This is a genomic window from Paludisphaera rhizosphaerae, assembly GCF_011065895.1.
Classification (GTDB): Bacteria; Planctomycetota; Planctomycetia; order Isosphaerales; family Isosphaeraceae; genus Paludisphaera; species Paludisphaera rhizosphaerae.
In genome coordinates, this window is the sequence record NZ_JAALCR010000017.1 from 1 (window position 1) to 166,864 (window position 166,864).

General features: G+C 67.2%; 130 protein-coding genes and 1 pseudogene. 61 read left to right on the top strand and 70 right to left on the bottom strand.

Translation table 11 applies throughout. The features are described from left to right. Together G5C50_RS20920 and G5C50_RS20925 are read right to left on the bottom strand one after the other, a co-directional pair. Positions 1–264 (bottom strand): hypothetical protein (locus tag G5C50_RS20920; RefSeq protein WP_165072600.1); only part of this gene is annotated, 264 nt, incomplete at its 3' end. 65 nt (positions 265–329) lie between these two features. Next, positions 330–1,226: an aldo/keto reductase gene (locus G5C50_RS20925; protein ID WP_165072602.1), complete on the bottom strand. Its 897-nt coding sequence runs from the start codon at positions 1,224–1,226 to the stop codon at positions 330–332. Between the two features lie 255 nt (positions 1,227–1,481). Here G5C50_RS20925 and G5C50_RS20930 point away from each other — a divergent pair, with 255 nt between their 5' ends. From G5C50_RS20930 to G5C50_RS20945, 4 genes are all read left to right on the top strand, one after another. Then, positions 1,482–2,120, top strand: a complete 639-nt coding sequence (locus G5C50_RS20930) for a Uma2 family endonuclease (protein ID WP_165072604.1) — start codon at positions 1,482–1,484, stop codon at positions 2,118–2,120. Positions 2,121–2,138: 18 nt separating this feature from the next. Continuing rightward, positions 2,139–2,771 (top strand): Uma2 family endonuclease, encoded by a 633-nt coding sequence (locus G5C50_RS20935; protein ID WP_165072605.1) that lies wholly within the window; start codon positions 2,139–2,141, stop codon positions 2,769–2,771. A 103-nt stretch (positions 2,772–2,874) separates the two neighbouring features. After that, complete coding sequence (locus G5C50_RS20940; RefSeq protein ID WP_165072607.1) at positions 2,875–5,064, top strand: PQQ-dependent sugar dehydrogenase; 2,190 nt, start codon at positions 2,875–2,877, stop codon at positions 5,062–5,064. A gap of 152 nt (positions 5,065–5,216) precedes the next feature. Continuing rightward, entirely contained in the window at positions 5,217–8,750 is a 3,534-nt protein-coding gene (locus G5C50_RS20945) for a HEAT repeat domain-containing protein (RefSeq protein ID WP_165072609.1), read from the top strand. Between the two features lie 87 nt (positions 8,751–8,837). Here G5C50_RS20945 and G5C50_RS20950 read toward each other — a convergent pair whose 3' ends face one another. The 5 genes from G5C50_RS20950 to G5C50_RS20970 form a co-directional block, all read right to left on the bottom strand. Next, positions 8,838–10,127, bottom strand: coding sequence for a 3-keto-disaccharide hydrolase (locus G5C50_RS20950; protein WP_165072818.1), 1,290 nt, complete (start codon positions 10,125–10,127; stop codon positions 8,838–8,840). Positions 10,128–10,469: 342 nt separating this feature from the next. Beyond that, entirely contained in the window at positions 10,470–13,718 is a 3,249-nt protein-coding gene (locus G5C50_RS20955) for an alpha-L-rhamnosidase (protein WP_165072611.1), read from the bottom strand. 41 nt (positions 13,719–13,759) lie between these two features. After that, positions 13,760–14,980 (bottom strand): L-rhamnose/proton symporter RhaT, encoded by a 1,221-nt coding sequence (gene rhaT, locus G5C50_RS20960; RefSeq protein ID WP_165072613.1) that lies wholly within the window; start codon positions 14,978–14,980, stop codon positions 13,760–13,762. Between the two features lie 289 nt (positions 14,981–15,269). Further along, positions 15,270–16,541: an L-rhamnose isomerase gene (locus tag G5C50_RS20965; RefSeq protein ID WP_165072615.1), complete on the bottom strand. Its 1,272-nt coding sequence runs from the start codon at positions 16,539–16,541 to the stop codon at positions 15,270–15,272. A 99-nt stretch (positions 16,542–16,640) separates the two neighbouring features. Beyond that, positions 16,641–18,890, bottom strand: a complete 2,250-nt coding sequence (locus G5C50_RS20970; protein WP_165072616.1) for a glycoside hydrolase family 32 protein — start codon at positions 18,888–18,890, stop codon at positions 16,641–16,643. 119 nt (positions 18,891–19,009) lie between these two features. Between G5C50_RS20970 and G5C50_RS20975 the strand changes: the two genes are divergently transcribed. Together G5C50_RS20975 and G5C50_RS20980 are read left to right on the top strand one after the other, a co-directional pair. Next, positions 19,010–20,260 carry an SGNH/GDSL hydrolase family protein gene (locus G5C50_RS20975; RefSeq protein WP_165072618.1) on the top strand — a complete coding sequence of 417 codons (1,251 nt, stop codon included), beginning with the start codon at positions 19,010–19,012 and terminating at the stop codon, positions 20,258–20,260. After that, on the top strand, positions 20,257–21,099 hold the full coding sequence (locus G5C50_RS20980; protein WP_165072620.1) for an SIR2 family NAD-dependent protein deacylase: 843 nt from the start codon (positions 20,257–20,259) through the stop codon (positions 21,097–21,099). The genes G5C50_RS20975 and G5C50_RS20980 overlap by 4 nt, the downstream gene beginning before the upstream one ends. Positions 21,100–21,112: 13 nt before the next feature. Here G5C50_RS20980 and G5C50_RS20985 read toward each other — a convergent pair whose 3' ends face one another. After that, the gene (locus tag G5C50_RS20985) at positions 21,113–21,943 is read right to left on the bottom strand and encodes an inositol monophosphatase family protein (protein WP_165072622.1); all 831 of its coding nucleotides are present in this window, start codon (positions 21,941–21,943) and stop codon (positions 21,113–21,115) included. Between the two features lie 770 nt (positions 21,944–22,713). On the opposite strand from G5C50_RS20985, the gene G5C50_RS20990 reads away from it, so the two are divergent. From G5C50_RS20990 to G5C50_RS21025, 8 genes are all read left to right on the top strand, one after another. Then, entirely contained in the window at positions 22,714–23,700 is a 987-nt protein-coding gene (locus tag G5C50_RS20990; protein ID WP_165072623.1) for a DUF1559 family PulG-like putative transporter, read from the top strand. Beyond that, positions 23,697–24,134, top strand: a complete 438-nt coding sequence (locus G5C50_RS20995) for a hypothetical protein (RefSeq protein WP_165072625.1) — start codon at positions 23,697–23,699, stop codon at positions 24,132–24,134. Before G5C50_RS20990 ends, G5C50_RS20995 begins: the two co-directional genes overlap by 4 nt. Before the next feature lie 168 nt (positions 24,135–24,302). Then, positions 24,303–26,408, top strand: a complete 2,106-nt coding sequence (locus tag G5C50_RS21000) for a G8 domain-containing protein (RefSeq protein WP_165072627.1) — start codon at positions 24,303–24,305, stop codon at positions 26,406–26,408. A 96-nt stretch (positions 26,409–26,504) separates the two neighbouring features. Then, positions 26,505–27,626 carry an endo-1,4-beta-xylanase gene (locus G5C50_RS21005; protein ID WP_165072628.1) on the top strand — a complete coding sequence of 374 codons (1,122 nt, stop codon included), beginning with the start codon at positions 26,505–26,507 and terminating at the stop codon, positions 27,624–27,626. A gap of 75 nt (positions 27,627–27,701) precedes the next feature. Then, complete coding sequence (locus tag G5C50_RS21010) at positions 27,702–27,953, top strand: DUF6582 domain-containing protein (protein WP_165072630.1); 252 nt, start codon at positions 27,702–27,704, stop codon at positions 27,951–27,953. A gap of 36 nt (positions 27,954–27,989) precedes the next feature. Then, positions 27,990–28,202 carry a hypothetical protein gene (locus G5C50_RS21015; protein ID WP_165072632.1) on the top strand — a complete coding sequence of 71 codons (213 nt, stop codon included), beginning with the start codon at positions 27,990–27,992 and terminating at the stop codon, positions 28,200–28,202. A gap of 144 nt (positions 28,203–28,346) precedes the next feature. After that, the gene (locus G5C50_RS21020; RefSeq protein WP_165072634.1) at positions 28,347–29,255 is read left to right on the top strand and encodes a PEP-CTERM sorting domain-containing protein; all 909 of its coding nucleotides are present in this window, start codon (positions 28,347–28,349) and stop codon (positions 29,253–29,255) included. An 84-nt stretch (positions 29,256–29,339) separates the two neighbouring features. Next, a complete protein-coding gene (locus tag G5C50_RS21025) occupies positions 29,340–30,218 on the top strand; it encodes a PEP-CTERM sorting domain-containing protein (RefSeq protein ID WP_165072635.1) in 879 nt (292 codons plus the stop codon). Between the two features lie 10 nt (positions 30,219–30,228). Here the strand turns inward: G5C50_RS21025 and G5C50_RS21030 are convergent, their stop codons facing one another. Genes G5C50_RS21030 through G5C50_RS21040 form a run of 3 tightly spaced genes read right to left on the bottom strand, consistent with a single transcriptional unit; the run spans position 30,229 to position 33,016 of the window. After that, positions 30,229–30,684: a YybH family protein gene (locus tag G5C50_RS21030; protein WP_165072637.1), complete on the bottom strand. Its 456-nt coding sequence runs from the start codon at positions 30,682–30,684 to the stop codon at positions 30,229–30,231. Next, positions 30,681–32,039, bottom strand: a complete 1,359-nt coding sequence (locus G5C50_RS21035) for an SGNH/GDSL hydrolase family protein (protein WP_165072639.1) — start codon at positions 32,037–32,039, stop codon at positions 30,681–30,683. Before G5C50_RS21035 ends, G5C50_RS21030 begins: the two co-directional genes overlap by 4 nt. Continuing rightward, entirely contained in the window at positions 32,036–33,016 is a 981-nt protein-coding gene (locus tag G5C50_RS21040; RefSeq protein WP_206107788.1) for an LssY C-terminal domain-containing protein, read from the bottom strand. The genes G5C50_RS21035 and G5C50_RS21040 overlap by 4 nt, the downstream gene beginning before the upstream one ends. Positions 33,017–33,181: 165 nt before the next feature. Here G5C50_RS21040 and G5C50_RS21045 point away from each other — a divergent pair, with 165 nt between their 5' ends. From G5C50_RS21045 to G5C50_RS21055, 3 genes are all read left to right on the top strand, one after another. Next, on the top strand, positions 33,182–33,901 hold the full coding sequence (locus G5C50_RS21045; RefSeq protein WP_165072641.1) for an MOSC domain-containing protein: 720 nt from the start codon (positions 33,182–33,184) through the stop codon (positions 33,899–33,901). Positions 33,902–33,945: 44 nt separating this feature from the next. Beyond that, positions 33,946–35,583: a TolB-like translocation protein gene (locus tag G5C50_RS21050; RefSeq protein ID WP_165072642.1), complete on the top strand. Its 1,638-nt coding sequence runs from the start codon at positions 33,946–33,948 to the stop codon at positions 35,581–35,583. 96 nt (positions 35,584–35,679) lie between these two features. Further along, a complete protein-coding gene (locus G5C50_RS21055) occupies positions 35,680–36,258 on the top strand; it encodes a hypothetical protein (RefSeq protein WP_206107789.1) in 579 nt (192 codons plus the stop codon). 332 nt (positions 36,259–36,590) lie between these two features. Here the strand turns inward: G5C50_RS21055 and rsmA are convergent, their stop codons facing one another. The 5 genes from rsmA to G5C50_RS21085 all read right to left on the bottom strand — a co-directional run bounded on the left by rsmA (position 36,591) and on the right by G5C50_RS21085 (position 43,746). Beyond that, positions 36,591–37,544: a 16S rRNA (adenine(1518)-N(6)/adenine(1519)-N(6))-dimethyltransferase RsmA gene (gene rsmA / locus G5C50_RS21060; RefSeq protein WP_165072646.1), complete on the bottom strand. Its 954-nt coding sequence runs from the start codon at positions 37,542–37,544 to the stop codon at positions 36,591–36,593. Continuing rightward, positions 37,541–38,134, bottom strand: a complete 594-nt coding sequence (locus tag G5C50_RS21065; protein WP_165072648.1) for a riboflavin synthase — start codon at positions 38,132–38,134, stop codon at positions 37,541–37,543. The genes rsmA and G5C50_RS21065 overlap by 4 nt, the downstream gene beginning before the upstream one ends. A gap of 263 nt (positions 38,135–38,397) precedes the next feature. Continuing rightward, on the bottom strand, positions 38,398–39,882 hold the full coding sequence (locus G5C50_RS21070; RefSeq protein WP_165072650.1) for a DUF1501 domain-containing protein: 1,485 nt from the start codon (positions 39,880–39,882) through the stop codon (positions 38,398–38,400). A gap of 34 nt (positions 39,883–39,916) precedes the next feature. After that, complete coding sequence (locus G5C50_RS32400) at positions 39,917–43,069, bottom strand: PSD1 and planctomycete cytochrome C domain-containing protein (RefSeq protein WP_206107790.1); 3,153 nt, start codon at positions 43,067–43,069, stop codon at positions 39,917–39,919. A 116-nt stretch (positions 43,070–43,185) separates the two neighbouring features. Beyond that, on the bottom strand, positions 43,186–43,746 hold the full coding sequence (locus G5C50_RS21085; RefSeq protein ID WP_165072652.1) for a PEP-CTERM sorting domain-containing protein: 561 nt from the start codon (positions 43,744–43,746) through the stop codon (positions 43,186–43,188). Between the two features lie 420 nt (positions 43,747–44,166). Here G5C50_RS21085 and G5C50_RS21090 point away from each other — a divergent pair, with 420 nt between their 5' ends. Both G5C50_RS21090 and G5C50_RS21095 read left to right on the top strand, forming a co-directional pair. Continuing rightward, positions 44,167–46,506, top strand: coding sequence for a PSD1 and planctomycete cytochrome C domain-containing protein (locus tag G5C50_RS21090; protein ID WP_165072654.1), 2,340 nt, complete (start codon positions 44,167–44,169; stop codon positions 46,504–46,506). Between the two features lie 46 nt (positions 46,507–46,552). Then, on the top strand, positions 46,553–47,983 hold the full coding sequence (locus G5C50_RS21095) for a DUF1501 domain-containing protein (protein ID WP_165072824.1): 1,431 nt from the start codon (positions 46,553–46,555) through the stop codon (positions 47,981–47,983). A 483-nt stretch (positions 47,984–48,466) separates the two neighbouring features. On the opposite strand, the gene G5C50_RS21100 is transcribed toward G5C50_RS21095, so the two are convergent. After that, complete coding sequence (locus G5C50_RS21100) at positions 48,467–49,645, bottom strand: sialidase family protein (protein WP_165072656.1); 1,179 nt, start codon at positions 49,643–49,645, stop codon at positions 48,467–48,469. Between the two features lie 712 nt (positions 49,646–50,357). On the opposite strand from G5C50_RS21100, the gene G5C50_RS21105 reads away from it, so the two are divergent. Further along, a complete protein-coding gene (locus G5C50_RS21105) occupies positions 50,358–52,784 on the top strand; it encodes a glycoside hydrolase family 95 protein (RefSeq protein WP_206107791.1) in 2,427 nt (808 codons plus the stop codon). A 38-nt stretch (positions 52,785–52,822) separates the two neighbouring features. Next, the gene (locus tag G5C50_RS21110; protein WP_165072658.1) at positions 52,823–53,440 is read left to right on the top strand and encodes a Uma2 family endonuclease; all 618 of its coding nucleotides are present in this window, start codon (positions 52,823–52,825) and stop codon (positions 53,438–53,440) included. A gap of 6 nt (positions 53,441–53,446) precedes the next feature. Here G5C50_RS21110 and G5C50_RS21115 read toward each other — a convergent pair whose 3' ends face one another. The 7 genes from G5C50_RS21115 to G5C50_RS21145 form a co-directional block, all read right to left on the bottom strand. After that, entirely contained in the window at positions 53,447–53,896 is a 450-nt protein-coding gene (locus tag G5C50_RS21115; RefSeq protein ID WP_165072660.1) for a TIGR03067 domain-containing protein, read from the bottom strand. A 16-nt stretch (positions 53,897–53,912) separates the two neighbouring features. Then, complete coding sequence (locus tag G5C50_RS21120; RefSeq protein WP_165072662.1) at positions 53,913–55,394, bottom strand: DUF1501 domain-containing protein; 1,482 nt, start codon at positions 55,392–55,394, stop codon at positions 53,913–53,915. 52 nt (positions 55,395–55,446) lie between these two features. Next, the gene (locus G5C50_RS21125) at positions 55,447–55,788 is read right to left on the bottom strand and encodes a hypothetical protein (RefSeq protein ID WP_165072664.1); all 342 of its coding nucleotides are present in this window, start codon (positions 55,786–55,788) and stop codon (positions 55,447–55,449) included. Position 55,789: 1 nt separating this feature from the next. After that, positions 55,790–56,206 carry a HEPN domain-containing protein gene (locus G5C50_RS21130; RefSeq protein WP_165072665.1) on the bottom strand — a complete coding sequence of 139 codons (417 nt, stop codon included), beginning with the start codon at positions 56,204–56,206 and terminating at the stop codon, positions 55,790–55,792. A 27-nt stretch (positions 56,207–56,233) separates the two neighbouring features. Next, on the bottom strand, positions 56,234–61,345 hold the full coding sequence (locus tag G5C50_RS21135; RefSeq protein WP_165072666.1) for a DUF1549 domain-containing protein: 5,112 nt from the start codon (positions 61,343–61,345) through the stop codon (positions 56,234–56,236). 163 nt (positions 61,346–61,508) lie between these two features. Next, positions 61,509–62,519 (bottom strand): DUF1559 domain-containing protein, encoded by a 1,011-nt coding sequence (locus tag G5C50_RS21140; RefSeq protein ID WP_165072667.1) that lies wholly within the window; start codon positions 62,517–62,519, stop codon positions 61,509–61,511. Positions 62,520–62,572: 53 nt separating this feature from the next. Then, the gene (locus G5C50_RS21145; RefSeq protein ID WP_165072668.1) at positions 62,573–63,034 is read right to left on the bottom strand and encodes a hypothetical protein; all 462 of its coding nucleotides are present in this window, start codon (positions 63,032–63,034) and stop codon (positions 62,573–62,575) included. Between the two features lie 223 nt (positions 63,035–63,257). Here G5C50_RS21145 and G5C50_RS21150 point away from each other — a divergent pair, with 223 nt between their 5' ends. Next, positions 63,258–64,841 (top strand): sulfatase family protein, encoded by a 1,584-nt coding sequence (locus G5C50_RS21150; protein WP_165072669.1) that lies wholly within the window; start codon positions 63,258–63,260, stop codon positions 64,839–64,841. A gap of 12 nt (positions 64,842–64,853) precedes the next feature. Here the strand turns inward: G5C50_RS21150 and G5C50_RS21155 are convergent, their stop codons facing one another. Further along, positions 64,854–66,875, bottom strand: a complete 2,022-nt coding sequence (locus G5C50_RS21155; protein WP_165072670.1) for an NAD(+) synthase — start codon at positions 66,873–66,875, stop codon at positions 64,854–64,856. Between the two features lie 235 nt (positions 66,876–67,110). On the opposite strand from G5C50_RS21155, the gene G5C50_RS21160 reads away from it, so the two are divergent. Beyond that, complete coding sequence (locus G5C50_RS21160; protein ID WP_165072672.1) at positions 67,111–67,656, top strand: hypothetical protein; 546 nt, start codon at positions 67,111–67,113, stop codon at positions 67,654–67,656. Between the two features lie 88 nt (positions 67,657–67,744). Here the strand turns inward: G5C50_RS21160 and G5C50_RS21165 are convergent, their stop codons facing one another. Continuing rightward, positions 67,745–68,005: a hypothetical protein gene (locus G5C50_RS21165; RefSeq protein WP_165072674.1), complete on the bottom strand. Its 261-nt coding sequence runs from the start codon at positions 68,003–68,005 to the stop codon at positions 67,745–67,747. Positions 68,006–68,353: 348 nt separating this feature from the next. Between G5C50_RS21165 and G5C50_RS21170 the strand changes: the two genes are divergently transcribed. Continuing rightward, entirely contained in the window at positions 68,354–69,049 is a 696-nt protein-coding gene (locus G5C50_RS21170) for a hypothetical protein (RefSeq protein ID WP_165072676.1), read from the top strand. 39 nt (positions 69,050–69,088) lie between these two features. Continuing rightward, on the top strand, positions 69,089–71,725 hold the full coding sequence (locus G5C50_RS21175; RefSeq protein WP_165072678.1) for a M1 family aminopeptidase: 2,637 nt from the start codon (positions 69,089–69,091) through the stop codon (positions 71,723–71,725). A 16-nt stretch (positions 71,726–71,741) separates the two neighbouring features. Here the strand turns inward: G5C50_RS21175 and G5C50_RS21180 are convergent, their stop codons facing one another. Then, a complete protein-coding gene (locus G5C50_RS21180) occupies positions 71,742–71,981 on the bottom strand; it encodes a hypothetical protein (RefSeq protein WP_206107792.1) in 240 nt (79 codons plus the stop codon). 127 nt (positions 71,982–72,108) lie between these two features. On the opposite strand from G5C50_RS21180, the gene G5C50_RS21185 reads away from it, so the two are divergent. Further along, on the top strand, positions 72,109–72,417 hold the full coding sequence (locus tag G5C50_RS21185; RefSeq protein WP_165072682.1) for a hypothetical protein: 309 nt from the start codon (positions 72,109–72,111) through the stop codon (positions 72,415–72,417). 6 nt (positions 72,418–72,423) lie between these two features. Here the strand turns inward: G5C50_RS21185 and G5C50_RS21190 are convergent, their stop codons facing one another. The 15 genes from G5C50_RS21190 to uvrB form a co-directional block, all read right to left on the bottom strand. Continuing rightward, positions 72,424–72,978, bottom strand: a complete 555-nt coding sequence (locus G5C50_RS21190) for a PH domain-containing protein (protein ID WP_165072684.1) — start codon at positions 72,976–72,978, stop codon at positions 72,424–72,426. After that, the gene (locus G5C50_RS21195) at positions 72,975–73,400 is read right to left on the bottom strand and encodes a GNAT family N-acetyltransferase (RefSeq protein ID WP_165072686.1); all 426 of its coding nucleotides are present in this window, start codon (positions 73,398–73,400) and stop codon (positions 72,975–72,977) included. Before G5C50_RS21195 ends, G5C50_RS21190 begins: the two co-directional genes overlap by 4 nt. Next, positions 73,400–75,607: a GH32 C-terminal domain-containing protein gene (locus G5C50_RS21200; RefSeq protein WP_165072688.1), complete on the bottom strand. Its 2,208-nt coding sequence runs from the start codon at positions 75,605–75,607 to the stop codon at positions 73,400–73,402. Before G5C50_RS21200 ends, G5C50_RS21195 begins: the two co-directional genes overlap by 1 nt. A 22-nt stretch (positions 75,608–75,629) precedes the next feature. Continuing rightward, on the bottom strand, positions 75,630–79,220 hold the full coding sequence (locus G5C50_RS21205) for an AAA family ATPase (protein ID WP_165072689.1): 3,591 nt from the start codon (positions 79,218–79,220) through the stop codon (positions 75,630–75,632). Next, positions 79,217–80,476 carry a metallophosphoesterase family protein gene (locus G5C50_RS21210; RefSeq protein ID WP_165072691.1) on the bottom strand — a complete coding sequence of 420 codons (1,260 nt, stop codon included), beginning with the start codon at positions 80,474–80,476 and terminating at the stop codon, positions 79,217–79,219. The genes G5C50_RS21205 and G5C50_RS21210 overlap by 4 nt, the downstream gene beginning before the upstream one ends. Positions 80,477–80,640: 164 nt before the next feature. After that, the gene (locus G5C50_RS21215) at positions 80,641–81,957 is read right to left on the bottom strand and encodes a tetratricopeptide repeat protein (protein ID WP_165072693.1); all 1,317 of its coding nucleotides are present in this window, start codon (positions 81,955–81,957) and stop codon (positions 80,641–80,643) included. 32 nt (positions 81,958–81,989) lie between these two features. Next, on the bottom strand, positions 81,990–82,973 hold the full coding sequence (gene galE / locus G5C50_RS21220; RefSeq protein WP_165072695.1) for a UDP-glucose 4-epimerase GalE: 984 nt from the start codon (positions 82,971–82,973) through the stop codon (positions 81,990–81,992). A 200-nt stretch (positions 82,974–83,173) separates the two neighbouring features. Then, positions 83,174–84,214, bottom strand: coding sequence for a hypothetical protein (locus G5C50_RS21225; protein WP_165072697.1), 1,041 nt, complete (start codon positions 84,212–84,214; stop codon positions 83,174–83,176). 52 nt (positions 84,215–84,266) lie between these two features. Next, on the bottom strand, positions 84,267–87,995 hold the full coding sequence (locus G5C50_RS21230) for a cytochrome c peroxidase (RefSeq protein ID WP_165072699.1): 3,729 nt from the start codon (positions 87,993–87,995) through the stop codon (positions 84,267–84,269). Between the two features lie 55 nt (positions 87,996–88,050). Next, entirely contained in the window at positions 88,051–88,671 is a 621-nt protein-coding gene (locus G5C50_RS21235) for an SCO family protein (RefSeq protein ID WP_165072701.1), read from the bottom strand. Positions 88,672–88,708: 37 nt separating this feature from the next. Beyond that, positions 88,709–91,300, bottom strand: a complete 2,592-nt coding sequence (locus G5C50_RS21240) for a multicopper oxidase family protein (RefSeq protein ID WP_165072702.1) — start codon at positions 91,298–91,300, stop codon at positions 88,709–88,711. 340 nt (positions 91,301–91,640) lie between these two features. Next, positions 91,641–92,807, bottom strand: coding sequence for a biopolymer transporter ExbD (locus G5C50_RS21245; RefSeq protein WP_240907303.1), 1,167 nt, complete (start codon positions 92,805–92,807; stop codon positions 91,641–91,643). A gap of 40 nt (positions 92,808–92,847) precedes the next feature. Next, positions 92,848–93,285 (bottom strand): ExbD/TolR family protein, encoded by a 438-nt coding sequence (locus tag G5C50_RS21250; protein WP_165072704.1) that lies wholly within the window; start codon positions 93,283–93,285, stop codon positions 92,848–92,850. A 41-nt stretch (positions 93,286–93,326) separates the two neighbouring features. Beyond that, positions 93,327–94,013, bottom strand: coding sequence for a MotA/TolQ/ExbB proton channel family protein (locus G5C50_RS21255; RefSeq protein ID WP_165072706.1), 687 nt, complete (start codon positions 94,011–94,013; stop codon positions 93,327–93,329). Positions 94,014–94,830: 817 nt separating this feature from the next. Further along, on the bottom strand, positions 94,831–96,891 hold the full coding sequence (uvrB, locus tag G5C50_RS21260) for an excinuclease ABC subunit UvrB (protein WP_165072708.1): 2,061 nt from the start codon (positions 96,889–96,891) through the stop codon (positions 94,831–94,833). Positions 96,892–97,307: 416 nt separating this feature from the next. Between uvrB and G5C50_RS21265 the strand changes: the two genes are divergently transcribed. Together G5C50_RS21265 and G5C50_RS21270 are read left to right on the top strand one after the other, a co-directional pair. Then, complete coding sequence (locus tag G5C50_RS21265; RefSeq protein WP_165072709.1) at positions 97,308–98,543, top strand: MFS transporter; 1,236 nt, start codon at positions 97,308–97,310, stop codon at positions 98,541–98,543. Positions 98,544–99,044: 501 nt separating this feature from the next. After that, on the top strand, positions 99,045–102,458 hold the full coding sequence (locus tag G5C50_RS21270; RefSeq protein ID WP_165072711.1) for a hypothetical protein: 3,414 nt from the start codon (positions 99,045–99,047) through the stop codon (positions 102,456–102,458). A gap of 464 nt (positions 102,459–102,922) precedes the next feature. Here the strand turns inward: G5C50_RS21270 and G5C50_RS21275 are convergent, their stop codons facing one another. Then, positions 102,923–103,918, bottom strand: coding sequence for a hypothetical protein (locus tag G5C50_RS21275; protein ID WP_165072713.1), 996 nt, complete (start codon positions 103,916–103,918; stop codon positions 102,923–102,925). Positions 103,919–104,170: 252 nt separating this feature from the next. Beyond that, the gene (locus tag G5C50_RS21280; RefSeq protein ID WP_407673576.1) at positions 104,171–105,109 is read right to left on the bottom strand and encodes a DUF1559 family PulG-like putative transporter; all 939 of its coding nucleotides are present in this window, start codon (positions 105,107–105,109) and stop codon (positions 104,171–104,173) included. A gap of 673 nt (positions 105,110–105,782) precedes the next feature. Here G5C50_RS21280 and dinB point away from each other — a divergent pair. Next, complete coding sequence (gene dinB / locus G5C50_RS21285) at positions 105,783–106,910, top strand: DNA polymerase IV (protein ID WP_240907305.1); 1,128 nt, start codon at positions 105,783–105,785, stop codon at positions 106,908–106,910. Between the two features lie 36 nt (positions 106,911–106,946). On the opposite strand, the gene G5C50_RS21290 is transcribed toward dinB, so the two are convergent. Further along, positions 106,947–107,768 carry a fatty acid desaturase family protein gene (locus G5C50_RS21290; protein ID WP_165072716.1) on the bottom strand — a complete coding sequence of 274 codons (822 nt, stop codon included), beginning with the start codon at positions 107,766–107,768 and terminating at the stop codon, positions 106,947–106,949. 512 nt (positions 107,769–108,280) lie between these two features. Between G5C50_RS21290 and G5C50_RS21295 the strand changes: the two genes are divergently transcribed. Further along, the gene (locus G5C50_RS21295; RefSeq protein ID WP_165072718.1) at positions 108,281–108,640 is read left to right on the top strand and encodes a hypothetical protein; all 360 of its coding nucleotides are present in this window, start codon (positions 108,281–108,283) and stop codon (positions 108,638–108,640) included. 145 nt (positions 108,641–108,785) lie between these two features. Here G5C50_RS21295 and G5C50_RS21300 read toward each other — a convergent pair whose 3' ends face one another. Then, positions 108,786–109,394, bottom strand: a complete 609-nt coding sequence (locus G5C50_RS21300; protein WP_165072720.1) for a peroxiredoxin family protein — start codon at positions 109,392–109,394, stop codon at positions 108,786–108,788. 28 nt (positions 109,395–109,422) lie between these two features. Beyond that, a complete protein-coding gene (locus tag G5C50_RS21305) occupies positions 109,423–110,733 on the bottom strand; it encodes an MFS transporter (RefSeq protein WP_165072723.1) in 1,311 nt (436 codons plus the stop codon). A 105-nt stretch (positions 110,734–110,838) separates the two neighbouring features. Between G5C50_RS21305 and G5C50_RS21310 the strand changes: the two genes are divergently transcribed. Continuing rightward, positions 110,839–111,411 (top strand): TetR/AcrR family transcriptional regulator, encoded by a 573-nt coding sequence (locus G5C50_RS21310; protein ID WP_206107793.1) that lies wholly within the window; start codon positions 110,839–110,841, stop codon positions 111,409–111,411. Positions 111,412–111,494: 83 nt separating this feature from the next. Further along, the gene (locus G5C50_RS21315; protein ID WP_165072727.1) at positions 111,495–112,793 is read left to right on the top strand and encodes a hypothetical protein; all 1,299 of its coding nucleotides are present in this window, start codon (positions 111,495–111,497) and stop codon (positions 112,791–112,793) included. 70 nt (positions 112,794–112,863) lie between these two features. On the opposite strand, the gene G5C50_RS21320 is transcribed toward G5C50_RS21315, so the two are convergent. Both G5C50_RS21320 and G5C50_RS21325 read right to left on the bottom strand, forming a co-directional pair. After that, the gene (locus G5C50_RS21320; RefSeq protein WP_165072729.1) at positions 112,864–113,745 is read right to left on the bottom strand and encodes a dioxygenase family protein; all 882 of its coding nucleotides are present in this window, start codon (positions 113,743–113,745) and stop codon (positions 112,864–112,866) included. A 42-nt stretch (positions 113,746–113,787) separates the two neighbouring features. After that, positions 113,788–114,423 (bottom strand): choice-of-anchor R domain-containing protein, encoded by a 636-nt coding sequence (locus G5C50_RS21325; RefSeq protein WP_165072731.1) that lies wholly within the window; start codon positions 114,421–114,423, stop codon positions 113,788–113,790. Between the two features lie 249 nt (positions 114,424–114,672). Here G5C50_RS21325 and G5C50_RS21330 point away from each other — a divergent pair, with 249 nt between their 5' ends. The 3 genes from G5C50_RS21330 (at position 114,673) to G5C50_RS21340 (ending at position 117,971) form a co-directional block, all read left to right on the top strand. After that, complete coding sequence (locus G5C50_RS21330; RefSeq protein WP_165072733.1) at positions 114,673–115,212, top strand: hypothetical protein; 540 nt, start codon at positions 114,673–114,675, stop codon at positions 115,210–115,212. Positions 115,213–115,408: 196 nt separating this feature from the next. Continuing rightward, entirely contained in the window at positions 115,409–117,139 is a 1,731-nt protein-coding gene (locus G5C50_RS21335) for a CRTAC1 family protein (RefSeq protein WP_165072735.1), read from the top strand. Between the two features lie 157 nt (positions 117,140–117,296). Continuing rightward, positions 117,297–117,971, top strand: a complete 675-nt coding sequence (locus tag G5C50_RS21340; RefSeq protein WP_165072737.1) for a hypothetical protein — start codon at positions 117,297–117,299, stop codon at positions 117,969–117,971. A 140-nt stretch (positions 117,972–118,111) separates the two neighbouring features. On the opposite strand, the gene G5C50_RS21345 is transcribed toward G5C50_RS21340, so the two are convergent. From G5C50_RS21345 to dacB, 4 genes are all read right to left on the bottom strand, one after another. After that, positions 118,112–119,548 carry a glycoside hydrolase family 10 protein gene (locus G5C50_RS21345; RefSeq protein ID WP_165072739.1) on the bottom strand — a complete coding sequence of 479 codons (1,437 nt, stop codon included), beginning with the start codon at positions 119,546–119,548 and terminating at the stop codon, positions 118,112–118,114. 81 nt (positions 119,549–119,629) lie between these two features. After that, positions 119,630–120,109 (bottom strand): ferritin-like domain-containing protein, encoded by a 480-nt coding sequence (locus G5C50_RS21350; RefSeq protein ID WP_165072741.1) that lies wholly within the window; start codon positions 120,107–120,109, stop codon positions 119,630–119,632. Between the two features lie 138 nt (positions 120,110–120,247). After that, on the bottom strand, positions 120,248–121,102 hold the full coding sequence (locus G5C50_RS21355; protein ID WP_165072743.1) for a PP2C family protein-serine/threonine phosphatase: 855 nt from the start codon (positions 121,100–121,102) through the stop codon (positions 120,248–120,250). Between the two features lie 10 nt (positions 121,103–121,112). Next, positions 121,113–122,834, bottom strand: coding sequence for a D-alanyl-D-alanine carboxypeptidase/D-alanyl-D-alanine endopeptidase (gene dacB, locus G5C50_RS21360; RefSeq protein ID WP_165072745.1), 1,722 nt, complete (start codon positions 122,832–122,834; stop codon positions 121,113–121,115). Positions 122,835–123,030: 196 nt separating this feature from the next. Here dacB and G5C50_RS21365 point away from each other — a divergent pair, with 196 nt between their 5' ends. After that, positions 123,031–124,380, top strand: coding sequence for a TlpA family protein disulfide reductase (locus G5C50_RS21365; RefSeq protein WP_165072747.1), 1,350 nt, complete (start codon positions 123,031–123,033; stop codon positions 124,378–124,380). Between the two features lie 153 nt (positions 124,381–124,533). Here G5C50_RS21365 and G5C50_RS21370 read toward each other — a convergent pair whose 3' ends face one another. Beyond that, positions 124,534–124,806: a hypothetical protein gene (locus G5C50_RS21370; protein ID WP_165072749.1), complete on the bottom strand. Its 273-nt coding sequence runs from the start codon at positions 124,804–124,806 to the stop codon at positions 124,534–124,536. A gap of 776 nt (positions 124,807–125,582) precedes the next feature. On the opposite strand from G5C50_RS21370, the gene G5C50_RS21375 reads away from it, so the two are divergent. The 4 genes from G5C50_RS21375 to G5C50_RS21390 all read left to right on the top strand — a co-directional run bounded on the left by G5C50_RS21375 (position 125,583) and on the right by G5C50_RS21390 (position 129,313). Continuing rightward, positions 125,583–126,575 carry an aldose 1-epimerase gene (locus tag G5C50_RS21375; protein WP_165072751.1) on the top strand — a complete coding sequence of 331 codons (993 nt, stop codon included), beginning with the start codon at positions 125,583–125,585 and terminating at the stop codon, positions 126,573–126,575. 359 nt (positions 126,576–126,934) lie between these two features. Continuing rightward, positions 126,935–127,441 (top strand): hypothetical protein, encoded by a 507-nt coding sequence (locus G5C50_RS21380; RefSeq protein ID WP_165072752.1) that lies wholly within the window; start codon positions 126,935–126,937, stop codon positions 127,439–127,441. A gap of 49 nt (positions 127,442–127,490) precedes the next feature. After that, the gene (locus tag G5C50_RS21385; RefSeq protein WP_165072754.1) at positions 127,491–128,903 is read left to right on the top strand and encodes a sulfatase-like hydrolase/transferase; all 1,413 of its coding nucleotides are present in this window, start codon (positions 127,491–127,493) and stop codon (positions 128,901–128,903) included. Between the two features lie 23 nt (positions 128,904–128,926). Beyond that, positions 128,927–129,313 (top strand): hypothetical protein, encoded by a 387-nt coding sequence (locus tag G5C50_RS21390; RefSeq protein ID WP_165072756.1) that lies wholly within the window; start codon positions 128,927–128,929, stop codon positions 129,311–129,313. Positions 129,314–129,349: 36 nt separating this feature from the next. On the opposite strand, the gene G5C50_RS21395 is transcribed toward G5C50_RS21390, so the two are convergent. The 3 genes from G5C50_RS21395 to G5C50_RS21405 form a co-directional block, all read right to left on the bottom strand. Further along, complete coding sequence (locus G5C50_RS21395; protein ID WP_165072758.1) at positions 129,350–130,444, bottom strand: hypothetical protein; 1,095 nt, start codon at positions 130,442–130,444, stop codon at positions 129,350–129,352. A gap of 186 nt (positions 130,445–130,630) precedes the next feature. Then, positions 130,631–132,097, bottom strand: a complete 1,467-nt coding sequence (locus G5C50_RS21400; RefSeq protein WP_165072760.1) for a serine/threonine-protein kinase — start codon at positions 132,095–132,097, stop codon at positions 130,631–130,633. Continuing rightward, positions 132,072–132,680 (bottom strand): RNA polymerase sigma factor, encoded by a 609-nt coding sequence (locus G5C50_RS21405; protein ID WP_165072762.1) that lies wholly within the window; start codon positions 132,678–132,680, stop codon positions 132,072–132,074. Before G5C50_RS21405 ends, G5C50_RS21400 begins: the two co-directional genes overlap by 26 nt. 135 nt (positions 132,681–132,815) lie before the next feature. Between G5C50_RS21405 and G5C50_RS21410 the strand changes: the two genes are divergently transcribed. Together G5C50_RS21410 and G5C50_RS21415 are read left to right on the top strand one after the other, a co-directional pair. Continuing rightward, positions 132,816–133,664: a HipA family kinase gene (locus tag G5C50_RS21410; protein WP_165072764.1), complete on the top strand. Its 849-nt coding sequence runs from the start codon at positions 132,816–132,818 to the stop codon at positions 133,662–133,664. Then, complete coding sequence (locus G5C50_RS21415; protein ID WP_165072766.1) at positions 133,661–134,479, top strand: DUF3037 domain-containing protein; 819 nt, start codon at positions 133,661–133,663, stop codon at positions 134,477–134,479. Before G5C50_RS21410 ends, G5C50_RS21415 begins: the two co-directional genes overlap by 4 nt. A 27-nt stretch (positions 134,480–134,506) precedes the next feature. Here G5C50_RS21415 and G5C50_RS21420 read toward each other — a convergent pair whose 3' ends face one another. The 4 genes from G5C50_RS21420 to G5C50_RS21435 all read right to left on the bottom strand — a co-directional run bounded on the left by G5C50_RS21420 (position 134,507) and on the right by G5C50_RS21435 (position 137,890). Then, a complete protein-coding gene (locus G5C50_RS21420) occupies positions 134,507–135,607 on the bottom strand; it encodes a family 10 glycosylhydrolase (RefSeq protein WP_165072768.1) in 1,101 nt (366 codons plus the stop codon). Positions 135,608–135,636: 29 nt separating this feature from the next. Beyond that, positions 135,637–136,371 (bottom strand): 3-keto-disaccharide hydrolase, encoded by a 735-nt coding sequence (locus tag G5C50_RS21425; RefSeq protein WP_165072770.1) that lies wholly within the window; start codon positions 136,369–136,371, stop codon positions 135,637–135,639. A 46-nt stretch (positions 136,372–136,417) separates the two neighbouring features. Next, positions 136,418–137,308, bottom strand: coding sequence for a serine hydrolase (locus G5C50_RS21430; protein ID WP_165072771.1), 891 nt, complete (start codon positions 137,306–137,308; stop codon positions 136,418–136,420). 108 nt (positions 137,309–137,416) lie between these two features. Further along, positions 137,417–137,890 carry a pyridoxamine 5'-phosphate oxidase family protein gene (locus G5C50_RS21435; RefSeq protein ID WP_165072773.1) on the bottom strand — a complete coding sequence of 158 codons (474 nt, stop codon included), beginning with the start codon at positions 137,888–137,890 and terminating at the stop codon, positions 137,417–137,419. Between the two features lie 197 nt (positions 137,891–138,087). On the opposite strand from G5C50_RS21435, the gene G5C50_RS21440 reads away from it, so the two are divergent. The 6 genes from G5C50_RS21440 to G5C50_RS21465 all read left to right on the top strand — a co-directional run bounded on the left by G5C50_RS21440 (position 138,088) and on the right by G5C50_RS21465 (position 143,360). Then, a complete protein-coding gene (locus G5C50_RS21440; RefSeq protein WP_165072775.1) occupies positions 138,088–138,471 on the top strand; it encodes a YgaP family membrane protein in 384 nt (127 codons plus the stop codon). A gap of 209 nt (positions 138,472–138,680) precedes the next feature. Continuing rightward, positions 138,681–139,052, top strand: a complete 372-nt coding sequence (locus tag G5C50_RS21445; RefSeq protein WP_165072777.1) for a hypothetical protein — start codon at positions 138,681–138,683, stop codon at positions 139,050–139,052. A gap of 447 nt (positions 139,053–139,499) precedes the next feature. Further along, the gene (locus tag G5C50_RS21450; protein ID WP_240907306.1) at positions 139,500–140,438 is read left to right on the top strand and encodes a response regulator; all 939 of its coding nucleotides are present in this window, start codon (positions 139,500–139,502) and stop codon (positions 140,436–140,438) included. A 63-nt stretch (positions 140,439–140,501) separates the two neighbouring features. Further along, positions 140,502–141,785, top strand: a complete 1,284-nt coding sequence (locus tag G5C50_RS21455; RefSeq protein ID WP_165072778.1) for a hybrid sensor histidine kinase/response regulator — start codon at positions 140,502–140,504, stop codon at positions 141,783–141,785. Beyond that, positions 141,782–142,789 (top strand): nitrilase family protein, encoded by a 1,008-nt coding sequence (locus tag G5C50_RS21460; RefSeq protein ID WP_165072780.1) that lies wholly within the window; start codon positions 141,782–141,784, stop codon positions 142,787–142,789. The genes G5C50_RS21455 and G5C50_RS21460 overlap by 4 nt, the downstream gene beginning before the upstream one ends. A 1-nt stretch (position 142,790) precedes the next feature. After that, positions 142,791–143,360, top strand: coding sequence for a DUF1572 family protein (locus G5C50_RS21465; RefSeq protein ID WP_165072782.1), 570 nt, complete (start codon positions 142,791–142,793; stop codon positions 143,358–143,360). 4 nt (positions 143,361–143,364) lie between these two features. Here G5C50_RS21465 and G5C50_RS21470 read toward each other — a convergent pair whose 3' ends face one another. Together G5C50_RS21470 and G5C50_RS21475 are read right to left on the bottom strand one after the other, a co-directional pair. Beyond that, entirely contained in the window at positions 143,365–145,242 is a 1,878-nt protein-coding gene (locus tag G5C50_RS21470) for a mechanosensitive ion channel family protein (protein ID WP_165072784.1), read from the bottom strand. Positions 145,243–145,273: 31 nt separating this feature from the next. Further along, the gene (locus tag G5C50_RS21475; protein WP_165072786.1) at positions 145,274–147,343 is read right to left on the bottom strand and encodes a coiled-coil domain-containing protein; all 2,070 of its coding nucleotides are present in this window, start codon (positions 147,341–147,343) and stop codon (positions 145,274–145,276) included. Between the two features lie 393 nt (positions 147,344–147,736). Here G5C50_RS21475 and G5C50_RS21480 point away from each other — a divergent pair, with 393 nt between their 5' ends. Continuing rightward, the gene (locus G5C50_RS21480) at positions 147,737–149,134 is read left to right on the top strand and encodes a cobyrinic acid a,c-diamide synthase (RefSeq protein ID WP_165072788.1); all 1,398 of its coding nucleotides are present in this window, start codon (positions 147,737–147,739) and stop codon (positions 149,132–149,134) included. 12 nt (positions 149,135–149,146) lie between these two features. Here G5C50_RS21480 and G5C50_RS21485 read toward each other — a convergent pair whose 3' ends face one another. Together G5C50_RS21485 and G5C50_RS21490 are read right to left on the bottom strand one after the other, a co-directional pair. After that, complete coding sequence (locus G5C50_RS21485; protein ID WP_165072790.1) at positions 149,147–149,500, bottom strand: hypothetical protein; 354 nt, start codon at positions 149,498–149,500, stop codon at positions 149,147–149,149. Continuing rightward, a complete protein-coding gene (locus tag G5C50_RS21490) occupies positions 149,497–150,324 on the bottom strand; it encodes a CDC27 family protein (protein ID WP_240907307.1) in 828 nt (275 codons plus the stop codon). The genes G5C50_RS21485 and G5C50_RS21490 overlap by 4 nt, the downstream gene beginning before the upstream one ends. Positions 150,325–150,940: 616 nt before the next feature. On the opposite strand from G5C50_RS21490, the gene G5C50_RS21495 reads away from it, so the two are divergent. The 5 genes from G5C50_RS21495 to G5C50_RS21515 all read left to right on the top strand — a co-directional run bounded on the left by G5C50_RS21495 (position 150,941) and on the right by G5C50_RS21515 (position 153,567). After that, positions 150,941–151,384, top strand: a complete 444-nt coding sequence (locus G5C50_RS21495) for a hypothetical protein (RefSeq protein WP_165072791.1) — start codon at positions 150,941–150,943, stop codon at positions 151,382–151,384. Positions 151,385–151,707: 323 nt separating this feature from the next. Further along, positions 151,708–152,109 carry a ComEA family DNA-binding protein gene (locus G5C50_RS21500; protein ID WP_165072793.1) on the top strand — a complete coding sequence of 134 codons (402 nt, stop codon included), beginning with the start codon at positions 151,708–151,710 and terminating at the stop codon, positions 152,107–152,109. 246 nt (positions 152,110–152,355) lie between these two features. After that, positions 152,356–152,685, top strand: coding sequence for a type II toxin-antitoxin system HigB family toxin (locus G5C50_RS33295; protein ID WP_407673577.1), 330 nt, complete (start codon positions 152,356–152,358; stop codon positions 152,683–152,685). Beyond that, positions 152,646–153,080 (top strand): helix-turn-helix domain-containing protein, encoded by a 435-nt coding sequence (locus G5C50_RS21510; RefSeq protein WP_165072797.1) that lies wholly within the window; start codon positions 152,646–152,648, stop codon positions 153,078–153,080. Before G5C50_RS33295 ends, G5C50_RS21510 begins: the two co-directional genes overlap by 40 nt. Positions 153,081–153,102: 22 nt before the next feature. After that, the gene (locus G5C50_RS21515; protein WP_165072799.1) at positions 153,103–153,567 is read left to right on the top strand and encodes a DUF4262 domain-containing protein; all 465 of its coding nucleotides are present in this window, start codon (positions 153,103–153,105) and stop codon (positions 153,565–153,567) included. Between the two features lie 21 nt (positions 153,568–153,588). Here the strand turns inward: G5C50_RS21515 and G5C50_RS21520 are convergent, their stop codons facing one another. The 3 genes from G5C50_RS21520 to G5C50_RS21530 form a co-directional block, all read right to left on the bottom strand. Then, positions 153,589–154,842, bottom strand: coding sequence for a peptidoglycan-binding protein (locus G5C50_RS21520; protein WP_165072801.1), 1,254 nt, complete (start codon positions 154,840–154,842; stop codon positions 153,589–153,591). Between the two features lie 354 nt (positions 154,843–155,196). Beyond that, complete coding sequence (locus tag G5C50_RS21525) at positions 155,197–156,726, bottom strand: arylsulfatase (protein WP_165072837.1); 1,530 nt, start codon at positions 156,724–156,726, stop codon at positions 155,197–155,199. Positions 156,727–157,349: 623 nt separating this feature from the next. Beyond that, positions 157,350–158,513 carry a DUF1559 family PulG-like putative transporter gene (locus G5C50_RS21530; protein ID WP_165072803.1) on the bottom strand — a complete coding sequence of 388 codons (1,164 nt, stop codon included), beginning with the start codon at positions 158,511–158,513 and terminating at the stop codon, positions 157,350–157,352. A gap of 379 nt (positions 158,514–158,892) precedes the next feature. On the opposite strand from G5C50_RS21530, the gene G5C50_RS21535 reads away from it, so the two are divergent. The 6 genes from G5C50_RS21535 (at position 158,893) to G5C50_RS21560 (ending at position 164,415) form a co-directional block, all read left to right on the top strand. After that, the gene (locus tag G5C50_RS21535; RefSeq protein WP_165072804.1) at positions 158,893–159,957 is read left to right on the top strand and encodes a sugar ABC transporter substrate-binding protein; all 1,065 of its coding nucleotides are present in this window, start codon (positions 158,893–158,895) and stop codon (positions 159,955–159,957) included. A gap of 26 nt (positions 159,958–159,983) precedes the next feature. Continuing rightward, on the top strand, positions 159,984–160,883 hold the full coding sequence (nadC, locus tag G5C50_RS21540; RefSeq protein ID WP_165072806.1) for a carboxylating nicotinate-nucleotide diphosphorylase: 900 nt from the start codon (positions 159,984–159,986) through the stop codon (positions 160,881–160,883). Beyond that, positions 160,880–161,908 (top strand): biotin--[acetyl-CoA-carboxylase] ligase, encoded by a 1,029-nt coding sequence (locus G5C50_RS21545; protein WP_240907308.1) that lies wholly within the window; start codon positions 160,880–160,882, stop codon positions 161,906–161,908. Before nadC ends, G5C50_RS21545 begins: the two co-directional genes overlap by 4 nt. Before the next feature lie 89 nt (positions 161,909–161,997). Beyond that, complete coding sequence (locus G5C50_RS21550; RefSeq protein WP_165072808.1) at positions 161,998–162,657, top strand: hypothetical protein; 660 nt, start codon at positions 161,998–162,000, stop codon at positions 162,655–162,657. A 129-nt stretch (positions 162,658–162,786) separates the two neighbouring features. After that, positions 162,787–163,440, top strand: a complete 654-nt coding sequence (locus tag G5C50_RS21555; RefSeq protein WP_165072810.1) for a hypothetical protein — start codon at positions 162,787–162,789, stop codon at positions 163,438–163,440. Positions 163,441–163,533: 93 nt separating this feature from the next. Then, complete coding sequence (locus G5C50_RS21560; RefSeq protein ID WP_165072812.1) at positions 163,534–164,415, top strand: ATP-grasp domain-containing protein; 882 nt, start codon at positions 163,534–163,536, stop codon at positions 164,413–164,415. A 155-nt stretch (positions 164,416–164,570) separates the two neighbouring features. Here G5C50_RS21560 and G5C50_RS21565 read toward each other — a convergent pair whose 3' ends face one another. Then, a complete protein-coding gene (locus G5C50_RS21565; RefSeq protein WP_165072814.1) occupies positions 164,571–165,632 on the bottom strand; it encodes a DUF1559 domain-containing protein in 1,062 nt (353 codons plus the stop codon). 296 nt (positions 165,633–165,928) lie between these two features. Then, complete coding sequence (locus G5C50_RS21570; protein ID WP_165072816.1) at positions 165,929–166,150, bottom strand: hypothetical protein; 222 nt, start codon at positions 166,148–166,150, stop codon at positions 165,929–165,931. A gap of 480 nt (positions 166,151–166,630) precedes the next feature. On the opposite strand from G5C50_RS21570, the pseudogene G5C50_RS21575 reads away from it, so the two are divergent. Continuing rightward, positions 166,631–166,864: pseudogene (locus G5C50_RS21575) on the top strand (hypothetical protein); the annotation flags it as partial.

Below are 166,864 nucleotides of genomic sequence, written 5' to 3' on the forward strand. Positions count from 1 at the left end.
GTCGACTCCGTTTTCGTCGCCTTCCTTAGGCTTTCCCGACGGCCGAGGTTCGTCCAGCTCAAGGCCGATGATCAGGCCGACGTCGAAGTAGCGGAGGCCGCCGGAGCCTTCATCCCTGGGAAAGATGGCGATCGCCCGCCGGCCAGGCGGCAAAAGGGCGAACTCGGGGTAGTCGATCCGAACCGTCGATCCATCCACCAGGCGAAGCTGGAAAGGCGTGAAGGGTTCGGACTTCAGAACCTCTCGGACTTCTTCCGTTCTCATGAACGTCGTTTCTCCATACCGCGCGGCGGTCGAGGAGGCTCGACCGCCGCGGTCGTCGGCTGGGCTCAGGCCTTCAGTGCGCCGATGGCCTTCTCGGTCCGCTTGAGGATGTCGTCGACCTGGTCGGTCGACTGGAAGCCGATGATGAAGGCGTCGACGGTGCCCAGGCCGAGGACGAACTTGAGGGAGGCGTCGATCTTCTCGGGTTGGGTGATTCGGCCTTCGCCGAGGATCTTCATGCCGACGATCCCCTTGCCGGCGTTGTGCATCTCTTCCAGGACCGAGGCGACCTCGTCAGGCTTCTTGTCGTCCATGATCAGCCCTTCGGGGTTGATCCGGGCGAGGTCGACCTCGACGAACGGCTCTTTGGCGGAGGTGCGGAGCGGGTCCATGCCGTGGCAGCTCGTGCCGTGGGCGCGGATCCGGCCGTCTTCCTTGGCCCGCATCAACTCTTCCATCGCGCCGGTGTGGTCGTGCTGCCAGCCGGTCTTGGTCATGCAGTGGAGCAGCAGGACGTCGATATAGTCCACGCCCAACTCAAGCTTGTAGCGCTCGATGTGGTCGCGGGCGGTGACGGCGTTGGTGGCGTGGGTCTTGGTCTGGATCTGGTACTTGTCGCGGGGAACGCCCTTGAGGGCCTCGCGCAGGTAGACGTGCGAGCCGTACTGGTCGGCGACGTCGAACAGGGTGATCCCCTGGTCCAGGCAGTGGCGGACGACCTTGGTGAAGCCCTTGACCCCCAGCTTGGTCTGGTTGCTCGACTGGCCGCCGCCGACCGTGCCGCTCCCCATGCCGATCAGCGAGGTCTCGATCCCCGTCTTGCCCAGCACGACGCGGGCCTGCGGGCTCGCGGGCAAAGCGTTCTTCGCGAAGGCGGCCCGGGATGTCCCAGCGCCGGCCGTGGCGAGGGCCGCGGCGGTCGCGGACGTGGCGAGGAAGTCGCGGCGGTTCAGCGGCGTCATGGTTCGAGTCTCCCCTGCGGTTGAGGGTCGGTTCGGATCGATCGGGGCCGAGTAGCGGCGGAGTCCTCCCGCCGGCGCGTCCTCCGATTTTATCCCGGTCCCGCCGATGCTACTATGTGGAAGTTCAACAATGGCGAAACGATCCGCCGCCAACGCCCAAGATCCTGTCCCGAAACCACCTGTCTCCGCGAACGTTCTCCGTTCGACGTTCGCGGCGGACAGGATCGGCTCGAACCCGCCGAGAAGGGCGAAACGATGAACACCACGGTCCTGGAACGCGAGAAGTCCGGCGTCGAGACGCAGGTCGCGACAACGATCGCCGTTCCGGCCGACGTCCTCCTGAAGGTCGACGCCGACGCCTTCGCCGCCCTCTGCGCCTCCAACGGCGATCTTCGGCTGGAACTCGACCCGGATGGAGGACTCGTCGTCATGACACCGGCGGGATTGGATTCCAGCGATCGCAACATGGAACTTGGACGTCAGATCGCGAACTGGAACCATGCCGGCCGGTTCGGCAAGGTCTTCGACTCGTCCGGCGGTTTCACACTCCCCAACGGCGCCGTCCGCGCCCCCGACGTCTCCTGGACCGCCCGCCAGCGCTGGCAAGGAGTTCCGCGGGCGGAACGTCGCCGGTTCACTCCGATCGTTCCCGACTTCGTCGCCGAGGTCCTCTCCCCGATCGACTCCCGGGCCGAGATCCAGGCCAAGATGGCCGAATACATCGCCCAGGGGGTTCGTCTCGGTTGGCTTATCGACCCCGATGCACAGACCGTCGAAATCTACAGGCCGGGCCGCGATGTGGAGAGGCTGGCGAAGCCGAAGAGCCTCAGCGGCGAGGACGTCATGGCCGGACTCGTCATCGACCTCGCCGAAATCCTCTACGACGTCGATTGAATGACAGAGGAGCGAGCAATGGGCGCGACCCTGCTGGAACAAGCGAAGGCCGACGTCGCCAAGGACGTCGGGACGACGATCCTTTTGCCGTCCGAAGTCCGCTTGAAGGTCGACGCCGACGCCTTCGCCGCTCTCTGCGCGGCGAACCGAGACATGCGGCTGGAACGCGAGGCCGATGGGGGTTTAGCCGTCATGTCGCCTGCATCGGGTCGGAGCGGTCGGCGAAACATGGAACTCGGCCGTCAGATCGCCAATTGGAACCACACCGCCGATCTTGGAGCGGCCTTCGATTCGTCGACCGGCTTCACCTTCCCCGACGGCTCGATCCTCGCCCCGGACGCGGCCTGGACCCAGCGCGAGCGCTGGGATCGCGTGCCTGTCGAGGACCAGGACCGCTTTCCGCACATCGTCCCGGACTTCGTCGCCGAGCTGCGTTCCCCCAGCGACTCGATCAAGCAACTCCAGGCCAAGACGGCCCATTACATCGCCCAGGGCGTCCGACTCGGCTGGCTGATCGACCCCACCACTCAAACTGTCGAGATCTACCGCCCCGGCCGCGACGTCGAGATCTTGACCAGGCCCGAATCGCTCTCCGGCGAGGAGGTTCTGCCCGGGCTCGTCATGGATCTCAAGGGCGTCCTGTTCGATTGACGCTGTTTGCCGCCTCGGCCGTTCTTGTGGATTCGCGCACCTGAAATTATCGTATTTTCATCCTGGTGTCGGAATTCCCAAGCGACTCGCGAGGCCCTGCAGCATGTTCTCCGATCGATCGGCGTCCCGAGTGGCGTGGAGCGGCCTCGCGGCGCTGGCGGCGGCGGTCGGAGCAGTGCGAGCCCAGGGCCCGCAACCGACGACGGCCGAATACCGCCGCGAAGTTCTGGCGGCGCAGGGGGATGCGGGGCGAGGCAGGGGGCTCTTCGAGAACGTGGCGAAGACGCGGTGCGCCGGCTGTCACTCCGTCGCCGGCAAGGGGCCAGCCATTGGGCCCGACCTCGCGGGGCTCACGACGGCGAACGACCGCGGCGAACTGCTCGACGCCATCCTCGACCCCTCGGCCAAGATCAGCCCGGACTACGTCGCGACGGTCGTCGGGCTGAAGTCGGGCCGGGTGCTTCAGGGGCTCGTCCGACCGCTGGGGGACGCCGATCTGGAGGTCGTCGTCTCAGCCGAAGAGACCGTCCGAGTGGCGCGGACGGACATCGAGGAGCAGGCCGCCAGCCGGGTTTCGATGATGCCGACCGGCCTGCTCCAGGCGCTCTCGCCGGGCGAATCGGCCGACCTGCTGGCCTACCTCGCGACTCTCGGCCCCTCGGGCACGGGCTCGCTCCGAGAGGCCGTCGACGTTCGCGACGTCCCTCGCGCGACCGTCCCCGTCGCCTTCCGGCCCATCATCGCCCCGGCCGAACGCTTCCAACGCCCCGTCTGGTTCGGCCCCGTCCCGGGCCTTCCCGGCGCGGCGATCGTCATCGAGATGCAGCGCGGGCGGCTCTGGCTGCTGGAGGACGACTTCCGCCGCCGCTCCCTGTTTGTCGACGTCGGCGACGACACCACGCCCGGCGAGTTGACGGGCCTTTCGAGCGTCGCCTTCCATCCGGACTTCGCTCGCAACCGCCGGTACTTCCTCAAGCTCCACACCCCGCGATCCGCCGGCCGCCTGGCCGTGCGCGTGGTCGAGCGCAAGGCCGCCCCCGACGGCCGCCGCGATTCGGGCGAGCCCTCGAAACAGATTCTGCACATCCCCGTCTTCAGCGACATCCACAATGGCGGCCACCTCGCCTTCGGGCCTGACGGTTTCCTCTACCTCGGCATGGGCGACACCGGGCCCCAGAACGACGCCCAGGGCCGTGGCCAGAACCTCTCGACCCTGCTGGGCAAAATGCTCCGCATCGATGTGGACCGCGCCGAAGGCGACCGACCCTACGCGATCCCCGCCGACAACCCCTTCGTCGGCCGCCCCGACGTTCGGCCCGAGATCTGGGCCTACGGCTTCCGCGAGCCCTGGCGGTTCAGCTTCGACGCCAGGACCGGCGATTTGTGGGTCGGCGACGTGGGGCAGGGGCTGTTCGAGGAGGTCACCATGCCCCGCGCCGGGGAGAACCACGGCTGGAACGTCTTCGAAGGCGTCCGCCCATTCTCTGACCGCTTCGCCAGACCCAACGCCCGATACGTCCCGCCCGTCTTCGCCTACCATCATCGACTGGGCCCCTCCGTCACCGGAGGTTTCGTCTACCGGGGGGCGAAGAATCCCACCATCGCCGGTAAGTACGTGTTCGGCGACTTCGAAACGCGCCGCGTCTGGGCGCTCGACCAGCGCGATCGGACGCCCACGGCGATCCTCGAGATCGGCCGCGCGCCCGACCGTATCGCCTCGTTCGGGACCGACTCCGAAGGCGAATTGTACGTCGTCGGCCTGGACCAAGGGCTGATCTACCGGATCGACGCGGCCTCCGCCGACCTGACCCCCGCGCTGCCGGCGCGCGAGGTCGTCGCCACCTCACGCCGCGACCCTGCGACCTGGCGCCGGACCGAGCAAAGGCCGGCCGAAGGATGGATCGCCGAGGACTTCGACGACGCCTCGTGGACCGAGCGTCCCGGCGGCTTCGGCACTCGCGGCACGCCCGGGGCGAACGTCCGGACCGAATGGCGGTCGTCCGACGTCTGGCTCCGCCGGGCCTTCGATCTCCCCCCGGGGGACGTCGCCCGTCTCGCCCTGCTCGTCCATCACGATGAGGATGCGGAGATCTACCTCAACGGCGTCCTCGCCGTCCGCCTCCCAGGCTTCATCCGGGAGTACGAGGAAGTCCCCATCGCCGCCGAAGCCCGCGCCGCCCTCCGAACGGGTCGGAACACCCTGGCCGTCCACTGCCGTCAGAACGGCGGCGGCCAGTACATTGACGTCGGGATCATCGATCGCCCGGTCGTCCCCGCGGCCGCGCCGCACTGACCACTTCGGTTCGAGATGATGAAATCGCTCATCGCCCCGCACTCGCATCATTGCGATTCGAATGCCGCATGATTATTGTATTTTAATCATTTCGACCTGAGACGTGGGGCCCGGCTTCGAGGCTGGGTCCGGAACGATGGAGGCCCCTGCCGATGGGATGTTCGTCATCCGTTCGAATCGCGTCAGCGCGCCCGGGTCGAGCCGGGCGACTCGCGCTGCCCCTGCTGCTGGCGGCGATGCTCGCCGGGTGTGGGGAATCGGGCGAGCCGCCCATCGAACCGCCCTCGGGATTCCCATCGGCCAAACTGGCGGAGTCGCTCCGGGCCGTGGCCGCTTCGGCCGCTGCTGCGAAGGCGACGCCCGTTTCCGCTCCGACCGCTGACGCGCCGTCGACCTCGCCGACACCCGCGCCCGCGTCGACTTCGACGCCGGCTGCACCGCTGACTTCGGCGGAGATCGTCGCTCGGGTGGAGCCCTCGGTGGCGGTGGTCAGGGGCAAGGGGAAGACGGGGACGGGGTTCATGGTCGCGCCGGGGCTGCTTGCGACCAACGCCCACGTGATCGAGGGGGCGAATTCCAAGGACCTGGAGGTCCGGTTTCCTTCCGCGCCCGACGGCAAGAAGGGACCTTTCCCGGCCGAGGTGGTCTTCCGCCGGCGGGGTCGGGACCTGGCCATCCTGAAGGTGGCGGCCGACCTCCCGCCGCTGGAGATCGCCGACGCCTACAAGTTCCAGAAGGGGGCCGACGTCCTGGTGATCGGCAACCCGGGCTTCGGCAAGGACATGGTGCTGGAGAACGCCGTCAGTCGGGGGGTCATGAGCACGAAGGCCGCCATCGAAGGCCGCGACTATTACCAGATGTCGATCGCGATCAACCCCGGCAACTCGGGAGGTCCGGTCGTCGACGGCGCGGGCAAGGTGGTCGGCGTGGCGACCCTGAAGTCGAACCTGCTGGAGGGGACCGCGTTCTGCGTCCCGGCCGACGACCTGCGCACGGTGATCACCCAGGCAACCACTCCCGGCGGCCCCGCCCCCGACTCTGCCGAGTCCGTCGGCTCCGCGGGGCTCCGTTACGCCTGGAAGCCCGGCCAGACCTACGTCTACTCCGTGACCGCCACCTACGAGGCCGGCAAGGAAGTCGTCGTCCTCCAGGGGAGCAGCATCTACCGCGCCCGAGACGCGGAGGCCGACGGAGTGAAACTGGCCCACAGCGGCTGGCTCGTGACGCGCCGGCGTCCCAAGAATCCCGGGCTTGGCGCGAAGTCCCAGGTCCAGTCTCCCGCGGCGCCTTCCAGGGTCGAGATGATCCTCGACGAACAGGGGAACGTGACGACCGAATTCCAGGGCGCGATCCCCCTCCCGCTCCTCGGCGACCTCGCGCTGCTGGCGATCGAACCACTCCCCGAAGGCTCCGAGGATCGTTGGGACGACGAGCACCCAATCAGCCTCAACATCTCGCGGACCACTCCCGGTTCGTCGGCCTCGCCGTTCCGCTTCGAGCGCCCCAGCCTGCTCGAAAGCCGGATGCGATCGCGTCTGCGGCCGGGGATTCGCCCGGGGATCCGCACGCGGCCGGGGATTAGCGTCCGCCCCGCACCGGCGCAGGTGCAGGTTGAAGCCCACCCCGGCCGGGAGACCTCCGAGTTCACTCGCAAGTCCCTGGCCGACGGTCGAGCGACCATCGCCAAGACTTACAATCTGCGGACCGACGACATCGTCGGCGCCGGCCCGATGCTGGAGGTTTCTGGCGAGGGGACGTTCACCTTTGACGTCAATGAAGGGGTTCCCGCGGGTTTGGAGTTCCACGGCCAGATCGTCCAGAACACCGAGAACGAGACGCTGCGGATCCCGGTCCGCGTGGAGTGCCGCCGCCTCGAAGGGGCGGAGCGCGACCTGGCGATGCGGTTCCCGGCCGTGCCGCCCACCGCGATGACGCCGATCGACGCCGACGACGTGAAGCAGGCGCTCGCCGGGCTGAAGTCGTCGGACGCCGGGAAGCGTCGCGAGGCGGCCAACTTCCTCCGCGACGGAACCCCGGTCGAGACTCGCCGCGACGCCGTCGCCCAGGCGCTGAAGGGCTTGCTGAACGACGGCGACGGCTCGATCCGAGCCGCGGCCGTCCAGGCTCTGGGCGTCTGGGGAGGGCCCGCCGCCCCTTCCTGGCTGCTCGCCCGCCTGGACGACGACCGCTTCGGCGCCCGCGACGAGGTGTTTGAGGCCCTCGCCCGGCTCACGCCCGACGACAAGAGCGCGGCCGCGGTGGCGTCGAAGCTCAAGGGGGACGACCGCGGCCGGGCCGCGCGGACGCTTCGCGCCTGGGGCTCGGCCGCCGAGCCGGCCCTGCTCGGATTGGTCGACGGCTCGGAACCGATGGAGACCCGATCCGAGGCTTGCCGGATCCTCAAGGACGTCGGCACCTCTCGCTCGGAGTCGGTCCTCCGCCGGCTGGCCCAGGCCGCTTCCGGCGAGGAAATGGGCCGAGCGGCCGAGTCAGCCGCCCGCGCGATCGAGCGTCGTCGGATGACCGAGGCCGACGTCGCGGCGACCCTCGCCGACCTGAACTCGGGCGAGGTCCGCCGCCGCCGAGAAGCCGCCGACCGACTCGCCGCCGTCGCCCCGATCGCGGACCGACGCGCGACAGTCGCGCAGACCCTCGCGGAGAACGTGGACGACCCCGACGTCTTCGCCCGAGGCGCGATCGTCAAGGCGCTGCGGAATTGGTCCGACCCCGCCGCCGCGAAGCCCCTCTTTGAGAAGCTCAAGAACCCGAAGTTTCAGGGGTGGCGTGAGGCGATCGAGATCCTGGGGTCGCTCGGCCCGAAGGCCCAGACCGAGGCGGTCGAGGCGGTCGCCTCGCGAGTGAAGGACGACCGCGGCCTGGTTTTCCGCGTCCTCCAGGAGATCGGGCCGCCGGCCTTGCCCGTCCTGATCCGACTGGCCGACCCGAAAGGCGACACGGACGTCCGCCGCGAGGCTCTGCAAGCGCTCGGCCGCGTCGCCGATCCCTCCGTCCTCCCGCTGCTTCGCGCGGCGGCCGCGGAGAAGGACAAGGCCTTCCTCGTCATGGCCGCCAACGGTGCGATCCGCGACGTCGAACGCCGCAACCTCTCGCCGAAGGAGTTGAACGATCTGATCGGCCGTCTGAAGGCCTCCGACCCGAACCAACGCCGGGACCCTCTGCGCCGACTGACCGAAGTCCACCTCGACGACGCCCGGCGCGCCCAGGTCGTCGCGGCGCTCAAGCCGCTGTTGCTCGATTCCGAAGAATGGACCCAGGGAGACGCGCTCCGCGCTCTCCGATCCCAGGGCGGGGCTGAGGCGCTCGACGCCCTGCGGGAGGCCGCCGCCAACCCGGCCTTCCGACCGTGGCGCGACGCCGTCCAGGCCCTCGCCGAGGAGACTCCAACGCCCGCCGTCGCCGAGCTGGTCGTCGGCCGGATGGGCGACGATCGCGGGCACTGCATCCGGACGCTGGAGAAGATCGGCCCCGTCGCCGGCCCGGTCGTGCTGAAGGCCTTCCAGGAGTCGAGCGACTCCAAGGAGCGCCTGGAGCTTTGTCGCCTGCTGGAACGGGTCGGCGGTCCGGAAGCCCTCGGAGCGCTCCACGAGATGACGTCCCAGAAGGAGTCCGGCGCTCTCGCCCACCTTGCCGAGGACGCGCTCCGCGGCATCGACGAGCGGAAGTAACTCAGTCGCAGGCCGGCGCATGGAAAAGGCCGCGCGAGTTTCGCGCGGCCTTTTTGCGTTCCAGACTCGGCGGATCGCCAGGGGCGGTCAGTCGATCGGCTTGATGTAGACGTCGCGGAACTCGACGGGGTCGTTGTGGCCGGCGAAGCCGAAGAAGCCCTTCGTGCGGTCCTTGCCGGGGTGGGGGGAGTTGGCCATGAACTCCTTGACGGTGCTCAGGTCGGCGTCGAGGATCGGCGTGCCGTTCAGCTCCACCTGGATCTTGGGGCCCTTTACGACGACCTTCTCATAGTTCCACTCGCCGACCGGGCGGAGGTACCCACGGTGGGCGGGGACCATGCCGTAGGCCGAGCCGTGGGCCTGACGCGGGTCGAGCTTGGCGTACTTCTCGTGGCCGTCGTCGAGGACCTGGAGTTCGGTCATCCCCTTGTAGGCGGCGTCGCCGTCGCCGGCGTAGCGGATGGCCAGGCCGTTGTTGCCTGCGGGGGGGAGGCGGAATTCGAGGAGGGCGGTGAAGTCGCCGTACTCCTTGTCGTAGTAGAGGTTCCCGCCGTGCTTGGGCTTGCAGCGGATGGCCCCGTCGGCCACCTCGTAGTTGTCAACGGCGCCCTTCCAGCCGTCCAGGTTCTTGCCGTTGAAGATCTGGGCGAAGCCGCCGGGGGTCAGGTCGCGCTTGGCGAGGTAGGCGTTGGCCTCTTCGACGGGGATCTCGCGGAGCTTGATGTTGCGGAAGCGGGTCTCGCTGCCGTGGGTCTGAAGCTGGATGGGGCCGACCTTGGCGAGCGGGATCTTACGATCCTTGTCCCAGTAGTTCTCCATGATCGCGTCTTCGACGACGAGCTTGCCGTTGAGCCAGACGTTCGTGCGAGCGCCGATCTGGAGGACCCGAAGCGTGTTCCACTCACCAATCGGGTTGTCGGCGAAGACCAGCGGATCCTTGCCCGGCTTGCCGGCCGTGTTGTTCCAGAGGCCGCCCGACCCCTTGTCGGAGCCCAGGCTGTGCTTGCCGGCTTCCGGGCGGAAGTCCCAGATCTGGATCTGGGGCGTGCCGCGAAGGTAGATGCCGCTGTCGCCCATCGGCCCGATCTTGAAGTCGACGAACAGCTCGACGTCGCCGTAGTCCTTGTCGGTCGACATGAAGACGCCGTGGCCGTCGTTGATGATTTCGCCGTCGGCCGCCTTCCAGTGCTGGGCGGCGTCGGCGGCGTCCTTGTCGAGCTTCGCCTTCTGCGCCTCGGGAGACATCGCCTTGAACTTGCGCGGGTCGATCGTGGACTCGCCGTGCCAGCCGGAGAGGTCCTTGCCGTTGAAGATCGCCTGAAGGCCGGGTTCCTCGGCGGCGGCGGGACGGCCGGTGAAGGCCGCCGCGAACGTCATCAGGGCGAGCGTCAGGTGGGGCTTCTTGGGGATCACGTGGGATTCCTTATTGGTGGCGGCGTCGGGAAGGGTGGAGGGACTTTGCGGGGAGGATTCAAGGGACGGAGGCGATGCTGCTTCGCCCCCTAGCAGGCCGCCGCCATCGTCCCTTCTCCCCTGGTGGGAGAAGGTGCCGCGCAGCGGCGGATGAGGGGGGACGCGACCGTCGGGGGACGTCGGGGTCCCCCTCATCCGGCTCATCAGGCCGCCTTCCCCCGCGAGGGGGGAAGGCTGTCATGGTCCAGGTCTCGGGCGACACTTATTCTGCCCGAGACGTCCGCCGCAGGCCAGCCCCTTCGCCGATCAAGGCGCGGCGAAGGTGAAGACGTAGCGGCCGGAGCCGATTTCGGCGACGGCCTGGCCGTTTTCGACGGCCGTCGACTTGACGCCCTGCGCCTGGGCCAGCGCCACGCCGCTCTCGGTGACGGCGGCGGGATCGGCGACGGGGAGGACGACCTTCGCCGTGGTGTTGGCCGGGACGGTGACATCGACGGTGACGGCCCCGGCGTTCCGCGCCCAGGCGACCGTGACGTCGCCCCGGATGCTCCGGTACTGGGTCGTCGCGAAGGTCAGCCGGTCGGTCAGCTTGGGGGCGATCAGGATCTTCTTGTAGGCGACCTCGGTCGGCTTGATGCCGCCGATGTTCTCAACCATCCAGCCGTAGACCGCGCCGAAGGAGTAGTGGGCGAACGAGTTCATCCCCGGGTCCTGGAAGCCCTTGTCCGGGGTCCAACCGTCCCAGCGCTCCCAGATGCTGGTGGCGCCGTGCTTGATGGAGAAGCCCCACGAGGGGAACGTGTCGTTGAACAGCAGTCGGTAGGCCACGTCGGTCCGGCCGATCTTGGAGAGGACCAGCATCAGGTCCTTGGTGCCGATGAAGCCGGTGGAGAGGTGCCAGTTCTTGTCCTCGATCCGCTTCACCAGCAGCTCGGCCGCCTGCTTGGCCTTCTCGCCGTCGACGAGGTCGTTGGCGAGGGCCAGCACGTAGCAGGCCTGGGTGTCCCCCTTGATCTTGCCGTCGTCGGCCACGTACGCCTTGTTGAAGGAAACCTTGATCTGTTCATAAACGCCGGCGTACTTCCGAGCTTCCTCGGGCTTGCCGAGGACCTCGGCCGCCTGGGCCGTGAGTCGGGCGGCCAGGGCGAAATAGGCCGTGTAGATCACGTCCTTGGGTGTGTCGGCGCCGATGCTCAGCCAGTCGCCGAAGCAGTGGTACTTGGCCGGCGGCAGCAGGTCGGGCGTGCTGCGATGGATCAGGAAGTCGACGTACTTGACCATCGACGGGTACTGGCGTTCCAGCGTCCGCTTGTCGTTGTAGACCTGATAGACGGTCCACGGGCAGACCACGCCGGCTTCCGCCCAGGCGGGGCCGCCGTCGTCGCCGGCGACCTTCACCGGAGCGACCATCGGGAACTGGCCGTCGGCGCGCTGGCCGTCGACCAGGTCGACGAGCCACTTGTCGAAGAACGACTCGACGTCGGTGTTCAGCGTGGCCGTCTTGATGTAGACCTGCGCGTCTCCCGTCCAGCCCAGGCGCTCGTCGCGCTGGGGGCAGTCGGTGGGGATGTCGATGAAGTTGGCGCGCTGGGTCCAGTAGATGTTGTTATGAAGCTGGTTCAGCATCGGGTCGGAGCACTGGAACCGGCCCACGACGGGCGTGGCGCTGGAGATCGCCAGGCCGACAACCGACTCGGAGGTCGGCGGCGACTTCAGGCCGGAGACCTCCACGTACTGGTAGCCGTGGAAGGTGAACCGGGGGCTCCAGATTTCCTCCTCGCCGGTCCCCTTGCAGACGTAGGTGTCGACGCAGCGGGCCTCGCGGAGGTTGGTGACGTAGACGGTGCCGTCCGGGTTGAGCCGCTCGGCGAACCGCAGCGTGATCGTCTGGCCGGGTTCGCCGCGGAGGCGGATGCGGGGGATCCCGGCGAAGTTCTGGCCGTAGTCGATGACGTAGACGCCCGGCTTGACCTCGTTGTAGGTCTTCGCCCGCAGCTCGCGGAAGGCCGTCACGGCCGGGCCGGAGTGGGCCTCGACCTTCGGGTCCATCTCGGCGCCGACGTCGACGGCCGCCCAGGTGGAGGCGTCGAAGCCGGCCTGGCTCCAGCCCGGCTTCTCCAGGCGGGCGTCATAGGTCTCGCCCATCAGGAAGTCGGCCTCGAGGGTGGGGCCGACGGAGGCCTTCCAGTCCGGGCCGGTGGCGACGACGGCCTGCGAGCCGTCGGCGTAGTCGACGACGAGTTGGGTCTTGATCCGTGTCTTCTTGCCGTAGTGGTCGCGGTTCTTGCCGAAGCCGACGTAGCCGCTGTACCAGCCGTCGGCGACGACCGCCCCCAGGGCGTTGGAGCCGGGGCGGACCAGCGGGGTCACATCGTACGTCCGGTAGAGGACGCGCTTGGTGTAGTCGGTCCAGCCGGGATTGAAGAGGTCTTCAAAGGCGCGGGCGCCGTTGACGTAGACGTCGTGGATGCCCAGGGCCGTGGTGTAAAGAGTGGCCCGAGCGATGGGCTTCTCAACGGCGAAGTCGGTGCGGAGGTGGACCGGCTTGGGGAGGACCAGACGGGTGACGCTGAGCTTGCCCCAGGGGCCGTCGCCGTAGTTGGCGACCACCTCGGCGGCGGGGAGACCGGCAAGGTCGATCTCACGGTTGTGCCAGTTCGCGCCGGGGTCGGCGATGGTCTTCCACGAGCCGTCGGTGACCTTCTCGACGACCCGGCCGTCCTTCAGCTTCACGACCAGTCGGGCGAGCAGGCCGGCGGGGCTGGGAGCGCCGTTCTCAACCTCGACGCGGATCGAGTTCTGGCCCGGCTTCACCGCGCGGAGGGCGTCGACCTGAAGCGGGACCTTGTGGCTCGTGCCGGCCGCGATGAGCTGGCCGTTGACCGTGTAGCGGTGCGAGTCGTCGGCGACGGTCAGGAGCGTCGCCTCCTCAATGGGGGAGTCGGCGGGGATCTCCAGCTCGGTCACGAACAGGCGGTGGGCCTTGGGCTTGTCGTTCCCCTTGTCGTCGGCGTGCCAGATCCACTTGCCGGCGCCGAAGTCGGCCGGAACGGACGCGGCCGAGTCGTCGCGGGCCTTGTCGTAGCCGATCCACTGGGCCTTCCAGTCGCCGGGCTCGATCAGGCCGACCGTCCAGAATGCTGGGGCGCTCCACGGCGAGGCGACGCCCGCACCGTCCCACAGGCGGACCTTCCACAGGCATCGCTGGCCGCTCTTGAGCGGGGCGCCGGCGTAGGCGACGCCCGTCGTCTCGTCGGAGGCGATCTTGCCCGAATCCCAGAGGTCTCCCTCGTCGGCGGCGAGCTTGGCCTCGGTCGTGGAGACGATGATCTGGTAGGCCGACTGGACCTCGCCCCGGCGCGAGGAGGCGACCATCCAGCTCAGCCGGGGGTTTCTGGAGTCGACGCCCAGCGGGTCGACCTTGGCCTCGACGCGGAGATAGGCCGGCGAGGCGCCCAGGACGTCGACCTGCGCGGGGACGTTCTGCGCCCTCGTCGACGACGCGCCGGCCGCCGCGGCCAGCAAGAATGCGTGAACGAGCCTTCGCTTCAACATGATTCGATTCCCTTTCCAAACGTCTGCGTGGACGAGTCGGCTCAGTGCTGGGCTTCGACCGGCGCGGTGGACTCGGCGGGGGCCGCGGCCGGGGCGAGCGAGTTGCCGTAGCCGATGATGACCGTGGAGGCGATCAGGACGGCCAGGGTCAGCCCGACGAGCCGCTTGGTCCGCGCGCTGGTCCCCGTCCATTCCTTGAGGAAGATGCCCCAGAGGGTGCTGAAGATCATGATGCTGGCCATGTGGAGGGTCCAGCTTGAGAAGCCGAACCGGCCCATCTGGCTCTCGCCCATCTGGTAGAAGAAGAACTGGAAGTACCAGGTCACCCCCGCCAGGGCGCTGAAGAAGTAGTTGGCCAGGAGCGGCACGCGGTCGCCGGAGCCGTTCGACCCTCCCAGTCCTTCGGCCTGACGAGCCGCCTCCTCGCCGGGGGCGTCGGTGGTGGTCTCCAGAACGTCCTCGCGGTCGGTGGGGAGCACGCCCGGCCGGGTGGTCGGGCTGAGGTACTGGTAGGCCGAGCCGTTCTTCCAGTGCAGGAAGGCGCACCAGAGGAAGTTGGTGGTGAACCCGCCGGCCAGGATGACCACCAATGACGGCAATCCGCGCCAGAGTTCGGTGGTGCCGTGCTGCGCGGCCAGCTCCTTGATCGGCCCGCTGGCGTCCAGCCCGAAGGCGAAGCAGGCGCTCATCACGCCCGAGAAGGTGGCGACCAGGATCCCCTTCTTGAAGTCGAACTCCTGGATGGAGGCTCGCTTGGCCTCCTCGGACATCTCGCGCTCCTTCGACATCCCCGCGAGCCCGGCGACGGCGATCCCCGCCAGGCAGACGAGCACGCCGAAGAGGACCACCTGGCCTGACAATGTTGGCACGATCTTCGTCATCAGCTCGCCCTTGACGATGGGCGGGACCATCGTGCCGAAGGCGGCCGTATAGCCGAGCGCCACGGCCATCCCCAGCGACATCCCCAGGTAGCGCATGGTCAGGCCGAACGTAAGCCCCCCCAGCCCCCAGAGGACGCCGAACAGGTAGACGATGCCAAGCGTGCCGACCGGCGTCTCGCTGAGGATCGCCGGCAGGTCCTTGCTCAGCGCCAGGCCGAGCGCCCACGGGGCGATGATCCACGAGAAGACGCCGCCGACCAGCCAGTAGGTCTCCCACGACCATTTCCGGACGAACCGGTATGGCACGTAGAAGCTGCCCGAGGCCAGCCCGCCCAGCCAGTGGAAGACGACGCCGAGGAACGGATTCGGTGTGGAGTTCATGGGAGGTCGAGGCTGTCTCTGCGGGGTGTCGGATGGGAGAGGCGTTTGACGAAAAGAAAACCCGGATGAGGGGCGTCGCGATTCGGATCAAGCGAGGGGTCGAAAACGGTCTTCCCCCCTCGCGGGGGAAGACAGACGCCGAAAGCGTCAGACGAGGGGGACGACCGGCGTCGCATACGCATCCGATCGGCCGACCTGAACGCGGAGCCAATCCCCCCTCATCCGGCCCTTCGGGCCACCTTCCCCCGCGAGGGGGGAAGGCCGTTACGGTCCGAATCGGAGGTCATGCTCAACCGCGCTTGCTCAAAACCTCGGCCTCATACTTCTTGACCTGATCGAGCCAACCCCGGCCGATGGGGATGTTCTTGGACTGGAGGTAGTGGTCCCAGACGGCGCCGAAGGGGAGCGTCTTCGATTCTTCGAGCAGGGCCATGCGCGAGGTGTAGTCCCCCTCGGCCTCCAGCTTGCGAAGCTCGTCGATCGGCTCTAGCAGGGCGAGCAGGAGCGCCTTGATCATGGAACGCGTGCCGACGACCCAGGCGGCCACGCGGTTGATGCTGGCGTCGAAGAAGTCCAGCCCGATGTGGACGCGGTCCAGGTAGCCGCCGCGAACGAGTTCCTGGGCGATCAGCTCGATGTCGTCGGTCAGCAAAACGACGTGGTCGCTGTCCCAGCGGACGCCTCGGCTGACGTGCATCAGGACGCGGTCGACGTACGCCAGGGCCTGCGAGAGCTTGTCGGCGACGACCTCGGTGGGGTGGAAGTGGCCGGAGTCGATCGTGTAGACCTTCTTCCGCGTGATCGCATAACCGAGATAGAACTCGTGCATGCCGACCACGTACGTCTCCGAGCCGATGCCGAACAGCTTGCCCTCGACGGCGTCCAGGTTCAGCCGGGGGTCGATGGGCTTCTCGAACATCGCGTCGAGCGACTGCATGAGCCTCTCGCGCGGGCCTTTGCGGTCGACCGTCTGGTCCTTCATGCCGTCCGGGATCCAGACGTTGGTGACGCAGGTCGTCCCCAGCGCCTCGCCTATCGCCGCGCCGATCTTCCGGCAGGCGATGCCGTGGTCGATCCAGAACTGGCGGATCCCCTTGTCCGGGTGGGCGAGCGTCCAGCCGTCGGCCGCCTTGGGATGCGAGAAATAAGTGGGGTTGAAGTCCATCCCCATCTTCTTGGCCTTGGCCCAGTCGATCCAGTTCTTGAAGTGGGCCGGCTCCAGGGCGTCGCGGTCGACCTTCTTGCCGCCGGTCTCCGCGTAGCTGGCGTGCAGGTTCAGCCGGTGCGTGCCGGGGATCAGCGAGAGGGCCTCGTCCAGGTCCTTCCGCAACTCGTCGGCGGTGCGGGCCTTGCCCGGGTAGTTCCCCGTGACGGCCAGGCCGGCGCCCAGACCTTCGCCAGCGTTCTCGAACCCGCCGACGTCGTCTCCCTGCCAGCAGTGCAGCGAGATCGGGATGGCGGAGAGTTTCTCCAGCGCCTTGTCCACGTCCACGCCGATCGCGGCGTAGCGCTCCTTCGCCAGGGCGAAAGCCTGGTCCACGTTCTTGTTGGGAGAGGGCATGCTCGTCTTCCTTCCAGCAATATCGAGGGCGACGGATTCGCCCCGGGCCCCGATTTTCGCACGACCGCGGGGCCGCTTCCAGGGCCTGGCGAAGCCGCCTCAGCGACCTCCATCAGGCCACGACGACTGCAACGAGTAAAGCTTCAGTTGTTCCAAATCGACCGCCCCACCCACAGTCGCAACCTCGAAAGAATGGTTCCCAGCGTCCGGGAGCGAGGCGATGGAGAGGGCGGCCTGGCCGCGGTTCGCGAAAACCTCGATCGACCCCGCGTCTACGTAAACCTTCAACCGCACGAGCCCATCGACCTGCGGGACGAATGCTCGCACCTGCTTGCAGGAGAGATCCTGGCGGGCGACGTCGTACACCAGGGTGGTCCCACGCAGCTTCAGATTGAGTGACATCGCCCCGATGGGCCGGAAGGCCAGATCGATGACGCATGCGTCATAGGACTTCAGTTTCCGTTCACGGTCGCGCATCTGTCGCTGCATGTCCTGCATCGATTTGGCATAGATCGGCACCTGCAGATTCAGGGGGAGAGAGAACTCCGGCTGCAGATTCTTGGGGGGGAGCTTGTCGGGAGTCACATTCTTCCAATGGCTGAAATCCTTGACATCCTGCTGCAGGGCGTCCAACTCGGCGACGGGTTCGGCGAACATCCGCGGACCGTCCGTCGTCGTCCGCAGGGTCAGCTCGACCGGCAGGTTCATCTGCTGATTGAAGGCCGAGCCGGGGAATTTCACGTCGCGAGCCCACCCGATCTGAATCCGACGGCCCTTCGGTTCGTCGCTGAACGTCTGGGCGGCGTAGAAGTTTCCGTGCCAGAGCGTGTGCTTGTCCGGTCCCGATGTGGGCGTGAACGTCTTGCCGTCGAATGCGCCGAGCTTGTACTGACCGTCGGCGGCGTAGACCACCCAGAGCTTCTTGTTCGGGTCGCCGTCGACGGGGAGTTCGAAGAGGTCGGGGCACTCGTAGAAGCCGTCGAGCCGGCTGGCGAAGGTCCACGCCTTGAGGTCGGTCGAGGTGTAGAAGTCGATGCTTCGGCGCACCGGCTTGACCTTCTCGTCCTCGTCGTAGACGGCCATGACCCAGTGCTTGCCCGGGGCGTACCACAAGAGCCGGGGGTCGCGGCCGTCGTGCTTGACGACGGGGTTCCCCTCGAACTCGGTCCAGGTCCGGCCGCGGTCGTTGCTGAAGACGATGCACTCGCCTCGGCCGGTGCTGGTGTAGGCGGCCACGAGCGGGTTCTTGCCGTCCTTGCCGAAGCCGCTGGTGTTGCCATGGTCGGTCACCGCGCTGCCGGAGAAGGCCCAGTCGCCATACTTGTGGGGATAGAGGGCGATGGGAAGCTCCGTCCAGTGGACGAGGTCCGGGCTGACCGCGTGCCCCCAGTGCATGTTGCCCCAACCCCAGCCATAGGGGTTGTGTTGGTAGAACAGGTGATATTCGCCATCGTGCCAGACGAGCCCGTTCGGGTCGTTCAGCCACCCCCGCCGCGAGGTGAAATGGAACTGCGGCCGGTGCGGCTCCTTGTAGAGGCCGGCGGCGTTCGGGACGTGGTCCGCCTGGACGATCTGCTCCAGGGCCTTCGGATCGTCGACCTCGTCAACGCGGAACGTGACGCTCTTCCCCTTGAAGGATTCGAGATCGGCGAAGGCGAGGAAGTCGGGCTCGCCGGGCGCCAGCTCGACATCGAATTCGTGGAGGATCTTGCCGCCCTCGCCCTCAATTTTGGCCCGAACTTTCTGAGCGCCGGTCTTTACAGGGATGTGCAGGTACCGATTCTGCAGAACGATCGTCCGCGAGGCGGCCTGCGGGATCTTGGGCCTGTCGGTCTGGACGATCTGGTCGACGTTGATGTGACCCCACCCTCCCTTACGCTGGTCGACGACTCGCAACACGGCCTCCTTGCCTTGGAGGTCGCGGACGTCCCAGGCGGCCCATCGCAGGCGTTCCGACCCTCCGGGTTCGCGATTCGGTCCCGTCGCCGAGTGGACGACCTTGCCGTCGACGAGGAGGTCGAGGCACGTCTCCTTCTCCCAGCCGCCGCCGCCGATCAGGAAGTTGAGGTGCTCGCGATCGATGCGGAACGGCGGGCTGGTCAGCTCGCCGGTGGAGCCGTCGCCGTCGTGGTAGCTGTTCACCAGGCCACGGCCGAGGTATCCTGCAACGGGCATCTGGCCTGGGAGCGTTCCGCGTGCGGGAGCCTCGCCAAAGGCCGTCCCGGTCGTCTTCCAGCCGCCGTAGTCGTCGCCCTCGAAATCGGCGATCACCACGTCCGGTCGCGTGGAATCCAGGGTGGGAGGGGCTGTCAGCGCCGCGAGGGCGGCCAGGGTCAGCGCGGCGATCATGGGGCGGGCTCCGGGGAGGCTTCGAGTCGTCTCGCAGACCCCGAGGATAGACCGACGAGCCGACTCGGGGAAGCCGTCGGCCGCCCCGACCGATGGAATCTCGAACGGAGGCCGTGACGATGCGACCGAGAATCTGGGCCCTCACGGCCTCCCTGTTGATGCTCGCCCCGACGGTCGCCGAGGCCGGGGATTACGCCCTCCGCGACGGCGACTCGGTCGTCCTTCTGGGCGACAGCATCACGGCCGCCCGGACGTGGGGGCGGATCGTGGAGAACTACACGCTGCTCCGCTTTCCCGAGCGCCGGGTCCACTTCCACAACGCGGCCTGGGGCGGCGACACGGCAGCCGGCGGGCTCGCGCGTATGGATCGCGACGTTCTGGCGTACAAGCCGACGGTCCTGATCGTCGCCTACGGGGTCAACGACATCGGCTGGGGGACGAAGGCCGACGACGCCCACAAGCAAGCGTATCTTGACGGAATCCGCGGGATCGTTGAGAAGGCCAGGGCCCAGGGCTGCCGCGTCTACATCGGCTCCGCCGCCGCTACCGCCGAGGATCCGGACAAGGCTGAGCACGGTTACCTCCAGACCATGTGCGACGAAGGGATGGCCCTGGCCCGTTCGCTGGGCGAGCACTCCATCGACATCCAGCGCGGCATGCGCGCCGTCCAGCGCCGGATGGTCGAGGCCAACGCGAAGGAGAAGCCCAGGGAGCCGCACTCGCTCCACGTTTCCGACGGCGTCCACCTCAACGACCTCGGCCAGTTGGCGATGGCCTTCGCGGTCCTGGACGGCCTCGACGCCCCCGCCGAGGTGTCTTCAGTCGCCGTCGACGCGAACAGCCCGGCCCTCGCGACGGCCGACGGCTGCAAGGTCTCCAATCTGAAGGGGAACGCGACACGCCTGGAGTTCGACCGTCTCGACGCCGGCCTGCCGCTCAACCTGGGCCTCTTCGGCGCGTTGCAGTACCGCTTCATCCCGGTGGGCGACCGCTTGAATCGATATATGCTGACGGTTCGAAACCTCCCCGAAGGCGAATACACCGTCACCGCCGACGGTCGAGGCCTGGGGAAGTGGCCCGCGAAACGGCTGGCCGAGGGCGTGAACATCGCCTCCGCCACGGCCAACGGCTGGGAGCCCGGCGGCCCCTGGGAGGCCGCCGCCTGGTCGCTCGCCGAACTCACCCAGGCCCGCGTGAAGCTCACCCAGTACCTCCTCGAACTGGCCCGCAACCTGCCGGATTCCCCCGTCCTCGCCGACCTCCAGGCCCAAACCCGCGACGCCGACCGCCGCATCGAAGACATCCAGCACACCCTCGTTTCACCCAGGCCGTTCCACTTCGTCGTCGAACGCGCGGAGCCGGCGAAATGAGCGAGGGTTTATGTGATCGCGAAATCGCCCTCGCTGCCGAGGTCCTCGCCGCGGCCGACGCCCTTCTGATCACAGCGGGGGCGGGGATGGGGGTGGACAGCGGGTTGCCGGACTTTCGCGGTCGCGAGGGGTTCTGGCGGGCCTATCCTCCTTACGCGAAGCTCGGGCTGGACTTCGCCCAGTTGGCCTCGCCGCGGTGGTTTCGCGAGGATCCGACGCTGGCCTGGGGTTTCTACGGGCATCGGCTGGGGCTCTATCGCGAGACCTTGCCGCACGGAGGGTTCGCGATCCTGAAGCGGTGGGGCGAACGGATGCCGAAGGGCTGGTTCGTTTATACGTCCAACGTGGACGGCCAGTTCCAGCGCGCGGGGTTCGACGCCGACCGCATCCTCGAGGTCCACGGTTCGATCCACCATCTGCAATGCACCGTCGAATGCGGCGCCGGCATCTTCCCGGCCGAGGGGCAGGGGGTGGAGATCGACCCGGCGACGATGCGAGCCGTCGGCCGGCTGCCGCAGTGTACCCAGTGTGGGGCCATGGCCCGGCCCAACATCCTGATGTTCGGCGACGGCGGCTGGGACGACGCCGCGAGCGAGGCGCAGGCCCGCCGGTATCGCGACTGGATCCGGTCGCTGGGCGAATGCCGGCTGGTCGTCGTCGAATGCGGCGCGGGGACCGCCGTTCCCACCATCCGCATGCTCGGCGACCGCCTGGCGAACGCCGGAGTGCCGCTCGTTCGGATCAACGTCCGCGAGCCCGCGGGGCCGCGCGGGACGATCTCCATCGCCGCCGGGGCGCTTGATTCCCTGGCGGCGATCGACGCAATCATCAACGAGTGATCGCCCAGGCAAGTCATGGTTTCTTGAAAGACTCGTTCATGATCTCCACGAGTTCGTCGTGGAGCAGGCCATTGGAGGCGAGGACGCTGGTTTTGGCCAGGGGGAGAGGGTCGCCGTGGCAGGTGGTGACGCGGCCGCCCGCCTCCTCGACGAACAGTCGGCCGGCGGCGAAGTCCCAGGGCGCCAGCTCGTACTCGAAGAACGCGCCGAAGGCCCCCGTGCCGACGAGCCCCAGGTCGAGCGTCGCCGCGCCGAGGCGACGGAGACCGTGGCTCTTGCGGTGGAGGATCTCGCGGCAGGCGTCCAGAGTGGCCTCCATCATGGCGCCGCGATCGTAGAAGTAGCCGAAGGCGACGAGCGACTCGTCCAGCCGGGCGGTGGGGGAGACCTTCGCCCGCTTCCCCTTGCGCCAGGCGCCGCCGCCCCGGACGGCCGAATACCAGTCGTCGTGCAGCGGAGAGCCGACCACGCCGACGGTCGCCTCCCCCTTGTGGTAGTAGGCGACCGAGATCCCGAAGTGCGGGACGCCGTGGAAGAAGTTGCTGGTGCCGTCGACCGGGTCGATAATCCAGACGTCCTCGCTGGAGAGAACCGCGGCGGCACCCTCGACGTCTCCCTGCCCCTCCTCGCCGTAGATCGCGTGTCCGGGGAACGCGCGCTTGATGACGTCGACGATCGCGCGTTCGGCCTCGACGTCGGCCTTCGTCACGATGTTGAACGAGCCCTCGCCTTCGGCGTTCTTCACGTCGGCCGCCAGACCGGCTTCGAAGTATCCCGCCGCGATCCCGCCGCCGACCTTCGCCGCCGCCAGCGCCGTCTCAAGCTCCGCCTTCCACCTGTCCACGATTCTCAACCCTCCTCGGAATCCGTCGCCTGCCCGACACCGCCCTCGATTATAGACCGAACCACCCTCGGGCCGCCTGCGGTCGCCGTGGGTTCGATTGGGTTCGGTCGCGGCTGAATGGGTTGCGTGGTCACGGCGTATCTTGTGATTGGGGCGTGGTTTGTGTTTGGCTGGTCTGTCCGCGGGCTGGGTTCGTTCGACTCGTTTCGCGCTGCGTTTCGTCGTTGTCTCTGGGAGATCGGCTGTGATGTTGCGAAGCCTGCTCCCGCCGGCCGTCTGTCTATAGAGTGGCGCACGAAACGGATTGGCGACTGTCTTCCGTCGGATTTCCGCCCGACGAACGGACAGCGGTTCGCGGGAGTTTCGGCGTCTCGAACCGAGGGGGGGGCGATCCGCTTCGCCCGTCGCGTCGAGCCTCGGGGGAGATTCAGCGGGTCGACGGCCTTCGGCGTGGGGACGCCGTTGATGGATCGTTTCCTGGTTCCAATGGCTGATCGCCGGCGGTCGCTCGCGAACGATCCTCTCCGTCCGTCCCCACCAGGCGTTGCGTTCGGGCGTGGGGTGATGGGAAAACCGCCTGCGATGGACAAAAATCGGCCGCCGGGTCTTCCGCTGGGCATCGGCTGGTTCGCATAACGCGTTGAGTGGCAGGGTGTTCCGGATCACGGCGGCCGTCGGCGCACATTCTGCGTTAGGCCGCCGTCGATGTGTGTGAAGTATCGGCCCCTCCGTCCTGGATCCACACCCCCACGAAGGATCGCCTGTCGACCATGAGTCTCCCCCACAACAACGACCCTCGTTGGATTCGCGGTTTCACCCTGATCGAGCTGCTGGTCGTCATCGCGATCATCGCCGTGCTGATCGCTCTGCTCCTCCCCGCGGTTCAATCGGCCCGCGAGGCCGCGCGAAGGATTCAGTGCGTCAACAATCTGAAGCAGATCGCTCTCGCGGCTCACAACTACCACGACGTCAACAACTGCTTCCCCACGGCGAGGCCTTCCTCTTCCCCGCAGTACGGCCACATGGTGACGCTCCTGCCGTTCCTGGAGCAGGGCGTTCTGACCAACGCGTTCAACGTCTCGCTTTCGGGAGGGTTCGCCGACCCGGGGAATCAGACGGTGGCGAACACGAATCTGTCGGTCCTGCTCTGCCCGTCGAACCCCAACCAGCAGACCATCCGCCTGCGCAAGTCCAGCTCGACGGGGAAGTCGTACGGGGCGTACATCACCGACGCCAACGGCAACTTCATGACCGGCTGGGTTTGCGACTACTGGGTCAACCACGCCATCAGCGCGGCGACCATGACCCTGCTCGACCCCAGCGCGACGACCGCGCCCGACCCGATCTTCAAGGGGACCGCGCCGAACATGGCGATGGTCACCGACGGGCTCTCGAACACCACGATGTTCCTGGAGCATGCGGGCTACGACAAGCACTACGTCAAGGGCGTGGGCTGGCCGATGCCGGATTCGGACCTCACGCTCGACCAGCCCGGCGCCTGGGGCGCCTGGCTCGGCTGGTGCGCGTTCATGGTTCAGGGGTATTCCAACTCGCCGCCGCCGACCAATACCAGTACCCCGGCCGGAACGGCCTGCGCGATCAACTGCAACAACTCGCAGGGGGTCTTCGGCTTCCACCCGGCCGGGGCGAACGTCGCCATGGGGGACGGCAGCGTCCGGATGTTCTCCACGAGCATGACGGTCGCCAACCTGATGGCTCTGGTCAGCCGGAGCGGCGGGGAGATCGTCTCGCAATGACGCCTGCGCCCCGGCTCGCCCGCGTTCTCGCCCTTCTGATCCCGGCCGCGGCCATGGGCTGCGGCGGACCGACGCCCTGCATCGTGTCGGGGTCGATCCTCGTCGACGATCAGCCGGCGGAAGGGGTGTACGTCGTCTTCCACCCGGCCGGAAAGCCGGCGTCGTCTCCGGACGTCGGCTCCTCCCGGACCGTCCAGGACGGCTCGTTCAAGGCGATCGTGGAAGCGCCGGGGGAATCGGCCGTGACCGTCTTCTGGCCCCGGGCGAAGCTCCAGGACGGCGATCTTCTTGAAGGACCGGACCTGTTTGGGGGCAAGCATCGCGACCCTCAAAACCCGGTGGCGACGCTGACCGTCGAGGAAGGCGACAACGCCCTGGCCCCCATCAAGTTGACGAGCCCCCCGCACGGGAAGCGATCGTCCGTCAGACGATGAGATCGCCCCTGTCCGTTTGTCTGATCAATCCGATTGTTTTGCCAGTTTGCTGCTCCGTCGAAGGCCTCTAGCGAGGCCCGGCCAAGCCGCCCTTCTCCCCTCATGGGAGAAGGGAGGATATAGGCCTTACCTCGTCAATTCGACAAGACACCACCCGAGAGGAACTTCATGCTGAACTCTTCGCCCTTCCGTTGTTTATTGGCCCTGGCCATGACGGCCGTCGCCGCTTCGTCGGCCGTCGCCGACGAGCCTCCGGTCGTCCGTTCCGCGAGGTCGGGGGCCTGGTCGGCGAAGGAGACCTGGGATCTGGGCCGCGTCCCGAAGGCCGGCGACCGCGTCGTCGTCCGGGGCGGTCATCACGTCACCTATGACGTGGCCTCGGAAGACGTCATCCGCCTGGTGCAGATCGCCGGGACGCTGGAGTTCGCCCGCGACCGCAGCACCCGGCTCGACGCGGGGCTCATCACCATCATCAGCAATGAGGAGCCCTCGGAGGAGGGCTTCGACTGCCACGCGCCGATGACCTCCATGAAAGACATGAAGGACATGCCCGAATCCGCGCGGCCCTCGTTGCTGGTCGGGCGTCCGGGGCAGCCGGTCCCCGCGCCCTTCTCGGCGGTGATTCGCCTGCATTACGTCGAGGGGATGGACCGGGCCTCCTGCCCGGCGATCGTCTGCTGCGGCGGTCGGATGGAGTTTCACGGCGAGCCCGTCAAGCAGACCTGGCTGAAGCTCCGGCAGACGGCCGACGCCGGCTCCAACAACGTCTACGTCGACGAGTTCGCCAACGGCTGGAAGCAGGGGGACCACGTCATCGTCACCAGCACCCACCGTCAGCGCGACGGTCGGGGCGTCGGGGGCGACTTCCTCGCCGGGTCTCAGACCGAGGAGCGCCGGATCGTCGGCCTCTCGCCGAGGGATTTCACCGGCGGTTACTCGATCCGGTTCGACCGTCCGCTCGCCTTCGGCCACTTCGCCGAGGGGAACTTCCGCGGCGAGATCGCCAACCTCACGCGCAACGTGGTCGTCGAGTCGGCCAACCCGGACGGCGTCCGCGGCCACACGATGTACCATCGCGGCTCGGCCGGATCGATCAGCTACGCCGAGTTCCGCCACCTCGGCAAGGAAGGCGAGAAGGGGCGCTACAGCATCCACTTCCACCTCGTCGGCGAAACGATGCGCGGCAGCTCCGTCATCGGGGCCTCGGTCTGGGACAGCAAGAACCGCTGGATCACGATCCACGGCACCGACGACCTGGTGGTTCGCGACGTGGTCGGCTACAAGAGCGTCGGCCACGGCTTCTTTTTGGAGAGCGGGTCCGAGGTCAACAACATCCTCGACCACAACCTCGCGGCGCTCGTGCTGCCGGGCAAGCCGCAGAAGGAGCAGGAGGTTCCCTTCGACCTCAACCGAGGCGCCGGCTTCTGGTGGGCCAACAGCCAGAACAGCTTCACCCGCAACGTGGCCGCCGACTGCGCGGAGTACGGCTACCGGTTCGACGTCAAGAAGACGGCCGACTACGACCCGGTCCGGTCGATCCGGCAGCCCGACGGCTCGACGGCGCCCAAGGACGTGCGCACCTTGCCGTTCGTCCGGTTCGAGGACAATGAGGCCCACACGATGAAGTTCTTCTGCCTGAACCTCCGCGGCGTGACGCGGCCGGAGCAGGGGCTGGACTTCTACAGCCAGAACGAGAGCCTGGCCAGCGAGGCCGCCGCCGCCCGGCCCGAGGCCGGCCACCCCTTCTGGATCCGGAACTTCCGGTGCTGGGAGGCCAACTGGGCGACCCACCTGGGAACGACCGGCGTGTTCATCGACGGCCTGGACGTCTTCCGCGCCGACGTGGCCATCTGGCGGTCGATCATGGACGGCTCCGGATTCCGTCGCATGACCACCAAGGACATGCGCGTCAACGACATCCACAACCCGCTCAGCTCGGGCTACGTCCCCTCCCGCGACGACGCCGACCGCGGCGCCTTCCGCGGGCTCTCCAGCTTCAAGGACGACATGCCGCCGACGACCGTCATCACCTCGGCCGTTCGCGAGGGGAACCTCGTGCGGCTTCGGGGCTCGGTAGCCGATACCAGCGACGTCAAGCGCGTGCTGGTCAACGGTCGCGAAGCGACCTCCACCCGCGGCGCCTTCGCCGAGTGGGAAGCCGTCCTGGAGGCCCCCTCCGGCGCGGCTCTTGAAGTCGCCGCCGGCGCCGAGGACGTGCTCGGCCACGTCGAGCCCCGGCCCCACGTCGTCCGGGTCGAAGCGTCGGGCATGTGAGTCGAGTCGACCGGTCGGGGCGTGCGGGTGATTCGGCGGTCTCTTAAGATGAAGGGACCACCGACGATCCCCACGCCTTTCGACCGGAACCTTCCCATGCGGTTCAGAGTCTCCCTCGGTCTGTTCGTCGCGATTTCCCTGCTAATCCCCCGACCGGGGAGCGCCGGCGAGGAGGCCGCACCCTCGTTGCAGGCGAAGTTCGGTTCGAAGTTCGTCGTCGGGGTCGCGCTCGGCGGGCGGGTGCCGGACGAATACTCGGACGTCGAGCGAAAGCTGATCCTCGGCCAGTTCGGCAGCGTCACGCCTGAGAACTGCATGAAGATGACCGCCGTCCAGCCGAGGGAGGGGGAGTTCCACTTCGAGGAAGCCGACGCCCTCGTCGACTTCGCCGAGAAGAATCGGCTCCAGGTCGTCGGCCATACGCTCGTCTGGGCCAAGGACGAGCGGACGCCCGCCTGGTTCTTCCGCGACGGCGACAAGCCGGCCTCGCGCGAGAAGGTTCTGGAGCGGATGCGGACCCACATCCGCACGCTCGTCTCGCGCTATCGCGGCCGGATTGCGTCGTGGGACGTGGTCAACGAGGTCCTCGACGACAACGAGCCCGATCTGCGGCCCTCAAGCTGGCTGAGCATCGTCGGCCCCGAGTTCATCGCCGAGGCCTTCGCCTGCGCCCACGAGGCCGACCCGGGCGCCCTGCTGCTCTACAATGATTACAACGTCGATCAGCCCAGGAAGCGGGAGAAGCTGATCCGGCTGATCGGCGACCTTCGGAGCAAGAACGTCCCGCTGGGGGCGATCGGCATCCAGGGGCACTGGGAGGTCGATCAGGTCCCGTTCAAGGACATCGAGGCCCTGCTCGTCGCGATGAAGGATCTCAGGCTGAAGGTGATGGTCTCCGAGCTGGACCTGGGCGTCGTTCCGAGGGGCGTCTGGTGGGCCGACGGCGGCAAGCGCCGGGATGAGATCGCCAGGACCGACCCGCTCGCCGCCGGCTGCCCCCCCGACCTCATCGACCGTCAGGCCGCCCAGTACGCCCAACTCTTCCGGCTCTTCAGCGACCACGCCGACGTCATCGCCCGCGTCACCTTCTGGGACCTCCACGACGGCCGAAGCTGGCTGAACTCATTCCCCTGGAAGCACGCCGAATACCCGCTCCTCTTCGATCGTCGCGCGTCCCCCAAGCCCGCCTTCCAGGCCGTGATGGACGTGAAACCGTGATCCGATCGGCGCATGTTTTGCAGCTTCATTCTCATGTTGATTCTCCCTCGTTGGGTGAACTGAGAGGAGCCTGCCATGGCGGACCGGATCAAGCGTCGCGAGGACGTGAACCCCGAACGGGGCGAGCACGAATACGGCGACGTCGCGTTCGCCGATCCAACCAACAAGAAGTACCCCATCGACAGCGCCGAGCACGTCCGAGCCGCGTGGAGCTACATCAACCACAAGGACAACGCCGCCAAGTACGCCGGCGACGAGGTCAAGACGATCAAGGAACGCATCAAGCGAGCCGCCAAAAAGCATGGCGTCGAAATCGGCCATGACTGACGGGTCGCAGGAACTCGGATCGAAAGGACCACGGCCATGAGAGAAACCACAATCCCCCTACCGGAACTCGCCCTGATCGCCGGGACTCGCGCCTTGCTGGGCGCCGGCATTGCCCTGCTTGCGGCGGGCCGTCTGTCGGCAGACCAGCGCAAGGCCGTCGGGTGGGCGCTTCTGGCGGTCGGCGCCGTGACGACGTTGCCTCTGGCCTACGACGTTCTCGGCAGAAGTCGGGTGGCGAGGATCGGTTGACGACCCTCGCACGAGACCGAGGATGGCTAGCCTGATCGGAGCTGATCGAGGCTTACAGCGTTGACGCGGTGCACGCTTTGTTAGATACTCGCCTCGCGGCGAGCTGCAACAGCCCGTCGCGAGGCCCTACCAAGGAGCGGCACCATGCGCAGGATGCGACTGGCGGCGACCCTGTTCGCCCTCACCCTCTCGTCGACGGCCCTCGGCGTGCCGATCATCACGGTTGAGGATGGCTCAACGCTCGTCGTCGACTCCGCGACGAAGGCCAATTACGATGTGCGAGGCTCGCTCGACATCCGCGCCGGCGCGGACGTCAACAGCGTCTACAGCTACAGCGAGGGGTCGGGGAAAGTGACCATGTCGGGCGGCCGGGTCGACTATGGGATCAGCCTCAGCCGAGGCCTCTTCGAGTCCACCGGCGGCGAATCCTACGGGGCCGGCAACTATTCCAACGGCCTGGACATCGGATGGGGCCAGGCGGTGATCTCCGGCGGGACGTTCGTTGGCGGCAACGGCACGCTCGCCGCCGGAAGCGGCGTCGCGGGCTCGGCGGGGACCTGGAACGGCGTCCCGTTCGTCTCGGAACTGGCCATCAGCGGCGGCACGTTCATCGGCGGCACCGGCGCGGGCGGCTATTACGGCGGCGATACAGGTTATTCGCTCATCTCGCTCGGCAACACGACGGTGACCGGCGGCGAGTTCCTCAGCCCGATCGCCATCAACGCCGCGTACGGCGGCGTGACCAGCTTCTTCGGGACTGGCCTCTCCTACGATGCCGCCACCCAGACGCTCTCCGGCGTGCTCTCGAACGGCGACGCCCTCCACGCCCTGGTCTACCTCTCGGGCGGGACGGTCGCCGAGACCAACGACGACGGCACGGAGATCACCTTCTCCTATGACTCCGGCGTCTCCACCGACCCGCCGACGAACCCGGAGCCGCCGCCGGTCCCCGAGCCGACCTCGCTGATCGTCTTCGGCCTTGCTGGGGCGTTCGCCATGGCGCGTCATCGTCGGATCAGCCGCGGAAGGACCGCGAGCCGCTCCAATTGCTGACGTTGAAGCTGTGCACGCCTCGTTAGATACTCGCCTCACGGCGGGCTGCACCGGCTCCGTCGCAGGCTACCAAGGAGTGGCACCATGCGCAGGATGCGACTAACGGCGACCCTGTTCGCCCTCACCCTTTCGTCATCGGTCTTCGCGACGCCGATCACCGTTCCCAACGGCTCGACGCTCGTCGTCGACTCGGCGACGAAGGAGATGTACAACGTTCGAGGTTCGCTTGAGATCCGCGCCGGGGCGGACATCCACTACGTCTACACTGACCCCGAAAGCCCGGGAAAAGTGACGATGTCGGGCGGCTTGGTCGACAATGGGATCAGTATCGGCCAGGGCTTCTTCGAGGCGACCGGCGGCGAGTCTCGGGGCGTCGGCACCTACGCTAGCGGGCTGACGGTCGGTTGGGCCCAGGCGCGGATCTCCGGCGGCACGTTCATCGGCGGCGATTCACCCTTCCAGCCGGGGAATGGCATCACTGGCTCAGCGCTAAACTGGGGCGCCGGCCCCTTCCTCTCGGAGTTAACCATCAGCGGCGGCACGTTCATCGGCGGGACGGGTTCAGGGGGCTACTACGGCGGGACTTCGGGCTACTCACTCCTGTCGCTCGGCAACACGACGGTGACCGGCGGCGAGTTCCTCAGCCCGATCGCCATCGACGCCGCGTACGGCGGCGCGACCAGCTTCTTCGGGACCGGCCTCTCCTACGACGCCGCCACTCAGACGCTCTCCGGCGTGCTCTCGAACGGCGACGCCCTCCACGCCCTGGTCTACCTCTCGGGCGGGACGGTCGCCAGGACCAACGACGACGGTACGGAGATCACATTCTCCAACGACTCCGGAGTCTCCACCGATCCGCCGACGAATCCTGAGCCGCCGCAGATCCCGGAACCGACCTCGCTGGTGGTCTTCGGTCTCGCCGGCGCCTTCGCCATGGTCTACCGCCGTCGGGCCCGCCGCTGAACCGCGGCGGTTACTTCGCCGGCGGCGCGGGGAGCATGTTGCGGATGGCCGCGATCTTCCAGCCCTCGGTGGTCCGCTTCATCGTGAAGGCCGTCCACATGGCGCGAACGTCGGCGGCGCCGACCTGGGTGTAGCGGCCGTCGACGAGAGCGACGTCCGGGGTGACCAGGCGGATGGTCTCGACGTCGATCGTCCGCTTCGCCGGGTTCTTGCGTGAGGATTCCAGCATCCCCTGGACGAGCGAATCGCGGCCGTGGCGCCAGGTGCCGTCGGAGACGAGTTGATCGGCGTCGGCGGTCAGCAGGGCTTCGACGGCCTTCGCGTCGCGGGCCTCGCGGGCGTCGACGTACTTGCGGACGACCTCGCGCAGGGCGGCGTCGTCGTCCTTCGAAACGGTCTGCGCCTGGGCCAGAACCGGGGAGACGAGGGTCAGCAGGAAGACGAGGGCTGCGGAGGGCTTGGTCACGGCTGGGCTCCGGATTGGGATGAGGGCTTCCTCGCGTCGCGGAGCGATGTGCTCCAGGTCTCGTGGATGCGGCGGGCGATGACGGCGTAGCCCTGGGCGTTGGGGTGCGTGTCGTAGGCCCAGTAATGGGGCGTCCCGGCGGCCTCGGCGGCCTCCAGGTCGGGCGTGGCGTCGGCCAGGGGGAGATTCAACTGGCCGCAGACCTCGGCGAGGATGCGATTCTGGGCGCGGTACTTCGGATCGCCGGGGAGGGCTGCGGCGAGGTCCGGTTTCATCCCCATCTCGACGAGGGCCTTCGCGTAGCGCGTGTGGACGACGCCGCAGAAGGGGATGTAGGCGACCATCATTCGCGCCTCGAAGATCTTGGAGAGATCGGCCATCCGCTGGAGGATCGTCTGCGGGGAGCCGTCCTTCGAGAAGTCGTGCGAGAGCAGGCCGGGCATGTCCTCCGACTGATGGTGAAGCCACGGATTGATCCGGCCGGCCCTCATGTCGTCGTACAGCGCCTTTTCGAGCCCCGACGGGCAGGGGCGGCCGTCGGCCCAGGGGTTGGTCTCGTCGGGGATCGGAGCGAAGAAGCGGATCGCCGGGTGGAACCAGCGGCGGTAGATCGGCTTCTCGTAGATCGCGCGGTCGATCAGGTCGACCAGCCGAGGCTCCCAGGGGTCGACCTCGATGGGCTCGAACCGCTTCGGCGGCTGGTTGAGTGAATCGTAAATGAACGGGGCGGGGAGATCGTTGCAGTAGAGCGCGAGGACGACGTCGTCGGGACGCAGCAGCGCGACGGCGTCGCGGAGGAGGATCCACAGGTGGGGCATGCTCGCGGCGATCACGCCCAGGTTGATCACCTCGGCAGGGGATCCTTCACGAGACAGGATCCGCGACCACTCGGCGGTGATCGTCTGAGAGTCGGGAACGCCTTCGCCTTCCACGACGCTGTCGCCGACGACGAGGATCCGTCGCTGGCCGGGCGTCCGTGCGATGCGGAAATCGGGGCCTCGAAAGCCGTAGAGGTTGAGGTTGTGGACCTCGGAGAAGCCGTCCGGGCGGCTCTCGATCCAGAGCCGGTCGTAGACCAGGCCGCGCTCCATCGTCTTCTTGAACTGCGGGTGCGACTGGGCCATCTGCTGGTAGTGGATCCGGTTGAACTGCTGGACCTCCGGCCGCGGGAACATCGCCCGGAAGACGACCTCCTGGCCGAGCGCGACCGCCAGCAGCAGCACGCCTCGGAACAGCCAAAGGCGCTGCCGCGAGAGCCGCAGGGGCCGCTTCGCGGCGGGGGGGGCTTCAGGGGGCGAGGGGTCGGGCGGAGAGGTCATGGCGTCCAGGATACTCGATCCCCGACCGCGATTCACGGCTGGTCGTCGTCGTCCTCGGGCGCATCAGGCTGGTTGGCGGGGAGCGAATCGAGGATCGGTTTGACGGCCGACCAGAGCTGCTCCTTGAAGCGGATGACGGGCGGGTTGGCGAGCGTCTCGGGCGTGGAGTCGGGGCGGTCGGCAGCAGTCAAGACGCCGATCGTCATTTCGCCGTCGGTGTAATAGGGGTCGCCGCCGCCGTTGCGGCCGATCAGCGTGGCGCCGACGCCCGTGACCTGGAAGATCTCGGAGAGCCGATCCCGGCCGCGGAGATCGGCGAACAGGCCGTTGCGCTCGTCGTCGACGTCGGGGGCGATGTGGTGGGTGATCTGCCCGGTCCGATGGCTCAGGCCAACGCTCCGGTCGAACGTCACGGCTCCGATCCAGAGCGGCATGCCGTCCCGGCCCAGGTCCTTCGACTCCCAGAACCGGACGTGGTGCCGCTGCTTCGCGCTGTCGCCGACGGGCTTCTCGAAGGCCAGATCCTGCTTGCGGCCGAAGACGAAGAGCGGGCTGACGGGGGCGTCGTTGTAGGGACGGCCTCGGATCACGCTGCCGGCGATCTCCAGGCTGGTGCGGAGCGTCACGGGATCGGCCGGATCCCAACCGGCGGCGTGCATGGCCTTGACCAGTTCCTCGCGCGTGCCGATCAACCCGACGTTCAGCGGGTCGCCGGGAATCCCCTGCGCCGTGAGGGTCGTCCGAGGGGCGTCCATCATGGCCGGGTGGTGTTCGTAGTGCGTCCAGAAGAACGGCGCGACCACATACGCCACGATCAGCCAGAAGACCACGGAGTACGCCAGGAACTTCCCCGTCCGCGCCGACCACCGCCGCTTCCAGGACCGCACCAACGCGGGAACGGCCGCCGCCTCGGCCTCGGGAGCGGGCGCGGTTTCAGAGAGGTCCTGAGCGATCTCGGCCGCGACCGCCGGGGCCGCGTCGTTCTGGAGCGGATCGTGTTGATCGTCGGCCATGTCGCCCTCGTTCGTCCAGGATCCGCAGCAACCTCCGCCGCACAGCCAATTCTGCTTCCGGCTCGACGAGCCGTCAAACGGATCGGCCAACCTTGCCGGCCGGGGGCTCGGTCTGGTAATCCTCAGTCTGGCCGAAGGGGACGAGTCGCGGAGGGAGGTGGCCGGATGGATGGGGCGGCGGTGCTGGCTTCGATCCAGGTGGGGAAGCCTCGCGAGGCGGGGACCGAGGGGGCGGCGGACCCGTTCGATCGGCCGTGGGTCAGCGGGTTCTGGAAGGAGACCGCGGCCGGGCCGGTGGACCTGCGCTGGACGAACCTCGACGGCGACGGCCAGGCCGATCTGGTGAACCACGGCGGGGTCGACAAGGCCGTCTGCTGCTACTCGGCGGCCCATTATCCGGGATGGCGGAGCGAGTTAGGCCGTCCTGACATGGCTTTTGGCGCGTTCGGCGAGAACTTCACCATCGACGGCCTCGTCGAACCCGACGTCTGCATCGGCGACACCTTCCGCGTGGGGACGGCCGTGGTGCAGGTCTCGCAGCCGAGGCAGCCCTGCTGGAAGCTCGCCCGCCGCTGGCGGATCAAGGAGTTGACGTTTCTCGTCCAGGATTCCGGACGCACCGGCTGGTACTTCCGCGTCTTGACCGAGGGAGTCGTTCAGACCGGCGAGCCGTTGACGCTCGTGGATCGTCCGCACCCGGACTGGACCATCGCTCGGGCCAACCAGGTCATGCACCACGATAAGGCCGACCTCGCCTCCGCCGCCGCGCTCGCCGCTCTGCCGACGCTCTCCGCAAGCTGGAAGACAACGCTGCACAACCGGATTGCGAAGGGGATCGAGGCCGACGCGACTCGTCGTCTGGAAGGACGGGGAGCGTCGGGATAGGATCGAGCGACGTCCGGGACTCCGAATCGAACCGAAAGGCCCCCATGATCCATCGCTGCTTGCGTCTCGTTTTCGGGGGGGCCTGCCTCCTCGCCTCGCTCTTCCCAACAGCCGTTCAGGCCCAACAGGCCGTCGCCAAGGCTCCCGACATGGCCGCTCTGGCGAAGGCCGGGCGCGAGACGATCGCCAGGCTGGAGAAGGAGTCGGCGTCGTGGACGTCGACGATGCACCTGCCCGGCTCGGCCGACGTGATCGTCGAGATGCTCTCCACGCCCAACGGGCGGCGGATGACCCTCTCCATGTCGCTTCGGGGCCAGCGAGCCGAAGCGATCCGGATCGTGGAACGCGACGGCGTCTGGTACGTGAAGGAACACAACAAGCGGGGCAAGTACCGCCCTTACGAGGCGCCCTTTCTGCTCCCGACCGCCTACATCTTCCTGCTCCGCGCCGAGGCCCTGGCCGTGAACGAGGCTGGACCGTCGCCCGAATCCTACGAGGGGACGACGAACGGCGTGGCGTCGTATCGCACGCCGCTTCCCGACTCGGCGCGGCGACAGCTCCAGTCGACGCTCGAGCACCTGGAGAAGCTCAAGGCCCTGGCCCCGGAAAAGGCGGCCGCGCCCGAGTTGGTGCGGATCGGAGAGCAAGGCCGCGAACTCCTCGACCGAGGCATGCCGACGAAGGTCGATTCGACCACCGGCCTGATCGTCCTCGACGGCGCCCCCGACCGTCAGACGGAGATGCGGGATTTCCGCTGGCTCGACGCCGTCGACCCAAACGAGCTGCGAGTCGACGACCAGCAGTGGGAGGACTTCGCCGACGACCCCACCGCGGGCGACACGTCCGACCTGGTGTTGATCAACCACTCCGGCATCTGGAGGCCCGGCCAGCCGGCCGGCGACAGCGACGGCCGACTGCTCGACGTCCGCACCGGCCGCCTGCGGCGGATCCCCTTGCGGGAGCCGATCGTCATGTCCGGATGCTTCCTCAAGGACCGGGCGAAGGTGATCGTCTCGGGGCTCGATCAGGCGCGCGGGGGGCTGGACCTGTACGAGGTCGACCTCAAGACCGGCGCGAACCGTCGGCTCGGGGGCGAACGGCTCGCCGAGGGAAATACGCTGATGCCGGCGTGCTCGCCTGACGGCAAGACGATCGCCGCGCTGCACAAGCCGCCGGCCGGCGATCCTCTGGATGCGACGCTGGTCCTCGTGGACGTCGAGAGCGGTGCGGCCCGACCCCTCGGAGTGCCTCGCGACCAGGCGTTCCTCTCCTGGACTCCCGACGGCAAGGGGTTGATCCTCCTCGTGCGGGAACCGCTCGACCCCAAGGACCTGAATTCGCCGCGGACCTCGTCGATCTCTCGGCTCGACCTGGACGGCCGGCTGACGAAGCTGCGCGAGGGGACGATGCCGGTCGTCCTGTCCGACGGCCGGATCCTCTTCCAGGACGAGAAGGCCCACGGCTGGAAGACGTGCAACCTTGAAGGCGGCGACGAGAAGGAGTACGCCGGCGGCCTCGCCGGCTACGGCTTCCCGGCTCCCGCGGCCGACGGCAAGCGGATCTTCATGATGCACTTCGTCCCGGGCCAGGGCCCGACGCCGACCGTGCTGCCGATCGACGAGGCCGAGGGGAAGCCGGCGACCACCGCGCCGGGGCTCTGGAGCATGCCGGCCTGGCGCTGAATGGTCATCGGCGGTAGAATGGAGCGACGGAGGCCGGGCGACCGCGGCGACACGGGCCGCGGCCGGATCCTCCGCCTCGCCGAAGCCGATACGCCCATGACGACCACGCCCCAAGACGGCGGCCCGACCCGATCCTGGAAGACCGAAGAGCCCGACCATGTCCGCACTCCGCCTCCACGCGGACTGGAGCCGGACGCCCCGCGCGGACGGCGTGGAATCTCCGGGCGGTTGTTCGTCCTGGGATCGCTGGCGGCGATCGCCGGGGTCTGGCTGATCCTGGTCGGCGTCCTCCGACCGTCGCTGGTGGAGTCGAAGCGCCGGGCCGAGTTCGCCCGCCGCGAGGTCGCCCCGCCGATTCTGGAGCTGCTCAAGATCCATCCCGCCGGCGTCGACGAACGCGCCTGGGACGAAACCGTCCGCGACGCCTACACGCTCGTCGCCACAACGGCCGAGTCCGGTTCGCTCACGATCGAAGATGAGACGGCCCTGCGCGACCAGATCCGCGGGGAAGTCGCGAAAGCCCGAGAACAACCCGACACGGTCGTCGCCGTGCTGTCGGCCCTGTGGGACCACGTCGCCGATATCGCCCGCGCTCACCCCCGCCCCGGTGTGCCGGACGTCGACCGCCGGCTGCCGAAGCCGGCGGTTTTGGCGAAAACGGGACCAGCATCGTAGCGAGCCCTGGTTCACTCTCCCACCGCTGACCACCCGATACCTTTCCGGCGGCGGCGATCAAGACGTGGTGGGGGAGGACAGACCGCGCCGCGGTCCGATGAGGGGGACGACCACATGTAGAGTTCTCAGTTGGCAGTTCTCGGCCGAGGGAACGTACTTGCTTTCCTCGCTAACAACTGAGAACTGAGAACCATTCGTGCCTTTCGGGCCACCTTCCCCCGCGAGTGGGGAAGGCCGTTGAGGTAGGCCGCAAGGCGACCGGTACACACTCCGAAATCCGACGACCCTCATCCGCCGCTGCGCGGCACCTTCTCCCGGGGGGAGAAGGGACGTTAATCGTCGCTCGGCCCCCCGCCCTCGCCCTCGGCCTCGGTCGGAGTCACGGCGCCCCAGCTCGTCTTGAGGGCCTTGGCCAGGGCGATCCACTGGGGGACTTCCAGAGCCTCGGCGCGGAGGCCGCCGTTGATGGCGAGGGATTGCAGCAGGGCGTCGACGTCGGCCTTGGAGACGCCCTCGGGGGCCATCTTGGCGAGCACGACGCGGATGACCTTGCGGCGGTAGAGGAAGACCTCGCGGACGATCCGGTGGAACCACGCCAGGTCGCCGACGTTCTCGCGCTCGGCCGGGTCGGGACGGATCACCACGACGGCCGAATCGACCTTCGGTCGGGGCCAGAAGACCGAGGGGGGCAAAACGCGGGCGATCTCGATCGTCGCCAGCGCCTGGAGGAGCACGGAGAGGGCGCTGTTCTCGGAGTCGCCGGGGCCGGCGATCATCCGTTCGCCCAGCTCCTTCTGGATGGTGACGACGATCAGCGAAGGCCGGCGTTCGTCGTCGACCATCAGGTTCATGATGAGCGGCGTGGCGATGTTGTACGGGAGGTTCGCCACCAGCTTGAAGGGGCCGCCGTCGCGGCCGCGGTCGAGCGTCTCCAGCACCTCGGGGGCGACGGCGTGTTTGCCGGCCAGGGCGTCAAGGTTCAGCACCTTGGCGTTCGGGAACTCGGCGACCGATTTGGTCGCGAGCGCGGCCATGCCCGGGTCAAGCTCGACGGCGAGCACCTTCGCCCCGCGCGACGCCATCAAGGAGGTCAACGCCCCCGCGCCGGGGCCGACTTCCAGGACCATGTCGCCGGGCTCGATCGCCGCTTGCTCGACGATCAGGTCGTGGATGTTCAGGTCGATGAGGAAGTTCTGCCCGAGCCGATGCCGAGGCGCGAGGCCGTGGCGGTCGAACAGTTTGCGGAGGTAGGACTGGGTCTGCCGCGTCGGTTCTTGGTCGCTCACCGGTTTTGTCCCAGCAGCTTCTGGACGTGCTTGGCCAGGACGTCGGCCTCGATGTTCACGCGGTCGCCGGGCTTGAGCGTCCCCAGTGTGGTGACGCTCAGCGTGTGGGGGATCAGCATGATGGAGAACCCCGCCGGCTCCACGTTCACCAACGTCAGGCTGACGCCGTCGACGGCGATCGAGCCCTTGTCAACCATCAGGACCGTCCAGGCCGGGTCGACGTCGAAGGCGAAGAACTCCCACTCCCCCTCGCGACGGCGCTCGCGGAGGACGGCCGTGGCGTCGACGTGCCCCTGGACGAAGTGGCCGCCGAGACGGTCGCCGACGCGGACCGAGCGCTCCAGGTTGACCGGGTCGCCGACCTTGCGGGCTCCGAGATTCGTTCGGACGAGCGTCTCCGGCCCGGCCTGGACCTCGAACCGCTCCGGGGCCGTGGCGACGACCGACAGGCAGCAGCCGTTGACGGCCACGCTCTCACCGATGGCGAGGGGCGCATCCAGCCCATCCCAGCGGACGGCCAGCCGTTTGCCGCCCTCCTCGTCCGTCATCGCCTCAATCCGCCCCATCGCCTCGACCAGCCCGGTGAACACGCTCGCCTCCCGTGAATTCCCCTTCGACCGCCCTGCAACGTCCTTCCCCGCTTGAGGGGACGGTGGCCGCTCAGGAGTTGTCAGTGATCAGTCGCCAGAGAGGATCATGAGTCCCCACCTCTGAGAACCGAGAACCGGCAACTAATCGCTCCTCGCCGGTCGTCCCCCTCATTTGACCGCTGCGCGGTCTGTCTTCCCCCTCCAGGAGGGAAGACGTCGGAACGTCCGGACTCACTCATTCTACCAGGACGGCGGGGGAACGCTCAGGCCAGGATCGCCTTCACGGGATTCTGGTCGAGGACGCCGGTGAGACGCATGTCGAGGCCCTGGGACTTGAACGTCAGGCGCTTGTGGTCGATCCCCATGCAGTGGAGGATCGTGGCGTTCATGTCGTGGATGTGGACGGGGTCCTTCACGACGTTGTAGCTGAAATCGTCGGTCTCGCCGTGGACCACGCCCTTCTTGATGCCGCCGCCGGCGAACCAGATGGGGAAGCACTTGGGGTGGTGGTCGCGGCCGTAGTTCTCGCGGCTGAGCGGGCCCTGGCAATAAATGGTGCGGCCGAACTCGCCGCCCCAGATCACCAGGGTGTCGTCCAGCAAGCCGCGCTGCTTGAGGTCGGTGATCAGGGCGTAGGTCGCCTGGTCGACGTCCTGGCACTGGGCGGGGAGGTCGCCGGCCAGGTTGCCGTGCTGGTCCCAACCGCGGTGGAAGATCTGGACGAAGCGGACGTCGCGCTCGGCGAGGCGACGGGCGAGCAAGGCGCAGCGGGCGAACGAGCCCGGGCGGTGGACGTCGGGCCCGTACATGTCGAGGACGTGTTGGGGCTCGCTGGCGACGTCCGTCAGCTCGGGGACGCTCGTCTGCATCCGGAAGGCCATCTCGTACTGGGCGATGCGAGCCTGCGTCTCCGGATCGGTGAAGGCGTCGTACTCCTTCTGATTGAGGCGGTTGATCGCATCGAGCGTGCGCCGGCGGACCGACGAATCGACGCCCGAGGGGTTCGACAGGAAGAGCACCGGGTCGCCGGTCGCTCGCAGCGAGACCCCCTGGTGCTTGCTGGGGAGGAACCCCGCGCTCCAGAGGCGGTTGTAGAGGGCCTGCGCGGGGGTCTTGCTCGACCACGTCGGCGTCATGACGACGAACGCGGGGAGGTCGCGGTTCATCGTCCCCAGGCCGTAGCTCAGCCAGGAGCCCAGGCTGGCGCGGCCGGGGACCTGATTGCCCGTGCAGATGTAGGTGACGGCCGGGTCGTGGTTGATCGCCTCGGTCCAGACCGTCTGCACGAGGGAGATCTCGTCGACGATCTTGGACGTCCAGGGGAGCAACTCGCTCACCCACATGCCGGACTGGCCCTGCTTGGCGAACTTGAACTTCGAGGGCGCGACGGGGAAGCGGGCCTGGCCGCTGGTCATCGTGGTCAGGCGCTGGCCGTTGCGGATGGACTCCGGCAGGTCCTTGTCGTACATCGCCTCCATCTTCGGCTTGTAGTCGAAGAGGTCGAGCTGCGACGGCCCGCCGTTCATGTGGAGGTAGATCGCCCGCTTGGCCTTGGGGGCGAAGTGGGGGAGGCCGGGGAGACCGCCGGTGTCGACCGGGAGCTTGGGCGCGGCCGGGTCGCCGCCGAAGGCGATCCCCTCGCGCGCCATGAGGTCGGCCAGGGCGGCGGCGCCGAGGCTCATCACGCCGGCTCGGCCGAAGAAGCTGCGACGGGTTTCCAGGTTGACTCGCTCGCGGATCGGGTCCATCGGACGTCTCCCGGTGGGGGGCTGGGCTGGGGGCTCAGCCCCGGGTCACGACCTCGTCGAGGTTCAGGATGATGTTGCCGATCATCGTCCAGGGCGCCAGCTCGCGGGGATCGGCGGCCGGGTCGGGCTTGGTCGCGCCCGACTCGATCAGGGCCTTGGCTTCCTCGGGCTTGGCGGCGTAGTGGGCGGTGAGATCCTTGAGCGCGGACGACAGCTCGGACAACTCGCCGGCCTCCGGGGCGCGGCCGACGGCCAGGCGGAACATCCGGGCGAGGCGGTCGTCGGTGCTCCCGCCGGCCTCGCGACGGGCCCGTTCGGCCAGGGCCCGCGAGGCCTCGACGAACTGGGTCTCGTTGAGCAGCAGGAGCGCCTGGAGGGGCGTGTTGGTGCGCTCGCGGCGGACGCGGCACGACTCGCGCGAGGGGGCGTCGAGCGTGGTCATCTGCGGCGGGGGCGCGGTCCGCTTCCAGAAGGTGTAGAGACTGCGGCGGTGGACCTTCTCGACTCCTTCGTCGGCCTTGAAGTCCTTGGTGTTGCTGCCGGAGTACGCCACGGCCTCCCAGAGCCCGGACGGCTGGGGCGGCTTCACGCTCGGCCCGCCCATGGTCTCGACTAGCAGGCCCGACGAGTAGAGCGCCTGGTCGCGGATCGTCTCGGCGTCCAGGCGGAACCGGGGCCCGCGGGCGAGGAGGCGGTTTTCCGGGTCCTTCGTCAGCCCCTCGGGCGTGGCGCGGGAAGACTGGCGGTAGGCGGCCGTGGAGACCAGCCGGCGGACCATCCGCTTCACGTCCCAACCCTCCTCGCGGAACGTCGAGGTGAGCCAGTCGAGCAGCTCAGGATGGCTGGGGGGCTCGCCCTGGGCGCCGAAGTCTTCCGAGGTCTTCACCAGGCCCGTGCCGAAGACCTGCTGCCAGATCCGGTTGACCGCCACGCGGGCCGTCAGCGGGTGCTCGGGGGCGACCAGCCACTTCGCCAGCGCCAGACGGTCGGCCGGGGCGTCGGAGGGGAGGGGGGGGAGGAACGAGGGGACCGCGCGGCCGACCTTGTCCTTGGGCTGGTCGTACTCGCCGCGGTTCAGGATGAACGCCGGCTTGGGCTCGCCGGCCTTCTCACGGAAGATCAGGGTCGTCGCGACCTGCCCGTCCAGCTTCGCCTTCTCGGCCTCGGCCTGGACGATCTCCTCGCGGATCGGGGCGACGGCATCCTCAGCGCCCGACCAGCCGGCGGCCAGGAACTGGTCGATCAGTTGCTTGCGCTCGGCGTCGGTCCGCTTGTCGCGGGCCTTCTTGAGGATCGCCTTGACCGGGTCGGGGAGCCCCGCCCCGTTGTCGACGAGGCGGTCGCGGATCCAGGCGGTCAGGTTCGGGTACGTCCGCCCTTCCTGAGGCGTGGTGGTGCGGATGCCGGATTCATCGAAGTAGACGGCGCCGTCGAACAGCGTGAACGCCCAGCCTTCGATCTGCGTCCCTTTGGCGATGCCGAGTTTCGCGACGGGGACCTCCAGCCGGACCCACTCGCCGTCGATGGGGAGGTCGCCGATCCGCAGGCGTTCGGTGGTGCCGGCCTTGCCCCAGTCGATCTTGTCGTCGCCCCAGAACGCCCGGTGCGACCAGTTGCCGGCCGTCTTCCACTGGAGCATGATCTCCTTGGGGGGCCGCCTGGGGTCGATGTAGACGTGGGCGAAGAGGACGTCCCCCTTGCCGACCTTGAGCTTCGGGCCGCCGGCCTCGATGATCTTCTGCATCAGCCCCTTGGCCTGGACGCGGAGCGCCTTGCGGCCGGTCTTGACCGGGACGTCGCCGGCGGGGGCGAAATCGCCGTCGCCCGACTCGGTCGCGCCGGCGGGGGGGCCGTCGTCGATCCAGGCGAAGTCCTCGCGAGAGACGACCTCCGCCAGCTTCTCATCGACCTTCGGGTCGTAGGCCGCGGCGATCCGCGCCTTTTCGGTCTCGGCCTTCGTCTTCAGCCCGGCGATCTTGGCGTCGGCCGCCGCCAGCGCGACGGCCTGCTCCGGGGTAGGCGTCTTCTGGAACGGCGCCCAGCGCGAGATGTTGCCGTCCATCGCGGGGCCGTCGATGTTGTTGAAGAACGCGAAGAGTTGATAATACTCTTTCTGGCTGATGGGATCGTACTTGTGATCGTGGCAGCGGGCGCAGGCGACCGTCAGACCGAGGAAGACCGAGCCGTTGGTGTCGACCTGATCGGCGACGTTCCGGGTGTAGACTTCCTGTTCGATCGAGCCTCCCTCGGAGGTCGAGACGTGGCAGCGGTTGAACCCGGTCGCGATCAGCATGTCGGCCGTGGGGTTCGGCAGCAGGTCCCCGGCGAGCTGCTCGACGATGAAGCGGTCGAAGGGCTTGTCTTCGTTGAAGGCGCGGACGACCCAGTCGCGATAGGCCCACATCTCGCGGAAGTTGTCCAGGTGCAGGCCGTGGGTGTCGCCGTATCGGGCGGCGTCGAGCCAGTAACGGGCCATGTGCTCGCCGTACCGGGGCGAGTCCAGCAGGCGGTCGACGGCCTTCTCATAGGCGGCGTCGATCCCGACGGCGGCGACCGCCGACAGGAAGGCGTCGGCCTCGGCGGGGGTCGGCGGCAGGCCGGTCAGGTCCAGTGTGACCCGGCGCAGGAGGGTTGCCGGATCGGCCTGCGGGCCGGGCTTCAGCCCCTCGGCCTCAAGGCGGCCCAGGAGGAAGGCGTCGACTGGTCCCCGTGGCCAGGCGGCGTTCGCGGGCTTGGGGGCCTCGGGTTTGCGGACGGGCTGGAAGGCCCAGTGCCCGCTCCACGGGGCGCCCTGGGCGATCCACCGCTTGAGGACGTCGATCTGGGCGGGCGTCAGCTCCTTGCCCGACTTCTTGGGGGGCATGACCATCTCGGCGTCGTCGGTCTCGACGCGGAAGATCAGGCCGCTGTTCTCCAGGTCCCCCGGAACGACCGCCGCGTCGCCGGACTTCAGCTTGGCGATCGCCCCCTCGTGGGTGTCCAGCCTCAGGCCGGCCTTGCGCTCCTTCTCGTCGAAGCCGTGGCAGGCGAAGCAGGCGTCGGACAGGATCGGCCGGACGTCGCGGTTGAAGTCGACCTTGGCGCCGACCGGGGCGGTGGCGGCCGGTCCCTCGGCGCGGGCCGGGACGAAAGTCGTCGCGATCAACGCGGCCGCAACGGCCGCGATCGGTCGTGGACTGAGAACCATCGAGGATCTCCCGGGGGCGGGGGCGGTTCGTCGGCGGGGCTGGCGGCGTGTTCAAGAGCCCTTTAACTTACCATCCCGACTCCCCCGGGGGAAAGCTTTTTGGAAAGGCGTGCGGGTCAGGCAGCCGGTTGGGCCGGATGCGACCGCCTGACGACGGCGAAAGCCGCCGGCGCACCCAGTGCAATCAGGACAATCGACGAGGGTTCCGGGGCGGCTTCCGACGACCGTGTGAGGAGCGTGCCGGACCCGCTGCGCCTGTTGCCGTACTGGGATTCGGTGATGATGATCGACCCAGAGCCCGAGGAAATCGGGGTGAACTCCGCGGTGAGAAACTGCCCGCCGCTGGCGAAGAGGCTGAACGACCCCTGGGCGTAAGTCACGGAGAAATAGTGGTCGTCGGCCACCGAGGGAACATAGTAATTCCCGGAGAAGAACATCGAGCTTCCATTGATGATGGCGGACGACGTCGACATGCTGATCGAGAGCAGCCTCTGCAAGTCGTCGCTGTAGGTGAACGTGCCGCTGGCCGTCCCCGCGCTCGAGGCGGGGACTCCAGGCAGCGTCGACGCGTTGTTCAGCCCGATCGAGAACTGGTAGACGACGTCCGCGGCGGCCTGCTCCGCCTGTCCGACCGTCGCCAGCAAAATCAAAGAGTTGATCAGGGTGAACCGCTTCATGGGTCGCTCGCCTACTGCTGAGTGGGGCGATTGAGACGGCGAGAGGATGCGTCTCGCGTCGCCGCCGCCCACCGACGCGTGAGCGTCGTGTCGAGTCAGCTTTGGATCATGCCAGCAATGTGCTTCGAAATTCACGCATGATGAAAAACATCAACACGAGATTCCATAATAGGCTGTTGACGGCTTGTGTAAGCGGCGGTCGGTGGCCTGATCGCGCGTGGGTTGGTTTTCAAACCTGGCGGCCGACCGCTCGCCGGTGATTGCCAAGGGGGGTGGCGGGTCGGTGGACGCGGCCTTGTGTCGGCCCGCTCGACCGTGCGAGAATAAGAAGGTCGACCGAGAGTCGGCCCCTCCTTGCCAGCGCTGCGCTCTGATCCTCCCGGTTTCGGATTCCCGGCCCTCGTCGAGAGTCGCGCCCGCATGAAGCGTTTCATCACCAGTTTCGGGACGGTGGGACTTCTGGCCGCGTCCGCGACGATCGCGTCGGCCGACGACCGGGTCGACTACAATCGGGACGTCCGGCCGATCCTGGCGAAGGCCTGCTTCGCCTGCCACGGGTCCGACGCCAAGGCCCGCGCGGCGGATCTGCGGCTGGACGTCCGCGACGAGGCCGTGAAATCGACCGACGACCGCGAGCCGGCCTTCGTCCCCGGCGATCCCTCGGCGAGCGTGGCGATCGAAAAGATCCTGGACGAGGACGACACCCTGCGCATGCCTCCTCGCAAGGCGGGGCCGCGGCTCGACCCCGCGCAGGTGGACGTCCTCAAACGATGGGTCGCCCAGGGGGCGGAGTATGCCGAGCACTGGGCGCTCGTCCCGCCGCAAGCGCCCGCGCAACCGGCCGTCGCTGAGGCCGGCTGGACCCGTGATTCGCTCGACGCCTTCATCCTGGCCCGGCTGGAGAGCGAGGGGATGCGGCCCTCGCCCGAGGCCGACCGCGCGACGCTCTTCCGCCGGATCAGCCTCGACCTTCGCGGCCTGCCGCCGACGATCGCCGAGGCCCGCGCCTTCGCCGAGGACCCCGCGCCCGACGCCTACGAGAAGGCCGTCGACCGTTTCCTGGCCGATCCCGCCTTCGGCGAGCGGTGGGCGCGGCCGTGGCTCGACCTGGCCCGCTACGCCGATTCCGCCGGCTACGGCTCAGACCCGCTCCGGACGATCTGGGGATATCGCGACTGGCTGATCGCCGCCCTCAACGCGAACACGCCCTTCGACCGCTTCACCATCGAGCAGATCGCCGGCGACCTCCTCCCGAACGCGACCGACCGCGACCGCGCCGCGACGGCCTTCCATCGCAACACGATGACCAACACCGAAGGCGGTACGGACGACGAGGAGTTCCGCATCGCCGCCGTGAAGGACCGGGTCGACGTGACCTTTCAGGCCTGGATGGGTCTGACGATGGGCTGCGCCAAGTGCCACTCGCACAAGTACGACCCGATCAGCCACGAAGAGTATTACTCGGCCTTCGCCGTCTTCAACCAGACGACCGACGCCGACCGCCCCGACGAGGCCCCCGTCATCCCCTGGATGACCCCCGAGGACGCGAAGCGGCTGGAAAAGATCGAAGCCCAGATCGGCAAACTCAAGAAACGGCAGGAAACCCTCGTCGGCCCGCCGGAGAAGAAGAAGCTCGACGAGATCGCCAAGTTGGAAAAATCGAAGGCCGGCTTCCCGACACTCCCCGTCATGGTCGAATTGGCCCCCGACAAGCGGCGCGTGACGCGCGTCTTGATGAAGGGGAACTTCCTCGACCCCGGCCCCGAGGTTTCCGCCGGTCTGCCCAAGGCCCTCGGGCCGAAGCCCGAAGGCTTCGTCGACCGCCTGACACTGGCGAAGTGGCTGGTCGACCGTCGCAACCCGTTGACGGCCCGCGTGGCGGTCAACCGAACGTGGGCGACGCTCTTCGGGACGGGGATCGTCGCCACCGAGGAGGACTTCGGGACTCAGGGCGAGCCTCCCAGCCATCCTGAGCTGCTCGACCGCCTGGCCGTCGACTTCATGGAGTCGGGCTGGGACGTGAAAGGGCTGATCCGGCGGCTCGTTTGCTCGGCGACGTATCGGCAGTCGGCCCGTGCGACCAGGGAGATGCTGACGAAAGACCCGCGCAACCGACTGCTCGCCCGCTTCCCGCGCGTCCGCCTGGACGCTGAGGCCGTCCGCGATCAGGCCCTGGCGCTCTCGGGGCTGCTCGCCCGCAAGATCGGCGGGCCGAGCGTCTTCCCCGTCCAGCCTGAGGGGCTCTGGCAGGCCGCGTTCAACGGCCAGCGGACATGGAAGACGAGCGACGGGACCGACCGGCATCGTCGCGGGCTCTACACCTTCTGGCGGCGGACCGTCCCGTATCCCTCGATGGCCGCGTTCGACGCCCCCAGCCGCGAGCTTTGCTCGGTGAAGCGCGTCCGGACCAACACGCCGCTCCAGGCGCTCGTCACGCTCAACGACCCGGTGTACGTCGAGGCCGCGCAGGGCCTCGCGCGGAGGATGGTCCGCGATGGCGGATCGTCGCCCGAGGATCGCGTCCGCCATGGGCTGGAGTTGTGCCTCGGCCGACCGGCCCGCGACGAGGAGGTCATCCCACTTCTGTCGCTCTACGCGGCGCAGCTCGACCGCTACCGTCGCGATCCATCCGCCGCGACCGCTCTGGCCACGGACCCGATCGGCCCGCTCCCCGATGGGCTGGACGCAGCCGAGGCCGCCGCATGGACGGCCGTGGCCAACGTGCTCTTGAATCTCGACTCCGTTCTGACCCGAGGGTGACGCCGTGGGATTGGAAGCGAACCTCGACCTGCGTCAGATCCTCCACATGCGGCTCGCCCGAGCGGAGACGCGCCGGCAGTTCCTGCGGCGCTCGCAGATGGGGCTGGGGGCGATTGCGCTGGCCGGGTTGACGGGCTCGACGCGGGCCGGCGGCGAGGCCGACGCCGCGCCGGCGATTCCTCGACGTCCGGCGAAAGCGAAGAGCGTTATCTATCTTCATATGTCCGGAGGTCCTCCGCAGCAGGATCTCTTCGACTACAAGCCGCTCCTGAACAAGCACCACATGGAGCCCTGTCCGGAGGAGCTTCTCAAGGGCCAGCGGTTCGCGTTCATCAAGGGGCGTCCCAAGATGCTGGGGACCCCTCACAAATTCGCCCGCCGCGGCGAGAGCGGCCAGTGGATGAGCGACATTCAGCCGAATCTCGCCGAGGTGATCGACGAGACGACGGTGATCCGGTCGATGATCACGACCGAGTTCAACCACGCGCCGGCGGAGTTGTTCATGTTCACGGGTTCGCCCCGGAACGGCGGCGCTGCAATGGGCTCGTGGATCACGTACGGGCTGGGATCGGAGAATCGCGATCTGCCCGGCTTCGTGGTGATGATCAGCGGCGGCACCGACCCGACCGGCGGCAAGGCGCTGTGGAGCCCCGGATTCCTGCCAGGGATCTTCCAGGGCGTGCAGTGTCGGACGGTGGGCGACCCGGTGCTCTACGTCGGCGACCCCAAGGGGATGACTCGCGAGGACCGGCGGCGCACGCTCGACGCGCTCGATCGTCTGAATGAGATCGAGGCCCGCGAGCACGGCGACCCCGAGACGTTGACGCGGATCGGCCAGTATGAGCTGGCCTTCCGGATGCAAGCGAGCGTCCCGGACGTGATGGACGTGGGCCGCGAACCGCAGGCGATCCTGGAGGAGTACGGCGCCGTCCCCGGCGCGGCGTCGTTCGCCAACAACTGCCTGCTCGCCCGCCGCCTGGTCGAACGGGGCGTCCGTTTCGTCCAGTTGTTCGACTGGGGATGGGACTGCCACGGCACCAGTGCGGGGAACGACATCGTCGAGTTCTTGCCGAAGAAGTGCAAAGAGGTGGATCGGCCGATCGCCGCCCTGATCCGAGACCTGAAACGCCGAGGGCTGCTCGACGAGACGATCGTGGTCTGGGGCGGCGAATTCGGCCGGACGTCGATGAATGAGGCCCGTGGCGGCTCCACGTTCCTGGGCCGCGACCACCACCCGCACTGCTTCACCCTCTGGGCGGCCGGCGGCGGCTTCAAGGCCGGCGCGGCCGTCGGCGCGACCGACGAACTCGGCTCCTCCATCGCCGTCGACCCGGTCCCCGTCCACGACTTCCAGGCCACGCTCCTGCACCTCCTGGGCCTGGACCCGTTCACCTTCCGCTACCCCGACCAGGGCCTCCAGCAACGCCTCATCGGCGTCGAGGAGGGCGTTAAGGTCCGCAAGGATCTTATAGCCTGAGCAAGTCGTCGAATCGTCTGAACCCGTCGTCGAATTCTCGGATTTTCTCGACGGTTGGGGACCACCATCAAGGTACAGGGATGCCTCAGCGTCTCCCGGTTCCTTGGCAATACGATGGTCTGCAACGTCCAGGATTTCGAGCGACGATCGAAGTCGCTTCTCCCGGCAGGAGATGTCAGCCCGAGGACCCTCACCCGTCGCTTCGGGCCAATCCTCTTCCGGGGGACCGCTGACACGACGTTGACTTCAAGGAGGATCAACCCCAACGGCCTTCCCCCGCGAGGGGGGAAGACGTCTTGATCGCCGACGCCGAAGAAGTCTTGGGTGGTCAGGGCGGGAGATGAGACTTTGAGGCGGGGCGATCTGTGTGGAACACGGTTTTTTGTCGAACGAAGCCACCCGGGTTCGTTGAAATCGGAATGATGGCAATGGTTTGCGTCATTGGGTCCGTTGGCTTCGTTCGCGGGCGAAGCCATTGGTGGATCACCTGGCGGCGGGGCTGGTCGCCTGGTCGACGACCACGCGGAGGCGGGTCTCGGGGGAGACCGGGCGGCCGGCGGCGACGTCGGCCTCGGTGAAGACGGCCATGAGGATTTGACGGTCTCGGGTGCGGTTGTAGTCGTAGGTCAGATAAATCCGTCCGTCTGGATCCTGCACGCCGTCCGGGTAGGAGACCCCCTTGCGGTCGTCGATCATCAGGCCGCCCGTCCAGGTCCGGCCGTCGTCGTCGGACAGGCGGGCGATCAGGTGCGACCGGGCTTTGCCTTCAGGAGGCTGATGGGCGACCAGCAGCAGCTTGCCCGACCGCAGACGGCGGATGAAGAAGCGGCTGTCGACGTGAGGGATGGTCGACCGCCGGCCCTCGCTCCATGTCAGGCCGCCATCGGTCGAGTCGGCCTCGCCGATGCCGTACTTGGTCCGGACGAGCATCCAGAGCGAGCCGTCGCGACGCTCGACGATCGAGTGCTCGTCGAAGGCGCGCTCGGGGACGATCGTCTTTCCCCGGGGCGTCCAGTTCGCGCCCCGGTCGGTCGAGGCGACGACGTGGGCGCCGGTCCCCAGGTTCGACGCGCGGCGATGGCCGGCGTCGGCCGTGGCGGGGCGTTCCCAGACAGCGACGGGGAGGAGCCAGGTCCCGTCGGACGTGACGGTCGGCTTGTTCATCATGATGCCGTCGCAAAGCCGGCGCGGGGTGGACCAGGCCGGGGCCTCCGCGTTCGGGTTGTCGGTCGAGATCGTCCACACCCCGGCGCGACCGTCCCACCACTGGTACGACTGGGCCCAGAAGAGGTGCAGCCGGCCGTCGGGGTCGAGCCACAGGCAGGGATCGTAGGCCCGGACGGGTCCCGGCGGGTCGACCACGAGCTTCGGTCCCGACCAGGTCTTGCCGTCGTCGCCGCTGGTCGTCAGGACGACATAGTTGGATTCGCCCTCGCCGTCGCCGCCGGCGTACCAGGTCGCCCAGAGCCGGCCGCCCAGGGGGCGCTCGATCCCCGGGATCCCCTGAAACGGCCGTGCCGTTGATGCGTACTCCGGGCCCGGTTGGGTGTTCACGACGACCGGCTTCAGGGACGCGTCCTGCGCCCGGACGACGCCGACCGCCGCGGCCGCCAGCAAGATCCCGATCGCGATTCCCACCGTCCGCTCGTCGTGTCGTCGCATGGTCGCACCTCCGTCGTTCGCCCGACTGTAACAGCAGGCGAGGGCGTCGGCGATGGTGGGCTTCGAAAAGGGAACGCGGCCCCGGGTTGCCTCTCGGCCGCCCAGCGCCGCGTTGTGGTGAAGGAGACAGGGAACTCGGGACGCATCCCGAGCCGCGATTCAAGAGCCTCCACTGAGATGGTGCGAATTCATGGCGAGGTGAGGATGAGTGCGTCGCTCCTCCCCCTCGGCGTCGCGGGTCGCTCTAGGATTTCTGTCCGAAGAGGACCGTGCGTAACCGGATGCTTCCCGCCGAATCGGCGTCGAACATGCCCTCCTGGAACCATCTCGTCCAGCCTCGCGTCCTGCGTGATTCCCGACGGACCCCGTAAATCTTGCGACGCTTCTTCGGGCTCATGGTCGCCTCCGTGGGGGTTTCGATTTGTCGAAAGACATGGACGATCGACTGACATCGCAAGCCGCGTACCATTCCGGTCGCGGGCCGCGAGAAATCACCGTCGACCGCACTGAAATCATAGGAGAATTCCTGGGGCCTTTCTCGCTTCGTCGATTTTTTTCACGGATCCGCGACAACACGACGCGGAAAACCGGCCCTCGCGGGGGCGTGGCTCCAGCAGTCGAGGCGCGGTACGCTCGGTTCTTTGGCGAATGTGCATTCGTCGTGAGCAAATTTCGACCACGGTTCGGTCGTTTCGACAATCGCGGAGGTGTCATGGCGACTTCTGCACCTATCACTGGATGGTCCCTCCGGTCGTGGTTCGTCACGCTCGCGGTGCTGCATGCAGGGGCTCTCGCGATGGCCGAGGAGCCGGCCGCGAAGGCGCTTCAGCTTCGGTACGACCGCCCCGCCCGCGAATGGTTGGAGGCCCTGCCGCTCGGCGACGGCCACCTGGGGGCGATGGTCTACGGCGGGTTTCCTTCGGAACGAATCGCCCTGAACGACGGGACGCTCTGGTCGGGGGGACCGAAGGACGGCGACAACCCGGAAGCCCTCAAGGCTCTACCGGAGATCCGCCGCCTGATCGCCGAGGAGAAGTACGCCGAGGCCCACGCTTACGCCAAGAAGATGCAAGGCCCGTTCACCCAGAGCTACCAGCCGATGGGCGACCTGCTGCTGACGTTCCCAGCCGTCGAAGGGGGCACGACCGATTACCTCCGCACGCTCGACCTGGACCAGGCCGTGGCGACGACCACCTATAAGGCGGGGGGCGTGACGTATACGAGGGAGCTTTTCACCTCCAACCCCGACCGCGTTCTCGTCGCCCGACTGACGGCGGACCGTCCCGGGGCTTTGGCCTTTGAGGCGAAGCTTGCCAGCAAGCAGCGGTTTCACACGAAGGCCGACGGCGACGCGCTGGTCCTCGTCGGCCAGGCCCCCGCGAACGCCGATCCGGTCTACCACAAAACGGCCGAGCCGATCTCCTACAACGATGACGCGGGGATCCGTTTCGAGGTTCGCGTGAAGGTGCTCGCCGACGGCCAGGTCTCCGTCTCGGGCGATGCGATCCGAGTCGCCGGCGCGACGACCGCGACCTTGCTCCTGACCGACGCGACGAGCTTCAACGGGTTCGACAGATCGCCTGTCCGCGAGGGCCTCGACCCGGCGCCGATTGCGGCGGAACGTCTCGCGAAGGCCGCGGCCAAGACCTACGAGACGCTCAGAGATAATCACATCCAGGATTATCAACGCCTGTTTCGTCGGGTGGCGATCGACCTGGGGCCGTCCGCGCCCGGGGCTCTGGACGTATCGACCGACGAGCGGGTGAAGCGGTTCGGCGCGAAGGACCCGGGGATGGTCGCACTCCACTTTCAGTACGGCCGATACCTGCTGATCGCCAGCGCCCGTTCCGGCGGACAGCCGCCCAACCTGCAAGGGCTCTGGAACGACGAGTTGTTCCCTCCCTGGAGCAGCAATTACACCATCAACATCAACACTGAGATGAACCACTGGCCGGCGGAGGTCGCCAACCTGGCCGAGTGCCACGCGCCATTGTTCGCCATGATCCGCGACCTGGCCGTCAACGGTGCGAAGACGGCTCGGGTCAACTACGGTTGCAACGGCTGGGTCGCCCACCACAACACGGACCTCTGGAAGCAGTCGGCGCCGGTGGGGGCGTTTGGCAAGGGGGACGCCACCTGGGCGTTCTGGCCGATGGCCGGGCCATGGCTCTGCCGTCACCTCTGGGACCACTACGCCTTTGGCGGCGACGAGGCGTTCCTGCGCGAGACCGCTTATCCGTTGATGAAAGGCTCGGCGGAGTTCTGCCTGGACTGGCTCGTCGAGGACGCCAGCGGTCGATTGACCACCTCGCCCTCGACGTCCCCCGAGAACCAGTTCATCGGTCCCGACGGCAAGCGTTCAGCCGTGAGCGCGGGGAGTTCGATGGACCTTGAGTTGATCCACGACCTGTTCGCCCACTGCATCACCGCCTCGAAGGTTCTCAAGACCGACGACGCCTTCCGCGGCAAGCTCGAAGCGGCGATGGCGAAGCTGGCCCCGCTCCAGATCGGGCCGGACGGCCGGCTGCAGGAGTGGTCGAAGCCCTTCCGAGAGGCCGAGCCGAAGCACCGTCACGTCTCGCACCTCTGGGCCGCTTATCCGGGCGACCAGATCACCCAGCGGACGCCCGACCTTCAGGAGGCCGTGAAGAAGTCGCTGATCGCGAGGACCGACCAGGGGACAGGCTGGTCGACCGGCTGGAAGGTCTGCCTGTGGGCCCGGCAAGGAGACGGCGACCACGCCTTCGGGCTGATCCAGCGGACGCTGACGCTCGGCCCCGGCGGCGTGTACGCGAACCTGTTCGGCAGCCATCCCCCGTTCCAGATGGATGGCAACTTCGCCTTCCCCGCGGGGGTCTCCGAGATGCTCCTGCAAAGCCACGAGGCCGACGGCGACGTCCATCTCCTCCCCGCCTTGCCTACGGCCTGGCCGACGGGCTCCGTCAAGGGCCTCCGCGCTCGAGGCGGCTTCGAGGTCGACCTCGCCTGGAAGGACGGCAAGCTAACCTCCGCCGTGATCCGATCCAATCTCGGCCGCAAGGCGACGGTCCGCACCGCCGGCAAGGCCGTGACGATCGAGACGAAGCCGGGCGGGACGTATACAATCGATGCAGGTTTGATCGTGCGTCCCGGGGCGTGAACTGTGTGGCCCCCTGATTTTGTCGGAGGTCCTTCATCGTGAGCACGACCGCCGCGCTTCCGGTTCTCGACGCCGCGCTCGCCTCGCGGCTGTCGAGGATCAGCGTCGACCAATATGACCGCCTTGTCGCGGCCGGCGCGATTTTCGACGCCGAGGCCGTGGAACTGATCGAAGGGCTCTTCGTGAACAAGATGGGCCGTAACCGTCCCCACGTGCTGGCGGGCAAGCTCGGGCTCGCGGCCTTGCAGCGGATCGTCCCGGCGGGCTGGCACGTCGCCAAGGAGGATCCGGTCCGGGCTTCGGACTGGAGCAAGCCGGAGCCCGATCTGGCGGTCGTTCGGGGAGGGATCACGGACTATGTCGACCGTGACGTGACGGCGGCCGACGTCGGGCTCGTCGTCGAGATTGCCGAATCGAGCCTGGCCGTCGGCCGCGACGTCATGGGCCGCCTGTACGCCGCGGGCGGCATCCCCTGCTACTGGGTCGTCAACCTCGTCGACGGCCTCGTCGAGGTCTATTCCGATCCCGACCTCGCCGCCGGCTACCGATCACGACAGGATCACCGCCGAGGAGAGACGATTTCGGTGACGCTCGACGGCGTCGAGGTCGGACGCGCGACCGTCGACGAGTTGTTGACGGGCAAGCCGAGCGCCTGAGCGCGGTCAGGGCTTGGGCTTCTCACGGTCGAAGACCATGAGGGTCCAGTGGTCGCCGGGGTCGGCGCGGAAGGTGGTGGGTCGGGGTTGGTCGGGGTCGGCGGTGCAGAGGGTGAGGCGGTCGCCTTCGAGCTTGTAGAGGCCGCGGACGACCTTGTCGCGGCCGGGGCCCCCGTCGGCGTGGACGTCGATGGTCCTGGGGTCGGACTTGGTGTTGAGGACGATCGTGGATCCGGAGAAGCTCTTGCCGTCGCGTCGCCAGACCACGCGGTCGCCGTCGACTTCGCGGGTGATCGAGCGGACGACGGCCTCGTCCGTCTCCTTCCCCTCGCGGCGGAAAGAGACGGACCGCCAGACGCCCTGGTGCCTCGCCAGCTCCGCCTTCACCTCGGGCGAGGGTTCGGGCGACTGTGTGACGAGGGCCAGGGCGAGGCACGCAACAACGATCGATTTCATGTCGACGTAATTCAACTCAACCGAAGAGGCGGGTGACGGCCTCGGCCTTGACCAGCTCGCGGGGCTGGTTCAGGTGGTTCATGACCATCGTGGCCGGGTCGATGCCGAAGGCGTGGTAAATGGACGCCAGCAGCTCGCCGGGGTGGACCGGGTCGGTGAGCGGGGCGGAGCCGGTCTTGTCGGACGAGCCGTGGACGTGGCCCCGGCGGATCCCCGCGCCGGCGAGAAGGGCCGTGTAGCAATACGGCCAGTGGTCGCGGCCGTCTGGGCTGTTGCCGTTGCCCGAGGTGCTGACCCCCTTGCGCGGGCTGCGGCCGAACTCGCCCACGGCGACGACGAGGGTCTCGTCGAGCATGCCGCGGCGGTCGAGGTCCGTCAGCAGGCCGGAGAGGCCCTGGTCGAGCATCGGGCCGGACTTGTCCTTCATCCGCTCGGTCAGGCCGATGTGGTGGTCCCACGAGTGGTTGTCGGAGTTGGCGACCTTGGGCCAGATCACCTCCACGACGCGGGCGCCGGCTTCGATGACGCGGCGGGCCAGCAGGCAGCTCTGGCCGAAGGTGTTGCGGCCGTACAGGTCGCGGGTGGGCTCGTCCTCGGCGGAGAGGTTGAACGCGTCGCGGGCGCGGCCGGATACGACCAGGCTGAGAGCACGGTCGTAGTATTCGTCGAGCTTGTAGTCGGCCACGGCCTCGTCAACGGCCTTCATACCCGCGGAGAGGGCGTCGCGGAGCTTGGCCCGGCGCTGGAGACGGAGGGCGAAGACCTCGGGCCGGAGCTGAAGGTCGTCGACCTTGATCCGGTCCATCTTGGTCATGTCCATGTCGTCGCCGTCGGGGAACAGCGTGTAGGGGTCGAAGGCCTTGCCGAGGAACCCGGCGGTGCCGCCCTTGCCGACGACGTTGCTCTCCTGCAGCGGCCGGGGGAGCATGACGAACGGGAGCATGGGGACGGTCTGCGGCCGCAGCCGGACGATCTGCGAACCGAAGTTGGGGAAGTCCTTGGGGCTGGGGGGCTCAAGCTGGCCTGACGGGCTGACCTTGTCGGTGGTGTACCCGGTCATCATCTGGTAGATGGCCGCGGTGTGGTTGAACAGGCCGTTGGGGGTGTAGCTCATCGAGCGGACGAGCGTGAACTTGTCGGAGACCTGCGCGAGCTTGGGCAGGATCTCCGTGAAGTCGATCCCCGGCACCTTGCTGTTGATCCGCTTGAACTGGCTGCGGACGTTCTCCGGCAGGTCGTCCTTGGGGTCCCACAGGTCCAGGTGGCTGGGCCCGCCCTGAAGGTAGACCATGATGATGCTCTTGGCCTTCCCCCACCCTGGCGCCGTCTTCGAAGGGGACGCCCCCGCGGCTCGCGCCGTGGCCGCCTGAAGCTGGAACAAGGTCCCGAGCCCGACCCCCATCAGCCCCGACCCTCCCACGCGAAGGATGTCGCGCCGGGTCGTTCCAAGCTGCGGGTCGCACAGATCCTTGCCGGACTGTCCGGGGACGATGATCATCGGCGGGGCTCCCTGAGGGGCGGAGAGTGATGGCGACCAGTGCGACGCGGGGTTATTCGGTTGCGGATCCATTCAGAGAGAGCGGCGGGCTCGGATGCTCGAATTCCATGTTTCCGGCCGACGTCTTGAGTTCATCCGGCGTCCGCAAGAGGAGCATGTTGACGTCTGAGCTGACCTCTTCGTCCAGTTCGTCCAGGTGATCCCAGATGAGGTCGTTTCGCTCGCTTCGGCTCAGTTTCTCGAAGCTCGGGTCGACGATCCGAATTCGGATGGAATACAGGCTGTACCGATAAATGGTGATCTGAGCAAGCGGGTGGGTCGCCTGGTATTCCTGCAGTTTGGAGGCGATCGCTTCAAGTGACGCGTCGGAGCCGCCTCGAATCTCAACGGACATCTTAAAGTCTCCCGTGGGCCCATTCCATGATCGCATCGACCGCCTTGAGGAAGGAGCGGGCGTCTCGGTCGCTCAGGGAGGCCGTTGAGTAGCGGAGTTCCGTGGACCAATCCTCAACGAGCGTGAAAGCTCGCGTGATCTCCGCCGGAAGCGCCGCGCCTCCCCTTTCACGATACCAGGACTTCAGCCGATCGTAGTCATGAGCTTTGGCTCCTCGGAAGAGATCGAGAGCGGCGGTCGTCTGCGAGTTCGGGGTCAGCGAGAGAATCAGCGACTTGAGGACGCATTCGACGCCGTATCCCGCAAGGTAAACGGCTCCCGTCGTGAATGAGGCTTCAAGGAGAATCTGGGCTTCATCGCGTCGCTGTGAAGCGCAGCGGAAGAACCGCCGGGCTTCCTTGGAACTTGGAATCGCCACTGCGGGGGAATCCTCCCCTTTCCTTCGTCAGTGGTTGAACAGGAACTCTGGGCTGTTGATCAGCGCCCACGCGACGTCCTGCGCCGCGGTCAGCCGTCGGGTGGCGGCTTGCTGGACGCTCATCTCGACGTCGCGGCGGAGCTGGACGAGGGGCGTCGGCGGAGCGATGGGCTTCTTGGCGCTTTCGATCCGGGCGAGCAGGGCGGTGCGGGCCGGGTCGACGGGGAGCGGAGTCTTCGCCATGGCGAGGGCGGCCTGGCGGTCGAGCCAGCCCTGATCCATCCGGCGGTGGTAACTCAGCAGTGTCTCAGTCTGGGCCGGCGTGCGGACCTCCGGCGCGACGGCCAGCACGGCGCGGAGGTGTTCGGGCAGACTCAGCCCCGGGTCGCGGCGGGCGACCGAGATCCGGAACCGCCCCAGGGTGAACGGGGGCTGGTACTGCTGGGACAGGGTGAGAGTCAGCACCGTTCCACCGGGTCCGCCGACCGGATCCTTTGTGCGGAAGGTCGCCCAGTGGGTCACGCCCGTGCGAGGGGAGACGGCCCAGCCGCGCGAGTCGCCGGAGTTGCCGTCGATCGCCTTCGCGACCTCGAACGAAGCCTGGCTGAAATCGGCGAGCGCGTCGCGCAGGCCGACGGGTTTGGGCTGGTCCGGCGTCGCCTTGGGCGCGGCGGAAAGCTGGAATTCGGAGAGAACGAAGTTGCCGTCGGGAGCCCGACCGGGGCCGTTCTGCGGCTGCTTGGGATCGGCCAGGACTTCCAGGCGGACGGCGGCGATCCCTTCCAGGTCGGTTGCGGCCGTGACGGTGAAGTCGGCCCTCTGGGCGGGGCCGGCGGCCGTGATCGCGCCGTCGGCTTCCTTGGTCAGCTTGAGCTTGCCCGTGGCCTTCAACTCCGAGGGATTGAGGACGACCCAGGGGTCGACGACGGCGCCGGCGTTCGCCTTTTCCCAATCGCCGACCTTGGCCGCGATCTGAGCGTCGTACGCCTTCACCTCGGCCTCGGCGGCGGCGACCTTGTCGGCCTGCTCCTTCTCACGGGAAGCGCGGCGGGGACCGTCGGTCGCGTCGAACGCGGCCAGGTCGGCCTCGGCGGCGGCGAGCGTCGCCAGTCGCTCCCGTTCGACGCGCGGGCGGTCCAGGGCGAATTCCACCTCCTTTTTGCCGAGGCTTTCGACGAGGGACTTGTGATCCTCGTCGACCTCGCGGAAGGCGGCGCGGGAGGCTTCGAGCTGCTCGGACGTGGCCGGTCGGTTCAGGATCCGCATGAACAGCTCGGAGACCAGCTTGTCGTCGTCGGGCTCGCGGGCGGTCAGGCCGGTCAGGGCGTTGGACGGGTCGGCCAGGGCGTCGGCCAGGGTCGGGCCGCTGACCAGCGCCATGACGGGGCCGAGCTGCAAGCCGCTGGACCGTTCGCACTCGCAGGCGCTCTCACGCGCCGGGCGGCCGAAGGCCGAGAGGAATCCGCTGGGGAGTTCCACACCCGAGTCCGGCAGAGCGGCCGCCCGGGTGCCGTCCGGAACGCCGGGGATCCGCGAGGTCGAACCCGTCACCAGGTTCACGGCGTCGAAGAGCACCTCGGCGGGGAGCCGCCGGGCGACCGCGTGCGAGTAGTTCGTCTTGTCGTCGGCGTTGAACTTGTTGGTCGCGACCGAAAGCTGGTACGTCCGCGAGGTGCAAATGTCGCGGAGCATCTTCCGGACGTGGAAGCCCCCCTTCACGAACTCGCTCGTCAGGTGGTCGAGCAGCTCGGGGTTGGAGGGCGGGTTGCCGGCGCGGACGTCGTCGAGCGGCTCGATCAGGCCGACGCCGAACAGGTAGCCCCACAGGCGGTTGACGTACGTCCGGGCGAAGTACGGGTTCTCGGCCGAGGTCAGCCAGGCGGCCAACTCGTCGCGACGGCTCGACCCGGATGCCGCGGGATGCTCGCATTCGAAGGGGAACTTGGGAGGCGTCGGCTGCTTGGTCCGGTCGTGGACGACCTCCTCCTTGCCGGCGTCGGAGACGATCTCGTAGAGCGGCTGGGGCTTCTCGACGGCCGTGCCGCCGATCGTCTTCCCCTCGCCGGCCGGGTCGGGCTTCAGGTCCACCTGCGCGAAGAAGGCGGCCGTCTGATAGTACTGGTCCTGAGTCCAGCGCTCGAAGGGGTGGTCGTGGCACTTGTTGCAGTTGAACCGAACCCCCAGGAAGAGCTGGGTGGTGTTCTCCATCGTCGCGCCGGGCTCGCGGAGGATCTTGTAGTACGAGGCGGCCGGGTTGGCCTTGTTGGAGCCCGCCGCCGTGACGACCTTGCGGGCGAACTCGTCGTACGGAACGTCGGCGACGACCTGCGTGCGGATCCAGTCTCGGAAGGCGGCCGCGCCCTCGACGCCCAGGAACTTGCGGTTCACCTGCAGCAGGTCGGCCCACTTGTTCGTCCAGTAGTCGATGAACGCCGGCGAGCCGATCAGGCGGTCGACGAGGGCCTCGCGCTTGGCCTTGGATTCGGCCGGGTCGGCGAGGAACGCGCGGACCTCGTCGGCGGATGGGGGGAGGCCGGTGAGATCGAGCGAGACGCGGCGGAGGAACTCGGCGTCGGTGCAGAGGCCGGAGGGGAGGATCTTCATCCGTTCCCACTTGGCGGCGACCAGGTCGTCGATCCGGCCGTAGCTTGGCGGGGTCGTCCAGGCGAAGCCAGTCCGATCGCCCATGACGGTGAGGGTCGTCGAGGCGTAGCAGCCTTCATAGCGGACCAGGACGGGAGCCTCGCCGCGGCGGAGGGCGGCGACCAACCCCAGGGGCTTGGCGGCGGCGACCTCGGTGTTGCCGCTTTCGACGAACGCCTCGCGAGTCACGTCGCGGGTCGAGCCGTCGGGGAACGAGGCGACGACCCGAAGTTGCTGGGTCGCGCCGGGGAGCGGAATGATCGGGTTCTTGGGGAAGACCTCGATCCTCGCGACCTTGGGGGAGGCCCGGTCCAGCTTCGCCCCCTGAGCGATCCAGGAGCGGACGATCTCGAAGTAGGCGTCGCCGGGCTTCATCAGGACACCGCCGACGTGAGGGACGACGCCCGTCGGCTTGTCGAGCATCAGGCTGTCCTCGGGCGAGGCCAGGTTGACGCGGCGGCCGGCGACGTCGTCGGTGAAGGCGGTCACGTCGTAGAGCGGGTCATACCCGCGGAGCGACAGCTTGAAGCCGTTCTTCCCCTGGGCGGAGCCGTGGCAGGTCCCCTGGTTGCAGCCCAGTCGCGAGAGGACCGGATTGACGTCGCGGACGAAGTCGGGCCGCATCGGAGCGCTCAGCCCCTCGACCTTCGCGGCGACCTCGACGGTCTTGCCGCCGATCGCCAGGACGACCTTGGCGGAGCCGTCCGCCTTCGGTTTCACCAGGCCGGCGTGCGAGACCTCGACGGCGTCCCCCTCGACCTTCATCTCGACCATCCGGGTGGCGTCGAAAGCGTCGCCGGAGGCGAGCTTCGCCGTGATGACGAGTTGCGCGTAGGAGGCGGGCGATCTCAGCGAGACCTCGCGGGGCTCGACTTCCAGGGCGACGACCTCGCCGGCCGGCGGCGTCTCGGAGCTTGCCGGCTCCTCGGGGAGATTCAGCCGAGCGGGCGAGCCGGCGGCGGCGAGGTTCCCCTCGGCCGAGCCGGCGATTGGGACCGGGACGAACTCCTTGATGAGCGAGCCGGTCTCCGGATCGATCAGGCGGACCAGGCCGTCGGAGCCGGCGGCGGCCAGCACCTTGCGGTCGGGGCGGAAGTCGACGGCGTACTGGCCGGCGGGGGCCTTGAATCGCGAGACCTCGCGCACGCCCTCCTTGTGATAGGCGTCGACCGCCGCGTTCTCCTCGGCCGACCGCGCGGTGACCACCTTGGTCTGGATCTTCTTGATCGCCTCGGGGTATTCGTCGCCGAACTCATACGAGTAGACGGCGATCTCCCCCGAAGTCCCGTCGAGGCTGCCGGCGGCGGCGATTCGCAGCCCGTCCGGGCTGACGGCCACGCCCATCACGCGGCCAGGCAGGGAGGGGAGTTCGCGCATCAGGTTCGAGTCGTCGCCGATGACGCGCTGGGTCTGGCGGAAGATCCGGTAGACGCGGGGCTGGCCGTCAGAGCCGCCGATCACCAACTCATCGCGCTTCGGGTGCCGGGTGATCGCCGACAGCCCTCCCTTGAGCGCGCCGGGGGTGATGGAGGTCACGTTGTCCACGAATCGCTGTTCGGCGATCTCCGTCAGCTTGGCCGTCATGTCGCGGCCGACCGAGACGAGGTGCGAGCCGTCAGCCGAGAAGACCGTGCCAAGCGCCCAGTCGGAGTGCGAGCCCATGAACAGGACCTGAGCCCCGGTCTTGGCGTCGATGGCGCGGACCGAGTTGTCAGTGCAGCCGAAGGCGACCTTGGTTCCGTCGGGCGACCAGCTCGCACCGAAGGCGACGTCGAACGAGACCGAGGTCGACAGCAGGAGCTTCCGCTTGGCGACGTCCCAGATCTGGATCTCGCCTCGGCGGGCGGGGTCGCCGCCGGTCGCCGCGAGCTTCGAGCCGTCGGGCGAGAAGGCCAGCGAGTCGACCCGCTCGGACAGGCCGACGAGGCGGGCGACTAGCTCGGAGCCGTCGGCCTTCCAGAGGACGATCTCATGGAAGCCGGCGACGGCCAGCAGCGAGCCGTCGGGCGAGAAGGTCAGGGCGGGGATGACGGGGGGGCGGGAGTACTCGGGCGGGTGCTCGGCGTCGACCTTCGACCCCGCGCCTGCGGGCGTGTCGTCGACGGCGCCCTGGGCGATCCAGGCAGTGATGGTCTCGATCTCGGCCTTCGAGAGCGGCGGCGCGTTGCGGGGCATCTCGGCCTTGCCGTCGTGGGGCGTGACCATCTCCACGAGCGAGCTCTCGCCGGGTTTGCCGGCGACGACCGCTGCACCCTCCGTCTCGCCCCCCTTCAACAGCCTGTCGAACGACGTCATTACATAGCCGCCGCCCGCCTTGGCCGGCTGGTGGCAGCCCTGGCAGCGGCCCTGGAGGATCGGTCGGACCTGCTTGTCGTAGCTGACCTTCGGCGGTTCGTCGGCGATCGCCGATGAGGTCAGAAACGCCAGCCCCGCCAGAGCCAAAGCCCCGACCCGGCCGCGCCCCGGCCGGCCCATTTCGCGCGTCGTTCGACCCATGAGCGGATGCTCCCCGATGTCGGGCTTCGATCAGTGCATTCCGCAAATGTTAAACGACCGGCGGGGGCCGACGCAAGGCGTGCGGGGAACGCTGTAAACGCACAACGACCCGGCGTCGGGAGAGGACGCCGGGTCGTCGTGTTGAGGAGAGGCGTGATTGGCGTCAGTAGCTGTCGGAACTGACGACCTCGCCGCCGCTGATTGAACCCAGGGCTCGCCAGACGGGCAGGCTGATCGAGTCCTTCATGAACTGAACGTGGCCGTCGCCGAACAGGGTGTTGACCCCGCCGGAGTGGCGGCTGCGCGAAGCCATGACGGTGTTGGCCGCCGAACTCTGGATGAGGCACGGCGGGTTGTTGTTGTAGCCCGGTTGGCAGTAGTTGCTCCAGGAGATGTCCGGCAGCTTGGTGTTGGGGGCCAGGTACGTCTCGAAGGCGGCGCCGTAGCCCCAGTGGACGTAACCCCGGAGGTCGCTGCCGGCGACGGCGCTGGTGGTCTCTCCCTTGATGATCTCGGAGACCAGGATGGTGTTGCTGGTGCCGTCGGTGATTTCCGAGATCCCCACCACGCCGTACTGTGAGGTGGTGTAACCGTCCGGACCCCCGTTCACCGGATTCGTCGGCCACATGTCGGTGAAGGGCGCCTTGAGGTAGGAGACCGCCGCGCTGCCTGTCCCGTACGTGGCGCTCTGGTAGAACGTCGTGTTGCCGAAGTTCGCCGCGTAGTTGTACGAGGGGATGTTGGCGAGCGGCTTGGTGTTCTTGTCGGAGGGGCAGAGATAGACGGTGAACAGGTTCTGGGAGATCGTCGTGTTGGCCGCTCCACTGTAACGGAGCACCGTGTCGTTCGAACCGCCCGGTTTGCCGGCAGCCGAGTTGTCGCCGTTGAAGTTCCAGCCGTTGAAGGCCGAGGTCTGCTCCATGTAGGGGAGGACGAAGACGACCCACGTTCCCCAGCAGCAGCCCTTGATGCCGGCGGGGAGGCTCCCCATCGAGCTTTCGTAGTTGGCCATTCCCAGGCCGATCTGCTTGAGGTTGTTGTTGCACTGCATTCGGCGGGCGGCTTCACGCGCGCTTTGAACGGCGGGAAGCAGCAAGGCGATCAACACAGCGATGATGGCGATGACGACCAGCAACTCGATCAGGGTGAAGCCTCTGCGGCTCGGCTCGGACATGACGCCTCCAGAAGGGTACGGAATGGGAGAGTTCATCGACGGCTGTAGCGGGTTCAACGCCGGCTGCGGCGGGAGGGCTTGGTCGCCGTGATGTCGAAATCGAAATTGTTGGACTGAGCGGGGTTGACGGTCGCCTCCATGGGCGACTTCGAGGTGTAAACGACCGCCGGCGCATCCCCTTCCGATGGTTCGCCGGGCACCTCATCGGACGCGCCGGCGGCGCCGGCGTCCGAGTCTGCCGGAATAATGGTGACGGTGTAGGGCCCCAGAGCCGGACCTTCAGAGGCGGGTATCGTGTAGGAGCCGTCGACCACCTGGCCCCAGGAGGCCCCGCGCGAGTCCCCTTCCTTGGGGATGAACTGAATATGGCCCTTCGTTAGCGGCTTGCCGTCGACCGACACCCTGCCTGAGACCGCCGCTCGTTCGAGTTCGTCGCTTTCGCCGCAACCGAATATCGTCAGGGCGATGGCCAGCCAGGGGGCCTTCACTCTCGATCGTTTGTCTGCAAAGCCCACGTCGTCCGATCCTCTGCCTCGTTCTGAATCCTGGCGCAAGCGGTGAGACGAATGCGCACGTTAGGGGGGAGGACTTCGATTCTAGCGCGATGTGTGAAGGGCGAATGAAGTCGGAATACCGAATTCATTAATACTGGGTCGAGAGTTCGCCCCCTTACGGATGTGATTCGATGGTTGTACGATGGGCCGCGGGATCGCGTTCGCTCGAACGAGGAGGTGACTCATGAAGGGGACGTCATTAGTCTCGGCGATCGCTCTGCTTGGTCTGGTCTGTGCCGAGGCGTCGGCCGTTGAAGCGGAGAAGCGGCCGAACATCCTCTTCGCGATCGCCGACGATTGGAGCGTCCACGCGGGTTGTTACGGAACGCCCTGGGTGAAGACGCCGGCCGTCGATCGGATCGCCCGCGAAGGGATTCGATTCACGAACGCCTTCACGCCGATGGCGAAGTGCGCTCCGTCGCGTGCGATCGTCCTGACGGGTCGGCACCTCTGGCAGAACGGCGAGGCCGGCAACCATCAGGCGTACTTCCCGGCCGATCTGAAGGTCTGGCCGGAGGCGCTCGTCGAGGCCGGATGGCGGGTCGGCTTCACCGGCAAGGGCTGGGGGCCGGGGGTGGCGAACGACGCCTCGGGAAAGCCTCGGCGACTCACGGGGACGGCCCACCAGAAGCGCAAGAGCCCACCGCCCACGAAGGGGATCTCCGACCTCGACTACGCGGCGAACTTCTCCGATTTCCTCGACGCGACCCCCGCCGCCGGCAACCCCTGGTGTTTCTGGTACGGGGGCTTTGAGCCGCACCGTGGTTATGAGGCTGGCTCGGGGGCGTCGAAGGGGGGCAAGAAGCCGTCGGACGTCGACCACGTTCCAGGCTACCTGCCGGACTCGGACGTCGTCCGCGACGATCTGCTCGACTACGCCTACGAGGTCGAACACTTCGACGCCCACCTCGGACGCATGGTCGCCGAGTTGGAGAAACGCGGCCTGCTGGAGCGCACCCTCGTCGTCGTCACCAGCGATCACGGCATGCCGTTCCCCCATGTGAAGGGCTTCGCCTACCACGACTCGAACCATGTTCCGTTGTTGATCCGATGGCCCGCTGGCCTGAAGTCGCCGGGGCGGGTCGTGGAGGACTTCGTCGATTTCACCGACCTCGCGCCGACGTTCCTCGACTATGCGGGCGTCGACGTCGCGAAGGCCGGCATGAAGCCGATCACCGGCGATTCCCTGCGACCCATCCTGGAAGCCGACCACGGCGGCCGGATCGTCGCCGGCCGCGATCACGTCCTCGTGGGCAAGGAGCGGACGGACGTGGGCAGGCCGCACGACTGGGGATACCCGATCCGCGGGATCGCCGACGCCGATTTCCTCTACCTGCGCAATTACGAGCCCTCGCGATGGCCGGCGGGGAATCCCGAGACCGGCTACCTTGACGTCGACGGCGGTCCCAGCAAGAGCCTGATCCTCGAGCGTGGTCGGAAGGACCGATCCGACCTGTTCTGGCGGCTCTGTTTCGGTATGCTCCCCGCCGACGAACTCTACGACCTCCGCAACGACCCTGACTGCGTCCGCAACCTGGCCGCCGACCCAGCCCAGGCTGACCGCGTCCGCTCGTTGCGCGATCGGATGGAATCCGAGCTGCGAGCCCAGGGCGACCCCCGAATGCTCGGCCGCGGCCTCGTCTTCGACGAGTACAAGGCGACCAGCAACGCAGGGTTCTATGACGCTTACCTGCGCGGCGAGAAACTGAAGGCCGGATGGGTCACCCCGACCGACTTCGAGCCTGCGCCGATTACGCCGCGGCCCTGACGCTTCGCGGCATCAGTCCTGCTCCGCCCACCGGAGCCAGGCGGAGGCGTCGGCGTCGCTGGGCATCCGCCAGTCGCCTCGCGGGGAGAGGCTTACGGTTCCGACCTTCGGGCCGTCGGGGACGCACGAACGCTTGTACTGCTGGGCGAAGAACCGGGTGATGAACGTCCGCAGGGTCTTCTCGACGAGGGCCGGAGGGTACGGCTTGGAGAAGTCGGCGAAACGGCTGAGGTAGAGGATCTTCTCCGGCGGGCAGCCCCAGCGGATTGCGTGGTAGAGGAAGAAGTCGTGCAGCTCGTACGGGCCCAGGGAGTCCTCGGTGGCCTGGAGGATCTCGCCTCGTTTGGAGGTCGGCAACAGCTCCGGGGAGATGGTCGTCTCGGCGATCGAGGTCAACGTGTCGCGGGTGGGGCCGGCAGGGAATTCGTGGTTCGCCGCATATAGGACGAGGAACCGGACGAGCGTCTTGGGGATCGAGCAGTTGGGGTTGTACATGCTCATGTGATCGGCATTGTACGTCGACCACCCGAGCGCCATCTCGGACAGATCCCCGGTGCCGACGACGAACCCGCGCGACATCAGGAGGAACGTCCGCAGCCGGGCCTGCACGTTCTCGAATGTCAGGTCCTTGCGGTTCTCCTCAGGGAGTTCGAGCAGCGCCGCTCGAAACGCCGAGAGATTCATGTGGCGGGCGTCGATACCGAACGGAGAATGGCCCAACTCGCGGAACGACTGGAAGGCCAGGCCGGAGATGTCGATCGTCTCCGACGAGACTCCCAAATGCTCCATCAGGTCGACGGCGTTCGTCCGCGTGCGGTTCGTCGTGCCGAACCCCGGCATCGTCAGCCCGTGGAGGAGCTTCCGGTCCATTCCCAGGAGGTCGAGCGTCTTGACCGCCACCAGGAGCGCGAGCGTCGAATCGAGCCCGCCCGAGACCCCCATGTGCAGCGTCGTCCCTGCGGGGAGGCGTTCGACGCGCTTGGCCAGGCCGGCGACCTGGATCTCGAAGATCTCGGCGCAGCGGCGGTTCAACTCGGGGCCGTTCGCCGGGACGAAGGGCGCGGCGGGGACGAACCGCTTGAGGTCGGGACGCTCCGACAGCCCCAGGCCGACGCCGATGCGGCGAAACGGGCGGACTGGTCCGACGGGCCATTCAAACGTCGCCGCCGACCGTCGCTCGAACGTTAGCCGGTCGACGTCCACGTCGGCCTCGATCCAGTACGATCCCCGTTCGATCGGCTGGCCGTCTCCCACGCGGCGGGACTCGGCGAGCATCCGGCCGTCCTCGGCGATCAGGCAGTGGCCGCCGAAGACGAGGTCGGTCGTCGACTCGGAGGGGCCTGATCCGCTGTAGGCGTAGGCCGCCATGCAACGCCCGGACTGACCGACGACGAGGTCGGTCCGATACGCGCTCTTGCCGATCGTCTCATTGCTGGCCGAGAGGTTCAGAAGGATCGTCGCCCCGGCCAGAGCCTGCGAGGCGCTCGGGGGGATGGGGAGCCAAAGGTCCTCGCAGATCTCCACGCCCAGGATCACGTCGCGGCCGGCGTCGCCCGCGCCCTCGACGGGGAAAAGCAGGTCGATGCCGAAGGGCGTCGGTCGGCCCAGCAGGTCGATCTCGGCCGGTTCCTCGCCCCGCGCCGGGTGGAACCAGCGGCGCTCGTAGAATTCCTTGTAGTTCGGCAGGTGTTGTTTGGGGACGAGCCCGCGCACGCCCGAACCGTCGATCACCGCCGCACAATTGTAAAGGTGTGGGCCGACCCCCAGCGGCAGCCCGACGACAACGATCCGCGGCTGGCCCGTGTTGGCCTCGACGACCGCCGCCAGTGCGTCGACCGCGGCGTTCAGCAGGGTGGGCTGGTAAAAGAGGTCCGCACAGGTGTAGCCGGTGAGGCAAAGCTCCGGGAAGAGGACGACGTCGCAGCCCTCCGTCCGTTCCAGCACGCCGACGACCTCGCGGGCGTTGGCCGCCGGGTCGCCTACCGAAGTTCGAATCGTCGCCGAGGCGACGCGGACGATTCCGAATGCGTTCATATCATCCCCGGAGCATCATCGCCCGGTCGATTGACCGGAGCTTCTCATCGAGAGTAAAACAGGATGGGTTCGGCATCAATGCAGGTCATGCGCCGCAAGCCTCCCGCGTCATCCTCGACAGGCCCCCGCCGGGCCGGTTCGGAACGGAGCCCCGGCCATGCAATCTGAGCCTTCAGGTTCCCCCTCGGAGTCCCCTGGCTCGGAATCGGCTCGGCCCTTCCGATTGAGCCACGCCATGGTTCTGACAGCCGCCGCCGGCCTAACCTTCGCCGCCTGGCCGCTCATGGATCGGATGATCCTGACCTCGCGCGAATTGAGCGGGCTCCCCCCCGAATGGCCGTCCCGATTTGTCCTCACGTTCTATTGTTGGTGCCCCTTCTTGGCCATCGCTCGCCTCATGGGGCCCCGGGAGCGAAGGCGGCAGGCGGCGCGGTCGTACGGGACGGCGGCCGTGGCCGCGGGGACGGCGGCGTTGGGCTTCGCTCTCATCTTGTCGCTGGCACAACTCCTCTTGCCTAAGTATGGGATTTACACGGCGTTCCTGCTGGAATCCGCGGCGTCGAAATCGCTAGCGATCGACCCTGAATACTGTGAACTCGTGGATGGTCTGGCCCGGAGCGGCCCCGCCGCGACGTGTGCGATCCTCGGAGCGTGGTCAACTCTCGCGCTGACGGGCGTGGGCCGACGTCCCGCGGGGTGGCTCGACTGGTTCTGCTTGACATCGTCGATCCTGCTCGTGCTCTGCGTCGCGTTCCATGACCTCGCGACGTGCTTGATCTAGGTAACGGAGCTCCGGCTATGCAGGCTGAACCTTCGGCATCACTGGCGGAGGTCTCCGATCTGGAAGCAGTCCAGCCGCTCCGGATCGTTCACATGATGGCGTTGACGGCTGGGGTCGCGGCAACTCTCGCGGCATGGCCGCTGATGGACAGGATGATCTTGGACTCGATCGAGTTGGGTGGACTTCCCCCCAGGTGGTCTCCCAGAATCGTAGTCATGTTCTGTTGTTGGTGCCCCTTTCTGGCCATCGCTCGGCTCGCGAGGCCTCGGGATCGAAGGCGGTGGGCGGCGCGGTCGTACGGGACGGCGTCCGTCGCGGCGTCTTCGGCGGCGCTGGGGGCGGTGCTCATCGTTTCCTTGGGCGAATTCCGGCGACTGCGGGTCTCTCCCCTTTGGGACTGGTACGACCCGGCTCCCGACTTACGGGGGGCTTATCGCTCGATTTTTCTCAGCGAGTACAGCCCACTTGTGAATAGCCTGGGCGGCAGCGGGCGCGCCGTGGCCTGCGCGATCGTCGGAGCCTGGTTGACTCTCGCGTTGACGGGCGCTGGCCGACGGCCGACGGGATGGTTCGATTGGGTGTGTCTGGCATCGTCGGCGGCCTTTGTCTCCTTCGTCGCGTTTTATCCCTTCGCGGCGTTTGTACGGAACTCCTGGTGAGAACCGACGGTAGGCTTTGGGGTCGAGGAGAAGCGTCCATGCCGGAAGAGGCCCCGCAAGTCGGCGCCGCCAGACCCGTCGTTGGCCACCGACATCGTCTCCGCCGACGGCCTTATCGCTTGATCCACCTCATGGCGATCACGGCGGCGGTCGCCTTGACCATCGGCCTGCCGCCGACGCTCGTGACGGTGCTCAAGAATCCGCGGGGGTACTGGTCGCCGCAGGATCGGGCGACGTACATCGTCGTGGCGGCCCTGGCTTTCTGGACGCCGGTCCTCGCTCTGATCGCGATGGCGCGGGGACGCGTGGAACTGCGGCGTTCGGCGAGGTCGTACGGCGGGGCGAGCGTGCTCGCGGCGACGGCGGCGATGACTTTGCTCTGCACTCGGGTCTTCCTGGCGACCTTGGCGTATGAGTTCCATCAACTCAACTGGTTCGGGCAGATTCCCGGCAAGAAAGCGACCCTCTGGCCGGGCTGGCCGCTTGAGAAGACGCTCGGCGCTCTGATCTTCTCGCATCCCGATTCGTACTTCAGCCCGCTCGCCTGGCGAGTCGTGGCCGAGGGAGCCGAGGGGATCGTCGCCGCGATTGTCGCTGTCTGGGTCGTGCTTGCACTTTCCGGCAAGGGGCGACGTCCAGTCCCTCTGTTTGACCAATGTTGTTTCTTCGTGGGCCTGGGCTGGGTGCTCTGGCTCCTTTGGCGTGACGTCGCCCCGCCGCTCCCCCTCTTCTGACGTCGGCGGACTTGCGACGATCCTCGATCGGATGGACTTATGTTGTATCCCAAGCGTCGATTTCTCTTCACGGCCCTGCTGGCGGCGTTCGTCGCGACGGCCCGAGCCCAGGTTCCGACCTCGGCCGAGCCCGAGGAACATCCTGCGTTCGCGAAGCCGGGGACGCCCCGACGTTCCGAGCGGATCCGCTCGTTCGACGTCAAACACATCCGGGCCGACCTGAAGCTGGATCTGGAGGCCGGGACCATCGCGGGGACTGTCGCCCACACCATCGCCCCGCTGCACGCGCCTTTGTCTCGGCTGGAACTGGATTGCGGGGCGAAGCTCAAGGTCGGACGCGTCACGATCGGCGCGGCGGGCGTTGAGGCGCCCTTCGAGCACAAGGGGGACGTGCTCGCGATCACCCTCGACCCTCCTCGGCCGCCGGGCGAGAACTTCGTCGCGACGATCGCCTACTCGGGGAAGCCGGAGCAGGGCCTGCACTTCGTGCCGCCGGACGTCGCCCATCCCGATCGGCCCAGGGCTGCCTGGACCCAGGGCCAGGCCGAGGAGACCCGTTTCTGGCTCCCCTGCTACGACGCTCCCAACGACCCGGCGACCACCGAGATGGTCGTCGCCGTCGCGAAACCGTACTCGGTCGTCTCCAACGGCACCCTCGTCGAGACGAAGGAGAACCCGGACGGGACGCGGATGTTCCACTGGAAGATGGAGCAGCCCCATTCGAGCTACCTCATCACCATCGCGGCGTCCGAATTCAACGCCTTCCGCGACACGCTCGGCTCGCTCCCCGTCGAGTACTACGTCCTGAAGAACGTCGACGAGGAGACCGCGCGGCGGTTCATGGGCAAGACGCCCAAGATGATCGAGTATTTCAACAAGGCCACCGGCCAGACCTACCCATACCCGAAGTACGCCCAGGTGTGCCTGCCGGAGTTCTACGGCGGCATGGAGAACACCTCGGCGACCTCGATGCCCGACCTGTCGCTGCTCGACCGCCTGGAGGCCCAGGAACGCAGCCAGGAATACCTGGTGGCCCACGAATTGGCCCACCAGTGGTTCGGCGACCTGATGACGTGCAAGGACTGGTCCCACCTCTGGCTCAATGAGGGATTCGCGTCGTACTTCGCCCCCCTTTTCACCGAACAGGATCAAGGCGAGGACGAATTCCGGCTCCAGATGCTCGGCGAGCTGGAATCGTACCTGGCCGCCGATCGGACCTACCGCCGACCGATCGTCGAATACCGATACGATAACGCAACGCAGCTCTTCGACGGCATGGCCTATTCCAAGGGCGCCTGGGTCCTTCACGCCCTCCGGGGCGTCCTGGGGGACGAGGCGTTCTGGAAGGGGATCAAGCGGTACGTCGCCGTGAACAAGTTCCGGAACGTCGAGACCGAGGACCTGCAGAAGGCCTTCGAAACCGCCGCCGACAAGGAACTCGGCTGGTTCTTCGACCAGTGGCTCTACAAGGCCGGGCACCCGGAGATGAAGGCGTCCTGGCGGTACGAGCCCGACGATTCGACGGTCCGCGTGAAGGTGGAGCAGGTCCAAAAGATCGACGACGAGACCCCGATGTTCCGCCTGCCGACGACCGTGGAGATCGTTGAGGCGCCCGGGAAGTCGCGGTCGGCCCCGATCGTGATCGATGGGCCGATCCAGGAGTTCGTCCTCCCCGCGCCGGTTGAGCCCAAGGCCGTGCTCATCGACCCCAAGGGATGGATCCCCAAGACGATGGCCTTCGATCGTCCCCTGGCCGAACGGCTTTTCCTGCTGGAGCACGGGCCGAACATCATGGTGCGGCTGGAGGCGGCTGAATCGCTGGCCGACGAGACGATCGACTCGCCCGAAGTTCGGGAGGCTCGGGCTTCGGCCTGGAAGCGCGAGAAGTCGCCGTCGGCCGCCGTGAAGATGGTGGAGACGATCGCCCGGGGCGAGGAACCGTTCCGTGCGGCGCTGGTCGAGGCCGCCGCGGCCGCCGAGCCTCGCGTTCGGGTCGAGGCCGTGACCGGGCTTTCCAGGTTGTCCCGCGACGGGGCCTCGGAGGACCTCCTGCGCAAGATTTGGGCCGATCCCGAGGCCCCCTACGGCGCTCGCAAGGCAGCGCTCCGCGGTCTGACGGCCTGGAGAGTGGCCGACGCCGAGAAGATCCTGAACTCCGCGCTGACCATGACCGTCGGCCGGCACACGCTGGCTTCCACGGCCCTCAGCCTCTTGATGGATCGGCCCGGTTCGCAGGCTCGCGAAATGGCCGCGGCGTACCTGGCACCTGGCCAGCCGCCCCGGCTCCGTTACGCCGCCCTGCAAGCGCTTGAGAAACTGGCCGAGGACGACGCCGCGCTCCAGGATCTGATCGTCCCCCTGGCCGAGGATGCCGACCGCAACGTCCGCACCCGCGCCTGGGAACTGATCCGAACTCACAGGATCAAGAAGGCGATCCCCGTGCTGGAGAAGCGGCTGCAAACCGAGGATTTCGGCTTCAACGCCGACGCGCGCGGCACGCTCGAGAACGCCCTGAAGGCCCTCAAGGAACCTGAATCGGCGCCCGAATCGGAAAAGCCGAAGGAGGACGACGCCCCGACCGTCGACCCGCTGTCCGACGTCCGGAAGCAACTCGACGCGATAGATCAGCAGATCCGAGAGATTCGCAAACGGCTCGACGAGCGCAAGCCCGAATGATCATCCGATCGGTTCGTCACTCACCGCCGAGCGGCTGCAGCGGCGGCACCTGCACGTTGCCGCTTCTTACCGGCGGTGAGGGCGTTCCGACCGTCCCGACCTTGTCCGGATCGATGTTCAGCGGGCTTGGTTCCAGGGTCGGCGCCGTTGGCAGCCGAACCTCGCTGGCCCTACGGTCGAAATGGCGGGGGCCCGAGCAGCCCGAGGCCAGGGCGATTGCGCCCACCAGCGCTGTCGTGCGGAAGAACGACGTCATCCCGGTCTCCTCCGTGAGAAAAGCGGACGGCTTCTCGCCGACCGGACGGCCCAGAATACCGCCCTCGCCAAATCCGCCAAGGCGAAAATCTTTCAAGATCTTGCCTCGAACGGCCGAGGAGTCCCGTATGAGCCTCACCAACGACCCCGATCAGTGGCCCTTCGACGACTCGCCCGACGAAGAGGTCGTCACGCTCGACCGGATCATCCGGGACGGCGCTCCCGTATTGCTGGTCGCTCATGACGACGACGGCTGGCAGTTCCTCGACGGCGAACACGTCTTCGAGGACGACGGCGTGGTCGTCTACCTGGGCGACATGATCCAGATCGACCCGACCCTCGCCGATCTGTCTGCGCTCCCCATAGGCTGGCACGCCCGCCGCGCGACTGTCGCCGACGAATGGCAGATGGCCGAGGGCGAGCCCGAAGTCGACTGAACCCTCTCAGGCCGGCGTCAGGTCTCCGCCGCTCAACGATCGAATCAAGTCCGCGGCGGCCTCGTGATCGGGGACGTTCGGCAGCGGGTGGAAGACGTGCCGCGATCTGCCGGAGGGGCCGGCGGGCTCCTCGACGATCAGGGTCAGCGTCGCCAGTCCGTCGGCACGCAGGATCGGGCCCGACCACGATTGCACGCCGGCCGTCCGCGCCAGGGGAATCACGTCGACGGGGCGGGCGCGGCCGTCGCGGCGGACCTCCACGCGGTCGGGGAAGATCAGGTACGACGTCCGCTCGCGCTGAGCGATCAGCTTCCAGTAGTGGAATGACCAGAGCGCGAGGAAGGCGACGCCGAAGGTCGTTGCCGCCCATGCCAGCGCGAAGGGGAGGTTGGCGTCCCCCCGGCCGCCGTTGAGGGCGTCGGCCCCGAGCTTCAGCGCGATCAGCGCGAAGAATCCCAGGAAGAGGGCGAAGCCCAGGCTGTGGATCGCCCCGATCAGGCCGAACTCCCTCGTCAGCGGGACGGGCCGCACCACGCGCAGGGGCTTCTCGTCGTCGGTCATGACGGGTCGGGCCTCGGGCCGGCAGGGATGACCCAGCAGGAATCGTGCGCAGTCATGCCGATGTGTGGATAATAGGTTCGGGCCTTGGGGGCGGCCAGCAGGATGAGCGTCGTCTGTCGGCCGGCCGCCTCGTGAGTCAGTCGAATCAACTCACGGCCGATCCCCCGGCCCTGGTAGGCGACGTCCACCGCCAGGTCTGACAGGTATGTGCAAAATTGTCGGTCCGTCAATGCCCGCGAGACGCCCACCAATCGGCCGTCGTCGCGAGCCGTCAGGATCACGTCCGCGTTCTCCAGCATGGCGAGGATCGCCTCCGGCCGGTCGACGGGCCGGCGCTCGGCGAGCGTGGAGCGGACGAGAACGTCGACGAACTCCTCGGGCGTGAAGCTCGGGTAGGTCTCCACCTGGTACGTCAGGGCCATCAGTGCGCCCCCTTCTTGTCGACGAACACGGCCGGCGCCATCTCCCAGGCTTTGGTCGAAACCGTCACCGGGCCGCCCTTGGCGGACACCGTCACCCCGAGCGCGTCCTTGCTTTCCGGGAAGATCTGCTGGGTGAGGCACTGGCGGCCGTTGGCGAAGACTTCCAGCATCGGGCCGTCCAGGAAGATTCGCAGGGTCAGCGGCTCGCCTCGCTTCAATTCCAGCGGGGCTTCGAAGACGTTTCGCGGCTTGGCGTAGTCGGAGCCCCGCAGCAGGCCGCCGGTGTCGAGCGGGCCGTTCGTGTAGACGACGTCCTCGCGTTTCGTCGACTTCGAGCAATCGATGGCCAGCGTCTTCGAGCCGGGGCGGTGGATGATCGTCGTCTTCTCGGAGCCGTCGGGCGTGCTGCGGACGGAGACGGCGAACTCGTCGTACTCGGCGGGCTTCAACTGCATCTCGATCTCCAGCGAGTCGCCGCGAACGCCGGGGACGACGGTCTCATCTCCGACCTTCAGGTCGGCGGGATGGACTTCATTCCGTCGCAGCCGTTCGAGTTCCGAGACGGGATTGATGGTCAGATTGCCTTCGGCGTCGAGGTCGATGACGCGGGGGAGGCTCTGCACGCCGGAGCCCGTGGCCTTCTGAGTGAGCAAGGTGCGCGGGTCGGTCACCCAGGCCCAGATGATCCGACGACCCTTGACGTCGCGCAGGCTCTCGGGGGCGAAGAACTGCCCGCCGGGCCAGTTCATCCGGACGTGCTTCTCCGGGAAGAAGTGCTCATTCTCGTAACGGCCGATGTAAAGCCGGCCGCCGACCTTGTGGCTGATGCACAGGAGCGCCCGCTTGTCGCCGATCCGGAAGAAGTCCGGGCACGAGCAATCCTCGCCGGTCGTCGTCCAGGAGAGATCGGGATGCTCGAAGAACGGTCCGATCGGCGTCCAGGAGGAGAGATCCTTCGACTTCATCGCATAAAGCGTGTCCTTGCCGTTGGGCAGCTTGTTGCCGCCCAGCAGGCAGAGGTAGTCGTTCCCTTCGAGCCAGAGGTAGGGATCCCAGACTGTGTAGACGCCGTGGCCGGGCTCGCCCGCCTTGGGCATGGGGATGATCGGGTTCTTGGGGTGTTTCTTCCAGCGAATGAGGTCGTCGTCCTCGGCGGTCGCCACGCAGACGCCGGCCTCGACGCCGAACCAGCAGAGCATGGGCACGCCGTCCTTGTTGACGAAGGCGTTGCCGCTGAAGATGCCGACGTCCTTGTCGCCGGGCTCGGGGACGAGGGCCGGCGGCAGGAAGGTCCAGTCGACCAGATCCGTGCTGACGGCGTGGCCCCAGCAGTGGCCCCCCTTCGGGAGCTTCGGATCCTGGTAAATGTACATCAGATGATACTTGCCGCGCCAGTAGATGCAGCCGTTGGCGTCGTACGGGCGGGCGAGCCCCTCGCCCGGCAGGGCTGTGATGTGGTACTTCGGCCAGCTTTCGGTCTCGCGAGTCCGCGTCGTCCCCAGGCCGCGACCGATCATCGCGAAGCCGCCGCCCAGGTGCAGCCGGCCCTCGTGGACGCCCGCCGGGCCCCAGAGGGATGCCGGCGGGAAAGTCCCCATCTGGTCCTCGGCCTTGCCGTCGGCGAACGTCCACCAGCCAATCGGTTTGGGGTCGGACGGCTGGTCGGGCTTCAACTTCGCAAGGGCCTCAGCGTCGAGCGCGACGGGGTAGATCCGCGCGTCCTCAATCCACCCCTGGAACGTCGTCCCGCCGCCCATCAACTCCAGATGCCGCAACCCCAGCAGCACGACGCTCGACGCATCGAAGGTAGCCGGCTCGGCAGCCATGTCGTACTCGGCGTAGGGCTTGGCGTCGCGATAGATCGAGACGTGCTTGCCCTTGTACGCGATTGCAACCTGCACGGCGACGTCCGGTCGGGTCACGGACTCGGGCCAGTTGGATTGGTTGGTCTGCGTGCGGCGGAAGTGCTCGCTGCCGGCCATCCAGCGAGATCGGGCGATCTCGCCGTAGACGATCGCGTCGAAAGGACCGCCGGGTCGCTGGATCGCCAGCGGGGCCGCGCCGGGCTGTTCGGGCTTCGCGGGAGCCGCCCAGACGACCAGCGTCTTGTCGCGAATTTCTCCGTCGGCGGCCAGGGTGGGGATCGGGGCGCAAGACCCCAGGAGCACGAGGAGCGTTGCGGCCCATCGGCCAGGTCGGGAGATCATCGCGGGTCGTCCTGTGCGGCGGTCAATTGGACGGGGAGAGGTCCAGCAGCGTGCGCTGACGACGACCCTTGCCTCCCTTGGCCGCGGCCTCGGCGGGTTCCGCATCCTGTTGCGTCGCGGAGTCGCCGGCCGAGAGCGGGATCGGGCGGAGCAGCGGGAAGACTTCGCGGCCAAGTTCGATCACGTGCGGGTGGCATGTGAGGAAGAGGACCTGGACCTTCCCAGAGATCTCGCCGAGCGCCCGCAGCGTGCGCCGGGAGCGGTCGTCGTCGAAGTTCGCGAGCACGTCGTCCATCACGATAGGCAGCGACTCCGCGCGACCGCAATAGTGCAGGACGTAGGCCAGGCGGACGGCCAGGTAAAGTTGCTCGCGGGTTCCGGCGGAGAGTTGACCGGGTTCCAGCACCTCGTCGTCGATGCGGCGGACCTGGAGAGGACCGTCGTCGTCGTCGGGCCGCTCAACGGCGACGTAGCGGTCGCCGGTCATCGTCTTGAAGATCCGCGAGGCGTCGCGGAGCATCTCCGGGCGGGCGTCCTGCTCGAAGCGGGCGACCGACTCCCTGAGCAGTTGCTGGGCGAATATCAGCGGAACGTAACGGTCGACGACGGCGGCCAGCCTGGCTCGCTGGGCGGAGACCTTCTCCTGGATTTCGGCCGCGTCGCCGCCGCCCCGTTCGTATTCGGAGAGGGCTCGACGCCGCGAGCCAACCTCCTGGTCCGCGGCCGATTTCTCGGCCTGAAGCTGGTTGTGACGTTTGCCGGCGCTGTCGCGATCGACCTGGAGGGCCGGCAGGTCGACCGTTTCGAGCCGGGCCTGGAAGGCGTCGAGCGACTCGGTTTCTCGGATGCGGTCGAGTTCCAGAGACTTGTCGCGAACGAGCTTTTCTAACTCGGCGATCCGCGCGGCTCGGTCGGCGACGGCGCGAAAGGCGTCGGCCGTTTCGACTTCGGCGACGGCGAAGAGGGCGTCGCGTTCGGCGGTCAGCCGGACCAGGATTTCGTCGAGCCTTGCGACCTCGGCGAGGGCCTCAGAGCGGGTGCGCTCCAGGTGCTCGCGGCGCTCGCGGGCCTGCATCGCCTGGGTCAGGCGGGCGTGCAGATCGGCGGCGGATTGCTCCGGCTCAGCGTCGGCCAACTCGGGGGCAAGCTCAGCGACGAGGGCCTGGACGCGCGGCTCGAACGCCGCCAACCGGGCTTCGTGGGCGGTGATCCTCGTCTCTCGGTCGTCGGCGGAGGCTAGCACGGAGGCCGCCTCGGCCAGGCCCTGGATCACCCGGCCAACCAGGGCGACGTCCCAATCGGCGGGGAGGCGGAGCCCGCTCAGCAACGCGGCCCGGCGGGCGTCCCAGGCGGGCGCTTCGGATCGACGGTTTTCAACGTCTTGATCGATGCGGTCGGCCTTCTCCCTGAGCCTGCGAACGGCCGTTTGGAGGTCGGCCCGCGTCTTCTCGACCTCGCGGATCGCGCGTTCACGCTCGCGGGCCGTCGCGAGCAGCAGGGACCCGGAGGCCTCGCGGCCCGTCTGTTCGGTCAGGCGGCGTTCGAAGGCGGCGATGCGGTCGGCGACGCAGCGGCCTTCCTGCTCGTTCTCAGCCAGCCGCGACTGGACGTCGCGGAGCTTGTCGAGCCGGTCGAGCCAGCCTTCCATCGCCTCGGGGGCGAGCGGGGCGAAACCACAGGCTGACCAGAGGGACCGCCAGCGCACGTTCGACGCCTCGGCGTCGGCGGTCAGGTCGTCGAGCGCCGCCCGGTCTCGACGGATGCGGTCGCGGAGGGCCTGCAACTGCTCGCGGCGAGCGACGGCACCGGCGTGGCGGAAGAGGTCGTCGGCGTAGGCGTCGGCACGGGCGACGGTCTGCGGGAAGGCTTCCACCAGGTCGGCCGAGGAATCGAGCCCGTGATCGGCGAGCCACGCTCGGGCCTCACCCTCAACGTCGCCGCCTTCGATGAACTTGCGACGGACGAGGTCCCAGGCCGCGTCGCGGCCCTCGCGCATCGCCTGCAAGACCTCGCGGCTCGGGAGGTCGCCCTCGGAGCCAGCCAGGTCGGCGATGGCGCGCAGCAGGGCGTCGGCGTCGTCCTCATCCTTCCTCAGCGCGGACTCGGCAGCCTCGATTCGGGTCGCGATCCGCTGGAAGTCCTGCTTGAACCGGGCGACGGCCTCACGCGGGGGTGCCGGCAGTTTGGCCGCGTCGATGGTCGGCTCGGCGAGGGGCGGGGCGAGTCGGGGCAGGAGGTCTTCGGCCTCGCGCTGGAGCCTGCGATGCTCGCCCCGGCGACGCTGGCATTCCTGCACGTCTTGATGATAGGCGTCGGCCTCGTGGATCAAGGCGGCCCAGGGGGCGACGTCCTCGGGCTCGCCCAGGGAGGCCAGTTCGGCTTCCTTTTCGCTCAGCTCCTCGGCGATTCGGGCTCGATCGTTGCCCAGGGTTTCGAGGGCCTTCGTCCGCGCGCCGCGCTCGGCAACGAGGCGGTCGAAGCGGTCGCGCTGCTCGGCGGTGAGGCGGAAGGCCCGGAGATCGTCGAGCGTCCAGCCCGGTGCGATCTCGGCCAGTCGGTCGGCGGCGTCCCGAGCGGCGGCGTCGCGGGCGCGGCGGTCTTCGGGCAATTCGCGGCGAGCTTCCCGGACGGCCTCGATGGCTCGATACAGCTCCTCGACGACCGCCCGGCGCTCAATGGGGCGGGGGTCGAACTGGAGGTCGGCAAGGGCCCGCGCGGCCTTCTCGGCGTCGTCGTGATCCTTGGTTCGCTGCTCGGTCAGGCGGGCGAAGTCGGCTTCCAGCTTGTCGAGTTGAGTGCGGCCGTCGGAGGGGAACCCCTCGGGGGCGGAGAGGCCTTCGCGCTCGCGGCGGGCGTCGGCCAGATCGCGCCAGGGGGCGTACGCGCGGACGAGCCTCTCGCGCAGGGCCAGGTCGCGGGCGGCCTCCAGCAGCTGCTCGCCGAGCGCCGCGGCTTCGGCTTCGGCCTCCTGCAGCTCGCGGCGACCCTGTTCGTAGGCCTCGCAGCGGATGCTCTTGCCTTTGACTTGCCGGCTCAACTCGGCCAGCTCGCCGAGGATCTTGTTGACCTCGCGGGTCCGGGCGGCGTCGGTGTAGAGATTCGACGCCTCCTTCTCGAGCGACTCCATGACCCGCTTGGGATCGGCCGCGCCGGCGGCCCCGGCGCTGAAGAGGACGGACTTCACGCTCTGGTCGGCCAACGACTTCTCGCCGGCGGCCAACTCCTCCAGGCCGAAGGCGAAGACGGAGCGGAAGAGGTTGGGCGAGGCGTTTCCCAGCAACACGCTGAACGAGGCGTCGTCCAACTCGCCGTCGCGGCCGGCGACCTGGCCGCTTACCGTCTTCTTGCGGCCCTTGCGACGGGACATCTCGACGAGCGAGCCGTCGTCCAGCGTGAGCGCGGCCGAGCCTTCCATGCGGCCGTTGGCGGCCGAACCGAAGGCGTAGGGCGTGCGCTCGGCGAAGCCGAACAGCAGCTCTCGGACGAACTCCAGCAGGGTGGTCTTTCCCGCCTCGTTGGGGCCCAGGATCATCTGGACGCCGGGGCCGGTCAGGTCGAGGTCGAGATCCTTGAAGCGGCCGTAGGCGCCGACGCGGAGCGAGCGGATCCTCATGCGTGCGCCTCCGTCGTCAGGCGGTTCAGCAGCTCGTCCTCGGCAATCCGGAGCCAGCGCGCGAGGTGCGCCGGATCGTCGAAATCGATTTCGGCGTCGTCCTTCAACTCCAGCGCGACCTTGTTCGCCAGCTTGCGGACGTGCCCACCCAGCGTGGCCAGCGCCTCAGGGTCGGATCGAACCACGTCGATGGATCGGAGCAGGTCGCCGACGACGTCCTTCCCCAGGCGGAGGCGGTTGCGGTCGAGCGGGTGGTCGGTCTCCAGCTTGATCTTCTCGACCCAGAGGTCGTCGGCGACCTCGCCGGGAAGGGCGCGAAGCTGGGCGATGGTCTCAAGCCGTTTCGTCTCGTCGCTGAGCGTCCGGTGGGCGCGGCAGCGACCCTTGAACTCCAGCCGGACGGCGGCGAGTCGGCCGTTGGAGTCCTCGGCCACCTGATGCAGCCGGACCCGCGCGGCGTCCACCAGTTCATCGACGCCGTCCTCGGGCGCGAGCGTGATCGCCTCGCGACGCCAGCGCAGGACGTCAGTCGATCGGAAGGCCACGGAGGCGACGGACCCGTCCTGGATCGTCGCGACCATGCACCCCTTCGCTCCCGTCTCGCGGACGTGGCGGCCCTGGGTGTTGCCGGGATAGACGATGAACGGCCCCTCGTTGAGGATCTCGCGCTTGTGGATGTGGCCCAGGCCCCAGTAGTCGTAACCCTTGGCGGTCAACTCGCCCACGGAGCAGGGAGCGTAGCTGTCGTGGTCGAGCGAGCCGGTGGCGTTGGTGTGCAGCAGGCCGATGTTCACCAGGCCCTTGATCGGCTTCGGGTAGCGCGGGACCAGGTTCTCGGTCAGCTCGCGTTTGGGGAAGCTCATGCCATGGACGGCGACTCCCAGGTCCTCCAGGACGACGGTCTCCGGCTGCTTGCAGTCGAGCAGGTGGAGGTTCTCCGGCCAGGGGACGCGGTAGCTCATCTCGTCGCGCGAGTCGTGATTGCCCCGGATGACGTAGACGCGAATCCCGTGCTTGTGAAGCACCCGCATCTGGGCGGCGGCGAACAGGGCCGTGTTGAAGTCGTTCCAGTCGCCGTCGAAGAGGTCGCCGGAGACGATCAGGAACTTCGCCTCTTCCTCGACGCAGACGCGGACGAGGTTCGCCAACGCGGCGCGAGTGGCGAGCCGAACGCGCTCGACGGGGGCGCCCGCGTAGTGCTCCAGCCCGCGGAGAGGGCTGTCGACGTGGAGGTCGGCGGCGTGGACGAACTTCATGACGCGACGATCCCTCGATCCCTGACAACCTATTCCGGGCGCGACGGAGCCGTGCCGCTCCTCGGCGGCCTCCTCAGTCGATATTGTACTTTTGTCCCCCGCGAGGGGAGGTCAATCGGCGCGGATTTCGAGGCGTCGTCGTCGTTGCGACCGTTGCGAGCGGATCAAGGGGCGGGGTCGCGAAGTGGTTCGTTTCGCTTGTAGAGGTCGAGCCGGGAGCGGGCTCGGGAGCGGGAATCGGGGTCGCGTAGAAGTTCCAGGGCCTTGGTCTGGTGGGCGACGGCGTCCTCGAACCGGCCGAGTTCGGCCTCGGCGGCGGCGAGGGCGGCGAGGGCGTGGGGCTCGACGTCCCTGGTCAGTTCCCGGGCGTGGTCGGCCAGGGTGCGGGCGCGGGCGCCGTCGCGGAGCTTGGCGTCAGGAGCGGCGGCCAGCAGCCGGGCTCGGTGCGTGGCGGCCACGGCATCGTCGGGGTCGACTCCCAGGGCGGCGTCGAGGTCGGCGGCGGCGGCGGCGTACCGCTCCTGGAACAGTCGGACGATGCCTCGGCCGGTGTGGGCCGAGGGGTAGCCGGGATCCTCCTGCAGAACCTCGTCGTAGTCGGCGGCGGCGGCGATGAGGTCCCCTTTCTGGGCGAGGGCGCGGGCGCGGCCGTAGCGGGCCTCGATGAGCCGGGGGTCGATCTCAAGGGCTCGACCGTAATCCTCGGCCGAGAGGGCGTACTCATGCAGCTCGAACAGGCAGGTGGCCCGGCCGAGATGGGCCGAGGCGTCGTTCGGGGCCACATCCAGGGCCTTGTTGAAGTCGCCGAGCGCGTCCAGGTGGCGCCCTTGGTCGAAGGCGACGGCGGCGCGAGCGTCGTAGGCGTCGGCCAGACGGGGGTCGAGGCGGATGGCGCGGCTGAAGTCGTCGGTCGCCGCGGCGGACTCGCCCCGGGCGCGGCGGAGGTCGCCTCGACTGAGGTAGAACAGGGCGCTGGAGGGGTCCAACGCCAGCGCCTGGTTGTAATCGGACAGGGCGGCGTCGTACTCGCGACTTCTGGCTCGGGCCTGGGCGCGGGCGAAGTAGGCCAGTGAGTCCTTGGGGTCGGCGGCGACGGCGCGGTCGTAGTCGGCCAGGGCCTCGGTCGGCTCGCCTCGGACGGCGTGCAGGCGGCCCCGGCCGATGTAGGCGGCGGCCAGCTTGGGGTCGAGCGCCAGGGCCCGGTCGAAGTCGGCCAGCGCTCGCTCGCGGTCGGGGATTTCGGCCCAGGCGGAGGCGCGGTCGAAGTACGCCAGGGGGTCTTTGGGGTCCAGGCGGATCGCCTCGGTAAACGCCTGGACGGCCAGGGCGTATTCCTTGCGGACGTGCAGCGACACGCCCCGATTTCGTTCAGCGCGAGCCTTCGCCGCATCGTCCCCGGCCCGCGTCGGCGGCGCGAAGGCCGCCGCGGCGAGCAGGACGAACGACGGGAGGAGTCCTCGGGATCGGGGGCGCCTGGGCATGGTCGACGTCCGTTTCGGGGTTCTCGATGGTGTCAGTCGCCGTAGCCGTTGGGGTGGCTTTCATGCCACTTCCAGGCTGATTCGACGATCGGGCGGATGCTGGTGAAGCGGGGGACCCAGCCCAATTCGCGGCGGGCCAGCGAGGCGTCGGCGATCAGCGCGGGGGGGTCGCCGGCTCGAGGAGGGGCGACGACGGCCGGGATCGGCCGGCCGGTGACCTCGCGGCAGGCGTCGATCACCTCCTTCACGCTGGTTCCGTGGCCGGTTCCCAGGTTGCAGCGGAACTCGGTTCCCGGCCCGAGCTTCTCAAGAGCCGAGATGTGCGCCGAGGCCAGGTCGTCGACGTGGATATAGTCGCGAATGCAGGTGCCGTCGGGAGTGGGGAGCTTGTCGCCGAAGATCGTGATCTTCTCCCGTTGGCCGAGGGCCACCTGGAGGACCAGCGGGATCAGGTGCGTCTCGGGGTCGTGGTCCTCGCCGAGGTCGCCGTCGGCCGAGGCCCCCGCGGCGTTGAAATACCGCAACGCGGCGTAGCCCCAGCCGTACGCCTTGGCGTAGTCGGACAGCGCGCGCTCGATCACGAGCTTCGTGTAGCCGTACGGGTTGATGGGGTTCTGGGGCTGGGTTTCGCGGATCGGGACCTCCTGCGGCTCGCCGTAGGTTGCGCAGGTGCTGGAGAAGACGATCTTGGAGACGCCGGCCTCGCGCATGGCCTCCATCAGGCTGAGCGTGCCGACGATATTGTTACCATAGTACTTGGCCGGGTCGGTGACCGATTCTCCGACGTAAGCGAAGGCGGCGAAGTGCATGACCGCGTCGATCGACTTCTCGCGGAGGACGGCGACGACCTTGTCCCTGTCCAGCAGGTCCCCCTCGATCAACCGCCCGGGGGCGACGGCCCCGCGATGGCCGAAGACCAGGTTGTCGTACACCCAGACTTCATGGCCGGCCTTCGACAGCATCCGGGCCGCATGCGACCCGACGTAACCAGCCCCCCCCGACACGAGCACGTTCATCGTCTGACACTCCGTTCCATCCAAGACCCAAGTCCCGAGCCTCTGAGTTTACCCGAATTCCCCTCGCGCCGCCGCATTCGGGAGCCAGCCCCCAGGCGGCTCCATGACGTGATGCCGAAATGAAACGCAAACGCCGCCCGGCCGGCGAGCGGCAGGCGGCGTCATGGTGGGAGCTTCGGAAGGCCGGCGACGTGTCGGCGTCAGGGGAGCGGGGGCGTCTTCGCGTCGTCGCGGACTTCGAGCGGTTCGGGGAGGCTTCTGACCTCGCCGATCGGACTATTGGAGTAGATCGCGAAGATCGTGGAGGGGACCACGAGGGGGACCGGATTGATGGTCGTTCGCAGCCGCCACCCGTCGAAGGAGTTGGTCCCGGCGCCAGCCCGGGCCTGGCCGATCGAGAGGGGAGTCGTACTCCCCGGGACGTTGCCGAAGACCTGGATCCGCTGTTGCGAGCCCGCGGGGATCGGCGCTCTCCCCGTGAAGACTCCTCCCCGGATCTCGAAATCGATCGCCCCCCCTCCAATCCGAGCCTGAGCCCGTGTGACGCCGACTTGCGGATTGATGGTATCGACGAGGATTCCCGGAGACGGAGAGTCCGCCACGATCTTGAAGCCGATGAAGCGCTTGGCGCCCCCGACGACGCCGGGATAGCCGTCGATGCTGATCGGTGTGTCGACGGGAACATTCGCCAGATTCACTGGGATGCCGAACTCGTTCGTCGGTGTCCAGGGGATGAGCCGCGGGTCGTTCGAGTCGTTCGGAAGGGGGATGGCAGGGACGCCGTTGACGGTCAACACTCCGTTCGCAAAAGGCGCCGTCAGAGGCCCCAGCAGCAGGCTTTCGGGAGGTCCCACCTCCAGGAACGGATGGTATTCGAATGGGAGGCCGAGGGCCGGGTCGGGGATGCCGGTCGTCGGATAATCCACGACGAGCGAGTTGACGTCCGGGTTCCCGGCCTGATCGGCGCCGTAGACGTAGTTGCCCACCACGATCGCGGTGGCGCCCTTGAAGCCGGCCTGACCGAGGCCGAAGAGAGAGGGCGGCAGCGGCGGCTGCCTCGTCGCCGTCAATTCCGCGAGCGACAGATTTCTCTGAAGGGTCGGCGTGCGGAGGCGTCCACTGGTCGCGGCCCGTGGCTTGACCACCACCTTGACCCCCAGAACGTGGAAGACCGCGTCCCCGTTCACGATTGTGGGGTCATCTTCGATCTCGCCTTCAAGTTGGGCCAGGATTATGGGCATGCGACGTCTCCTCTGACGAACGGGCGGACGCGGAATTCCGGGGGGTGAGCGGTCAAGGCTGCGGCGGCGCGGACATCTCGGGCTCGGTGTGGTCGGGGAAGCCCTTCGGCGAGGACTCGGCGCCGCCGGCGCCGACGGCGTTCACGAGGATGATGCGCTCGCTGAACTGGTCGTCGTAGCCGTTGACGACCCGGATTGAGGGATGGTCGAACGGGGCCTTCTCGTGCTCGACGCGGCAGTCGGTCAGGCACATCAGGAAGAAGACCAGGGCCAGCTTTTCTTCCTCGTCCATGTGCAGGCGGAGCATGGCCGGGGCGAGGTCGGGGTTGTGGACGGGGTCGGCGGGGACGTCGCCGCCGCAGTCGTAGAAGTCGACGACGTCGACCAACGACTGGAGCCGGCCGTTGTGCATGTAGGGGGCGGTCAGCGACACGTTGCGGAGCGTGGGGGTCTTGAACGATCCCCAGAAGGCCAGCTCGTTGTCGTGAAGGAGCGGCTTGCGACGACCCTCGGAAGACTCGTCCTGGACCATTGCGCGGGAGCGGGCGAAGAAGTGGACGTCGGCGCGACGGGCGTCGACCGAGTCAAAGGCTTCGCCTTCCGGTTGATTGGGTTCCTTGGGCGTGGCTGGCTTGAGCAACGGAGAGTTGTTCCAGTTCGGTAGATTGCGGTGCCACGAGAGATCCCGAGGGTTGGAGGCGCGGGAGTCGGCGTCGGCGTCGAGGGGGTTCTTCCAGGGCCCTTCGCCGATCCTTCGCGGCTGGTCGAGGAACATTTGGCTGGACCTCGACCGCCCTTTCCTCATCTGATAAGCAACCCCCGGGGCGCCTGCGGAGGAGTACTTGGGAGCCGGGCCGAAAGCGACTTGCGCCTTCGCATCGTCGGCCAGTTTTTGTTTAGACGAGTCGATCCGAGCCTCGGCCATCGTCCGGGTCATGGAGCGGACCTGATCCTGGAGCTTGGCGACCTTCTCCTGTGAATCCCTCTCATTGGGCTTGGTCATGGCCATGACGGCTTCTCGGGTCCGGCGGGGCGCGACGACGCCGAACCTGGAGCGACTCATGCGATCGAACGCCTCCAGTTCGCCCTCAACGATCCGCTCGAGTTCGGCCTGCGAAATCCCCGGGGCGCGATTTCGTTGGTCGGCGATGAGAGGCGGGAGTTTATCCAGGAGGTTCTGGAAGGCCTCGAGCAACTCATAAGGGTAGTTCGGCTCCGGCGCGTTCAGCTCAGTCCATTCGCCGCCGCCGCGGTCGTAGCGGGGGAGGCCGGCGCCGATGACGTAATTGGAGACGTCGTAGAAGGCGTAGGATCCTCGGGCGAGCGGGCCGCTGATCGGCAGTCGGGGGCGGATCGCGGCAAGCGTCTGCGGGATGGGCATGAGCTCGACCATCACCGGGACGCCGATCAGGCCGGCCCGCGCCACGCGCTCGTCCTCGCGGAAGAAGTGACGGTTCCCGAGCCGTTCGACGAACGTCTTCTCGAACGTCGTCCACTCCTTCGCGACCAGTTTCGCCAACTCCAGGCAATGGCCGGGCTCGTCGGTCGGGTGGGTCGTTTGGCGGGCGGTCCGGAACGGCTTGAGCAGGTCGTTGACGGACCGGGCCAGGGCCGCTTCGTCGCCGCCGTCGCGTTCGCAGACGTCGATGAAATCCAACAGTTCGCGATCCAGGAGCGGCTTGCCGCCGTCGGCGAGGGTGGAGCCGATCCGCTCGAGGACGCGCTCGCGGGCGCCGACGTACTTGAAGGCGAGAGCGTCGCCCCGCGAGTCGGGCAGGAGAGCGTTGGAGACCAGGCGGCCGATCGGGAGGGGCTTCAGGGGCTCATTCTCTCCTTGATCGCCGCGGAGATAGACCTCGCTGAACAGCGGGCCGTCGTGGCAGTCGACGCATCCCCGCGACAGGAACGACCGCAGCCCGCGCTGAAAGACCTCGGGCCCAGAGTTAAACGCGAACCGCGGCGTGGCCGGCGGCGGCTTCGGGTTTGTCGTCGACGCGACGACGGGGGGCGTCTCTCCGGGGATGCAGTTCTCGGGTGAACGGGCGAGGCTGTGGACGCGGTCGATGTAGATGGGTTCCAGCTGGCTGCGCTTCTGCCGCCAGAGGTTTTCCACCTCATCGCCGGAGCCTCGGAGCATCCGGTCGTAGGGGGATTCGTTGGAGATCAACGTCGACTGGTAGAGCATCAGGCTCAGACCCCAGTAGAGCGAGAAGTCGGCCTGCATCAAGGTGCCGGTCACAGGCGTTTCGCCGGCGTCGTGGACGGCCAGCAACAGGGGGACCTTGAAAGCGGTCCTGGTCTCGGACGATGCGTCGATCTCGTCGCACCATTCGGGGCGGAAGGCTTCCTGGATGAGTTCGCGGTAGGTCTTCCCCAGCCCCGGCTTGTCCTTGGACCAACCAGCTCCGCGATGTCGACTGAAGACCGAATCGTCCTCCGAAACCATCTGGAAGCCGAGCACCTCGGCGTCGAGGAGCTTGTACGCGAGGTCGTGGAACGTCCGGCCGACGTACGACATTTCCACGTCGTTGACGATCGGGCCCACCGCCTGCGACGCCAGCGCGGCGCGAGGGATGGCGATCCTCGACTTCATGGGCGCCTGGAGTCGGCCCTGGGCGTCGACCCTGCGGACGTAGAGGACTTCGCTCTCGTCGAAGTCGCCGAAGATCGAGAAGCCGTTGAAGGTGGACTCGGCGCGGGAGTCGTGGAAGAGGCGGTCCGCGAACGTCGCATTCATGACGCTGGGCGCGTTGCGGGTGGTGATCTGCCGGAAGGCGCGCGACTGGCCGGGCCTCTTGTCGACGAACATCGACCATTGAGGGGGACGCCGGAATCCATGGGGAGAGCGAAGGACGGATTCCTCCCGCCACCAGGTTCCTTCGGGTGACTTCTCCTCGACAAGCCTCGTAAAGACGCGGGGCTCAACCCCCTGGGAACCGACGATCAGCGACAGCGGCGTCTTGCGGCGGTCCTCGTCGCAGTCCTCCGCTTCGTCTTCCTCGTCGTCGGCGTCGAGGCCCGGAGGGCGGCGGCGGACGTGGGGAGGGAAGCCGCGAGGTACGGGATTCTTGAGGTCGCTGGGGTGGTCGATGCGCAGGGTCGCCACGCCGGCGGCGTCCTCGGGGGCAGGCGGCGGGGCGGGGGCGTCCGTCAACCGGCGCGACTCCTGGTTGGCCCGGATCATCTTCGCGAGGCCGTCGACGGGCTGTTGCTTCTCGCCGAAGCCGAGATCCTTGTGGTCCTTGTCGAGACAGTATTCCTTCCAGCCGACGTAGGGGATGCGGGCGGTGTTCGTATCGCGGGGGTCGGCGCCGAACCGGTAGTGGCACGAGGCGCAGGCGGTGCCGACGAACTTCCCGTCGCCGATCCGGCGGAAATCGCTGCCGGCCTGCATCTCCCAGAAGAACGCCTTGCCCAGCGCGACGGCGGCGTCGGCGTCCTTGATGAACTGGGCCAGATCCGGGCGCTTGACGACCCACTTCGTCGGCCGGCTCTTGTCGTCGCGCTGGACGGCCTCGACGTAGGGGCTGACGAGCTTTCGCGGGTCGAAGTCGTCGATCAACTCCTGGATGCGTCGCAGCAGTTCCGCCTCCTCATGGCCGACGAGGTGGCCGCCAGTGGGGGCCGATTCGCGGGCGCCGGCCCTGGGCTGGGGCGACGGCGTGGTTTTGCTACTCGACGCCGGCTGTTCAGACGGCGTCTGGGCCGGGACCCGGGCGACGGCGAGGGCGGCGATTGCAGCGAGGGCCAGGCCCGCCGCGGCGCGGCTGCGAAGGTTCATGGTCGGTCGGCTCCGGCCGGAGGATGCGGTCGAGATGACATGAAGGATGGGGAGGTCAGCCCGGGATTCCGTATTTCTGCTCGAAGGTGAAGCCCGCCACGCGACGGATCGCTTCGATCAGCAGCGGTTCGCGCTGCTCGGCGGGCATCGCCGCCCAGCGGTCGCTCGTCGAATTGCCGAAGAGCAAGGTGGAGGCGTGCCTCGTCGGATCGGCGTCGACCGCCGGGTCGAGGTCGTAGAAGTCCAGGCTGCGGCGCAGGCGGTCCACGTCGGCCGGCTCGCCGGTGACGAACCGCCAGTCGCAGAGGCCGGACTGATGGCGGTCGGCGCCGTAGATCGAGGCGAACATCCGCAGCGACCGGGGGTCGTCGCGCTCGGGGTCGATCGAGAGCGAGACGATGGTCAGCCGATCGCCGAAGACCGGCGAGAGCTTCTCGCGCAAACCCTTGAGCGTCTGGCTCGTTCCCGGGCAGGTCCCCCGGCAGACGGTGTACATCGTGTTGACGATCAGAGCCCGGCCGTCGACGAACGCCTCGCGGAACCGCAGGCGGCGGCCGAACTGGTCGACCAGCGGGACGTCCGCGAAGCGATCGCAGCGCCGGGGGGGACGCGGGAGGGGATCGGGACTGGGATCGTCGCCCAGCGTCGTCAGCAGGTTCCAGAGCCATCCGGCCATCGGAGCGTTCCTCTTGAGGTGGGGCGTGTGGGCCGGTTCAACCCTTGGACTCAGGTTTGGGAGCGGCGGCCTTGGTCTCGGCGTCGCGTCTCTTGCGGTCGTGGATCAGGTCGTCGACGTCGCGGGCCGGTGTGCCGGGGACCGGCGGATACTCCCAGGGAGGCTCGCCCACGCGGAGGTGGTCGGGGTCGGGCTGGTGCGTCAGGTCGTCGCCGTGGGTGCGAGAGTCGGGAGCGACGTTCGCCCTGAGACGGTGGTCGAGTTCGCGGTCCGCGGCGGTCAGGTCGCCGTGGATCGGGTCCGCGTAGTCGCGGTCGACGGGCTCGAAGTTAAACATCATCCGCATGTCTTCGTGGTCCACGTTATGGCAGTGGAAGACGAAGGGGCCGTTCCAGGTGCGGAACCGCATGCGGATCCGGGCGATCGTATTGGGGCCGAGGACCTGGGTGTCGTGCAGGCCGATCTGGTCCCCCGCGTCCATCATCTCCAGGATGTCGACGAGGTTGCCGAGCCGAGGGATGTTGGGCGGGTCGCGGAGGTCGACCACGTCGTCGGCGGCGAAGTCCTTCTGGTAGCTGACGAGTTGGTGGCTTTCCAGGTGGATGTGGATCGGGTGCCACCAGCCGCCGCCCCCGTTGCGGAGGACCCACTCCTCGACCGAGTTGCTGGAGGGAGTGGCGTTGGCGATCGTCGGGTCGTAGAACCGGCCGTTGATCCGCCAGGCGCCCTTGCCGCGTTCGAAGATGAACTGGCGGACCACCTGGACTTCCTCGTCCTTGATCGGCTCGTGAGGGTTCAGGCAGGTGCCGTGCTTGATGGAGGCGTCTTCCTTCTCATCGAGCGGGGCGCCCCGGACGATGATCTTCATGAGCGCGACGGGCCGGTTCGACTCGGCGAGCTTCCCGGGGCGGACGAGCGGATTGGCGCCGGGGGCGACGTCGAACGGGACCGGAAGCACGCGGGGATCGCCGGGGTCGTCGAGCTTCACCCGGGGGCCGCGGCCGTCGGTCTGGGCCATCGTGTTGACCAGATAGAAGACCGCCTCGTCGTCCTTCCCGAGATTCAGGTCCTTCGTGAGTTCCTTGAAGTCGACCACCAGGTCGGCCCGGTTGGCCATCGGCAGCAGGAGGCTCGTGGCGGTCCGCGCCTTGGGCCAGAGCCACGAATCCTTGCCGATCCGGAGGAACGGCTTGGCGACGCTCTCGAAGTCGCCGCCGCCAGCCGCGGCGGCCGCGCATTCGGCGTCCGCGGCTTCAGCCGGCGCGGGGTCGTCGCCCCGGCGGAGGGCGTCGTAGTCGGCCTCGGAGAGGAACCGCAGGCGGTAGATCCGGGCGTTCGAGCCGTTGAGGAACCGGAATCGGTACTTGCGGTTCTCCACGCAGAGTTTGGGCCAGGGCGTGCCGTTGAGCAGGAACGTGTCGCCGAGGTAGCCGTTGTGGGCGTTCGTGTCGAAGGCGATCTGCCCCGTGTTGTAGTCGATCACCTTGTCCTGGATGACGATGGGGATGTCGTACGGATTGTGGTAGGGCTCCTTGCCGCGCAGGTAGAAGCCGGGGCGTTTGGGGTCTTCCAGGTCGGCCACTTCCTTCGGGTCGGTCTTCAGGCCGTACAACTCGGGGTCCTGGCATGACTTCTCGCGCTCGCCGGGAAGGACGCCGGAGGCGATGAGTTCCAGCTCACGCTCGCTGAAGACCATGACGAAGCCGGCCAGACCCTTGGAGACGTTGTACGCGGTGCAGTCCATGCCGTGGTCGTGGTACCAGCAGGTCGACTGCGCCTCGGCGACGTCGGGGATGTAGCCGCCGCTGTTCGAGGAAAGGACGGCGTCGCCGGGCTTCGGTTCGGTCTCGGGCTTCTCCTTGTCGCGTTCGATCATCGGGGCGATGTTGGGATAGAAGTAATCCCGCGACTTCCCCTGAAGGACGTAGAACGTGGGGAAGCCGTCGCTGTGCGAGGGGTTGTGGCCGCCGTGGAAGTGGATGGAAGTCTCCGTCTCCAGGTGGTTGTGGAACCGGACGACCGTCGGCTGGCCGATCCGCATCCGAAGCGTCGGCCCCGGAACCATCCCCGCGTAGGTGTAGAAGAGAGTGGGAAATGGTAGAGGGTCGATGGGAACCCGGGCCTCCTGGATCGGGATCTTGAAGCACTTGACCGGGAAGCCGCCCCAGTTGTCGACGTCTTGCCGCGGATTCCCGTCCTTGTCGACGAGATGCCGATGGCCGATGATCTTGCCGAAGTGATCTCGCTTGTCGTACCACGCCTTGACGTGGTCCTGCTCGTTCGGGTTGCAGTCGTAGAGCTTCCAGAACGGAGGGGTCATGGCCCACTCGCGGGCGACCCCGTGGAAGCAGTCGCCGATCGGGAAGGCGTCGGTCGGGCCGAAGGCGGGAACCTTCGGCGAAGGGCCTTCCAGGTCCTCGCGAGCGGCGACCGCCGTGGGGCGGGGCGTGGGGGGGATCTGCAAGGGCGTGCGGAAGGCCCAGTTCGGCGGCTCGTCCGCCTTGGCCTTGTCGAACCGGACGGTCGGGTCGTCGAACGGCCCCGGAGGATCCTGCGCCCCGGCGTTGGAGGCGGACGCGCCGGCGGCAGCCGCGGCGGCCGCCCGGATCAGGTCGCGACGGTTCAGCATCGATTCCTCTCCCGACTCAGACCGTTGATTCGACGCCGCCGTCTTTCAGCCCTTCGAGAGGGCCGTTTCCGGGGTGGCTTGACGTGATGAGACACCCGTTTCGGCCTGCGGCGAAGCGATCATTATGATTCTTAACGTATCATGCCAGTGTTTTCTTACGCATGAATGTTTTTTATTGAAGCACGGTGTGGATCGATTCCGTGTAAGGGTGGCCAAAACTTGCACGGCGATTTCGATCAATCATAAAGTAAGGCTAGCCAAAACCGCGATTAAGGCGGAGTCGCGACCGGCTCGACGTCTTCGTCGAGGGCTGATGGGAGACCGGAGGGCCGCTGTCCGGTTAAGCCCCCGCCTTCTTCGGCGCGTCGGCCGGGCGGAGGGCCGGGGGAGGGCCGGCGGGAGGGGCCGGCTTGGCGATCGCGATGCTCAGGCCGATCTCGTTGGCGGCGTCGTAGGCGAGCACGGCGCTTCGGTGGCGGGTGGTGAAGTCGGCCGAGAGCAGCATGGCCTTGCGGTCGGTCTTGTCGCGGGCCTCGCGCAGTCGCTGGACGAGGGCTTCCACCTGGGCGGGGACCGGCTCCTGGTCGATCTTCACGTTCCCCTCGGCGTCGATCTCCACCAGGATGTAGTCGTTCTTCAGGTCGTCGAGCGTTCGGTTGCGGGCCTGGGCGACGGCCTCCGGCGGAGCCTCGGCGGAGGGCTTGGGGATCTCCAGGGTCTTGTAGAGGACCGTCGTGGCCGTGACCAGGAAGAAGAGGACGAGCTGGAACGCCACGTCCACCATCGCCGCCAGGTCCAGTTCCTCGACCTTCTGCGGGCCGGCTCGACGAAGCGAGACCAGGCCCTCGTCTTCCTCATCCTCGTCGCCCTGGCGTTCGTCGTAGTCTCGCGAGCGAGCCGTGGGGAGCGCGACCCGGCTGCTCGACGATCCGGTCGAGGTCAGCCGGTCGGGATGCAGGTCGTCCGGGCCCAGGTCGGCCTCGGAGACGGGGACGGGCTCGGGGATGATAGAGGCGGTCGCTTGCCGGGGGACCGGTTCGTAGGCGATGTCCTCCTCGTCCTCGTCCTCCTCGTAGCCTTCTTCCAGATCCTCGGCGAGTTCCTCCTCGTCGTCCCACTCCCAGTCGGCGGGCGGGGGAGCGTCGTCGCGGACGACCGGGAACGAGAGGTCGCCGCTCTCGACGGGCTCTGGCCGATCCTCGACGGGTGGGACGCGGCGAGCCGGCTCCACCGGAGGTTCGGGCTCAGGCTCGGGTTCGGGCTCGACCTCGTAGACGTCCTTGGTCGGTGCGGCCGGTGGGGGAGGGGCGGCGGCGGGCGGGGCCGCCAGTTCGGGGACGTCGGCGACGCGAGCCCACGCGACGGACGTGCCCGAGGGGCGCACCAGGTCGTCCTCGCGGATGGAGCCCGCGGCCAGGCCGGCGCGGATCTCCTCGGCGGTCAGGCCGCGGGCGAGCTCCAGGCGGTCGGAGTAGAAGACGTCCCAGGACGGCATAGGGTCAACCAATCAGGATGCGATTTCGTGTTCATGACGGCCGGCGTTCGCGCTAAGGCGTCGCGCTCGCTTCCTGGACGCCGACGTGAACGGTGACCCCTTCGACCTGGCTGACCGCCGCGGCGACCTCCAGGACCTTGCCGTGGGGGACGTCGCCGTCGGCCTGAAGGACGACCTTGCGGACCCCCTTGCGGACGGCGTCGTCGACGGCCTTGCGGGCCTGATCGAGCGTCGCGACCGGGCCCTCGCCGTGGCCGAGGAGCAGGTCGGAGTCGCCGCCGGGGACCTTCGGCTTGGCCAGGGTCAGGAAGGTCGCCGCCGATTCCTCCACGCCCACTCCGTGCCGCGCGGGGGGGACGTCCACCTTCTCGCCGCCGGTCATCTGGGTGGAGAAGAGCATGAACGTCATGAGCTGGAAGACGACGTCGACCATCGGCGTCATGTCGATGTGTTCGTCGCGTTCCTCGGTCTCGTCGCGTCGCAGCAGCATGGTCGGAACCTGTCGCCGGGGGAGGGGACTTCAGGAACGCCTCAGCGCGAGGCTGCCGGCCGGGCGGGTCTCTCGGCGGCCGGGGAGGCGGCCTTGCCGGGTTCGGTCGTCTCCATCACGTCGAGCACGTCCTGGAGCTGCCGCTCGGTCCGGTCGCGGAGGCGTCGGAGCCGGGCGTGGAAGTCGTTGCCGATCAGCATCATCGGGTTGGCGATCAGCAGGCCGGCCCCGGTGGCCCAGAGCGCCAGGCTGATGTCGGAGGCCAAGGCGTTGGGACTGACCTTCTCCGAGCTGCCGATCCGGCCGAACGCCCCGATCATCGACGCGACGGTCCCCAGCAGTCCGAGCAACGGGCCCATCCGGACGATCGTCGAGACCGACCCCAGCCGATTCTCCATCTCGGCGACGACCTCGGTGTGGAACTCGCTGACCAAGAGCTGCTTGATCTTGGCCAGCCCTTTGTCACGATTCTTGAGGGCGACCGCCATCAACTGCGCGAGCGCCGTGTGCCAGTAGGCGGGGCTCTGGCAGACGTTCATCGCGGCGTCGTACTTGCCGGCCCTGCAAAGCTCCTGGACCTGCGTCACCAGGGTCTCGGGGTCGCGGATCGTCTTCTTGCGGAGCGTTCGGTAGAGGAGGATCGCGTTGTACGCCCCCCAAACGGCCAGGAACGCCAGGGCGGCGTAAATGATGTAGCCGGACGCGTCGATGATCCGCGTGACGTTCATGCCGGTCGCTCCGCCTCTCCCGATCCCACTGCCGCGACCCGTTTTCCGAGCCGAGCCCGCCCCGACCCTCGAGACGCCCCGACTATTCTCACCGAATTCCTCCATGCTCGGCAAGCGACCCGCGACGGTTGTCGATCGGCGGCCTCCTCGGCGGGTTCAATTGGGTCCGTTTGCAGCCGTCGATTGTGTTGTGGACAGCGTGGAAATTGTTGACTGAAAAGGCTTTGCGGTTGATGCGGGCTTGGCTTCGATTGGCTCGTTCTCAATCCTTCTCGACGCGGTTTCTCCTCAAACGAGGGTATCTCAACTTCCATGCCCGCCACGATCGGCGGACCAAGTTCGGCCTCCGAACCTCTTCGATCCGACGAATTGAGAAAGAGCCGGGCGGACTCTGTCCTTAACTTCAGTATGGGCTCCGATGGTCGATTTCGGCGAAGTACAGGGGATTTCTAGGGAGTTGCACACGACCCGTGTTCAGACCTCCCTTCTCCAACAAGGCAGAGGCGTGACAACAACGCGTCGACTTGAAATTTTGGAAGGCTGGGAACCAAATCCTTGGGACGAGCGAGCTTGCCCAGGTCCCCTCTCCCCTCGCGAGAGGGTGGCCCGAAGGGCCGGGTGAGGGTCGTCGGACCTGTAGGCATGGCCTGGATTGATTGTTTGACGGAACCGTCACGCCCTCCGAAATCCCACGACCCTCACCCGCCGCTGCGCGGCTGCCCTCTCCCGGGGGGAGAGGGGATAAAAGGGGAGCTGACGCCTTCAATCGAATCGGCGGTCTGGACGGCTCGCCCGGGCACCGTGGATGGCGACTCGATCACCCCCGCTTCTTGCCCGAACGCGCCTTGGCCTTCGCCTTGGCCCGGGCGCTCTGGCCTTGCGGGCTGGGAACTGGGCGCGCGGGCCCTCCCTCCTGGGAGGAGCGGAGCTGCTGGATCTTGTCGCGGAGGGAGGCGGCGCGTTCGAACTCCAGCTTCTCGGCGGCGTCGAGCATCTCGACCTCCAGCGCCTGGAGGTATTCCTCGCTGGCGTCGGTGGCCTCGTCGCGGTGGATGGCCTGGCGGGCGGTGGTCCGGGCTTGGATCTCTTCCTCGATCCCCTTGCGGATCGCCTTGACGACCGACTCCGGCGTGATGCCGTGCTCCTCGTTGTAGGCGAGCTGGAGCTGCCGCCGACGCTCGGTCTCGTCCATGGCCCGCTGCATCGAGGGCGTGATCTTGTCGGCGTACATGACGACCTCGGCGTTGACGTGGCGGGCCGACCGGCCGATCGTCTGGATCAACGAGGTCTCGCTGCGGAGGAAGCCCTCCTTGTCGGCGTCGAGGATGCAGACCATCGACACCTCGGGCAGGTCCAACCCCTCGCGCAACAGGTTCACGCCGACGAGCGCGTCGAAGGCCCCCTCGCGAAGCTCGCGGAGGATCGTCACCCGCTCGATCGCGTCCAGCTCGGAGTGGAGCCACTTGCAGCGCAGGCCCTGCTCCTTGATGTACCGCGAGAGGTCCTCGGCCAGCCGCTTCGTGAGCGTGGTGATGAGCACGCGCTCGTTCTTGGCGGCCCGCTTCCGGACCTCTTCCAGCAGCGCCGGCACCTGGCCGCGGGCGGGCTCGATGCGGACGACAGGGTCGATCAGCCCGGTGGGGCGGATGACCTGCTCGACGACCTCGCCGGCGGATGCCGCGATCTCGTAGTCGGCCGGCGTGGCCGAGACGAACATCCGGAGCGACGGCTTGGACTCCCACTCGTCGATCCGCAGCGGCCGGTTGTCGAGTGCGCTGGGGAGTCGGAAGCCGTGGTCGACGAGCGTCAGCTTGCGGCTGTGGTCGCCGGCGAACATGCCCCGGATCTGCGGCAGCGTGACGTGCGACTCGTCCAGGATGAACAGGCTGTCGGGCGGGAAGAAGTCCAGGAGGGTATTCGGCGTCTCGCCCGGCTTGCGGCCGGAGAGGTGCCGCGAGTAGTTCTCGATCCCCGAGCAGTAGCCGACCTCCAGCAGCATCTCCATGTCGTACCGCGTCCGCGCGGAGAGACGCTGGGCTTCCAGCAGCTTGCCCTGTTCCTTGAGCTGTTGGAGCCGCTCCTCCAACTCCTTGCCGATCGCGTCGACGGCCCCCTGGATGCGTTCCTCGGGGAGGACGAAGTGTTTAGCGGGATAGATATAAAGGTCGTCGTGCGTCTGCACGGCCTGGCCGGTGAGGGCGTCGATCGTCGCCAGCCGCTCGACCTCGTCGCCGAACAGCTCGATGCGGTAGCCGAACTCCTCGTACGCCGGCCAAAGCTCGATGACGTCGCCCCGGACGCGGAACTTGCCGCGCTCGAAGGAGATGTCGTTACGGTCGTACTGGATGTCCACGAACTTCAGCAGGAGTTCGTCGCGGTCGACGATGTCGCCGAGCTTCAGCCGGACCATCATCTTGCGGTAGTCGTCCGGCGAGCCCAAGCCGTAGATGCACGAGACGCTGGCGACGACGATCGTATCCGGCCGGCTGACGAGCGCGGACGTCGAGGCCAGGCGGAGGCGCTCGATCTCCTCGTTGATGGAGGCGTCTTTCTCGATGTAGATGTCGCGCTGGGGGATGTAGGCTTCGGGCTGATAGTAGTCGTAATAGCTGACGAAGTAGCGGACGGCGTTGTGGGGGAAGAACTCCTTGAACTCGCCGTAGAGCTGGGCCGCCAGCGTCTTGTTGTGCGACATCACCAGCGCCGGCCGGCCGTACTGGGCGATGACGTTGGCCATCGTGAAGGTCTTGCCCGACCCGGTGACCCCCAGCAGCGTCTGCGCCCCCTTCCTCTCACGCAGCCCGGCCACCAGCTTCTCGATCGCCTGGGGCTGATCCCCCGCCGGCTTGTAAGGGCTGACAAGCTGATAATCGCTCATCGCGTCGGGCCTCGTCGCGGCTAGGAGACGTCCTGATCCAATCTGGTGAACCTCGGTCCAGGCGTCCAAGTATACCGATGCAGGAGGCGAAAGTCTCGCCGGGCCGGAGTTGAAACTCACCGTGAAGGGTCTCGCCTCCCTTTTCCGCGAAGGTTTTCGGGGAGGAGCGGGAACCGTCGGCGTCTGGGCCGTGTCTTCGTGCTACAACGGTCGCCTCAGGGTTGCAGACGGTTGAGGTCGGTGGCCCGGGCTGGGTGCCGGACGTCTTCGCCAACCCAGGGCTGCGACGCTCGGGCCGTTCATTGAACCGCCCCACCGTACATACCATTCCAGAGCCGACCGTTGAAACTCAGGGCTGTTGCATCGAAGGCCGATCGCCCGTGAGGGCGGCGCGACGAGGTTCGGAGAGACTGCTGATGGCGACGACCGGGGAAGGAACCTTGACCCACCAGGCCGCGAGGACCGCGGAGGGGACGGCCGGGGCCGTGCTGGCGGCTTTGAGCGTTTCCCACATGCTGAACGACGCCATGCAGTCGCTCGTCACGGCCGTTTACCCGCTCTTGAAGACAAGTTATGGCCTGAAGTTCTGGCAGATCGGGCTGATCACGTTCACGTTCCAGGCGACGGCGTCGCTGCTGCAGCCGGTCGTCGGGATGGCGACCGACCGCCGGCCCCGGCCGTTCTCGCTCTCCTGCGGGATGGTCTTCACCTTCGTCGGCCTGCTCTTGCTCGCGGCGGCCGACCGCTTCGGCCTGATTCTGCTCGCCGCCGGGATGGTGGGGGTGGGCTCGTCGGTCTTCCATCCGGAGGCCTCGCGAGTGGCCCGGCTGGCGTCGGGAGGGCGGCACGGTTTCGCCCAGTCGTTCTTTCAGGTCGGCGGCAATTTCGGGACGGCCCTGGGGCCGCTGCTGGCCGCATTCCTGGTCGTCCCGTTCGGGCAGGCGAGCATCGCCTGGTGCTCGGCCGGGGCGCTCACGGCCATCGCGATCCTCTACGCAGTGGGCCGATGGTACGAGGGTCGACTGGCCACGCTCCGAGCCAAGCCCCGCCCCGCGGTCGCCGCGACGCACGACGGCCCATCCTCGGCGCGGGTGCGGGCGGCCATCGTGATCCTGCTGGTGCTGATCTTCTCCAAGTACTTCTACATGGCGAGCTTCAGCAGCTATTACACGTTCTACCTGATCCATCACTTCGGGGTCTCGGTCGAGCATTCGCAGATCTTGCTGTTCGTCTTCCTGGGAGCGGTGGCCGCCGGGACGCTCGCCGGCGGGCCCATCGGCGACCGGATCGGCTTCAAGGCGGTGATCTGGGCCTCGATCCTGGGCGTGCTGCCGTTCACGCTGATCCTCCCCTACGCCAACCTCTTCTGGACGGCGGCGCTCACCGTGCCGATCGGCATGATCCTGGCCTCGGCCTTCTCCGCGATCATCGTCTACGCCCAGGAACTGCTCCCCAGCCGAGTCGGCACCGTCGCCGGCCTCTTCTTCGGCTTCGCCTTCGGCATGGGCGGCCTGGGCGCTGCGGTCCTCGGGGTCCTGGCCGACCGGACGAGCATCGAGTTCGTCTACCAGGTCTGCTCCTACCTCCCCCTCCTCGGCATCCTGACCGCCTTCCTCCCCAACCTCCGCCGCTCCCACGCCCGACCAGCCTGAGCCGCTCGCGACCCCGGTCAAACCGGCTCCGATTGGGTTCCTTCGCGACAGGATGCGACGGAACCCAATCGACGCAACATGCGTTTCCGATTCACGTTGGGCCCGCTCACTCAGCTCGATTACGACGGCTTCGTTCGACCACATTTCACCATTGCCCGCACGTCGCCGTCCCACCGACTTTGCTTCGATCGCCGGATTGTCAAAGAGCTCGCTCTACTAACATGATGGCGCAGGATAACGCTGAGCGGACGACCATTCTCGCGAGAATCGGAATAAATCGTCGTTGTAGACGCCTCAGCCCCAAGAAGTGACACCAAGTCGCATGGCATGGGCTGTGTGAATGGATGATTGGAGTCGCGCGTGGTGTCAGGCGGATAGGCGGCACGAACCGACTAACAAATAGGCGATTAGTTCATTTTGGAGTGTTTCCGCTGCCGATCCGCAGAATCAGCATTGTCGTTGAAATCGGTGTTGTCGGAGTTGGGTTCGGGGGGGGGCGGAATGAAGAAGTCGTCGTGTCGAAAGTTAGGGCTGGCGCTGACGCTCGGAACGACCCTAACCGTCGCCGCCCCACGGGCTGATGCTCAGGGCTTGAAGGAACATCTGTTCGGCGTGGGCCACGAACTCGCCTGTGAGGACATCCGGACAGTCGAAGAACTGGCGGCCCTCATCGATCGCCTCGATAAGGAGTTGTTCAAGCACGGCAAGATCGCGGTCAAGTCCCCCGACGTCTGGGGGCAGAACCGGATGACGAAGTTCCGGACTGAGTACGAAGATGAAATGAAGGCCGAGGTCCGCAAGTTTCGGCTCATGTTGCAGGCCTATCAACGCCGGGCCGATACGGCCGCCCTGACGTCGGCGACCACAATCGCGGCGGCCATCCAGCCGACCCCGGCGCGAGGCAGGAGCGGGAGAGGCGACACGACGAACCAGAACGTCACCAACGTCGAGATCCCGGATACGCCGGACATTCCCTCGGGTCTCGTCGCGAACGCGAACACGTTGATCGGCACGATGACGCCCGTCCTGGGCAACCCGGGCGACGTCGCCCGGCTGATGCTGGCGAACAACTCGGATAACGCCGAGGGGTTCGGCCTGGAACCGACGATCGCCCTCGATCAGAAAGCTCGCTACCTGGAACACCTGGCGACCTTGCGGCGGAACAACCTCGGCGACGACACGACCGACCTGCCCGGATATGGCCTCTACCTGATGCGAATGCCCATCTCCCTGCTCCCCGGCGCGGAGTCGCAGAAGGGGAAGGGGGCGTCGGTCACGATCGAAGCGAAGTTCGACCCCACCCCCGATCTCCTGCCGGTCACCTTCCGCAGCGTCGTCGTCCTCGACGCCTCGTATCAGCTCAAGGACGTCCTCAACCGGGCGTTGCACGGATCCATCGTCCTGACCCAAACCAACCCGTCGGATGCGAACGCTGCGACGGCCAGGAACCTGCCGCCGGGAGCCACAATAACCACGAGGTCCCTCGTTCCCACCTCCTCGCCCAACCCTTCCCAGGCCACGCTCTCACCTGTGGAACTGCTCGACGTTTACGGCGGGGCGAACCTGCAGGCCCTGGCGGATGAGCTCAAGGAGGATGAGAAGGACTGGTACCATCACGATCCCAGCATCCTGAGCTGGCTGCTTACCCAGCACTCCAATGCCTACAACTTCTACCGCGACGGAGCCAGACGCGGCGATCCGCTGTTCAGCGTCGAGCAGGTCAACCGGCTGGGCGAACTGGCCTTCCAGCGGCGCTACGGGGAGCTCAAGGCGGCGAGGGCGGAGTTCCTGGGGGCTTTGATCGAGCGTCGAACCGGCATCCCCGTCGACCCGAAGGGGCTGTCGTCGACATGGTCTCCCGGGGATCTCGAGGACGCCGCAGACTTCCGCGATCGGATCGATTCGATCGACATCCTCACGTACGGCCTGATGGTCCAGATGTACTACTTGGATCGTCAGATCAAGTTCGACATGGAAGTGGTCTCCCGCCGGAAGGGGTGCGCCTGCGGCGATCCCTGGGGGCTCGCACTTTTCGAGGCCGATCCGTCCGAGGAGGCGCGAGCCGCGTTTGGATCGTACGTGGCGTGCAAGTGGCCGATCCACGTCTTCTCGCTCGACCCGGCCGTCGACCAGCAGAACCAGCTCGACCTGTTCAGCCGACGAAGCGAGCTGCAACTGGCGCTGGCCGCCGCCGTGGCCAGTGGCGAGGTCAATTTCCGGAACGCGACGACCTACGCTCGCCGGCTTGAGACCGACCTGGCCACGATCGACCTGAACCGCACAGCCGTTGGCTTCGGCGCCGGAGATACCACGTTCGGCTGGCGGTTCCAGCCCAGGATCCAGACGCCTCCCACGCAGAACAACCTCCGCCGCGCCGTGGGGCTGGTCTGGCGGGGCGGACCCGATATCGCCTACGACATCGCGAACCGGCGGATCGAGCCGGGCCCGCGCGAGTGCGTGGCCTGCATCGTGGCCCCCAACTTCGTCCCCCAGCTTCGCCTGACCTCGGTGGCCAACTGGTATGACCTCCAGGGCCACCACATGAACCAGACGATGGAGACGACGGACATGGTCCGGATGGGCGCCAAGCTCCAGGGCGCCCGGGCGGCCCTGGAACGGATCTGCGACGCCCACTCTTATCCGCCGGACCAACTCCAGATGCTCTCGGACCGACTCGACCAGCTCCAGGCGCTGCTGCCGATGAAGGCGCATCGGGTCACTCTCCCATTCGAGGGCGACTTGACGGGTTCGGAGATCTTCAGCTCCTCGAACGCCGGCCTGGCCCCCAAACTGTTGACGTGGTACGGCGAGCCCCAGAAGAACGGCGGCCCCTCGTCGATCTTCATCCTGGGGACCGGATTCAGCATCCACGAGCTGAAGGCAGTGGCCGGCGGCGTCCTCGTCGGCGACATCGAGCTGATGAGCCGCAACGTCCTGCGGATCGCCATCCCGCAGGAGGCCCGGATCATTGAGACGAACGCCAAGGTCGACGGCAAGCCGCGACGCGTGATCGACGTTCACGTCGCCACCCCCAACGGCGTTTCCAACCATCTGCTCGTCGAGGCCGACCCCGCGGACTCCGCCAAGTCGGCCGACGAGGCCGTCGCGCGAAAGTCGGCCTACGCGGTCAACGACAAGACCAAGACCCTGGGCATCGACTACAACCTGATCAAGCTGAATGACGGCAGCGGGCGATTTCGGGCGTCCAACGGCCGGCCGAACGGCACGACGCCGTCGGTCAAAATCAACTGGAGCGCTCCGACGGGGACGGCTCCGAAGCAGCTCCTGGTCACCCTGTACGGCGAGTACAAGGGGGGCCGCCTCATGATCCCGCTCGCTTCGCCCCTAGTCCTCTCGGCGGCCAACGGTGTTTACACGATGACCTCGGACCACGAGAAGGCGATCGCCAACGCGTACGTCGATCAGTTGGAAGGATATGCTTACTTCTCGCAGGACGAACCGCTTCCCGCCCTTAAGATGACCTCGATTCGGGTCAAGCCCGTGGCGACCGACCGCCCTTTCGACGACGTGGTTGAGGTCGAGGCGGACAACGATCTGACGATCCAGCCGAGGCTGGTCCCAGTTCTTCAGGAATCGGCCGTAGGAGCGAGCCAGAACGAGCAGGCGCCGCCACTTCCGCCCTCCCCTGGAATCGCCCCGCGTCTCGAGGACGCCAAACAGCCGGATGTCCCGTCGCCCAACACCCCGCCGTCGGCCGGGCGGGCGGGCGAGGAGCCGCCGACGACGCTGGAGGCTATCGCTCCGTCGGCGTCCGTCCGGCCGAAATCTGTGATCCCTCCCCCGATCACGGCCGCTGCGCGTCGTGATGCCGCGGTCAAGCCGACGGCCGCCCCGGCTCCTATCAAAGAGAATCGCGAATCCATCTTGTCCCGCTTCGGGGTACTGCGGCGCTGAGCCGAGGACGGATTCATCGGCCGATCGAATCGGCGACGCCCCACCCCGGTCAAGGGGGGGACGTCGCCTTCGTTCGTAACGAGCGGCCTGGCGGCCCGGCGGGCCTCCGTCTCGCGGTGGACTTCGTGGACGACCTCGCGAAAGTAGAGGGCGCCGTTCACGGTGGAGAGCCTCGCACGTTGATCGACCGCTGGATGCGAGCATTCGCCCGGATGCGGTCGTTCAGGTAGGTACGCGTCAGATCACCGCCGAATTTGGGATCGATGAAGAGCTCCGCACTTTCTCGTTCACGAGGCGTTCGCCGTTGCCGCCGAGGTCTTCGTCGAAGAGGTCAGTCATCAACCCGACGCCGTAGGCCGAGGACGCGTGACAGAACTCGTGTTTCGCGAGTCAACGAACGGGTCCGCCGCTGCAATCGAACCAGCCTCAAGGAGGCGAGCCTGGCCAGCGACGATCATGAAAGATCACCGACGGATTTTGAGGGCAAGTCCCGCGGCCAGGAGGGCTACTCCAAGTCCCCAACAGGAGTACACGAGCACCGGATCCCAGCCGACAGGCGGCTCGGCGACTTCGACTACCCCTGTGGCTTCAGAGGTCTTGGGGACCGCTTCGGGGGCTTTGGGGACAGCGTCAGCCTCTTTGCGAGCGGGGGTGAGAATCTTGCCGGTGGCGGCGTCGCTGACTTCCACATTGGGTGAGATGCTCGGCCGGAAGGTCTCGCTTCCGACCTTCTCATTGAAGGCGACGTGCGTGACTTCCGAGTGCGTCGTCATCCGAACGTCGCCGTCGCGGTTGAACTGGGTCAACTCCGACTTCACGACGAATGGGTGCCCCTGCACGACGTCGACCTTCTGCGACTCCCAGATCCAAAGCCTGTGAGCCGTGGCTGGGTCGGGCCCGTCGTACGATTCGACCCGGACGGGGAGTGCGTCGTCCCGGCGCAGGAAGTACAGCAAGTTCTGTCGCACCTGCCCGAGAAGGACGTCATTGAACATGAACTTGTCGCACGGCTTGGCGTCGATCTCGGCCTCTCCCAGGTCCTGGGCTTTCTCCAAAGCCTCATGCAACGGGATATTGCCGACGTATTGATACTTCAACGGAATCGGCCGATCCGCGCCGGGGATCGACGCCTCCGACCCGAACGTCTTGCCGGTCCTGGCGGCCGTCTGCTTCTCCGGGTGATCCTTGTCGTACTGGATCGTCGTGCCTTTGCGGCCGTCGAAATACTGCTCCTTTCGACTGACGGTGCCGTCGACAAGCGTCATGACCAGGGAGAGGCGACGTTCTCCAGCCGCCGTCTCCGTGTAATGATAGTCCGTTTGCTTGGCGAGCGTCACGCCCGCGAATTTGTCGAGCGACGCCGATGAACGCTCGATCGTCTGGGTGACATCAACCCGGATCGTCTTCCACCAATGCATCTCTTCGGCGGACTTGGCAATGATCGCCGGGCGGTCGCTCATTCATCGTCCTCCCCAAGCGAGACAGGTTTGCGCAGTGCATGTCGGGCCAGACCAGGGAACCGACGACATCGGAGTTCCACGATCTCAACTCCAGCCTCAATGACGGCGATATTCTCTGGACTTGCAGACGGCCGTTGGTCCGAGATTGCTTCACGCCAGGAGAGCGGGGGGATAGTCGCCGGCTCATTTCAGGGCAAGCCGCTGTCGAGTGCCTTCAGGGTTATGAGGCGACTCCGGAACAAGCATCGGCGATCATCGCGGATCGACGATTTCTCCACCCGCGCGGCTGCCCATGGCCCTCCATGCGGCGAGGTTGATGCTGGATTCACACCATCGGACGGAACCGTCCGCCATCGCGGCGTTCACACCTCCAGGGTGGTAGCTCCTGGCGCTGAACAGCCCCGTTCCGACAAAGGACATCTTCCCACAATCGGGAATCGGGTCGTTCGGCGGCCCTGCCACGAAAAACGCTGTGTAAATGGCGCCGCCCAGCAACCATGACCCGCCTCCGTCCGTGGCCCAAACCCTCCTGGCGGAACGCTGAGCCGCGCATGCCGATCTCCACGCGTCCGCCGGGTCTTTCCTCTCCAGGAGGCCTTCGTACATCGCCCAGTCGCGGAAAGCTGAACTCGCGGATCGACCCGAGCCGATCGGCTTCTCCGAGAACGCCAGGGTGTTGGACGTGCCATCCGCGTACTCGGCGAATCGCGTCGCACGAAAGGACACGAACGCCCCCGTCCTGGTATCGGGGCAATCCGAACAAGGACCCACGTTGATGCGATAGCTGACGGCGCCTCCGTTCGCATCCGCAGCGGGGTCGCTCGGGCAGAGGAACGTCGCGATCTTGATGTCCAGGACGGAAGCGTTGCCTGGCGCGATCATCGGCAGCGTGACCCCCGGGAGGCCGAAATTGATGCTGGCGTAGAGAGGCTGAAGGTCAAGGTATGGCAACAAGCGGCAATGCAGGGAGAAACTGTTGCCTATCCCTCGGGCCAGTTGTCCGCCCGTCAAGCTCGGCGGCATGCCGTCCCAGGTCGCGGCGTATGCGTGGGCGGCGAGCATGAGCTGCCGGAGGTTGTGCACGCAGGCGGCCCGGCGCGACGCCTCGCGCGCGGCCTGCACCGCGGGCAGGATCAGGCCCACAAGGAGGGAGATGATCCCGACGGTCACAAGCAACTCCACGAGGGTCACGCCGTCGCGGCGATCGTTGCGACCTCTCTGTCCCCTCGGCCGAACCGTCCCGAGAGAGATGAGGGCGTTCATCGTTCGGTTTCCGTCTTGACCATGACCACGGCCTCGACTTTCTCGCCCTTTCGGTCCTTCACTCAGCTTCGGCGCCCGCCATTGACGATGTCCCGGTCGGCTCTCGGCCGCCGGCTGGCCCAGGAAGATCTTGATCGACGCAATGAGATGCAAAAGTGTTGAAATTAGAGACGCCAGTATCACAGATGACTTGAACGTCATAAGAGGTCAAGAGAAAACTCGACCTACGATGTGTTCCGTCAGTCGAAGCGTGCGTGGGGACCTGGAAGCGGTGGACGTGATGATTCCCCAGGGCGGCCCTGGGGACAGTCTCGGACGCCCCCGCGGTCGGAGGCTGAATGTCAGTGGGACGAGCCCGGCAGGTTGCCTGGTTCAGGACGCGGTCCCGTCGGACGGATGCGGCCGGGCGGGAGGCGGATGGCGGCCAACTTGGCTTTGGCCATCAGGGGATCGAGGAACGCTGCCGCCGACCGGAGCGTCGGGGATTCGCCCAGAGCCAAAGGTCTTACGGCTCCTTACGGGCGAGCGCCTGCCCTCAGCAAGTTCCTGAGACTTCCTCGATCCCAGGCTTGTGGCAAATTGTGCACGCGTGGACATTCATGTGGTAGACTTCCGGCTGGCCGACGAATCGGATCGAGGGCCGGGGGGCCTGGGCGTGGCCGAGCGGAAGATCATCCACGTCGATATGGACGCCTTTTATGCGTCCGTCGAGCAGCGCGACAATCCGGACCTGCGCGGCAAGCCGATCGCGGTCGGCGGGTCGCGCGAGCGGGGGGTTGTGGCGGCGGCGAGCTATGAGGCTCGTAAGTTCGGCGTCCGGTCGGCCATGGCCTCGGTGACGGCGAAGCGGAAGTGCGCCGGCCTGATCTTCGTGAAGCCTCGGTTCGACGTTTATCGGGCGATATCCCAGCAGATCCGGGCGATCTTCGCCGAGTACACGCCGCTCATCGAGCCGCTCTCGCTCGACGAGGCGTATCTCGACGTCACCGGGAACCTGAAGGGGATCGCGTCGGCCACGGTGATCGCGGAGGAGATTCGCGCGAGGATTCGATCCGAGACGAGCCTGACGGCTTCGGCCGGGGTCTCCTACAACAAGTTCCTGGCCAAGATGGCCTCCGACGAGAACAAGCCCGACGGCCTGTTCGTCATCAAGCCGAAGGCGGGACCCTCGTATGTGGAAGCCCTGCCGGTGGGGAAGTTCCACGGGATCGGGCCCGCGACGCAGGCGAAGATGGAGAGCCTGGGGATCCGCAACGGCGCCGACCTCAGGGCCCAGTCGCTGGAGTTCCTCCGAGAGCACTTCGGCAAGGTCGGCCCGTATTACTTTTCGCTGGCCCGAGGGATCGACGAACGGCCCGTCTGCTCCGATCGCGTCCGCAAATCAGTCGGCGCGGAGACGACCTTCCACGCCGACCTCTTCACCGCCGAGGAGGCCCGAACCGCTCTGGAGCCGCTCATCGCCAAGGTCTGGTCCTCCTGCGAAAGGTCGACGCTCAAGAGCCGGACGGTGACGCTCAAGGCCAAGTACGCCGACTTCCAGCAGATCACCCGCAGCCGGACCCTCGATTCGCCGATCGCCTCCCGCGCCGAGATCGAGGATGTCGTCTCCTTGCTCCTCCAACCGCTCTTCCCCGTCAGCAAGGGGATCAGGCTCCTCGGCGTGACCCTCTCCTCGCTCGACAACGGCCCGGAGAACCGCATCGGCCAGCAGCTCCTGCTGCCGCTCTGAACGGTCGCGGGGATTCTCGCGACGGCGACGCCTCGATCACGGCACCCGACGAGGCTCCACCCCGGCCTCTCGCAGGAGCGGATCAAGCCGTCGCGACAACTCCGCCAGGTTGTGGCTGGGGACCTCCGGGTAGAGGTGGTGCTCAAGGTGGTAGGTCAACTCCAGGAACAACGCCGGAACGATCCGCCCTCTGAGGGTGTGGGTCTGCGACAGGCGGGTCTCGCCGTAGTCCCGGTGCGGAAGGTGCACCGTCAGGAGGGGGTAGACCCAACTGCCGATCACCACGAGCGACGTGTAGAGCAGCACGGCAGGCGTCCGGCGGTAGAGGCAGACGCCGGCGATCGCCACGGCGAGGGCGAATCCAGCCTCGACGACCAGCCATCGCCGCTCCGCCCCGCCTCGCTTGCTTCGTGAATAGGCCCACAGCCACAGGCGAGGAAGGAAAAATGGTCCCCAAGCCACGGCCTTGAGCAAGCTCATCCGGGCCGGATCGCCCTCGGGATCGTCCGGCCCCGGGAAGGCGCGATGGTGCCTCAGGTGAGTGGCCCGGTAGGCGTGGCCGCTCTCCAGCAAAACCGCCCCCGTGGCGAAGAGCGCCCAGTCGGTCTGGCGTCGCGAGAGACCCAGCGACCCGTGGACGACGTCGTGCGTGACCGCGACGACGGATACGAAAATCAAGAACACCACGGCCGGCGCGAGCCACCAAAGGCCCGAATAGGCCACGAGCGCATACACGATCACCCCCACGAACGGCCTGGCCAACGCGAGCCGCCGCTGGCAGCAGGTCGTCGACAGGAGGTCCCCGCCGATGGTCCGCAACGGAGGCAACGCGGGCTCAATGCACGTGGCAGGCTGCATGTCATGCTCCGAAGTCGTTCACTCAATGGTTTTGGCGGTTGTTTCGATATTATCAGAAAGTTCGGCTAAAACAAGATTTTTGAGCGGACGTGCGATTCTGCCCCATCTTTCGTGTCGCTGTGGGGAAAGGGAGCAGCGAGCCATCACGAGTCTGCCTGTCCCGAGATGACGAGCCGGGAGCGACGAAAAGATCGGTCGAGCCGACCGGGTTCAGAACGCGCAACCGGAGACCAACTCGCCGGGCGCGCCCTGAGTGTCGATGAGACGCATCCCCGAGACGTCTCGCGGGCGGCTGGCTTGTAACGATCCAGGTCCCACCAGGTCGCCTCGTGGGTGGATCGCGCGACGTATCCTCCTGGCTTGTTTCCCTCCGCCTGGGGTGATCGCGGTTCTTTTCGCGAATCCTGAAATCCGGCCGGCCGTCGTGCTGATCGTGTGGATGCCGGGACGATCCGAGCCGCATCGGATGGGACGTCTCGGTCGATCGTCCCCCTCACGCTGGAGAAGCAACCATGCCAGCCTATTTCGCATATCCCGTCCCGCTCACGTTCCCCGTCGTGGGGCAGGTGGGTTACTGCTTCGAATACTACTCCGTCGACGACAATGGGAACATCAATCCAACCGCCTGGTACGATTGGACGACGGGGACGCAGGTGAAGACCTGGGACGTCGCAAAGACCCTGCGGCCCATCTATCGCCGAACCACGGACACCACCTCCGCCGACTCGAAGATCGCCATGATGGCCATCCCGCAGAAGGTGCTCGCGTACCCCAACGTCATGGCACTGGTCTACACCGTGGCCGACAACGACAAACGCGACCTCCTCACCACGTACGACCGCGCGACACTCCTGCGCATCGTCGGCGGTTGAGGATGAATCCGCTTCCTTGACCTTCGCATTCCCGCGCCAAGGGCTGACCGGGGCGGCTCCTCCGCTCGAACGCCGATCAGGAGGATTCGGTCCGGTCAGCCCGGCGGCGCGCCTCGTTGGCGACCTCGGCGCGGATCGACCTCTCTCAGAACGCGCAGCCGGAGACCAACTCTTCGGGCGCGCCCCGTGTATCGACAGGGGTTTCGGTGCGTCCGGTCAAGCGGGCGAGGCGGGAGCCGAGATCAGTCAGCATGTCGGCCGAGTAGCCGGGCCAGAGGGCCTCGACGGCTCCGCCCGGGGCGACGAGCATCACGTAGACTGAGCGCTCCGCCTGGCAAGCCTTGATCAGGCGATGGTCGGGGTCGGCCAGGATGGGGAAGGGGGACTGGTGGCTTTCGGCCCAGTCGCGAGCCACGGCCTGGTCGCCGTCGATGACGCCCAGGAAGGAGGCGCTTTCGCCGTAGGCGGCGTGAAGGCTGCGGAAGTAGGGGGCGGCCGCCTCGCTGCAGGGGCAGCCGTCCTGGATGAAGAACAGGACGACCGGCCGTTGCTCCGACTCCTTCGCCGGCGAGTACGCGCGGCCGGAGGCATCGGTCGCGGTCGCGTCCGGGGCGCGTCGGCCCGCCATGGCGCCGGCGGCCTCGGTCATGGTCGGCGTCACGGGATGGTAGCTCGCCGGCGACTTCAGCGCCGCGAAGGCCAGCACCGAGACGCCGACGGCGAAGAGTAAGCCCGTGATGCGATTGGTGGTCATGACGACCGCGTCCTTTCCTGGGTCGGGCTTAGCCGAGCGCTGCTTCCGCCATGGCCTCGACGGATTCGGATTCGGCCTTGTGAGGACGCGACCGGCCGATCTGGAGGACGAAGCCGGCGGTGATCAGGCAGAGAGCGCCCGAGGTCAGGAACGCCCGCTCGTAGTCGCCGGTCCACGACCGGATCGTCCCCGCGCCAAGGGCGGCTGTCGCCGCGCCGAGCTGGTGGGCCGCAACGATCCAGCCGAACATCACGCCCGAGCGTTCGCGGCCGAAGGCGTCCGAGGTCAGGCGCACCGTCGGCGGGACCGTGGCGATCCAGTCCAGACCGTAGATCAGGGCGAAGATCGGCAGCCCCCACGAGGCGGAGCCCAGGCACATCGGCAAGACGATCAGGGCCAGCCCGCGGAGCCCGTAATACCAGCTCAGCAGCACGCGGTTGTCCAGCCGATCGGACAGCCAGCCGGAGCCGGTCGTCCCCACGAGGTCGAAGAGCCCCATCAACGCCAGCAGCGACGCCGCCTGAACCTCGGGGATCCCGAAGTCCATGCAGGCCGGGATCAGGTGCGTGCCGATCAGGCCGTTGGTGCTGGCCCCGCAGACGAAGAAGCTCCCCGCCAGCAGCCAGAAATCGCGAGAACGCAGCCCGCTGCGAAGGGCGTCGATCGCGACCAGGGCCGGGTTCCCCGCGACGGGCCGGATCTCGGCCGCATCGGGTTGCTCGCCGTAGCGGCCCAGGCCCAGGTCGGAGGGGCGTTCGCGGAGCAGGAAGGCCACGAGCGGGATCACCGCGGCGGCCGCCCCCGCGACGAGCAACGCGGCCGGACGCCAGCCGTACCGCGTGACGATCGACGCAAGCAGCGGCAGGAACACCAACTGCCCCGTCGCCGTGCTCGCCGTCAGCACGCCCAGGACGAGTCCCCGACGCTCCGCGAACCAACGATCGACGACCGTCGCGCCGAGGACCATCGCCGTCATCCCCGTGCCGCTTCCCACCACCACGCCCCAGAGCAACACAAGCTGCCAGGGAGTCGACATCAACGGCGTCAGCGCCACGCCGCTCGCGACGATCGCCAGCGACATGAGCACCGTGTTGCGGACGCCGATCCGGCTCATCAAGGCCGCGGCGAACGGCCCGATCAACCCGTAGAGTACCAGGTTGACGGAGACCGCCGACGAGATCGTCGCCCGGCTCCAGCCGAACTCCTTCTCCAGCGGGACGATCAGGACGCCGGGCGTCGATCGGACCCCGGCCGTCGCCAGCAGGATGCAGAACGTGACGCCGGCCACGACCCAGGCGTAATGCAGGGAACGACGAGGCTGCAAGTCCGGCGGCGACATGACGACGAATCTCCAGGCGTGCTCTTGATCTCGACGGACAGGTCGACGAGGATGTTACGGACGGTTCTGTCTCATGTCAACCCGCGCACCGAGCGAGCCCCTGCCTTGAACCCCTCGAAGACGGCCCGAGAGCGAGTGCTGGAGACGGCCGAAGACCTCTTCTATCGCGAAGGCGTCCGCGCCGTGGGGATTGACACGATCATCGCTCGTTCGGGCGTCGCGAAGATGAGCCTCTATCGGAACTTCCCCTCAAAGGACGACCTGGTCGTCGCCTATCTGGAGGCGCGGAATCGCCGTTTCTTCGCGAACTGGGATCGGGCGGTCGGGTCTGAAGACGCCGCCCCCCGCGCACGGCTGCGAGGGCTGATCGAAGCGACCCTGAAGCGAGTCAGCCAGGCTGGATATCGCGGCTGCCCGTTCTTGAATTCGGCCGCGGAGTTCCCCGCCCCGGACCACCCGGCGCGGGCGGTGATCTCCGAGCACAAGCGCGAGGTCCGGGCGCGTCTCCTGGGCCTCTGCCGCGACCTGAAAGCGCGAAACCCTGAGACCCTGACTGCGCAGTTGATTGTCCTGCTGGACGGAGTCTACGCATCGGCCGGCTCGCTCACCGCCTCGGAACGCGCCGCCGTCCTCAAAGGGGCCGAAGCGATGATCGACGCCTCGGTCAATTGTCCTTGAAGCGGCGTCGTCTTCCAACTACACTTGTCGTTACGCGGTGACGAGGCGTCGCCGGGCGGGAGACGAATGAGCGAGCGATCGCCATGGGCGTGACGATCCTGGTCTGTTCTTGCGGACGGCGGTTGAAGACGGCGGGGATGGCTCCCGGCAAGAGCGGGCGCTGTCCGGGCTGCGGTCGAACGCTCCGAACGCCCGAGGCGGCGTTGGACGAGCCCGCAACTGCCCCGGCGGTCGAAGAGGATGAATGGAACTGGCAGGGGACCTACGACCTCACCCCGGCCGAGCCGCCTCGCCTCATGCCTTCTACGATCGACCGAACGGCCGTGGACGGGCCCCTCGGACCCTGGCCTGACGATCCCGAGGCCCTCGACGAGCCGGCGGCGTCCGCCGAGACGGCCGACAGCGAGTGGGACTGGCAGGGGACCTATGAACTGGGCGCAGACCGGCCCGCGCCGGTGTTGGTGCAGATCCCCGAGGAGCCTCCAGGGACTGTCGAAGACGCCGAGGCTCAGCCGTCGCTCGCTCCTCGCGGTCGGAACAGGCGGAGGGATTCGGACGAAGCCGAGCCGCAGCGTTTAGACCCGTGGTGGCCGCCGCGCCTCCTGTACCCGTCGCGGGGCGTTGAGGGCCTGGCGATGGTCGCGGCGATCGGGGTCGCGGCCTGGGTTATGGGGACGCTGGCTCCGGAGTATTGCCTGGCCCTTCTCGCCGACGGCGAACTGCTGGGGACGCCCACGATGGGCCGCTTGATCGCTCTGATCTCGTCCTTGCCCGTGCTGATCCTGACCCCCCTGGTCATCATTTACGACCTTCAGTACCTTTCTCGGGTGCTGGAGGCCTCGAGCGAGGGCGAGCCGCTGCCGCCTCGCCCGCCCGACCGCAACGCCGACGGCCTTCTTGACAGTGTGGGCTCCTGGCTCCTCTGGCTTGTGCTCGGGGCGGGCGTCGGCCTGCTGCCGCTGGCGGCCTACCAACTAACGGCGGCTTCCTCGGCCGGGTCGTGGGGCACTGGCATGGCCATGGCCCTCGGGTTGGCGGGGCTCCCTTACGCCCTGATGGCGCTGATGCTGACGTTCCTGCACGACGACGCCCTGGCGGCCCGGCCGTGGGCGGTCATTGGCACGATCATGCGGCTTGGCCCGTCATTCATTGGGCTCAGCCTGACGGTCGCGGCCCTCTTCACCGTCGTCGGGCTCGCCTTCGCAGCCGCGCTGGCCTTGCGCGACCGCGCCTTCTGGGTCTACATCCTGGCGAGCCTGATCTGCTGGTTGCTCGCGGTGTGGATTCCGATCGTCGCCATGCACACCGTGGGGTCGTACTACGCCCCGCGCAAGGGTCGCCTCAAGTGGCGGCGGAAGCGGCGCCGGTGGGGCGTGAGTTGAGGGTTGCCCGGCCCGCGACGGGTTGTTGCGTCACGGGCCGGGCGAGGGAGGAGAAAGGGGGCGACCGCGATCAGGCGGTGGGAGGGGCGCCGCCGGGGGGGAAGCCATCGGGAGGCGTGCCGCCATCGGGAGGCGTGCCGCCGTCGGGAGGCATGCCGCCGTCGCCTCCGGGGGGCGTACCGCCGACGTCGCCCTGATCGCCGTTGCTCAGTTCGGGGTCGTTCAGGTCGAGGTAGATGTTGTACGTCCCGAGGGCGTATTCCTGCTTGGCCGACAGGGTCAGCAGGAGCTGCGAGCCGTCCTCGGCGCCGTCGTCGTCGGAGTCGGCCATGTAGATGTCGTCGGTGTTGTTGAAGGTGTCGCGGCCCGGGTGCTCATTGTAGGGAGCGGTCAGATAGACCTGCTCGGACGTCCGATCGTTGAAGAAGAATTGAGCGACCTGGTTGTAGGTCACCACGTCGTTTTCGGCGTCGTACACGCGGACCCGGTAGTGGATGTGGACGGTCCGGCCGCTGTACCAGCCGGGGTAGATCGTCGTGAACTTGACGATCCCCCGGGCGTTCGTCACCTGGTAGCCGCGGAGGAACTTCATGCCGACGGTGTTCTGCGCCTCGACGTCCGAGTAGACGCCGACCGCATTGCAGTGCCAGATATCCACAAAGGCCCCGGGAAGCGGCGTGGGCGTGCCGTTGGCGTCGAGCTGCGAGACGCAGATCGTCAGTCGGAGCGGGAAGCCCAGCGCGACCTGGCCGGTCGCCGGGTCGGTGGTGACGTCCGAGCGGTTGAGCATCTCGTCGACCCAGTACGGCCCCTGGGTCATGCCCGGCGTGGGCTCCTCGGCGAGCGCCTTCGCCATCCCCATCCCCGAGACGATCGCCGCGCCGGCGACGCTGCGCTGCAAGACCGTTCGTCGGTTCAGCTTCGTCGCGCGATCGGAAAATTCCATCGACATGAATCGCATCCTTGATAGAACAATCGTGAGGGTCGAGTGGATTCAGGCCCGGCGGCGGGCGCGACGGAGGACCGGGACGACGCAAACGGCTCCCAGCGCGGCCAGGGCGATCGAGCCGGGCTCGGGGACGGCCGCGGCGGTCACGCTCATCTGGTAGGGGTACGAATCGGCCGTGAACCACGTCGAGCCGGCGTCGTCGCTCATCGCCGTCGTGGTCGAGAAACCGACGCCCGAGCCGAGGTTCGAGGAAGCCCACGACCATTCGAATTCGCCGGTGACGGCCCGCAGGACGACCCAGTAAGTCGTGTTCGCGGACAGGATCATGTCGTAGATCGAGAACACGATCGGCGAGGCCGTCGTCGAGATGCTGGAGTCGGCCGAATACGTGGCCAGGAGCGAGCCCGGCTCCAGGTCCCCGTCGGTGTAAAGGTCGACGACGACCGAGCCGCCGATCGACGTCCGGGCCAGATCCAGCGTCAGGCTGGAGAGCGAGTAGGCCGAGCCGTCGGTCTGGAAACTGGCGGCCAGCCAGCTCGCACCCGTCACGGCGTCGGCGCCGCCGGTGGTTTGCGAGAGGTTGTCCGCGAGGATGATGTCGGCCTGCGCCGCCGACGAGAGGCCGAGCAGAACGAAGGCCAACAGCGCCCCCGCTCCACAGCAACGGCTGGGAGAAACCATCAACGAACTCCTGGAAGCGAGACAAGGATTTCGACGTGGGCCTGGTCGCCCCCGTCGCGCCGGCAAGTCGTGCGGAGATCCACCCGCGACCGCCGGACAGGTACCTCATCGCGACGCGTCGGAGAAAGCGTGCGCAAGATTGAGCGATTCTCGGGGGCCGAGTTCTGGACGTGGATTGCGCCGAGACATAAAAGAAGGGGGACCGCGATCTTCACGACCCAGTCCCACATCCTGAAGGAGCCTCCTCTCATGCGTTCACTGGTTCCGGTCGCCGTTCTCGGCGTCGCCATGGCTGGTTATCAAGTCGCTCGATCGCAGCAGCCTGCGGCGCCTTCGGCGCACGAGGCCGCGGCCCAGGTGGCCGCTTCGACCTACGAACATCTCGCCTCCGCGATCATCGAGATCGAGGCGACCGAGGACGAGCTGGTCAAAAGCGTCCTGATCGGCTACCAGAGCGCGGCGCAGGGACACCTGCGGGCCGCCGCGCGCGACGCCGAGGGGCGTGTGGGCCACCTGGAAGCCGCCGCCGCCGAGATTACGAACATCGCCAACGAAGGCGACAAGCGGATCCAGGCCGTCCGCCAGCGGCTCGCCAAGGCCGGCCACACCCACAACACCGACGCCGAGACCAAGTCCGACTACATCTGGATCACCAACCGCGAGAAGAAGGCGCTGCTCGACCTCGCCGCCAAGGTCGCCCGCGCCGGCGCCAACGCCACCGCCGGCGAGCTTGACGCCCTCCGCAACGACCTGATCAAGCTGTTCGACTCGGCGATTACGCCGGAGTGAGCGGCCCCGCTTGGAGGGCCGGTGCTTGTTGTTGATATGGAGTGTTGTCCCTGGGTGCCATGGCCACGCGAGCGTGGCCATGGACCGGCGCGGGGCGGCTGCACGACCGTCGCCGATCGCATGGCCACCCAAAGGTGACCATGGCACTCAAGATTCGTGCATTCTCCGGTAGTGTTGAGTAAGGAGTCTCGGCTTGATGCCCTTCTCGCGCAGGCTGCTGGCGGCTTCGACCGTACTGGCCCTGATCCCCGCGTGCGGCGATCCCCGGCCGGTTGAGCCGTCGGTTCCTGCGGCGAAGGTTGAGAAGCCTGCGGCGCCGCCGGCCCCGCCTGGCCCTCGTTTCGTGGAGGTCGCCAGGTCGGCCGGGCTGACGACGATGATCCACGCCGGGGGACCGGACAAGGATCACATTTTGGAGTCCACCGGCACCGGCTGCGCGTTCGTCGACTACGACGGCGACGGCCGGCTCGACGTCTTCCTCGTCAACTCGTGGGCGCTCGACGAGAATCCCTCTCAGGTACGCGCCAGGGGGCGGAACGCCCTCTACCGCAACAAGGGGGACGGAACCTTCGAGGACGTCTCGGCGAAGGCCGGCGTCGACGACGATTCCTGGGGTTGCGGCGTTTCTGCGGGCGACTACGACGGCGACGGCCTCGTCGATCTCTACGTCACCAACTTCGGCCCCAACCGCCTGTATCGCAACAAGGGGGACGGGACTTTCGAGGAGGTCGCCGCGAGGGCGGGCGTCGCCGATGCGGGTTGGGGCGCGGGCTCGGCCTTCTTCGACGCCGACGGCGACGGCGACCTTGATTTGTACGTTGCTAACTATATTGAAGCGACGATGGATGAGGTCCTCGCCGCCCGTCGAACCACCGCCTGGCGCGACATGGTGAAGGTCCTCGCCGGACCGTTCGGCCTTCGCGGCGGCCGCGACCGCTTCTATCGCAACAACGGCGACGGGACCTTTCGGGACGCCACCGAGGAGGCCGGTATGACCGACACAGCCGAGTCCTACGGACTGGGCGTGCTGGCCTCCGACCTCGACAACGACGGCGACGTCGACGTCTTCGTCGCCAACGACTCCAACCCCAACTTCCTCTACCGCAACGACGGCCACGGCAAGTTCACGGAGATCGGCGCATGGAGCGGGGCTGGTGTGAACGCCGGGGGCGTCGCCCAGGCCGGCATGGGCGTCGACGCCGCCGACTTCGACGGCGACGGCCTTCAGGACATCCTCCTCACGACGTTCGCCCAGGACTCCGCCACCCTCTTCCACAACGACGGCGAGCTGGCCTTTCAGGACGTCTCCGTTGCGGTGGGCCTCAAGGCCATCACCTACCGAGCCTTGAAATGGGGATGTGGGTTCTTCGACTTCGACCACGACGGCGACGTGGACGTCGTCATCGCCAACGGCCACATCTATCCTCAAGTCGACCTCTCGCCCGAGCTGAATGAGAACTATCGCCAGCTTCCGTTCCTGCTCCGCAACGACCGGGCGAAGCTCGTCGACGTCTCGCGCGAGGCCGGCCCCGGCTTCCAGGTCGCCGCCTCGGCGCGGGGCCTGGCTCTGGGCGACTACGACGACGACGGCGACCTGGACCTGCTCATGACGGCGATGGACTCCCCGCCGCTCCTCCTCCGCAACGAGGCTCCGATCGCCGGCCACTGGCTGAAGCTGCGCCTGTTGACGGCTCGCGGCGGCCCGGCGCTAAACGCGCGGGCCGTCGTCACGCTGGGCGGCAAGGCGCAGCTCCGCGAGCTGCGCAGCGGGTCGTCCCACCAGTCGCAGAACGCCCTTGAACTCCACTTCGGCCTGGGCGCGGCCGCCGTCGTCGACCGCCTCGAAATCACATGGCCCGGCGGTGGCAAGACCGTGATGGAGCACGTCGAGGCCGACCGCACGCTGACGCTTCGCCAGCCGAAATGAGTCAAGGGGCCTTGAGGTGGGGGCCAGATGATCGTCTATGCGCTGCCGCAGTCGAGGATTGTCTGAGCGGTCAACAGAGGGTTAGACTGTCATGACATGAAGCGATTTTTATGACGAGTGGCTGTCGCACGACCCCCTCAAGGCCGGAGGACGTCCTGTGTCGCAAGGGATCGAACTGGACGCTGGAGAGACTGCGAAGCGGCCCATCGACGCCAATCGCTACTGGAAGTTCAAGGACGCGGACGCCTACACCGGGTCGGCCGACGACCTCCGAGGTATTGACGCCGCCCCGACCGAGGCGGCTCTTCGGGCGGTCGGGATGGTGTGTTACTTCTCCGGGGTGGGTTGGTTTGTGCATGTCGTCTGGTGTTCGATGATCGCCGTGCGACATAGCCAGGGAAGGCTGCTGGCGCCCTGGAGCGTTCACCCTCTTTACCTGGCGATGGATGGGACCCTGCTGGTGGCCTCCATCGCCGGCCTTGTCACGGGCTACGGCCTGCGTCGGCTCCGCTCCTGGAGTCGGCGATCGGCGGCGGTCATGGTCGCGGCTTTCTTCACCTTCATCGCATTGAATTTGGCCTGGTCGAGCCGCAAGGGGATCGTATTGGCCGATCTCACGGTCGACGTCTGCGCCTGCACCATCCTCGTGCTCCCGATGTTGGCTCTGCTCCTGGAGGGAGTGGGGCCACTCCTGACGTCAGCCTACGCTGAGACGGTCCGGCGGACACCGCATATCAAGGTCCGGTCGCGATTTCCCACGGAGATCCGCTGGGCATTCTGGGGGCTCATCCTGCTCTGCATCCTTCTGACCCCACTCCTACCCGATCCCTGAGCGTCCCAACGGTCGACGGCCAATGAGCCGTCGACCGCATTACGGTTACGAACCATCCCATAACAGGCCGCCTCCGCGTAGAGTGGCTGACTGCCATGGGATGGACTGCAATCGGAACGCGCGACGATGAATTGAATCGATCAACGGAAGGGCTTGCCGGCGACGCTGGGGCCGGCGACGCCCGTTCGGCTAATCGGGGTGACGACGACGGCGTCGCATCCCATCAGGGTTGAATAGAGGTTTGGGCTGTAGACGACCTCGGTGGTCCACACGTCACCCTTGCGGCGCTGGATCAGCCAACTTGCGGCGGGTTCTCCGGCGGCGGTCGAAGCCGAAAGACCGCCTTCGCTCGTCGTGATGAGACCGCCGTTGACTTGCGGTGCTTTATCGCCGAGCCACGGCGAGGCCGGCACCAGCGCGGGCTCGCGGAAGAGGCCTTCGGCGAGGCTTGTGGCCAGGTTGCGGCGGTCCTTGAGGATCGTCTTCATGCTGAACATGGCGACGCCGTCGTCGCCGGGGGCTTCGCGGACGAGCTTGATCTGGTTGACGATCTCCTCGACCTCATACTTGCTGGCGTAGAGGCCCGGCCAGACGTGTCGGCCCTTCTTGTTGATCTCGATCCAGTAGTTCAGCAGCGGGCCGAACGGCTGGCCCGGCGAGTCGATCTTCCAGTAGAGCTGAGGCGTCCAGTAGTCGAGCCAGCCGGAGGTCAGCCAGGTTTCGGTGTCGGCGTAGAGCTTGGCGTACTGGTCGAATCCCACCACGCCGGCCGGTTTGCCGGGGCGAGGGACGCCGAACGGGCTGATGCCGAAAAGGACGTGCGGCTTGGCCTGCTTGATCGCTTCGTACAGCGTGTGGACCATCGTGCTCATGTTGGCTCGCCGCCAATCGGCGCGAGCAGCGGGGTCGTTCCCCTTGTTTTCACGTGACCACGTGGCGTCGTCGGGGAAGTCGATCTCGACCTTGGTCTGGGGATCGCTTTCGGGATAGGGGTAGAAGTAATCGTCGATATGGACGCCGTCGACGTCGTAGCGGCGGACGACGTCCATCACGACGTCGAGAGTCTGCTTCCGCGCCTCGGGATCGCCGGGATCCATCCAGAGGAGCTTGCCGTACCGGCGAACGCGCTCAGGATGGGCCTTTGACACGTGGCTCGCGGCGTGCTCGTGCTTCGCGCCTCCCTGGCGGGCGCGGAAGGGGTTGAACCAGGCGTGGAGCTGAATGCCCCGCGCGTGGGCCTCGTCGATCCAGAACTTCAGCGGGTCGTAGCCCGGTTCGGGGGCCTTCCCCTCGGTCCCCGTCAGGTAGTACGACCAGGGCTCCAGCTCCGACGGATAAAGGGCGTCGGTCGCGGGGCGAACCTGAAGGATGGCCGCGTTGAAGTTCGACGCCTTCAACCGATCCAGGATCGCCCGCGCCTCGTTCTGCTGCTGGTCGGCCGGCAGTCCCGGTTTGCTGGGCCAATCGATGTTGTCGACCGTCGCGATCCACGCGGAGCGGAACTCACGGGGGATCGGCGGCGGCTCCGGCGGGGCGGCGATGATGTTGGCGCAAACGGCGAGCATCGTGGCGAGCACGGGCGGGGCTCCTGTTCCAGGCGGGAGTATCTGAGGAGCCTCCATACTACCGCGCGGACGCCGCGTTCCGCCGCGTCGAACTCAGGCCCGCTCGTCGGGCTCGGAGACGTCCGGGACGTCGACGCCCAGGGCGGTGGCCAGGTCGATCTGGTGCTCCTGCTCCTGCACCAGGATCGAGCGCAGCTCTTCGGCGAGAGCGTACTCGCCGAGGGCCTCGCACTGGCGGACGCGCCTGCGGTAGTTGCGGATCGTCTCGTTCTCGTTGTCGAGATCGAACCGGAGCATGTCCTCGGCCTTGTCTGAGGTTTTCACCGGCTTCGGCGTGACGCTGGGCATGCCGCCGAGGTAGTCGATCTGCTTGGCGATGCGGATGGCGTGATCCAACTCCTCGCCGGCGTGGACTTCCAGCTCGGCGGCGATCGCCATGTACTGAGCGCCCTTGAGCACCTGCGAGTAGTTCACATAAGCGATGATCGCCTGATATTCGCGGGAGAGGTCCTCGTTGAGCAGGTCGATAAGCTGCTTGCGGGTGATCTTTTCGGCGGTGTTTTCCTGGGGCATGATGGCTCTCGCGTCGTCTCGTCGGGTCCGCCTCGGGTCCGTGCCAGGCCCGACACGCGCCGCAGGCGGGGCGACGATCGGGCGATTCACGAATCTTCAGAAGCGAATTCCGGGCCGAATCGAACGCGTTCGGGGGGCTCAGTAGTCTCGGAGGCCGAAGACCTTGGCGTAGACGTCGATCTTCTCAGTGAGCGAGGGATGGCGCGGGCCGTCGCCATTCTGGCGCCAGGCGACGAGGGTGAGGTCGTCGTCGGCCTCGCCGCCTCCTCGGTGGTCGGCCACGGCTTGCAGCAGGTCGCGACCGATGGTGAACTCGCGCGGGTCGTCGCGGACGGTGAGCCCTCGGGCCAGGCCGATCAGGCCGTCCTCGCCGAGTTGCCGGCCCGACGGGTCGGCCGCCTCGACCAGGGCGTCGGTGTAGAAGAGGACCACGTCGTCTCGTTCAAGCGAGACCGAGAACTGGTGGTACGCCGTCTCTTCGTCGAGTCCCCACGGAAGGTTGCCAGGGCTCTCAACGGGCCTGTCGAGGACTTCCCACGTCTTCGTCGAGGCTCGATACAAAAACGGGCGCGGGTGGCCGGCGTTGGAGATCGTCAGGCTTCGGTCAGTGGCCAGGTACGTCGCCACAACGGCCGTCGCGAACCAGCTCAACCGGGCGACCTCCGCGAACTGACGGTTCAGGTCGCGGACGAGCCTTCCCTGCTTCTTGACGTTGATGTTCTTCCGAATCAACTTGCGGAGCGAAGCGCCGACCTCGGAAACCGCCGAGCCGTGCCCGGAGACGTCGGCGAGAATCAGGCGCGAGATGATCCCCCCGCCGCAGAGCGAGAAGTAGTGCACATCGCCGCCGCTCTCGGCCGACTCGTACGGCCGGCTGTAGACCCACTGGTCGAGTCCCGGCGCTTCGAACGACTCCTCGACGGCCAGGTTGCCGCCCCGGATCTCCATGCACTTCATCGATCCCGGCCCGGAGTCGTGCGCGCGCTTCGACATCGCCGCTTCCTCACTTGCCGCCGACCGGGCGGTCGGCGGCGGTGGTCGCGGTAGGGATGGGGCCGTCGCCGAGGTAGAAAGCCTCGCAGAGCTTGCCCAGCACCTTGCCGGCCTCCGACGTGGTGGGGACGGGGGCCTTGCCGTCGGGCGAGTCAAGCACGACGCCGTTGATGAAGAAGGCGATGACCAGGGGGCGGCCGGTGGCCGTCTCCATGTAGCCGGCCAGGGCCTTGCTGGTGAGCAGCCGGCGGCCAATGAGAGCGTCGTTGACGAACATGGTTCCCGTCTTGGCCCGCGCGTGGCCCCGCGCGGGGCTGTCCTCGCCGACCGCCTTGGCCAGCGTGCCGTCGCGGCCGAGGATCGGTAGGGCGGCGTCGTAGGCGATGAAGTCGGGACGGGCGGCCATCGCGCGGAGCAGGGTCGTCGCGGCGCGGGGGGTGACCATGTCGGCCCACTCGCCGCCGGCGCCGCCGCCGAACGAGATCGTCAGTGGGTCGAGCCCCAGCCCCTTGAGGATCTCCCCCTGGCGCTTCAGGCCGGCGGGGAGAGTGCGTTCCCCCTTCTTCACGGCCAAAAGCAGCGGCAGGGTGCTGGCGTGGAGGTTGTGGCTCACCTTGAGAATCACTCGGGCGAACTCGCGGAACGGCGGCGAGGTGTACTCGGCCACCTTGGGGAGGCTGGCCACGGCCGCGGAGGGGGGCAGGTCGGCCTCGGGATTGTCGGCCAGCGGCGAGGCCGCGACCTGCACGCCGCGACGGCGGAGGGCCTCGATCAGCAGCGAGCGCGCGAACGACGCCGGGTCCTCGACCTCGATCGTGTCCACCAGCGGCTCGGGCCCGGCCGGAACGCGACCCCGGACGGAGATCCGCCGGGGGCCGACGAAGGCGATGCGGATGCGGGCGTCCTCGCCGGACGTCGTGTCGACCTGGGCGTCGACCGCGATCGACTGGGTGGCCGGGACGACGGCCACGGAAGCCGGCTCGCCGGCCGTCTTGGCGGGAGTGACGACGACGTCGATCAGGTTGTCGTTGATCATGATCGGCGAGACCTTCTCCGGCCCGCTGCCGGAGCTCTTGGCCCGCTCGAAGAGCCGGTCGTCGACGATCACCTCGCCGGTGATCTTCTTGATCCCCGCCGCCTGGATCTCACGGGCCAGGTGTTCCAGCCCGGCCAGGGGGTCGCCCTTCACCAGGACCTCGGACGCCTTGCCGGCGGAGGCGTAGATGTGGTCCTCGTCGGTGAACAGCAGCTTGCCGTCGGGGCCGGTTCGCCCCCCCATCGCCGGGTCCCCCTTGGCGATCAGGATCAGGTCGCCGTTGAGCGTCCCGTCCTGGTCGACGCTCCCGCGCCGGAGGATGGGCGTCTGGAAGCGGTAGTCGGCGCCCAACTCGACCATCGCCGCGGCCGTGGAGAAGAGCTTGGCGACCGAGGCCGTGCCGAACATCTCGTCGGCGTTCTTCTCGTAGACCGTTTCCCCCGTCTTGGCGTCGACAGCGAGGACGCCCCAGTGGGCGTGCTTGAACGCGGGGGTCGCCAGCACCGCCTTGACCCGCTCCTCCAACGTGGTGGGAGCAGGGGGGGCCGCTGGAGGCGAGGGGGGCTTGATCGGTTCCTGAGCCCGAACGCTGGGAACGAGCCCGATCAGCGCGAGAATTGTGACGATGGACTTGAGGCGGCTTTCGCCCTTCGGGCCGGCCTCAACCGACCGCCCCGCCCACGATATCCGTTCCATCGTCCCGATCTCGGCTCGCGTCATCGCTTGTCCCCCGTCCGTCGCGACGTCGTTTCCCTCGTGTGGAAACAGTATAACGGAACTGTCCCTCCGCTTCTCGGCCGGAGGAATCGTTTTGCCCGATCGCGCTGGGACGCCTATACCCATAACGGAACGACATTCGTCCAGGCGGAAACCCTCGAACGGAGGCGGCTCGATGAAGACGGGGATGGCGACGGCGGTGTTCGCGGCGGTCCTGGCCACGACGTCGGCGGCGGCCGATTTGCCGCGATATCGACTGGAGCCGGGGATGGTGCTGACCTACAAGGGGCTGAGCCGGTCGAACTACGGCGCGATGATCATGACCAGCGAGACTCAGACGACGGTCTGGGTCGTCGGGCGCAACCCAGACGGCAGCGCGCGGGTCGTCGTTCGGCAGGGGCGCCGCAACGCCTCGGCGAAGGAGGGCGTGGAACTGAAGGGGATGGACAAGCAGCCGATGGAGTTCTCCCTCGCCCGCCTCGACCTCTTCCCCGACGGCCGGATCGCCCCGGACTCCGAGGTCGGCTCCGGAATCAGTCCTCAGACGATCTTCCCCCAACTCCCGGCCGACGAGGCCGAGGCGAAGGCCGGCTGGACCGTCCGCGAGCCGAACGACCCGGACGAGAGGCGCTGCGATCAATTCCAGACCGAGCCGGGCGGCTGGAGCTTCCGCACCCAGTCCGCTGGGCCTGAGAACGCGATCTACGAATCCCTGAGCAGTTCGACGGTCCATTTCGACGCGGCTCGCGGGATCGTCAAACGCACGGAGACCGACCACTCCCAGAACTACGGGTTCCAGACCAAGGGGACGGCCACCCGAGAGCTGGTCTCATTGGAGACTCTTGAGCCTGAGAAGCTCGCCGCCTTCGCGAATGCGGCCGACGCATACTTCGCCGGCGAAAAGGCGTACGTCGAAGCGAGGCGGGGCCGGGAGAGAGACCCCGCGAAACTGGAATCCGTCCTCGCCGAGGCGAAATCGGCCCTGGAAAAGGTCCGGGACGCGACGACCGAACCGACCTTCCGCGAGCGGCTCGACGCCCGGCTCAAGGCTCACGACTCTCTGGTCAAGTATTCAGTCGACGGCGCGAAACGGCTCGCGGAGGTGATTGGCAAGCCGGCTCCCGACTGGAAGGCCGTGGGGCTGGACGGTAAGGAGCACGCCCTGGCCGATTACCGTGGCAAGGTGGTGGTCCTCGACTTCTGGTATCGCGGCTGCGGCTGGTGCATCAAGGCCATGCCCCAGATGAACGCCGTCGCCGAGCACTTCGCCGGCCAACCCGTCGCGCTGCTGGGGATGAACACCGATCCGGTCGAGGCCGACGCCAAACTCGTCGCCGACGTGATGAGCCTGAAGTACGGCACCATCCGGATCGACAAGGATCTGCCCGGCAAGTACGGCGTCCACGGATTCCCGACGCTCATCGTCATCGGCCCCGACGGCCAGGTGCGCGACGTTCACGTGGGATACTCGAAGAACCTTCAGCAAACGCTGACGAAGTCCATCGAAGCTCTGCTGCCGCACTAAGCGCGGGATTCACGCGGGCTGGATTTCGATCCAGCTCGCGGACCGACTCGCAACACCCACCGGACGGCCGTGGTGGATGAGAGGATCGTCACACACCCCTTGGCGACGGGCCGGCACGCCGGACCTCGTCGTCCTGGCGGAGAAGGGGGGGGCTTACCGGACGAGCTGAAGGTGCGTCGCCGAGATGAAGCCGTTGAGCATCCGCCGGCCGAAGGCGCGAACCGGGCTGCCGTGGCAGGTGTTCTCGCTGAGATCCTCAAGCCAGCCGTCGTCGGGGACCAACGACGCTTCGGCTTCCACGAAGATCAGGTCGCGAGGGCGTCCCTTGGGGGCGACCTGGAGGACCACACGGGTTCCGTCTTCCTGGCCGCAGGGCTCCACCCAGGAGTCGATAATCGCCCCGCTGACCTCGAGATCGGATTCCATTCGAAGCTCCTCCTCAAGATGGATCGGCACCGCCCCGTCTCGCTTTACGACGGTGTGATCGCCATCAGCGCTCTCTTGCCTTACACCATCCATCATAGCAGGTCGCCTTGGTTCGTCAACAGCGGCTCGACGCGATCGCGAGCCGGCGTCGGTTGGAACATGGCGTTTGTTCTTGCTAGACAACAATCCGGTCTCCCTCCGGGGGAAATGTCGTCGCCGAGCATCCACTTAGTAAGAGGAAATCGACAGGCCGGCGTACCACGATCGATGGCACGCCAGGGATTCAAACACAGGCTATACCAAGGGAATGCGGATGCAAAGCCCGCAATCATGATGCCAGGGTGGGGCGAAGGCCATAAGATTAACAAGTTTTCGCCAAAAGCTGGCGAAAGCGAGCCTTCCCGAATCATCACAGGAAGGTTGGAAACGATGGCCTGCATCCATTCGATCGAGCTGGGTCCTTAGAGAACATGTGTAGCATCCCAATTTCGGAAAGGCAAATACATTCTCTGGCGTCTTTTGGGGTTTCCTGTAGATAACCTGCCTTTCAATGCGCCGCGACGGAACCGTCGCATTCCGTGCACATGAGCCGTCAGCCATCTCGACCGGATCGTTTTTCTCTTGGCTGACGCAGCGGGGCGCGGCACGATCGCGAGGTCGGCTGCTGCGAGCTGCGCGAAAGATTTCCCGGGATCGCGGCGGTTCGGGCACATTTTTTAACGGCGACGGCTTTTCGACGCCGGGCGGGTCGGGGTCTAACGACCGAGGAGGGTGGCGTGGGTTTTCGCGTCGACGTGGAGAAGAAGGGCGATCGGGACGTTTACATTTTGCGCGACGAGTCGACGGGGGCGTCGGCCTCGGTCCTGCCGTCGTACGGGTTCAACCTGTTCGACCTTCGGCTGCCGGCCGCCGGGGAGGTCCGGCCGATCGTGGTGTCCGACCCCGACTTCGCCTCAGCTCCGAGCAAGCCGGGGGGGAACGGAACGCCGATCCTCTTCCCATTCCCCAACCGGATTCGCGGCGGGGAGTTCACCTTTGAGGGGAAGAGTTACGCGATCCCGACGAACAAGGGGGCGAACGCCATCCACGGCTTCGCCATCGACGTCCCCTGGGACGTGGTCGAGCACAAGGCGACGGCCGACGCGGCCGTGATCGAGGGGCGGTTCCAGCTCTCGGTCCATGCGCCTCAGCACGTCGATCACTGGCCGACCGACGCCATGCTCTACGTCCGCTATGAGCTTGCGGGCCGGACGCTGACGATGACCACGACGGTCTCCAACCCGACCGACCGCGACCTTCCTTACGGTTTCGGGATCCACCCTTACTTCCGGCTGCCGTTCCCTCCCGGCGGCGACCCCGCGCGGACGAAGATCATCCTGCCGGCCTCGAAGTACTGGCCTCTCAAAGACTTTCTGCCCACGGGAGAGACCTTCGAGGTCGACGAGCGGCTGGACTTCCGCCAGGGCAAGCCGATCGCCGGGCTGAAGCTCGACGACGTGCTGACGGATCTTGAGCACGTCGACGATCTGGGAGTCTGCCGGTTGGTCGACCTGGAGAAGAACGCCGAGTTCCAGCTCGGCTTCGACGGGGCTTTCCGCCACCTGGTCGTCTACACGCCGCCGGGCAAGCCGGACGTGATCGCCGTCGAGCCCTACACTCAGACGACCGACGCCATCAACCTGCAAACCCGCGGCATCCCGGCCGGTCTCCGCGTCCTGGGACACGGCGAGGAGGATTCGCTGACGCTGACCATGAAGACCGTCGGATAAAGGGCGGCTTGTTCGAGGGGCGGCGTCCGGGGTATCCTTGGGAGGTCGCCGGATTTCGGAGGGCCTGTCGGATTCGGTCCGGACCCTAACGGCCTTCCCCCCTTGCGGGGGAAGGTGGCCGCGAAGCGGCCGGATGAGGGGGGATCGGTGCCGACTTAAAGGCCAACGGTCGGATGCGCGGGCGACGCCGGTCGCCCCCTCATCCGCCCCTTCGGGGCACCTTCCCCCGCAAGGGGGGAAGGCCGATTCGCGACGCTCTCTCCGAAGCTCGACGTGCCTCTCCCGGCCGGGAGAGGGAACTTGAGGCGCGGTCGACTCGAATTGTGGAACGAGCACCCACGAGCCTGGAGGATCTGCACATGGAGGCGCCCTCTGATTCCGGGCCGGCCGACGTCGACGCCATGAACGTCGACGTTCTCCGCCGCGCGGTGGATGTCTATCTGAAGGTCGCGTACCCCACTGGCAGCTTGCCGGAGCCCGCCCGGCGGCGGTCGACCTGGGACAAGGGGGTGCCGCCCCACGAGTTGTTCGCGAAGCCCCCCTTCGAACGCGCCGGCAGGGCCCCGGGAGGGCAGACGCCGATCTTCGCGCTGCGGCTGGGGAACCAGCGGTATCCCCACATGAAGCTGCAATTCCAGCCGTGGAACAATTCCGAGGGCATGATGCTCTCGGTGAACACCCACGACCAGATCGCCGGCCTGGACCTTGGCGCGGCCGACGTCGAGGCCTTCAAACGCCTCCAGGCCGACAACCAGCAGCTCAAGGAGCAGATCGAACAAGCCTGGGAAGCCGAGGGCCTGCCGACCTTCCTCCACTTCCTTCGCACCTACATCCAGGACCGCGAAGGCGACGAGCCCCAGGCCTGACGATTCAAGGTCGAACCGGACGTCCCTCGACAGGGGCAAGGCGAAAACGATGCAAGCGGCGACCTGGAAGCGGATTGCCGTAGCAACCCTGCTCGCGGCCCTGGCGGCGACGACCCAGGCGGCTTCGCCGAACGTCGTCGTGATCCTGGTGGACGACCTGGGCTACGCCGATCTCGGCTGTCAGGGTTCGAAGTCCGTCGTCACTCCCCACATCGATACCCTGGCCGCGGACGGCGTTCGATTCACGGCCGGATACGTTACTGCGCCTCAGTGCAGCCCTTCGCGAGCCGGTCTCATGACCGGCGCTTACCAGCAGCGGTTCGGGCACGAGGCCAACCCGGAGGTGTCGTTGCTCCGGACCTTCGGCCTCGCCGAAGGACGGTCGACGCTCGCCGATCGATTGAAAGCGGCGGGCTACCGGACGATCGGCGTCGGGAAGTGGGACCTCGGGGCGATCCCCTCCGCACAGCCCTGGGCGCGGGGGTTCGACGAGTATCTGGGCTTTTACACCGGCTCACGCAGCTATCGACCGATCAAGGACGAAACGCCTTCGTCGTACAGCCGCCTCCGCAGCGGCCCGGATCGGCTCGTCGGAGAATCGGGCTGGATGACCGACGTTCTGTCCGACGCGGCCGTCGACGCGATCAACCGACATGCGGACGCCCCCTTCTTCCTCTACCTGGCTTACAACGCCCCGCACTGGCCGATGGAAGCGCCCCTGGAGCGTCAGCAGCGGTTCCGCGACGTGCCCGACCTCCATCGTCGCATGTTCCTGGCGATGATGTCGCAGCTCGACGACGGCGTCGGCCGCGTGCTGAACGTGTTGCGGACGAAGGGGCTGGACGAACGGACGCTGGTCTTCTTCCTCAGCGACAACGGCGGCCCCACCGGGCCTCCCCGGCCAGCTCCCGACGCCCGATTCGTGTTAGGAATAAACACGTCGTTGAACACGCCGTTCCGTGGTCAGAAGGGCGCGTTGTTCGAAGGAGGCGTGCGCATTCCGTTCCTGGTCCGCTGGACGGGGACGATCCCGGGCGGACGAACCTACGACCGGCCCGTTAGCTCGCTCGACATCCTCCCGACGGCCCTCGCCGCGGCCGGCGCTGCGTTTCCCGACGACGGATCGCTCGACGGCGTGAACCTGCTCCCCTACCTGGCCGGCGCGCAAACCGGCGACCCGCATGAGATTCTCTTCTGGCGATGGATGGGCCAGCTTGCGGTCCGTCGAGGCGACTGGAAGCTCATCCGGCGCACGCCCGAGGGGCCTTTCGAACTGTTCAACCCGGCCGCCGACCCGGGCGAGACCCGCAACCTGGCCGTCGCCCATCCCGAAGTCGTCCGGGACCTTCGCGAGCGGCTGCGAACCTGGAACGCCGGCCTCGCCGAGCCTCTCTGGCGAACGCCCGCCCAGGACGCGAACCTTCGCCGGGCCTACGACCCCCAGAATTGGCCGGCGCCCTAAGCCAAGAGACGAAGAGGGCCGTGATGCAGGCATACGACGAATCCCGCGCCCTGCGATTCTATCTGTTCGACCATTGCCCCGAGCTGCTGACGCCCGAGGAGAGGCTCATCGTTCGGGACGCGAGGCTCGGCCGGTCCATCCTCGCGTACAAAGAGGGCGGAGAACCAAGGTTGGCCGTCATGCTGGGGCGGAAGCTCCATGATCCCGAGTTCGCGAGCCTCGACGAACAGGCTCTCGACGCCCGAGAGATGTCGCTTGCTCGTGCGGTCCTCGCCCGTGTGGGCGACGAGGTCGTTCAACGATGCGGGCGATGCGGTCGAATCCTGAATACGCCGCGGGCCCAGCAGTGCTTTCTCTGCGGTCACGACTGGCACAAAAAAGCAGGAGGGCCGGCGCCGGCCTCGGGCTGAGGCGCGTCGTCGGCCCTCCCCTCCGGCCTCGGCGATTCACCAGCCCAGGCCTTCGGCGTCGCGGAGGAGCTGGTCGAGGCGCCGGTCGATGATCTGGTCCCGCGCTTCCTGGCGACGACGGGCGAGGTCCTTGAGCTTCTGGACCTTGGCTTCCAACTGATTCAGCTCCTCGTCGTAGCGATTTTGGCGGGCGTCAAACTCCTGGCCAAGTTGCTTTAAGACTGCCTGGCGAAGCATCTCCGACTCGTACGCCTGCTCCGGCGTCTTCTTCGGAAACTTTTGGAATTCGACGAGTTGCCGGCTCAGTTCCTGGATGACCGGGGTGCCTTTGAGGGGATCGAAGAAGCTGTCCCTGGGTTGGTTGATCTGGGGAAGCGTCTCGGGAACCGGCGGCGGCCAGGGGCCCTGGTACGTCACGCCGTCCGGGAGTTGCACGACTCGGCCGTTTGTTCCAGGGTCATTGGCGACCGGTCTGAACTGAATCGAACCAGCCTCGGATCGGTGCTCGAAGACCCCCTGGCCGACGTAGCGGAGCCCTTCCGGAAGCGTCAGGAGCTGCGTCGGGCCGCTGGCGACGTCCGGCGTGGACGGCGAAGGCGTCACGAGTTTCGCAGCCGAGCGCGGGCGGGTGGGACTGGGGAGTTCAGCGTCCATCTCGAAGGCGCTTTGCCTTGACCTGGGGGGAGCGGGTTGTCGCATCCTCGGCTGCGGGGGCGCAGTCGGGAAGGGCACAACCTCTTCAGAGCTGGCCGGATCCATCGCCGGCTGCGGGAGTTCGCTGGGAGGGCGGACAGGCGGGGCGTCGGGGGCCGCGGCCGGTTTGGGCGTCGGCAGAGCATCAGAGGGCGGTGCGATGTTGGGCGCAACCGGTGGCGCGGGCGGTTCCGTGGCCAGCGGCGGCGGGGGGATGTTGGGGAGCGGCGCGTCCTTGGGCGGCTCCTGGAGTGAGGTTCGGAGAATCCGAGCCCGTGATGCTAGCTTTGAGTCGAATGGGCTATACACGGCGGCCGGTTTCGGGCGAGAGATCAGCCCATACTCGGCGGCGAGCCGCGGTGCGGCCTGAAGGTTCAGCATGTGAACGGCGTTCAGCGCCAGCAGCGCGAAGGCCGCGGCGGCCAGGCTTCGTGTCATGGCGACGGCTCCAGGGAAGAATATCGGAATTCCCACGAACTTCGATCCGACTGGGTGCCATGCCCACGCTTGTCGTGGGCATGCGATCGACGACGGTCTCGCCGTTGCTCCTCACCGGTCCATGGCCACGACGAGCTTGGCCATGCAACCCGGATTGAAGATAGCAACATAAGAGAATATTGTTGGTCATCGCGGCGCGGCGATCGAGCGTTCGAGCACTTCCGCCTCGCGCTTCAGGTCGTCGATCATCTGCGAGATTGCGTCTCCTTCGGTCGAGGCCTCGCGGTCGTTCGCGATCCGGTCGGCCTCGGCGTCGGCCTCTCGGAGGCGGTCGGGGAGGGCGGCGATCTCGGACCAGACGGGGGGCGGCGACGAGGTTGAATCGGCGGCCGCTTCCTCGGGGATCGTTCGGTGGATCGACATCACCGGCGTCGGCACCGGTCGTGACCGCATCCAGAACAGGCCGGCTGCGATCGTCGCCAGGACGGCCAGGGCGATCAACTCGCGACGAAGTCTCTTGATTCGGTTGGTTCGTGGGCTCGCCAGACCGGTGGGCAGGGGGGCGGTCAGCGGCTGCTGGACGTGGGCCAGGCAGCGTTCGAGGACGTCGGCGACCTCGGCGGCGTCAGCGAAGCGGTCGGCCGGGTCCTTGGCGAGCAGGCGGTCGACGATCGTCTCGAACCACGCGGGGACGTCCGGGTTGACCTCGCGGAGCGGGCGGTGGGGGTCGTCGCAGACCCGACGGAGGACGCCCAGCGGGGTCTCGGCGCGGAACGGGGGGCGACCGGCCGCGGCGGCGTAGAGCGTGCTCCCCAGGCTGAAGAGGTCCGCCCGGTGGTCGATCGATCCGCCCGAGGCCTGTTCCGGGGCCATGTAGTGAGGCGTCCCGGCGATCACGCCGCTGCGGGTGACGGCGGCGTCGGCCACGGCGCGGGCCAGGCCGAAGTCGGTCAGGCGGACCCGTTCCACGCCGTCTTCCAGCAGGATGTTGGCCGGCTTCACGTCGCGGTGGACGATCCCCTGCGCGTGGGCCGCGGCCAAACCGGCGGCGGTCTGGCGGCCGATGCGGAGGATCTCCGCCAGCCCCAGCGGACCGAAGCGGTCGATCCGCTCCTGGAGCGAGCGGCCGGGGACGTACTCCATCACCAGGAACGGCGGAGCGAACGACTCGACGACCGAGAAGACCGAGACGACGTGCTCGTGCACCACGGCCGCCGCCGCACGGGCCTCGCGGAGGAACCGCCGCCGCGAAGCCCCGCACGTCGCCAGCGGGGCGGAGAGGACCTTGATCGCCACGTTCCGCCCCAGGGCCGGATCGTGGGCCTTGAGCACCACGCCCATCCCTCCCCGGCCGAGCACGCCCCGCACCTCGTAAGTCCCCAGCCGGCCCAGGGAATCGGGCCAGTCGGAAGGGGCGAGGAAGTCGAGCGACTCCGGGACGACGGCGGCTTCCTCCTCGTCCTCGTCGCGCTCGGCCTCGTGACGGACGCCGGCCAGGCAGGCGTCGGTGCGGACGAGGCGGTCCAGCTCGTCTCGGCATCGGGCGCAGGAGTCGAGGTGCCGCTCCAGGACGGCCAGCTCGCCGGCCGGGAGGTCGTCCCAGTCGAGGGCCCAGAGCCGGGCCGGGTCACAGGGCGTCGGAGTCGTGGGCATGGGATTGGTCCTGAATCTTGCGACGGATCTTGGCGAGGGTCCGGCTGCGGGCGATGTAGACCGCCCCGACCGAGGTCCCCAACTCGGCTGCGACGTCCGCCGGGCTGCGACCTTCGATCGCCGTCTGCTCGAAGGCCCGCCAGGCCGAGGACGTGGATTCGCGGCGGACCTCCTCGCAGGCCCACTGGAAGAGCCTCCGGCGGTGCTCGCGCTCGAAGAGGGCGGTGGCGGACGGATCCTCGGTCGGCGAGGCTTCCAGGAGCGCGATGATGCTGGTGCGCCCGCTCCCCCTGGGTTGATGCTTCCCCCGGCTGAGGAAGTTGACCAGCAAGTTCCGGGCGATCGCCGAGAGCCAGCCGCGGAAGCTCCCCCGCGCCGGCTCCCAGCGATGGACGGCCCCGGCGACGGCGCGGAAGACCTCCTGGCAGACGTCGCGGGCGTCGGCGTCCTGCAACCCCTTGCGCCGAGCCAGGCGCAGCACGAGCGGCTCATAGAGCGTCACGAACTCATGCCAGGCGCGCGAATCCTCCGCGTCCCCCAGCCTGACGATCAGCGACCGCCGCGTCTCCGGCGACTCGTCCATGCTCGGCCCTCCCGACCGACTATACACAGGCCGACGCGAAGTCTTTCAGGGATTAATCTCTGGCGGTGTCGAGTCGTAGGGCTATCATGAGGTGCATGCTTGGCGTCAGGCGGTTTCGTAGGAACATCTCCACCCATGCCGACTCCCGCTGGAATCTGGAGGCCCACGGAGATTCGCTACTTCATCGAGTCCTGGGATACAGGGACCGAGGTGGCGCTGGTCGCGACGGACGCGGGGAACGGCTATATCAAGGCCCTGGGGAATCGCGGGGGAGAACACTGCCTGGCGTGCGAATGGGTGGGCACCAATCTGGCCCGCTGGTTCGGATTGCCGACGTTTGACTTCACGCTGATCGAGGTGACGGACGTCGACGAAATCCCATTCAAATCCGGCGCGGCGGCGCAGCCGGGGCCGGCGTTCATCACAAGGGCCGAGTCCGGCGAGCCGTGGAGCGGCAAGGCGGTTCAACTCGGTAAGGTCGTCAACCCTCGTGACGTCTCGCGGTTGATCGTCTTCGATACGTGGGTCCTGAACTGCGACCGATACGCGCCGAACAAACGACGGAAGCCGAATTACAACAACGTCTTCCTGAGCGCCGAGGCCCCGGAAGGGCGTTTGGTGCTCAAGGCCATGGATCACACGCACGTTTTCACCTGTGGCCGTGACATCACTCCCAGGGTCGCAGACATCGATCACGTGAAAGACGAAGACTGCTACGGTTGCTTCCCTGAGTTTCGCAAGCTGATTCAACTGGAAGCGTTTCGTGAAGCACTCGACGACCTGGCGTCACTCGATCGGTTGGTCGTCGAGGAGGTTGTGCGATCCATCCCCGCAGAATGGGGAGTCTCAGAAAAGGCCCGGCAGGCGCTGGTCAAACTGATCGAGGAAAGGGCCCGCTACTTGAGCAGCAACCGGACCGGTATAATGGGCATGCACCTCTTGCAGCAGGGGTTGGACCTTCCCGAGTCTGGAGAGGGATCATGAGCCCGTCGCGCGGGTACTACAGCCTCATACAGTACTGCCCCGACCTAGGCCGTCTTGAGGCGGTGAACGTCGGCGTACTCCTGTTTTGTCCCGATCGCGAGTTCCTGAAGGCTCGGATGTCTCGCGACAATTCCCGAGTACGTCAATTCTTTGGGGCGACCGCCTATGATGCGGACCGGTTGAACTCCTTCAAACGAGGCGTCGTGGATCGATTGGAGGTCGAAAGAGGCGACATCCGGAGCCTTGCCGATCTCGAAGGATTCATCGCGCGCCGCGCCAACGCCATCCAGATCACGCCGCCTCGGCCGATTAAGGTGACCGATCCCGAGGAGGACCTGGCAGCCCTGTATCGCGAGCTTGTGGACGGGAGGGCGGCGGGGGAGCGGGTCCGCAACATGAAAACCTATCTCGCTGATAAGTTTCGCGGCGCTGGTTTGGAGGACAAGATCGAGAGGGACGTCGTCGTTCAGGTGCCGATCTTCTCGTGCAAGCTGAAGATCCCCTACGGGTACCAGAACGGTCGCTTCAATTTGATTCGTCCGGCTCGATTCCAGTCCGACGATCCCAAGGGCGCAACGACGTCCGCCAGCCGATACGCCGTGGAAGGTCGCTCGATTTATGAGACCCCGGACCCGCGACGTGGCGAGCTCAGCCTAGTCATCGTCGGCGATTTCGGAACGCGGAAGGCTGAGAACCTACCCATCGTCCGGCGAATCCTCGAGTCGCATCACGTCGAGCTTTACGAACTGGAGCGAGTCGACGCGCTGGTCGAAACGATCCGTCGGACGGCGAAGGAATTGCCCGCGGCTTCCTAATAGTCGAATCTTCCGCCTCGCTCAATCTCACGGTTTCGCGGCGGCGAGCTGGTCGATGTAGCGGCCGAGGGCGTTGAGGGTGAAGTAGGAATAACCCTCGACGCCCGCCTCGGCGGCGACGCGGCGGTAATCGAGGATGTCGCGGGCGCTGCGAACTGCGCCTCGGGTGGTCTTCACGCCCAGGGCGAAGGAGATTTCCCCCGGTTTTTTGAGGCTCCGATTGATCTTCAGGGCCTCGGTGAGCCGGTCTCGGAAGACGGTCAGGTAGCGGTCGCCGTACTCTTCGCGATAGCAGTATCCCGCGATGATCACTCGATCGATGATTCCCTCGTCGACCCAGGTCGGCCAGGTCTGGGCGAGCATGGGATTCAGGACGACGTTGGGACCCCAGGAGAAAACCCCCAGCCGGATGCCCGGCCGCGCGGCGCGGGCTTTCGTCGACAGCTCGCGGGTCAGGCCGGTGAGCGAGTCCTCACGGAAGCGCAAGGCCCGCGCGGATCGCTCGGCGACGGGGGCCGCTTCAAGGATCTTCGCAAGTTCCGCCTGGCCGGCCGGGTCGAGATCGATGGCTTGAAACGGGTACCGGAGATGCTCGAACCAGAGGGCGTCGGGCTGGAGGTCGCGGACGAGTTCCTCGATGAGCGAGCCGAGCCAGGCCCTTGCCTCGGGGTTCGCCGGGCTGAGGACGCCCAGGGGGGCCCCGCCGTCCGGCCTGCGCAGGGCCCAATCGCCGTGGGTGACGAGGATGCCAGTCGGGTCATCCTCGCCGGAGGCGAGCGCCCAGACGACCGGCTCGAACGACATCCCCCGGCGACGGGCCTCGTCCCTCAAGACGGCCAGCGGGTTCCAGCCGGCGACGATCGTCCCCGTGGCGATCTTGCTGGGCCAGAAGACGTCGCCGCGCATCGTGTTCGCGAACGGCATCACCGTATTGACGCCGATCTTGCGGGCGCTGTTCAACGCCTTCTGGATCGCCGCCCGACCCTCGTTCTCGGTCCGGCCCGCCACCAGAGGGCCGAGGAAGATGTAGGCGCCGCGCAGGGGCTTGTTCGGCGCCGCTTCCTCGGCGTGGAGGCAGGAGGATGCGAGAAGGAGGATCGCGAACCACGCCGCGCGTGAAGTCGTCATGGCGTTAGTCCCTCGCGCTCGAAGGCGGTTCAGGGCAACTCACGGATGCGGAGGTTCTTGAACTCCAGGGGCGAGCCCTCGGCCTCCAGGCAGAGGAAGCCCTCGGCGGGCAGGCACTCGGCGCCGCCGGAAACCTCCTCGCCGTTGACCCACAGGCGGATCTCGCCGTTGATCCCGCGGACGTAGTAGTGGTTCCACTCGTTCAGCCCGCGCGATCGATTCTTGGTTGGGAAACTGCGCGAGCCGTTGGGTGAGAGGGGCGGGAAGGGCTTCATCTTGGAGGTCCCCACCGGGAAGACGTCGCCGTTGGTGGTGAACCAGTCGGGCTTCTTGCCGGTGCTCTTCTGATACTGCTCGGCGTAGCCGTGATCGAGGATCTGAACCTCGATCCCCCCCGGCGGCAGGTGGCCCGGCTTCAGTCCGTCGAGAGCCTTTTCCGGGGCCCAGACGAACACCCCCGAATTGCCGCCCGACTTCAGGTGCCGCCATTCGACGACCAGCTCGAAGTTCTTCACCGGCGTCTTGGTCCGGATCACCCCCACGGGCGTCCCCTTGCAGTGGATCTCGGCCTTGTCGTCCAGGAATTTCCAGGTGTCGGGCTCGTCGTTGACGTGCGCGAAGTCGGCTTCCTTCAACGGCCGCCAGCCTGGGCCGAGGCCGACGATCAATTCGCCGGGCGTGCGATCGACCTTTGCGGCCGGCTCCTGGGCGAGGGCCAGTGTGGGCATCGAGAGGAACAGGAAGAGACGGGCGGCTCGCTTCATCGCTGGGCGTCCTGGGGTGTTGGGAAACGGTGGGGGCGAAAGGAGATTATCGGCCGACGACTTCCTCGTAGGCGGCGCGGGCGATCTCGGCGACGACCTTGCGCGCGGCGTGGTCGGCCTCGATCCCTCGGGTCATGACCACCAGCACGAACGGCTTGCGGCCGGGCGGCTCGACGACGGCGGCGTCGTGGTAGACGTTGGTGATCGAGCCCGTCTTGTGAGCGACGACCGTCCCCTTCGGCAGGCCCGCGGGGATGCCGTCGTTGAACTTCTGGGCCCGGAGGACGTCCATCATGGCGGCGTCGGCCGTCTTGGAGACGGCGGTCCCCTCGGCGAGGCGGGTCAGGATGGTCATCAGCCCCCGCGCCGTGCCGACGTTGTTCATGCCGGCGGCGAACGCCTTGTCGTCCTCGACTCCCCGCAGCACCTTCAGATCGCCGGCGTCGAGCTTCTTCATGAAGTTGGTGACGTTCACCGCCCCGAGCTTCTCGATGAGAATGTTGGTGGCCAGGTTGCTGCTCTCGGTGATCATCAGTAAGACGAGTTCCCGCACCGCCGCCTTGCCGCCGATCCGCTTGTAGAGCGTCGTCTCGGAGTCGTCGGCGGCGTCGAGCGTGTAGGGGCTGCCGTCAACGAGGCTGGCGAACTGATTCTTGATCTCGAGTTGGTCGTCGAGCTTGATGAGTCCCGCCTCGGCCTGCCGGTAGGCTTCCAGCATAACGGGCACCTTCATGGTGCTGGCGGGGTGGATCGGTTCATCGGCTCGGATCAGGTGCGCTCGGCCCGTTTCCAGGTCGTGGAGGGCGATCTCGACGACGGCCCCGGAACCATACGGGGCGATGACGGTGTGGACCTTGTCGTCGAACGTCGCCTTCTGGGACTCAAAGGCGCACGCGGCGAGCAAATAGACGTAGACGGCGAGCCAGGGTTTCGCCATGAATCGGGCCCTCGACGGATGCTGATGCGATCGCAATCCGGATAGTTGATGCAAGGGCCGTGAGTATAGCGGCCCGTCGCGGCCCGATCCACGGTGAGTCGAACCTTCTTACGCCTCGGCGGCCATCTCGACGCGAGACGCTTCGAAATCGGGAAGGACCACCATGCCGCCGACGAGCATGTCCCAGTACTGGGCCGTGCGGACGTCGACGCGGATCAGGACGAGGTCGGGATCGTCCAAGCCCTGGGCGAACCACATCCGGCTCGCGGGGCTCCACAGTTCCTGCATTTTCTCCGGGTCGCGGACGATCGAAGCCCGGCCGGAAAGCGAGATGTAGCGGTGATCCTCCGGCGAGGCGTACGCCAGATTCACCTCGGCGTCGGCCTGGATCTCGTCGACCTTCCCCGACGAGAAGCGGGAGAAGAACCAGACGACTCCGTCGAAGTCGACTTCCTGGGTCGCCATCGGCCGGCTGTGCAGGGCTCCGTCGGGGGAGACGGTGGTCAGCATCGCGACCTTGATCCCCCGGATCATCATCGCGACCTTGCGAATGGCGTCATCGGGATTCATCATATCGGGCATCACGTCCTCCTGATCGCTTTTCATCCTTCGTGACGAGGGTGAAGCAGACGTTCGGACTAACAACGCAACCGGTGTTCCAAATCCCGGATCGTCCGCGAACGGCCGGGAATTTGCTTCTCTGGAATCCTGAAAAACTCGCGACGCCCCAGGGCTTGTGGCCCCGGGGCGCACAGCGATTCCAGGAGAAGCTCAAACCCATGGCGCAGCACACCATGAGCCGTGACAACGATAAGGACCAGATCCGCCGCCAAGAGCAGGAGCAGGAAGAGGCTCCGATCGCGGAGTCGTGCGCGATGCACCAAGGGGTCGACGCCCTGCGACAGGCGATCGGCGGCCTGGAGCACCAGAACGTCAACGTCGGCGACGTGGAGCGCGTCGTCTCGGTGATGAGCGGCGGGGTTCTCGCCCTCTTCGGCGCCGTCCGCGGCGGCCTGGCCGGTTTGGGGCTGGCCGTGCTGGGCGGCGGATTGATCTACCGCGGCGTGACCGGCCACTGCGAGGCGTACCATTCACTCGGCATCGACACGTCGGACAGGGCCGAACTCCCCCGCGCCTCCGACCACGGCCACGCCCACGCCTGACCCGCCTCCCGACGCGTGACGGCTCCCTGCCGCCGCGCGTCGACCTTTTCGTCGCCGAGCATGGCCGAACGCGGCTTGTGCCGAGCTTTCGGCACGCCTAGGATGTGGAAATTCCCGGGGCGAGATCCGGCCCGGCAGGCGTCCCGCGTGGGACGACGCGGATCGGCGGGCCCTCGGGTTGTCTGACGAACATAAGGATGGAACGTCGCATGTCGAGCTACCGCGGTTTGATCCGTGCCGGTGCCGCCCTGGCCATGGCCCTGGCGTTCGTGATGGGCTCGGTCCTGGCCGAGGAAATCTACGGCGTCATCACCAAGGTCGACCCCGCCGCCAAGAAGATCACCGTTTATCAGAAGAAGGCCGACAAGGAGATCGACCTCGAGGTCGGCGACGACGCCTTGCTCATCACGGCTAAGGACGAGTCCGGCTCGAAGGTCGACCTGGAGAAGCTTGAGAAGCAGCTCACCAAGGCCAAGGAAAAGAACGCCGACACCAAGGGGATCTTCGCCAAGATCGAGTACGAAGGAACCAAGGTGAAGAAGATCGACCGCACGCCCAAGAAGAAGGCCGCCGCCAACTGATTTCGATCAGGGCGAACCCCTCCCGCGTCGGCCCATGTCGGCGCGGGACTTCACGTCTTGCGTCGCCGAGCCGGATTCGCTGACGCCGCGACGCGTTTCAACGACCTGGGGAGACCAAGCGACGATGCTGGCCGACCAGATCCTTCGACGTCCGCCGAAGCCCGTCGTCAAGTCTCTCCGACGCGCCTCCTCTCCCTTCGAGGCGCCTGCTGAAGGTGCGATCTTGCGGGTTCGACGTCTCCGGGCGTTGCGGGAAATACTGGAATCCCCGGCTGTGACGGCATACCATTCGATGGGAACGACTCGCATTTCCGCGAAAGTCCCGCAGAGGCCGGCGGATCGGTCGCGGGCCGCAACGCCCAGCCCCGGTGTCATCCGCTGGGTTCCTCGCGGTCTGGAGCCGTCCCCGCGCCGCGCCGGCGGCTGCGTCGTCGAGGAGCCCCCTTCATGACCCCGACCGGCGACTTTTCGGCGTCCGGGACGATCGAGCGTCAGGGACGCGCCCCGGCCCAGCCCGCGGGAGCCTCGAAGATGGCGACGGCTTTGATCGTGGAAGACCACCCGGAGCAGGCCCGCCTGGTTGAGCGAATCCTCGCGCTTCGCGGTTATGACGCCTTCATCGCCGAGGACGGCGAGACGGGGCTGCTCATGGCCCGCCGGCATCAACCCGACGTCGTCCTGCTCGACCTGATGCTACCGGACGTCAACGGCTTCGACGTCTGTCGGCGGCTCCGGAGCGACCGGGCCACGATGCTGACCCCCGTCGTCATGCTCACGGCCCTGGACGACCGCCAGCACCGGATGCACGGCTTCCGCGTCGGCGCCAACGCCTATCTGACCAAGCCTTACGGCGTCGACGAACTGTTCGACGCCATCGCCGCCGCCCGCGCCTGGCGCGAGAGCATGCAGCGTCAGGCCTTGCAGGGAGAGATCCACGTCGAGCTCGACAGCGAGGTCACCCTTCTGAAGGATCTGAACGACTTCCTGATGAACGTCTGCCGGGCCACCCCCCTCTCCAACGACCAGGTGATGCAGATTCGCCAGGCCGTCATGGAGATGGCCCAAAATGCGATCGAATGGGGGAATCAGCATCGGTCCGACCGCCTGGTGGAAATCACCTACCGGGTCCATAGCGACGGCCTGGAGATCGTGATCCGAGACCAGGGCTCGGGCTTCGACCGTGACGCGCTGCCGCACGCCGCCGCCCCGGACGACCCGTTCACGCATCTGGACGTCCGTGATAAGCTGGGCCTCCGCGCCGGGGGCTTCGGGATGCTGATTTGTCAGGGAATGGTCGACGAGATGCGATATAATCGCGCAGGGAACGAGGTGACGCTCCTGAAGCGTTACGCTCAACCCGATCCTCCCCCTTCTGGCGACGAGTGACGACAGGGCCTCCCGCGCGATCGGGTCGACCGCGTCTCATCGCCTGAGATTCGGAGAGCCGCGTTGCCGTTCACCACGACCGAACCATGTCTCGGACCGGCCGCCGCGACCGTCGCCCCTGGGCGTTCGGCCGACGCTCCTCGCGCCGCTCGTCGACGCCCCGTCATCCTGGTGGTCGACGACGAGGCCGAGGTCCTGCACTCGGTCCACGACCTGCTCCGGCGCGACTATCAGGTGGTTCCTCGGGGCTCGGGGGCGGAGGCTCTGGAATACCTGCGCGGGGACCATGAAGTCGCCGCCATCCTGAGCGACCAGCGGATGCCCGGCATGTCGGGCGTCGAGCTTCTCCGCGAGGCCGCGGCGATCCGTCCCGAGACGACCCGGCTGCTGTTCACCGCCTTCGCCGACCTCCGCACGGTCGTCGACGCCATCAACCAGGGCCACGTCTTCCGGTATATCGCCAAACCCTGGGACCCGGACGAACTTCAGGCCCTGATCCGCCAGGCCGTCGAACGCCACGACCTGATCGCCGAGAAGAACCGCCTGCTGGCCGAGCTTCAGGCCGCCAACGCCCGTCTCCGCGAGGCCGATCGCCTCAAGGGCGCGTTTCTGGAAGTCGCCAGCCACGAGTTGAACACGCCGGTGACGGTCGTGAAGGGGCTCGCCGATCTCTGGAAGATGTCCCAGGCGCCGACCGCGACCCCCGCCGAGGTCGAATGGGTCGACCGCATCCACGCCGCCGCCGGCCGCTTGGCCAAGACGGTCGAGCGGATGCTCAAGCTGATCGACAACAAGAACTTCACCCAGTCCCTGAACCTCGCAGACGTCGACCTGGACCCTCTGATTCGGGGAGCCGTCGAGATCATGGCCCCCTATCTGGAGAAGCGTCGACAGACCGTGGAGATCGACGTCCAGCCTGGCCTGGCCCCGGTCCCCTGCGACCCGGACAAGATCCACGACGTGCTGGTCAACCTGCTGGCCAACGCCGTGAAGTTCACCCCCGACGGCCTGAGCATCTCCGTCCAGGCCGGCGACGATCCCGAAGACCCTTCGCGCGTCCGCGTGGCCGTCCGCGATCAGGGCGCCGGCGTCTCGCCCGACGACCAGAAGTTCCTCTTCGAACCCTTCTTCACCGGCTTCGACACCCTCCACCACTCCTCGGGCGACTACCAGTTCGGCAAGCGCGGAATCGGCCTGGGCCTCTGCCTGGTCAAGACCTTCGTCGAACTCCACGGCGGCCGCGTCGTCGCCGAGCGTCCTGACGACGGCCGGGGAGGTTCCGTGTTCTCCTTCACGCTGCCTCGACATGCTTCACTCCCCAATCCGATCGAGTCCCCATCGATATGACCAGGCTGACCTGCGGCGCGGTGCAGTTCCATCACAAACCCGGGGACAAGTCATACAACCTCGCCGTCGTTGAGCGGTTCGTCGAGGAGGCCCGCGGGCTTGGCGTGAAAGTCCTGGCCTGCCCGGAGATGTGCCTCACCGGCTACTGGCACGCGACCAAGCTCGACCGTGAGGGGCTGGAAGCTCTGGCTGAGCCCGTCCCCGACGGGCCCTCCACCCGTCGCCTGTGTGAACTTGCCGCATCGGCCGAGATGGCCGTCGGCGCGGGGCTGATCGAACGGGGCGAGGACGGCCGGCTCTTCAATACCTACGTCGTCTGCCTCCCGGACGGGGCCGTCCACCGTCATCGCAAGATCCACGCCTTCGAGAGCGAGCACATCGCGGCTGGCGACCGCTACACGGTTTTCGACACCCCCTGGGGCGTCCGGCTGGGCGTCCTGATCTGCTACGACAACAACATCATCGAGAACGTCCGCGCCACGGCGCTGATGGGTGCCGACGTCCTCATCGCCCCCCATCAGACGGGGGGCTGCGACTCGCGGAGCCCGCACGCCATGGGCCTGATCGACCCCGCCCTGTGGGATCGTCGCGAGTCCGACCCGGCGGCGATCGAGGCCGAGTTCCGCGGGCCCAAGGGGCGGGAATGGCTCCTCCGCTGGCTCCCCGCGCGGGCTCATGACAACGGGATGTTCCTGATCTTCAGCAACGGCGTGGGAGAGGACGCCGGCGAGGTCCGCACCGGAAACGCCATGATCCTGGACCCCTACGGCCGGATCCTCGCCGAGACCTGGAAGGCCCAGGACCGCCTCGTCGTCGCCGACCTGGACCTGGACCTCCTCCCCCTCGCCACAGGCCGGCGCTGGATCCGAGGCCGACGACCCGAACTCTACGGCCCGTTGACCGAACCGCTCGGCCACGAACTCGACCCGCGCTCCGCGCGGTTCTCGCGTACGCCGGTGTCGCGGAGTGGGGCCGAAAGTAGGCCGACCTCGCATGGGAGATGAGATGAGGAACGCGGCTGAATCGAACGATGTCGCGAAGGCCCTGGTCGAGGGTGCCCTGAGCGCATTCCGAGCCAACAAGGGGTGGGCCGATAAGGCGATCGCCCAACTCTCCGACGAGAAGTTGCATCAGGCTCTCGACCCGAACACCAACAGCATCGCCGTCATCATGAAGCACGTCGCCGGGAACTTGCTCTCCCGCTGGACCGACTTCCTCACGGCCGACGGCGAGAAACCCTGGCGCGACCGCGACGACGAGTTCGTCGACACGTTCGCCTCGCGGGAGGAGTTGCTCGCCTACTGGGAGTCCGGCTGGCGGGTGCTCTTCGACTCGCTGGCCGGCCTGACGCCGGTCGACGTCGCCCAGAGCGTGGCCATCCGCGGTGAGCCCCACAGCGTCCCGCTGGCGATCCAGCGCTCGCTGGCTCACTGCGGCTATCACGTGGGCCAGATCATCCTGATCGCGCGCATCCTGGCCGGAGACGAGTGGTCGACGATCACGATCCCCCGCGGGGGCTCATCGAACTTCAACCAACGCGTCTGGGGCCAGGGCCACTACAAGCCGCCGGCGTGACGGCTCAATTCTCCACCGACGACCGCGACTCGACGCGGTGGGGGCCGGCGGGGGCGGATTCGGGGGCGTCGCCGCGGACCTGGCGGGTGCCGATGAGGCGTGACAACTCCTCGGGGACGCCAGTCAGGGCGACCTCGCGGATCGGGCTGGCCAGCGAGATCTTCGCCAGGGCGAACCGCTCGCGGATCGCCTTGCAGAGCCGGTGCTTCGTCCCGCCCATCAGGCCCGGATCGGCGACGAAGACCGACATGTTGAAGATCATCCCGGACTCGCCCAACTCGTCGAGCTGCGCCGAGGGGGCCGGCTTCGAGAGGACGTCGAAGTCGCTGCGGGCGATCGTCAGCAGCAGGTTCGTCACCTCGTCGACGTCCGAATCGTGCGACACGACGACGCGGACGGCCACGCGCATGATCTTGTCTTTATGCGTCCAGTTGACCAGCTTGCCGGTGATGAGCTCCCGGTTAGGGACGATCATGCACTGGTTGTCGCCGTTGATGATGGTCGTCGATCGGGTGCTGATCCGGTCCACCTTGCCTGTCGTGCCGCCGACGGAGACCACGTCGCCGATGCGGATCGGCCGCTCCAGCAGCAGGATGATGCCGCAGATGAAATTCGAGACCACCTCCTGAAGGCCGAAGCCCAACCCGACGCCGAGCGCCGCCAGCAAAAAGCTGATCTGCGAGAGCCGGAAGTGGATTGCCTCCAGGGCCAGCGTGACGGTGATCGCCAGCGCGGCGTAGCGGCAGAGGGTGACGACGGCGAACCGAACGCCCGGGTCGTCGGCCATCTTGCGGAAGAGGGTGACGGCGAAGATCGCCGGCAGGAACCGCCAAAGGGCGACCCCGGCGCTCGCCGAGGCCAACGAGAGGGCCAGGTCGCCGAGCACCACCGTTCCGCCGTCGGCGTCCTTCCAGGGGAGCGGCTGCTTGGAGAGGAAATCCAGCAGCGCCGGGTCGATCCCCCAGATCCATCCCAGCATCACCACGGCCAGCAGGATGATCGTAACCGTTGAAAGCTGCGAGGCATGGCGGGACCAGTCGGGCCGCTCCTCGACCTTCGGTCCGGCGGCGCTCCGGTGTCGGGCCACCCAGAGCGCGGCGGCCGAGGCCCAGAGGCGGTTGGTCCGCGTCTCGGTCCGCAGCCGCCAGGCGATCAATCGACCGAGACCCCTGTGGATGGCCCACGACAAGGAGAAGACCGCCAGACTCTCAACGCCCCCCATCGCCAGCCGGGTCGCCGCGAAGCTGTACCCCATCACGTCGAGGCCGATGATCAGGACGCCGAATCCGACGAGCAGCCGGGCGATCATTCGAGCGCGCCGCTGGATCCAGATCCGGCTGGCCTCGCCGACGCTGTTCGGCGAGGCGACGACCGGCGTCGCGGCCGGGGCGGCCTGACCCTCGGCCGCAGTCTCGGTTGGGACGTCGGGGTTGATCCAGAGCATCAGGGCCGATTGGGGCCGCAGGTGGTAGGCCAGCGCGGCCACCACGATCACCTCGAACGTCAGGAACAGGAAGCGAGAGATCGCCGGGGCCGTCACCGCGTTCCCCTGGTGGGCGATCTCGCCGTTGGCGAACAGGTGGACGGGGATCAGCAGGGCCATCGCCGCCAGGATGAGCAGCCGGCCGGCGCCGCGGAACTGGCGGGTGACGCTCGGCGGCGTTTCGAGATAGCGCTCGCACCAGCCGCAGGGCTTGAAGAACCACGAGCCCATACCGCGCGCGAACAGGCCGATCGCCCCCGCGTTGAGGATCGTCGAGACCAGCACGGCCGTCGACTTGGGCCAGGGTCCCATGCGCACCGCCTGGGCGGCGGCCGCCAGGTAGAGCGGCCACGCCGAGGCCCAGAGCACGCCCATCAGCAAGGATCGCAGAGCTAGCATGACGAGAAGACCCTTCGCGGAAGGAGGACGCTCAACCCTGATGCACCACCGGTTTCATGTCGACTTTCAGTTCGCCGCCGGTTGCGGCCTCGGGGGCCGGGAGGCACTGGGCCAGCCGTCGCTTCAACGCCCGGCGGGCGCGGACGATCCCCAGAGGGAGGGCCAGGATCACCGCCGAGGCGGCCAGGAACTCCGGAGCCGTCCGCTTCCAGCCGGTCGGCGTGATCGCCTCGCCGGCCAGGCCGATGGAGGCCCGCGTCAGCCGACGCAATTCGCCGGCGGCTACCGTCATGGTTGACAGGCTAATCGGGTCCTGGTCGCGGACCCAGAACAGGTGGGTGCGAATGAAGCTCGACTCGTCATCGAGGGTCGCCAGCCGCCGGTCGATCGCGTCGAGCACCTCCTGCTGGTCGCCGACCAGGTTCTTGAGGGCGGTGCGACGGCGCTCCAGGAGAGCGGAATGTTTGTCCTCCAGGTCGCGCCAGACGCCCGTGGCGGCCTCGTGGCGGGCGACGGGGAGCTTGTCGAGCAGGTCGTCTAGGTCGATCTGGTCGAGGAGCCGGTCCTCGATCTGGTTCAACTCGACGCCGGCGAGCATGTTGGTGTAGTCGCGCAGCCGCTTGTCGACGGCGTCTCGCTCCTCGCGTCGGATCCGTTTGCGCTCGGGGTCGATACGGCGGTAGTCGGCGTTGATGCTGAGGACGTCGACCCGGCTGAGGTTGCTTTCCTCGACGAGCACCTTGATCCGCTGGAAGTTCGCCTGGGCGATGTTCGCCTGAGTGGTCATGTCGACCAGCGATGGCTCCATGGCGACTACGGCGGCTTGCTCGGCGCGGACCACCTGGGCCTCCAGGTCGAGCAATTCGCCCAGCCGTTCGGCTCGATAGCGTTCGATGGCGTCTTGAGCGATCGAGGCCTTCGACTGCTCGGCCTTGGCCTTGCGCTGAAGATCCTTCTCGTCCTCGTCGGACAGCCGCTGAAACCGCTTCTGCATCGGCTCCAGGGTCTTGTTGCCGATCTTGACGCGGGCGATCCAGCGCTTGCGGTCGGCCGCGGCGATCTCCACCTGCTTGGCCGTTCGGGCGATCTTTTTCTCGACGATCTGGAGCCGCAGATTCTCCACGGCGGCCTCGACGCGGAGGTTGACGGCCTTTTCCTCGGCCAGTTTGCGGTCGGCCGCCGATCGGGGCGGGGCGGCGGCGTCCTTGCCGTCGGCGCGGGCCTTGATCGCGGCGATCCCCTGGGCGATCCGGTCGCGTTCGGCCTTCAGGTCGGCGAGAGGGCCCTTGGCCTCCTTCTCGGCGACGGCGGGGGTGGACTCAAGCTTGTCCTGATAGGCTTTTACGTCCTTGGCGATCCCCTCGATCGCCTCCTTCATCTGGGTTCGCCCGGCCTGGTCGATGGGGCCGTCCTGGGCGAAGATGGTCGGCATCAGGGCCTCCACCGGCTGTTCCGACCGGCGCTGGAGGTCGGCCAGCTCGGCGTTGGCCTCGGCGAGCTTGCGCTCGGGGTCGTTCTCGGGCGAAGCGAGGCCGGCCAGGTCCTTCGTGAGCTTGTCGTAGTCGTCGAGCCGGCGTCGGCGGTCTTCCAGGACGTCGCCCAGCGCCTTGGAGGCCAGCTTGGCGGAGGGATCAGCGTCGGCCTTGGCCTCGCCTCCTTCAGAAGCGGGGGCCAGGGCTTTAAGCCGGGCGTCGACCTCAGTCCGCAGGGCCTGGGCCTCCTCGGGTGAGAACAAACCGGGGCCGGGTGCGGCAGCCGGCTTGGGAGCGGGGGCGGCTCCCTCGGCGGCCTTGGCCTCCGGGGCCGGAGGGGTGGCCTCGACCTTCGGGGCCGGAGGGGCGGCCTCGGTCTTCGGCGCGGCGGGAGTGGGCTTCTCGTCCGGCTTTGCGACTGGTGCGGCCTTGGTTCTGGTGGGGGCCGGGATGTGGACGGTTGAGGAGGGACGATCGTCCAGCGCTTCTCGGCTGAGGCCGTCGCCGCTGGGCTTGCCTCCCTGCTGGGTCTCGGCGCCGCCGCTGAGCGCGCCGAAGACGATCGCCGCCGCGGCCGCGGCGCGCACGTCGAACCGCGCGGGGCGGCCGTCTGTTCCGGATTGCGACATCGCGCGGGGTCCTTCCCGTACAGGTGTCTCATAGAAGCGAGGACGCGAATCGAATCGGCCCGGTCGGGCGTCCGTGCACGGGCGGGGCGTAGAGTATCCACGGCCTCGTCGGCGGGCAAGGCGAGATCCACGTCGGTTCTCGTCACCACACGCGCCGGCGTCCGCCTTGACCTGGATGGCGGACGCCCTATCATTGGGACGGGTCGGGACACGGCTTAAAGCCCCAACTTTTCGACGGCGGATCGCCGTGGAAAACCGCGTCCCGGACCGCGACCGCCGGATTTTTCTGGCTGCGTTGCATCGGGAGCCCGCTTCTCCCCCTTGTTGATTTGTACGAATGAATTAGGTGTCGAGCGTCGGAACGCTCGGCCGGCGTGGTGGAACGCGAATGCAATGACGACGCCCGTCCCCCGGATCGCCCTGGCGACGTCCACCTCGGGCCCGGACCCCTCGATCGCCGGCCTGGCCCTGATCGCGGGGCTGACGGCCCGCCGTTGGCGGGTGCAGCACTTTCGCACGCGGGCCTGCCCGACCCCGACTGAACTTGTCGCTCATGCGACGGGGATGCCCGGCCGGCACCTGGACACCTGGCTGATGCCGCCGGACGTCTGCCAGACCCTCATGGTCGGTGGCGTTCGCGGAGCCGACCTCGGCGTGGTGGAGGGGCGGCTGGACGGCCCCCGGTTCGCCTGCGAGGCCGGCATGGAATCGGCCTCGGGGGATCTGGGGCCGCTGGTTCGGATCCTGGAACTGCCGGTGGTGGGCGTGGTTCCGGTCTCGGGCTTCCGCTGTGGGACGTTCCACTTGCCAGACGTTCCTCGCGACGCCGTCGCCGTGATTCTCGACGGTCTTGACGATCCCGAGGACTTCGAGCGTTGCCGCCGATTGGTCCGGGTCGCGACCGGCCTCCCCGTGGTGGGGGCCGTCGAGCGGCTTGCTGAGGCGCGTCGCGAGGTCGAATCGGCCCCCGCCGGCACGTTTCCCCGCGAGGCGGTCGACGCCCTGGCCGCCAGCTTCCTGAAACACGCCGATTTCGCCGCGATCGAACGCCTCGCCGCGAGCCGGCCCTACCCCGACTTCATCGAGCGGCCCTCACGCCGCCGTCCGGTCGGCGCCTCGGGCTCGTTCCGCGTCGCCTACGCGCGGGACGACGCTTTCGGCTGCTACTTCCCGGACACCTTTGAGGCCCTCGCCGCGATGGGGGCCCAACTCGTCGAATTCTCCCCGCTCAACGACGGCGCTTTGCCGGAGGGCGTGGATCTCGTCATGATCGGCTGCGGCCTGGCCAACCAGTACGCCCATCAACTGGCCTCGAACCTCAGCATGGCGGCCTCATTGCGGCAGCACGTCTGCCGGGGCCAGCGGCTCTACACCGAGGGCGGCGGCTCGGCTTACCTCGGGCGCTCAATTATCGTCGACGGCGAGCGCATCCCCGGCGCGGGCATCCTTCCCGTCGACGCGGAGTTCGCCGCCGCGCCTCGTCCTCCCGAACCCGTCGAACGGACCCTCGCCCGCGACAGTTGGCTCGGTCCTCGGGGGACGCAGGTCCGGGGGTATCGCAGCGGGCGCTGGAACTTGACGTTCAGCCCGACGGCCTTCGAATGTCCCTCGTGCTCCGGGCGTCTGTCGGGCGACGGCGACTTCTACTTCCGCCACCACGCGGTCGGCAGCTTCGTGCACCTGCACCTCGCGGCGCTGCCGGAGGTGGTCTCCGCCTTCGCCGGCCCCCACCATCCCTCGCTCCGCCGCCCGACGACGGTCCATCGGCCCGAGGACGACGCCGAGGTCTGAGGCGGGGTCGGGTCACCTCGAAGCACGCGTCGGCAACGTCGTCGCCTCGGCCTGGAATCGCGCGTCCCAGGCCGACCAGTCGGCTTCGGGGAGCATTCCGTAAACCTGCAAACCGGGCGGCTCCACCGAGGCCGAGAGGTACGGCGGCACGTCCTCGTCGTCGCCGAACCAGTAGACCAGACCGCCGGGCAGCCCGGAGGGACCTGGCTTGATCGCGCCGGGGAGCCCCTCGCAGACCTGCGAGAGTCGACTCCAGTCGTCCTCGTCGAATCGATCCCAGTCGAAACCGTAGACCCGCTCGACCTCGACCATGCAGGTGAGGCCGTCGACCGGCGTGGGTTCCAGGTTGTCGTACCAGGGAGTCATCGCGGGCCGTCGGATTCCAGCCCGGCTTCGAGCATCCGGATGTGCTCGTTGAGCCCTTCGCTGTGGGGCTGGAGTTTGAGGCTGCGGCGGAGGGTTTTCAACGCCTCGCGGGGTTGGTTGAGCTCCACCTGACACTGGGCGAGGCCGCCGAGGGCCCCGACGTGGACCGGGTTGAGCGTGAGCGTCTTGATGCAATCCTCAGCGCTTTCGGCGAATCGGCGCTGCTTGAAGTAGGCGATGGCCCGCTGGTTGTAGGCCTCGGCGAACTTCGGCGAGCGGGCGATCAGGCGGCCGGCGCGTTCGATGGCTTCATCCAGGGCGCCGGCGGAGACCAGGGCTCGCACCTCCTCCAGGTCGCGGTTGTTATCCGGCGTGTCGGCACGGAACCAGACGACCCACAGAGCGCGTTCGGCCATCGTGCGGACGACGGCGTCGTCGTCGCGGAGGGCCCGGCCCAGCATGACGTTGCAGCCGTCGAAGCTCCCCATGACCCCCAGGGCGAGCACCGCCCCCCGGCGGGCGGAGGTGTAGGGAGACAGTTCGAGGACTCGGCAGAGCGTTTCCTCGGCGTACCGGGCGTCGACCCGTTCGCGGAACAGGGCCAGGTCGCGATCGAGCAGGAACGCCTCGTAGTATTCGGCCAGCAACGGCCCGGTGACTGGTCCCATCATGGCGTCGGCTCCCACCGCTTGGCATCGTCGCATTGGATCACCGGCCCGGTCCACTCGCGCAACGGCTGCTCCGGTGGACGCCGCCAGCAGGAGAGCCAACGTCGCCGTCAGGGGATCCCGATAGCGGGCCCTGGGCGTCGGGGCGTCAGCCATGGTGCGGCTCCTATCGATGCGGAGGCCCCAAGGGGGTGGGCGTCCCAATCGTTGCGCGGAAACTGGCCGCAGGGCGGCCGGGCGTGATCGCGAAGGGTGAGTCTAACACCGGCCGTCAACCCCCTCCAAGATCTTCGAATCCTTTCGTTTCCCTTTTTTGCACCTGTGGTCGCCCCTCGTTCGAAGATTCGCCGACAACTTCCGCCGCCAGGGACCATAACTAGGTAAAGGGTTGCTCAACGCCGACGCCGGCGAGGACGGTGATGAGCCGAGGCGACGGGAGTGGCAAGGATACAACGCCGGTCGGCGCCGTTCGTCGACGGCTGAAAACATGGCCTAGATTCTCGGGGCATCCACGACCCACGACCGGAAGAGGTGCGTACAACGTGTAAGAAGGGACGGGGGGGCGTCGAAGAAGGACGCCCCCCCGGGTCGGAAGGGCGGACCCGTTTCCATCGGCGGGCGGCTTCCGACGTTCCCGATTGCGGCGGAAGGCTGACGCGGTCAAGCGATCGACGACGCGAGTCGTACGTCGAGCGCATCGGAGACGGTGCGCGCCGAACTGGTCGCGAAAGAGAACCTCGGTGGTCGGTTTGAGGCGGAAAGGTCGCATCGAATGGGATTCTACGTTGCACCCAGCAAGTGGGAGATTCAACACGCCGGCCAGATCTTCTCCGGCCAGCAGTACGCCGCCACTCACGGCGGCGAACTCCCCGACACCCCGATGTGGAGGATGCTGGAATTTCGCCACGCCCTCAATGAGCGGCGGTTCGACCATTACCACCCCAACGTGGGGCGGATCCTCGAACTCGCGAACGGCTCGTCTCCGACGACCTCCGTGGAAGTTTCGCCCACCTGGACGAACATCATGCGAGGGTCGACGACTCCCTCCATGCCGCCGGTTCCTTCCTATGGCGGCGACGGTTCGTCGGTCGGTCAGGACGTCGACACGCCGGTGAGTTCCACGGCCGTTCCCGAGCCCTCGGCCGTCGTCATGATGGCCCTGGCGATGGTCTCAGCCCTCCTGTTCGCGGGCTTCCAGCGTCTGCGTCGCGACTGAGAGCTAGCCGTTCACAGAGAAGTGAATCGATCGGCCGCCCCAATTCACAGGGCGATCGAATGGCGGTGACGGCTCCGGGTATGGGTTCTTTCCCATTCGCGACGCACTGCGTCGCGAATGGGAAAGGAGACAAAGAAGGCTCGCATGCTCCGGATGTTCATTGGATCGAAGCCTCGACCGGAGCCCTCGGCCAGCCACCTCGACAGGCTTTCGATGAGGCGTCTGCGCTTGGTGTTCATGCGTCGCGCTTGCCGAAGGGCAGCCGTAGGAGATACGTTCATTGCAGTGGTCGATGACTCGATCGTCACGCGCAACGGACGCCCATGTCAGGACTTGCGGAACACGCGTTCAGGATCGCGGGAGGCTCGGCGGGGCCCTGGTCGACGGCCGGCCGGGGCGTTTTGACGGCGCTAAGCCTGGCCGTCGGGCTGACGATGTTGGCTTTGACCCCGACGCGGTCGGTCAAGCCGCTCCCCGCGCCGGTGCTGGTCGTCGACGTAAACTCGGCTCCCCCCGGCGTCTTGTCGGCCCTGCCGAGCATCGGACCGGCCCTGGCTCGCGAGATCGACGACCGCCGCGCTGAGGCTCCTTTCCGCACCCCTTCCGACCTTTCCCGCCGCGCCCGGGGGGTCGGCCCCGCGACCCTGGCCCGCCTCGCCCGCCATATCCGCACCGGTCCAGTAGCGTCGAACAGTCTGGGCGAACCGGCGACGCGAGGGCGCTGATTCCCGTTCCGAGGTGTTGCACTTGGCCACCGGGAGGGGAGACCTTGCCCGCGTCGAGCAACTCGTCGACGACGGCTGGAACATGAAGTGAAGCGATGAACTGAAGAAAGCGCTGCTCGGTGATGCGACGGCGAAAGGCACTGGCTCGTCGTTTTTGCCCCCTGGCTTGTGGGGCGGATGGTAACCTCCATCGCGAGCCTTGCGCTGTACGATAGGGGCGTGCGAATCATCACCCGGCGAACTCTGATGGAATTCTGGGAGTCTCAAAAGGACGCCGAGAAGCCTCTGCGCGAGTGGGAAAAGAAGGTTAAATCGAACGAATGGACGAACTGGGGAGAACTCAAGCAGACTTTCGGCTCGGCCGATCAGGTGGGCTCTTGCACGGTTTTCGACGTGGGGAACAACCGATGGCGGTTGATCGCTCGCATAAACTACCGGCGGGGTCTTGTTTACACTCTCAAAGTGATGACGCACGCCGACTATGATCGGAAAGATCCCAGGAATAGGCGGAGGTCTCTATGGGAAAGCGAGTGCGGATGCCACGAGCCGCCGCCGACGAGAAAAGCCAGGTCGTAACGCTACCCGACTCCTACTTTGAACTGGTGCGGCGGTTCCCCTTAACGAGCATTCGGGATTGGGACCATCTCAAAGAGGCAGAGACGGTTCTCCATGGATTGCTCCGGCAAAATCTCGACGCGGGGGGGGAAGCCTACCTGGACGCCCTGACCGACCTCGTCGAGACCTTCGAGACCGAAAACATCCCCTATGGACCACCGGCCCCACCGGCCGACGTCCTGAAGGAGATGCTCTATCAACACCGATTGTCGCAGGCTCAACTCGCCAGACAGATCGGCATCGCCCAAAGCACCCTTTCGGCCATTTGCCAGGGGACTCGGATGCCCACGCTTGAGCAAGCCAAGATCCTGGGGGAGCGGTTCCGCTTGACGCCCGCAACGTTCCTGGGTCTGTGACAGAGCCACCCCGGAGGTCGTCATGGACGAAGAGGAACGACGCACGCTCGCGGACATCGAGCGGTACGGCTGCCACGTCATCCATGTCCTTGAGGAGGATGACCTTCCTCCCTTCGCCTATTCCGTGGGCGTGGAGAAGTCCTCGGGGGCTCCGGAGGTGGTCGTGATCGGGCTCAAGCAGCCGCTCGACCACTTCATCGTCAACGAGTACAACCGCCGCGTTCGCGCGGGGGAACGGTTTGAGCCCGGCCAGCGCGTCGAGGGGTTTCTCGAGGGCTTCGAGTGCCAGTTCCTCGCGGTCGACCCATCCCACTACGGCGAGTATTTCGGCTGGGACCTCTGGCTCTACAACGGCCCCAACTTCCGCGTGCTGCAACTCGTCTTTCCCACGGTCGACGGCGTCTGGCCGTGGGACGACGAGGCCGACGAGTGGTTTCGCAACCGCCAACCCTTGCTGGATCGGCCGGCGGCTGCGGGGCCGGCTTGATGTCCTGACCTCGGGGTGAGATCAGCGCCCACCCGCCGTCGCCGACGAGTCCTTCGCCTTGCGCTGATTCCAGGCCCAGCGGAAGAGGTTGCGGGCGTCGAGGTAGCGGCCGTCGGTCGTGGGGGCGCCGAGGATGGCGATGATGACGTGGTCGTCGCCGCGTCGGCCGCTGGCGACCAGGCAATTGCCGGCGGCGTTGGTGGTGCCCGTCTTCACGCCGTCGTAGCCCTCGGTGCCCAGCAGTCGGTTGGTGTTCGACCAGACGACGTTCCGCTTGTTCCCCTGTCCGTCCTCGAGCGTGCAGCCGCGCTTGGGGGTGGAGACCACCCTGGCGAGCAGAGGATCCTTCTGAACGAACCACGCCAGCCGGGCGAGGTCGGCCGTGCTGGCGTGGTGGTCGTCGGCCGGCAGGCCGTGGGTGTTGGCGAAGCGGGTGTTCTTCAGGCCCAACTCGGCGGCCGTGCGGTTCATCTCGGCGATGAATCGGGCCAGAGGTTCACCGGCTCCGGGGAAGCGATCGCCGAAGTGTTCGCCGAAGGCCACGGTGGCGTCGTTGCCCGAGGGGAGCATCATGCCGTACAGCAGCTCCTCGACCGACACCTTCTCCCCCGCGCGGACGCCCGAGGTCGAGCCCGGCGTGCGGTCGGCGCGCTCGGAGAAGGTGATGACCTCGCTCAGCGCCTTCGGGTCCTTGGCGACGATCCGGCCGACGATCAGGGCGGTCATCATCTTGGTCGTGCTGGCCATGGGGAGCGGCTCGTCCTTGCGGTCGCCCCAGAGGACCTCGCCGGTCTTGCCGTCGAGGATCGCCCACGACTTGGCCGAGACGAACGGCGGGCCGTCGAGCGAGTCGGCCGGCTGCTTCGCAGGAGTCTGAGCGTTCACGACCGACGGCGGCGGGATCTCCGGCTCGGGAAGGGGCTCGGTTCCCAGGGCGCTGCGGGTCGTGGCGTCGACGACGCCCGAGGAGGGCAGGTTCTTCTCGCGCTGGAATCGAATCACGGCCGTCCTGGTCGCCTCGCCAAAATCGCCGTCGTCGTCGAGGCCGGGCGAGGGATTGAGGGCCTTGTTCAGCCGCCGCTGGAGATCCTCCACGGCCGAGCCGGTGTCGCCGAGCTTCAAGCCCGGGCTGGGGCTTCGTTCTCGCCCCTGACGGCCGGCCGGCGCCTGCGCGGTCGCGTCGGCAGCGGGGACGCTAAGGAAGACGAGGCCGAGAATCGCGGCCGAGGTGAGCGGGCTGGGTCGTCGCGCGTTGGAGCCTGGCCAGGTCGTCATGGCGGTGCGGCCTCTTCGAGGAGGGATGGTGGGTGGGCGTCTGTGGGCGGGCGTCGTCATGATCTCCTTGATGGTGACCGTTCGTCGCACCGTTGGCAAGGCAGTGGACGGACGACGTCAGCCTCGCGCCGTATCCATCGCTCGACCGCAAACCTCCTTCGGGGGCCGACTGCGTCGACGAGTCTCGGGCCGCCGTCGGCCTGGCGGAGGAGGCTCCCGGAAATCCTGTCGCTTCTCGTCTCCTCGGGGCGACACGGGCCGCCTGCGTGCACGACTTTCGCAGGCGGCCGGTCGCCGCGCGGCGTCCCGACCGGTCCGGGTCGACGTCCCGGTCGGTTCGGTCCGATCATGCGATCACTGCTTGGCCTTCTTGACGAACTCCTCGACGACGTTCGACATGTCGAAGGACTTGCCGCCCTGGACCGGCGGGTAATCGGCGAGGGACTTCAGGTGCGCGGCCATCAATTCGCCCATCGGAGCCATCAGCCAGGACACCTTCTGCATGAGGTGGCCGTAGGAGTCCTTGCTGTCGGTGCTCTCGAAGGGATCCATCCGGAGATTGAAAACCAGCGGCACCGTGCGCGGCACGAGGTTGGCGTAGTAGTCTTCCTTGGTTGAGAAGAGGAACTTCCACGGCCCCATCCGCACGGCGGAGAGCTTCGACTCATAGTAGTAGAAGATGTGGTTGCGGGCTGAGTGGTCCACCTCGCCCCGCCAGTAGGGCACGTTGTTCAGGCCGTCGATGAACTGCTTCTTCTCTTTCATGATGCGCTCGTTGACGTCCGGCACGCCGGCGGCCACGGCGAGGCTAGTGAACATGTCCTGGTGCGACTGGATGCCGTTGAGGGTCTGGCCGGGCTTGATCACTCCGGGCCACCGCAGCATCGAGATGACGCGGACCCCGCCCTCATAGGTGGACATCTTCTCGCCGCGGAACGGGGTGGTCGCACCGTGCGGCCAGGAGGAGTGTTCGGGGCCGTTGTCCGTGGAATACCAGACGATGGTGTTCTCTTCGAGGCCGTTGTCCTTCAGGAACTGGAGCACCAGGCCGATGTCGTGGTCGTGCTGGAGCATCCCGGAGCCGTGGATGTCGGCCTCTGAAGTGTATTTCTCGGCGGCGTAGCGCCACTGGTCGTTGAGGCGGGTGTAGAGGTGCATTCGGCTGGCGTTGAGCCAGACGAAGAACGGCTTGCCGTCGGCCTTGGACTTCTTCATGAAGTCCTCGGCCCTGGGGATCACCTCGCCGGCGTCGAAATTCTTCATCCGTTCCTGGGTGAGCGGGCCGGTGTCCTCGATCTTCTGCTTGCCCACTTTTCCGAACCGGGGATCGACGGTGGCGTCGTCGGCGGCGGCGGCGTACGAGTGGACCACGCCGCGAGTGCCGAACTTCTTCTCGTAGGCTTCAAGATTCCCCGAGTAGGCCTTGGCGAACTGCTGGTAGTCGCGCTGCTCGGACTCCTCCTGGGTGTTGAGGTGGTAAAGGTTCCCATAAAACTCGTCGAATCCGTGGACGGTCGGGAGGTGTTCGTTGCGGTCGCCGAGGTGATTCTTGCCGAAATGGCCGGTGGCGTAGCCGGCGCCCTTCATGACCTCGGCCAGGCAAGGCGAGGCGGGTTGAAGACCCAGCGTGTCGCCCGGCTGGCCGACCGTGGTCATCCCGTAGCGGATCGGGTACTGGCCCGTGATGAACGACGCTCGACCGGCCGTGCAGGACGGCTGCCCGTAGTGGTCGGTGAACCGAACGCCCTGCATCCCGATGCTGTCGAGATTCGGCGTCGTGTAGCCCATTGTCCCCAGGCCGTAGGCGCTCACGTTCTGCCACCCGACGTCGTCGCCCCAGATGACCAGGATGTTCGGCTTGTCCGCGGCGTGCGCGGGATTCATGGTCAGGGCCACCGCAATGAATGCGCCAAGCAAACCATCAAGTCGTTTGAACATGGTCGTCTCAACTCTGGGGTTTTCAGTAGTGCGAGCCTGGAGGGCAGCCGCGTCCCCTCGACGTCGCTTGCGGCTCATGAGCGATGGAGGGGCGAGAAAGGCCCTCGCCCGTCTTCATCGACGCTGCATTCCGAGGGGACGCATCAGAGAATGGTGATCGACGGCCGTCGCACGATACCGGCCGATCGTGTGCTGAGCGCGTGTTGAAGGCGGGTCTGGTGGGAGTCAAGCCAAAACCCGGATATCGGCGGGGACGGTGCAATGCTCGAAGATCAACGTCCGTTACGAGTCCAGAGACATGCGATCGGCCGTCGCGAGTTGAACGGCGATCGATCCGGAGCCCGGGCCGAGAGAAGAAATGGCGGAGAGAATCGGGGACATGCTGGCAGACGAAGACGGTTCAGGAACTCCGACGAACCCGTCGAGTCGGGTTCCATCAACCCTGAAAAGGTGGGCGTCCTGACTCGAAACCGGCCCGAGGATCAAGAAGAGCCTGACGGAGTTGGCGAACCCGCCGGACTGGGGTTGAAGCCCCAGTGCGGCGGGCACGCGCCACGACGTCGGAGTCGTCAATAAGCGTCGGCGCTGATGATCTCGCCGCCGGCTCGACTGCCGAGGGATTTGTAGACGGACATGGCGATGCTCTCCTTGATGAACCGCACGCTGCCGTCGACGAAGACGAAGTTGCAGCCGCCGGGATGAGCGCTGCGGAAGGCCGACTGGGCGGTCACCCGCCACCAGGCGCCGGGGCTGTTGTCGTCCGGGCCGGTCATGGGGGTGCCGTTGTTGTCGGACGGGGTGAACTTGCCGTCGGTCCCGCCGCCGGTGCCGAACGTCGTCGAGCTTGCCTTGGCGACGAGGAACTTAGTGTTCATGGGTGAGTTCGTGGTGCCGTCGGCGCTGTCGGATCCGGGGTGGGAATAGGCCCAGTTCGTGTTCCCGGTAAACTGGTTCCCGGCCAGCGGGCCAGACCCGCCGACGCCGAACGCGGCCCCGTCGCCGGCGGTCCACGTCGAGCCCTTGATCCCGGCGCCTTTGTCTCCGGCCAGGAGGGTGTTCGAGGAGCCGTCGGTGATGTCCGCCATCTTGATATAGCGCCAGCTCGTCGCGGTCGGGGGCTTGGAGTCCGACCAGGGGGGAGCGGGGGTGACGTAGGCTGAGGCCACGGCACCGTCGTCAGGAGTCCAGCCGGCCGTCAGAACGGTGCCGGCGGGGTACTCGTAATACTGGAAGTTCCCCCGGCTGACGGCGTAGCTCGACCACGACCCATAGTAATAGCCGCTGGGACGGGGCATCGACGGGCAGAGGAACGTCGCGATCGGCGTTCCGATAAGCGTCCGATTCGTGTAGCCGTCGCCGTCCGTGTCCACGATGCTCGTCGGCGCCTGGGTCGGGTCGTACTTGCGAGCGAGCGGATCCTGCTCGATGAACGGCATCAACTGCAAGAAGGCCCCGTAATGCTTCGAGCCCGCCGCCTCCGGCGGCAGCGCCGGGGTGCCGCCGTCGCCATGCCCCCGCGGAGCGTAGCTGAAAGGCGGGAACCGCTCGTGAGAGCTGTGGAAGTTCTGAAACGCCAGGCCGAGCTGCTTGAGATTGTTGGCGCACTGCATCCGCCGGGCCGCCTCCCGCGCCGACTGAACCGCGGGTAAAAGCAACCCAACCAACACGGCGATGATGGCGATCACGACCAACAACTCAATCAGCGTAAAGGCGCGATTCAGCGAGCGGCTCACGGCCGACCTCCAGGATCAAAAGAAAAGCTTCGGGCCCGCTCAGCATGGGAGGGGCCTTCAGTCACCCACGCTCCCAAGGAGGGAGTGCGGGATGGTTTGGCGGGAGGCTAGTGTTGAGATTGAATCTCAGTGTCGTGTTCGCAGGTTAACGCCTGCGGAAGACATCCACAAGGGGGAACCCAAAAATCCGCCGACGGATGAGCAAGTGTTCGTGGGGGAGTCGCCGTCGGCCGAGGCGTTCTGCTCGGCCGGCGATTCTCTCTGCGTGAGCGGCGAGGTGGAACTTCGAGGTTTTTGCCCCATGTTCGGCCGGCGGGGCTTGAGATACACTACGAACGTATTTCATCCCTTGCGTCTGGCTCGGAGGATTGGGGAGACCATGAGGGGGCTCGAATTCGTGGGGTCGGGACTTCGTCGTTCCTGGATCGCGGCGGCGCTGGCGTTGGTTTCGGCCGGTTGCGAGACGCAGCCGCCGCCGAGTTTGGCCAACCGCGCCAAGACGACGGCCGCATCGTCGGGTCAGGGGATGAAGAGCCTGGAGGTCGCGCTGGATCCGAATTCCCCCACCGAGGTGGAAGTTCTGAAGGTCGCGGCGCGGACTCAGGCCGGGTTGGATACGGTCCGGGTTCAGTTCGCCGAAGCCGCCGGCGGTCAGGCGGTCGCCGTCCGCGAGGCGATCGCCCGCAAGCCGCCGGCGATCATCATCGAGGCTCCTGAGACCACCGACCCCGAACTCGTGAAGGCCGTTGCCGAGGCGAAGGCCAAGGGGATCCTCGTGGTCGCCGTCGGCCGGCCTCTGGGCGGCGAAGGCGCGTCCGCCGAGGGATCCGGGCGCGAAGTGGTCGTCGCGCCCAGGCCGTTCGCCGAGTCCGCCCCGGAACTCGTGAAACTGGCTGCGCGGAACGCCGTGAACGGCAAGCTCGACCCCAAGGCGGGAGCGCTGGTCGTCTCCAGGCCGGCCGTCGACCCCCTGGTCGCCGACCGCGCCGCGGCTTTGAAGAAGGCGCTGGCCGACTTCGGCGTCGCTGAGGTCGACGAGTTCCGATACGAGGGCGACCTCGCCGCGGGCAAGGCCGCCATCCTGGAACGACTGGCCGCGCACCCCAAGGCGACGATGGTTCTCGCGGCCGATTCGGTGAGCCTTGCCGCCGCCCAGGGGGCCGTCAGGCGGGAACGCCGCTATTCGATCGCCGGCTACAGCGGCGACGAGTCCGTCGTCCGGTCGATGATCAAAACCGGCGAGTACGCCGGCGTCGGCCTCTTCTTCATGGACAGGATCCTCCGCAAGGGGATCAACGTCGCCGTCCACGTTCTCCGCGGCGACAAGGTTTCGGATCGCGTCGGGGTCGACATTGAGATCGTCTCCTCGGGCCTCCAGACCGGCCTTCCCCAGGGGCCTCCCGACGACGACTCGAAGACGAAGAAGCCGTTCGAAGCCGAGTGAGGAACCGTCGAGAAGGAGGACTCACGATGGCCGACCCGCATCCCGGCTTCGGCGAGCCCGAGCGCCTCAACGCCCAGGCTCTGATCCACCTGGCGCTCGCCGAGGATCTGGGCGACCGCGGCGACGCCACCACGACGGCCGTCATCCCGGAAGCCGCCCGCGGTTCGGCGCGGCTGGTCGCGAGGACGGCCGGGGTCCTCGCCGGGCTCCCGGTCGTCGCCCTGGTCCTGGAAGCCTTCGACGTTCGCGGCTGGCGGCCCCACAAGGCCGACGGCGACGCGCTCCGCGCCGGGGATCTGATCGCCGAAATCGAGGGAGACTTCCGTTCGATCCTGACCCTGGAACGCACCGCGCTCAACTTCGTGCAGAGGTTGTCCGGTGTGGCGACCCTGACGAGCCGGTTCGTCGCCGAGGTCGAGGGGACCGCAGCGAAGATCCTGGACACCCGCAAGACCACCCCCGGCTGGCGGATGCTTGAGAAGTACGCCGTCCGTTGCGGCGGCGGCTCCAACCACCGGATCGGGCTGTACGACGCCGTGCTTATCAAGGACAACCACCTCGCCTGGCTCGCCTCCCGAGGCGCCCTCGACCCGATCCCCCGCGCCCTCGCCGCCGCTCGGGCCGGCGTTCCGAAGGGGACGCTGATCGAGGTCGAAGTCGACACGCTCGATCAACTCGACGTCGCGCTGGCCTGCCGGCCCGATGTCATCCTGGTCGACAACCTCGGCCCCGAGGCTCTGGTCGAGGCCGTCCGCCGTCGCGACGCCTCGGCCCCGGGCGTGCTGCTGGAGTCGTCCGGCGGGATCACGCTGGCCACCGTCGCCGCTCGCGCCCGGACGGGCGTCGATCGCATCAGCGTCGGCGCTCTGACCCACTCGGCCGTCGCGCTTGACGTCGCCCTCGACGTGACTTTCGAAGAGCCATGAACGCCCAAGCGCCCTCCACCTGGGCCGATCCCAAACCGCCGGCCCTGAATATCCCGCTGCTGGATCGGCTCCGCGAGGCCGGCGGCTCGTTCGTGCCGCTCGCCGAGCTGTCGGGCGATCCGGCCGCCGATGTGGCGGCGCTGGCGGCTTTCGGTTTCAACCTGGAGCGGCGCGAGGATGGCGCGATTGCCTATCGGGGCCCGTCGCCGAGGCTTTGCCCGGACCAGATCGAGCACGATCTGGGGACGATTCGGATCGGCCGCCGTGTGGCCGTCTGGCGGCGGATCGGCAGCACCAACGACGCCGCCGCGCGGGGGGCCTCGACGCCCGCCAACGACGGCCTGGTCGTCATGGCCGAGGAGCAGACGGCGGGGCGAGGGCGTCGCGGCCGCGCGTTCGTCGCCCCGGCCGGTTCGAGCTTGCTCACCTCGATCCTGCTCTTTCCCCCCGACGACGTCGCCCCCGGCGGGGCCGCCTGGCTGACGGTCCTGGCGGCGGTCGCCGTCGCCGAAGTGGTCTCCGATCGCACGGGCCGCCCCGGGCTCGTGAAATGGCCCAATGACGTTCGCGTCGACGGCCGCAAGATCTGCGGCGTGCTGGTGGAGAGGATGCTCCGCCCCCCCGGAGGAGAAGGTCCGACCTCGGCCGTGGTCGTCGGGATCGGCCTGAACGTCAACATCCCCGAGGCCGCGTTTCCTCCCGCGATTCGCGACAAGGCGACGTCCCTCTCCATCCTGGCCGGCCGCGATTTCGACCGCTCCGAACTGGCCCGCGACCTCCTCCGCCGCCTTGACCGCCGCTATGACGAAACCCTTCGCAACGGCCCCGCCGCCCTCTCCGCCGCCTGGCGCGACCGCTGCGAACACCTCGGCCGACCCGTCCGCGTCCTCACCTCGTCAGACACCCTGGAGGGAACGCTGACCGATGTCGACCTCGAAAGCGGCCTGACCCTGACCTCTTCAGACTGCGGGCCGACCGTCGTCCAGCTCGACGCCGTCCTCGCGCTGGAGCCCGCGACGGCCTGAACGACCGAACCGGGATTGCGACCCGGGGCGGTTTTTATCATGCTTGGGTGTTTGGCGTCTATTTCAGCGATGTTGAAACGAGTCCTGCGATGCTGCCGCGACCCAGCGACGAGAAGATCGTCGAGCGTTATCTGGAGTACCTGAGTTCCCGGAAGTTCAATCCAGGTGTTGAAGAAGCTCGCCGGTACGCCTTACGGACATGTCTTCGTCACGCTCGTCTCCGCGATGTCGGGCGTGGGGGCGCCGTTCGCCGTCTACCACGGCTGGAAAGTGCTGACCCACCGGAAGCGGCGACGGAAGGAGATGATCGCCGTCGCGAAAGCGGCTCGCCAATCAAGACCTATCCGGTCATGGTCAACACCCTCCTGACGAGGAAGCCCGGGACGATCGCGCCGGGGCTGGTGATCGGCTCGTTCAAGCCGAGGGTCGCGCAGGACGAGGAATACTGGATCGACCTGCTGGCCAAGCTCACCTTCCTCGATCCCAACTCCATGGAGACGGCCGAGGAGCGGGGGGCTCTCGCCTGGATGCAGGACGAACGGTACGTGGAGTCGCGACGACTCCGGCTGCCCCGCAGCCTCACCGGCGGCCACGAGGTCTACGCCTTTCACGTCAAGCTCTTGGGCGACTATTTCCGGGGCGGGATCGTCGACGGCGAAGACTTCCACTGCATGGCCGTCCCCGGTGAAGTTGGCGCGATCCAGCACATCCCCTGGTGGATCGCCGAGGGACAATCTACGCCTGCATGACCGGCGACTCGACGGGCGAATAGCCAGTGGATGGCGTCTTCATGCCATCCATTGACGAAACCCGCGAGGCGTCGTAGATTGATCACATCAGTGTGTACTGGATTTACTGTTGCGATTGGAGGGAGTGTCGTGGAATCGCGGATCTGGGCGAACATTCAGGAGCGGTTTGCCGATTTCGTCGTCCTGCAGGGCGATGTCGTTCATAAGCTGCGCGTCAAGGGGATGGTCAAGGGGTTCTTGTTCAAGCGCAAGGCCCAGGGAGTTCTGGAGCAGCTCCAGCAAGGTGCGGAGCCGAAGGAGGTCGGGGGTACGTTGGAAACGATGCCCGCCGGGGCGATCGTGAAGGCCGAGGTCTCGCCGGGGAACGGCTCGTTGACGCTCCATTCCCAGGACGGTGCGAAGCTCGACTTCTCCACGCCCAACTCGGACGCCGACGTCATCCTGGCCGCGATCCTGGAGAAAGCCGGCCGGTCGTTCTCGCCTGCTCAGGAAGAGATCGGGGCCGTCGAAGCCGCCCTGCCGCCGATGTTCCTCGGGCTGATCGCGGGACTGTTCTGGGCCGCCGTCTATGACTCGGCGAGCAAGCTCGCTGCGGGCGAGGAGATCGTGGTCAAGGGACGCCGTCAGGGGTTGCAGAAGCTGACGATTTGGGTCGCCGACCTGCTCGGCTACAACGGAGTGCTGGCGATCGGTGCCGTCCTGGGGGCTTTGCTGCTCGGGTGGCTCGTCATGCGGTTGGTCAAGCGTCCGCTTCGCACGGTCTGGCTCCCCGCCACGGCCTGACCTTGGGGGCGACGGCCGCTACAATGGGCTTTCAGGTCGGCGGCGATCGGAACGCCGTCGGCCTTTCCCGCCCTCGTCCCGCCCGAGCCCGCCATGCCCCGCTTCGCCATCGCGACGTGCTCCCAGTTTCCCGACCTCCACGATGACGACAGGCTCTTCGCCGAGGCCCTCGCCCGGCGAGGGGTCGACGTGACGCCGGCCGTCTGGGACGACCCCGCCGTCGACTGGCGGGGGTTCGACCGCGTCGTGATCCGCTCGACCTGGTGGTACTACGAGAAGCCCGACGCCTACCGTCGTTGGTTGGAATCGTTCCTTGACCGCCCGGGCGTCCTCTGGAACCCGCCCGAGGCCGTGCTCGCCAACGTCCACAAGGGATACCTGCTGGACCTGGAGCGAATCGGCGTCCCCATCGTGCCGACCGAACTGGCCCCGCTCGGGTCTGACGCGTCGCTCGCCGAGATCCTCGCCCGCCGCGGTTGGTCCCGGGCCGTCGTCAAGCCGGCCGTCTCCGCCGGGGCCTCGGAGACGTGGAAGGTCTCCGACGAGCCTGCCGACGCCGGGCCCGCCTGCCTCGGCGTCGCCCGCGCCGAGGAGGTCCTGCGCGAGGCGGTTCAATATCGCGATATGCTCGTTCAACCGTATCTGGATGAGTTGAACGAGGCCGGCGAGTGGTCGCTGATCTTCGTCGGCGGCGCGTTCAGCCACGCGCTGACCAAGACGCCCGCCGAGGGGGATTTCCGCGTCCAGTTCCGCTACGGCGGGACCGTCCGCGCGGTCGAGCCGCCGTCCTGGATGATCGATCAAGCGTTCCGGGTGCTGGCTTCCGTCCCCTCGCCGCTCCTTTTCGCCCGCGTCGACGGCGTCGCCCGCGACGGCCGGCTCCTGCTCATGGAGCTGGAGATCAACGAGCCCTACCTGGGCCTCTCCCACGAGGTCGAGGCCGCCGATCGGCTGGCGGACGCCGCACTGCGGTGACCGCGCTCGCCATGGCGACGAGGCTGCGCGAGCCTTGGGTTGCGGGTGGAATGAAGTCCTTCGAAACAACCACGCGACGAGGTCCAGGGTCGCCCTGAACCTCGCCGCGTCGGTTTCTCATCAAATCAGGCTGACGTCATGCCGTCGTCGATGCGTCAGAACGAGTCGGCGCTGACGACTTCGCCCAGGTTGGTGCTGCCGAGCGAGTACCAGGTCTGGTACGAGATCGAGTTCTTGATGAACCGGACCGTGCCGTCGAGGAAGAGGGCGTTGATGCCGCCCGAGTGGTTGGAGCTGGCGGCCGCCTCGCCGTCGTAGCCCCAGCCGCCGTAGTAGCAGGACTTGGTGTTCGGCAAGCAGGTGTGCTGATACGTGCCGCCCCGGCCGGTGTCCTGGTAGTCCCAGTATTCGCCCTTGTAATCCCACTGGATCGTCGTGGCGTTCTGGCAGTCGAGGGCGTCCTTGTAGGGCGAGCCGCTGCCGCCCAGGGTTCCGGGCTTGGTCCACATGGCGTTGAGGCCGGGGAGGTTGGCCCCGGAGCGCCCTTTGACGTACTCGCTCATGACGATCGTGTTGGCGGTGCCGTCGGTGATCGTGGCGATAGTGACGATGATGCCGACGTTGCCGTCGCCGCCGGTCCACCAAGCGGGACCGTTGGTCTTGTTGCCGGTATACCGGCGCTCATAACCGGCGTTCGTCACGTAGTTGGTCGCGGCCACCGGGTAGGTGCCGCCGCCGATCGCGTTCTGACCCGCATTGCCGACGTTGCCGTCGGAAGGGCACAGGAAGGACGCGATGTTGGTCGAGCCGGCCGTAGCGTTCGAGCAGCGGCCCAGATAGTAATCGTCGTTGTAAGCCATGCCGTTGGTGCAGGTCCCGGTCAGCATGGCACCGGCGCCGTTCCAGCTGTAAGGGCAGAGCATGAAGTTGAAGGCGTTGTAGATCTGCGTCTGCTCCATGTAGGGCAGGATCCGCGCCTTCATGGAGTATCGCTGGGCACCGCAGGTCGACCCGGCCGGCGGGATGCACTGGGTGCTGCTCTCATAGTTCATGATGGCTAGGCCGAGCTGCTTGAGGTTGTTGATGCACTGGCTGCGTCGGGCCGCCTCGCGCGCCGCCTGAACGGCCGGTAGGAGGAGGGCGATGAGCACGGCGATGATCGCGATCACCACCAGCAGCTCGATCAGCGTGAAGCCGCGTCTGCGAGAAAGAGACATGGAGTGCTCCTGACGACGAGAAATGAGGGATCGAAAAACTCAAACGGGCCCGTCGAAGGTCGATGGGTTTCGACCGAATCGCGCGATCGCGCCAATCAGTCGAATCTGGCAGCGAGAATCGGAGCGTTCTTCTGCGAGGTGGTCCTCAACCGATCAATCGGCGACGATCATTCATAGACGACGACCAATCGCCGGTCCGCGCTTTCGCGCGCCGGCGGACTGGCGCGTCCGCTCCCGAGGAACCTGGCTGGACGACGAAGCGAAATGAGAGCCCAGCAAACTCAAGCCGAGACGGCTCAACGTCTGCCGGCCTTCTTGTCCGCTTCAGCTTGCCTCTTTTCCTGATCCGCCTGGGCTCTGATGGCACCTGCGACGCCTTGAGTCGCCTCAGGAGCGATCTGAACGTCGGTGCCTTCCGCTTCGACCTGTCGAATAACGGGATCGCTCGCTCGCTCACAACCGACGAAACCGGCGACGAGGACCACGACGGAAAGCCCGATGAACGCGCTCGAACGCATAATAGATGACTCCGCGGGCGCACGACTCCGGCCGGACGGCCTCGCCGTCGCCGCATGATGAATCGATTGCAAGAACGGACTCGACGGCTCGCAGACCGGCTGAACCGACCGGGAACGGAAGGCTGCTAAGCCCTGACGCGAACCACGTTCCTCTTACCGAAACCGTGTTGCAGCAGCAGAAGCAAAAGGAAACTCAGCACGACCTGAGCCTCAAAAATCGCCGAATGACCGGACGATCAGAACAATGACGTTTGAGAAATAGCAGATCAAACGCCTGGTGGCAAGGGTCCATACTCCTTTGTGACGTGAAATGTAAACGGAACTCCGGATCTTGATGGCACCGAAATTATTAGGGGTGTCTAACGGGATCCTCATGCCTCTGAATCCTGACAAACCGCGAAGTCTCCGAACAAAAAAACCATCCGGGACCATAGTCCATGTAGACTGCCCCCCTGCGCACCCACCGAGGAGACCCCCGCCATGCCCCCCACCGAGGCTCAAATCCGCGCCAATCGCGAGAACGCTCAGAAGTCCACTGGACCCAAATCCGAGGCCGGCAAGGCCAAGGCGCGGATGAACGCGTTGAAGCATGGGATGCGGTCGAAAGAGCCGCTCGTGCTGCCGCAGGAGGATCCGGCGGAGTTGGAAGCTCGGCTCCGCGAGTGGGTCGAGGAGTGGCAGCCGGCGAACGTGATCGAGCGGGCGCTGGTCGAG

Bases quoted from the DNA above. Each gene is read 5' to 3' on its own strand.
- G5C50_RS21495 (WP_165072791.1), top strand. From the start codon at position 150,941: ATGGGATTCTACGTTGCACCCAGCAAGTGGGAGATTCAACACGCCGGC.
- G5C50_RS21370 (WP_165072749.1), bottom strand. From the start codon at position 124,806: ATGGAATCCGATCTCGAGGTCAGCGGGGCGATTATCGACTCCTGGGTG.
- G5C50_RS21380 (WP_165072752.1), top strand. From the start codon at position 126,935: ATGGAGGCGCCCTCTGATTCCGGGCCGGCCGACGTCGACGCCATGAAC.
- G5C50_RS21395 (WP_165072758.1), bottom strand. From the start codon at position 130,444: ATGACACGAAGCCTGGCCGCCGCGGCCTTCGCGCTGCTGGCGCTGAAC.
- G5C50_RS21210 (WP_165072691.1), bottom strand. From the start codon at position 80,476: ATGAAGTTCGTCCACGCCGCCGACCTCCACGTCGACAGCCCTCTCCGC.
- G5C50_RS21105 (WP_206107791.1), top strand. From the start codon at position 50,358: ATGGCGACTTCTGCACCTATCACTGGATGGTCCCTCCGGTCGTGGTTC.
- G5C50_RS21010 (WP_165072630.1), top strand. From the start codon at position 27,702: ATGGCGGACCGGATCAAGCGTCGCGAGGACGTGAACCCCGAACGGGGC.
- G5C50_RS21315 (WP_165072727.1), top strand. From the start codon at position 111,495: ATGGGCGTGACGATCCTGGTCTGTTCTTGCGGACGGCGGTTGAAGACG.
- G5C50_RS21465 (WP_165072782.1), top strand. From the start codon at position 142,791: ATGAGGAACGCGGCTGAATCGAACGATGTCGCGAAGGCCCTGGTCGAG.
- G5C50_RS21275 (WP_165072713.1), bottom strand. From the start codon at position 103,918: ATGAGCGACCGCCCGGCGATCATTGCCAAGTCCGCCGAAGAGATGCAT.
- G5C50_RS20995 (WP_165072625.1), top strand. From the start codon at position 23,697: ATGACGCCTGCGCCCCGGCTCGCCCGCGTTCTCGCCCTTCTGATCCCG.
- G5C50_RS20925 (WP_165072602.1), bottom strand. From the start codon at position 1,226: ATGACGCCGCTGAACCGCCGCGACTTCCTCGCCACGTCCGCGACCGCC.
- G5C50_RS33295 (WP_407673577.1), top strand. From the start codon at position 152,356: ATGGAATTCTGGGAGTCTCAAAAGGACGCCGAGAAGCCTCTGCGCGAG.
- G5C50_RS21090 (WP_165072654.1), top strand. From the start codon at position 44,167: ATGAAGCGTTTCATCACCAGTTTCGGGACGGTGGGACTTCTGGCCGCG.
- G5C50_RS20945 (WP_165072609.1), top strand. From the start codon at position 5,217: ATGGGATGTTCGTCATCCGTTCGAATCGCGTCAGCGCGCCCGGGTCGA.
- G5C50_RS20980 (WP_165072620.1), top strand. From the start codon at position 20,257: ATGAGCGAGGGTTTATGTGATCGCGAAATCGCCCTCGCTGCCGAGGTC.
- G5C50_RS21525 (WP_165072837.1), bottom strand. From the start codon at position 156,726: ATGAATCCCGCGCACGCCGCGGACAAGCCGAACATCCTGGTCATCTGG.
- G5C50_RS21335 (WP_165072735.1), top strand. From the start codon at position 115,409: ATGCCCTTCTCGCGCAGGCTGCTGGCGGCTTCGACCGTACTGGCCCTG.
- G5C50_RS21055 (WP_206107789.1), top strand. From the start codon at position 35,680: ATGACGACCACGCCCCAAGACGGCGGCCCGACCCGATCCTGGAAGACC.
- G5C50_RS21385 (WP_165072754.1), top strand. From the start codon at position 127,491: ATGCAAGCGGCGACCTGGAAGCGGATTGCCGTAGCAACCCTGCTCGCG.
- G5C50_RS21250 (WP_165072704.1), bottom strand. From the start codon at position 93,285: ATGCTGCTGCGACGCGACGAGACCGAGGAACGCGACGAACACATCGAC.
- rhaT (WP_165072613.1), bottom strand. From the start codon at position 14,980: ATGAACTCCACACCGAATCCGTTCCTCGGCGTCGTCTTCCACTGGCTG.
- G5C50_RS21150 (WP_165072669.1), top strand. From the start codon at position 63,258: ATGAAGGGGACGTCATTAGTCTCGGCGATCGCTCTGCTTGGTCTGGTC.
- G5C50_RS21500 (WP_165072793.1), top strand. From the start codon at position 151,708: ATGTCAGGACTTGCGGAACACGCGTTCAGGATCGCGGGAGGCTCGGCG.
- G5C50_RS21235 (WP_165072701.1), bottom strand. From the start codon at position 88,671: ATGGCCGGATGGCTCTGGAACCTGCTGACGACGCTGGGCGACGATCCC.
- G5C50_RS20975 (WP_165072618.1), top strand. From the start codon at position 19,010: ATGCGACCGAGAATCTGGGCCCTCACGGCCTCCCTGTTGATGCTCGCC.
- G5C50_RS21005 (WP_165072628.1), top strand. From the start codon at position 26,505: ATGCGGTTCAGAGTCTCCCTCGGTCTGTTCGTCGCGATTTCCCTGCTA.
- G5C50_RS21435 (WP_165072773.1), bottom strand. From the start codon at position 137,890: ATGCCCGATATGATGAATCCCGATGACGCCATTCGCAAGGTCGCGATG.
- G5C50_RS20935 (WP_165072605.1), top strand. From the start codon at position 2,139: ATGGGCGCGACCCTGCTGGAACAAGCGAAGGCCGACGTCGCCAAGGAC.
- G5C50_RS21325 (WP_165072731.1), bottom strand. From the start codon at position 114,423: ATGGTTTCTCCCAGCCGTTGCTGTGGAGCGGGGGCGCTGTTGGCCTTC.
- G5C50_RS21520 (WP_165072801.1), bottom strand. From the start codon at position 154,842: ATGACGACCTGGCCAGGCTCCAACGCGCGACGACCCAGCCCGCTCACC.
- G5C50_RS21165 (WP_165072674.1), bottom strand. From the start codon at position 68,005: ATGAGCACCGCCCCCAGCGCCGCCGAAGACGCCGCGACGGACGCCGTC.
- G5C50_RS21470 (WP_165072784.1), bottom strand. From the start codon at position 145,242: ATGCTAGCTCTGCGATCCTTGCTGATGGGCGTGCTCTGGGCCTCGGCG.
- G5C50_RS21405 (WP_165072762.1), bottom strand. From the start codon at position 132,680: ATGGACGAGTCGCCGGAGACGCGGCGGTCGCTGATCGTCAGGCTGGGG.
- G5C50_RS21420 (WP_165072768.1), bottom strand. From the start codon at position 135,607: ATGACGACTTCACGCGCGGCGTGGTTCGCGATCCTCCTTCTCGCATCC.
- G5C50_RS21460 (WP_165072780.1), top strand. From the start codon at position 141,782: ATGACCAGGCTGACCTGCGGCGCGGTGCAGTTCCATCACAAACCCGGG.
- G5C50_RS21180 (WP_206107792.1), bottom strand. From the start codon at position 71,981: ATGACGTCGTTCTTCCGCACGACAGCGCTGGTGGGCGCAATCGCCCTG.
- G5C50_RS21570 (WP_165072816.1), bottom strand. From the start codon at position 166,150: ATGCGTTCGAGCGCGTTCATCGGGCTTTCCGTCGTGGTCCTCGTCGCC.
- G5C50_RS21155 (WP_165072670.1), bottom strand. From the start codon at position 66,875: ATGAACGCATTCGGAATCGTCCGCGTCGCCTCGGCGACGATTCGAACT.
- G5C50_RS21330 (WP_165072733.1), top strand. From the start codon at position 114,673: ATGCGTTCACTGGTTCCGGTCGCCGTTCTCGGCGTCGCCATGGCTGGT.
- G5C50_RS21300 (WP_165072720.1), bottom strand. From the start codon at position 109,394: ATGACCACCAATCGCATCACGGGCTTACTCTTCGCCGTCGGCGTCTCG.
- G5C50_RS21175 (WP_165072678.1), top strand. From the start codon at position 69,089: ATGTTGTATCCCAAGCGTCGATTTCTCTTCACGGCCCTGCTGGCGGCG.
- G5C50_RS21025 (WP_165072635.1), top strand. From the start codon at position 29,340: ATGCGCAGGATGCGACTAACGGCGACCCTGTTCGCCCTCACCCTTTCG.
- G5C50_RS21000 (WP_165072627.1), top strand. From the start codon at position 24,303: ATGCTGAACTCTTCGCCCTTCCGTTGTTTATTGGCCCTGGCCATGACG.
- G5C50_RS21050 (WP_165072642.1), top strand. From the start codon at position 33,946: ATGATCCATCGCTGCTTGCGTCTCGTTTTCGGGGGGGCCTGCCTCCTC.
- G5C50_RS21515 (WP_165072799.1), top strand. From the start codon at position 153,103: ATGGACGAAGAGGAACGACGCACGCTCGCGGACATCGAGCGGTACGGC.
- G5C50_RS21425 (WP_165072770.1), bottom strand. From the start codon at position 136,371: ATGAAGCGAGCCGCCCGTCTCTTCCTGTTCCTCTCGATGCCCACACTG.
- G5C50_RS21565 (WP_165072814.1), bottom strand. From the start codon at position 165,632: ATGTCTCTTTCTCGCAGACGCGGCTTCACGCTGATCGAGCTGCTGGTG.
- G5C50_RS21225 (WP_165072697.1), bottom strand. From the start codon at position 84,214: ATGCCCATAATCCTGGCCCAACTTGAAGGCGAGATCGAAGATGACCCC.
- G5C50_RS21195 (WP_165072686.1), bottom strand. From the start codon at position 73,400: ATGGCCCTGACGTACCAGGTGGAGACCTACCCGAGCTTCACGCCCGAG.
- G5C50_RS21085 (WP_165072652.1), bottom strand. From the start codon at position 43,746: ATGAAGCGGTTCACCCTGATCAACTCTTTGATTTTGCTGGCGACGGTC.
- G5C50_RS21305 (WP_165072723.1), bottom strand. From the start codon at position 110,733: ATGTCGCCGCCGGACTTGCAGCCTCGTCGTTCCCTGCATTACGCCTGG.
- G5C50_RS21415 (WP_165072766.1), top strand. From the start codon at position 133,661: ATGAGCCCGTCGCGCGGGTACTACAGCCTCATACAGTACTGCCCCGAC.
- G5C50_RS21190 (WP_165072684.1), bottom strand. From the start codon at position 72,978: ATGACCGACGACGAGAAGCCCCTGCGCGTGGTGCGGCCCGTCCCGCTG.
- G5C50_RS21550 (WP_165072808.1), top strand. From the start codon at position 161,998: ATGCTGCCGCGACCCAGCGACGAGAAGATCGTCGAGCGTTATCTGGAG.
- G5C50_RS21185 (WP_165072682.1), top strand. From the start codon at position 72,109: ATGAGCCTCACCAACGACCCCGATCAGTGGCCCTTCGACGACTCGCCC.
- G5C50_RS20990 (WP_165072623.1), top strand. From the start codon at position 22,714: ATGAGTCTCCCCCACAACAACGACCCTCGTTGGATTCGCGGTTTCACC.
- G5C50_RS21095 (WP_165072824.1), top strand. From the start codon at position 46,553: ATGCGGCTCGCCCGAGCGGAGACGCGCCGGCAGTTCCTGCGGCGCTCG.
- G5C50_RS21440 (WP_165072775.1), top strand. From the start codon at position 138,088: ATGGCGCAGCACACCATGAGCCGTGACAACGATAAGGACCAGATCCGC.
- G5C50_RS21255 (WP_165072706.1), bottom strand. From the start codon at position 94,013: ATGAACGTCACGCGGATCATCGACGCGTCCGGCTACATCATTTACGCC.
- G5C50_RS21100 (WP_165072656.1), bottom strand. From the start codon at position 49,645: ATGCGACGACACGACGAGCGGACGGTGGGAATCGCGATCGGGATCTTG.
- G5C50_RS21215 (WP_165072693.1), bottom strand. From the start codon at position 81,957: ATGCCCAGGCGCCCCCGATCCCGAGGACTCCTCCCGTCGTTCGTCCTG.
- G5C50_RS21270 (WP_165072711.1), top strand. From the start codon at position 99,045: ATGAAGAAGTCGTCGTGTCGAAAGTTAGGGCTGGCGCTGACGCTCGGA.
- G5C50_RS20950 (WP_165072818.1), bottom strand. From the start codon at position 10,127: ATGACGTTCGCGGCGGCCTTCACCGGCCGTCCCGCCGCCGCCGAGGAA.
- nadC (WP_165072806.1), top strand. From the start codon at position 159,984: ATGGCCGACCCGCATCCCGGCTTCGGCGAGCCCGAGCGCCTCAACGCC.
- G5C50_RS21125 (WP_165072664.1), bottom strand. From the start codon at position 55,788: ATGTCCGTTGAGATTCGAGGCGGCTCCGACGCGTCACTTGAAGCGATC.
- G5C50_RS21445 (WP_165072777.1), top strand. From the start codon at position 138,681: ATGTCGAGCTACCGCGGTTTGATCCGTGCCGGTGCCGCCCTGGCCATG.
- G5C50_RS21290 (WP_165072716.1), bottom strand. From the start codon at position 107,768: ATGCAGCCTGCCACGTGCATTGAGCCCGCGTTGCCTCCGTTGCGGACC.
- G5C50_RS21020 (WP_165072634.1), top strand. From the start codon at position 28,347: ATGCGCAGGATGCGACTGGCGGCGACCCTGTTCGCCCTCACCCTCTCG.
- G5C50_RS21265 (WP_165072709.1), top strand. From the start codon at position 97,308: ATGGCGACGACCGGGGAAGGAACCTTGACCCACCAGGCCGCGAGGACC.
- dacB (WP_165072745.1), bottom strand. From the start codon at position 122,834: ATGGAACGGATATCGTGGGCGGGGCGGTCGGTTGAGGCCGGCCCGAAG.
- G5C50_RS21490 (WP_240907307.1), bottom strand. From the start codon at position 150,324: ATGGCTGACGCCCCGACGCCCAGGGCCCGCTATCGGGATCCCCTGACG.
- G5C50_RS21160 (WP_165072672.1), top strand. From the start codon at position 67,111: ATGGTTCTGACAGCCGCCGCCGGCCTAACCTTCGCCGCCTGGCCGCTC.
- G5C50_RS21510 (WP_165072797.1), top strand. From the start codon at position 152,646: ATGCCACGAGCCGCCGCCGACGAGAAAAGCCAGGTCGTAACGCTACCC.
- G5C50_RS21170 (WP_165072676.1), top strand. From the start codon at position 68,354: ATGCCGGAAGAGGCCCCGCAAGTCGGCGCCGCCAGACCCGTCGTTGGC.
- G5C50_RS32400 (WP_206107790.1), bottom strand. From the start codon at position 43,069: ATGGTTCTCAGTCCACGACCGATCGCGGCCGTTGCGGCCGCGTTGATC.
- G5C50_RS21400 (WP_165072760.1), bottom strand. From the start codon at position 132,097: ATGCCCACGACTCCGACGCCCTGTGACCCGGCCCGGCTCTGGGCCCTC.
- G5C50_RS21355 (WP_165072743.1), bottom strand. From the start codon at position 121,102: ATGTCGAAGCGCGCGCACGACTCCGGGCCGGGATCGATGAAGTGCATG.
- G5C50_RS21560 (WP_165072812.1), top strand. From the start codon at position 163,534: ATGCCCCGCTTCGCCATCGCGACGTGCTCCCAGTTTCCCGACCTCCAC.
- G5C50_RS21135 (WP_165072666.1), bottom strand. From the start codon at position 61,345: ATGGGTCGAACGACGCGCGAAATGGGCCGGCCGGGGCGCGGCCGGGTC.
- uvrB (WP_165072708.1), bottom strand. From the start codon at position 96,891: ATGAGCGATTATCAGCTTGTCAGCCCTTACAAGCCGGCGGGGGATCAG.
- G5C50_RS21390 (WP_165072756.1), top strand. From the start codon at position 128,927: ATGCAGGCATACGACGAATCCCGCGCCCTGCGATTCTATCTGTTCGAC.
- G5C50_RS21070 (WP_165072650.1), bottom strand. From the start codon at position 39,882: ATGGACCCGATCCGCGAGCGAGTCAACCTGGAAACCCGTCGCAGCTTC.
- G5C50_RS21320 (WP_165072729.1), bottom strand. From the start codon at position 113,745: ATGTCGATGGAATTTTCCGATCGCGCGACGAAGCTGAACCGACGAACG.
- G5C50_RS21295 (WP_165072718.1), top strand. From the start codon at position 108,281: ATGCCAGCCTATTTCGCATATCCCGTCCCGCTCACGTTCCCCGTCGTG.
- galE (WP_165072695.1), bottom strand. From the start codon at position 82,973: ATGAACGTGCTCGTGTCGGGGGGGGCTGGTTACGTCGGGTCGCATGCG.
- G5C50_RS21430 (WP_165072771.1), bottom strand. From the start codon at position 137,308: ATGGCGAAACCCTGGCTCGCCGTCTACGTCTATTTGCTCGCCGCGTGC.
- G5C50_RS21140 (WP_165072667.1), bottom strand. From the start codon at position 62,519: ATGTCCGAGCCGAGCCGCAGAGGCTTCACCCTGATCGAGTTGCTGGTC.
- G5C50_RS21365 (WP_165072747.1), top strand. From the start codon at position 123,031: ATGAAGACGGGGATGGCGACGGCGGTGTTCGCGGCGGTCCTGGCCACG.
- G5C50_RS21200 (WP_165072688.1), bottom strand. From the start codon at position 75,607: ATGATCTCCCGACCTGGCCGATGGGCCGCAACGCTCCTCGTGCTCCTG.
- G5C50_RS21045 (WP_165072641.1), top strand. From the start codon at position 33,182: ATGGATGGGGCGGCGGTGCTGGCTTCGATCCAGGTGGGGAAGCCTCGC.
- G5C50_RS20930 (WP_165072604.1), top strand. From the start codon at position 1,482: ATGAACACCACGGTCCTGGAACGCGAGAAGTCCGGCGTCGAGACGCAG.
- G5C50_RS21230 (WP_165072699.1), bottom strand. From the start codon at position 87,995: ATGAACCTTCGCAGCCGCGCCGCGGCGGGCCTGGCCCTCGCTGCAATC.
- G5C50_RS20970 (WP_165072616.1), bottom strand. From the start codon at position 18,890: ATGATCGCCGCGCTGACCCTGGCCGCCCTCGCGGCGCTGACAGCCCCT.
- G5C50_RS21015 (WP_165072632.1), top strand. From the start codon at position 27,990: ATGAGAGAAACCACAATCCCCCTACCGGAACTCGCCCTGATCGCCGGG.
- G5C50_RS21115 (WP_165072660.1), bottom strand. From the start codon at position 53,896: ATGAAATCGATCGTTGTTGCGTGCCTCGCCCTGGCCCTCGTCACACAG.
- G5C50_RS21545 (WP_240907308.1), top strand. From the start codon at position 160,880: ATGAACGCCCAAGCGCCCTCCACCTGGGCCGATCCCAAACCGCCGGCC.
- G5C50_RS21350 (WP_165072741.1), bottom strand. From the start codon at position 120,109: ATGCCCCAGGAAAACACCGCCGAAAAGATCACCCGCAAGCAGCTTATC.
- G5C50_RS21450 (WP_240907306.1), top strand. From the start codon at position 139,500: ATGACCCCGACCGGCGACTTTTCGGCGTCCGGGACGATCGAGCGTCAG.
- G5C50_RS20965 (WP_165072615.1), bottom strand. From the start codon at position 16,541: ATGCCCTCTCCCAACAAGAACGTGGACCAGGCTTTCGCCCTGGCGAAG.
- G5C50_RS21205 (WP_165072689.1), bottom strand. From the start codon at position 79,220: ATGAGGATCCGCTCGCTCCGCGTCGGCGCCTACGGCCGCTTCAAGGAT.
- G5C50_RS21040 (WP_206107788.1), bottom strand. From the start codon at position 33,016: ATGGCCGACGATCAACACGATCCGCTCCAGAACGACGCGGCCCCGGCG.
- G5C50_RS21410 (WP_165072764.1), top strand. From the start codon at position 132,816: ATGCCGACTCCCGCTGGAATCTGGAGGCCCACGGAGATTCGCTACTTC.
- G5C50_RS21475 (WP_165072786.1), bottom strand. From the start codon at position 147,343: ATGTCGCAATCCGGAACAGACGGCCGCCCCGCGCGGTTCGACGTGCGC.
- G5C50_RS20955 (WP_165072611.1), bottom strand. From the start codon at position 13,718: ATGTTGAAGCGAAGGCTCGTTCACGCATTCTTGCTGGCCGCGGCGGCC.
- G5C50_RS21240 (WP_165072702.1), bottom strand. From the start codon at position 91,300: ATGCTGAACCGTCGCGACCTGATCCGGGCGGCCGCCGCGGCTGCCGCC.
- G5C50_RS21480 (WP_165072788.1), top strand. From the start codon at position 147,737: ATGACGACGCCCGTCCCCCGGATCGCCCTGGCGACGTCCACCTCGGGC.
- G5C50_RS21120 (WP_165072662.1), bottom strand. From the start codon at position 55,394: ATGATCATCGTCCCCGGACAGTCCGGCAAGGATCTGTGCGACCCGCAG.
- G5C50_RS21535 (WP_165072804.1), top strand. From the start codon at position 158,893: ATGAGGGGGCTCGAATTCGTGGGGTCGGGACTTCGTCGTTCCTGGATC.
- G5C50_RS20940 (WP_165072607.1), top strand. From the start codon at position 2,875: ATGTTCTCCGATCGATCGGCGTCCCGAGTGGCGTGGAGCGGCCTCGCG.
- G5C50_RS21485 (WP_165072790.1), bottom strand. From the start codon at position 149,500: ATGACTCCCTGGTACGACAACCTGGAACCCACGCCGGTCGACGGCCTC.